The following is a 230,686-nucleotide window of genomic DNA, read 5'->3' as shown; positions in this document are numbered from 1 at the left end:
GGCACCCTTGACGGCCAGCAGATACCCGTCATCGGTGCGACGCAGGCTGGCCGAGAATCGCCGCTCCGCTTCGAACGGGACTTCGTCGATGCTCGGGTAGCGGGCGCGCAAGCCCTCGGGCTCGAGGCCGGCGCGGTGGGCTGCGATCAGGAGCGCGGCCTCGGTCGGGTCGCCGGTGACGCGGTAGCCGTCGCCGGTGGGGTAGACAGCGGCTTCGTTCGTCAGCACGCCGATGAGGAGCGTGTCGTAGACCGGGTCCCCTGGCCGTACCGAGTTGGATTCGGGCGAAGGCGTTGGGGTCGTGCCCGGCACGACGCTCTGCCCGCCGGACCAGACCCGGCGAACCGTCATCCGGTTCTCGGTGAGGGTGCCCGTCTTGTCGGAGCCGATCACGGTCGTGCTGCCGAGCGTCTCCGCCGCTGGGAGGTGCCGGATGATCGCGTTGCGGCGGGCCATCCGGCGGACGCCGGTCGCGAGCGTGATGGTCAGCCCTACCGGCAACCCCTCGGGCACGGCCGCCACCGCGAGCGCCACCGCGACGAGGAGCATGTCCACCGCTTCCTGTCCCTGTGCGATACCGATCGCGACCGTTGCAGCGGCCGTCACCGCGGTGTACAGGGCCAGACTCCGAGCCAGGCGCGCCACGCGCTGTTGGAGCGGTGTCTCCGTATCCTCCGCTTCGCGCATGGCGCTGGCGATCGCACCGAGTTCCGTGTTGATGCCGGTGGCGACGACGTAGCCGCGCCCACGCCCCGAAACGACCACGGTCCCGGAGAAAGCGAGGCTGGACCGGTCTCCCAGCGGCGCTGTCTCCGGGACCGGGTTCGGATGCTTGGTCACGGGGACCGACTCCCCAGTGAGCAGCGACTCGTCGACCAGGAGGGACGTCGTGGTCGTCAGCCGGAGGTCGGCTGGCACCCGTGTGCCGGACTCCAAGAGGACGACGTCGCCGGGCACGAGTTCCCGACTCGGCACGTCGCGCTCGATGCCGTCACGGATGACCCGGGAGTGTGGTGCGCTGAGCTGCCGGAGTGCGCGGAGGGACGTTTCCGCCTGCCGCTCCTGGTAGAGCCCGATGGTGGCGTCTAACAGGAGGGCGAAGGCGATGACGATGGCATCGACCGTCTCGCCGATCAGGAGGCTGATCGCCAGGGCCGCGAACAGGATGTAGCTCAGCGGGCTGCGAAACTGTCGGAGCAGCAGGATAAGGAGTCCCGGCGGCGGCTCCTCCGGGATCTCGTTGGGGCCGATGCGAACGAGTCGCGCTTCGGCCTCGGCGTCGGTCAGTCCCGTGTCGGATGTGCTGAGACGCGCCCGAACCTCGTCGGCCGGGAGGGCGTGCCAGGGCGGCGCGCTGGCGGAGCGGCCGGTGCGGGTGTCGGTTGCTGCGGTTCGGTTCCGCATCAGCAATTCCTCAGTCGCGGATCAGCGGGCGGACGAACGCCTGCGCGATCCTCACGACCGCAATCGTACAGGCCCGACCTCGGAGCCCCCGCAGCGCGTGAGGCGGTTGGACGTGCTCGGGCGCCGCGGTGCCTGCCGGTGCGGCGTTACGACGCTGTCAGAATCCGCGTCAAATCTCGGGCCGCGACCGCATACTAGGACATAACGACTCCGGGGCACAGGCCGTGCGACCGCCAGCCTCGGGTACAATGGCCGTGCGCGCGATCTGTGAGGTCGCGCTGGAAGGGGCCGGGATGGTGGAGGACACGTATCCGTATCGGGAGTTGCTCCAGCGGGTCATCTCACCGGTGGCCCTGTCGATCCTGGAGCGTATGACCCCGGTCATCAGCAGCATCTACGACCTGGACGAACTCCTGGACGCCCGCCTGCCGTTGACGGAGCAGGCGATGCACGAGGAGCAATTCACCGAGCGGCTGGCCCGCATCGTTCGGCTTCTCCCGCCCGGGATCAGTCCGATGCCGAACGAGGTGTTCACCGCGATCGAGTTCCTGATCTATCAGATCCGCGGCGAGCCGATCCGGCTCGGCCTGGCGATCGCGCGCCTGGAAGAGCTCAGCTACGAGATCAAAGCCGACCCCACGCTTCATCAGCTCGTCACCGGCCGCGCGAACTGAGGGATTCGCAGGGGATACCCTGGCGCCCAGCTCATGCACCTTAGGGCCCACCGCCGCCATGCCGTCGCCAGCGGTCGAGGCGTCGAGCCTCGGTCCGGTTTGTCACCCCGATCCCGCACCGAGAGCGCACTCCCAGGAGCGCGGGCGTCGTCTCACGCCGCGCCGCGTTTCTGCAGCCCCGTGGTCGGGTGGTAGCCACAGCGCGAGATCCTTCGCTTCGCGAAGGAGGCCAGGACGGGACGTGTCACCGCCTGCTGGGTCACTCGGGATAGGACCCTGAAGCGGCACCGTGTGCCCTGCCTGCACATCCAGTCCTACTCGTCATCCGGGAACGCCAGGGTGAGGGTGCGGTGGGCGCGGCCGATGTCGGTATTGGGGAAGATGTCGCGGGCGAGCGGCAGGTAGGCGCCGGGGTCGGTCAGCGCGGGGCTGAAGTGCGTGAGCCAGAGGCGCTTGACCTCACCCGCAGCGGCGATCGCGGCGGCTTCCTGGAAGATCATGTGTCCCCGCTCGACGGCACGGTCGAGCATGTCGGGGTCACCGTACATCCCCTCGCAGACCAGCAGATCGGCGCCACGGACGAAATCGGGAAGTTCCGGGGTGGGCCGGGTGTCGGTGACGAACGCGACCGTCAGGCCGCGGCGGGGCGGCCCCAGGACTTCCTCCGGCTGAATCGGCCGCCCATCCACGGTCACGGACTCGCCGCGCTGGAGGCGGCTCCAGAGAGTGATCGGTATCCCCAGTTCCCGGGCACGGTCGGTGTCGAACCGTGGGGCGCGCGGGCGGTGGAAGGTGTAGGCCAGGCAGGGCACCCGGTGCTCGACAGCCAGTGCACGGAGCTGGAGCCCGGCCGGGAGGTCCACCGTCTCACCCCCGGTGAGCTCGTGTACCTCAACGGGGAAGGGGAGCCGGGGGACGATGACCCGCATCGCCGCGACAGCGGCCGCGGTTCCGGGCGGGCCGTAGATGGCGACCGGATCTTCCCGCTCGGCGTGGGCCACGGTGTAGAGGACGCCGGGCAGTCCCGCGACGTGGTCGGCGTGCAGGTGGGTGAGCACGATGGTGCCGAGGTCGCGGAAACCCCAGTTCGTGGAGCGCCACGAGATCTGGGTTCCCTCCCCGCAGTCGCAGAGGATGATGTGCCCCTCGCAGCGCAAGAGGAGCGCTGAGAGCCAGCGGTTCGGGAGCGGCATCATCCCGCCGGTCCCGAGGAGGCACGCGTCGATCATCGGGCAGCGCCTCGCGGCAGCCTGGTCATAGGCCGGCCTCCTCCGGCTGTGCGGCCTGCGCAAATGCGTCGCGTCGGTGCAGCGCCTCGCCCATCAGGTCCTGGGGGATCTCCTGGGCGCCACCGAGGAGATCCGCCTTCAGGGTGAACTCGGCGGCCTCCTCCAACACGAAGACCAGGCGCACTGCGCTCTCGATGTCCCGGTCGAAGACAAGCACCCCGTGGTTGGCCAGCAGGACGGCCTTGGTCCGCGGGCCGACCACATCCAGGATGTTGCGTACGGAGCGCTCGGAGCCGCGCGGTCCGTAGGCTGCCACGGGTACCGGTTCAGTCACGTCGAACCGGATCATCGCCTCGTATACGGGCGAGATCGGCTTGCCGGCGATAGCGAAGGCAGTGATGTGGGGTGAGTGGGTGTGGATGATCGCGCCGACATCGGCGCGCGCCCGGTAGATGGCGGCGTGCATCTGAATGATCTCACGTGCGGTCGGGGTCAGGCTCCCGCGTAGCCCCCGTCCGTCGAGGTCGAGCAGGGCCAGATCGTGCCGCTCCAATCGGTCCAGCGTCCCGCCGCCGGTCAGAACGAAGGCGCCCGCGCCGGGGACGCGCGCGCTGATGTTGCCGTGCTGGCTCAGCGAGAGGACGCGACCCTCGACGAGCGTGCGCGCCGCGGCAAGCACACTCTCCTCGGCGGTGGCAAGGGCCTGAGCATCGATGGTGCCGGCCATGACTCAACTCCCTTCCGCGCGGCGTCAGCCGCCACGCTATGATAGCCCTGTGTCCCGTTGCCGCAAGAGCCGAGCCTCTCCCGGCGGATGTGTAGTACGATCGACCTGTTGCACAGGGATTCGGATGTGCGGTGCTGAGCGAGGGGGAGGGACGATGACCCAGGTGCTGGGACGGCCAACGACCCTGGCCGTCGAGGGAATGGTCGCGACGCCGCACTACCTGGCCAGCGTCGCGGGGCTGAGGGCGCTCCAATCTGGAGGAAACGCCGTCGACGCTGCGGTGGCGGCCAACGCGGTGCTCACCGTTGTCTACCCGCACATGTGCGCCCTCGGTGGCGACGCGTTCTTCTTGATCTGGGAGCCGGGCGAGGGGCGACTGCACGCGTTGAACGGGAGCGGCCGATCCCCGGCGGCTGCCAGTATCGACGCGCTGACAGCGGCGGGTCACACGACGATGCCGCAGCGGGGCGCGCTGGCTGTGACCGTCCCGGGCACGGTGCACGCCTGGGAGACGGTGCTGGACCGCTTCGGCACGTTCGGCCTGTCGGACCTGCTGCAGCCGGCCATCGCCTACGCTGAGCGGGGCTTCCCGGTGTCCCCGGGGCTGCATGCGGCCATCGCCCAGGCGCGGCCGCTGCTGGAGCAGCAGGATGCTGCGGCGCGGCAATTCCTGCCTGGCGGCAAGGTGCCGGCGGTGGGCGACGTGTTGCGGCAGCCGGACCTGGCGGCATCGCTGCGCCTGATCGCCGGGCGGGGAGCGGATGCCTTCTACAAGGGTGCGATCGCGCAGTCGATCGTCGACAGCCTCCGGGAGCACGGGGGCCTCATGACGCTCGATGACATGGCGGTGCATCGCTCCGATTGGGTGGAGCCGCTCCGCACGACCTACCGTGGGGTGGAACTGGTCGAGTTGCCTCCCAACACCCAGGGAGTGACCGCGCTGCAGATGGCCAACATCGTCGAGGGGTTCGATGTGGCCGGGCTGGGATACGGCAGCGCGGAGCTAATCCACCGCTGCGTCGAGGCGAAGAAGCTGGCATTCGTGGACCGCGACCGTTACATCACCGACCCGGAGCGCGTTCCCATCCCGATCGAGCGGTTGATCGCGAAGGAGTACGCCGCCGAGCTACGCCAGCGGATCGACCCCGACCGTGCATGGACGCCGGAGGCCGACTCACCCGGCGGCGGCGATACGGTGTACCTGTGTGTCGTCGACCGCAACGGGATGGCGGTGTCGCTCATCCAGAGCATCTTCCAGGGCTTTGGATCTGGGCTGGTGGCGGACGGCACAGGCATCGTGCTCAACAACCGGGGCGCCTCATTCACGCTGGACCCCGATGCCGCCAACCGGTTGGAGCCGAGCAAGCGCCCGATGCATACGCTGATCCCGGCCATGCTGCTGCGGGACGGTCAGCCGTGGGTCGTGCTGGGCACGATGGGCGGTCACGGCCAGGCGCAGACGCACTTGCAGCTGTTGCTGAACCTGGTGGACTTCGGGATGGAGCCGCAGGCGGCGATCGAGGCGCCGCGATGGGTCAGCGGGCGCGGCACGCCGGACGACCCGGCGCATGTGCTCCGGATCGAGCCAGGGTTCGGAGCGGCCACGATCGAGCGGCTCCGCGCCATGGGCCACGAGGCACGAGCGACTGAGCCGTTCTCTTCGCTCATGGGTCATGCGCAGATGATCCAGGTCGACCGGGAGCGGGGTATCCTGCTCGGGGCCGCGGACCCACGCGCGGACGGCTACGCGCTGGGATGGTGAGGGTCAGACCGCGCTCACTCGGGGGACCAGGGGAGGTGCCCGTTGTTGTGCGGGCAGACGTGCCCCTCGGGACCGATCGGTGCGCCGCAGCGCGGGCACCGTGGTCGCCCAGCGGCGACCACGCGGGCTATCTCCTCCGCAAGCGCCATTGCGGCGGGCAGAGTGGCTCGCCCGGCGAAGACGGGGGCGTCGTCGTCGTCCTGCTCGATGTCGTGGGCGAAGATCGCCAGTTGATGCCGCTCGTCGTCGTAGCCGATGGCCATCTTGCTCACGACATACTCCGGCGCCGTGGGAGGAACGTCCCCGTTCAGCGGCGCCGGGTCCGGTTGAAGGTCGTCGACGGGGTAACCGGCGGTGCCCAACTGCTCGATCAGTTGCTCGACGGCGAGGCCGAGTGCGCGGAGTTGTTCCTTCTCCATCCAGAGCGAGACAAGGTCGCCCTCGGTCCCGGCGATAAGCCGGAAACGGCGGTGGCCCGGCTCGCCGATGGCCTCGGCGACCAACACGGTGAGCAGCTCGAACTCGTGATGCTCAAAGGCCACTGGGTGCTCGACTCCTCCCGGAACAGACCTCGCCCGTATCCATCCGAGCATACTACACGCGGGAAGACGCGCAAGTCCGGTGCGCGGGCCACGGTTGGGCGAGGGACCGAACGGATCCTCGTTCGTCATACGGAGGGGACGGTGGCGGGCCCGCTGGCACGGGTTCGCCCCGCGAATCGACGACAGGGAAGGGTTCCAGACGAGTTATGAGACGAATCGCAATCTTTGTGCTGCTGGCTCTGATCGCCACGCTGGTGATCGCCTGCGGTGGGGGTTCGTCCACGCCGACCCCGGCGGGTGAGAGCACGAGCACCGCTCAGGAGAGCCCGACAGCGGGCGAGACGCCGACGGAGACGCCGAGCGACGGGGCGCCGTCCGGTGAGACCGGCAGCAGGAACTACATCTACGGTTTCAACGTCTTCGCCCGCGGCGACGATCAGGGCGCGGAGTTCAATGAACAGGTCATCGACATGGTGACCGGGGCCGGGTTCGACTGGGTCCGCATCCAGATCGAGTGGAGTCAGTTTGAGCGGGCCAAGGGCCAGTGGGACCCGCTCCCAATCGACCGCATTGTCGAGCAGTTCGAGGCCCGTGGCGTCAATGTCCTCGCGACGCTTGTGAAGGCCCCGGAGTGGGCGATTGACCCGAGCGGCCAGCAGTTCCTGCGCGACTACAACGACTTCGCCGAGTTCGTGCAGTTCGTGGTCGGCCGCTATCAGGGCAAGATCGACGCTTGGGAGATCTGGAACGAGCAAAACCTGGCGCATGAGGTCGGTGGCACGGTTCGGGTCGAAGACTACGCCAAGATGCTCGAGGCGGCGTACCAGGCGGCCAAGTCGGTTGACCGCAGCGCGGTCATCCTCTTCGGCGGCCTGACGCCCACCGGGGTGAACGACCCCAGCGTGGCCATCGACGACGTGGCGTATCTGGAGTCCTTCTACAGCCTTGAAAACGGCCGCTACGCGATGTACTTCGACGTGCTCGGGGCGCACGTCAACGCGACCAACCACTCGCCGGACAAGATGTTGCCCGACAACCCCGGTGAGGGGAACTGGGCGGACCATCCCAGCTTCTACTTCCGGCGCGCCGAGCAACTTCATGAGGTGATGGCCAAGTACGGCGATACCCGGCCGGTGTGGATCACTGAGTTCGGCTGGACGACGGCCAATCAGGCGCCGGGGTACGAGTACGGTGCCGACGTGAGTGAGCAGGACCAGGCCGACTACCTGGTCGGGGCCTTCCAGTGGGCTCAGGAGAACTGGCCGTGGGCGCGCGGCATGTTCGTCTGGAACCTGAACTATTCCGTGATCACGCCACCGGAGGATGAGAAGCATCCGTGGAGCGTCCTCAACGCCGACTGGTCACCTCGGCCGGCCTACGAGGCGCTGCGCGACATGCCCAAGCTGTAGGCAGCAATAACCGTCAGGAGTATCGCGACCCCGCGGCTCACTCGGCCGCGGGGTCGTTTCATTGCTCGGCGAAGAGGCGAGCGATTTCGTCCACCGCGAAGCTCGGCAGTGGTCCTGTGGTCCCGCGCGTGGTCAGTGTTGCCTCGTGCGGGTCGGCCGTGAGCCGGCCGATGGCGGCGGCAGGGATCCCGGCCTCCTGGAGCGCGGCGAGCGCGGTCGAAACACCCTCCGGCGCGACCACGGCGAGGAGCGCGCCGGAGGCGATGAGCCCGAGCGGATCGAGTCCGAAGACCTCGCAGAGGACGCGCGTCTCGGGGTAGACGGGGATGGCATCGCCCTCGACGGCTAGTCCCAGCCCGGTTGCAGCACCCAGTTCGCGCAGACCGGTCGCCAGCCCGCCTTCCGTCGGATCATGCAGTGCATGGAGCTGTGACCCGAGGGCCTCGCGCAGGACCCGGGCGGCCGGGACGACGCTCAGGCCGGGGTCGTGGAGGAACCGGGATGCGCGCTCGAGGACGTCCCGGTCAACCTGGCCGGCAAGTGTCTCCGTCATCTCGCGTGCGAGGATCGCGGTACCTTCGATGGCGATCCCCCGTGCCAGGATGATGGTGTCGCCTGGTTTGGCGCTACACGGGTCGATAAGATCCTCCGGCTGCGCCTCCCCGGCCATCAGCCCGACGACGATCGGCCGGTCAAGCCCGGTCGTGATCTCGGTGTGGCCGCCGACAAGACTGACGCCGACCGATTCGCAGCCCTCACGCAGCCCGGCGAAGATACGTTCGACGAGCGCCGGGGTCGTGCTGTGCTCCGGGAGCAGGGTAGTGACCAGCATCCAGCGCGGTGTGGCGCCCATGCAGGCGATGTCGTTGGCGTTGACGTGTGCGGCGTACCACCCGATTTCATCGGTGGCGAAGGTGATGGGGTCGGTCTTCAGCACCAGCAGACGGTCGGCGAAGCGCACCACGGCGGCGTCTCGACCGATGCCCGGGCCGACCACCACCGACGGGTCCGACTCGAGCGAAGCGAGCAGCGACGCCAGGAGCTCCTGCGGGAGCTTCCCCGGCGGCAGCGTTTCCGTCATGCACGCTCCTGTCTGACTCACTCCTCCGGCATTACATCGCCGAAGGAGATCCCGATCTCGCGCGCGGTTCGTACGGCCGAGTGGTCGACCGGGACGTGCCGCGGCCCACGGCTCGGCTCCGAGAGCGGTACGGAGACCACGGAGTACGGGCGCTGCCCGGCCAGATCACCGCTGACGCCGACCATGTACCCCAGCGCGCCTTCCGCGATCAGATCCACCGCGGCGGCCCCGAGCACCGAGCCGAGGACCCGGTCGCGTGCGGTTGGGCTGCCGCCCCGCTGGAGGTGACCAAGCACCACCGAGCGCACCTCCTGCGTGATCGTGGCGGCCAACTCGCGGCGCAGCCACTCGCCGATGCCACCGTAGCGGCGCTCGTAGGGGAGATGCCCGACCTTTTCGTAGATCGCCTCGCCGCCCTCCGGCTTCGCGCCTTCGGCCACGACGATGATAGTGAAGTGGCGGCCGAGCGCCTGGCGTCGCCGGATCGTTGCCCGGATGGCGTCGAGCTTGAATGGGATCTCCGGGATCAGGATCACGTCGCCGCCACCGGCCAGGCCAGAGTGGAGGGCGATCCAGCCGGTGGTGCGGCCCATGACCTCCACGATCATGACCCGGTGGTGGCTCTCGGCCGTGGTGTGCAGCTTGTCGATGGCGTCGGTGACCGTGTTGACCGCTGTGTCGAAGCCGAAGGTGACCTCGGTGCCGCGCACGTCGTTGTCGATCGTCTTGGGCACGCCGACGACCGGGGCACCCATGGTATGGAGGTGGTGTGAGACGGTCAGGGTGCCGTCGCCGCCGATGACCACCAGCGCGTCGATGCCGTGCTGCTCGACTCGCCGCAGGACCTCGCTGCTGTAGTCGCGGGGCGCTTCGTCACCGGGCGCAGCGTAGGAGAAGGGGTTGCACCGGTTCGAAGCGCCAAGGATCGTGCCGCCTCGTGGCAGGATGCCGCGCACACCATCGAGCGTGAGTTCGACCCAGCGGTCGTGGATGACCCCCTCGAAGCCGTCGCGGAACCCGATCACCGACCACCCGTGGTCGAGGATGGCCGCCTTGGTGACTGCCCGAATCACCGCGTTGAGACCGGGGGCGTCTCCCCCGCCGGTGAGGACCGCAATCCGCTTCCGTCCCTCGACTGCCATAGCGACTCTCCCCTGCCTTGCGTTCCGTCCCCATCACCGCCACCCGCTGTCGACGTCCGATCGTGGCACGCACGGTCGGGACCAACGGCCGTGACGGTCGATGGGCCGGCCGGGCTGCGGCGACTGCTATAATGCCACGCTGGAGTCGGCCGGCCGGAGAGCGGACTCTTCGGCATTCTACACAGAGTGCAGTGATGCATCGGCGAAGTGGACGCGGAGACGGGCTCTTCCGCACCCGGAACGCAGCATGGTGCCCGGCGCCGCTCCCCCGGTTGGGGGGCGGCTGGGGTGGCATCCCCGCGCCTCCCAGCAGGGGAAAGGCCCCTGCATGTGGACGTGTGGCTGTGAGCCGCGTGATGATCGTATGAGCGTGGGAGGATAGGGGACCACCGATGAGCGACGAACGAAAGTACGTCGAGGAACTGAGCGACGTGGAGGACGATTTCGACCGCTGGTACGTCGAGGTCGTCCGCCGGGCGGAGCTGGCTGACGAGTCGCCGGTGCGGGGCACGCGCGTGGTGCGGCCCTACGGCTTCGCCCTGTGGGAGAACATGCAGGCGGAGCTCGACCGGCGGATCAAGGAGACGGGCGTCCAGAACGCCTACTTCCCGCTCTTCATCCCGCAGAGCATGCTGGCACGAGAGGCCGAGCACGTGGAGGGCTTCGCGCCGGAGGTCGCGTGGGTAACGCGCGGCGGCAACAAGGAGCTGGAAGAGCCGTGGGCGGTGCGCCCGACCTCTGAGGCGATCATCTGCCCGATGTACGCGCGCTGGGTCCAGTCGTACCGCGACCTGCCGATTCTCATCAACCAGTGGAACAGCGTGGTGCGCTGGGAGGAACGTCCCCGCGCCTTCCTCCGCTCGCTGGAGTTCCTCTGGCAGGAGGGCCACACGGCCCATGCGACGCTAGAGGAGGCCGAAGAGCGGACGCGCCTGATGCTCGAGGTCTACCGCGACTTCGTGGAAACGGAGCTGGCCGTTCCGGTGATCCCGGGCCGGAAGACGGAGTCGGAGAAGTTCGCCGGCGCGCTCCGGACCTACACCATCGAGGCGATGATGGGCGGCAAGAAGTGGGCGCTGCAGTCCGGAACCTCGCACAACCTGGGCGACCACTTCGGCCGCGTCTTCGGCATCGAGTTTCTGGATCGGAACGGCGAGCGCCGCTACGCCTTCAACACGAGCTGGGGGCTCAGCTTCCGCATGGTCGGCGCGGTGATCATGGTGCACGGCGACGACCGGGGCTTGAAGCTGCCGCCGCGGGTGGCACCGATCCAGGTCGTGATCGTCCCAATCTGGCGCAAGGAGTCGGAGCGCGAGGCGGTGGAGGCCGCCGTCGACCGCGTGCGCGATGCGCTGCTGCCGGTGGCGCGGGTCTTCGTCGACCGGCGCGACGACAAGACGCCGGGCTGGAAGTTCAACGAGTGGGAACTCAAGGGCGTGCCGGTGCGACTGGAGATCGGCCCGCGCGACGTGGCCAACGATCAGGTCACGCTGGTGCGCCGCGATACCCACGAGAAGCAGGCGATCTCCATTACCGATCTGGCGGGCCGGATCACGGAGATCCTGGACGACATCCAGGCCAACCTCTTCGCCGCCGCGTCGCGGATGCTGGCCGAGAACACGGTGGAGATCGACAGCTACGACGTGCTCAAGGAGCGGGTCGCGGCGAACGCGGGGTTCTCCCGTGCCTACTGGTGCGGCAGCGAGGAGTGTGAGGATCGGGTCAAGGCCGAGACCAAGGCCACGATCCGCTGCATCCCGTTCGACCAGCCGGAGGCGCCCGGTCGCTGCCTCGTGTGCGGCGAAGCCGCGCAGCAGCAGGTGATCTGGGCGCGAGCGTACTAACGTCCGCTCAACACTGGCGAACACGCGCCGCTCCTCTCCCGGCTCGGGAGAGGGGCGGTTTCATCTCGGGCTCTTAGACCCAGATGTCCGATGTCGAGTCGCCGCCGGGATAGCGCATCTCATGCGCACGGGCGGGTCCGGCCGGCTCCTTGCCGAAGTCGACGAAGAAGTCCTTGTTGATCCGCATGCCGCCCCGCTCGGTGTCGCAATCGATCTGCAGCAGGTGCGAGCCGGCGGTGGCGAGGTCGGGGTAGAACTGGTTGTCCCAAGTGCTGTAGAGCGAGTTGGTGACGTAGAGCCGCTTGCCGTCCAGGCTGAGCTGGAGCATCTGCGGCCCGCCGCGCAGCGTGTTCCCCTGCACCTCCTCGGCACGCCCGAGAAGCCCGCCGACCCAGACCTGCCCGGCCAGCCTCGGCTTGGCAGGGTCACTAATGTCGTACTGCCGGATATCACCGTGGAGCCAGTTGGAGAAGTAGAGGTAGCGGTCGTTCATCGACACCAGGAGGTCGGTGATCAGACTGGGGACCGGGAAGGGCCAGCCCGCCACTTCAACCGGTTCAACCGCGATCACGTTCTCGACGGTCCAGTCGCCGTCTTTCCGCTCCCAGTGCCACATGGTGCTGCTGAGCGCGGCGCCGACGAAGCCGTGAGTGCTATCCGGATCGTGGAGGAAACGCACCTCGAGCGGGATCAGCCCTTCGTCACCCAAGTCGACCGTCTTGATGACGTCGTGCTTTTCCCAGTCCCAGAAGTGGATCGCGTGACCGTACTTCCCGGCCGTCACGTCCTCAAGGTTGAAGCCGGGTAGGAACGTGCTCGGCGCGCCCCACTCACTGCTGACCATGACGTTGTGGCGTGGCTGGTGCCAGTAGTCATAGTTGAAGCGCATGGCGCCGCTGTCGTGCTCCCAGCGGCCGGTGATGTTGAAGTCCTGGTCGAGCAGGAGGAACCCGCCCGGCCCGTCGCCGTCCCGGTCGCCGAGCATCGAGATCATAATTGTGCCGTCCGGCAGACAGTGGACTGTGTGCGGCGCGGAGAGATTGAGACGCTCCTTGATCTCCTCTCCCTCGATGACCTTGTGGACCTTCGGCGCCCGCGGGTCGCTCGCGTCAAGGATATTGACGCGGCTCGACAGGGTTCCCGGGGCGATCAGGAAGCGGCGGCTCGCACCGGGGTCGGCGTGGCACGAGCTGCACGCATTCCAGCCGAAGTGGTGCAACTCATCGCCGACGTGGGGCATGTCGGTGCGGTGGATCACCTGTGAGTAGGTGCGCGAGTTCGGGTCGACGTCAACCGTCGCCAGGTAGTCGGGGTGCTCAATGCCGGTACCCTCGTAGAGTGCAGTGGCGTAGAGCTCCTTCTCCGGACCGGCCTTCATCGCGTCGGCCGGCGAGGCGTAGCCAGGCCCATGGTGCTCGTGGGACGCGTGGTCGGCGCTGCCCATGGGAGTCCCTCCTTAGGGGGTGATACCCGGTTCGGCTCGCACGGGCGCGGGCCGACCGTGGTGGAGGCATAGCGGGAGGACACACGTGGCACTAGTGTGAGGCACTGACACAGTTGTATCAAGCTAATAATTCAGGTGAACATGATCGAATTGGAAGCACTGCACGCGGGTAGCGTCCGGCTCAAACGGCGGACAGGCGGTAGTCTTGGGGTGGAAACGGGATGTGCCCGGCGGGGCTAGCGGCGGAGCGCGCGCATGCCGAGCACTACCGCGGCGGCTACGAAGCCGACCACGGCGACATCCACCAGGAAAATGAGCGGGTTCATGCTCAGAATCGCCATCGGGCTACTCCTCGCTACGGTATTTCCATGCGAGTGGACTTTGATCGCACAGTCTACCACGGTTTCTGCACGCCGTCGCGCCTCGCACCGCACCCAGGTGCGCTCCCGAGAGAGGTGTTGACGAGGGCATTACGATGCTCTCATCAGGTCCCGCGTTGGCCCTACAGCTTATTGAGAGGTGGGCGTCCGTGAAGGTTCTCTTCGTAGCGGGATTCGGTCCGATTGCGCCGGACATGGAAGCGGCACGCGCATTCTACAGCGAGACGCTGGGCCTTCCGCTCAGTGGTGACGAGTCGTACCTGGCCAGCGACGAGGTCGACGGGGTGAAGCACTTCGCCGTCTGGCCGCTCCCGGCCGCAGCACAGTCGTGCTTCGGCACGGACGACTGGCCGGCGGACTTCCCGGTGCCGCGAGGGTGGATCGAGTTCGATGTCGAGGACGTGGCTGCAGCGACGGATGAACTCGTCGAGCGCGGGTACGAGGTGCTGGTCGCGGATCGGCTGGAGCCGTGGGGTCAGCGGGTGACGCGGCTCCTGGGACCGGAGGGGCTTCTGGTCGGGATTACCTACACGCCTCACCTCCGCGGCGAGGGAGAGTAAGCACGGCCTGCGGCGAGACAGTAGGGTGCGCCGCAGCCGGCGCGGTGCACCCGCTCGTACCTACTCGGGACTGCCGACGCGCTGGTCAACAGTCGCTGCTGCATCGACGCGTGTCTCCGGCTGTCCGTTGTTGGGCCGGGTGGCCCGGTCGTACTTCCGCCAGTAGGCGCGGGCGATGGAGGCGGCGGCGACGGGTGCGGTCAGGATGAGAAAACCCAGGACAAGCAGGCCGCGTAGCAGGATCGTCTCGTTCTCCAAACCGGCGGCAATGAGCAGCGGCCCGAGCCCGAGCGCAGTCGTCTTGCTCGACGCGTGGAGGCTGGTATAGACGTTCCGCATCCGCAGCACGCCCCAGACGGAGAGCGTGAGGATGAGGAGGCCGAGCAGCACGAGGGCGTCAGCTACCCAGGGGACCACTGCCTCGAGCATCAGAAGATCCGTCCCTCCGCATCGAAACGTGCCGCCGCGAGCGTGCCGACGAATGAGAGCAGTGCCAGCACCAGCGCCGCATCAAGGTAGTGCGGTGAATCCCGGCCACCGGCGAAGAGGGCGAGCAGGCCGACCAGCATCGTCGTAACGAGCTCGAGCCCCAGTACGCGGAGCAGGATGGTGCGCGCGCGCAGCGTGAGGGCGACGCCTACCGCGATGAGCAGGGCCAGCCACAGTGTCGCGATATAGAAGACGACTACATGCATTCGGGTCCCTCTCTCCCGATCCCCGGCGTCATGGGAACACCCAGCGTTGATATCGCTCGTAGAACCGCGCCAACGAGGCGCGGAAGGCATCTGGTTCGGATGCGTCAAACACGTGGAACAGCATCGTGCCGCGCTCCCAGTCGACGTCCACCAGCACCGACCCTGGCGCGAGGGTGACAAGCAATCCCGTGACGGCGACGCCGATCCGTGTCCGGGGGCCGATGGGCACCTCGAGATAGTCGGGAGCGGCGGGGCGGCGCCCGAGGACAATCATCGCGACGTCCCAGGTCCGGAGGACGACGTCCAAGAAGGCAGCCAGGAAAAACGGGACGAAGCCGATTAGCCGCCGTCCGAGGGGAGGATCCTGTACCGGCTGGCTCCGGTGGTCGAGCAACAGCAGCAGCGTAGCCGAGATGATCAGGCCGACGAGCACGTCGCCCAGGCTCACCCGGCCCAGCGCAAGCAGATAGATTCCGCACAGCAGCACGAGGCGTAGGATGAAGAGGCTCATGACCCACCGCCCGTCAACGCTGCGGCCGCGCTGGCACTGAGTGCCAGCAGCGGCTCAGGCCAGAGCCCGATAAACACGATTCCGCAGGCCAGGGCCAGGACGAGGACCCGGGCGCCGAGCGGGCTCGGCGGCGTGGCGTGGTTTCGCGCCCAGTAGTCGCGCTGGTAGATGCGGAACAGGTAGATGAGCGAGAGCGCGCCGCCGACGAACACGAGCGCCAGCAGCGCCGTGCTGTCCGCATCCGCGCCCGCCCGGAAGATGGCGACCTTGCCGAAGAACCCGGCGGATGGGGGTACCCCGGCGACGCTGAAGGCAGCGAGGGCGAATGCGGCTCCCACCAGCCAGCCACGCAGTCCGACCGCCAGGAAGAGGACCAGTTTGTTGAGCGAATTGATGATGGAGTACAGCACGGCTGCCGCCAGCCCAACCGGGCCACCGACCCCGAGTGCGACCAGGATATAGCCGACCTGTCCGATCGAGGACCAGGCGATGACCTCGCTGGCGGTCCGTGGGCTGATCGCCTGCACGGCGCCGTAGATGATGCTGAGGCTGCCGATAACGATCAGGCCGCCGGCGGTGAGACTCAACTCGCGCGGCATGAGGCCGGCACCGAAGCGCAGCAGGCCGTAGCTCCCGATGTTGGCCAGCGCGGCGCTCAACATGGCGGCCACCGCGGGCCAGGTGTCGCGGTAGACGAGGGGCACCCAGGAGTGGAATGGGAACAGCCCGAGCTTCAGGCCGAACGCCACGAAGATGAGGACCGCGATCAGCAGCACGGACCCGGCCGGTGCCCCGTCGACCCGGTCAGCCACGCCCATCATGTCCAGGGTGCCGGTGACATGGTAGAGGGAGGCGACCCCGGCCAGGAAGACGACGGAGCCGAGCAGGTTGACGACCATGAAGGTCAGTGCCGCCCGGAGGTGCCCGACCTGCGCGCCGTAGGTAGCCAGGACGAACGACGAGATCATGGCGATCTCAAAGAAGACGTAGAAGTTGAAGATGTCGGCGGTCAGAAAGACGCCGGTCAGGCCAGTGCTCATGAAGAGGACCAGGCTCGGGAGCGAGCGCTCGTGAACGCCACCCAGAACCTCGTAGGCCAGCGCAGCCAGCAGCACGCCGAGTGAGATCAACGAGAAGGCGATCCCCAGTGCGTCAGCGCGAAGGCGGATCCCGATCCCCGCCGGCCAGTCGCCCGCGACCATCTCGACCGGTCCCGAGGTCCAGACCTCGATCCCCAGCCGAACCAGCGCGATGAACGCGGCGACCATGACGCCGACCGCCACGGCGCCGACGGCGCGCCGTCGGCCGTCGAACGGCGCGAGGGCCACCGCTCCGAACCAGGTGATCGCCAGCGGCAGGAGGAGCAGCATCAGTCGGCCACCCTATCTTCCGGCGGCATCGACACCGGCGTCCCTTCCGTTTCTTCGCCCTGGTCCACCGCTCTGGCGATTCGTGCTGTGTACGTTCGGTAGATCAAGCCCAGGAGGACGGCCACCGTTCCGAACCCGATCACAATCGCGGTGAGAACCAGTGCCTGCACCACCGGATCGCTGATTCGCTCACCGGGGGGTAGCGGGTAGATCGGCTCGCGGCCGCGGCTGAGCCCGGCCGCGACGATGAAGAGGTTCGCGGCGTTCGAGATGAGGATGACGCCGCCTGCCATTCGGATCAGGTCGCGCTTGAGCAACAGGAACGCGCCACAGCCGAAGAGGATGGATATCACCAACGCCAGTCCCAGAATCACGAGTCCACTCCCTCGCTCCCGTAGCGATTCCCGATTGCCCCGAGGACCGACACGATCATCCCGAAGACGAGCAAGAAGACCGCCGCGTCAAACAAGACGGCCGTGTGGAATGCCAGCAGGCCCAGGTGAGGCACCTCTTCCCCCGGTCGTGGATAGTGGGTCATGATCGGGTCGCCCCAGAGGACTGGCGCGAACGCGGTGGCCAGCCCAAGCAGGAGCCCGCTCCAGGCGAGGAGGGGTGCCCGGCGCAGGCTGGGGTAGCGCGCAAACAACTCGCGCGGGCCGAAGGCCAGGAACTGGATGACGACCCCGGTGCCCGCAATCACTCCGGCGCTGAATCCGTCGCCCGCTCCGAAGTATCCCTTGACCAGGATGGCGACCGCAGTCACGAACGTCGGGAGGAAGATCAACCGGGAGATGACTTTGGTCAGGATGGTGCTCATGCTCATGCCGATCTCCTCGAGGCAAAGAAGGTGAGCGCGCCGAGGAGCGCGACGGCGATCACGGTGATCTCACCGAGCGTGTCGAGCCCGCGGAAGTCAGCCAGGATGGCGGTGACGACATCCGCTGCGTGGGCGGCTGGGGAGAGTTCCAGGTGTGCGCGGGCCATCGTCGCGTCCGGCGCGGGCCACGACAGGACGCCCCAGCAGATCACGAAGACGAAGCCGGTCGTGATAAAGCCCACTGCGCGGCGACGCCCGGGGTGTGGCTCGCGCTCAGCCGGAGCACGTGCTAGCTCGATCGGGAGCAGCCCGAGCACCGCCAGCAGGAGCAGTGTCATCATCGTCTCGATCAACAGGGCGACCAGCGCCACGTCCGGTGCACCGATGAAGGTGAAGACCGCCGCGAGCGAGTACCCCACTGCCGAAAGGGAAAGCACCAGGGTCAGGCGACCGGCGCTGCGCGTTGCGACCAGAGCCGAGAGGGCCGCAAGTACCAGAAAGAGGAAGAGTGGCCAGTCGCTCGTGGGGAGTCGTCCGACGCGGAAGGTCGGCCAGGGCGGCGCGAAGACAATGGTCACGCCGACCAGCACGGCGGTCGCGACGAGAACGGTGGCGATACGCCACTGGAGATTCCGCACCTCAAGGAAGGCGCGCGTTCGGCGCGAGAACGTGGTGAGCCTGATGATCGCCGTGAACAGACCACGGTCGGGGCCGTACCGATCCCCGGTCCTCGCCACTGCGCGCGGAATCGTGGCCCAGCGCGGCGCGGTCAGAATGGCCACGACCCCGAGCACCCAAGTGATCACTGCCATCAGGTTGGGCGCGCGCAGGTCGAAGTGGTAGGCGAGTTGCAGCGGCGTGGCCCGTCCGGCCATCGCCTCTCCAGCATCCGCGGCGAGGCTCGCTGCCGGACCCGGCACGATCCCGCCGAGCCCGACCAGCACACCGAGCGCGAGCACCGGAAGCGTCAGTGTCCAGGGGATGCGCTCCACCCGGTTCCGAAGTGGACCCAGGAAGATGTTGCCCCAGAAGCGCCAGGTGTAGGCGAAACTTAGGACGGCGCCCGCGACGGCGAGCACGGGCACCACCCCGCCGCGCTCCGCGGCCGCGGCGAAGAACACTTCATCCTTGAAGAACCCCATCGTGAGCGGCAGCGCTGCCAGCCCGGCTGCGGCCAGCCCGCTCCCGACGGCCAGCAGCGGCAGCGACCGAGCGAGACCGCCGAGCCTCGTGAGATCGGTCTCTCCGGTCGCCTCGGTCACCGCGCCTGCGCTCATAAAGAGGGCACTCTTGATGAGGGCGTGGGCGAGGATGTAGAAGGCCGCCCCTTCCACCGCGCCGAGGCTCAGCATCACCACGACGTACCCGTACTGAGCGATGGTTGAGTAGGCCAGCAGCCGTTTGATCTCCATCTGGGCCAGCGCCAGCACTCCGCCGATCGCCATGGAAGCGAAGCCAAGGGCTATGAGGACGTTCTGTAGGCCGGGACTCAGGTCGAGGAGCGGGTGGACCCGGCCGAGCAGGAATACCCCGGCTGCGACCATGGCTGCCGAGTGGAGGTAGGAGGAGACGGGCGTCGGCGCGACCATCGCCTGCGGGAGCCAGAAGTGCATCGGAACCTGGGCGCTCTTTGCGAGCGCGGCGATCGCGATGAGCGCTCCGGTCGCGGTCACGAACGGCCCGGCTTGAGCTTGCGCCAGGATGTCTGGGAGCTGCGCGGTGCCGAAGCGCGTGTAGAGCAGAACCCCGGCCAGGATGAGCAGGATCGCGCTGATCCCGGTTACGAGCAGCGCAGTCATCGCTGCCCGCCGGGACGCTTCCTGCTCCTGCTCGTAGCCGATCAGGTAGTACGACGTGATGGCCGTCAGATCCCAGAAGATGATCAGGACGATGAGATCCTGGGCCAGGACGAGGCCCAGCATCGCGGTCATGAACAGAAGGATGAGACTGTAGAGCCGGACGGTGCGGGACAGTAGGTGACCCTCGTGGGCCGCGTGCCGGGGCATGTAGCCCGCGGCGTAGGTCAGGACGGCCAGGCCGACTCCGGTTGCCAGCAGCGCGTAGAGCTTAGCCGGGCCGTCGGCCGCGAAGGTGAGGCGGAGGTCCCAGGTGGGTGCCCAGGCGAGATCGACCCGCCCCCCGGCAGGCATCAGGAGCGTGGTCGCCAAAGCCAGGGCTGCGGTCGCCACCGCGAGAGGCGGTGCGAGCCGCGGGCGGACAGCGCCCAGGGTAGCGACCGCGAACGTCCCGAGGGCGGCGACGATGAGGGGCGCCAGCACTCGGAACTCCTCGGGCATCGTCACCTCCACCACCTGCGGCTAACCTCTGCCGGGTACGCTCGAACCGCGCGCGGAGCACCCCACTACACCTGGGTGTCGTGCTCGTCTTCCGAACGTGCAGACACCCGCTGCACGGTAATCGACTGTCGCAGCCGAGACGCGGCCGGAGCCGATCTGAGATCGACATAACGGTTGGAACGCACGGACGAGGCCATCTGGCTCGGTCGGGCCTCGGGTGGGCACGGAGACGTGTAGGCCCGTGCGCGGTCAAAGGAACCCGAGCGTGCCGGCCGCCGTTAGGGATTTTACGATATGCTTGCGCCATGCGTCATGGGGTCGATCACGATCGATTTTCCCGTCTGGTGGAGCACGTCGTTCCGGGAGCCGAGCTGTGCAGCGTGGAGGCGTTACCGGGCGGTGTCTCCGCGCGGGTGACCGTAGTCGGGGTGCGCTATCCGGACGGACAGTCCCAGCGCCTGGTCGTGAAGGAGTACGGTGCTGGGGATCTCCACCGTAACCCGGATGTGGCAGCCCACGAGTTCCGCGTGCTCCAGGTCGTGCGATCGGCAGGGGTACCCGCTCCCGAACCCTACTACCTTGACCAGACCGGCGCACTGCTCGGAACGCCGCTCATCGTCATCGACTACGTCGACGGGCAGACCGGGCTGGCATCGGCTGATCTGGATCGTGCCCTCCCACCACTGGCTGAGACGCTTGCCAGGATCCACTCGGTGGACGTCGCGGCGGCCGATCTCTCCTTCCTGCCCAGCCAGGAGCGCACCGTCGCGGAAATGCTCGCCCGACGGCCTGCCACGCTCGATGACTCACTGGACGAGCCCCGGATCCGTGACGTGCTGGAAGCCGTCTGGCCGCTGCCCCAGCGGAATCAGCCGGTGCTTCTGCACGGGGACTACTGGCCCGGCAACACCTTGTGGCGCGATGATCGGCTCGTGGCCGTGATCGACTGGGAGGATGTCGCGCCGGGTGATCCGCTGGCGGACCTCGGCAATGCGCGGCTGGAGATCCTGTGGGCGTACGGCTCCAGCGCCATGCACGCCTTCACCCGGCGATACCGGGCATTAATGCCCCACGTCGACGTGTCCTGCTTACCTTACTGGGATCTGATCGCGGCCCTCCGCCCTGCGGGCAAGCTCTCGCAATGGGGCCTGGACCCGCAGACCGAGCAGACCATGCGGGCGCGACACAAGCGCTTCGTGGACCAGGCGCTTCAGGCGCTCGGCCGGTGCTGACGCGCCCGGGAGAGCGGTTAGTCAGTGCCGCCGGGAATGTCCCCTGCCCGACCCTGTCGCTGCGGAGCCCGCAGCCCGGCGTTACGGGCGGGCACCTGTGCGTCTGGGGGCGCGTTGGACAGGTGGCGGGCCCGAGGATGGCGCGTGTCTGGGCTCAGGTAACGGCGCCCGAGAGCCGTCCTCCGGAGCGTCGGGGCGGGAGGCGAAGACGTCGGCCATGGCGCCGTCGACGGTGTACTGGGGCCATCGGTTGTCCTGCGGTTCCGTGATGGCGAAGACCATCACTCCTCTGATCCGGTCCGGCATCTGCGCCACGGCCTCGAGGATGCGCCGGGCTTTCTCGGGCTTGGGTGTGGCGGGATCGTTGATCCCGATCTCGGTGACGTATAGCGGCAACGACGTCTGGGTGAGCACGAGGTTGGTGACGTCCACCCATTCGTAGTGGTCCTCGAGCGGCCAGACGTTATAGTCGCCGTAGTGGTGCACCGCGATTGCGTCGTAGACATCACCGACGGCACCGTCGTCCTGGCGCGACAGGATGATCTCGGCGTCGCGGAGCACGGTCGGCATCGACGCCATCCAGCCGAAGTTCGGCCGATCCAGATCCCGCAACTCTTCGCGCGTCTCCAGCATCCAGAACCGCGCGCGGTACGGGTCCATCCCGCAGATGTTCGTCTCGTTACTGACCTCGATGAAGAACTGAACCTCCGGGTGGCGCTCGACGACGCTGTAAAAGCCTCGGCCCACGAGGTCGGCCCGCGTGCGATCCGGAGTGAAGTCGCAGTCCTCGGTCGTCAGGATCACGGTACGTGCCCCGTCATCGATGAGCTCCTCAACCTGGCTGGGGGAGCCGCCAAACCCTACCGGGATCCGGAACCGCGCGATGTTCCCGCGCATCCGGCGGAAGAGGCCACGTTCAACGTCGTCCCAGCGGTTGGAGCCGGGCGCGATGAGGTCGGCGCCGAAGGGGATACCGATCGCCGCCTTGGCGCTCGGCCCCGGTCGGAGCAGGACCGCCACGAGGATGATGACCACCACGAAACGGAGGCTTCGTCCCATGTGGGCGGTATCTCCCGGTCGTGGACGTCGGGCGGTCGGAGGAGCGGCGCACCGTATCCAGGATCACGTCCTCACGGATCGTGACCCGGCGTCGGCCACCGCATCCTGGGATGAATGAGTCCAGCCGGACTCCGACTACCTGTCTCTGTGGCTCCGACGAGCCAATGGATGAGGCTATAGGGAGCATGGGGCATGCCCCGGAAGGGTCGTGTGTCAACACCCTCAGGTCGCGGTTACGGTCCGTCGAGCGGGACGTGCTGGGGCGGATGCTCTGCACAACCGCGACGATGTGGCCGTGACGGGCCGGACCGTCTCACGGGCGCCGGCGCACGGACGGCTCGCGGCGCGGGTGGCACCGCATCTCCGATGCGGCCTAGCTGAACATAATGTCGGAGGGCGTCTCTGAGACCGGAATGTGACCTGTGGCTGGGAATTGAACCGCCGGCGGCACGTCGCCTAGCTATGCCCGTCCGCGGCGGTCCATGCTCGGTTGCCTCGCGTCGTGGGATCGAGGGGCGCCGTTATCCATTCGGGTCCGTTACGGCTTCCCACGGCTTTTCACCGTAACGCCAGTAATAATAGTGTTGGCCGATGTTCCCCATTTCAACCTTTCGGCCGTCGGGATTAGACGGGGTGTAAGTCAGACACCGCCGCTCAAAGCACTGTACCAGCACTCGCGTATACTCGCCGGTCACCCAGGTGTTGATCCAATAGGCATCCGTGATCGGATATCCGGTGGCATAGAAGGGGTTCGCCCAGAGCCTGTCGTCAACATACTGGTCCGCGGCCTCGTCATACAGGGTTCCCCGACTGTTCATGAACTCCCAGAAGACCGAAGCGACGGTATGGTGGGTTGGGGCTCCGACATCGACGGCGGTGACGCCTTGTGCCTGGTCAGGGGTGCCGCTAATCATTGTCATGTGAGGGTTGCTCGGGTCACTAATCTTCACCAGGTACCACGACACGGGCTCGCCGTCTTCATAGGGAGCATCGTCCATCACCCGCCACCGGGATGTCGGCAGGTTCGCGGTGCTCAAACGTGAAGTCGCCGAGTTGCAGACGTCCGGTGAGCAGTTCCGTGGCAAGAAGGCCTGTGGTGATGCGCCACTCGGTATCACCCCGCCCCCGGGTTCCAGCGGGGGTTCGCCTCCATCCGTCCCTTGTCAACGTACTGCACCCAGCGGGAGCCAGGCTCAGGAATGCCGATATCGACGGGGCCCTCTTCGTAGCGTTCAACGATCGGGGTGTCGGTGACCTCGCCGCCCCAAGTCCAGGTGCGCGACACACGTCCCGTGGCTACCGGGGTGTCGTACCGTGACCACGGCGCATGGAACTCGGTCTCGTCGGGCAGTGCCTCCTCAGGCGTCGAGCTGTCCACGGCGTGTACGGTGTGTGTCGACGGCAGAGCAGGCATCAGCAGGAGCAAACCCACGACCAGACGCATCAGACGCCGCGACTTTATCCGTTCCCCCGGCCTAGCAACTCCAGTCAGCCTTATCACACCCGATTGTCTACGACGTGAAGGTTCCACGAAGGTTCCACCATGCTTCGACACCGGCTTCAGGCGTCGCTTGACTTCTTGGGGGAAGGTACCCTGGGGCGCGGTTCGCTCCATGCCCTTTGGCAGTCAGCCGGCCAGGCGGGGGATCGGCGGAGATCTTGGTGGGCTCCTGCACCGCGCCAGGGGTCAGCGCACGCGCGGGAGCGGGGCCATTCTGACGCCGACAAGGCGCAGACCAATTGTTAGTGCCAACACCAACAGCGTGTCCTGCGTCCTCAGCCTTCAGGCAGTGGTCGATGAACGCCTACGACTCTTTAGCCACGCTTCGGAACCGCACTGCCCCCTTTCTACCTCGATAGCAGAGCGTGTAGCAATCTGGGGCCGTTGAGAAAAGGTTTCGGGGGTCGTCAACGGGAACTCAACCCCGTATCGCGACCCCCGATTCTCGCGTCTAGATGCGGATTTCTGGCGGAAGGGGAGGGATTCGAACCCTCGAGGCGCTCATCACGCCTACGCGATTTCCAGTCGCGCGCACTCGGCCAGACTATGCGACCCTTCCAAGAGGCGGAGAGGGTGGGATTCGAACCCACGAGGGCTATTCACCCTACCGCTTTTCGAGAGCGGCACCTTCAACCACTCGGACACCTCTCCATGTCAAGCCCCGAACGCAAGGAGTGCAGGGCGCTGGTCAGGCCCTGCACTTCGGGGCGGTACGCCCGGAGGGACTTGAACCCCCGACCTTTTGGTCCGCAACCAAACGCTCTATCCACTGAGCTACGGGCGCATATTCCGCTTGTTGCCGCTTGGGCGAATCCCCTCGCGGCGTGTATTAGGATAGCACATAAGGGGGAACGGGTTCAAGCCGGGGACTTGGCACCGAGGCGTGGACCGCACTGCTGGCCGCGTGCCGCGCCGGTTCGTATTCTTACGAGGAGCCCGAGCAGCAACCGGCGGGAGCGCGCCGGGTGCGCGTGCCGGGCAGATGGAGGCAGGGCATCGATGACCTCACGGACGCGTAATCGAGGCCGACGTCCAGTCGACGATCGGGGGGAGCGTGCGCCAAGCCGCCGCCACTCTCGGCTCTTTGTTGCCCTCGCGGTCACAATCAGCGCCGTGCTGGTCATCACCCTCATCGAGGTGGTGGTGCTCGACCTGTTCACCTCGCGCGGCTCCGACGCCAATGATTTTCTCCAGCCGCAGATCGCGGTCACGCCCGGAGCGCAGGAAGCGGAGATGCGGGCTCGCCTCCAGGAGAACCCCGACGACGTGAACGCCATGCTCGTCCTGGCGGACTTGCTGGCCAACACCGGCCGGGCGTCCGAGGCGGTCCAGTGGTACGAGAAGGCGGTGCAGGCCCGGCCGGACGACGTGGGGCTACGGGTCGCCTTCGGGCGGACGCTCATGCAAGGAGGATATCGCCTCGACGCGGAGATCCAGTTCAAGAAGGCGATTGAGCTCGCGCCGACGAACCCGGAGCCGATCTTCCTCCTTGGCCAGCTCTATCAGGAGAGTGACCCGCCGCGAGAGAGCGAGGCTCGCGCGCAGTATGAGCGCGTCATCGAGGTGGCGCCCGATTCGGTCTATGCGGAGCGGGCGCAGGAGCAGCTCGATGCCCTCGACCGGGCGTCGTAGGTCAGTCGTCGATGCGTCTCCTGCATGTGATCCAACGCTACTACCCATTCCAGGGCGGTTCCGAGCGATACTTCCAGGCCTTCTCGGAGCGCTTCGCCGCAGACTGTGCCGAGGTCCAGGTCGTGACGACCGATGCCTGGGACCTCGAGTACTTCTGGGATCCTACCAAGCGGCGTGTCGAGGAGGTGCAGGGTTGTCACGCAGGCGTGCGCATTCGGCGCCTGCGCTTGCGGCACCTCCCGGCTCCGCGACTCACGCACCGCGCGATCCGCCGGCTGATGGCCGAGTCGGCGCGCTGGCGGTTCCGGGGACAGGTGCGGCTCCTGCAGGCGGCGGGGCGATTCGGACCGTGGCTGCCGCCGGTTTCGGAGTGGCTGCCCGATCCCTCGTGGCGACCGGACGTGGTGCACTCGGCGAACATCGCCTTTGAGTCGATGATTGCGGGCGCCGAGCGGCTGGCGCGAACGGTGGATGCGCCGCACCTGGTGACGCCGTTCCTGCACCTGGGGGAGGGGCCCTCGTCACGGGTCAGGCGTTACTACACGATGCCGCACCAGATGGCACTGCTGTGCCGGGCGGACGGCGTGATGTCGCTGACCACGATCGAGGCCGACTATCTCATCGCCCGCGGCGTTGCGCCGGACCGCGTCCACGTCGTGGGCGCGGGGCTGGACGTGCCGGCGGTCACCGGAGGGGATGCGGCCCGGGCGCGGCAGAGGCTCGGGATCGACGGCCCGATGGTGCTGGCGCTGGGGGCCGCGGCGTTCGACAAGGGGTCGTTTCACCTGGCGGAGGCTGCAGGAGCGCTGGATCGCGCGGGCTGGCCTGTGTCCGTTGTCTTTGCCGGTCCGGTCATGAGCGAGTTCGAGCGCTTCGTCGCGGGCCTGCCCGCTGCGGCGCGCCGCAACTTGCACGTGCTGGGGTTCGTCTCTGATGAGGACAAGCGCGACCTGCTGGCTGCGGCGGACGTGGTGGCGCTGCCGTCCCGGACCGAGTCCTTCGGGATCGTGTTCCTGGAGGCGTGGGCCAATGGCAAGCCGGTGATCGGCGCGCGGGCTGGGGCGATCCCGGCAGTGGTGGACCACGAGCGGGATGGCCTGCTGGTACCCTTCGGAGATGTGGCCGCGCTGGCGGACGCGATTCGGTCCTTGACCGCCGACCCGGCGCTGGCGGCGCGGCTCGCCGCGGCGGGTCGGAACAAAGTGGTGGACGAAGCCGCGTGGTACCAGCGCATCCGGGGAGTGTACGCGCAGGTGCTGGGCACGCCGGCCGATCCGGTTGCGGCCGTGAGCGGGGAGGGGAGATGACGACGCCCGATGTGACGCGCGACGATGTCGACGAGGTGGCCGCGGCGATCGAGGCGATCCGCAGCGAGGTGCGGCGGCGTTCGGGTTACCTGAGCGCGTCCGAGGTGCCGCCGCTGGGGACCGGGTCACCCATCACCGAGGCGGCCGATCTGGCGCGCATTTCGGCCCACCTGCCCGTGACGTGGGAGACGCCGATCGTGGGCCGGTGGATCGCGCTCGCGAAGCGGGCCATGCGGCTCTGCCTGCGCTGGTACATCAACCCCATCGTGGAGCAGCAGAACGCCTTCAACGATGCCGTGGTCCGGGCGCTCTCCACCCTTGACGCTCGTCAGCAGGAGCTCCTGCGGCGGCTGGAAGCGCGCGAGGGCGAGGAGCCGCGCGAGCGATGAATGTGATCATCTGTGCCACGCAGGTGCCGTTCGTCCGGGGCGGGGCGGAGGTGCTGGTCGACGGGCTTCGCGAGGCGCTGGTCGCGGCCGGGCATCGGGTGGACGTTGTGGCGCTTCCCTTCAAGTGGTATCCCAAGGAGGAGATCCTCAAGTCGGCACTGGCCTGGCGGCTGCTCGACTTGACCGAGGCCAACGGCATGCCGGTGGACGCGGTGATCTGCACCAAGTTCCCGACCTGGGCCGTGCGGCACCCGCGCAAGATCGCCTGGGTTGTTCACCAGCACCGGCAGGCGTACGACTGGTTCGGCACGCCGCTGAGCGATTTCACGAACAGCGCCGAGGATGTCGCTCTGCGGCGTCGGATCGCCGAGATCGATCGCCGGGGGCTGGGGGAGTGCGTGGCCCGCTTCGCGATTTCGGGGAACGTCGCTGCACGCCTGAAGCGCTCGATCGGGCTTGAGGCTGAGCCGTTGCACGTGCCGATTCGCCTTGAGGGCCTGGAACCGGTCGCGTACGGCGACTACATCCTCAGCGTCTCGCGGCTGGACCGGGCCAAGCGGGTCGAGCTGCTGCTGGAGGCGATGGCGGAGGCTGGTGGGGACTTCCGCGCCGTGATCGCCGGGGATGGTCCGGAGGCCGGCTCGCTCCGGGAACGAGCCGCCAGCCTCGGGTTAAGCGGGCGGGTCACGTTCACCGGGCGCGTGAGCGATTCCGAGCTGGTCCGACTGTACAACGAGGCGCGGGCCGTGTTCTACAGCCCGGTGGATGAGGATTTCGGTCTGGCGGCGGTTGAGGCGCTGACGGCCGGCAAGCCGGTGGTGACGGTGGCGGACGCGGGCGGCGTGCTGGAGTTCGTCGAGGACGGCGTGACCGGCCTGGTGAGTGCGAACGCCGAACCCTGCTCCACCGCGCCTATCCTATCCCGGCTGATGGCGGACGAGGCGCTGGCTCGGCGGCTCGGCGCGGCGGGCCAGGAGCGGGTGGCCGGGCTCCGCTGGGACCGCGTCGTGGCGAGGCTCCTGGGACATGGCTGATTCCGCGCTGCGGCTCGCCTGGTTCACCCCGCTCCGACCGGTCGAGTCGGGCATTTCGCAGTACAGCGAAGACCTGCTGCCGGTGCTGGCGCGCGCCTGGCAGATCGACGTGTACGTCGACGGCTACCGCCCGACGCACCTCCGGGAGTCGGACACCCTGCGGGTCCGGATGGCGCGCGAATTCCGCGCGGCGCACCGGTTGCGGCCGTATGACGTCGTCGTCTACCAGATGGGGAACAACCCCTACCACGCCTACATGTACGACCTCGCGCGCGAGGTCCCGGGGGTGCTGGTCCTGCACGACACCGTGCTCCACCACCTGCGGGTCGGGATGCTCTTGCGCGGCCGCGGCGCGCCGCGCTACCGGGCGGAGATGGAACGGCGTTACGGCCGGGCCGGGTGGGAAGCGGCCACGCGGGTGCTGCGGGGACAGATGCCCTCGGCGCTGTTCCAGTTCCCGCTGTCGGAGGAGTTGATCGAGGCCTCGCGGGTCGTCGCGGTGCACAGCGAGTACAGCCGGGCGCAGGTGCTTAGTTGGTGCCCGGACGCGCAGGTGCTGCGCATTCCGATGGGGGTGCCGCTCCCGCCGGAGATCCCGCGCGAGGAGGCACGGCGGCGACTGTCGCTACCGGAGGACCAGTTTGTCGTCGGATCGGTGACCTTCATCAACCCATACAAGCGGCTCGATGTTGTGATGCAGGCCGTCCGGCGCCTGCGGGAGTTCGTCCCGGCTCGGCTGGTGTTGGCGGGGAACGTGTCGCACATGGTGCCGCTGGAGCGGCTGATCGGCATGTTCGGACTGGAGCAGGCGGCAGATCACCTTGGCTACGTGGACGACGCCACGGCTCGGCTGGTGGTCGCCGCGTCGGATGTGTGCGTGAACCTCCGCTGGCCGACCGCCGGCGAAACCTCGGCCAGCCTGCTGCGCACGATGGGCGCCGGCCGGCCGGTGCTGGTGACCGACGGAGGGTCGTTCGCCGAGATCCCCGATGGCGCGGTGGTCAAAGTGCCGCCGGACGTGCTGGAGCAGGAGACGGTCTTCGCGCTGCTGCGGGCGCTGGCTGAGCAGCCGGAGCTGCGGGAGCGGGTGGGGCGTCTTGCGCGGGACTTCGTGGCCCGAGAGCACAGCCTGGCGGCTGCGGCGCGCGGGTATGCGGCCGCGATCGAAGCGGCGATCGGCCGGCCGGTGCCGGTCCCGCCTGGGGGCACGGAACCGGAGCAGATCGACCTGCCCGCAACCGAGCCGCCGACCAGGACCGATCCCCTGGCGGGCGCGGTGGCGCAAGCGCTGGTAGACCTGGGGATCGGGGCGGATACCCGCCTCGTCGCCTCGGTGGCCAGGTCGATGGCGGAGATCGGGCTGGCCCCTGGTAAGATGGGTTCGACGGGGACGGAGCCGGTGGGCGGAAAGGAAGGGCGCCGTGGAGTCGAGCGGAGCGAAGCCGATCAGCGATGACCTGCTGGAGATCCTGGCCTGTCCGCTGTGCAAGACGGCGGTGCGCCTCGAAGGGGATCGCCTGGTCTGCGACACGTGCGGGCGGCGCTACCGCATCGAGGACGGCATTCCCATCATGCTGATCGACGAGGCTGAGCTGCCGGAGGGCGGTCCGAAGGCGTAGCAACGGCCGCTAACGGTCAAGAAATAGCACAGATGTTCGGGAGGGCGTGATATACTTCCCGGCAGCGGTGCCGACGGACACACGAGGGGCGACGATGAGCACGCGCGTGGTGTCGGGAAAGATCCGAGACGAGGACGAACCCCTGGAAGCGAGCCTGCGCCCGCGGCGGCTGGCGGAGTACATCGGGCAGGAGAAGGTCAAGGAAGGCCTCCTGATCTCGATCCAGGCCGCGCAGGCCCGGGGTGAGTGCCTCGATCACCTGCTGCTCTACGGCCCGCCAGGGCTGGGCAAGACCACGCTGGCGTCGATTGTCGCGGCAGAGATGGGCGTGAACCTGCGGATCACTTCCGGTCCGGCGATCGAGCGCGCGGGCGACCTCGTGTCGATCCTGACGAACCTCAAGCCCGGCGATGTCCTCTTCATCGACGAGATCCACCGGCTCAACCGGGTAGTGGAGGAGGTCCTCTACCCGGCGATGGAGGACTTCGCGGTCGACATCGTGCTCGGGAAGGGGCCGGCCGCCCGCTCGATGCGGCTCAACCTGCCGCCCTTCACGCTGGTCGGCGCGACGACCCGGCTGGCGCTGCTCACCTCGCCGCTGCGCGACCGCTTCGGGTCCACCTATCGCCTCGAGTTCTACAGCCTTGAGGCGATGCAGAAGATCGTGACGCGCGCGGCGCGCATCCTCGGCGTCGCGATCGATGAGGACGGCGCCCGGGAGATCGCGGCGCGAGCGCGCGGAACGCCGCGCATCGCCAACCGGCTGCTGCGGCGAGTGCGCGACTACGCGCAGGTGCGGGCGGACGGTGTCATTACCGCCGACGTGGCCCGGGCAGCACTGGAGATGCTGGAGGTTGACCATCTCGGGCTGGACGACGTGGACCGGGTCATCCTCCGGACTATCGTTGAGAAGTTCGATGGCGGACCGGTCGGCGTCGAGACGCTGGCTGCGGCGACGAGTGAGGAGGCCGACACGATCGAGGATGTGTACGAGCCGTACCTGATCCAGCTCGGGTTTCTCCAGCGCACGCCGCGCGGTCGGGTTGCCACACGTCGTGCCTATGAGCACCTGGATCTCCCATACGTCGAGCGGCCCGAGAGCCCGCAGCAGGCCTCTCTCTTTGACCCTGATGCCTCCTAGCTGATGACGAGCCCTCAGCCTGAACAATCCTCCGCCCCGCTTTGGATGGCGGACTACGACTATGACCTGCCGCCGGAGCTGATCGCGCAGCACCCGGTGGAGCCGCGCGATGCGTCGCGGCTCATGGTGGTCGACCGCGCGAGCGAGACGATCGCCCACCGCCGGTTCCGGGATCTCCCCAGTCTGCTCAGTCCGGGCGACCTGCTGATCGTCAACGACACTCGCGTCATGCCTGCACGGCTGCACGGGCGGCGGCCGACCGGCGGGCAGGTCGAACTATTGCTGCTCCGGCGACTGGAGGATGGATGCTGGGAGGCGATGGGGCGCCCGGCGCGGCGGCTGCGGCCGGGGACGTTCGTTCACCTTCGCGACCAGGGAGGACGCGAGGCCGTGGAGCCGGCGGAAGTTGTCGCGCGACGCGGGGAGGGCCTGCTGGCCGTTCGGCTGCCGTCGGAGGTCGAGGCTCGGCTCGATGAGTTTGGAGAGATGCCCCTGCCGCCCTACATCCGCGCCCGGCTTGAGGACCCTGAGCGCTATCAGACCGTCTTCGCAACCGAGGTCGGCTCGGCGGCGGCGCCGACAGCCGGGCTGCACTTTACGCCGCGACTGCTGGCCGAACTGGATGCGGCAGGCATCCGCCGGGCGACGATCACGCTGCACGTCGGCCTGGGCACCTTCCTGCCGGTGAAGGTCGAAGATGCTCGCCAGCACCGGATGCACCAGGAGTGGTACCACGTGCCGGCAGACACCCTGGCGGCCATCCGCGAGACGCGTGCTGCCGGTCGGCGCGTGGTGGCGGTCGGGACCACGGCGTGCCGGACGCTGGAGTCGATCGCCCCAGATCTGGATGCCGACGATGACCTCAGCGGTTGGACCGACCTGTTCATCGTACCGGGGCATCAGTTCCAGGTGGTGGACGCGCTCGTGACCAACTTCCACCTGCCGCGATCCACGTTGCTCCTGCTCGTAAGCGCATTTGCTGGGCGCGAGCTGATCCTGCGCGCGTATGAGGAAGCGGTGCGGACGCGTTACCGGTTCTTCAGCTTCGGTGACGCAATGTTAATTCTCTAATCCGTCGCGCGGCACACCGACGAACTGCGTGAAGATCTGGTGACTTGTGCCTTTCAGTGAGGCGGTGTAGCATCGTTGGAGGTTGCGCGGCTCACGGCACAGATGCTGCGGACCGGCTGTGGCGGTTGGCCGTTCCACAATCATGCCTCGCAATAGCCCCGACACCCTCCGGCGGTGCTGGTGCCGGCCAGCCGCTGAGGACGACGGCGAGATCAGCGGGAGGTCCTATGCAAACGACTGAGCGTGAGGCGGTGACTCACAATCTGGAGAGGCACGGCATCGTGGGTGCCGGGCCGATCCACTGGAACCCGGTGACTCCTGCTCTCTACGAGCATGCGATCCGACGCGGTGAGGGGGCCATCGTCCACCTTGGGCCCCTGGCGGTTCGAACCGGGCGCTTCACCGGCCGCACGCCAAAGGACAAGTTCATCGTCAAGGAGCCGTCCTCGGAGCAGAACATCTGGTGGGACGGCAACCAGCCATTCGACCCCGACAAGTTCGACCAGCTCCACCGCCGCGTGGCGGAGTACCTGCGCGGCAAGGAAGTCTTCGTGCAGGACTGCTACGTCGGCGCCGACCCGACGTACCGCCTCGGGGTACGGGTCATCACCGAGCTTGCCTGGCACAGCCTCTTCGTCCGCAACCTCTTCATTCAGCGTCCGAGCGACGCTCCGCCCCTGGAGGAGCCGGACTTCACCGTCATCTCGGTGCCGCACTTCCACGCCGACCCTGAGCGGGATGGGACGCGCTCCGACGCGTTCATCATCATCAACTTCGCGAAGCGCATGGTCCTCATCGGCGGCACTGAGTACGCGGGTGAGATCAAGAAGTCGATCTTCAGCGTGATGCACTACCTGCTGCCGCTGCAGGGCGTGCTCTCGATGCACTGCTCGGCCAATGTCGGCCGCAGCGGCGACACCGCGCTCTTCTTCGGCCTGTCCGGGACCGGGAAGACGACGCTCTCGACCGACCCCGACCGCCAGTTGATCGGCGACGACGAGCACGGGTGGAGCGACCGTGGCATCTTCAACTTCGAGGGCGGCTGCTACGCCAAGGTGATCCGCCTCTCGCCCGAGTCGGAGCCGGAGATCTATCAGACCACCAGGCGCTTCGGCACCGTGCTGGAGAACGTGGTCTACAACCCCGAGACCAGGCGCCTCGACCTCAACGACGACAGCATCACGGAGAACACCCGCGCAGCCTACCCCCTCAGCCACATCCCGAACTCGACCAAGACCGGTACCGGCGACCACCCGCACAACATCTTCCTCCTGACCGCTGATGCGTTCGGGGTGCTTCCGCCGATCGCGAAGCTCACCTCGGCGCAGGCGATGTACCACTTCCTGGCGGGATACACCGCCAAGGTGGCCGGGACCGAGGTCGGGCTGACCGAGCCGCAGGCGACCTTCAGCGCCTGCTTCGGCGCGCCGTTCCTGACCCTGCCGCCGCGGGTCTATGCCGATCTGCTGGGCGAGCTGGTGACCAAGCACAAGACGAACGTCTGGCTGGTCAACACCGGTTGGTCGGGTGGACCAGCGGGGGTTAGCGACCGAATGCCCATCGCCTACACCCGCGCCATGATCGCTGCGGCACTGGACGGCGGGCTGGCGGGGGTACCGACGACGCCCGATCCTGTCTTCGGGGTGCACGTTCCGGAGCGGTGTCCGGGTGTCCCGTCTGAGATATTGCAGCCGCGGAGCGCCTGGAAGGATCCCGAGGCCTATGACCATCAGGCGCGCCGGCTGGCTGAGATGTTCCAGCGGAACTTCGAGCCGTTCGCGGGCCTTGTTTCGGCCGAGGTGCGCGAGGCCGGGCCGCGAGTCGGCTGATCGTCGGCTCCGGTTGAGTAGAATGGCGGGCGTGCCCACGCGGGCACGCCCGCGTTCGCTGCGGCGCGGGTTGGAGGCAATGCGCCGTCAACAGGCGTGAGAATCGGGTTGCGAGCGAGGATGCGGCGACTCTTCGTGATCGTGTTAGCCGTTCTGGTCTTGGTGGCCTGCGGTGGGGAGTCCACGACATCGACACCCACCCTGGAGCCCACGGCGACGCCGGTCGCCACAGCCGGAGCGGAGGAAGGATCTATCATGGATGCCAATGGACCAAAGCAGTGGTCGTCTCCACCGCCGATGCAGCTCAAGGAGGGCGTGGACTACCAGGCAACGCTGCACACGAGCAAGGGCGACATCGTCATCGACCTGTTTGAGCAGGAGACGCCCCAGACGGTCAACAGCTTCGTCTTCCTGGCCCGAGAGGGCTTCTACAACGGCGTGACCTTCCACCGGGTGATCGAGGGCTTCATGATTCAGACCGGTGATCCCACCGGCACCGGTGCCGGCGGACCCGGCTACGAGTTCGACGACGAGCCGTTCACCCGTGACTACACGCCGGGAACCGTGGCTATGGCCAATCACGGGCCCAACACCAACGGCAGCCAGTTCTTCATCGTCCAGGCCGACCTTCGCGGGCGCCTGCCCAAGGACTACACCATCTTCGGTGAGGTCACTCAGGGGATGGACGTTGTAGACGCGATCGCTGCCGTCGAGAAGACGTACAACCCGCGGATGGGCGAGCAGTCGGCTCCGGTCGAGCCGATCTACATCGAGTCGGTCGAAATCGTCGAGAAGTAGCGCCGGGTCGCGGGCGAGCCGGGTGGAGGGTGGCCAACGGTGACGATGGAGACGGGGCGCGGGCCGCATCTGCTGGTGGCCGCGATCTGCCAGCGAGCGCAGCAGGATCAATACGGTTCGTTCAGCCTGATCAACCTCCTGGAGCATCTGGTCGCCGGGTCGGACGACCCGAATGCACCGGAGCAGATGCCGCCATTCCGCCTCGACGCGAACCTGGTCGTGATGTTCGTCTCCGGGGATGCCGTCGGTGACCGGACGGTCACGGTCGTCGCGGAGCAGCCGAACGGCGAGCGGCTGCCGCCGGTCAGCCAGCGGATCACTCTGGGGGGTGGCGACCAGCGGGCGACCATCGTGTCGGATCTCTCGCTCGACATCGACCAGACCGGCGTCTACTGGTTTGAGGTGTACCTGGACGACGAACTGGTCACGCGCATCCCGCTACGCATCGGTTACGAGCGCGGACCGCGTGAGCCCTGGATGGACCTCATCCGCTGACGCAACGCGTCGCGGCACCCGCCTTGCTGACGTTGGGGCATTCGTGCCCATATCCAATGTCCCAACGTCGCAGGAAGGGGTGCCCTCATGGACTACGACGTCTTTGAGCTGGGCGATTTCGTCCTGCAGTCCGGCATGCGAATCCCGGATGCACGCCTGGCCTACGTTACCCTCGGCACGCTCAACGCGGACAAGAGCAACGCGATTCTCTACCCCACCTGGTATTCCGGGCAGCACACGGACAATCTGTGGCTGATCGGCGAGGGGATGGCGCTCGATCCGACCCGCTACTTCATCATCATCCCCAACATGTTCGGCAACGGGCTGTCGTCGTCGCCGAGCAACACGCCCCCGCCGTACGACCGCGCGCGCTTCCCCAACGTCACGGTCTACGACAACGTCCTGGCGCAGCACCGTCTGGTCACTGAGCGGTTCGGTATCACCCGCCTGGCGCTCGTCACCGGCTGGTCGATGGGCGCGCAGCAGACGTTCCAATGGGCAGCGACCTTCCCCGACATGGTCGAGCGGATCGCTCCCTTCTGCGGCACGGCCAAGACCTGGCCGCACAACTACGTGTTCCTGGAAGCGGTCAAGGCAGCTATCCGCACCGACGCGGCGTGGAAGAACGGGTGGTACACGGAACAGCCCTGGAAGGGGCTGCGCGCGGTGGGGCGCGTGTATGCCGGCTGGGGCCTCTCCCAGATGTTCTACCGCGAGGAAACGTGGCGCGAGTTGGGTTACGCCTCGTTGGAAGACTTTCTGGTCGGCTTCTGGGAGGGATTTTTCCTGCGGAAGGACGCGAACAACCTGCTGGCGATGGCCTGGACGTGGCAGCACGGCGATATCTCGGCGAACCCCACGTACAACGGCGACTTCGACCGCGCGCTCGGGTCGATCAAGGCGCGCGCGATGATTCTGCCGGGCGAGAAGGACCTCTACTTCACGCCGGAGGATGGCGAGTACGAGGCCAAGCGTATCCCGAACGCCGAGTTTCGACCGATCCGGTCGAACTATGGCCACTTCGCGGGCGGTGGGATCAACCCGGTCGACACGAAGTTCATCGATGACGCGATCAAGGAGTTGCTGGCGCAGTAGCGTGTCTCCCCCTCACCCCCTGACCCCCTCTCCCCTTGTGGGAGAGGGGGATTGGGCCGGGTCAGACGCGTAACTCGTGGAGTGCGGCCATGAGCCGGGTGATGTCCTCGTCGGTGGTGAAGTAAGCGCAGGAGACGCGCACGGCGCTGGGAACCTGCACGCGGCGCTGGATGATGCGGTATTCATCCCACAGTCGCCGGCTCAGCTCCTCGCCGGTCCAGCCGTCGTATGAGAAGGTCACCAGCCCGCTGCTCTGGTCCCATGACGTGGGCGTGTGGAGCGTGATGCCGGGCAGGGTGGCGAGTTGTTCCTTGAGCGCGGTGCTCGTCGCCGCGCAGTGGCGCTCGATGGCGCCCCAGCCCAGGTCCGCGAGGTAGTTGATGGCGTCGGGCAGGGCGGCGAACGTGTGCCAGTTCCGCGTGCCGTACTCGAAGCGACGCGCGGTGGGGGCGTAGTCCCAGGCTGCCTCGGCGGGGCGATCTCCGAGCGCGACGCGGTCGAAGTCCGGCTGGATTGAGCCGTCGCCGACCAGCATGGGCTCGACCTGGGCGATGAGCTCACGGCGCAGGTAGAGGAAGCCGGTTCCCTTCGGCCCGCCGAGCCACTTGTGGCCATTGCCGGTCAGGGCGTCGCAGCCGATCGCCTGCACATCGACCGGGAACTGCCCGAGCGACTGCGCGCCGTCGACGAGCGTCAGGATGCCGCGTTCCCGGCAGCGGCGGCAGATCTCCGCGACCGGCAGGCGGATGCCCGTCTCACAGGAGACGTGACTCACGACTACCAGGCGGGTGGCGGGAGTGAGCGCGCGCTCGAAGGCGGCGAGCGTCTCGTCCGGGTCAGCGGAGATCGGAAAGAGCCGCAGCCGCGCGCCGCCACGCCGCTCGGCCGCGGCCCACGGCAGCAGCACCGCCGGGTGCTCTTGGGTGGTGGTCAAGACGATGTCCTCCGGCGTGAGCCGGAGCCCCGCCGCCAGGATGGCGACCCCGTCCGTCGCGTTGCGCGTGAGCGCGATCTCGTCGGGATGGCGGGCGTTGATGAGGGCGGCGAACGCCGCACGGGCGCGCTCGTAGGCGTCGCGCGCTGCTTCCTGGGCCACATGGCCGCCTCGCTCGTACGCGGCCTGCGCGGCCAGGTGCCGCTCCAGCACCGGCTCCGGCATCAGGCCGACGGTGCCCGTATTGAGATAGGTCACCTCCCGCAGGATCGGCAGCGCCGCCCGCACGGCGGCGAGGTCGTAGGTCTGCTCGTTGCCCATCAGTTCGCCCCCGGTTGCATTCCCTCCGTCATCGCCGCGGCACGGTAGCACCGCGGTGCGACCGGGGTCAAGCGTCGGGGGGCTGCCGGAGACGATGTACCCGGGGCGGCTCGGCCAAACCGCCCCGGGTACCGGGTGGGGAGGAGGGATGGAAGAGGGAGGTTCCGGGCTATTCGAGTTCGCGGATGGTGTCGCAGATGCGGACGTACTCGTCGAGGAGCTGGACCCAGAAATCTTCCCAACGGGTGACGTCCTTGCCATCCTTCAGGGCCTGCTCGATCCGCTGGTAGCCATCCTCCAGCCGGAGCTGGAGCGCGCTGCGCCGCTGCTTCAGATCTTCGAGGTCCGTCACCGCGTCGCGGGCCGTCATGGCTGTCGAGGGTGCTGCTACCATGGTTCTGTGTTCCTCCCTGGCACAGTCGACCGGTCAGGCGAGCGGGGCTTAGCCCGCCCGCCGCTGCTGGAAGCGCTCGATCAGGGCTGATGCATCACGGCGGGACAGTCCGTCGACGCCGCTGCCGAAGGCTTCCATGGCCTCGGCTTCCAGTTCCTCCTCGCTCAGCCCCACCTCGCGGGCGATGGCGTGGAGGAACTTGATCTGCCGCGGTGTGGCCGGACTCGGCGTTGCCGCCTCGCCCCGCTGCTGACGGCGCTCGCGCGTCCGCTCCAGGTCGATGGGGGAGTCGACGATGCGGCTGGCGTCCGCGCCAAACTCAAAGTCCGGGCAGAACTGCGTGCCGTAGCCCAACGCCGCGAGCGCCCGGCCGAGCGCCTTCGTCTCCGCCTTCTCCAGGTAGTCACGGAAGTCGTCAGCGGCCTCGCTGCCCCACCCGGTGGCAGACCCACCGCCCGGGATCGTGACCCGAGCGCGGAAGACGGCCATGTCGCCCTCGTGGCTGACCAGCTCGGTCTCGATCTGCCCATCCGGGTGCTCGGTGCGGAACCAGACGAGGCGCCACTTCACCTCGAGGTAGTCCCCGCCGCCGACCTTGGTGATGTACTTGCTCGGGTCGAACGCGGTCTTCTCGGCCATTGCCATGTCCTCCAATGCGCGGCGGCCATTCCAGAACTTTTGTTCTAAACCATGATACCGGGTCGGTGCCCGGATGTCAAGCAGCGGACGGGGCGAGCGTATGCTATAATGCGTGCGCTACGGGTGGTGTACGGACACAGAAGGGGTGGGCCTGTGCGGCTGTCCTGCCAGCAAGAAGACCTCCAGCGCGCTCTCGGCTACGTCTCGCGCGCGGTCTCTCGCAAGTCGACGCTGCCGGTGCTTGGCAACGTGCTCCTCTCCGCCGAGGGAGGACGCCTGAAGCTCGCTGCCACGAACCTGGAGATCGCGATCACGGCATGGGCCGACGCCACGGTCGAGGAGGAGGGGACCATCACCGTCCGCTCCGATCTGTTGACTGAGTTTGTGGCCAGCCTCCCCAACGATTCGGTGTCGATCGAACTCGACCGCCGCACGCTGTCGGTCGCGGTTTCCTGCGCCCGCTCAAAGGCTCATATCAAGGGAATCGGCGCCGAGGACTTCCCGACCCTTGCGTCCATCGGTGATACCGAGCCCACCGCCCGTATTGATCCCGCGGAATTCCGCGAGGCGATCGGCCAGGTGGCCTTCGCCGCGGCCACCGACGACAGCCGACCCGTGCTGGCCGGCGTGCTCGCTGAGTTCGAGGGCGCGTCGCTCACCCTGGCCGCTGCCGACGGATTCCGACTCTCGGTCCGACGCTGTGACCTGGTCGAGCCGAGTCGAGAGTCGCTCTCGATTGTGGTGCCGGCGCGAGCGCTGCAAGAGCTCGCGCGCATTATCGGTGACCTGGAAGAGCCGATCGACTTGGCGGTCACGCCCAACCGAAGCCAGCTCCTGGTGCGGGCGGGCTCGATCGAGTTCCTCAGCCGGCTGATCGACGGCCACTTCCCTGACGTGCGCCACATCATCCCGCAGACCTACGGCACCCGGATGGTCGTCAGTCGCGACGAGTTCCTGGCCGCGGCGCGACGGGCCAAGCTCTTCGCTCAGTCGAACAACGACGTCGTGCGCATCCAGATGAACCCGGGTGACGGCGAGTTGGATCCGGGCTTTGCGACCATCTCGGCGCAGGCGGCCGAGACGGGCGACAATGAGGACCACCTAGAGGCGCAGGTCGAAGGCCCCCAGGCGCACATCGCGTTCAACGGTCGCTACTTGACAGAAGTACTCTCAGTCATGCGCAGCAACGAGGTCGCGCTGGAGATGACCAGCCCGAACGCGGCCGGGGTCTTCAAGCCTGTGGGGAGCGACGACTTCACCCACGTGATCATGCCCATGGTCATCGGCACCTAATCTGCGCTCGCGAGGGCGTTCCGCGGGAGTGCACTGCCCGGAAGTGGGCGAGGTAGGGGAGATGTCGCATCCGGGCACCCTACAGGTGGCGGCTTGCAGGTGCCCATCCCCACCCTTTGTCCCGACACCTCGTCCCGCGTACCGAGCATCATTCCTTCCAGACCTTCGACGACTCGCGGAATGACCGACGCACCCACTCGCGGAGTTGTCGTCGACGCGGGCCCTCGTCCTTTGGCGTGCTCGCGTATACCACGTGAAGTTCAGGCTCGATCTTGTCCACCACGCGAATGCGCTGCCGCTGTTGGTCGAAATCGGTCTCAAAGAAGAAGGTCGATGTTACTCGCGTCGTCCACTGGCGCTGGATCAGGTCATCGTAGGTGATGGTAAACGTGACTGACCACTGGTCCTTCTCCAGGGCGTCCTGAGGGAGGTCCTCCCAGCGTTTCGGCGGCGCGAAGTCGATCTGCATCTCGTCCATCGCGCCCAGCGAGCCGACCCGCGTCGCGTCGTACTCAACATAGGCCGACTTCGCCGTGCAGCGGATGTCAAAGGCCGGACCCGAGCCGACGTTACGCAGGACACCGTGAACCGTCCCATCAGCACGCCAGGCCAGGTGGTTCAGCGTCAGGACCGGGCGGATGGCGTCGAGACGCTGTGCTGCCATCTCATCGGCCATCCGATTTGTCATCCGCACGTATCGCCAGGTAATCACGGCGAGGACCAGGCTTGCAAACACCTGGCCGAGGCCGACCCATCCCGTCACCTCAAGCGAGCGAAACCAGTGGACGGTCCCGTCCATTGCGTCCGGATCTCCTATCCATCTGTCGAACGTTGCTTTGTTGTGCCTCAGAAACGCGCACCGCTAGTCTACGGGATCACGAGAAGCAGACACACGACCCAAAGGAACACGGTCGAGACGGGTGGCGGTTCCGGGGGTGGGAAATGGGCCGGCCGACGCGCCCAGGGAGAGAGCAACTGGTCCATCCAGCGCCGCTAGACTCGGGTTTGCCGGGTGTGGTAGTGTGTGGCGTTTGAGGGCTGGCTGTGGGGCGGGAGGCAATCGAGTTGTTCTCGTCGCGAGAAGCTCGCATCACTCGTAACAGCTACCCTCCGACGAACGCGGCTCACGCCCAGGTCACGGTACCGTCGGTGCCGCTGTTTCAGGTTGGTCTGCCGGGGAGATAAGGAGTTCCCCGGCCTGCATAGCCGTCTCGGTCCGGCGCGGATCACTGACCTCGATCCGGGCGGGAGCGATGCTCGCTCGCAATAACGGTGCTGCGTAGCGCATCAACGCGGCACCTGACCCGCGCCGTGCCCGCGAGGGTTGCCGACGGAGTGTGCTGGCCGGTCGTGGGCAGGGGTGCGGGAGGACTGGAGACGGCGGCCTGAGGCCGGATGATACTCACCACGCTGCAGCTCGAAGAGTTCCGCTCGTACCGCCGGTTGAGCGTCGACCTCCCGGCGGCCGGCTTGCGCATCTTCGGCCAGAACGCCGGGGGCAAGACTTCCCTGCTGGAAGCAGTCTACCTGCTGGCGACGATGCGCTCGCCGCGCGCCAGTTCCGAGCGTGAGACGATCCACTGGGAGAGTGGCGTCGAGCTCGGCCTGCCGCCCTACGCCCGCGTTGCCGCGAGGATCCGGCACAACCGCCACGAGACCGACGTCGAAGTGGTTCTGACCGTGGACGAGGAGCGCGGCGGCGCGTTGCGGAAGCGGGTAAAGCTGGATGGCCGGCCGCGCCGCGCGATCGACGCCGTCGGTGCGCTCAAGGTGGTGCTCTTCACCCCGGACGACCTGAACCTGATCCTCGGGTCACCCTCCGTGCGGCGCCGCTACCTCGATATCACACTGTCCCAGATCGACAGCACCTACCTCCAGGCGCTAGGGCAGTACGGGCGCCTGCTGGAGCAGCGCAACAGCCTGCTCAAAGAGCTTGGCGGACGCCGTCCGCGGGACGAGCGCGCCATCGAAGATCAGATGGCGTACTGGGACGCCGAGATCGTGACGCGCGGGGCGTACCTGCTTGCCCAACGGTTGCGCTATGTCCACGAGGTCGATCGCGTGGCGGCCGAAGAGTTCCGGGCGCTGGCCCGAACCGAGGACCGGCTCGGTCTGCGCTATTCAACGACGGTCACCCTTCCGGATGCGCTGCGCGAGCGCGTGGTGGAGTCCACCCTGGCGGACGCTCAGGCGTTCGTGGCCCGCGCGCTGGAATCGGACCTCCACCGCCTGCGGCCGGATGAACTGCGGCGCGGGGTGACGCTGGTCGGCCCACACCGGGATGACCTCCACTTCCTCCTCGGTGGACACGAGCTGAGCGCCTACGGCTCCCGCGGGCAACAGCGGCTGGCGGTCGTCGCCACCAAGCTCGCGGAACTCCGTCAAGTCGTGGCCTCCACCGGCGAGCGGCCGGTGCTCCTCCTTGACGATGTCCTCTCAGAGCTGGACCCGGAGCACCAGGAGCGACTTCTGGCGGTACTGGGATCAGCCGGCTGCCAGATCCTGATCACCGCGACCGACCGGGCGCTCCTCGACCAGCCGGCGCTCGCGGCTCTTCCGCTAGTCGAGGCGCGAAACGGCACACTCGTCTGGGTCGAGGGGGAGGAGGCTTCGCAGCCGTCCGAACACGGGTGAAGTTGCGAGAACGGCACCGCACCTGCTATAATCTCCTGTGCCGCGTAGGCGGCGACAACATTGGGGAGTCGTCTAACGGTAGGACAGCTGACTCTGGATCAGCCAGTTGGGGTTCGAATCCCTGCTCCCCAGCCACGATGAATCGCCCCGCTCCAAGACGGAGCGGGGTTTTTGTGGCCTGCGAGGGTGGACTAGGCCCTGGGCGGGATCGTGTGGTCAAGCGTGACCGACCAGTCGCACCTTCAGGACGATTCTCCCGTGTCGAGGATCGGGAGGGTGCCGTAGAGTCCCCCCAATGTCGATCGGTCTCGACGGAGGCGCCGACGGTGCGAACCTGGTCTACGTCTCCGGCGGGGTGCTGGCGATCTACCTGCGTCGCGAGTACGGACCGCTCGTGCTGCCTGACACCTGGTTCGACTGGCGAGCCTTGATGCCGCTCGCGGTGCTGTCCATCGCGGTCGAAGCATTCCTCGTAGTTGCGTTCTGGTTGCCACGCTGGCGGCGAGCCGGGCTTATGGCTGGGATCGCGCTGCACGGGATGATTCCGATCATCTTCATCGGTGGGCCAGGTGTGTCGGGCGTGCTCTGGCTGGTCGTCTTTGGGTTGGCGATGGGGTCGTTGTACGCCGCGTTCTGGGCACAGCCCCAGGGGCGGAGCACCTCCGAGCCGCCCGTGCGTGCGGCTGCAGTGCTCGTCGGCCAGCGGTAGAGGTGCCGTTGGCCAGAGTCATAGAACGAAAGCCCCGCCCCAGATGGGGCAGGGCATGAGGAGAGGATCGCGGCGGAGAGCGGAGGATCCGTTAGTGCGGGTGCTCCTCGTGCGACTCCTCGGCGTCGAGGCTGACATCGCCCTCGCCGCGGATCCGTGGACGCTCCTTGCGGACCTCCTCGGAAATCTCCTCGGTGTCCTGAACCTGACGCTTCCGGACTTCGACCTCGCCAGTGACCACGGTCTCCTTGTCGACCGTGACCTCTTCTTCGTGGATCGGCACGTGGATCTCTTCTTCGCTCAGCTCACCCTGCGTCGCGGGCTTCGAATCGACCGGCCGGTACTCGACATCCACCTCTTCCCGAGTCACCGGTACCTCGCGAGTCTCGCGCTCGGTCACGACCTCGCGCTCGACGTCGACCGCCCCGGCTTCGACCTCGCGCTTCCGCGTACGGAGCTCTTCCTCGCGGATCTCCATCCGCTCCTCGGTTTCGCCCGTTGGGCTGGTGCGGGTTTCGCGGCCGAGCATCTCGCCTGTGTCGCCGGCTCGCGTCTCCCGGCCGAGCATCTCGTCGGTTTGGCTCGCGCGGGTCTCGCGGCCCCGCATCTCGCCGGTGCCGGCCGGGCGGCTCCTCGCGACTGCTTCGGCGTTGTCCCAGCCGCGGGTCTCGATCTCATCCTTGGTGACGTTCAGGAAGACCTTCCCGTCGCCGGCGGTGCTGACCGCCCACAGGGGGATGAAGCGCTCGGTCGTGAAGAGGAAGCCCCGCGAGACGATGATGTACTCGTCGCGTACCTCTTCGAGGTCACCGATCTTGTCGCCTTCGGAGCCAAACACATCCCAGCCCCTCTGTAGCTGGCTAGGCTGGATGTGACCGATGTCGCCCATACCTGGGTCCAGAGTCTCGTCGCCATGTACCATGGTTGACCTCCCCGACCACTCTCCGGCCTCCGATGGGCCACCGCTGACGCCGGAGGCATACGAACTCCGTGTCGTCCGCGCCCGCGCGCGAACCGGTTGCTTCCAGTGTCGCGGGTAGCGCCCACGACACCGCCGCATGATGCAAGCTCTGTGCCAACTATCATCGAATAGGCAAATATGCTCGTGGAGGCTGCGATTTCGGCGGGCGTGCGCGTGTCACGATTGCTCGATCCCGGTCTCCGGCTCGACGAAGCGCTCGTGCACCTGGCCGGTCTGGTTTGGGTCTTCGACGACGACCCGCTCCTGGCGCAGCGTGTCCTGAAAGACCTTGTGCTCGGTGACGCGGAGTCGCCGGATACGTAGTTGCTCTCTGAGGACGAGCCGCCGGCTGACGACGAGTTGCTCTTCGTAGACGGGGATGACCAGTACGTCGTCCTCCATCCACGGGTCGCGACGCTCGTCGACGACCTCGCCCACGGGAACTCGCTGGAGGTCGATCTCCTCGTGGGTCGCATCGAGTTCGATGCTTGCCGGGACCTCTTCGACGACGCGGCGGACCACGACCTCGCCGGCCTCGCGCCACTGCGCGCTGGGCACCAGGCGCTCTTCGCGCAGCTCTATGGTTCGCTCGTCGTCACCGGCCTCAGGTGTCGACGTTTCCTGGTCGGTCCAGTCGTAGGCGCCGTGGCGGCGAAGGATGCGGCGGGCATCGCCGCTGCGCTTGTCGCCCTGGACGGTGACGATGGTCCGGCCGCTCTTGAGTTCTCCCTCGTAGAACTGCGCTTCCTCGTCTGGGATACCCAGTCCGGCCAGCGTGCCGGCGATGGTGCCGGGGGCAACTTCTTCCGATGCCTCGGTCTGCTGGGATGGGCTAGACTGGGCGTCGCTTCCCCGCATGATGCCAACTTCGTCGGTCGCGAAGCCGGCTGCGTACAGGTTTGCCACTGCTCGCTCCGCCTGATCAGGGGCCGTGAATACGCCCACGAGGGCGGGGCGATCGCTGCGTGCCATGTTGGGCTCACTTCCGCTGGTGTGGTGCTGCTCCGGCCGATCGCCGGGCCGTCCGACAGGGGGGTGGGTGCAATGGCGGTGCCACGAGGGGAGAACTGACACGGGTAGGGGGCGGCGGGAGAGGGAAGCCGGGATCAGTATCGGGGACGGCCACCACCGATGCTGCGCCGGTAGCCAAGGACCGTCAGCGCGGCGAGGGCGAATCCGGCGAGGAAGAGGGCCTCGACGTTGGGGTAGCCGACGATGTGGACGACGATCAGGGCGAAGAGGGTCGGGTAGATGAGTAGACCCAGCGCTGCGAAGAGCGCGGCCTCGATCGTGGCGCTGCGCCAGTCGGCGCCGGTGAGGCGGCTGATGAGGAAGGGGATCAAGGTGCCTGCCGGCACCCAGATCAGGAAGGCGCGCGCCGTCTCATCCACTGTGTCGCATCCTCTCCCTCGTCGGTAGAGACTGGCCGGGCGCGCGTGATATGGACTGACGCGCGCCCGGTCGCCGTCGCCTAGAACAGACCCCGGATCGTACCGTCGTCGTCGATGTCGACGTTCAGCCCGCCGGGCTTGCTGCCAAGGCCGGGCATCGTCCGCATCTCGCCGATGATGGGGTAGATGAAACCGGCCCCGGCCGACAGGCGCGCCTCGCGCACCGTCAGCTCGAAGCCCTCAGGCCGCCCGCGTAGGTTCGGGTCGCCGCTGAGGGACAGGTGCGTCTTGGCCATGCACACCGGGAGCTTGTCGTAACCCATGCTGGTAAAGGTGCGCAGCGCCCGGGCAGCCGCGGGCTGGTAGGTGACGGATCCGGCGCCGTAGAGCTCGCGCGCGATGATTTCGATCTTGTCGGTGAGCGGCATGTCCAGCTCGTAGAGCGGGCGGAAGGAGTTGGGTTCTTCCGTCGCACGCAGTACCGCGCGAGCCAGGTCGGCGCCGCCCTCGCCGCCCTCGCTGTGCACCCGGGTGGGCACGGCATCGAACGCCCCGGCCTTCAGCGCCACCTCGCGCACCAGCTCGATCTCCGCCGGGGTGTCGGTCGGGAACTGGTTGATGGCCACCACCACCGGCACGCCGAAGCGGCGCACGTTCTCGATCTGCTTTTCGAGGTTGCCGATTCCCTCACGGAGCGCGTCGAGGTTCTCGGTCACGAGGCCGGGGTCGAGCGGCTTGCCGGCCACGATCTTATAGCGCCCACTGTGCGCCTTCAGGGCGCGGATGGTCGCGACCAGGACTGCGGCATCGGGCTTGAGTCCGCTGACACGGCACTTGATGTCGCAGAACTTCTCGAAGCCGAGGTCGGCGCCGAAGCCCGCCTCGGTGACCACCACGTCGGCGAGCTTGAGACCGATCAGGTCAGCGAGCACCGACGAGTTGCCGTGGGCGATGTTGCCGAAGGGGCCGGCATGGACGATGGCGGGCGTGTGCTCGAGGGTCTGGAGCAGGTTCGGCTTGAGGGCGTCCTTCAGCAGGGCGGCCATGGCGCCAGCCACCCCGATGTCCTCAGCGGTCACCGGCTCCTTCTTCCGGTTGAGCGCGACGACGAGCCGTCCCAGCCGCTCGCGGAGGTCGCGATAGTCGGTCGCCAGGGCCAGGACCGCCATGACCTCTGAAGCCGCCGTGATGTCGAAGCCGGTCTGGCGCGGGATCCCGTTGCCCGACCCGAGGCCGATGACGATGTCTCGCAGGGTCCGGTCGTTCACGTCCATCACGCGCCGCCAAAGGACGGCAGTCTGGTCGATGTCGAGCGGGTTGCCGTGGTAGATGGAGTTGTCGAGGAAGGCCGCGCACAGGTTATGGGCCGCGGTTACGGCGTGGAAGTCCCCGGTCAGGTGGAGGTTGAAGTCCTCCATCGGGATGATCTGGCTGTAGCCGCCGCCGGCCGCGCCACCCTTGATCCCGAACACGGGACCGAGCGACGGCTGCCGGATCGCCACGATCGCGCGAGTGCCGATCTTGCCGAACGCCTGGCCCAGCCCAACGGTGACCGTCGTCTTCCCCTCGCCGAGCGGGGTGGGGGTGATGGCGGTTACCACCACGTATTTGCCGTTCGGCCGATCCTTGAGGCGGTCCCGGATCGACAGGCTGATCTTGGCCTTGTAGGGACCGTACAACTCCAGCTCGTCCGGCTGGATGCCGAGGTCGGCAGCGATCTCGGTGATCGGCTTTGGCGTGACCTGACTCGCGATCTCGATGTCCGTGAGCATGGTACTCCCCTCTATCCCCGGCTCAACGCTCACCGACTGACGACTATCCGGCGCGGCGGCCGCCGAGCGCGGCCCACGCAGCTCGGAGCGTGTTCTGGACGAGGATGGCATTCGTGACGGCGCCGGTTCCACCCGGTACCGGCGTAAGCGCGCCGGCCACCTCTCCCACAGCCGGCTCGACGTCCCCGACCATCCTTCCGTCCACAAAGCTAACGCCAAAGTCAATAACTGTCGCACCCGGCTTGACCATTTCCGGCCGTACCAAACCCGGCCGACCGGCGGCGGCAACCAGGATGTCGGCCTGGCGGGTCATGGCGGGCAGGTCGGGCGTTCGGCTGTGACAGACGGTAACGGTGGCGTCGGCTGCGATCAACATGAGCGCCATCGGGAGGCCGACGACCGGGCTGCGGCCGATGACGACGGCGTGGCTCCCGGCGATCTCGATGCCATAGTGCTCGAGGATGGCCATTCCCCCCTCGGGCGTGCTCGGCGGCAACGCGGGAAGCCCGACGGCGAGGCGGCCCGCACTGTACGGCGTGACGCCGTCCACATCCTTGGCTGGATCGACCAGCTGGGAGGCGATCCCAGCGGGAAGGTGTCGCGGCAGTGGATGGAGGATGATGATCCCGCTCACGGCCGGGTCCGCGTTGAGGCGCTCCACAGCGTCCCGGAGCTCGGACTCGGCCACGTCGCCGGGAAGCGTCACGTCCCGCACCGGGATGCCGACGCGGTCAAAGGTACGGTGGATGGCACGCACGTAGGCGGCAGCGCTGGCGTCGTCTCCGGCCAGCACGGTTGCAAGCTCGGGAGGGTGTCCTGCCTGCGTGACGTATTCGGCCAATTCCTCACGCGCGCGCTCCAATATCGCACGCGCCACCGGTCGCCCCTCAAGCGCGATCGCCACGTGTCCCCTCCTCCATTGGTTTCCCGGACATCTTCGCGCGGGTGAGATCCAGTGCCTGCCTGGCCAGCTCCGGTGCCTCCTGGCGGATCTGGTCGACGGCGGTTCGGAGCTCGTCTGCCCGGGCGGCATCGGTGAGAAGACCGACGTTGACCTCGCTCATCAAGAGTGCGGCCTCAATCGCGCCCTGGGCGAGACCGGCGGCGGCGCCGAGGTCGCTGACGGTGAAGCGCGCTGCGAACGGCACGGTCGCGAGCACGAGGCGCAGGAGCGCGAGGCCGTCCTGAGCCAGGGCGATGGGCGTCTCCGCGGCCAGGGTGAGGCTCCGCTCGAGTGCCTCCTTGGCCGCGCGCTGGGCGTCCGGGGCAGCGTCGGCTGCCGGGCGCGCGGCGCGCTGCGCCGCCAGCAGGTCCGACAGGACGGCGATGTCCTCGTCGGCCGCTGCAAGGAAGCGGGCCTGGAGGTCGACCAGCCTGTCGCGGATCTCTTCCAGTTCAGCGCGGCGGGGCTGCACCGACTTCCGGCGCAGCGAGAGGGTCGCGACCAGCTCGGCCGTGGCGGCGGCCAGTGCCAGGGTCGCTGCGGCGGCGACGCCGCCTCCGGCCGGTTGCTGCGGATCGGCGAGCCGACCGGCGACCTGGGCGAGGGGCTGTTCGGCGACCCGGAGCTGCTGCGGAGCTTCGGGACTCAGGACGACCCTCCTCTCACACGCAGTCCTCATCGACATGCAGATCCCACGCCGTTCCGGATTTCCGAACGGACAGCGCGGGGATCGCCACGAGTATAGCACTCCTCGTCCGTGAGCCTGCCGCAGCCCAATCTTGGTGTCGCATTACTGTCATTAATCTGCCGAGAAGCTGGCTTGGTCAGTCGTATTGTATCCAACCGAACACTGCTCTGTGGATAACCGGGATAACTATTGACAGGCAGACACGTGACCGCTATAGTAGGGTCAGTGTACGGACAGGGTTCGCTCGAGGCATATCTGCTGAGAGCAGACAGAAGGGAGCCAGGCATGGCGGGACAGGCACCGAGCGCGGCGCCCACGTTCGCAGAGCTTCTCAAGCGCTTCCGGGAGGAAGCCCGTACCTCGCAGAGCCGGCTTGCCGAATCGGCGGGGTTCGACCACAGCTACGTGAGCCGACTTGAGAGCGGTAATCGCACGCCGACGCGTGAGGCCGTCGTCAAGCTGGCGGACGCCCTGGGTCTCACGCCTGAGCAGCGCGATACCCTGCTCGCTGCGGCGGGATACATGCCCCAGCGGGTGGAGAGCCTCCTGGCCGATGAGCCGGTCGTGAGCGAGGTGCTGCAACTCCTCCAGCGCCGCGACATCCCGGAGCCGATCCGACAGAACGTCCGGCAGATGCTTCGCTTGATGGTCACCCAGGCGCAGTTGGCTGCAATCGGCTGGCCGTCCGGTCCCGATACCTCCCCCGATGCCATGGCGGCTGACTAACGCCGGCTAACTGCTCCGCGTTCGGGGTCGATATCCGTGCCGGGTGGTTTCGGCCGGTACGGCGTGCCCTTCGGGTCTAGCCAAATCGTCCGACCGTTCGGCCTCCAGCGGCGCTACAATGCCCGGGGACGGTCGATCGCCAAGGGAAGGCCCCCCTGATCAGCGGCCTGAGCAGGAGCGGGGCGATCGTTCGGGAAGGGATAGGCTGTCGTGACCGCGCGTCCGTTCGCGCATTTGCACCTGCACACCGAGTTCTCGCTCCTCGATGGCATGGGGCGCATCAAGGACTACATGGCCCGCGCACGTGAGTTCGGGATGGAGCACATCGCCATCACCGACCACGGCGTGATGTACGGCGTGATCGACTGGTACAAGGCGGCGCGCGCACACGACCTCCACCCGATCCTGGGGATTGAGGCCTACCTCGCACCGGGCAGCATCGAGGACCGGGAAAAGCAGTCGTACCACCTGCTCTTGCTCGCGGAGAACGAGCGGGGCTACCGGAACCTGTTGCGGTTGGCCAGCCGGGCGAGCCTGGAGGGCTTCTACTATAAGCCGCGCGTCGACCTGGACATGCTCAACAGTCTCCGCGACGGCATCATCTGCACTTCGGCCTGTCTCGGTGGGCCGGTCGCCAACAACTTTCTGCAGGGGCGCGACGAGGAAGCCGTGCGTCTGGCCGGCATCCTGAAGGAGATGTTCGGCCCGGATCACTTCTATATTGAAATCCAGGACCACGGAATCGAAGGCCAGCGGCAGACCAACCCGCAACTGATCGAGCTCGCGCGGAAGCTCGACCTGCCGCTGGTGGCAACGAACGACGTCCACTACGTCGACAAGTCCGACGCGCCGCTGCAAGAGCTGCTGGTCTGTATCCAGACCAACACGACGCTCCACGACCCCAAGCGCCTCCGGATGGAGAGTGACCAGCTCTACTTCAAGAGCCCGGAGGAGATGTGGCGGCTCTTCGGTGAGGTGCCCGAGGCGCTGGAGAACACGATCCGCATCGCGGAGCGCTGCAACGTCGACCTCGAGTTCGGCCGGTTGCACCTGCCTGACCCCGGCATTCCCGAGGGTATGACCCCGCACGAGTACCTGTGCCAGCTTTGCTGGGACGGTGTGCGCCGCCGCTACCCCGAAGTGACCGAGGAGGTGCGCCGCCGCCTGGAGTACGAGCTGGACGTCATCCAGGAGACGGGCTTCAGCAGCTACATGCTGATCGTGCGCGACTTCGCGGAGTTCGCGCGGCAGCGTCGCATTTCCTTCGGCGTACGCGGCAGTGCGGCAGCCAGTATCGTCCTCTATACCCTGGGCATCACCGACATCGACCCGCTGGCGAACCGGCTGGTGTTCGAGCGCTTCCTGAACCGGGAGCGCCGCGAGATGCCGGATATCGACATGGACTTCGCCGACAACCGACGCGCGGAGGTCATCGACTACGTCGCCAGCAAATACGGCCACGACCGGGTGGCCCAGATCATCACCTTTGGAACGATGGGCGCGAAGGCGGCGATCCGTGACACCGGCCGGGCCATGGGCTGGGCGTACAACGATGTCGACCGGATCGCGCGGCTGATCCCGTCGACGCTCAATATCACGCTTGACAAGGCCCTGCAGGAGAGCCCGGAGCTGCGCCAGCTCTACGAGACGGATCCGGCGTGCCGCGAGCTGATCGACAACGCCAAGCGACTCGAGGGTATCTCCCGCCATGCCGGTACGCATGCGGCGGGTGTAGTGATCGCAGCCGACCCGCTGGTCGAGCATCTACCTCTGCAGCGCCCGGCACGTGCCGAGGAGGGGGCTCTTCCGACCACCCAGTTCCCGATGGAGACGGTGGCCGAGATCGGCCTGCTGAAGATGGACTTCCTCGGGCTGGCCAACCTCACCATCCTCGGCGAGGCGGTCGAGCTGATCCGCCAGACGACGGGTGTTGAGATCGACCCCAAGAAAATCCCGGACGGCGACGAGAAGACCTATGCCATGCTGTCGCAGGGCGAGACCTTCGGCGTGTTCCAGCTCGAGAGCGCCGGCATGCGTCGCTACATCCGGGAGCTGCGGCCCAGCTCCATCGCCGAGCTGGCGGCCATGGTGGCCCTCTACCGGCCGGGGCCGATGCAGCACATCCCCACCTACTGCCGCGCCAAGCATGGACTGGAGCCGATCCGCTATCCGCACCCGGACCTGGCGGAGATCCTGGACGAGACGTACGGCGTCATCGTCTATCAGGACCAGGTGCTTCTGATCGCTCGCAAGTTCGCCGGGTACACCCTGGGCGAGGCCGACATCATGCGCAAGGCGATGGGGAAGAAGATCCCCGAGGTGATGAAGGCCGAGCGCGAGCGCTTCCTGCGTGGCGCACAGGAGAAGGGGTACAGCGCGGAGGACGCGCAGAACGTCTTCAACCTGATTGAGCCGTTCGCGGGCTATGCCTTCAACAAGGCGCACGCAGTCTGCTACGCGACGATCTCCTATCAGACCTCGTACCTGAAGGCCAACTACCCGGCCGAGTACATGACGGCCGTGCTGCGGGGTGCGCCCAGCCACCCGAGCGGCGCGACGCAGCGCGTGGCGGCGGCGGTGGCGGAGTGCCAGAAGCTCGGCATCCCGGTGCTCCCGCCCGATATCAACAAGAGCGGCGTCGATTTTGAGATCGAGATCCTTGAGGATGGGACTAAGGCAATCCGCTTCGGCCTGGCGATCGTGAAGAACGTCGGCGAGGCTGCCGTGGAGTCCATTGTCGCGGCGCGCAAGTCGCTGCCGGGCGAGCGCTTCGAGAGCTTCGAGCAGTTCTGCGACACGGTTGACTGGACGGTGGTCAACCGTCGGGTGGCTGAGAGCCTGATCAAGTGTGGTGCGCTGGACAGCCTCGGTGACCGCGCTACCTTGCTGGCGGTCCTGGAGCAGGCGATCAGCGCCGCGCAATCGCGGCAGCGTGCGGCCAAGCGCGGACAGATCGACCTCTTCTCCGCAGCGCCTGTGGCCGCCCCCGCCCTGGCACTGGCGATGCCGGACGACGTGCCGGAGATCCCGCGCGCCACGCTCCTCGCCTGGGAGAAGGAACTGCTGGGGCTCTACCTCAGCTCGCACCCCCTGAACGATCTCGTTCCGCTGATCCGGGACGGTGGGTACGTGCGGCTGGCCGAGATCGACGAGGAGACCGTCGGCCAGCAGATCGAAGCGATCGTGATGATCACGGGCATGCGCAAGCTGACCACCAAGACGAACCGGGTGATGGCGATCTGCCAGCTCGAAGATCAGACCGGGGCGATCGAGATGGTGGTCTTCCCGGACCTCTACGAACAGGCGGGCGAGCACCTCGTCGTCGACTCCATCGTGCGGGTCGCTGCACGGGTGGATCAACGCAACGACCGCATCCAGCTCGTCGCCGACCGCGTGGGACCAGTGACCATCGAAGAGCCGAAGCCGGTGGTGGTCCGCGAGGTGCATGTCCGTCTCCCGGACACGGGCAATGTCACCGCCGACGTCGAGACCATGAACCGGGTGCGCGAACTGTTCGACCAGTTCCCGGGCGACGACGGCGTGATCTTGCACGTCCCTGCGCGCGGCCGAACCGTGCTGATGCGGGCATCCCTGAGTATTGACTGGTGCCCCGATGTCGAGCGGGCGCTGGAGGAGATGCTCGGCCCTGGCTGCGCGACAGTCTCCGAGCGCACTGTGATGGTTCCCGCCGAGCCGCGGCGCCTCACCGCGTAGCGCGCGGCCATCCCGGTGGAAGCGTCCCGGCCCGAGGGACGTGCCCTCAGCATGACCGGGTCAACCTTGGGCGGGGGTGAACCCCGCCCGTGGTGTTCATTATCCCGGTGGTAACAGTGCAGTGGTCGGTATGGCCCGATCCTGACGACCGACCCTTCCCCGCGGGCGCTACCGGTTGAGCCAGGCAAGCAGATCCGGCAGCGGGCGGGTGTTCACGACGGACTCGGGACCGATCCAGGCGCGGCGTGCCACGGACACACCGTAGCGGATGTGATCCAGCGACGGGATGTCGTGGGCGTCCGAGTCGATGGCGATGAGAACGCCGGCCTCCTGCGCCATCCGCGCGTGCTCATCGTTCATGTCGAGGCGCGCCGGGTCGGCGTTGATCTCGATCGCGGTGCCGGTCTCCCGCGCCACCCGGAAGACTTCCTCCCAGTCGTACTCCGCGCCCGGTCGTCGCTCGATGATGCGGCCGGTCGGGTGGGCGACAATATCGACGTGGGGATTGCGCAGGACGCCGAGGATGCGCTTCATCAGCTCCTCGCGCGGCTGGCGCAGGCCGGAGTGGAGCGAGGCGACCACCAGGTCGAACTCAGCGAGGATCTCATCAGGGAAGTCCAGGCTCCCGTCGCGCCGGACCTCTACCTCAGAGGCACGGAGCAGCCGCACCTCGGGAACCAGCTCGTTCACCCGCTCGATCTCGCGCCACTGCTCACGCAGCCGGTCGACGTCGAGACCCCGAGCGACGCGCAGGCCGCCCGAGTGGTCGGCGATGCACAGGTACTCGTAGCCGCGATCGCGCGCCGCCTCGGCCAACTGCAGGATCGTGGCTCGCCCGTCGCTCCACTCCGAGTGGAGATGTAGGTCGCCGCGGAGGTCCGATACCTCAATGAGGCGCGGGAGCCGCCCGGCCTGGGCTGCAGCGATCTCCCCACGCGCCTCGCGCAGCTCGGGCGCGATCCAGGGTAAGCCGAGCGCGGCGTAGACCTCGGCCTCCTCGGCGACGTGCGGCAACGTGCCGCCGGCAACGCGCACCAGCTCCGCCACGTGCGCGCGGCTCCCGGTCCAGCGGACCAACTCGGTACCGAAGACAGCCGGCGCTGCCGCCACCACCCGCACCGAGCTGCCGATCTCGAGCGCCGCGACGACGAAGGCGTCGTTGACCTCCTCAATCTGGGTCACGCGCGGGGCCGACTCCAGTGCCGGCGCGATCGCGGCCGGGCTCTCGACCGCGGCGAGGAGGTCGATGTTGCCCACTGTCTCGCACTGGCGCCGCACACTCCCGGCGATCTCAACGGGGACGCCCAGCTCGCGCCGCAAGTGCTCCACCAGCCGCCGGGCGACCGGGTCGGCAGTCCCGATCGACAGGCGGTTGGTGCGGCGGTGGAGGAACGCGATGCCTTCGAGGATCCGCGCCTCGGCGCGCGGGCCGAACCCCTTCAACTGCCGCACCTGACCGGCCCGGGCGGCGGCTTCGAGTTGCACCAGCGTGGTGATGCCCAACTCGCGATAGAGGCGTCCGACGGTCTTCGGGCCGACGCCAGGGATTCCAAGGAGGGTGAGGAGCGTTCCGGGGACCTCGTCCAGCAACTCCTCGGTGGCGCTGTAGCGCCCGGTCTGCACGATCTCGGTAATGGCCGCCGCCAGGCCGGGACCGATCCCCTCGATGGCGGTGAGCTCCTCCCGCGCAATGATGGCTTCGAGCGGCTCAGGTTCCCGCTCCACCGCGTCCGCCGCGCGCCGATAGGCGTTGACGCGGAAGGCGTTCTCCCCCTTGATCTCGAGCAGGTCGGCGAACTGGCGAAGCTGCTCCGCGACCTCACGGTTGTCCACGGCCTCAACCCTCCCGGCGGGCGAGGACCCGCTGCAGCAACTCCTCGGGCCATGTCTGGAGCACGTCGGGCAGGAGGCTCGGCTCGATCCCGGCGCCCAGCGCGACCGAGCGCTGGAAGTCGCTGGTCAGCAGGTCGGATGGGGAGTGCGTGTCGCTGTTGACAATCATCTTCGCGCCGTACCGCTGGGCGAGCCGGGCAACGTGGCCATTGGTGAGGGAATGGCCGCGCCGGGATGTGATTTCCAGGAAGATGTCGCGGGCGGCGGCCTCACGCACGTCCTCCTCGGTGATGTGACCGGGGTGGCCGATCACGTCTACCAGGCCACTGATGATCGCGGCGTGGTTTGAGCCCTCCGGCACTGGCTCGACCGGGGTCTCACCATGCAGCACGACGATCTCGGCACCGGCATCGAGGGCGAAGCGCGCGGCCTCAGGGATGGCTTCCGCCGGCACGTGGGTCAACTCGACCCCGACGACCACAGTGATCGGCCAGTAGCGCTCGATGATCTCGCGGTCTGCCTTCAGTGCCTTGATCAACTCCGGCACGCCGCCGACGCCGACGTGGTCCGTCAGCCCGAGGACCCGGTAGCCGCGCTGGACGGCCCGCCGCGCCTGCTCCATCGGGGACAACTCCCCGTCGCTCCAGAAGGTGTGTGTGTGGAAATCAAAGACCACGCTCTGCTCCTCGTCTTCTCCCGCCGGGTTACGTGCCCATGGGGGATGATACGCCATGCGGGTGGGGAGGTGCGTGGACACTGTACCAACGTGGCGGTCCCGCGTTGCCGGAGCGGGCTGGCTATCGTGCGCCATTGTCCTTATCCGCTGAGACTGTCTCAGCGGACGGCGTTGGGCCCTAGGCGGGTGGTCGGAGGAATCACGCGCTGTGGTGAGCCCGGGGGTTCACACCAGGCACACGCCACCGGCGGAGATCCTCAAGCCCAGCCTCGGATCACCTGGTCGGTAATGGGTTCGCCCCTGTCGTCAGCGCGAGAGGCATCCGGAGCTACTTGACATCACGGCTCGTTGCGGTCGTCGAGAGAGCCGTCGCCTCACTTGTCCAGGCTGGTGACCGCATCGACGGCGTTCTGGACGTCGTCGGTGATGAGCAGGCAGAGATCGCCCTCGCTGAGCATGCGGAAGGCGTGGGCAAAGGCCTGCTGCTCGGTCGGCATCGCGAGCACCAGCGGTGGGATCTCGTTCAGGGCGATGCCGTTCTTGAGTAGCTCCACGATCGGGCGTTCCGTCTCCTCGTGCAGGATGACCACGCCGCCGAGGCGCCCGAGCAGGCGTCCGGCCTCGACGATCTGCTCCTCAGGGAGGTGGGAGAAAAAGCCGGCCACGATGATCGTTCGCCGGTGGGGCTGGTGGCGGATGCCGCGGATGAGGGACTTGAGTGTCCAGACCTGGCGGGAGGTGTCGAGCACGATCGTGGCGCCGCGCTTGTAGAAGATGTTGCAGCTCCCGGGGAGGCGGGCCGGGTCCGGACTGAAGGCGCGCACCGCCTCGCGGATCGCTGCGTCGGGCACGTCGAGTGCGACCGCCAGCGCGACGCTGCACAGGAGGTTCTGCACCTGGAATATCAGGGCGCCGTCGAGCGTAAAGCGGGCTTCTTCGACCCGCACCACAGCCCGCTGGTCGAGCGCGTCCCCGACGACGACGGTGCCGTCGGCCACCCAGACGCCGCACCCACCCTGATCCAGGTGCCGGCGCAGCGCCGGGTTGTCGGGGTGCAGTGCGAAGAGCACGGTGGTGGCGTTCGTCTGGTTGGCGGCCTCGAGCACGGCCAGGTCGTCGGCGTTCAGCACGAGTAAGCCGTCAGGCCGGACGGCGCGCGCGACGATCGCCTGCGCCAGCGCGCCGCTGCTGAACTCGGGGCTGAGCAGGCAGTCCTCGTTGTTGCCGCAGAGCGTGGTGATGCCGGCAAGCGGGTAGATGCCCTCGGGGAGCCCGACGCTGGTTACGAGAGGGGTTTCCAGCTCTTGGAGTGCCACGTCGAGTTCCCCACTGCCGACGGCGGCCAGGACGCGGGACCAGGGGCCGAGCTCGCCCGGCTGGCGGACGCCACGGACGTAGACGCCGGTGCTGCTCCACAAGCCGGTCGAGCGACCGGCGGCGGTGAGCATCGCATCGAGGAGCCAGACCGTGGTCGACTTGCCGCGGGTTCCGGCTACCCCGACGAGCGGGAGCGCTCGCGTGCGCCGCTCGCTCAGGCCGTAGGATCCGCTTGCCTGCCGTCGCTCCACGTCAGTCATGACAACTCCGTTTTCTCTTCGTGCCGACGGGCAATCTCGCCGTCCGATCCCTCGCGGCGCGCGGCCTCCAGGATGGGTAGGAGCCAGGCTGCCGCCGCGCGGAAGGCCCGTCCACGGTGGCTGATGCGGTTCTTCTCGTCGGTAGCCAGCTCGGCCATGGTCCGGTCGGACCCGGCGGGCTGGAAGAGTGGGTCGTAACCGAATCCGCCGCTGCCTCGCGGCTGTTCCAGGATGACCCCTTCAACTGTGCCCTCGGCCACGTGCTCGCGCCCTTCGGGTGTGACGATAGCGACAGCCGAGCGGAACCGCGCCGTCCGCTCCGCGCTCGGGACGGCGCGCAGGCGCTCCAGCAGCAGTGCGTTGTTCGCGGCGTCGTCGGTGGGCTCGCCCGCGTAGCGGGCCGAGCGCACGCCCGGCTCGCCGCCCAAGGCGTCGACCTCGAGGCCCGAGTCGTCAGCGAGCGCGATGTGTCCCGTCTGCTGGACGGCGGCGCGTGCCTTGAGCAGGGCGTTCGCGGCGAATGTCGTGCCGGTCTCCTCGGGGAGCGTGACGCCCGCGTCGGACGCCGTCAAGATGCGAACCCACTCCGGCAGCAAGCGGCGCAGCTCGTCGACCTTGCCGGGGTTGTTTGACGCCAGCACGACGGTGACTTCCTGCCGGCCCGCTCCGCCTGGATGGGTCATGCCGCCCTCCCGTCGATGTCGAGGTTGAAGAGCCGGGCAGCGTTGGCCGTGGTCGCTTCCGCCACCTCCTCCACCGACGTGTCGCGGAGTTCCGCGACGCGCTCCACGATGAAGCGCAGGTAGGACGGCTCATTCCGTTTTCCACGGTGCGGGGAGGGGGTCATGTAAGGTGCATCGGTTTCGAGGACGAGGCGATCCAAGGGCACGGAGCGGACCACCTCATGGAGGTCGGTTGCCTTGCGGAAGGTGACGGCGCCTCCGATGCCGAGGTACATCCCCATCGCGAGACATCGTTCGGCGTACGTGAGGTCGCCGGTGAAGCAGTGCATCACCCCGCGATGCGGGGGGCCGGCCTCCTGCAGGGCGTCCAGGGTGTCCTCGGCGGCGTCCCGCTGATGGACGATGAAGGGGAGGTCCATCTCCCGAGCCAGCGCGATCTGCCGGAGGAATGCACGGCGCTGAACCTCAGCGGGGGCGGTCATCCAGTGGTAGTCCAGCCCGATCTCCCCGATGGCACAGACCGACGGCGACATCGCCGCCTCACGGATGCCGGCCTCGACCTCATCGTTATAGCGGGCCGCCTCGGTCGGGTGAAGCCCGACCGCGACGGCCACGTCCGGCTCGGACTGTGCCAGCCGGAGCGCCGATTCCCAGCGCTCCGGCGCAAAGCCCACCACGAGGATGCGCTCGACTCCGGATGCCCGCGCTCGCGCCAGGACCTGCGCGCGGTCCTCGTCGAACGCCTCCAGATCGAGGTGGCAGTGTGTGTCTACCAGTCGCATCGTCCTCAGGTTACTTCACGGTGACGCTCTTGGCCAGGTTCCGCGGCTTGTCCGGATCGAGGCCGCGGCGCACCGCGAGGTAGTATCCCAGAAGTTGCGCCGGAATGACGCCCACGAGCGGCGACGCGTCGCCGACCTCGGCGACCGGCACGTGTACGTCGAAGACTTCCTCGGCTTCCGGGGAGACGCCGATGATGAACCCGCCCCGGCTGCGCATCTCCATCGCGCCGGAGAGGATGTCATCGCGCGTCTCATCGAGCGGAGAGAAGACGATGCAAGGGGTGCCGTCTTCCACGAGGGCAATCACCCCGTGCTTCAGCTCGCCTCCGGCGAAGCCCTCGGCGTGGATGTAGCTCACTTCCTTAATCTTCAGCGCAGCTTCCAGGGCGGTGGGGTAGGAGAGACCGCGCCCGATGACGAAGCAGTGTTCCTGATCGGCGATGCGATCGGCGATCTCCTGCACGCGCCGCTCGCTTGCCGGGGCTAGCGCCTGCTCGACCCCGTCGACCGCGCGCCAGAGGTGTTCCCGCCCGACGTGCTCGCTGCCGTTCAGGACATGCGCCGTCAGCATCAGGATCGCGACCTTGGCGGTGTACGCCTTGGTCGAGAGAACGGACTGCTCCGGTCCGGCGCCCAGGTGGATGCTGAAGTCCGCCAGCCGGTCAAGCGTGGAGCCAGGGACGTTCACCAACGCCGCGACCCGCGCCCCCGCGCGCTTGGCGGCCATGACGGCCTCGATGATGTCGGCCGTCTCGCCGCTCTGGGACAGCGCGATGACGAGGCTGCGTTCTGTCAGGAAGTGCTCCTGGTACTTGAATTCGGATCCGACCGCGAAGTTGACGTGGCGGCGGGCGATCCGCGAGAAGAGGTAGGCACCGCTCAAAGCCGCGTAGCTGGCAGTGCCGCAGCCGATAAGGAAGCTCCCGTAGGATTCACGGATCATCGCAGCCAGGCGGCGAACCGGCTCGGCGTAGTTCTCCGCGATCGCGCGGAGCACGCGCGGCTGCTCGTGGATCTCCTTGATCAGGTAGTGGTCGAAGCCCCCGAGCGAGGTGTCCGCCGGCTGAAGCGTCAACGGAATGAACACCACCGGGCGCGGTTCGCCTGTCTGGCCATCGTAGACTCGTACGCCGCTGGCGCTGAGGGCCACGACCTCGTCGTCCTCGACATAATGTACCTCATCGACGTGACCGACGAGCGCGACGGCATCGGACGCGATGTACGACGCGTTCTCGTTGCGCCCAACGACGAGGGGGGAGACGTTCTTGGCGGCGACGAGTTGCTGCGTGGCGGTGTCGAGGACGATGATGGCGTTCAAGCCCCGCAGCATGCCGAAGACCGTCCGCACGGCGCTCACGACGGTTTCGGGGTCTGTCGAGTCGCGGACCGTTTCCTCGATCAGGTGGGAGACGACCTCGGTGTCTGTCTCACTGCGGAAGACGTGGCCGGCGCCTTCGAGGCGCGCCCGCAGCGCACGGAAGTTCTCGATGATGCCGTTGTGGATGACCGCGAAGCGGCCGGTGCAGTCGAGGTGGGGATGGGCGTTCTCGTCGCTAACGCCACCGTGCGTTGCCCAGCGGGTATGGCCGAAGCCGATGCTGGCCTCCGGGAGCGCGACAGACGCGTCGCCGATTCGCCCGGCCCGCTTGGTTACCTGAACATGGCCGTTGACTGCGACGCCGACCCCCCACGAGTCGTAACCGCGATACTCCAGGCGCCGCAGCGCGTCGAGGACCATCAGCCCGGTGTCACACTGCGGGCCGATGTAACCGAAGATTCCGCACATTCGATTGTGTGTCCCTTCCCGTGCCTGGCCGAAGGGCGCAGGCCACCAAACCGGGCGGCTCGTATTCAAAGCCGCACGGAGCAATGCTGGTTGACGCCCGGGGGACGGGAAACAGGACAGATGTACGCGCACCGGGCCAGTCTTTGTGCCGCCGATCACTCAGCGGTTTTGCCCTGACCCTCACGACCGTGCCAGCCGGGAGGCCATCCGCCGAATATTTCGAGAAGCCTCCACCTCGTCGACTCGCCGCCTCCTCCGGCGAGTCCGGGCGCTACTCAACGACGGAACGCCAACAGACTCCCGTCCGTCCCGGAGAGGAGCATTACCCCTACTGCCCGGGGCGCGCCTCATCTTGACTATAACGGCGCGAAGGTGGCACTGCAAGGGACAAAGGTCCGGCCTGGGCTATCCGATGCCCGCCAGATCCGCGCAACATTCGGGAAAGAGCAGCCGGTTTGAACCGAAATCTGCACGGCGTCCGCCACGTCCGTTCGTGTATAATCCCGTTGTTGAGCGGACCTGACCCTTCGAAGGGAACGATGGACTCGCCACGCTCGCTGACACCGCAACCGCTTCACGTGCGGCGGCGCCCCCGCTTCGCTATTTGCACACTCGGATGCAAGCTCAACCAGAGTGACGAGGCCGATCTGCGACGCAGCCTGCGCCAGGCCGGGTTGCAGGAGGTGGACTTCGGCTCGGAAGCCGAAGTCTACATCGTCAACACCTGCACCGTCACCCAGTTGGCCGACCGGCGCTCGCGCCAGATGCTGCGGCGTGCCCACCGGCAGAACCCGGAGGCGCTCGTCGCGGCGATCGGCTGTTACCCCGCTGTCAACCCGGATGAACTCCACGCCATGCCCGAGGTCGATATCGTGGTCGGCTCGATCGAGAAGGCGACCGTGGTCGACGAGATTCTCGGGCGGCTTGACTGGGAGAACCAGGCTTTTGACAGCGACGAGCCGGTCGAGCATGTGGAGACGCGCACCCGCCGGATGATCAAGATCCAGGAAGGGTGCCGCGCCCACTGCACCTACTGCATCATCCCGCGGGCGCGCGGCGCACCGCGGAATGTCGCCCCGGCGGAAGTGGTGCGCCGGGTGCAGGAAGCGATCGACGAGGGCTACCGGGAGGTGGTGCTGACCGGCACGCATGTCGGCACCTACAAGTGGCCCGAGGGGGACCGCACACTGCGGCTCGCCGACCTGCTGGAGCTGGTCCTGGAGGCGACCACGATCGAGCGGCTGCGTGTGACTTCGGTCGGGCCGCACGAGATCGACGAGCGGTTTATCGCACTGGTCAATCACCCACGGATGGCGCCGCACTTGCACATGGCGCTCCAGAGCGGCAGCGAGACCGTGCTGCGCCGGATGAAGCGCTGGTACAACACCCGCCAGTTCCGGCGCGCGGTGCGGCGGCTGCGCGAGGAGGTTCCTGACATTGCCATTACCACCGACGTGATCGTCGGTTTCCCGGGCGAGACGGATGAGGAGTTTGCGGAGACGTGCGACTTCGTGCGAGAGATGGGCTTTGCCAAGCTGCACGTCTTCCCCTTCTCGCCGCGCAAGGACACGCCCGCGGCGGCGATGCCCGACCAGGTTCACCCCCGGGTCAAGGAGCGCCGCGCGGCGGAGTTGCGGGCCATCGGTGACGAGCTGCACGCGGCGTTCGTCGCCCGGCACCTGGGCCGGGAGGTCCGGGTGCTGGTTGAGCAGGTGGCGGAACAACTCCCGGACGGCAGGTCCCTCTGGAGCGGGTATACCGGCAACTACCTGCGTGTCTACGTGCCGGGCGATCCGGGCGAGGACCTGGAGAACCGTTTTGTGAGCGTGCGGGCGGTGGCCCCGCACGAGGATGGGGTGCTGGCGGATCCGCCGATCCGCGTCGAGTAGTCGGGCCAGTGGACGGAGGAGTGGCTTGATCGAGCGATACACCCGGCCGGAGATGGGCCGCATCTGGAGCGAGCGGCACAAGATCGATCTCTGGCTGCGGGTCGAGATCGCGGTGGCCGAGGCCTGGGCCAAGCGTGGCGTCGTGCCTGAGGAGGCCATGGCCAAAATCCGCCGGGCGACCTGCGATCTGGAGCGGATGAAGGAGATCGAGCGCGAGACCGACCACGACGTGATCGCATTCCTCCGCGCCACAGGCGAGACCGTCGGCGACGCGGCACGATTCATCCATCTCGGTCTGACCAGCTCCGATGTGATCGACACCGCCCTGGCGCTCCAGACGGTCGAGGCGATCGACCACTTGCTGGCGGGGTTGGACCGCCTGATCGAAGCCGTGGGCAAGCAGGCGGTGAAGCACCGCGACACGTTGATGATCGGCCGGACCCACGGGATCCACGCCGAGCCGATCACCTTCGGCTTCAAGCTGGCGGTGTGGTACGACGAGCTGCGCCGCAACCGCGCCCGCCTGGAGGCCGCACGGGACGACATCCGGGTCGGGAAGATCTCTGGCGCTGTCGGCACCCATGCCAACGTGCCGCCGGATGTCGAAGAAGACGTTTGCGCCCTGCTGGGGCTGAGGCCCGCTCCGGTCTCCACGCAGATTATCCAGCGCGACCGGCACGCGCACGTGATCACCACCCTCGCGATTCTGGCCAGTTCGCTCGACAAGTTCGCGACGGAGATCCGGCACCTGCAGCGCACCGAGGTTGGGGAGCTGGAGGAGCCGTTCGACCCCGGCAATATGGGCTCGTCCGCCATGCCGCACAAGCGGAACCCTCACGAGAGCGAGCGGATCAGCGGCCTGGCGCGACTGGTGCGCGGCTACGCCGTGACGGCCATGGAGAACATCGCCCTCTGGCACGAGCGCGACATCAGTAACAGTTCCGCCGAGCGGGTGATCTTCCCCGACGCGTTCATCCTGCTCGACTACATGGTTGCCCTGATGACCGAGATCGTGGAGGACTGGGTCGTCTATCCCGAGCGGATGCGCCGCAACCTGGAGGCGACGCACGGCGCGATCTACTCGCAGCGGGCGCTGCTGGCCCTGGTCGAGGCTGGGATGGACCGCCAGGAAGCCTACCGGATCGTGCAGCGTGCCGGGCACACGGCGTGGGATACGGGCACCCATATGCGCGACCTGCTCCTGCAGGACGACGAGGTGCGGGCCCGCCTGACGCCGGAGCAGATCGAGGCGATCTTCGACCCGAGTTACCACACCGCGCACATCGACGAGGCGTTCCGCCGCCTGGGCCTGGGCACGCCAGCGCCCGCAGGCACGAGCCAGTAACGGGGAAGGGGAGGGACAGAGCGTGGCAGCCGTGGTGGACCAGTTGGAGATTCCGGGCCTGCCGTTGTTCCGGCGGGGTAAGGTGCGGGAGACGTTCGACCTGGGCGATGCCCTGCTGATGGTCGCGACCGACCGCATCTCCGCCTACGACTCGGTGCTGCCCACCGGCATCCCTGACAAGGGGATCGTCCTGACCCAGCTCTCCCGCTTCTGGTTTGAGCGCACGCGCGACCTCGTGCCGAACCACTTGATCACGACCGACCTGTCCGACCTGCCCGCGGCCGCGCAGCCCTTCCGCGAGCAGTTGGAAGGCCGCTCGATGGTGGTCAAGAAGGCCGAGCGGATTGACATCGAGTGCGTCGTGCGGGGCTATCTGGCCGGGTCGGCGTGGGCGGAATACCGGCGCGAGGGCACGGTCTGCGGCATCCGCCTTCCGGAGGGGCTGACCGAGTGCGCGAAGCTCGACGAGCCGATCTTCACCCCGGCTGCCAAGGCGGACACCGGGCACGACGAAAACATCACCTTCGAGCGAATGGTGGATCTCGTCGGCCGGGATCTCGCTGAGCGGCTGCGGGAGGCGACGCTGACCATCTACCGCGCCGCTGAGGAGTACGCCCGCACGCGTGGGATCATCATTGCCGATACGAAGCTGGAGTTCGGCCTGGTCGACGGCGAGCTGACGATCATCGACGAGCTGCTGACGCCGGACAGCTCCCGTTTCTGGGATGCGGAGCGCTACCAGCCCGGCAGGGACCAGCCGTCGTTCGACAAGCAGTTCGTGCGCGATTGGTTGACGCAGTCGGGGTGGGATCGGGAGCCGCCAGCGCCGCCGCTGCCGCCGGAGGTGGTCGAGGCCACCGCGGCGAAGTACCGTGAGGCGTACGAGCGGATCACCGGTCGACCGCTGTTCCCGCTGAGCTAGCGTGGAGAGGATTGAGGAGACGAGCGTGACGACCCAGGCAGACGGCGCGAAGCGCTGGCTCGCGCAGGTGTATGTGTCGCTCAAGCCCGCGGTGAACGACCCCCAGGGGCTGGCGGTCCGTGACGGCCTGCACATGCTCGGCTACGACGAGGTCGACGGGGTGCGGGTCGGGAAGTACCTCACGCTCACGCTCAGCGCCCCCGATCAGGCGACGGCCGAGGCACGGGTCGCGGCGATGTGCGAGCAACTGCTGGCCAACCCGGTCATGGAGCGCTACGAGTTCCAGGTGAGCGAGGCAGACGGCGAGGCGCAGCCACGGGGCGAGGGATAGGCGGAGACGATGCGATTCGGAGTCATCACGTTTCCGGGCAGCAACGGCGACCACGATGCCCTCTCGGCGATCGAGCTGGGCCTGCGCCAGCCGGTCGAGCCGGTCTGGTATCGCGAGACCGATGTGTCCCGCTTCGACGCGCTGGTGATCCCCGGCGGGTTCTCGTACGGCGACTACCTGCGGGCGGGGGCCATCGCACGCTTCGCACCGGTCATGGAGGCGGTGGCGCGCTTCGCGGCTCAAGGTGGCCCGGTCCTCGGCATCTGCAACGGGTTCCAGATCCTGACGGAGGCGGGGCTGCTGCCGGGTGCGCTGCTACGGAATAAGGGCCTCTCGTTCGTCAGCGACTGGGTGTATGTCCGCGTCGAGAGCAATCGGACGCGGTGGACCGCTGGCCTCACGCCGGGCGACGTGCTGAGAATGCCGATCGCCCACGGTGAGGGACGGTACTACGCCGACCCCGAGACGCTGGAGCGCATCGAGGCGAACGGCCAGGTGGTGTTCCGTTATGTCGATGCGGCCGGGAACGTGACGCCGGAGGCGGACCCCAACGGGGCGGCAAACGCCATCGCCGGGGTTGCGAATGAGCAGGGCAACGTGGTGGGACTCATGCCGCACCCGGAGCGTGCCTACGACACGCTCATCGGAAGCGACGACGGCCTGAAGATCCTGTCGGCAGTGCTGCAAGCCGGGATCGACGCGGCGACGGCCCGGGTATAGGGGAAGGCGAGGGGTGAGCCGCATGCAGGTCACGGCGGAGCTGCTGAAGGAGGTCGGCCTGACTGCCGACGAGTACGGCCTGATCGTCGAGAAGCTGGGCCGGGAGCCGACCCAGGTCGAACTCGGCATGTTCGGCGCGATGTGGAGTGAGCACTGCGGCTACAAGAACTCGAAGCCGTTGCTCAAGCGCTTCCCGACGGCGGGGCCGCGTGTCGTGCAGGGGCCGGGGGAGAACGCCGGCGCGGTCGACATCGGTGACGGCCTGGTCGCGGTGCTGAAGATCGAGTCGCACAACCACCCCAGCGCGGTCGAGCCGTACCAGGGGGCGGCGACCGGGGTCGGCGGCATCGTGCGCGACATCTTCACCATGGGCGCCCGCCCGGTCGCGCTGCTCAACTCGCTGCGGTTCGGTCCGCTGGATGAGCCGCGCAACCGCTATCTCTTCTCCGGCGTCGTCGGCGGCATCGGCGGGTACGGCAACTGCCTCGGCGTGCCGACGGTGGGGGGCGACATCTACTTCGACCCGGCCTACTCGGGCAACCCGCTGGTCAACGCGATGTGCGTCGGGATCGCGCGGCGGGACGAACTCATGCGGGCACGGGCATCCGGCCCGGGGAACCTGGTCCTGATCGTCGGGGCGGAGACGGGACGTGACGGCGTCGGCGGCGCGACCTTTGCCTCGGTCGAGGATCCGGAGGCGTCGCACCGCGGTGTGGTCCAGGTCGGGAATCCGTTCCTGGAGAAGCTGCTGCTGGAAGCGTGCCTTGAGGTGCTGAAGACGCCGCACGTCGTGGCGATGCAGGACCTGGGGGCGGCCGGGCTCACCAGCTCGACGGTGGAGGTCGCGAGCCGCGGCGGTGTCGGCATCGAAATCGACGTGGCCAAGGTCCCCCGGCGTGAGACGGGCATGAATGCTTACGAAGTCATGCTGTCCGAGAGTCAGGAGCGCATGCTCGTCGTGGTGCGGCCGGAGGGGCTCGACGCGGTGCGTGCGATCTTTGAGCGGCACGACCTCCGGTGTGCCGTCATTGGGGAGGTGACCGACGACGGGCTGGTGCGGGTGCGCGACGGGGACGAGGTCGTGGCCGAGGTCCCGGCAACCCTCTTCACCGACGAGTGTCCGACCTACGTGCGCGAGGGTGTCGAGTCGGCCAAGATCGCGGAGCTGCGCGCCCGGGATGTACTGGCCGTGCCGGACCTGGCCGAGAGCGGGGATCTGACGCCGGCAGGGGCGCTGCTCCGGCTCCTGGCATCCCCGAATATCGGCAGCCGCGAGCCGGTCACCCGCACCTACGACTCGACGATCATGACCAACACCGTGGTGCCGCCGCTGGCGGGCGACGCCGCGGTGATCCGCGTCAAGGGAACGACGATTGGGTTGGCCATCAAGACCGACTGCAACCCGCGCTACGGGTATCTGGATCCGTATCTGGGTGGCGCGCATGCCGTGGCCGAGGCGGCGCGCAACGTCTCCTGCGTCGGCGCCGAGCCGATCGCGGTGACCGACTGCCTCAACTTCGGTAGCCCGGAGCGCCCCGAGATCTACTACCAGTTGTCTCGCGCGATTGACGGGATGTCGGATGCCTGCCGGGCGCTTGGGGTTCCGGTGGTCAGCGGTAACGTGAGCCTCTACAACGAGTCGGGTTCCGAGGCGATCCTGCCGACACCCACCGTCGGCGTCGTCGGCCGGCTGGCCGATGTCCGGCGCCATGTCGGGATGGCGTTCGTCGAGGGTGGGAGCGTCTACCTGGTCGGGCCGCTGGAGGCGACGCTGGGCGGCAGCGAGTATCTCGCGCTCATCCACGGGCAGGTGGCCGGGGCACCGCCGTCGCTCGATCTGGAACTGGAGGCCGCCGTACAGCGCGCGGTGCGTGATGCGATCGCGCGGGGGCTGGCCGCGGCGGCGCACGACACGTCCGAGGGCGGGCTGGCGGTGGCGCTGGCCGAGTCGTGTATCGCGGGCAACGTCGGAGGTCGGTTCGACGTGTCCGCCGTGCTCGCCGCCAACGACGGTCGCCGGGATGTCGCGCTCTTTGGGGAAGCGGCCTCGCGGGTGCTCCTCCAGGCCCCGCCTGGTGGTGAGGACGCGCTTGAGGCGCACCTGCGGGAGCGCGGCGTGCCGTTCCAGCGGCTCGGTGCGGCAGGCGGCGACGGGTTCGAGATCGAGGGGCACCTTGCGCTCCCGTTCGCCGAGGTTGCGCAGGCCTGGCGCGGGGCGCTCGCGTAGTGCCCCGGCCGGGTCGAGGGTGCCCCGTGCTACACTTGGTCCACGTGCCAGGCCGGGTACGGGATCGCAGGAAGGGCGGCCACAATGCCATTTGATTCGCCGCGCGAAGCGTGTGGGGTGTTCGGGATCTACGCACCCGGCGAGGATGTGGCGCGGCTGACCTTCTTCGGCCTCTACGCCCTTCAGCACCGGGGTCAGGAGAGCGCCGGGATCGCAGCCGCGGACGGCCACGAGATCCGGCTGCATACCCGCATGGGGCTCGTCAACACGGCCTTCTCCGAAGAGGATCTGGCGCGCCTCCCGGGCCACATCGCGATCGGCCACACCCGCTACTCCACGACCGGTGGCAGCCGGCAGGTGAATGCCGGGCCGTTCGTGGCGCGGGCGGAGAGCGGTCCGGTGGCGGTGTCGCACAACGGGAACCTCGTCAACGGCGAGAACCTGCGGCGCGAGTTGCTTGAGCGCGGGATCTCGCTCACCAGCACGACCGATAGTGAGGCGCTGACCTGGATGATCGCGCTGGCCTACGGGCCGGACCTCGCCTCACGCGTGCGGCAGGCGATGGCACGCTTCGTCGGTGCCTACAGCCTGGCGGTCATGACGCCCGACGCGCTGGTCGGCGTGCGCGACCCGCTGGGCATCCGCCCGCTCTGTTTGGGACGGCTCAACGGGGGCTGGGTTATCGCCTCCGAGACCTGTGCGCTGGCGACGATCGGGGCCACGTTCGAGCGGGAGATCGAGCCGGGTGAGATCGTGGTCATCGACGCCCAGGGCGTGCGCAGCTACCCGGCGCCCGAACCGCAAGAGCGCCAGGCGATGTGCCTCTTCGAACTGATCTACTTCGCGCGGCCCGACAGCCTTTTGATGGGCGAGCGGCTCCACCTGGTGCGCCAGCGGATGGGCGCGGAGCTGTGGCGTGAGCACCCGGTCGAGGCCGATGTCGTCATCCCGCTGCCCGACTCGGCAACGCCCGCGGCAATCGGCTTCGCACGGGCGTCGGGTATCCCGTACGCAGAGGGGCTGATCAAGAACCGGTACATCGGCCGCACCTTTATCCAGCCCGACCAGCGGCTGCGGGAACAGGGAGTCAAGCTCAAGTTCAACGCCCTTCCGGAGGCCCTGGAGGGTAAGCGCGTCGTGCTTGTCGACGACACGATCGTGCGCGGGACGACGAGCCGGCCGATCGTCGAGTTGTTGCGGCAGAACGGCGCGCGTGAGGTGCATATGCGGGTCCACGCGCCGCCGATCATGTGGCCGTGCTACCTTGGCGTCGACATGGCCCGGCGGGATGAGTTGATCGCGGCCCAGATGTCGGTGGAGGAGATCGGGCGCGCGATCGGTGCCGACTCGATCGGCTACCTGAGTCTGGACGGGCTCATGCGGGCAATCAACCTGCCGCGGTCGCGGTTCTGCACGGCCTGCCTTACGGGCGAGTATCCCGTGCCGGTGCAGATGTCACTCGACCCGTTGCCTGCCAGGTCGCGCGCGCCTGAGCCTGTATTGACGGCCGAGCAAGAAGGTCATTAGAATCGGGCGGCTATTGGGATACGGGGAGGAGGGGTGGCGTGCCCGAGTTGAAGCGGACGCCGTTGGCCGAGCGCCATGAGCAGCTCGGCGCCCGCATGGTGGATTATGCGGGCTGGTACATGCCGGTGCAGTATACCGGGATCATTCAGGAGCACCGGACAGTTCGCACCGCGGCCGGGTTGTTCGACCTCGGGCACATGGGCCAGGTTGAGGTTGCCGGTCCAGACGCGCAGGCGTTCCTCCAGTACGTCACTACCAACGACGTCACGGCACTCGCCCCGGGCGAGGCGCAGTATTCGCTGCTGCTCTACCCGGACGGCGGGGTGGTGGACGACATCCTGGTCTACCTGCGTCCGAGCGGTGAGAGCTACCTGGTCGTCGTCAACGCAGCCAACACCGACAAGGACCTCGCCTGGCTGGCCGAGCAGCGCGAGAAGCGCTCTGATCTCGACGTAACGGTCACCGACCTGTCGCCACGGCTGGGGATGCTCGCGATCCAGGGGCCGAAGGCGGAAGAGATCCTCCAGCAAGTCACCTCGGTCAACCTGGGGGAGATCGCCTATTTCCACGCGGCCGAGATCGATGTCGACGGCGTTCCCTGCCTGGTATCCCGCACCGGGTACACCGGGGAGGACGGCTTCGAGATCTACTGCCCGATCGAGAAGACCGAGCAGCTCTGGGACCGGTTGCTGCGGGTCGGCGAGCCGATGGGGCTCCAGCCGATCGGGCTCGGAGCGCGGGACACGCTGCGCCTGGAAGCGCGCATGCCACTCTACGGCAACGAGATCTCGGCCGAGATCAGCCCGCTCGAAGCGGGGTTGGGCTTCGCGGTGAAGCTCGACAAGGGCGACTTTATCGGGCGTGAGGCGCTGCAGAAGCAGAAGGCCGAGGGTGTGAAGCGGCGCCTGGTCGGGTTCAAGCTGGTCGAGCGTGGCGGGGTACCGCGCACGCACTATGAGGTCCAGGTGGACGGCCGGACGGTTGGCTTTGTCACCAGCGGGACGACGTCGCCGACGCTGGGCGAGAATATCGGCATGGCGATCGTCGACCGGGAGGTAGCCGGGGTCGGCAAGCCACTGGACATCATCATTCGAGGGAAGCCGGTGCGCGCGGTCCAGGTGCGAACACCGTTCCATAAGCATCAGGAATCGTAGTACGGACTCCGGGGCCGAGGCAGAGGGAGGAATCGGACATGACGCAAGTCGCGCAGGGGCTGCGCTACACCAAGACGCACGAGTGGGTCAAGCTGGACGGCGACGTGGCGACGGTGGGCGTGACGGACTTCGCCCAGTCGGAGCTGGGCGACATCACCTACCTGGAGCTGCCCGAGCCGGGCACGACGGTGACGCAGGGTGAGCCGATGGGGGTGATTGAGTCGGTCAAGGCCGCCTCGGACATCTATGCGCCGATCAGCGGCGAGGTTATCGAGGCCAACAGCACCGTCGTGGACTCACCGGAGCTGGTCAACTCCTCCCCGTACGAGGAGGGCTGGTTCGTCAAGGTGCGCGTCAGCGACCCGGCGGGTGTCGAGTCGTTGATGGACGCCGACGCATATGAGGCGTTCGTCAAGGAGGAGGGCGGCGCGTAGTCGCGCCGCCGCACACCAGGGAGGCACACCCTCATGTCGTTCGTCCCGCACACGCCAGCGGATCGCCAGGCGATGCTCGACGCCGTCGGCGTGCGCTCCATCGAAGAACTGTTTGAACCGATCGATCCGGCGGTTCGATTCCCGAAGCTGAACCTCCCGCCGCGGCTGTCTGAGCCGGAGGTGTCTCGGGAGGTCGCGCGGCTTGCGGCGAAGAACCTGAATGCCTCGACGGCGACGACCTTCCTCGGGGCGGGCAACTACAACCATTATGTCCCGGCGACGGTCCATCAGATCCTCTTCCGTGGGGAGTTCTACACCGCCTACACGCCGTACCAGCCGGAGGTGGCCCAGGGCACGCTCCAGGTGATCTACGAGTTCCAGACGATGGTGGCGGCCCTGACCGGTATGGAGGTCGCCAACGCCTCGATGTACGACGGGGCGACCGCGTTGGCAGAGGGTGCGCTGCTGGCGGTCTCCATCCCGCGAAAGCGGACGAAGATCGTGGTGATGGGGACGCTCCACCCGCACTACCTCTCCGTGCTGCGGACGTACACTCACGGCCTGGCAGCCGAGGTGGTGGAGTTGCCGCTGCCGACTGACACGCTGCGAGCCACGCCTGACATGCTCGACGGCCATCTCGACGAGACGACCGCATGCGTCGTCATGCAATCGCCCAACTTCTTCGGCCGGATCGAGGACATCGCGGGCTTCGCCGAGAAGGCGCACGCCGTGGGTGCGCGGCTGGTCGTCTCGACCTACCCGATCGCGCTGGGCCTGCTGAAGTCCCCGGGTGAGCTGGGGGCGGACATCGTGACAGCCGAGGGGCAGTCGCTCGGCAACGCGCAGTCGTTCGGTGGGCCGGTAGTGGGCCTGCTGGCCTGCAAGCAGGAGCTGGTGCGGCAGATGCCCGGCCGATTGGTCGGTGTCACTGTGGACTCCGAAGGCAAGCGCGGCTTCGTCCTTGCCCTCCAGACCCGGGAGCAGCACATCCGGCGCGAGAAGGCGACCAGCAACATCTGCACCAACCAGGGGCTGAACGCGCTGGCGGCGACGGTCTACATGGCGTCCCTCGGCCCGAGCGGCCTGCGCCAGGTCGCCTTGCTCTGCTACCACAAGGCACACTACCTGGCCGAGCGTATTGCCGCGCTCGACGGATGGTCGGTCGTCGGCGAGGGGCCGTTCTTCAACGAGTTCGCGGTGCGGGCCCCGCGCGATCCGAAGGAGATCAACCGGGCGCTGGCTCATGAGGGTATCATCGGCGGGTACCCGCTGGGCGAGGTCGACGAGCGGCTGTCCGACATGATGCTCGTGGCGACCACCGAGTTGAACACCCGCGAGTCGATCGATGCCTTTGTGGCGGCGCTCGAGCGACTCAGCTAACTACCTGCGAGAGTGGCAGACTGCGGGACGGGCGGGCCGTGTGCTCGCCCGCCCTCTTTCCACCCACCGGCGCGACGCCGCGGGCGGGCGTGACGCGGAAGGACATCAACGATCATGGCACGACCGTTAGTGGCGATTGTCGGCCGGCCGAATACCGGTAAGTCGACCCTCTTCAACCGCCTGGTCGGGGAGCGCCGCGCCATCGTCGAGGATCTCCCCGGAACGACACGGGACCGGATCTACGCTGAGGCGAGTTGGGGCGGGGTTACCTTCGACGTCGTCGACACCGGCGGGCTCCTGAGCGAGCAAGAGATCGAGCGGGCCTCGGCGGCCGAGATCGCGCAGGCGACCCAGGAGCAGGCCGAACTGGCGATCGAGCAGGCCGACGTGATCGTCTTCATGGTCGACGGGCAGGCCGGGGTCACCGCCGGGGATCATGAGGTGGCCGACCTGATCCGGCGCGCCAAGCGGCCGGTGCTTCTGGCGGTGAATAAAGCCGAGGCGCGCAACATCCAGGATGCGGCGGTCGAGTTCTACGAGCTGGGCCTGGGCGATCCCTATCCCATCTCGGCGCTGCACGGGACGGGCGTCGGCGACCTGCTGGATGCGATCATCGCCCATTTGCCGGAGACAACGGAGGCCGAGCGCGAGGAGGTGCCGAGCATCGCCATCGTAGGTCGGCCGAACGTGGGGAAGTCAGCCCTGCTGAATGCCCTGCTCGGCCAGTCGCGGCAGATCGTCTCCTCGATCCCCGGCACGACCCGGGACGCGGTCGATACCGAGATTACCTGGGCCGGGAACCGGGTGGTGCTGGTCGACACGGCCGGCATCCGGCGCCCTGGGCGGATCGAGCGCGGGATCGAGAAGTACAGCGTCCTGCGATCCACCCGCGCGGTGGAGCGGGCGGATGTCGCTGTACTGGTCATCGATGCGACCGAGCCGTTCACGGCGCAGGACCAGGCGATCGCCGGTGCCATCGCTGAAGCCAAGAAGGGCATCATCGTCGCCGTCAACAAGTGGGACCTCGTCGAGAAAGACCACCGCACCATGAAGGAGTTCACGGAGAAGGCTCGCGAGGCATTCCACTTCATCTCCTATGCGCCGATTGTTTTCATCTCGGCGCTGACCGGGCAACGTGTCAACCAGGTGATGGAGCTTGCACTGGCGATCTTCGCCGAGCGGCAACGGCGCATCCCGACCGGAGAGCTGAACCGGGTGATCCGGGACGCCGTGTACCGGCACCCACCGCCCACGAAGCCGAACAAGTGGTTGAAGATCTACTATGTGACCCAGGCCGACGTGAACCCGCCGACCTTCGTGTTCTTCGTCAACGCGCCACAGAACGTGCATTTTTCGTACAAGCGCTACCTAGAGAACACGCTGCGCAAGCATTACGGTTTCACCGGCACGCCGATCGTGATGCGATTCCGGGCGCGCCGGGGGGACGAGTAGGGGCGGTGACGGCGCTGTCACCCTGCCGCAGGTGAACGCGCAAGCGGTGTTCATACAGTGTGCTACACTGACCGGGAGGCATGGGCGTGGGAGCGACTTTGGCCAGGGAAAGGATAACGGGATGGATGCGCTGCGGGCGGTAGACCCGGCAGTGGCGGATGCGATCGCACAGGAGCAGCGGCGGCAGTCATCGACGATTGAGTTGATCGCATCGGAGAACTTCACGAGCGCCGCGGTGATGGAAGCCGCGGGGTCGGTGCTCACCAACAAGTACGCCGAGGGCTATCCCGGCAAGCGGTACTACGGTGGGTGCGAATACGTCGATATCGTCGAATCCCTGGCACGTGACCGCGCCCGGCAGATCTTCGGCGCCGATCATGCCAATGTCCAGCCCCACTCGGGGTCGCAGGCGAACATGGCCGCGATGCTGGCCGTGCTCAAGCCCGGCGATCGCATTGTCGGGATGAGCCTGCAGGAGGGTGGGCACCTCACGCACGGCTTCGGGATCAACTTCTCCGGCCGCCTGTTCGACGCCCACTTCTACGGTGTCGACCCGAAGACCGAGCGCATCGACTACGATGCTGTGCGACGCATCGCCCACGAGGTCAAGCCGCACCTGATCATCGCCGGTGCGAGCGCCTACCCGCGCGTCATCGACTTCGCCCGCTTCCGCGAGATCGCGGACGAGGTGGGCGCAGTGCTGATGGCGGACATCGCCCATATCGCCGGGATCATCGCGGTTGGCCTGCATCCCACGTCGGTGGGCGCGGCACAGATCACCACGACCACGACGCACAAGACGCTGCGCGGCCCGCGCGGCGGCATGATCCTGTGCGACGCGGAGTACGCGGAGGCGATCGACCGCACCGTCTTCCCCGGCACCCAGGGCGGGCCGCTGCTGCACATCATCGCCGGCAAGGCGGTCGCTCTCCACGAGGCGATGCAGCCCGCCTTCCGTGAGTACATCGAGCGCGTGCTGGAGAACGCGCGAGTGCTCGCGGAGACGCTGCAGGCCGAGGGATTCCGGCTGGTGTCGGGCGGCACCGACAACCACCTGATGCTGGTCGACCTGACCGAGATCGGGATCAGTGGTCGCAAGGCCGAGCGGCTGCTGGACGCCGTCGGCATCACCGTCAACAAGAACACCATCCCCGGCGACCCGCGGCCACCGGCACAGGCGAGCGGGATTCGGCTGGGGACGCCGGCCATGACGACCCGCGGCTTCGGGCCGGACGAGATGCGGCAGACGGGTCGCTGGATCGCCGCGGTGCTGCGGGCGCCCGACGACGAGGCGCTGGCGGACCGGGTACGCCATGAGGTCGCGGAGATGGCCGCCCACTTCCCCGTGCCCGGCCTTGAATCGGCCGCCCCCGTGGCGGGTGGCGGCTAGGGCGGAAGCGGCGGCGGGAGGTGGCACCGAGCATGAGCCACGCCTTGATCGCGCTGGCGGTCGCCCTGGTGGCCGGGGGCATTTCAGCGAGCCTCATTCCCCAGCTCACCGCGCTTGCGCACCGGTTGGGACTGGTGCAGTACCCGCGTCAGCGTGATGTGCATCAGAAGCCGGTGCCACGGATCGCCGGCCTCGGGATCTTCATCGGATTCCTGGTGGCGCTGGGTGTCAGTTTCTGGCTGCCGGTCGATCGGTTCCCGATCGAGGTCGAGCGCATCCTCCTGCTCTTGATCGGCGCCACTCTGGTCGTGGGCGTCATGCTCTGGGACGACCTGGTGGGGATCGCGCCGCTGCCGAAACTCTTCTGGCAGCTCGTCGCGGCGGCGGTGGTGATCGTCCCCCGGCTGCGAGGGCCGGACCACGGGCTGGTCATCGAGCAATTCAACAACCCGTTCGGCGGGGTCGTGCACCTGCCGCTGGCCGCAGCGGTCCTCTTCACGCTCTTCTGGATCCTGGGCATGATGAACACGCTCAACTGGATTGACGGTCTGGACGGACTGGCCGGGAGCGTCACGCTCATCGCGTGCGTGGTCTTGTTCGTCCACACCTTTTTCCGACCCGAGGGGAATCCCCAGTTCACGATCTCGCTGCTGCCGGTTGCGCTCGGCGCTGCTGTCCTCGGGTTCCTGCCCTTCAACTGGTACCCCGCTCGGATCATCATGGGTGACAGCGGGGCGATGTTCCTCGGCTTCACCCTGGCAGTGATCTCGATCATCGGAGGGGCCAAGATCGCCACCGCGCTCCTGACGCTGTGGGTGCCGATCCTGGATGTCGCCTGGTTGATCCTCTACCGCCTGGTAAACGGCCGGTCGCCGCTGCACGCCGACCGCGGTCACCTGCATCATCGGCTGCTCGATCTCGGCTGGTCGCAGCAGCAGATCGTTTTCTTCATCGCCGCGATCTCCGGCGTCCTGGGTGCGGCCTCGCTCCTGCTGCCATGGCCGCAGCTCAAGCTGGCCGCGCTCGTCGCGGTCGGGGTGATCGGGGTGGTGATGCTCAGCGTGCTGGCGCGCCGGACCGGGCAGGAGTTGAAGCGCGCGGCGGACTAGCGTTCGGAGGAACGGAGGTCAGCGGCGTGCCGATCTACGAGTATCGCTGCCACGACTGTCGCCGGCGTGTGAGCATCTTCTTCCGCTCGGTGGCCGCAGTCTCCGCGCCGCAGTGCCCGAGGTGTGGCGGTGCGAACCTCGAGCGCCTCTTCTCGCGGGTGGTCGTGCGGCGAGGAGCGGCGCGATCGGGGAATGAGATCGCTGATGACGCGTGGGACGCGGGTGACCTTGGCGACGACGGAGACGCACCCTTCGACTTGGATGATGTGCCGGGATTGGATGACGATGCCGACCCGCGCGAGATCGCGCGGTGGACGCGGGAGATGAGCGCCAGCCTGGGTGAGCCGCTCGACCCGGAGCTGGATCAAGCGCTGGCGGATATCGAGCGCGGCGCGGACCCGGAGGAGGTGCTGGACCGCGTGGCTGGCGTTGGCCTGGACGATCCGCTTGATCCGGAAGGGGACTAGATCTTCCCTACTGGAGCAGCAGATCGAAGCGCAGTTGGTCCTCGTCGCGCCGGCCCAGCAACGAGACCAGGTGAACCACCGCGGAGAAGACGCGGTGCCCGAGCAGTGCGCCGAGCGTCGTGCCGCCGATGACGCCACAGATCACGCCGAGCGCGAACGGGTAGATAAACGGGGTTCGCGGGCCCTGCGACATGATCAACCCCTCCGGGGCCAACTACACCGGATGCTGACGGCTACTGGATCACCAGGAGCCGCTGGGCATCGGTCCACAACTCCTCCAACCGGTAGAACTCTCGTTGCTCGGCGGTGAACAGGTGCACGATGGCGTCTCCGTAGTCCAGGACGATCCAGCCGCTCTCGGGGACGCCCTCGCGCCGCTGCGGACGGATGTTCTCCTTGGCCAGTTCCTTCTCGATGTGCTCGGTGACCGCGCGGAGTTGCCGCGGGTTCTCGACCGAGCTGATGACGAAGTAGTCGGCGATGGGCGAGAGATGTCGGATATCGAGGACGAGAATGTCTCTTGCCAGCGAGTCCGATGCGATCTCCGCGATCTGCCGCGCAAGCGCTGCCGCCTCGATAACGCCCTCCTGTCCGGTCAGCGTGTACGTACACCACTATAACATGCACCAGCGGGGAGTACAAGGCCCCGTTGCGCCGGTGGGCCTGGTAGGATTCGAACCTACGACCTTGAGGTTATGAGCCCCTTGCTCTGCCGCTGAGCTACAGGCCCGCCTTGGATTAACCAATTCTAGTCGAACTCGACTGGCTCGGGCAACGCTGGTGCGCCTTGGGCTCGACGGGTGCCTCGGCAAGGGCTCCACCTGCCATCGCCTCAGTGCGTCGTGCGTGGCAGCCGCGAAGTCCGGAAGGCGGGGTGACCGGTGTGGGGTAGGCAGGTCGCCAGGACGTCTGCCCGCCAGTGCAGTCCTAGCGGCGGCAGCGTCCCGCGCGTGTGATCGCCGAGCAACGGGTGGAGCCTGCCGCTCCCAACGTGGGGGGTGGTCGCCGGGAGCGGCAGGCTCGGTTCAGTCTCTCCCCGCCAGTGAACGGGAATGCCTGCGGCGGATGAGGTTGCCATGCTGCACGGGCGCCTAAGCCGTCTTGAACTCGGTCCAAATGCGGTCGTACTTCGAGATGTCGTCCCCAACGTCCTCGATCCACTGGAGGCGCTCCATCACCTCCGCGCTGGGGTAGACCGAGGGGTTCTCCAGGATCCAGTCCTCGATCAGTCCCTGATCCCGTGCGGCCTTGTTGGGGCTGCCGTACCATACGAAGTTGGCGTTGGCCGCGGCGACCTCCGGCAGGTTCATGAAGTCGATGAAGGCCATCGCCGTGTAGAGGTTCGGGGCGCCCTTCGGCACGGCAAGGTTGTCCTGCCAGATGACGGCGCCCTCTTTGGGCAGGAAGTAGGTCAGTCCCTCCTTCTGGTCTGCGGTCAGCAGTGCGTCGCCCGTCCACATGTGGGCCATAACCGCCTCGCCGCCGAGCATCATGTCGTCGTTGTTCTGGCTGCTGTAGGCGGTGACGTAGGGCTTCTGCTCAAGCAGCAACTCCTTGGCCTTCGCCAGGGCCTCGTCGCTCGTCTCGTTGACAGAATAGCCGAGGAACATCAGTGCCGCGCCGATGACCTCTCGCTGGTCGTCGAGCATTGCGAGCTTGCCCTGCGCCTCGGGCGCCGGGTGGAAGACGGCTTCCCAGCTATCGAGCCCCTCGCCCAGCACGTTGACGTCGTAAAGGACGCCGGTCGTGCCCCACAGGTAGGGCATGCTGTAATCGTTGTTCGGGTCGTAGTAGGCGCCGAGGTTGCCGGGATCGATGTTGGCGAACGACTGAATGACGTCCTTGTCGAGCGGCTCGAGCATACCGAGTTGGATCATGACCCCGACCATGTAGTCGGAGGGGACGATCACATCGTAGCCGCTCGCGCCGCCCTGGAGCTTGGCCAGCAAGTCCTCATTGCTGGCGAAGGTGTCCTCGATCACCCGCACTCCATACGCCGCCTCAAAGGCCTTCGGGACTTCTGGGGCCAGGTACTCGGACCAGTTGTAGAGGTGCAGCTCGGCGGACAGCTTGGACCGGTCGATGTAGTCCGGCATGGTGACGTTGAGTGTGCTGCCTTCGCCCGCGGTCCCCTCCTCACTCGTGGCGGTACCCTCGCCGCCGCTCGACCCCTGATCGCCTCCGGCAGGGGTGGACGCCGGTTCGGCCGAGCCGCCGCAGGCCGCCAGCAGTGCTACGATCGCTGGCATGCTCATGCCCGCCAGGGCGAGGCGGCGGATCAACTCGCGCCGGGAAATCGAGCCGCGCAACCAGGCGCGGACCAGCGCCTGGGTGTGTCGCCGTGCCATGGTCTTCTCCTCCTCTAGGTCACCGTTTCCGCTGCAAAAGTGTCGAACCGAGCACCAGCGCGATCGAGGCCAGGAGCAAGACGGTTGAGATGGCGTTCACCTCGGGCGTGACCCCGCGCCGGACGCGACCGTAGATCTCGAGCGGGAGGGTGGTCGATCCTACCCCGGCGGTGAAGAACGTGATAACGAAGTCATCGATTGAGAGCGTGAAGGCGAGCAACGCGCCCGCCAGGATGCCGGGCATCAGCAGGGGTAGCGTGACGCGCCGGAACGTCTGCCATTCGTTCGCACCGAGGTCCTTCGCTGCCTCCTCCAGTCGCCGGTCAAAGTCCGCGAGGCGCGCGCGCACGACGACCGCGACGAACGGGAAGGAGAAGGCGATGTGCGCAACCGTGATCGTTCCGAGTCCGAAGTTGAGCTGGATCTTCGTCCATTGCTCCAGCAGGCCGAAGCCGAAGTTGAAGAACACCAGCAAGGCGATGGCCATCACGATCTCGGGCACGATGATGGGGAGGTACATCGCGCCCTCGAAGGCGGTGCGTCCACGGAAGCGGTAGCGGTCCAGCGCGAGCGCGGTGAGGGTGCCGATCACCGTCGAAACCGCGGTGGAGATGACCGCGATGATGGCGCTGTTCTTGGCCGCGTTGATCGTCTTCGCGTCCTGGACCATTTGGGCGTACCAGTCGAACGTGAAGCCGGTCCAGACCGTCTGCTGCCGGGCAGCGTTGAAGCTGAAGATCACCAGGATCAGGATGGGTGCGTACAGGAAGATGAAGGTCAGGGCGAGGTGGGACTGGAGCACGATCGGTCCCAGCCGGATCCGGCGTGGGCGCGCGGCAGCCGTCTGCGCGGCCTTCTCCAGTGCGGGCGCTGACGTGGTCATACCGTGCGCTCCCCTCCGCTGCGGAAGTAGATGAGCGTCGAGGCCAGCACGATGGCCATCAACACGAAGGAGATGGCCGAGCCGAAGGGCCAGTGCCGTGCCGTGAGGAATTGCTGCTGGATCAGGTTGCCGATCATGACGACCTTTCCGCCGCCGAGCAGGTCCGGGGTGACGAAAGCGCCGACCGTCGGGATAAAGACCAGAATCGAACCAGCGACCACACCCGGCATCGTCAAGGGAAGCATGACCCGCAGGAAGACGCGCCGCGTGCTGGCGCCGAGGTCCTGGGCCGCCTCGACCAGCGAGAAGTCGAACTTCTCGATCGACGCGTAGAGGGGCAGGATCATGAACGGCAGGTAGCCGTAGACCAGACCGAGGACGACCGCACCCGGGGTGTAGAGCAGGTTGAGTGGCTGGTCAATAAGGCCGATGCTGCGGAGGAAGCTATTGATCAACCCCTCCGAGCGGAGCAGCAGCATGATGGCGTAGGTCCGCACCAGGAAGTTAGTCCAGAAGGGGACCATGACCAGGATAAGCAAGCCGTTACGCCAGCGCCGCGGGGCCCGGCTCATCACGTAGGCGAAGGGGTACCCGATGACGAGGCAGATCACGGTGGTCAGCACCGCGATCAAGAGCGAGAAGAGGAACACTTTGACATAGAGCCAGTCGGCGAACTGGCGGTAGTTTTCGAGCGTCAGGGTCCACTTAATGGTGCCGTAGGCTCCCCGTGTGGCGAAGCTATAGGCAAAGACGACGGCTAGTGGGAGGAGGAAGAAGACGATCAGCCAGAACGCTCCCGGCCCCAGGAGCCCGCCGAGCTGGAGACCCGTGCGTGTGCGAATAGCTCGCAGCAGACGGGCGGGCAACCCGCCAGGTTCTTCGGCCGGAGCCTCAACCCGATCAGCGATCGCCATGGCCGCTCCCTACGCTATACTCGCGCCCACTAGGATGTCAGCACGAGGGTGTGCTCGGGAGCCCACGAGACGGCAACCTCCGCGCCGTGGGCCAGTCCGCCGCGTCCGTCTGCTCCAGTGCTGCGGTTCTGCAACCGCGCACGAACGGTCACTCGGTCGGACAACCGGACGAGGTAATAGGTGTCGGTACCGATGTAGACGACTTCCTCCACCCGCCCTCCGTGATGGCCGTTTACGCCGACCTGCCCAGACCCCGGTTGAACGTGAATCTTCTCCGGCCGCACCGCGAGCGTCACCCACTCGCCCGGGGAAACTGCGGGACCGCCCGGGGCGACGACGGGGAACGAGTCGTCCACCACGACCACCACGCGGTCTGGCGCCACCTCGGTGACGCGGCCCTCCAAGAAGTTCGACTCGCCGATGAAATCCGCGACGAAGCGGCAGTTCGGCCGCTCATAGATCTCCTCGGGCGTACCGATCTGGAGGACCTTCCCCTCGTTCATGACCGCGATGCGGTCCGACATCGTCAGCGCTTCCTCCTGGTCGTGGGTTACGTAGATGAAGGTGATGCCGACGGAAGTCTGGAGATGCTTCAGTTCCAGTTGCATTTCCTTGCGCAGCTTCAGGTCGAGTGCGCCGAGCGGTTCGTCGAGTAGGAGGACTCCGGGCTGGTTGATCAGCGCTCGAGCCAGCGCGACGCGCTGCTGCTGCCCGCCTGAGAGTTGTAACGGCCGCCGCTCGCCGTAGCCCTCCAGCCGTACGAGGCGGAGCGCCTGCTCGACGCGGCGCTGGCGCTCAGCCTTCGGGACGCCTTTCATCTCCAGGCCGAAGGCGATGTTCTCGGCCACCGTCATGTGCGGGAACAGCGCGTAGTTCTGGAAGACGGTGTTAACGTTGCGTTGAAAGGGAGGCGTCGCGCCCATCGGCTGACCCTGGATGAAGACCTCACCGGAGGTCGGGTGTTCGAAGCCTGCGATCATGCGCAGGGTGGTCGTCTTGCCGCAGCCGGAAGGGCCGAGGAGGGAAAAGAACTCGCCGCGTTCGATCTCAAGTGACACGTTGTCGACGGCGATGACGTCGTCGAATTTCTTGGTGACGTGCCGAAGTTCCACATCGACCGACCGCCCCACCAGGACTCCTCCCTCTCGCCCCACTGATGCTCTGGTTCTCCGCGAGAGCCATGGACGCGGGCGCAGTGCCCGTCACCCGCGGAAACCCCCATGGCTCACACAGGTCAGTGGGTTCGACCACGACACGGCTCTCCAAGAGCCGAGTCGGAAGCGCCGGCTGCCGAGCGTCCCTCTCCGCCGGCGAGGAAAACCCACAAGCGACGGTGTATGACTGAACCGCTGTTACGCGGTGGCAATGATACGAAGGGGTGCGGGGGGTGTCAAGCTCCGCAATTCCCTCGACGGTGTCGACGCAGGCCGGTTGCCGCCCTACCTGGTCGACCGCAGTCGTCCGTAGCGGGCCATGACCTCCTGCAAGCGATCATGTGGGATGGCGTACGCCGTGTTGCCGTTCCGCCCGGTCATGGTCTCCGCGGCGACGAGAGCGTTGAGCACGGCTTCCTCGGTCGCTTCGATGGTCGCCTGGAAGAGGATGTCCATGCGGGTGTCCGCCAGACGGGCGCTAGGTAGGATGACGCGGTCGTCGCCGCGTTCGACGCGGTTCTCCGGTGCGTTGGAGAACGCAAGCAGCAGGTCGCCAGACGTGTTGCGCGCGGTGGCGCCGACGCGGGCCAGGCCCAGCATGCCCCGGCGGCAGAGCCGGCCGAGTTGCCGGTCGGAGAGCGGCGCGTCGGTGGCGATGACGACGATCACCGAGCCATCCGTCTCCGGCGCAGCAGCAATTTCCCCAGGTGTTGGCAGCAGGTCCGTGATCTCCAAACCGACCGGCACGCCGTCCACCAACAGGTCTTCGCGTGCGCCGAAGTTACCCTGGACCAGCACGCCGACGGTGAACCGGTGGTTGTCGATCTCCACCACGCGCGAGGCCGTGCCGGTGCCGCCCTTGAACCCGAACAGCAGCATCCCCGTCCCGCCGCCGACGTTGCCCTCGGCGACCGGCCCCTCGGCTGCCGAGTCGAGTGCCGCGAAGACGTGCGCCTCGGTCACATGCTGGGCGGCGCCGTCATTGAGGAACCCGTCGAACGTCTCGGCAACGACCGGGATGACGAAGTGCTCACGGCCGATCGTCGGTGTCCGGCGGCCCAGCCACTCGACGCAGGCGCGGTGGGCAACCCCGACGGAGTGGGTGTTGGTGATGAGGATCGGCGTCTCGAGCAACCCGTACTCGTCGACCTGGGACCGGCCGGTGATCTCACCGGCGCCGTTGAGGACGGCGATGGCAGCCGGGACCATCGAGGCGAAGGCGGAGCCTTCGTGCGGGTGGACGGCCGTCACCCCCGTTCGCGCCGGGCCGTGGCCCGGCCGCAGCGGCCCGTCGCCGTGGATGACGGTGGCGTGGCCGACCCGCACGCCCGGGACATCGGTGATGGCGTTGAGCGGGCCCGGCGGCAGCGTCCCGATGACAATCCCGAGATCCCGTAATCGGGGTCGCAAGCCGCGATTGGTCGCGATCGTGTCACCCATCCCTCAGCCCTCTCTGCTCCAACGCATCGTAGTTAGTTTATCGTGGTTGCTGTCGGGGGATGTTGCGGGTGAACGTGGTTCACCAGTCATGCCCCTCTTCGGGCGGGGCAGGTACTTGAATAGTGATGTTGGCGACTCGCTAACTGGTAGCGGACGAGGTCCATTGGGTCGCCGAGGCTGTCCCAGGTGGGATGACTCATCGGATCCGCGTCCAAGTAGCGGGGATCCTAGTCCTCCATGGGGTCGATATCGAGGTTGTTGTACTCCCACCACCGTTCGAACGCCTCGAGAGCCCACTCCCCCAGGTCGTCCTCGAGTTGGTAGCGGATGAAATCCATCGAGTCGCCGGGGCTGTCCCAGGTGGGATGACTGAGCGGATCCGCGTCCAGGTAGCGGGGATCCAATTCCTCAAACATGGGGTCGATATCGAGGTTGTTGTACTCCCACTGGCGGAGCTCCTGCTCCTCTCTCCATTCGAACGCCTCGGTATCCCACTCCCACAGGTCGTCCTCGAGAGCGCTCATGAACTCATCAGCATCATCGTCGGCCTGAGCGTCGTATTCGTCCAAATCATCGTCGGCCCGAAAATCATAATCGACCCAATCGTCATCGGGCTCGTGGTCATCCAGACCCATCCGTGCCCACCAGTCCACGCGGAAGGCAAGATCTTGCCATGAGGCGTAGGAAAGCGGGAAACGAGGATCGTCGACGCGGCTGTGCCTCCTGTCGATGAGGGCAGCAAGATGTCGCCACGACTCCTGCGAGAGCGGACGACGCGGGTCGTCCAACGCGGACCAGCGAGAGTCAACCCGTCTAGCCAGATCCTCCCACGAGTCGGGAGGTAACGGCTGGCTGTCTGTGTTCGCGAGGCGCCTGACCATGGCGCGTGGGCTCCCTTCTGCGCATTTCGCCAGTTGTCCCGAGGCGAAACCGGCTTGAGTAAGTCATTCGGATCGATAGAGGCAGTGCCACGCGCTTCGATACTACATGAGCACGCCCGTTTCCTACAATGGGTCGTGCCAACTACTCATTGAGTCATAGAGTTGATGAAGCGAAAGTGGATTGGACGTCCAAGGCGTTCGGTGTGATCTTGCCAGCCGCCACGCTGCATCACCTGCTTCCTTCCGCTCGCACGGCGGTCCTCAATCATGTCCTCAAGTGCTCGGGACGCGGCCGCGTATCAACGTTCAAACGCGCCGTGCTCAACGTCAACGCGCGATGCTGACGTCCTGTAACGTCCCCTCATCTGGTGGTCACCGCACCCTCCTGCCGCCGGGCGTGACACCATCGGTGCCGGCCCGGCATCGGCAGCACGGCTCAGGCAGCCGCCGTGCGCGCCTCGAGATCGGCGCGCGGTGGGATGTTCTGGTTCAGCCGGAAGAGGTTCGTCGGGTCGTAGCGGCCCTTGATGGCTGCCAGCCGCTCCCACGTCGGGCTCGGGTAGGCGCGACGAACGCCCTCCTCGCCCTCGTCGCTCAGGAAGTTGACGTAGGCGCCCTGGTCGTCCTGGCGCAGCGCCGTGGCGAAGGCATCGATCCACGCCTCACGCCGCGCCCGGTCGTCAGGCCCCTGATAGAAGCTGGCGAGGTTGGCCATGATCCGGCTGGACCGATGGGCGAACGCGGTTGCGTCGGATGGCACCCGCGCCATCGCACCGCCGAGCACTCGGAGCTGCGTCACGCGCATCGGCGCGTCCGACGCCTCCAGATGGTCGATGATGGTCTGCGCCACGCCGGTGTCCAACGTGTCCAGGAACATCGTGCGTGTCACAGCCAGTGGCCGGTACTCGCCCTCCTCGGGCGGGTACATGTCCGGGTAACGTCCCGGTCGCAGCATGTCCGCGATCGGTGTGGCGAGCTTCCGGAACGGCTCTACGGTCCGGAGGCCCGCTTCGACATCACCGGCGTGGGACATCAAGGCCAACAGCACGAGCTTGCCGTGCAGTTCGGCCGGTAGGAACGGCATCGGTGGGGCCGTCATGACGTTGGCGATGGTCGACAGCTCCTCCGGCGCCTCATCAGCCAGCGCGATGAACCCGGCGATGACCTCGGGCGTTGCCGGCAGCATCAGCATCCCGCCGACGATGGTATCGACCGGGTGGAGCCGGTAGGTGAACCGGGTCACCACGCCGAAGTTTCCGCCACCGCCGCGGATGGCCCAGAACAGGTCTGGTTCATGCTCGACATCCACGTGGCGGAGTTCGCCGTCGGCGGTCACGATCTCGGCGGCAATCAGGTTGTCGATCGTCAGACCGTGCTGGCGCACCAGATAGCCGATCCCGCCGCCGAGGGTGATCCCGCTGATCCCGACCGAGGCGGTATCGCCGAAGCCAGTGGCCAGGCCGTACTCGGCGGCCGCGGTCGTGTACTCGCCCGCGGTCAGCCCACCTTCGGCCGAGGCGATTCTGCGCACGGGGTCGATCGCCAGTCCCTTCAGTTCTCGAAGGTCGAGGACGATCCCGCCGTCGGTGGTGCTGTGGCCGGCCATGCTGTGGCCACCGTTCCGGATCGCGAGTTCCAGCCCGGTCTCCCGAGCCAGGGTGACGACCCGGCGGACGTCCTCAACGTCTGCTGCGCGGACGATGGCCGCTGGTCGGCGGTCGTCGAAAACCGCGGAGACGGTGAAGCGCGTCGGGTCGTAGTCGACGTCCTGGGGCACGATGACGCGACCGCGGACGGCGTCGCGCAGCGCCGGAATCGAAAGGTTCGTAGCGGTCATGTGACCCTCCTTCTCGGGACTTTTGCGCCTTCTTCGGAAGGCGCCCGTCCGGCATCACCCGCGTTCGTCGATAGGCCCTGAGCCTTGAGCGCCGGGCGCGTTCTGCCATCGACTGTCCAGGCAGGAGGCTCGAGGTCACGTCGGCAGGGGTGCGCGTGACCAACGGGACAGGTGTGGCCTGACCGGGCAGGCGTTGATGGTGCGATTACCAGTGCGCGACAGGGCGGATTGCGTGAACCTGGCGCGTCCGAGCGTGGGGTGCTGCTGTCGGGGCGGCAGTGAAGACGAATGTAGCCGTGGTCATCGGGGGGAAGAAGGCGGCGGGCGCTCGCGCCCGCCGCCTACGGCTCAATCTTCCTGCCGCGCCAGATCCGCCACCAGCACCGAAGGCGTCAACTGCACCGCCTCGCTGCGGCTCAGCGTGTACTCGTAGCTACGGGTCTGGAGGGTCATCGCCATTGGCTCCGGACCGACCTCCTCGGTCCAGGCGACCAGTAGGCGAACTCTGTCCTCCCGGTCGATGAACCAGCTCAGCGAGATGTCGAATTCCGCCAGCGCCCGGTGCATCGCCGCGAGCGTCTCACGGAGCTGGGCGTCATCGGTGCCGTCCACTGCCCGCGGTGCCTGCTCGCGCTCGAGGTCGACATCGAGGTAGGTGAGGATCTGTGCGAGCTGCTCGTCGAACCGCGTGTTGGTTCGCGTTGTCATCACATGCTCCATTATCCGCGGCCACATTGGGCCGCATCGGCCATCATCCGGTCCGGGACAGGCGGGTCGCAACCCGACGACGGCTCGCGACGCTCCGCGAGCAATCGCCAGGGGTGACCCAGCGAAGGGAGGTGATAGAAGGGCGCACAAGAACGTTCGCGCGCTCCGGTCCGGGCACCGTCTCGTCGCTGGCGCGCCGCTCGTCCGGATCGTCGTAGTGGTGCGGGATGCGCCCGCCGTAGAGCATCACCGTCGGCACGTTGCCTCCTTTCCTGGGACGGGGTTCGTGACGGCGCGTCCAGCGCCGCCGTCACTCTCCGAGCACCTGTGGCAACCGGCGGGCTGATCCGGCGATCGAGACGGGTCGGCTGGTCGCCGGTCGCAGGGAACGCCCATCCGGCCCTGCCGGTTGACCGGTTGCGACCCACCGCCGGGGCCTTGGAAGGACAGGTCGGGAGCCTCCAGGTCAGACGTCGATCGCTCCCGCCGTCTTTCTTCGGCCGCACCCGGTGGTGCGTCGGCGAGGACGATGATGGCTGACCGGAGCGCTGGGAGCGTCCTCGAATTCGTTGGTTTGATGCTCGGTGGAATTGGGGATTGGGGTGTGGGTGGTCGGCGATTCGGCCACCGGTGCAACGCAACCGAGAGGTTTGGGGATGCTCGCTTGGGAAAGCCTAGCCGAGCGTCACCAGGTTGTGGCGAGCCGCAACGACGACCGCCTGCAGCCGCGAGTTCGCGTCGAGCTTGCCGAGGATCGCGGTGATGTGGGTCCGCACGGTCGCAGGGCTGATGTAGAGCCGCTCCGCGATCTCTTTGTCGCTCAGTCCATCGGCCAGCGCCTGGAGGACTTCCCGCTCGCGGTCGGTCAGCGGCTCGAACGCTTGCCGGGCTTCGCGCTCGCGGCGGCGTTCCTGGTCCACGAATCGGAGCGCTTCGACGACTTCGGCGACGGTGAGCAGTTGCTCTCCGGCGTTGAGCCGCCGGACGGCGTCGACCACGTCCCCGACCGGGACTGACTTGTGGAGGATTCCCGCCGCCCCGGAAGCGACCGCTCTCGCCAGCCGCTCGTGGTCGGAGAAGTAGGTCAGGACCAGCGAGTGGGCGTCGGGGCGGGACTCGCGTAGCTCGGGGATGAGTTCCTCCCCTGAGCCGTCGGGCAGGCCAAGATCCACGACCGCCACGTCCACGCACAGATCGGGGGCATCAAGTACCTGACGGGCTTCGGCCAGTGAGCCGGCCTGCGCCACCACGGTCAGGTCCGGCTCCTGCTCCAGCATGAAGGCCAGCGGCTCACGTGTTGAGGCATGGTCGTCGATCAGCATGACGTGGATCATCGCCCTGGCCTCTCCTACGTCCCGGCGACCCCCGTCAGTTCGAACGCGAAGGTCGAGCCGGCGCCTGGACTGGATTGCACCGTGATATCCGAGCCGTGGGCGCGCACGATCCGCCGGGCAAGGTACAGGCCCAATCCGACGCCGGCGGCCGATCCCGCATGCCCGTTTCGACCCCGGGCGAACTTGTCGAAGATTCGCTCGAGGTCATCGGGGTGGATCCCCGGTCCGTGGTCGGACACTTCGACGCGGACGCGTCCCCCGTACGCCGCGGCAACGCGCAGCTCGATCGGGCTCTCAGGAGGCGAATACCTGGCCGCGTTGCAGAGGAGGTTGCGCAGGACCTGTCCGATCCGCTCGCGATCGGCCAGGACCAACTCATCGCCTGCGAGGCCGTCGAGGGAGACCCCGAGGGGTGCTCGACCTTCTGGATGGGCCTCGGAGTGCGCAACGGCGATTTCGACAAGGGAGCTGACGGGGATCGGGTGCGGGTCGACCCGAAAGTCGTCGCGCTCGACCGTCGCCATCGCCTGGACATCGGCGACCAGGGTATCCAGCGCATCCGTCTCCCGGAGGATCGAGGCGAGGGTGCGGTTGCGGAGTTCCGGGTTGACGCCGTCCCGGGCGAGCAGCTCGGTCAGCCGCCGAATGGCGGAGAGCGGGTAGCCGAGCTCGTGCGCGACCATGGCGGTGAAATCGGCCTTGAGTCGCGTCAGCTCCTCCAGGCGCCGGGCGCGCTCGCGCTCGGAGGCCAGCAGCCGTGCGCGCTCCGCCGCAAGGCGCTTTAGCTCCAGCGCGCCACCGGCGACGATCACTGCCGCCATCGTCAGGCGCAGGACGTCTGCGGTGTTGAGGAGCGCCGAGTTGCCGTAGGCAGAAGGCCAGAGCGAATCGTGCAACTCCGAGCCGGCCAGCAGGATGATCCCCAGGGGCACCCAACCCCCGATCTCGCCACGCCGATAGCGCCAGAGGGAACCGACGCCCGCGACGACGGCGAGCCCGAAGGGCACGGCCGCGACTGCCCAATGCCAGCCGGTCAGCCAAGTCATCGGCGCGATGCCACGCCGAGCGGCCTCATCAAGGCTACCGATCATGACCAGCGGGGGGACCAGTCCCCACCGGCTTAGCGCCACGTACCCGACCACGCACGCTGCGGTGACGAGTGCGACACCAACGGCGGACCGTACGGTGAAGCGTGGCGGCTCACGGGACACTAACCCGATGACGAAGAGGGCGGCCGCGAGCGCCCGCACGAGGATCATCTCGTAGAGGGCTTGGTCCAGGCTGGTCTCCTCGACCAGGATCGGCTCGATGTACCCGAACGCGAACTGACCCAGCCCGAGGACGACGAACCCCGCGGCCAGCCACCGCAGGCGCGCGCCCACACCGTCGGCGACGATTAACACCAGGACCAGGGCCGCGAAGAGCCGGGCGAGAGAGATCGCCGCTTCCATGCCCCCGAGGAGGCCGTTGGGGACGAACGTCGCGAACCCGACCCAGCCGCTCGCCAGGTTCACCACCACCCAGGCGATCATCACAAAGGAGAGCAGGGCGGCCGCGAGCGGGATCCAGTGGCTCGGTGTGATGGTGCGGGGTAGGGCTTGTTCGGCAGCCGTCGCAGTACCGGGCGACGCCGCCGGGATCTGGAGGGGACTACTCAGCGCGTCGGTCGTGTCCCTCACGCTTCGATGGGTATCGCGAGCCTCCAGTTGATAAGTCATGTTCTCGGCAACCCGAAGCGTTATCGTCTGACCAATCGCGAACTATACCACCGAATCATATGCGCAACAACCCGGTGACGATTCTTTCAGGGGTCGCTGGACGGTTGCCCCAGGAGTCAGCGGCCGGCCTTCGTTCGGGCGCTGTGCCGCCGCGACCGGGTTCCTTGCCCCTTCATCGAAATCGAGGAGGGAACAACGGTCGGTAATGCCGACGTTGACCGCGCCCTACCCGCCTATCCTCGGGATCGTCCCTCACACGTGGTGAGAGACGCGAACGATTCGGCGCCTTCGGATCGACGAAGGAGAGGTAGGAATGTAGACAGTTCGCAACCTCCGCACGTCGCTGCTCCTGTTCATCGCCGTCGGGGTCGGCGTCCTCTTGCTGGGCTGCCGGTCCACATCGGCGGAGTCGGTGGAAGTCATTGAGGTGGGCGCGGGCGAGTTCACCTTCAGCGCTCCGCAGACGGTCCAGGCAGGCCGGGTCACGCTCCGCCTGACCAACTACGGCCAGGAGCCGCACCACGCCCAGTTGATCCGGCTGAACGACGGTGTGAGCTACGACCAGTTCGCCACCGCGCTGATGGAGAAGGGCGAAGCCGCAGTGCCGGCACTGGCCACGCTGGTCGGCGGTGTCGGGGCGGTCAGCGAGAACGGCAGCGCCGATGTCACGGCGGACCTGACGCCGGGGACCTACGTCCTCGCCTGCTTCGTCCCGAGCGCGGATGGGCAGCCGCACTTCGCCAAGGGGATGATGAAGCCGCTGGTGGTCACCGGCCAGGCCATGCTTGCCTCCCCGCCTGAGTCGAGCGACACCTTTACGATGGCGGACTTCACGTTCGAAATGCCGGATAGCCTTCCGGCCGGCCCGGCAACGTATCGCGTGGTGAACGCCGGGGAACAGCCGCACGAGCTCAACCTGCTGAAGCTGGAGCCGGGCAAGACGCTGGCCGACGTGCAGGCCTGGGAGGCCGCGCCGTCCGGTCCGCCCCCACATCAGGCCATGGGCGGCATCAACGGGATCAGCCCGGGAGGCGAGGGCTACATGGAGCTGAACCTCCCGCCGGGCGACTACATCGCGGTCTGCAAGATCCCCGACCCGGCCAGCGGCGAGGCGCATTCCCATCTCGGGATGATCAAGGGTTTCACCGTTCGCTAGCCACACCCCACGCGGCGCCGGACACGACCGGGGCTCCGCCCTGCCCGGACGTGGGGACTAGCGGCTCGAAAGGACGAGCAGAATGGTACGAGTACATGTCGTAACTCGCGAGCGTCTGAATTCCGGGGCAATCGCCACCCTGCGGGATCGCATCTTTGGCGACCTGATCCTCCCGGATGACCCGCGCTACGATACCGCACGCCGGGTCGTGAATGTGACGGTAGATCGTTACCCCGCGCTGATCGTCCGCGCGGCCGACGCCTACGACGTGATCCAGGGGATCGAATTCGCCCGTGAGCACGACCTGCCGCTGGCGGTTCGGAGCGGCGGCCACAGCGCCTCCGGTCTGAGCACGACTGACGGCGGCGGCGTCGTGGATCTCTCCCGGATGAACGCGATCGACATCGACCCGGAGCGCGCGACGGCCCAGGTGCAGCCCGGCGCGACGTCCGCTGACCTGGCAGGGCACGCGCAGCCCTACGGGCTGGCACTCTCGACCGGCGATTCGGCGACGGTGGGCCTGGGAGGGCTCACGCTCGGTGGTGGCATCGGATGGTTCGTCCGCGCGCACGGTCTCACCATCGACAATCTGCGTGCCGTCGAGGTCGCGACCGCGGATGGCCGCCTCCTGACCGCCTCGGCCGACGAGCACGCCGATCTGTTCTGGGCGTTACGCGGTGGCGGCGGGAACTTCGGCATCGCCACCCGGTTCGAGTTCCAGCTCCGACCGGTGGGCACGGTGCTGGGCGGCGTGCTGATCCTGCCGGCGAGCCGCGAGGTGATCGAAGGCTACCTTGCCTACGCGCCTCAGGCCGACGAGGGGCTGACGACCATCGCCGACCTGATGCGGGTTCCTCCCCTACCGTTCGTCCCGGAAGAGCAGCACGGGGAGCTGGCGTTCGTGGTGATGGTCTGCTTCGTCGGACCAGCCGACGAGGGGCAGCGGGCGCTTGAGCCGCTCCGTGCGCTCGCCACGCCGATCGCGGAGATGGTCGCGCCGCTGCCCTATCCGGAGATGTTCGCCTTCACCGAGGCGGGTACGGTGCCGCATGGGGGCAGCATTCGCGCGGGGTTCGCCGATACGCTTCCTCCGGACGCGATCGACGCCATACTCGACGCGATGGAGAATCAGACGTCTCCGCTCGGTATTGTGCAGCTACGCGGGCTTGGCGGGGCGCTGGCGCGGGTGCCAGCGGACGCTACAGCGTTCGCGCACCGCGACCGCGCGCTCTTCGTCGCCATCGTCAACGTGTGGATGGATCCGGCGGAGGACGCCGCGATGCACCGCGCCTGGGTCACCAACCTGTGGGACGCAGTCTGGCCCGCGGCGTCCGGCACCTACGTGAACTTCCTCGACGATGACGGTGAGGAGCGCATCCATGATGCGTACCCGGACGCAACCTTCCGACGCCTGGCCGACGTCAAGCGCCGGTACGATCCGGACAACCTTTTCCGTCTGAACCAGAACATCCCACCCATGCCCTGATGTTCCTCCTCGGGTGGGGTGCTCCGAAGACCTGTGCGCCCCAGGAGCCAGGTGTCGATGCGGGCGAGCCACCGAACAGTGGCTCGCCCGCTTCACCTTGGGCGCGGCATCTCTCTAGTCGGGCCCCTCATAGCCGGCTGGCTTGCGCGCGTCGTGCAGCGCGTCTCGCGGGGATTCCCCCAGCAGGAAGGCTCGGACGTCGGCCAGGAAACGCTCGGGCTGGTCCTGGTAGGCGTTATGGCCGGCGTCGGTCAGGTAGGCAAGCGTGGCGTTGGGGAGCGTGCGCAGGTAGTCATCGGCCGAGTCCCAGGTCAGGTAGTCGCAGGCACCCTTGATCACCAGCGCAGGAGCGGGCTTGCCCTCCAGCGCGGGGCGGAGCCACGCCCACGGTTGCCTCGGTACCGCGTTCGTGTAGAAGCCCAGGCCGTGCAGCTCATCGCCAAGCGGCTTGCCCCGGCAATGCAGAGAGGGACGGGTGCGGTTGTAGACCCGGTCGTATCGGGCATCCATCTCGGGATCGTCGCCCAGCGCGTGGGCGGCCTGGGGGTTGACCTGAACCAGGCCCCAGATCAGGGTCGCCCGCGGCCAGAGCAAGAGGCGGTAGAGCGCCACCAGCTCCCCCGTCGTCAGCCGGCTCTGGATGTTGTTGCCGCCTGCGGCCGGAAGGGAGTACAGGCCACCAGGGGACGAGAAGATCACCCGCTCCACCGCCTCCGGGTACCGGGCTAGGAACCCGGCGGCAACCACGGCGCCGTAAGAGTGGCCGATCAGGATCAAGCGCTCCGCTCCGATCTGTTGCCGGATCGCCGCGAGATCCTCCACGTCCCGCTCCAGCGTGTAGCCGCGCGGGTCGTCCAGGCGCGTTGATCGGCCGACGCCCAGGGGGTCGTAGACGTAGACGTCGAAGCCGTCCCGGGTGAGCTGGCCGAAGTACTCCAAGTCGCCGCGCATGTCGGCAACGCCTGGTCCGCCGGGGATAAAGACGACAGGGGTGTCACGATGAGCGTCGGCGGCGGCTGGGCGGTACGCGTAGGCGATGCGCGAGCCGGTGGGCAGATCCCAGAACGCCAACCCGTCGACGGGCGCGGGTGGCAGCCGCGGATCTTGAAGCGGCACGAGCATAGTGAGGCAGAAGACGGAGATCCCGGCCAGGGTACCGACCGCGAAGGCGATCCGGCGAGTGCGCTCCCTGCGGTCGCGGGGGAGGCGCCGTGTGGCCAGCCATATCCCTCCCGACGCGACTCCGAGGAAGACCAACAGCCCTGCCGAGAGAAACACGACCGGCGCGGCGATGACCACGGCCGTGGCCAGGAGCGCTCCCAAACCAGCTACCGCGGCCAGCAGCACGATCAAGCTCAAGCCGAGCCAGCGCCAGCGTGTGGTGATCCCGAGCCTCTTTTCGGATGACGCGGCCATTCCGTTCATCCCCACCACGGCAGCACAGCCCACGCACCAGATCGCCCCGCCGGGCGCGCCACACCGATCGCATAAGCAACGCCGTGGCTCCGACCCTGCTGGGCGCCGGCGTGGGGCGGCCGCTCCGCGCCACGCAACCGGCTCGACGCGATGTGCACGGCCACCGAGTCGCACTGATGCCCCCCGCGTTCCGCTATCCCACGCGGTTGAACGACGCCATCATTCATCATCGAGTCGGGCGGAGGCGGGCTCCCGAGATCGACGCGATTCGCACGCGGGCGAAGGAGGTGACACATGTCGTACGGGCCTGTGGACCTGGTCGTCGTCAAGTTCCCGGGGAGCGCATTCGACGGCGGAATCGTGCCCGCGCTGCGCGAGCTGACGGACCGCGGGACGATACGCGTCATCGACATCTTGCTGATGCAGAAGGATGGCGACGGCAACGTGACGACCGCGGAGGTCAGCGAGCTCGAAGGAGACGAGTTTGCCCTCTTCGATCCGCTTACTGACGATGTCCCCGGCCTGCTGTCGACCGAGGATGCCGAGCAGCTAGCCGGCGCGCTCCAGCCGAACGAGTCGGCCGCGTTGATGCTCTTTGAGAACACCTGGGCAACGCGGCTCGTGGACTCGCTTCGGAGCGCCAACAGTGAGTTAGTGCTGTACGAGCACATCCCGCGCGTGGTCATGGAGCAGCTCTACGCGGCACAACCCGAGACGCCGTGACGAGCGTGGAGGCGTACGACGATAGCCGAGGAGGCACAACAGATGATGGGACGGGGAATGGCCGGGCGGCGTGGGCCAGGAGTAGTGCGAACAGCGGCACGCACCGCAGTCATCGCCGGCACCGCGACCGCGACCTCTCGAGCCGTCAGCGGGCGGATGGACGACCGCGCGATGCGCCGTCAGCAAGAGCAGGCGGCGGATGACGCCGCGCTTGATTCACAGGCGCAGATCGACGAGCTCCACTCCCAGCTCGAGGCCTTGCAGGCCCAGCAGGTGCAGGCCGCGGCAACCCCGCCCGCAGCGCCTGCCACCGATCTCATGACCCAGATCCAGCAGCTCGCCCAACTCAAAGAAGCGGGCATGCTCACCGACGACGAATTCCAGGCCGCCAAGGCGAAACTGCTCGCAAGCTGAGGCGGTCCGCCTCCGCGGACAGTGAACATGCGGTGAACCTCGAGGTCACCTTCTTCAGGTGGCCTCGGTCAGGTGGGACGGACGCCCAGCCGAGAGTCTTGCCGTGCGGCAATCCGCCACCCGGTCACGTAGTGTTGGTCCAGCGTCCATGGATCGCCCGACGCCCGGCGTTGTTTCACAGCTCAATGTGTGCGTGCAGGTGAACCGGCGCTGCATGTCGCTCTGGTCAGCCAGGCACGGAGCACGGTTCGTTCCGGCGCTCAACTCCAAGCTTTCCAACGCGATGGTGAGACAGACGGTGTTTGGGCTCAGCCCTGCAATGCCGACGCGCTTGTCCAGATTGCAGTCCCAGATTGGGTACACTGACCACCTATGGACTCTTGACCTGCCAGCCTCGGGGCGCGCCGATGTCGAATCGAACCGTAACGGGAGGAATATCCGCCGACTTTAGGTCGTGCCCCGTCCCTCGCACGTCCACCACCCCGGTCTTGGAAGGAAGGGTGCTGGCGAGCAGTGTGGCATGTGCCGCTTGCCAGCTCTCGGTGGCTCTGCTGAACCCACGTCGGGAGGACCGGGCACCGCGCCGCGAGCCATTCGTTTTCCTGAAAGTGATAACTTTGCCACCGTGATGTCGCCCGTCGCCCCGCGATGAGCACGTTGCATAGGGCACAGGAATGGTGAGGAAAGGGGTATCCGCGTGATACCACGCCGAGGATCAGCGAAGAACCTCGTGATATTCGTGTTCATCGTGGCTGCTGTGACTAACTGTCGGCCGGCTGAACCAGCAGGGATCTCCACTCCGTCAGGTTCACCGCCACCGTCGCCGCGTGTGTCCCCAGCAGAGACGGTGGTCGAACTTCCCCTGGCGTCGCCTACCGTGACACCGACACCGGCCCCGCCACCAGCCGTGGAATGGACCCACTATGTTGATCCCGTGTTGGGGATCGCAATAGATTACCCGACCGCGTGGGTGGTCGCTGAGGCCACCCCAGCGAATCCGCTCATGTTGGCGAGCAGCACACAGGTGTTGGGTGGCGTCTTTCCAGCCGGCAGCAGCGCGGTCACGATTCAGCAGTCGGGACCTCCTTCCCCGATGACAGTCGCCGAACCCATCCAGGTCGGTACTGACGGCTACCCAGGTCTTGTCACAGTTGAGGACCGAAACGTCTACGGTAGCCCGAGCCAAGTGATCACGGTCTCGTACTCGGCGGCCGGTGCAGCGTGGACGATAACGGGCTTTTTCGCCAAAGAGGCCGACGGGTCCGTGCCGCAGGCCTCCCTTTTTTGGGAGATCGTCGCCAGCATCGGTCATGTGCAACCGCCGGAACCCGCCCCACAGCCCCAGCCGATGCCGGAATCGATCCTCTCTCAGGCATACCTCGACCTCCAGGCAGCTATTGTTCTTGCCCTCGAGGAGGTAACCGGCGTTCCATATTCCCCGACCAACCCCGGTGCTCAGCTTTATCTGGAACGCGCTGACCCCATCCGTCACCTCTACCACCTCGTGACATCAGAGGTCGGCTTTTTCAACTCCAACACCATGGGCTTTTATTCGTGGCTCGTCGAGTACATCACATGGTTCCAGTCGGCTGACGGCTATACCTACCTGAACGAATTGGGGGAGCACGCCTACGCCCAAATACGAGCTGCCATTTACGATCCCGAGAGCGATATCGGCCGGCGTGTTCGCGCCATCGAAGCTGGTTCCGACCCGGACTTTATCGCACCAGGGCCGTCTGCCTACTGGGTGTACCTCATGGAGCCCTACTGCGAAGCAGCTCTCGTTGCTGGTGCATTGGCGCGCGACGCCTGCCAAGCTCAGTTCCAGCGCTTGGTCGACAACTATGCCGTTGAGCAGCTTCGCGATCCCTACGCATACTCTGACTTCGGCGCCTTCCTCGCAAGTCAGGCTTATGAACCATTTCAGTGAGTGCGATCGGGCAGAAACAGGTCAGTGGGAGTTCTGGCGTCTGGATGTTGCGATCCAGCAGCCGGCGAGGCTGCCGACTGCGGGCACAAAGAAATCCCCGCCGGGGCGGGGATTCTGGCGGAGCGGGAGACGGGACTCGAACCCGCGACCACCTGCTTGGAAGGCAGGAACTCTACCAACTGAGTTACTCCCGCATCGGTCGGGGTGAGAGGATTCGAACCTCCGACCTCAGCGTCCCAAACGCCGCGCGCTTCCAACTGCGCCACACCCCGAACCGCGCTTCCGCACCGGATAGTATAGCACATCGGTCCCCAAACGGAGTTGCCTAGCCCTTGGGGACCAGCCGGACGAAGCGGCGCTTCCCGACTTGCAGCACGGTCGGGGCGTTGATCATCACCGTGGCCTCGGGGTCGATCACGCGCTCGCCGCCGAGGCGGACGCCGCCCTGGGTGACGAGCCGGCGTGCCTCGTTGTTGGTGCGCGCCATGCCGGCCGTGATGAGCAGGGGGAGGATGCGTTCCTCCCGGGGCACCGCGACCTCGGGCATGTCCTCGGGTAGCTCGCGGCGGCGGTAGACTCGGTCGAACGCCTCGCGGGCGGCCTCGGCGTCTTCGGCGCTGTGCAGGTCGGTGACGATGATCATGCCCAGGCGCTCCTTGAGGTCGCGGGGATTGACCTCGCCGCGCACTGCGGCGTCGAGCATGCTGGTGATCTCCGACTCGGGCACGTCGGTGAGGAGGCGGTAGTAGTCGCCCAGGAGCGAGTCGGGGATCGACATAATCTTGCCGAACATCTCCTCGGGCGGGTCGTTGACGGCGATGTAGTTGTCGAAGCTCTTGCTCATCTTCTGCACGCCGTCGGTGCCGACCAGGAGCGGGACGGTGAGGATGTTCTGGGGCCGCTGTCCCATCTCGCGTTGAATGTCGCGGGCGACCAGGAGGTTGAAGGTCTGGTCCGTTCCGCCGATCTCGACATCGGCCTCAACCGCCACGGAGTCGTAGGCCTGGAGCAGTGGGTAGAGCAGTTCGGTGATGGCGATCGGGCTGCCTTCGTTGAACCGCTTAGCGAAGTCCTCGCGGGCCAGCATCTGTGCCACGGTGTACTTGGAGGTGAGGTGGATGACGTCGGCCAGGGTGAAGTCGTTGTACCAGGTGCTCTGCCAGCGGATCTCCGCCCGGTCGACGTCGACCACCTTGAAGAACTGGTCGAGGTAGGTCTGGGCGTTCCGGCGGACCTCTTCCTCGGAGAGCATCTGGCGCTGCACGGAGCGGCCGGAGGGGTCGCCGATACGGGCGGTCCAGTCGCCGATGATGACGACGATCTGGTGGCCGAGCGCCTGGAACTCGCGCAGCTTGCGGAAGCAGACGTAGTGCCCGAGGTGGATGTCGGGACGCGTCGGGTCGACCCCGAGCTTGACCCGCAACGGCCGGGTGCCGAGCAGTTCCCGGCGTAGATCCTCCTTGACGACGACGTCCGCGACGGCGTGGGTGAGCAGGTGCTCGACCGCAGCCTCGCGGTCCAGGCCGCGCTGATGCTCAGTCGTGGCCACGCTCCGCCTCTCTTCCGCTCGGCCGGGGCGCGTGTTCCCCGGCAGGATTCGACATGGGCTCAAACTCGGCGAGGATGCGCCGCGCCGCCACTTCGTCGGCGTGCATCTGCTCGGTGAGCGCCTCCGGGGATTCGAACGTCATGTCGCCGCGGATGCGCTCGATGAAGCGCACCGTCACCTCGCTGCCGTAGAGGTCGCCGGTAAAGTCCAGGAGGAACACCTCCACAACTCGGTCCACCTCGCTGAAGGTGGGGCGGGTGCCGATATAAACCAGTGCCGGGAGCCAGTCTCCGCCGCGTTCGAGTGCCGCGTGTGCCGCGTAGATGCCGTCGGCGGGGATGGCGAGCGCCGGTGGGATCGCCAGGTTGGCAGTGGGGAATCCCAGGTTCCGGCCGCGACCGGCGCCGGATTCCACCCGGCCTGTCAACGTGTGCCACCGGCCGAGCAGTTCGGCTGCGGCCTTGACATCACCCTCGGCGAGCAACTGGCGAATGCGGGTGCTGCTGATTTCCTCGCCGCCGATGCGTTCAACGACGGTGACAGCGAAGCCGTACTCGGGACCGAGTTCTCGGAGGAGATCGGCCGAGCCGGTGCGATCGTGGCCGAAGCGAAAGTCGGCGCCGACGACGAAGTGGACGGGGTGCGCGGCGTCCACCAGCTGCTCGACGAACTCCCTGGCCTCCAGTGCAGCAAAGTCGCGGGTGAAGGGCACGACGGCGATCACGTCGAGCCCGGTCTCGGCCATGAAGGTCAGCCGATCGTCGGTCGTGGTGAGCCGCTTCGGTGCTCGGTCGGGGCGCAGGACCTCGGCGGGGAGTGGGTCGAAGGTCAGGGCGAGCGACCGAGCGCCGTCGGTAGCGCGGTCCACCACCTGCTTCAGGAGGTACTGGTGTCCTCGGTGGACGCCGTCGAAGTTGCCGATGGTGACGACGTGTGGTCCGGATGGGATCGCGCTCAACCCATGGACAATCTGCGTCGGCATCTAGCTCCCCGCTCGCTCTGTCTCAATGGGCCACGACCTGCCGTGGGCGCCACCGGCGCCGCTCGGCATCGGCCGTCGCCACACCCAACCAGGAACCGTCCTGATCGTAGACGCGCGCCTCGACGGCCGCGTCGGGCGGCCGGCGACCGGTTGGTACCGGTCGCCCATGATACCACGCGGTTACCGCGTCGCGATCGAGGATGAGCGCCGGAGCGTGAGATAGCGCGACGTCCGGGTGGAGCGCCATGAGCGGCCACGTGTGCGGCTCAAGGAGTTCTTCAATCTCCGCGGCGGTCCACGCCTGCCCCAGAGTGAACTGCCCGACAGCGGTGCGGAGCAGGGCGTGGAGGTAGGCGCCGGTTCCCAGTGCGCGGCCGAGATCGCGCGCGATGCTGCGGACGTAGACGCCCTTACCGCAATCGATGGCGAGCAGCAGGTCGGGATAGTCGTAGGCCAGAACGCGGATCGAGTGGACGGTGACGGTGCGGGCTGGAACCTCGACCTGTTCGCCGCGGCGGGCACGATGGTAGAGCGCCTGGCCACCGACTTTGATGGCGGAATGAGCCGGCGGGACCTGGCTGATGGTTCCGATCAGTGGCGTGAGGGCCTGCTCGATGGTCATGAGGGAGGGTGCGGCCACGTATGCTGGCGCGGCGGAGATGAGTCGGCCTTCAGCGTCGGCGCTGTCCGTTTCGGCGCCAAGGACGATGTGGGCGACGTACTGCTTTTCGCCGTCTTGGACGCGGTCGATCAGCCGGGTCGCTGCGCCCGCGGCGACGACGAGGACGCCGGACGCGGCAGGGTCCAGGGTGCCGGCGTGGCCGACGCGGCGCATACGTAGCCTGCGTCGCACCAGGGCGACGACGTCGTGCGATGTGACGCCGCGTGGCTTGTCGACGACCAGGAAGCCGTGGAGATCCATCGCCGCACGCTGCTACGGCGCCGCCGAGATACCAGCGAGATACCCGGCGACGTCGCTGAGGAAACGTTCGCGTGCTTCGATGCCGGGTGGCACGCGGCAGCCGGCCGCCCGGCTGTGCCCCCCTCCGCCGTAGCGGCGGGCGATCTCGGCCACGTCGACATCCTCTCGAATCGACCGGAGACTGACCCGCCAGCCGTCGGCCTGCTCGTAGAAGAGCGCGCCGACGAGTGCCCCGCGGGTCCCGGCGAGGAAGTTCACAATTCCCTCACCCTCGGCCTCGGTGGCGCCGCTCTCGGCGAGCATCTCCGGGGTGATCTCGGTCCAGACGATATCGCCGGCCCAGACGGCGCGGCTGAGTGCGTTGCCCCAGAGGCGGATCGTGGAGAAGGGTTTGACCCGGAAGAGATGGTCGACGATCGTGTCGAGGTCGGCCCCACGGTCGAGGAGCTCCGCGGCCACGCGCAGGGTGCGGCTGGTCGTGCTCGGGGTGCGGAGGCCCAGGGTGTCCCCCTCAATGCCGGCGAGCAGGCAGGTGGCCAGCGCGGCGTCGATCGACACGCCCATCTCAAGGAAGAGGACGGCGAGCACTTCACACGTGGCAGCCGCATCGGCGTCGATCAGGTTGACCGTGCCGAAGCGCGTGTTGGTGACGTGGTGGTCGATGTTGACGATGCGGTGCGAGCCGTCGAACCACTCGGGGTGGGCTCGATACAGCGGACCGAGCCGCGGCTCGTCAGCGCAGTCGACAAGGACGAGGAGATCGTCGGGCGCGAGGTTCAGGTCTTCGGGTGCGCGGAGTGTTTCCGCGCCCGGGAGGAAGCGCAGGGTGTCCGGGAGGGTGCCATCGGCGACGGCCGCCTGAACCAGCTTGCCGCGAGCCGTGAGTACCCGGCACACCGCAAGCAGGGACGCAACGCCGTCGGCATCCGGGTTGGCGTGGGTCACCACCACCAGGGATGGCGCGCCGGCCAGCGCGTCCCAGGTCGCCTGCCACGCGTCACGCGGCGGGCCGTCGTGGTTGAGGAATCCGTCACTCTGAGTCATCGATGCGCGCATCCCCTTCCGGAACCGGGTCCGCGTCGGCCTCCGTGCTGGGCGGCAAGTTGAGCTCCCGGAGCGTTCGCTGGATCACCTCGGCGTGTTCCATCGAGCGGTCGAGGCGGAAACGGATCTCAGGTACGTGCCGCACGCGCATGCGCGGCTTGAGGAGGTGCCGGACGAACCCGGCAGCGCCGGTCAGGGCTGCCATAGTGGCCTCGCGGTCCTCCTCGGAGCCGAGCACGGAGACGTAGACCTTGGCGTAGCGCAGATCGGGGCTCAGCTCAACTCGGGTGATGCTGGCCAACCCGAGTCGGGGATCCTTCATCTCCCGCTGCAAAATCTCGCTGATCTCGTCTCGGAGGAAGTCAGCGAGCTGAACCTGCCGTCGGCTGGTCATGGCCGGCTCCTTTGGTGATGTCCAGGGCGAGTGGGGGCGGGGTGCGCCGCGCACCCCGCTTCCCGGCCCGATACTAAAGGGTTCGGGCCACCTGCTCGGTGTGGTAGAACTCGATCTGGTCGCCGACCTGAATGTCGGTCAGGCCCTCGACGACCAGCCCACACTCATAACCCGCCTGAACCTCGCGCACGTCATCCTTGAAGCGCTTCAGCGACGAGACGACGCCGTCGTAGATCACTGCGCCGTTGCGCAGGACGCGGACACGCGAGTTTCGTGTGGCCTTGCCGTCGAGCACGTACAGCCCGGCCGCCACCTCGCGCGACGGCAGCCGGAACGTCTGGCGCACCTCGGCGTAGCCGTCGGTAACCTGCCGGACCTCCGGCGACAGCAGGCCGGACATCGCCGACTTAATGTCGTCCACCAACTGGTAGATGATGTCGTAGAAGCGGATGTCGACCCCGGCAGCGTCGGCGGCGCGCTTGGCTGCGGCGTCGGGTCGTACGTTGAACCCCACGATGATAGCGTTGGAGGCCACGGCCAGGTTCACGTCCGACTCCGAGATGGCCCCGGTGCCGGCATGGACCACGCTGACGCCGACCGATTCCGACTCCTCGTTGAGCTTCGCCAGGGTTCCCTGGATTGCCTCCAGCGAGCCCTGGACGTCGGCCTTGAGTACCACCCGCAGCTCGCGCGTCTCGCCTTCCTCAAGCTGTGCGAAGGCGTCATCAAGCTTGACGACACGCGTCTCGGTGAAGGCCTCGGCGCGTCGCTGCCGGGCCCGCTCCTCGGCGAGCGTCCGGGCGGTCTTCTCATCCTCGACCGCCTGGAGGATGTCGCCGGCTTCCGGCACGTCGAGCAAGCCGAGAATCTCCACCGGCATCGCCGGCTCTGCGCGGCGCACCCGACGACCACGGTCGTCCACCATGGCGCGAACGCGACCCCAGGTCGCGCCGACGACCACGACGTCGCGCACCTTGAGCGTGCCCGACTGGATCAGGGCGGTCGCGACCGGACCGCGACCGCGGTCAACCTTCGCCTCGATGATCACGCCGATGGCCGGCTTGTTCGGGTTCGCCTTGAGCTCCTGCAGGTCGGCGACCAGGAGGATCATCTCCAGCAGGTCGTCGATGCCCAGACGCTCCTTGGCTGAGATCTCGACCACCGGCACATCGCCGCCGTACTCCTCAGGGATGACACCGACCTCGGCCAACTGCTGCTTCACCCGGTCGGGGTTTGCGGCGGGGAGGTCGATCTTGTTGAGCGCTACGATGAGCGGTACATCGGCCGCGCGGGCGTGGCTGATCGCCTCGCGCGTCTGCGGCATGACACCGTCGTCGGCGGCGACGACAAGGACGGCGATGTCGGTCACCTGGGCGCCGCGGGCACGCATCGCGGTGAATGCCTCGTGGCCGGGCGTGTCGAGGAAGGTGATCTTGCGTCCCTGGACCTCGACCTGGTAGGCGCCAATGTGCTGGGTGATCCCACCGGCCTCGCCCGCCGCGACGTTCGTCTGGCGGATGGCGTCCAGCAGTTTGGTCTTTCCGTGGTCAACGTGCCCCATGATCGTCACGACTGGGGGCCGTGGCACGGCGCCAGGGTCGTCGCCCTCATCGCGGCGCGTCTCGATGTCCTGATCGGCCTGCTGCACGACCTCGGGGACGTGCTCCTCGACCTCGATGCCGAATTCCTCGGCGACCGAAGCCGCGGTTTCGAAGTCGACCTGTTGGTTGATGCTGGCCATGATGCCGCGCGCCATGAGCGTCTTGATGACGTCGATCGGGCTGACGCCGATCGCGTCGGCAAGTTCACCCACGGTCACGACCGAGCCGAGCACCACGGGCCCAGAGAGCACAGCGGCGCGTCGGCCCTCAGCCTGCTGGGGACTGCGAGGTCCGCCGTTCGCCGGAGCTCCGCCTCGCCCTCGGGCCCTGCCTCGCCCACCGCCGCGCTGTGTTCGTCGGTTGTGCTGGCTCATTGGTTCCTCCTTCAATCACGGCGCGGTGCGTGGTGATCAATGCGACGCGCCCTCGTCGTCCCGGCGGAAGTGCACGTCGGCGTAGTGGCGTAGGGCCTGTCGGGCCTCCTCAGTCACTTCGACGCGCAGCGCTCGATCCAGTGCGGGGCCGGAGGCCGCGCGCTCCCAACACGCAAAGCGCGTACACAGGTACGCGCCGCGCCCGTTCTTCTTTCCGGTCGGATCGATCTCGACAGTACCTTGCGGCGTTCGGACGATCCGCACGAAAGTCCTCTTTGCATCCTTGGTCCGGCAGACGACGCAAGTGCGCATCGGCACATGCTTGGGCCGCGGGCCCTTGCGGCGCTGCCGGGCGCCCGTCTCCTGTGTCATGGTACCACCCCCTCCGCGGGCCCGCCCCGACGAGCCCACGCGAGGCTAGACGCGAGATCCCTCGTCTTCGGTCAACGAGAGCTCGCGCCCAGTGGCGAAGTCGAAGCGGGCCCGGAGTTCTCGGTTGTAGTAGACGTCGAGCACGCCGTTGACGATCTCGACGTCCACACTCATGTTCACCAGATCGGGCGGAAGCGGCCCGAACTCGCGCTCCCGCACACTGATGGTGCCGTCGGCCCGGACCAGGCGCGGCTGGCGCCCCTGGGTCATCAGGTCGTCGGGCACCTCCGCCAGGGCCGCACGGGCCTGACGCAGGATGTCGTCGTCCGAGCCACGGAGCGCCTCGGGGCCCTTGATGTCGATGCGCCACCCGGTCAACTTGTAAGCGAGCCGGGCATTCTGCCCGTCCTTGCCGATCGCCAGCGACATCTGCTCGGTCGGCACGATGACCCGGGCGACCTTCTCGGCTTCGTTCAGTTGCACGCTGATCGGCTTGGCCGGGCTCAGCGCGTTGGCGATGAACGTCGGCGTGTCCGGCGACCACTCGATCACATCGATCTTCTCGCCGTACAGCTCGTTCACAATGTTCTGGATACGCACGCCGCGCACCCCGACGCACGAGCCGACTGGATCGACCTTCTCCTGGCGCGCCGCGACGGCCACCTTGGAGCGCAGTCCCGGCTCTCGGGCAACGGCCATGATTTCGACCGCGCCGCTGTAGATCTCCGGGACCTCCAGCTCGAAGAGGCGGCGAATCAGGTTGGCGTGGGTCCGCGAGACGATGAGCTGCGGACCACGCGTGTCCTTGTTGACCTCCAGCAAGTAGACCTTCAGGCGCTGACCGACGCGGTAGCGCTCATTCGGCACCTGCTCGCGGGCGGGCATGACCGCCTCCGCCTTGCCGAGGTCGACAATGACCGCCTTTGGATCGGCGCGCTGGACGATGCCGTTCAAGACCTCACCGACGCGATCGATGTACTCGGCGTAGACGCTGTCACGCTCGTAGTCGCGGATACGCTGCAGCACGACCTGCTTGGCCGTCTGCGCCGCGATGCGCCCAAAGTTCTGGGGCGTGCGGTCGAAGCGGATAACATCACCCACGACCGCGTCCGGGTGAGTCTTGCGTGCCTCTTCGACCGAGATTTCGGTGTTCGGATCCTCGACCTCTTCCACGACCCGCTTGACGACGAAGATCCGGATGCCGCCCTTGTTGGGGTCGAGGGTGGGGTCGATCTGAACCTCGACTTCTTCTTCCGTACCCGCCATCTTCTTGTAGACCGTGCGCAGCGCATGCTCCACGGAGGAGAGGACCGCCTCGCGCGGGATGTTACGCTCCGCGGCAATCGTCGCAATGGCGGTATAGAAATCGCTCTTCATCGTAGTGGAATACCTCCTCGCTCGGACCTGCCCTCAGGTTGCGGTGCGTTGAGAGGACAAGGTCAGGTGGGACGAAGTGCTGCGCGGCAAAAATTAAAGTGGGCATCGCCCACTCTCGCTCGGGCACCTTCGGTTCCGGCACCTAGTATAGCAGATCGGACGGTTCCGACGCAACGGCACCATGCACCGGAATTCAGCCGGCTGCGTGCTATAATACGCCCCGGCCGAATGCGGATCGCCGGGGAGCGACAGGGGGACATATGAAGCTCCGGACATGGCTCCGCCCAGGCATGTTCGTCAAGCGCTGGATCTTGCTCTTGTTCTCCGGGCTCGTCATGACGAGCCTCGCCCTGGCGATGGCGCTTGCTTGGGTATACCGCAATTATCATTTCCCGGATCGGTTTACTCACTTCGTCCAGACCGTCACGCTCCAGTTCATCCCGCACCCGTACCGGGAACTCGTCATGCTCACCGGGGGTGCGATCGGCATCGGGCTGGGTTTTTACCAACTTAGCCGATCTCTCCTTGCCCCGTTCTGGGACCAGCGGCCGGCGGGCAAGGGCCTGGCTGACCTGATTCAGGCGCACCGCTTCGGACCGGAGCAACCCGAGCTGCGCGTCGTGGCGATCGGGGGCGGCACCGGGCTTTCGACCCTCCTGCGTGGGCTGAAGCAGAAGAACGTCGCCATCACCGCTATCGTGACGGTGGGGGACGACGGCGGCAGTTCCGGTCGCCTGCGGACCGAGTTCAACATGCCGCCGCCGGGCGACATCCGTAACTGCCTCGTAGCGCTGGCCGACGCCGAACCGTTGATGGCCGACCTGTTCCAGTATCGGTTCGAGGAGAACGGCTCGGCGCTCGGTGGGCATAGTTTCGGCAACCTGTTCATCACCGCGATGACCCAGGTGGCCGGGAGCTTTGAGCGCGCCGTCTACGAGTCGTCGCGGGTGCTCGCCGTCCGCGGCCAGGTGATCCCCTCGTCGCTGGAGAACATCACCGTGTGCGCCGAGCTGGAAGACGGCCGCATCATCCGCGGGGAGTCGCGGATCGTTGCGGAGCGATCGCGGATCAAGCGCGTCTTCCTCGATCCCAAGCACCCGGCGGCCTACGACCCGGCTATCGTCGCCATCCTCTCGGCGGACCTGATCGTCCTCGGTCCGGGCAGCCTCTACACCTCGGTTCTGCCCAACCTACTGGTCCAGGGGATCACGCACGCCATCCGCTGCTCGACCGCGACCAAGGTCTATGTCTGCAACGTGGCCACCCAGCGGGGCGAGACGGATGATTTCCGGGTGGTCGACCACCTGCGGGCCCTGCACGACCACGTCGGCGAGCCGATCGTGGATCATGTCCTGGTCAATGACAACTTTGGCCCGGCGGCCACCAAGATCAAGCCCGAATGGGCTGTCTCCGCGGTAAGCCTGGACGGGATCGAAGCCCTGGAGGGCTCTGTCAACGTGGTGCTCCGCGACGTGGTGAACCCGGAGTTCCCGCTGCGCCACGATCCCGATAAGTTGGCCACCGCGCTGATTGAGCTGGCCAAGCAGCGGCCCACGCCGCCCGGCGTGGATGCCGTCTTGCGAGCAAATGGTCACGACCCCGTGAGCGGGTCGCTCGAGTCCCAGGTGACGGTCCGGGGCGCGTAGCGGGCGCCCGTCGTGTAGGAGGGAAGAAAGTGGCTGTTCGTGTCGGGATCAATGGGTTCGGACGCATTGGCCGGCAGGTGCTCAAGGCCATCGTCGGGGAGTACGACGACACGCTGGAGATCGTCGCCGTCAACGACCTGACCAGCCCGCACACCCTGGCCCACCTGCTCAAGTATGACTCCACCTACGGTGTCTACGACCTGGACGTTGAGGCAACCGACGGCACCATCACCGTCGACGGGCGCGAGTTGAAGGTGTTGTCGGAGCGTGATCCGGCGAACCTGCCGTGGAAGGACCTGGGCGTCGAGCTCGTCATCGAGTCCACCGGGTTCTTCACGGATGCGACCAAGGCCCGCGCCCACATCGAGGCCGGGGCGAAGAAGGTGATCATCACCGCACCGGCGAAGAATGAAGACATCACGGTGGTCCTGGGCGTGAACGAGGATCAGTACGATCCCGAGCGCCACCAGATCATCTCGAACGCGTCCTGCACCACCAACTGCCTGGCACCGGTAGCGAAGGTCATCCAGGACACCTTCGGCATCAAGCGCGGCTTCATGACGACGGTCCATTCCTACACCAACGACCAGGTCACGCTCGACGCGCCGCACAAGGATCTGCGCCGGGCACGGGCTGCCGCTCTGAACATCGTGCCCACCACGACCGGTGCCGCCCGCGCCGTCGCGCTGGTGATCCCGGAATTGAAGGGCAAGTTCGACGGCTTCGCGCTGCGCGTTCCGACCCCAACGGTGTCGATCATCGACTTCGTCGTCGAGCTGGAGAAGCCGGCCACCGTCGAGTCGCTGAACGGCGCCTTCCAGGACGCGGCGTCGGGTGCCATGGAGGGTATCCTCGACTACACCGAGGAGCCGCTTGTCTCCACGGACTTCCGCGGTGACTCCCACTCGGCTATCGTCGATGGGCTGTCGACGATGGTCATGGAGGGGAACATGGCCAAGGTCGTGGCCTGGTACGACAACGAGTGGGGTTATTCCTGCCGCGTGGCGGATCTGGCGAACCTCATCGCCGAGCAGGGGATCAGCTAGGTCCAATCCGGCTGTAACGCTGGCGGGCGGCCGCCTCGGCTGCCCGCCCACCTGACCGCATGGCCTGAAAAGGAGCCAGTGGCGATGCCGATTCGCACGCTCGACGACCTCGACGTGGCGGGCAAGCGTGTCCTCGTCCGCGTCGACTACAACGTGCCGCTCGACGATGGGCGCATCACCGACGATACCCGTATCCGCGCGACGCTCCCAACGATCCAGGCGCTGCGGGAGCGTGGTGCCGCGATCATTCTCGTCTCCCACCTCGGCCGGCCGAAGGGGAAGGTCCGCGAGGAGCTGCGGCTGGCGCCGGTGGCTGCCCGACTCGGTGAGCTTCTGGGCGAGCCGGTGAAGTACGCGCGCGACGTGGTTGGCCCGGAGGCGCAGGCGATGGCCTCGTCGCTGCAGCCCGGCGGGGTCGGCTTGCTGGAGAACGTGCGCTTCGAGCCGGGTGAAGAGGCGAACGACCCCGAGTTCGCCCGGCAGTTGGCCAGCCTGGCCGACTGCTACGTGAACGATGCCTTCGGGGCCGCGCACCGAGCTCACGCGTCGACCACGGCCGTGGCGGACCTGTTGCCGTCAGCGGCGGGCCTGCTGATGCAGCGCGAGATCGCGGCCTTGACGAAGGTGCTGGAGTCGCCTGAGCATCCGGCGGCCTTGATCCTTGGCGGGGCCAAGGTTTCGGATAAGGTGGGGGTCATCGAGCACCTGCTGGACCGCGTTGACCTGCTGCTGCTCGGTGGTGGGATGGCAAACACCTTCCTCAAGGCGGAGGGATTCCCCGTCGGGCGCTCGCTCGTTGAGGACGACAAGCTCGACGTTGCCCGAGCGACGCTGGATCGCGCCCGTGAACGCGGGGTCACCGTGCTGCTACCGGTGGACGTGGTGGTCGCGCCCCGGCTGGAGAACGATGCCCCGACGCGGATCGTCCCAGTCGAACAGGTCGGAGACGACGATGCGATCTACGACATCGGACCCCAGACGGTGGCGCGGTTCGCCGAGGCGCTGCGGTCTGCGCGGACGGTTGTCTGGAACGGGCCGATGGGCGTGTTCGAAGTGCCGGCCTTTGCTGCCGGGACACGCGGTGTCGCTGAGGCCGTCGCATCGTGTGAGGGATTCACGCTGATCGGCGGCGGCGACTCCGTCGCTGCGGTCGAGCAGATGGGCCTGGCTGACCGCGTCTCGCACATCTCGACCGGCGGTGGGGCGTCGCTCGAATTCCTGGAAGGGAAAGACCTGCCGGGCGTGGCCGTACTACGAAAGAAGGAATGACGAGGCGCGCATGCGGAAGCCGATCGTTGCCGGCAACTGGAAGATGAACACCTCCCTTGAGGAGGCGCGGGCTCTGGCCGGGGAGCTGCGTTCGACGCTGTCTGCCTACTCAACGGTCGAGCGTGTGCTCATCCCGCCCTTTCCCTGGATCGTGCCGCTGGCAGATATCCTTGACGGGAGCGACATCGTCCTCGGCGCGCAGGACTGCGCCGTTGAGGATCAGGGCGCCTTCACGGGGGAGGTGTCGGCGCGGATGCTGGCCCCGCTGTGCCGGTACATCATCGTCGGCCATAGTGAGCGGCGGCACATCATCGGGGAGACCGACGAGGTCGTGGCCGCGAAGCTCCGCGCGGTGCTTCGGAACGGCGCCCGCCCGATCCTCTGTGTCGGCGAGCTGCTCGAAGAGCGGGAGCGCGGCGAGGCGCGTGCGGTCGTGGAGCGACAGCTCCAGAGCGCTTTCGCGGATGTCGAGGCGGCCGACGTGCTGCGCACCGTCATTGCCTACGAGCCCGTTTGGGCAATCGGCACCGGGCGGGCGGCGACGCCCGAGGATGCGCGCGAGATGGCGAACTGGATCCGTGAGGTGCTTGCGCGCCATGTCGGCGCGGAGGCGGCAAACGAGATCCGGGTCCAGTATGGTGGGAGCGTCAATGCCGACAATGCGGCCGGGTTCCTCTCCTTGCCAGAGATCGACGGCGCTCTCGTGGGTGGTGCCAGCTTGAAGGCTGACCAGTTTACGCAGATCGTGGAGCGGGCCGCTGCGCTCCGGCTTTGATCGTAGGCGTGGCGTAGTGCTATAGTTGCCGCCCGGCAGGTGGGCTCAAGCGTGGAGGCTCGCTCATGGAAACGGCGCTCTATCTCGCAACGATCCTCGTTTCGATTGTCCTGATGCTGGTGATCCTCCTTCAGTCGAAGGGCTCCGGCTTCAGCGGTGCTTTCGGCGGGGATCCGTCGTCGATCTACCGGACGCGGCGCGGCCTCGAGAGGACGCTCTTCCAGTTCACCATTGGGGTCGCTGCCGTGTACGTCCTCCTAGCGATCGTGTCCAGCTTCTACCTCTAGCACCCGGGCGTGCGCGGTCCAAGCCCTCGATCCTCCCACCGCCGGCGTTTCGGGCCCGCAATGCTGGTCGCGGGCCTGCTGGTCGTGGTGCTGATGGTCGGCGTTGGTCTGTTCGTCCGCTTCGGAGGCAGAGGCGAGCCGGCGACGGTGGAGGCGCCGGTGGTGCCCGGGTTCGGGGGTACCTACGTCGAGGGAGCCCTCGGCGCTCCGTCGACCCTAAATCCCCTGCTGGCTCGTACCCAGGCTGAGCAAGACCTCGCACGGCTCCTGTTCCGCGGCCTCACGCGCGTTGATGGCTCCGGCACAGCCCAGCCTGATCTTGCCGCCTCCTGGAGTGTCTCCGACGATGGTCTCACCTACACGTTCACCCTGCGAGACGACGCCCGCTGGCACGATGGAGAGCCGGTAACGGCGCAGGACGTCCGGTTCACCGTGGGGCTGGTCCAGGATCCTGAATTCCCGGGCGACGAGGCGCTCGCCCGCTTCTGGCGCGGAGTCGTGGTCTCGGTTCCGTCGGCCGATACCGTCGTCTTCCAGCTCCTTGAGCCGTTCGCAGCGTTCCCGACCTACGCTGCGCTGCCGATTGTCCCAAAGCACCTGTTGGGTGGTGTGCTGGCGCGGGATCTCGCGGATGATCCCTTCGCGTCGCAGCCTGTGGGGACCGGTCCCTTCCGGTTCGACAACCGGCAGGACGATGGGCAGGTAGTGGAGATCACGCTCCGGGCGTACGAGGACTTCCCCGGCGGGCGGCCTTATCTCGATCAGGTGGTGTTCCGCTACTACGAGGACGTGGAGCGCGTCCTGGAGGCACTGCGCGACGGATCGGTGCAGGGGACCGGCGCGGTGCCCGCTGAGCAGCTCCTGCGGCCGGGCGTGCTCCCCAAGGGGGCGATCGTCTATGCGTCGCCGATGCCCGGCTACACGGCGCTCTTCTTCAACATGCGGGACCCGCTCTTCGCCAGTGCTGACGTCCGCCGCGCCATCGACCTGGCGCTCGACCGTGAGCGGATCGTGAAGGGGCCGTTGGACGGTCGCGCGGAGGTCGGGTTCGGCCCGATCCCGGTGACCTCCTGGGCGTATGGCCCGCCCGGGCTGGTGCACGACCCGCAGGCGGCGAAGGATCTCCTGGAAGCCGCCGGGTGGAACGATGCGGACGGCGACGGAGTTCGGGAGCGTGGTGCCTCCCGGCTGAGCTTCTCTCTGCTCGTCAACGACGACGACCCCGAGCGGGTGGCAGTCGCCCAGGAGATCGTCGGTCAACTGCAACGAATCGGGGTGCAGGCGGTGGTGCAGCCCATGCCTGCGACGGAGGTGTCCGGCGCACTGGCCAGCCGGCAGTTCTCCGCGGCCATATTCGGCTGGCACAGTGCCACTGGTGATCCGGATTGCTACCACCTCTGGCATTCGGCTTTCGCAGACGAAGGGCTCAACTTCACCGGGTGGCGCAACCGGGAGGTGGATACGCTGCTGACGGAAGCCCGGCAGACGCCGGAGCAGGACAAGCGCCGGGAACTCTACGCGCGATTCCAAGAGGTGTTCGCCGAGCAGGTGCCTGCGATCCCGCTGTACTACCCGCGCTACTATTTCGCGGTCGACGCGGACGTCCATGGGGTCGAGCCAGTACCCATCATCCGCCCGAGTGATCGTCTGGATGGCCTGGCTCGATGGTTTGTCGAGACAAGTGGAGCGGCAACCGCAACGCCGTGAGAGGGGGGAAGCCGGAGCGAGGCAGCGAATCGCCAAGATCCGATTGGTTTGCATATGGCGGCCTGCGGTATAATCCCGGCGCCGGAGAGCGAGGCCGGGAGCGCGAATGGAGGGACCTCAACATGCCGTCACTAGGCTGGCAAGAACTGCTACTGATCTTGCTGATCGTCATCATCATCTTCGGAGCGGGTAAGCTCCCGGAGATCGGTGGGGCGCTCGGTCGTGGGATCAAGGAATTCCGCCAGGCAACTCGCGACGAATCCGAAGAGCACGACGAGACTACGACGGAGACCGCTGCGCGCGAGCCGGCTCCGAAGGATCTTTCGTAGGATCAGCTTCACACAGCAGGGATGCGACGACAGTCCCGGGCTCCGTCCCGGGATTGTGCTTCCTCGGTCCCGTCTCAAGGATCACAGGCATAATGGGAAGGCTGCTCCCGGGTGATCCCTAGCCCGCTCAGGGTGCGACGAACCCGGATGTCACCGGTCGACGGAGTTAAGGGCGGTTCGCGCGGGAGTCCTCGCGGAAGAACCCCACGATGCTCTCCTGGCTGCCTGCGCCGTCGATGATCTCAATGAACGTGATCCGCGTCCAGGGGTAGAGGAACGCGGTCGCGCCGTCGGTGACGAAGGTCAGGGACCGGCCGTCGCGACTGCGCGGGTTGCGCAGCACGACGAAGTTGTCCTTCGGGTCCGGCATCTCCTCCATCTCGGCGACGAATGGCTCTTCGTTGTGCAGGTGGACGACAACCCTGATCGACATCCTGACCTCGCTGTTCTTCCTGATGGCTCCTCAGGCCCGCAGGCCATAAATGCGGCCGTCCAGGCAGCCGATGATGACCATTCCGCGTGTGACGGCGGGGGTCGATGCGATCGCGCCGCCCAGCCGCTGTGTCCAGAGCGTCTGCCCGTCGTCCAGTTGCAGGCAGACGACGTAGCCGTCCACGGTGCCGACGTAACACCGAGCGCCGTCGATGGCGGCGCTTGACGTAATCTGGTTCGCGATCTGCTGGGACCAGAGCAGACTGCCGTCACGGCGCTCCAGGGCGTAGAGTGTCCCATCGGTCGATCCGATCACGACGAGGTCGCCCACGATGCGCGGGGAGGCGATGATCGGCCGCGATGTCTGGAAGGCCCAGCGCCGCGCCCCGTTGTCGATGTCGACCGCGTAGATGGCGCCATCGGTGCAGCCAACCACCACGATGTTGCCACCCGCAGCCGGCGACGAGAGCACCGGTCGGCCCAGCTGGGTTCGCCAGCGCAGGTGGCCGTCCGTAGCCGAATAGCAGTAGAGCGACCCGTCATCGGAGCCGACGATGACGCGGTCCTCAACGACGAGCGGGGAGGAGCGCACCGGCCCCCAGGTGCGCTGCCGCCAGAGGAGGTTGCCCTGCTCGAGGTCCAGGCAGTAGCAGTACCCGTCGTCCGAGCCGACGACGATCGCGTCGCCGTAGGCGGCGGCCGACGAGCGTACCGGCATGGCGGTGCGGAAGGACCAGATGAGGCGCCCGGAAACGGCGCGCAGGGCGTAGACGGTGTGGTCCTCAGCCCCCACGACCACGAGGTCGCCATGGACCAGCGGGCGGGCGACGATGCCACGGTTAGCGCGGAATCGCCAGAGGATCCCTCCGTCCTGGGGATTGACCGCGTACAGGTGCTGGTCGTACGAGCCAATGTAGGCAGTGCTGCCGGCTACGGCCGCGGTGCCGCGCACCTCGTCGCCTGTCTGCACCGTCCAGACGATCCGCTCCGCCGCGGTGCGCTCCGTGCCGGGGCGCGACGTCTCGGCGTGTTGCTCCGTGGACGCTACAGTGGCGGGGATCACCGGGGTCGTATCGGTCGCCGCGCCGCGGGCGCGGCGGTCGCGGATTTCGATCACCGCCTGGGCCATGGCCGCGGCCGACGGGAAGCGATCCGCCGGCGTATAGGCCACGGCGCGGAGGATCAACTCCTCGAATTCCGGACTGAGTTCGGGGTTCAGTTCACGGGGCGGCCGTTGAGCGAACGTGAAGGGTGGCTCGTGCCGCGGATCGGAGCCGGTTGCCAGGTGGTGAAGGGTGGCTCCGAGGGCGTAGATATCACCGCGCGGCTCGGCAATGCCCCGGTATTGCTCTGGTGGGGCGTACCCCTCGGTGCCGATCATCGTGCCGCGCTGCAGCGGCTGAAACGTCCGGGCAATGCCGAAGTCGATCAAAGTGATGGCTCCGTCATTTCGGAGCATGATGTTGGACGGCTTCAGGTCGCGGAAGACGATCGGCTCCGGCTGCTGCTCGTGGAGATAGGCAAGGACATCGAGAATCTGGAGCGTCCAATCGACCAGGGTGTCCTCGGGAACCGGCTCCTTCTTGTTGGCGATCATGCGCTCGAGGTCGGTCCCCTCGATGAACTCCAACACCAGGTACACCAGCCCGCCGACGGTGAAGTAGTCATAGATCTTCGGGATGGCGGGATGGCTGAGCGTCGCCAACAGGGCCGCCTCGCGCTCGAAGTTGGCAAGCTGGAGCATGCGGGTGCGTTCGTCCGGCTCGCGCGTGAACATCTCTTTAACGGCGCAGAGCCGCTCAACCTGGCTGAAGCGGAGGTCACGGGCGACGTAGACCGTGCTCATGCCCCCCTGGCCACAGACCCGAAGGATCTCGTAGCGCCCTTCGAGGATGGTTCCGGCAGGGAGGGCATCTCGGTAGCGCTGCGAGCGAGCGATCTCGGCCACGACCGCAACCCTTTCGGCGACTTCTGCCCGTGGGCGGATCCCGCTGCGTCGTCGTGACCGCGGGGACGGGGCGTTTGCGTAGCATCATTATCGCAAGGCTGCATGCGCCCTGGCCCGTACTGCAGTCCTATTTCCTGGCTGGGGATAGCGAACGCGACATGTATAATCCTGCCGAGGGACCGAGTCGCATCCTCGCGAGCGACCGAACGTCGGAGGACCAGTGCTGAGACCAGTTTCGTCCCGTTCCGCCTCCCGGCTGCCCGATGCCGTCGACGAGGAGGTGGAAGCGGTTCCGCCTCCGGAGCGGAGCGGCGCGAAGCGCAAGTCGCTCGTCTGGGAGCTCGTCGAGACGCTCCTCCTTGCTCTGCTCATCTTCGTGGCCGTGCGCAGTGTCGTCCTGAACTACCGCGTGGACGGCAGCAGCATGGAGCCGAGTCTCCACGATCGGGAGATGCTTATCGTCAACCGGCGGGAGTACTTCCACATCGACCTCAACGCGCTGGCCAACTTGATCCCGGGGGTCGAGGTGGAGGGCACCCGCGAGTGGTACCTGTTCCGCCCGCCGCAGCGGGGCGATGTCGTCGTGTTCCACCCGCCGCTGGGGGGATCCGAACCGTTCATCAAACGGATCATCGGCCTGCCGGGAGACGAGGTGGTGATCAGGGACGGCGCGGTCTTCATCAATGGCAAGCGGCTTGAAGAGCCGTATCTCCAAACCCCGACGCTCTGGGGCGGTCTGCTCGAGGAGCCGATGGTGGTGGAGCCTGGCCACGTCATCGTGCTGGGCGACAACCGCAACAACAGCAGCGACTCGCGCGTCTTTGGCCAGGTGTCTATGGATCGGATCATCGGGAAGGCCTGGATCGCCTACTGGCCCCCGGGCCAGATGCAGGTGCTCCCCCAGCCGGCGTATTCGTTCCAATGATGACAGCCGCGCGGCTGTAGCGTTCGTCGGGCGGCGATAGTAGAATCGATGAAGCACGTCTCTCGCGATGATGGTCGCGTGTCGATGCATTCTTGGGGATGGTCCAGGTGCGTGGCCGCGCGCGCGAGGAAGGTACGGCACCATGATTGAGACGGTGGTTGAGAGCATCCGCGTCAGCCTGGTGACGCAACACCGGGTGGTGATCCTCAAGGAAGTGGCAGGCGAGCGGCACCTGCCGATTTGGATCGGTCCGTTCGAGGCCGAAGCGATCGCCATGGAGTTGCAGGGGGTGCCTGCCGCGCGTCCCCTCCCGTACGATCTGCTGAAGCGGATCGTGACCGATATGGGTGGCGTCGTGCGCGAGATCCAGGTGACTGATCTTTCGCAGGATGTCTTCTACGCACGGATCATGATCGAGCAGAACGGTCGAATGCTCGAGATCGACAGCCGGCCAAGCGACGCCATCGCATTGGCGGTGCGCACCAAGGTGCCGATCCTGGTCGACGAGGCCGTGATGGACCGGGCGGGAGTCAAACTGGAAGCGGAAGGCGAGACCGACGAGCCAGAGGTGCCGCCGCAGGAACGGTCCAGCGAGTCGACGGTGTCGGAAGCCGATCTGTCGGTCTTCCGCGAGTTCATCAACTCGCTGGATCTCGACGATTTCGACAGGCGACGAGACCACTGAGAGTCGGTACCAGTGAGTAGAGAGCCAGACCACACTGAGGTCCGACGGATCGTCCTGTCGGTGTTAGAAGAATGCTCGCAGTGCCACTACCCCCACTCGCTCGACGACTTCCACGTCGTGGGGCGCCGTGATGGTCTGTGGGTGCTGCGCGTGCACTGCACGGCATGTCACGCCGAGGTGTATGTGGCGGCCGTAGTGGGCGAGGCAGGGTTCGACGTCGCGGAGACCGACGGGATTGACTGGCTCGACGCGGACGATGTCCTGGTCGAGGATGAGATTGAGGACGAGCCCGAGCCGGTGACCGTCGACGACGTGCTCGACATGCACGAGTTTCTCGAGACCTTCGACGGCGATTTTCACGCCCTATTCGCGCGACGCCGGCGCTAACCGTCCCCGCCCACCCCGACGGCGCTCCCCGTAGGGGAGCGATCAGAGAAGGTGATGGGCCGTTTCCGTGAATCAGGAGCAGTCTGAAATCCCCCGTGCTAAGCTCCAGGAAGAGGCGCTTAGCCACATCGATGCTTTGTATCGCACCGCCTACCGCATGACCGGGAACGCCATGGACGCTGAGGATCTCGTCCAGGAGACATACCTGCGGGCGTTCCGGTCGCTCCACCAGTTCCGGCCGGGAACGAACCTGCGGGCCTGGTTGTTCAAGATCCTGACGAACGCGTTCATCAACGACTACCGGAAGCGTTCGCGACGGCCGAGGAGCACATCGCTGGACAACGTTGAGGACTACTACCTGTACTCACACCTGATCGACTCCGGCATTCAGCCTGCCAGCACACGCCCGGAGGACGAAGTCCTGGCGAACATCCCGGACGAGGCGGTCATCGCGGCGCTGGAGTCGCTGCCCGACGAGTTCCGCCAGGTCGTGCTCCTGGCCGATGTGGAGGGTTTTTCCTACCGGGAGATCGCCGACATTATGAGTACGCCGGTCGGCACGGTGATGTCCCGCCTGCATCGAGCTCGGCGACGCCTGCAAGGTGCCATCCTGAAGGCATGCACGGCGGCTGCGTGTTCCGTCGGTTCCGATGGAGATGCGTGCGATGCTCGACTGCGATGAGGTCATGGAACGGCTGTATCACTACCTTGACCGCGAGTTGAGCGAGGCGGAGCTGGCGGAGGTTCGCGCGCACCTCGACGCCTGCCCGCCGTGCCGCGAGCGGTTCACGTTCGAGCAGAACGTGCTCCGGCGCGTCGGCAAGTGCGCGCGGCAACTCAGCGCGCCTCCGTCGCTGGTCGAGAAGGTCCGGCGCATGTGCGATCAGTGAGCATTCGCCCGTCGCCGGCGACGGGCTATCGCGTCCTCCGGGAAGCGAACGAGTTCGTGGTGAATCGAGGGGCAGCGCAGGTTGTGCTCGTCGATCTTGCGGTTGATCTCCCGCGCGGCTTGGACGTAGCGCTGCTCTAGCCGGTCGAGGATCGCGCGGTCACGTGGCCGGCGTGGGTCGAGGACAGTCGCCTGCTCGTCGTACTCCTGCAGAGCCGCGATGACCCGCGGCCGCTCCTCATGGATCTCCTTGCGCAGTTGGAGCCAGTCGGGGAGCATGTCGTTTTCGCGGAGCAGATGGTTGGCCAGCCATTCCGGCCCAGAGCCGGGTTCGAGTTTCAGCGGCCTGCCCTGCCCGCGCAGGTTCTCAAAGAGCCCCTTCTCCCTGGCTTCCTCGACCCGGTTTTCGATGAGCTGATCCCACCACCACATCGCGTTGCTGCGTCCCTGTCCATGGCGCTCGGTCAGACTGGCTCAAGTCTAACAGCCACGAGGGACAGTTGCCCGGTTGGCAAGCGTTGTACGGCCCAAACGCCGTTGTTATACTCGCCGGAGGGATTGTGCGCTCTCCGCCCACGTGGACGGAGGCTTGAGAGGACGGCGAGTTGGCCCACGCGACACACACGGACGGCGAGCTGGACCTCGAACCGCTGAAGCGGATTCTCGAGCGCGACTTCCGCTACGACACGCATCAGGATGCCGAAGAACTAATCCTGGGGGCCTGTCAGGAGGCCCAGAACCTGTACGGCTGGGTGCCCCAGCCCGCGGCGCAGGTCATTGCCGACCACCTGGGCGTCAGTGTCAACCGCGTCTATTCCCTTCTCACCTTCTACGCCGACTTCCGGACCGAGCCGCCAGGGAAGCATTTCCTGCTCCTGTGCCACGGGACGGCCTGCTATGTGATGGGCTCCCAGCGCCTGATCGCCACGCTGCGAGATGAGTACGGCATCACCAACGGTGAAGTGACGCGCGACGGCGAGTTGACGCTGCAGGTGGTCAACGGCTGCCTCGGTGTTTGCGACCTCGCGCCGGTCATCCAGGTCGACCACCACACCTACTGCGGGCGCCTCACGCCTGATCGCCTGCGCGAAACACTGGAAGCTTTGAAGCGCGGCGAGCCCCTGGAGGAGCGCAATGAGACTGACTGACCGGGCGGCATTCGAGCAGTACGCAGCGGAGGCCGAACGGCGCTGGGCGGAGCGCACCGCGGGCGACCGCTGGGTCGTGAGCGTGGGCATTAGCGAGTGCAGCATTGCCAAGGGTGCCCGCCAGACGATGGATCACCTCCGGCTCGCGCTGGAGCAGGCGGGAATCGCGGCCGAGGTACGGCGGGTTGGCTGCGCCGGCTGGTGCTGGGCCGAGCCCTACGTTGAGGTGAAGGCACCGGGCGCGCCGCCGGTCATCTACCAGAAGATCACGACCGACAAGGTGCCGGAGCTGGTCGATGCCATGAAGCGCGGGGTCGTCAAGGCCGAGTGGGCGCTCGGCGTCCGCGCCGACCAGCCGTTCGAAGGCGTCCCACCGCTGAACCAGCATCCGTTCCTTGCCGGGCAGCGCCGCGTCCTGATGGCCGACTGGGGGATCATCGACCCTGAGTCGATCGAAGACTACATCGCCCGCGGCGGCTACCAGGCGTGGATCAAGGCGATCTTCGACATGACGCCGGAGGAGGTCGTCAACGAGGTCAAGATCTCCAACGTGCGTGGTCGCGGTGGCGCGGGCTTCCCGGCCGGCATCAAGTGGGAGAGCGGCCGGCGCACCCAGGCGTGGCCAAAGTACGTCATCGCCAACAGCCACGAGGGGGAGCCCAACGTCTTCAAGGATCGGCGGCTGATCGAGAGCAACCCGCATCTGGTCCTGGAAGGGATCATGATCGGTTGCTACGCGCTCGAAACGCCCCACGGCTACAACTACGTGGGGGGCGAGCACAAGCTGGCGATCGAGCGCTTCCGCAAGGCCGTGGATCAGGCCTACGAGCTCGGCCTGCTCGGCGACAACGTGCTCGGCAGCGGGGTGAGCTGCCACATCCGGGTCCGCACCGGTGGCGGCGCGTACATCTGCGGCGAAGGTTCGGCGCTGATGTACTCGGTCATGGGCCAGCGGGGCCAGCCGCGGACCAAGCCGCCGCGCTCCGTCGAAGAGGGCGTGTGGAAGCGCCCGACGGTGCTGAACAACACCGAGACCTTCGCCAACATCCCCGGCATCATCCGGAATGGCGGCGCCTGGTACGCCGCGATGGGCACGGAGAAGAGCACCGGCACGAAGCTCATCACGATGCAGGGTCCGGTGCAGCGCATCGGCGTGGTCGAAATCGAGATGGGCATGCCGATGCGCGAGGTGATCTTCGGGCTCTTCGGTGGCATGCGGGAGGGGTACGTCTTCAAGGGCGTCCAGACCGGTGGGGTCTCGGCCGGGCCGCTGCGTGAGGACCAGCTCGACGTCCCGGTCGACTTCGACTCGCTCACGCCGCTGGGCGGGATGCTCGGCTCGGGTGGGTTCGTCGTCTTCGACCAGTCGGTGTGTGCGGTCGACTTCGCCCGCTACCTCCAGGAGTTCAACCGCTACGAGTCGTGTGCCAAGTGCGTGCCCTGTCGGCTCGGCAACCCGGCGCTGGTGGAGATCATCGAACGCATCCGCCTGGGTCAGGCACGGCAGGGGGACCTCGCTCTCATCGAGGAAACCAGCCGCCCCATCATCGACCTCTCGCTGTGCGGCCTGGGTCAGGTCGCGCCGATGCCCACGCTGGGGATGATCCGCGCGTTCCCGGAGGATTTCGCGGCGCATATCGAGGAACACCGGTGTCCCGCGGGCGTCTGCCCGGTGGAGAGTGGTGCGCCGGCGGCGACGGCCGCGGGCGATTGAGCCGGATCCGCCAGCAACGTATCTGCGAGGAGCATCAGCGCCCGCCGGTTTCGGCACCGGCGGGCGTCTTCGCGCGTGCGCCCCTCGACGGGTTCAGCGATAGGTAGACCACCGCTCCAAGCACCAGAGCGGCACCGGCGATCTGGGCAGGGTGGAGGTGCTGATCGAGGATCAGCCACGCCAAGGCGATTGCAAACACCGGCTCCACCGTCGCCAGGATCGACGCGGTGCTCGGCCGCAACATGCTCAGCCCCCACGTGTAGAGGGCGACCGGCACCACGGTGACGGCGAGCGCGGGCCAGAGCGCGATCCGCAGGAGCAGCCCGGGCTCCGGGAGCGTCGGTCCGGAGACGAGCAGCTTGACGGGGATGAGGCAGAGCGCGCCGATCCCCATGCCGTAGACCATCACCGTAAGTGGCGGGACCGACTCCATCGCCCGTTTCCCGAAGAGGCTCATGCTGCTGTAGGTCACGGCCGAGAACAGGCCAGCCGCGATGCCTTTCAGGGTCAGTTCACCCGTGCCACGCAGGATGTCCGCGACGAGCACCGCGCCGAGGAGCGTCGCGCCGAGCACGATCGTCGCGGTGCGAGTCATTCGGTATCCAAGGAACAGGTGCTCTCCCAGCGCGACCCAGGCCGGCGCGGTGTAGAGGAGCACCGTCGCGACCGGCACGCTCGACCAGTGGAAGGCGTAGACGAGCGCGACGTAGAACACGCCGAAGCTCACCACTCCGGTGCCGAGGAGGCTGGCGCGGGCGGCGCGCGGCACCCGCAATGCCTCCGGGCGCCGCATGAGTGCATACGCCAATACCACGAGCGCTGCGATGGTGAGGCGGAGTGTCACCATCGTCACACGGTCGGTGCCGCCGCCGTGCAGCAGGATCTCGTACGAGATCCCCAGCGTGCTCCAGAGACTCGCCGCGGCGATCACGGCGAGGGATGGTACCAGCGCGCGGGAGCGGGCCGTGCTGTTAGAGGGTGATCGTCTGGCCACGTCCCGACTGCTCGGCTGCGGTGACCGCGTAGCGGGCGACGATCACGTCTTGCACCGCGTTCCCCACCGACTTGAAGAAAGTCACCTGCTCCGGGTTGGAGCGTCGCTCGGCACTGCCGTTGACGACGTGCCCGAGCTCAACCCTCACCGCGTCGCGGGAGAGGAGGCCGGCATCAATGGCCTTCAACAGGTCGCCAGCCTCGGCCATCGCCGCGTCGACCGCATCCACCACCAGGTAGCTGCGCGCGACGGTTTCGGGCGGAACCTCCTGCATCTCGGGCGTGAAGGCGCCGATGGCGTTGATGTGTGTTCCGGGCCGGATATCAGCGTCGGCGAAGACGGGCTGACGCGCGGTGGTGGCTGTGCAGATCACGTCGGACTCGGCCACGGCGCGGTGCACGTCGTCGACGGGCACCACCTTCTCGGCCAGCGCCGGGTCGTAGGCGCGCAGGCGATCAGCGAACGAGGCGGCGGCGTCGGCGTTCACGTCGAACACGTTGACGCGCTCAATCGGCCGCACGGTAGCGACGGCCCAGGCCTGAGTCACTCCCTGGGCACCGGCGCCGATCACCGTGAGGACGCGGCTGTCGGGGCGAGCCAGCAGGTCGGTGGCCGCGCCCGAGACGGCACCGGTGCGGAGTGCGGTGATGAACGTGCCGTCGAGGAGGGCGAGCGGCTCGCCGGTTTCCGTGCTGGTCAAGAGCACGACGGCGTGGATGGTCGGCTTGCCGCGCTGCGGGTTGCGCGGGAAGACCGAGACAATCTTCACCCCGAGTCCTTCGGCGGACGGGACATGGGCGGGCATGAAGAGCGTCACCCCCTCATGTTCCGGGACTTCGAGTGGGGTCCGCAGCGGTGACTCCGTGCGCCCTGCCGAGAGTTCGGCAAAGACCTGCTTCATCAGGTCGACGGCGGTGCCCATCGGCACCAGTTCCTGCACGTCAGCGGCTGTGAGTACCAACATCCCAGCACCTCCCCGAGACTAGCGTCGCCATGGCGGGCCTAGCCGCAGCAGTGTAGCATGCGGTCGCGGAAGGTGGTGACGATGCGCGACGCGGGCAACGACGCGATTGTGGTCGGCTCAGGGCCGAACGGGCTGGCCGCCGCCATCGTGCTGGCGCGTGCCGGCCGCTCGGTGGTGGTCTACGAGGCTGCGACCACCTGGGGCGGCGGTCTGCGCACCGAAGAACTGACTCTGCCGGGATTCCGCCACGACGTGTGCGCGACCTCGCTCCCGCTGGCGGCTGCGTCGCCCTTCTTTCGTGAACTCTCGCTGGACAAGTACGGGATGTCCTGGGTGCACCCGGATGCGCCGCTGGCGCACCCGTTGCACGACGGCACCGCGGTACTTCTCGAGCGGTCGGTGGAGACCACCGCTGCGGGACTCGGGGCGGACGGCACGGCCTGGCAGCGGATCTTCGGCGCTCTCGCGGCGCGGGCGGAGATGCTCGCCCACGACCTGCTCGGACCACTCCGCGTGCCGCGGCACCCGATCGCGCTCGCCCGATTCGGAGCCCTGGGTTTGCTCCCCGCCCGTACGCTGGCGCGCGCGGTCTTTACCGAGGAGCGTGCTCGGGCCCTGTTCGCCGGGCTGGCCGCGCACTCGATGCTCGCGCTCGATCAACCGGTCAGCGCGGCGATTGGTCTCGTCCTCGGGATGTACGCCCACGCCGTCGGCTGGCCGTTCGTCCGCAGTGGCGCACAGGTGCTCGCCGATGCGCTCGTCGCGTGCCTGCGGGGGGCCGGCGGTGAAATCGTGACCGGCCAACCCGTGGTGTCGCTGGACACGCTGCCCGTGGCGCGACAGGTGCTGCTCGACCTGTCGCCTTGCCAGGTGGTGGCGCTTGCCGGGGAGCGGCTGAACCCTGGTGATCGCCGTCGCCTGTGCCGTTACCGGTATGGGCCGGGGGTCTTCAAAGTCGACTGGGCGTTGGACGGTCCGATCCCCTGGCGTGCGCCGGAGTGCCGGCGGGCCGGCGTCGTGCACCTGGGCGGTACGCTGGATGAGATCGCGGCGGCCGAATGGGCGGCGACGCACGGTCGCGTACCGGAGCGGCCCTTCGTACTCCTGGCGCAGCCGTCGCTCTTCGATCCCACCCGAGCACCGGCCGGTCGGCACACGGCGTGGGCCTACTGCCACGTCCCGCACGGCTGCGGGGTGGACATGACCGAGCGCATTGAAGCGCAGGTCGAGCGCTTCGCCCCGGGGTTTCGCGATCGGATCCTGGCCCGCCACACCCGCTCTCCCCGCGAGTTCGAGGCGTATAACCCGAACTACGTGGGTGGGGACATCAACGGCGGCGTTCAGGACCTGCGTCAGCTCTTCACCCGGCCTGTGCCGCGTTGGGACCCGTACCGCACGTCCGACCCAACGCTCTTCATCTGCTCCGCGTCGACACCGCCCGGTGGGGGCGTGCACGGAATGAGTGGTTACCACGCCGCGCGCTCGGCCTTGCGCGCGGCGCGGTGAGGCGGTCTGGTCCCAACGCGTCGCGGCGTACTAGTCCTCGGGGGACCAGGTCGTCTCGGGGTCGAGCGGGTAGATCGGCCGACGCAGCCGCCGGTAGTCGAAGCGCTCAAGGCGCGGGCTGCTAATGCCGGGCGCATCGACCTCGATGACCTTGGTGGCGATCGGTTCAAAGGCGGCGCGGAAGTGCGCGGCGCTCTTCAGTACCAGGATGCGACGCTGGGTCGGCTCAATCCCGAAACAGCGGAAGAAATTGAGGTCATGGGGATGGCCGCGCAGTTCCGTGAGCTGTAGCTCGATGCCGTCCGGACCGCCGATCTCAAGCACGACCGTCTTCCCCCGGCTGGCATAGGTCCCTGCGCCCATAGGGCCAAGGATCGGGAAGCGGCCCTCATGGATGAGGCGCACGCGGCCGGTGACCTCGACTGGCTCGCCGTGGTACTTGTCGTGTTTGCCGCCGACCGAGAGCGTGACGGTCGCGCCGACGCCCGCCTCGATGCAGGCCGCCACCGCCTCCGGATCCATGATCTGAGCCACCGCAGCCGAGCGGGCATTCGCTTCCAACAGCCCGCGGAGGACGGCGGTGCCGTCCCCGGCCGTGCCGCTCGCGCCCGAGTCGGCGATATCCGCCAGGACGTAGACGCTCCCCGGTTCCCCGGCCATGGCCTCGGCGATGGCGTCCGCGATCGGGGTCGGGTGGATAGTGAAGTCGTCGCGCAGGTCCCAGCAGATACGGGCCAACTCCGTGGCGTAGCGCCGGGCGAGTGCCGGGTCACCGTCGGTCACGACGATCGTGGCGACGCCGGCGAAGGGCACGTCGGCGAAGGGGAACCCGCCCAGCACCGTTGCGGCGAGGACACCCGGCTCCTGCTCGATCTCGCGAGCGCGATCAATCGCCGTCTTGAGCGGGGACTGCCAGGTCGTCACCATCGACTGGTTCGGCGCGATGAGGGGCAGGCGGACGTGCGCCATTGTGGGCCGCGCCTCGCCACGGATAGCTGCCAGGAGGATGCGCATGGCGTGCGCGCCGGTCTCGGGCGTGTCGATGTGCGGATAGTGCTTGTAACCGACGAATGCGTCGGCTCCCGCCATCATGGCGCCGGATAGGTTGGTGTGGAGGTCCAGCGGTGCGACGATGGGCACATTCGGTCCGACGAGTTCGCGCACGGCCGCGATCAGCGGTCCCTCGCCGTCGTCCTCATCTTCGAGCGCCATCGCGCCGTGGATGCCGAGCAGGACGCCGTCGACCGGCAGCGCCGCGCGGATGCCGTCGAGGATTTCCTGCTTCAGAGTCTCGAACGCGTGGCGGGTGACCCGTCCGCCCGGCACCGCGTGGGCGTACGTGGTCGGAATCAACTCCACGCCCTGGCGCCTGGCCTCGGCAACGATGCCGCCGTAGATGGTTCCAGTCCCGTCGAGGTCCAGAATCTCCTGCCCCCGATGGATGCCGCTCGACCCGGTCTGGAAGTCCTCCAGCGTGGTCGGCTGCCACTGGAATGTGTTCGTCTCCTGCGCGATGCCTCCGGTGACGATCCGGATCGCCATCTCACCCCCGCTTCCGTCCTGTCGTGTGCCGTCGAACGGAAGCAGTATCGTGCGCGGTGGCGGATGTGGCAAGGGCGGTTCAGCGGTGCGACGTCACCCCTACCTGCCGGCACATCGGTAGCACGGGGCAAGTCGAGCAGTGCGGCCGGTCGCCGGTGCAGACATGCTTCCCGAAGGGCACCAAGAGGCGGTTGATTTCGACCCAATACCGCTCAGGAAGGTGGGCCTCCAGCGCTGCGGTCGTCTGCGCTGGTGTCCTCGTCTGGACATACCCCCAGCGGTTGGTGACGCGGTGGACATGGACATCCACGCTGATCCAGGGCTCTCCACAGGCGATCCCGAGCGCCAGGTGTGCGCACTTCGGTCCGACGCCGTTGAAGCCGAGCAGGAGCTCTCGGTCGCAAGGCAAGGTGCCGCCGTGCTCCTCGACGGTCGCCCTGGCGATGGCGTGGATCTGCCGCGCCTTGGGCTCGGCGAAGGACACCGTACGGATGAGTTCCTCAAGGTCCCCAATGGGAAGATCCGCCACGGCGGCCGGAGTCGGCGCGGCGGCGAAGAGTCGACGGGCAGTTGGGAGGGTCACCTCGTCATAGGTGCGGATCGAAAGGATGCAGGCCACGACCTGCTCGAACAGGGAGCGGTGGCCCTCGTCTGCCAGCGCGAAGAGCGCCGCCGGCGGGAAGTCGCGAACGGCCTGGCGGACGCGATCGATGGCGACGTCGATGTCGAACGGTTCTTTCATGCATTCTCCTGTCCCTTCCCCCGATCACGAGAATGGCAAGATTCGCGCCCCGGAGGGCGGGATCTCGCCGACCACCGGCGGACGACCCGGCCGTATCCGCCCTGCTGAGCCCGGCGCAGGCGGTCATGGGAACAGGCCGGGTTCGGCGGCGGCACGGCACGGGTGGTGCGCGCCGGGTGAGAGCGCACGATGCCGATTGCGTGCTGGATGGTTGCACAGTCGCGGAGCCACGGACCGGAGGTGGCTGACTGTCACCGGCCTGACTGGTACAGTTTTCGCATTGGCAGCGACAGGCGCATGGGGAGGTATCGAATGGCCAAGCGCAAGCGGAGCAAGCGGCCCGCGGAGGCGGTTCGGCGGCCGCCACCCAGGGAGCTCGACCAGGTCCGGGAACTGCTCGAGCAGCAGGACTATGCTAGTGCTCGTGAGCAGCTACTTGACCTGGCCGACCGGCCCAATCCCCACCCGATGGTCCTTCAGGCGCTGGCGTCGGTCGCTCAGGCACTCGAAGATTGGCGCAGTTATCTCCTCGCCCTGGAGTCGTGGCATCGACAGCAGCCGAACGATGCTGACGTGACCCTGGCGCTGGGCGATGCCTACATGAGGAACCTGCGCCCGGTGCTTGCCCTCCGAACCTTCGAATCCTTCCAGCAGCGCTGGCCGGATCATCCCCAGGTGCCAGAGGTTGAACAGGTCCTCATGCAGCTCCGACCGTCGGTCGACGAAATGCTTGCCGAGGCAGGTCTAAGCGGCGAGGAAGGGTTGCAGCTCGCTGCACTCCACGAAGAGATCCAGTCGCTGATGGATCAGGGGCGGACGAGCGAGGCCCGGGCGACGGCGCAGAAGTTCCTCAAGCGGTGGCCTGATTTTGTGCCGGTGCTGAACAACCTGACGCTGGTCCTGACGGTCGAGGGGGCCTATGACCAGGCGATCGCGACCGCCCGACGTGCCCTGGAGATCGATCCCGAGAACGTCCACGCACGTGGCAACCTGATCCGCGTCTTGATGATGACGGGCCAGGTGGAGAAGGCCCGGTCCGAGGCTGATCGCCTGGCGCTGGTTGAAGACGTTCGAGACGACCAGTGGCTCAAGTTGGCGGAGGCGTTCAGCTTCGTCGGGTACGACGAGCGCGTGCTCGACGTGTATGAGCGCGCGGAGGCAGCACGCGCGCTCGGCATGCCAGGGGGTGCGTACATCTGCCACCTGGCCGCGGTGGCAGCGATGAACCGCGGCGACGAGCAGCGAGCGCGGCAGTTGTGGGAACGGGCATTGAAGCTCGACCCCGGCATGCATTCCGCCCGGGAGAATCTCGCGGACTTGAGCCGGCCCGTCGGCCAGCGGCACGCGCCGTGGCCCTTCGAGTTGCGCAACTGGGTTTCCGAGCGGGTCATGGAGAACCTGTTGTCGGGCTTTACGGCGGCGGTGATCGCGGGTGACGAGGACCGTCTTGCCCGCGCAGTTCGGCGGATGCTGCGGCAGAGCCCGGAATTGAAGGCCGTGGTTCCGATCCTCCTCGAACGGGGGGACTCGGCCGGTCGGACGCTGGCGGTGCAGATCGCCGCATACTCGGAGGATCCGACTCTGCTCGAAGCGCTGCATCAGTTCGCCCTGTCCCAGCGCGGAACGGACACGCTGCGCCAGCAGGCGATCACGGCGGTGCAGGATGCCGGTCTCCTGAAACCGGGCCAGACATTCGACATGTGGATCGATGGGGAATGGACCACCGTGCAGGCGCAGGGCTTCGAGCTCCACGAGGAACCGCTCGAGGTTGCGCATGCTCCTGAGGTCGAAGCCTGGCTCGCGGAGGCTCGGGCGGCGCTCCAAGCCAGGCAGCCGGAACGGGCGGAGACACTCTTCAAGCAAGCGCTCGAGGTTGAGCCCGGGTCACCGGGCATCCGAACGTACCTGGCGCAGGCCCTCACGCTGCAGAGGCGCTTCGATGAGGCGGAGGCCCTGCTGGAGGCGGTGATGGCCGACAGCCCCGACTACATGTTTGCAACGCTTGGACTCGCGCAGGTTCGTATCGAGCAGGGGCGGTACTCCGACGCTCGCGCGATGTTGCTACCGCTGCTCAGCCGGACCCGCTACCACGTCGACGAGTACGTGGCGCTCGGGTCGCTGATGATCCATCTGTCGCTGGTTGAGCGCAAGAAAGAGGATGCACGCCGGTGGGCCGCAACCCTTGAGCGCGTCATGCCGGATCACCCCATGGTGCAGAAGCTGGCGGAACTCGCTCGACGCTGACCAGGGCGCCGCGCCGTGAGCTCATGATCACCGCACGGTGCGGCGCCCTGTTGTCGTCCGCCGGTTCCCTTACTTCGTGCCGATCCCGATGTGCACCGGGTTGGTCAGTGTGGCTGGGCCACTCCCTCCGGCCCGGGCGCGGATCAGCGTTTCGAGACGGTCGATAACCGCTTCGCGCTCCACGCTCGTGAGTTCCAGGCCGTCGATCAGGGCCGGCGCGATCGGGTTGCTCCAGATGACCCAGTCCCAGAGCTCGGCGCCGTCCTGAAACTCGGTGGCCTCGGTCACGGTGGACACCGTGACCTCAGTGAGACCGGCGTCGACCAGTTCCCGGTGGAGGCGGGCAGGGTCCTGCAACTGGAAGGGCAGTGGCGTGGGATCGGCGGGCGGGCCGGTGAAGTCGGGACGGACCGCCTGGATACCGCGGATCAGGAACGTCAAGAAGTCGATCGCATGAGGGTCGCCGTACGAGACCATCAGAACCCGCCCGCCACGGCGGGCAACCCGGGCCAGTTCGTGCACTCCCCGCGGCATGTCGGGGAAGAGCATGACGCCGAACTGGGACCCTGCCACATCGAAGCTGTCATCGTCGATCGCGAGCGCCTGACCGTCCATCACCTGCGTCTCGATGGCGAGCCCCTCACGGTGTGCCCGCTCTTGCAGGAGCGTGAGCATGACCGGGGACAGGTCCACAGCGACGACGCTCGCGCCGATTCGCGCGGCCGGAACGCTGAGCGCCCCGCTGCCGGAAGCGACGTCGAGGAAGCGCGTGCCGGGGCTCAGTCCGGCGCGACGGAGCGCCTCGGCTCCGAGTGCCATCTGCGTGCGGGTGTTGGTCCGGTCGTAGCCAGGGGCGATGCGATCCCATTCGGCTCGGGTCTGCGCGATGTCCTGGGAAACCATGGAAATGGTCCTCTCAACGTTGTTCTCAGGCAGCCGCCAGGGCCGGTTCCTCGGCAGACACAGGTGCGCGACTTCGAGCTCGTGCGGCGACCGCGTCTCCGATGCGAGCGGCATCCCGACCGACGCCATGGATCATGACGGACGATGCCGCGGAAAGGAACTCCAGCCCGACGAAGTAGAGGCCCGGTTCGCTGGGCACGATTCCCTCGTCGTGCGCGGGACGGCCATCCTGCAGCACCGGAAGGTCAATCCACGAGAAGCCCGGGTGGAAACCGGTGCACCAGATGACGTTCGCCACGTCGAGGACGCGGCCGTCTTCCAGGCGGGGGCGACCTTCCTGCACCCCACTGACTCGCGGCACGCGCATGATCCCCGCGGCCGCCAGGTCCTCGCCCTTGAGGCGGATGAGTGGTCCGCCGTGACCGGCGAGCTTCGCACGGAAGCGGCGGCCAAGGGGCGATCGGAGGGTGAGGACACGGTGGAACAGCACGCGGAGGACGAAGCGGACGAGCCCGAGCCGCGCTGCCCGCCCGTCGATCCGGAAGGGGAGTTGGCCGGTGCTCCGCCCGGAGAGCCACGTTGGGTGCTCCCGCGCGACTTCGATGGCGATCTCCGCGCCCGAGTTGCCTGCCCCGACGACGAGGACGCCACCGTTCTGGAGTTGGCCGGGGTTGCGGTAGTCGATCGAGTGTACCTGGACGATGTCCGGCGCGAGGTCGCGGGCGAACTCGGGCACACGAGGCTGCTGGTAGTTGCTCATCGCGACGACGACCTGCTCGGCATGCAACGTCCGATCGCCTGCCGTCACCACGAACCCGCTTTCGTCCCGTGAGAGCCGATCCACCCGCGTTCCAGTGCGGACCGGCAGTGCGAATCGCTGAGCGTAGGTTTCGAGGTAGTCGGCCATCTCGTCCTTGGTGATGAAGGCATGGTTCGGCGCCGGGACACGCATCCCCGGGAGTGCGTCGAACTGTGCCGGGGTGAACAGGCGGAGGGAGTCCCACCGCTTGCGCCAGGAATCGCCGACCCGCTCGTTGGCGTCGAGGATCACGAACGGCAGGCCGTGGCGAGCCAGGTGATACCCGACGGCGAGGCCCGCCTGACCACCGCCGATGACGATCGTCTGCAGCCGCTCTGGATCGCGCTGAACGGTCATGGGTCACCTCCCTGAGACATCCGACTGATGGAGCCGGGAGAGTCCTTTCGTCGTGCATGTCTCAGGGTAAGTGCGCGTTGACCTGCGCCGCATCGGGCGGGATACCCAACTCTGCGTAACGACCGCGATGGGTGATTCTATGTAGACGGGGACACGATGCCGTGTTCGTAGGCGTACGCCGTGGCTGCCGCTCGCGACGAGAGATCGAGCTTGGTGAAGATGTTGCTGATGTGGCGCGCGACCGTCTTCTCGCTGATGAACAGGTCTTCGGCGATCGCGCGATTGGTCTTGCCCTCGGCCACGAGACGGAGCACCTCCACCTCGCGCGCGGTCAGTCCCGCCGTGGGTGCGGTCGGATGCGTCCGGGACAAAGCCTCGACACGGGCCACATCGGGCGCGGCGCCGAGCTGGCTGAAGGACCAGCGCGCCGCATCCAGCTCGATCCTCGCCGTCTCTTCGTCCCCGAGCTCCCTGCAGGCGAGCGCGATCAGCACGCGGGTACGTGCGCCCTCGTACGGGGCCTCGATCTCCTGCCAGGCAGCCCAGGCTCGCCTCAGTGCGGCGAGTGCGGCCTGGGCCACGCCCTCACAGAGGAGGACTGCCCCGGCGGCGTGGGCTGCCTGGGCGTGCAGCAGGGGCGCGTCGAGAGCGCTGGCGATCTGAGCAAGCTCATCGGCGGCTAACCGCGCCGCGGCGAGGTCGTCCACGGCGAGCATGATGTCGACGTAGGCAGGGAGCAGCTCGGAGCGGGCGAGCCGGTCGCGCGTCTCGTCGACGGCGCGGCGAATCGAGGCCGCGGCGACGTCGTGTTTCCCCTGGGACAGCCGCAAGAGTGCCAGGCCCGGCTCGAGCCGTCGTCCCCACTGGCTCGCACTGAGGTAGGCTTCCTCGGCCTGAGTGAACTCACCTCGCAGCCGGTGAAGGTCGCCCTGCCGGTAGAACGCGGAGCCGGTCGCCGGGTCAGCAGGTATCCGGGCGAACCACTCCTGCGCCCGCTTCACTGCGTCCAGGGCGGCCGGCCATGCGCCGCGCACCTGGAGTATCGCCGCGCGGTAAACGAGGCACTGCCCGCGGTAGGTGATCAGCCCAGGTTGGGACTCCGCCCAGCGGGTCAGTGCTGTTGTCCAGGTGTGGGCCCTTTGGAGGTCGTAGATCTCCTGGCACGCCTCGATCACGCTGCAGTAGACGGTGCCGGTCACGAGCGGGGAAACCTCGCCGGTCGTGACGGCGACCATGACCTCATCGAGCAGCGCTGTGCCATCCGGGATCTTCCCCATCCAGAGCAGGGCCCGTGCTTCTCCCTGGCGGGCGAGGGCCACCAGATCAGGATCGCCAAAGCGCTCTCCAATCTCGGTAGCCTGGCGGAAGCGAGCGAGCGCGCCCGCAGGGTCGCCTGAGGCAGCGTGGCGGAGTGCAGCGGGGAGGAGCAGGTAGCCTCGCTCGACGCAGTCATGGGCGCCAGCGTCGAGCAGCCGCTGTGCGCGAGCGACCCAGCCATTAGCCGCGGCCACATCACGCAGGTCGAGGAGGACGAAGGCGACCCAGAAGGCGCTGCGCGCCGCTCGCACCGGGTCGCCACTCTGGAGGAACTCCCGATGGGCCCGTGCCCAGGCGTTCACACTGTGAGGAAGTTGCCCGACGAGGAAGGCGGCTATGGCAAGCCGCTCCAGGTCGCCTGCCGAGAGCGACGCCTGTTTGTCCGCGGCGGCCAGCGCGTCGTAGGCATCACTCCACGCGCGACTGCTGAAGGACTGCCGGGCCCGTTCGAGTGCGTCGGAACTTGTCATGGGCTCACCACCAGCCGGGACCGCCTGCGAGGTCGTCCGATGAGCGAGTCGCTCAGTCTCAGCGCCGCCATAGTAATGCGTGGTAATGTATGACGCAAATGGCGCACGCTATTGCCAGGATGGCGAGAATCGAGCAATAAGGACCAGTCGTGAAGCCCGAAAGCGCAACAACGCACCTTTGTGACTGGAAAGGCAATGGCTTTGACGGGATGATGGTCGGCGGCGCGGAACTGCAGCAGGGGGCAGAAACAATAAGCGGGAGGACCTGTGTCCTCCCGTTGGCTCCCCGAGAAGGATTCGAACCTTCAACCTTGCGGTTAACAGCCGCCTGCTCTACCGTTGAGCTATCGGGGAACGTCGACAGCTTCAATTGCCGCCCAGGAGTTTAGCACGGAACGGCGATGGATGCAACCGTGAACGGCCCGCGTACGCGCGCAACGCGACCGGGCAGCGACCCCTTCAGGTGGTGCGGTTCCCACGAGTCATTTGGGTCATAAGGAGGCGGGCGTTCGATGTGCCAGAGCAGACCACGGCGCCACGGCTGGTCCGGGAGAGCGAGATCGCGGTAACGTGGCCATTGCGATCCGCGTCCTGACTTGAAGCCGCCCGTAGGGACTACGGGCGAGAGCTACCGTGGAGTCCGGTGTGCTGACGAGGCGCCCAGGTGACTCGGAACGCCTGCGCCGGGGCGTGGATGGCCGCCTGGTGTTCGTGCATTTCCGCACAAATGGCGAGAGCCGTGTTAGAATGGGGCACCGGCCACGACCCGGGTCGGAGGTGCACCGGTACACTGACGGCGTGAACGGCAGGCCGAGGAGGTAGCGGGTGGAACAGGCCCAACTCCCGGGGCAGTGGGGCGTGCTCCCCTGCGACAAGCGTTTCGTGCTTGGGGTGGAGATCGCCGGTCGTGGCCAGCGCGTGGTGCTGGCCGAACCGTCGGGGCGCATCGTGGCCGAAGCCCACTCCATCGATGCCTCGGCTCCTGCGCCGGTCGTCGTGGATACGGTTCGGGGCCTAATCGACCAGGCTTGCAGTTCGATCCAGGCAGACCTCTCGGACATTGCGCGGATCGGGATCGCCTTTGGCGGACCAGTGGACGCCGCGCGCGGGGTGACGCTTTTGTCGCACCGGGCACCGGGCTTTGAAAACTTTCCCCTGGTCAACCTGCTGGAGGAGGCGGTCGGGATCCCGAGCGTGCTTGAGAACGATGCTCGGGCCGCTGCCGTAGGCGAAGCCAGCTACGGGGCAGCCCGTGGATGCGCCGATGTGGTCTACGTCCACCTGGGTGCGGGCGTCGGCGGCGGGATCATCGTCGACGGCCGCCTGGTTCACGGCGGCAGCGGGACGGCGGGCGAGATCGGGCACATGGTCGTTTCGGTCGGCGGACCGATCTGCTCCTGCGGCAAGCCCGGCCATCTGGAGGCCTATGCATCGGCTCCGGCGATCGTCAACAACTTTCGAGAACGGCTGAGAACCGCCCGGCGTGAGGTGATCGACTCATGGTCGGCGCCGGGGGCGATCACCGTCGGCGCGATCTTCCAGCGGGCACGGGCCGGGGACGAGATCGCCCGGGAGGTCGTCACCGAGACGGTGCGGGTGCTCGGGCTGGCGATCGCCAATCTGATCACCGTGTTGAACCCGGCGGCGGTGATTGTGGGTGGCCCGGTGGCCGAGGTCGGGGAGTTACTGATGGATCCTCTGGGTGCGCGGGTGCGCCAGTATTCGTACCCGGCATCGGTGCGCCGCCTGCGGCTCTCCACCGCGCAGTTCCGGGGCGACTCCGCTATCCTCGGTGCGGTTGCGCTTGCGCTGCGGGGGGACCAGGTGGGTTAGCGCCCCTGCCTTCCTCTGGTCTGTCCCTGACGCGTTGCCTGATCCACGAGAACGCATGTACACTTTGCACTTGTGGCCTTGGTGATGGGAGGAATGGCCATGTCGAGCGTGCGTCTCAGCGAGGAGCATCTCACCTATCTGTTGTTCCTGCTGCGCAACTCCGCCAAACCGATGACGACCGATGACCTCGTCCGCGCGCTGCGGGAGCGGTTGAGCCGCTAGCCAGCGCGGTCCGCCCATTTGTTTCGACGCGAGGAGAGTGGATCCGGGATGCAGACGGCAGAGGCAGCTTCCAAGCCGCAATTCGTGGGCACTGAAGACGAGCAGCGGATGGCTGAGGAGATCTTCCAGGCGCTGTCCACCATGGGCAGACTGTTCCCGCGCTCGGCGCCGATCCGCAGCCCACTCTCCGCGCTCGCCGAGTTCTACGCCTCGCGACACGGTGAGCGCTCCGCGGAGGAATGGAGTGTCGAGATCGACCGTGTCCTGTCGATGAACCCGGACGTGTTCCTGCGCGAGGAGGCGGAAGGGCGGGTGGTCTTCGCGACGACCCGGGAGGGTCGTGCTCCGGTAACGGAGGAGGAACCCGTCTCCGAGCACACGCTGGCCCAGCGCTTCCAGGAGCCGGTGCCGCTGCCCGAGCAGCCGAAAGTCTTCGAGCCGCGACGGCGGCCGGATCTCGTGGGAGACACGTTAGTCACTGAGCCTGCGGATGTGGTGATCCCCGAGATCACGGAGGAGGCCGCCGAGCCGCTTCCGGAAGAGCCGGCCGAGATTGAGGTGGAGGCAGAAGTCGAGCCGGTGCCAGCGATGGAAGCGGCGGCACTCGTCAGCGACGAGGAACTGGCGGCCCTGGACGACGCCGCGCTGGCGGAGATCATCCGTCGCGACCTGCGTCAGGATCTCTCGGTCGCCAACTTCGGTGACCAGTGGATGATGGAGGACAAGGTTCCCCGCCTGAGCCGCGGCGAGTTGCGGCGCATCCGCGAATATCTCCTGGAGCGCGGGGAGCCGCTCACCGACGAGATCCTGCTCCAGGACGTGTTGGGTCTGAATCCCTCGGCCGCCGATTACGAGCTGATGCGGTTCGCGTTGAACTTCCGGCTGTCGCGGGAGCATCGTGAGTTCGAGTTCGTCGGGACTCCTGGGCAGCGCCTGTGGAGCACGAGTGGCCTGCCCACGATCGGCACCACGAAGCGGAAGCCGAGCGAGATCGGCTCTGACTACCGCTTCTTGCTCGACTACGCGAAGGAGCCGGTCGAGGCGGCCGAGCCGGTCGTGGAGCACGTGCTCACGTTCTACGAGTATCACTACGGAGTGCTGCCCTACGACGCCAACTTCGCCGCGCTCCTCCCGCCCCCGATGCTGCCCGACCAGCGGGCGGCAGTGCTCGTCTTCGAGTCGCCGCAGACGTATGAAACGTTCTTCGTCGAGCTCCGCTACCCGACGGGGAACCGTGGCGGCTACCTGGCAGGCTTCGAGGCGTTCTTCAGCGCCAACCTGGTGCCCGGCGCTCTGATCACCATCGAGCGCAGCGAGAACGATGGCACCTACCTGATCGAGTACCTGCCGGTGTCGGGCCAGGATCGCAAGCTGCTGCAACTCGACGAGAAGAAGGGGCGCTACGTCTTCCGGCCGACGACCTTCTACTGCGCGACCCAGGACAACATGCTCCTGACCGAGAACCGGTTCCCGCGCCTGGCGAATCAGGCGCCGCTGGAGGACCGGGTCCGGCGGCGGCCGGAAGAGACGCTGGCGGCGGTCTTCGAGCGTATCGGTGAGGCCGAGGGGAGTGGCGACTCCGTCCGCTACATGGCCATGCTCGACGATCTGGTCGCGGTGGCCAACGTGGAGCGCCCGATGCCGGCCGATCTGATCCGGGACATCGTGCAGTCGCCGAGCAATCCCCAGTTCAGCGTGGATCCGGATGTCGAAGATGTTTTCTACTATCAGCCGAACCCCGCAGAATGACCCGAGTGCCGCGCGGGTGATCGAGCGGCTGCGGGCGATCGGAGGCGGTCAGCGCTCGGCCAGTGCGGTCGCCGAACTGACGGACATCAGCCGGGCCGCGGCGGTTCAAGTGCGCGCCGAGTGGCCGCAGCTCCCGCTGGATGCCCGGCGCTACCTTGTCCGGCAGATGGTCGATCTGGCCGAGGAGAACGTCGAACTCAACTTCAGCCGCATTCTGCGTGTCGCGCTGGATGACGACGACGCCGAAGTGCGCGCCGTCGCTGTCGCGGGCCTCTGGGAGGACGAGAGCAACGACTGCCTCGACGAGCTGCTGGGTATGCTCGCCCGTGAGCGGGAGCCGGCGGTGCTCGAGGCCATCGCGACCGGCCTCGGGCAGTTCGCCTGCCGCGCGAGCCTCGGCGACCTCGACGACGAGCATACGGCACAGGTTCGGAGCGCGCTCATGGATCTGCTCCACGGAGACGCGCCGTCGTGGGTCCGCCGGCGTGCCCTCGAGTCGCTCGCGTGGTTTACCGACGACGCTGAGGTAACTGCGGAGATTGCGGCTGCATACGCCTCTGAGGACCGGGAGCTGCGGGTGAGTGCGCTCTTCGGTATGGGGCGCAACCTAGATGCGTCCTGGTTGCCGCAGATCCTGGCCGAGCTGGAGAGCGACGACCCGGAGTTCCGCTACGAGGCGGCCAAGGCCGCGGGCGAGTTGGGAGATCCCCAGGCGCTCGACTCACTGCTGAACCTGATTCGCGACGAAGACCGCGAGGTGCAGACCGCTGCGATCGGCGCGCTCGGGCAGATTGGCGGTCGCGTCGCAGTGAACGTGCTGCGCCGGTTGCGTCGAGACAAGGACCCGGTGGTTCGCGAGGCCGCCGAGGACGCGCTCGTCCAGGCCTTCTATGAGTCCGACCCGCTGCGGCCCGGCGTATGAGGCCCGGTCCCCTGGCTGCACCTGGAGCTGCTACGGTGGTCGCAGGACGCGGCTCCGCTCCATCGTCCGTGGCGGTGGCCGTGTGTCCAGCGGGTCGTGACGAATCCGGCTTCCAATGCGTTGAATACTATCGAGCCGTCCTCACTATGACGGGTGGGGGCTGTCATCACGCACGCCTGCCGGTCGCGCAGCAGGGGTCGGCTCCGGGCCGTCTGTGGCGCGGCCGTTTGGCTGGGTATGATCCGGGGGGGCAGTGACACAGAGCCGCTTTTCAGACCTGATTCAGGCGCTTCCCGTGACCAGCTCCGGGGGTGACCTTGGGACGGTGGTCACGGATGTCTGCTATGACTCGCGGTTGGCTCGTCCGGGCAGCCTGTTCGTTGCAATGCGAGGCGGCTACACCGATGGGCATCGCTTCCTGGCCGACGCCCGCGCTCGCGGTGCCGTCGCCGCCCTGGTCGAGTCGTGGGAACCTGATCTCGCGAACTACCCCGCCTATGCTGCGGTACCCAACACGCGCGCGGCGCTCCCGCTGGTGGCGGCGACGTTCTTTGGTCGCCCGGCCGAGGCGCTCGGGATCATCGGGATCACCGGCACCGACGGCAAGACGACCACCTCCTATCTCGTGGATGCCATGCTGCGATCGGCCGGGTACCGGACCGGTCTGATCGGCACGATTGCCGTGCGGGTGGGGGACGAGATCGTCGACCATGACACGCGACAGACCACACCCGAGTCGCTCGACGTGCAGCGCCTGCTGGCGCAGATGCGCGAGGCGCGCGTCGATTGGGCCGTGCTGGAGGCGACGTCCCACGGCCTGGCCCTTCACCGGCTCGACGAATGCGCATTCGACGTGGGCGTTGTTACCAACATCACCCACGAGCACCTTGAGTTCCACGGCACGATCGAGGAGTACCGGCGTGCCAAGGCGCGCCTCCTGGAGCGCGTCGCCGGACGCGGCCCGCGTCCATATCCTGGCGGGGTGGTGCTGAACCGGGACGATGAGGGAGCACGCGCGATCGCGGAGGCTGCCGGGACCGCGCCGGTTCTCTGGTTCAGCGCTAAGGGAGCCCCCGCCGATCTCCAGGCCGATGATGTGCAGCTCGCGGCCGACGGCACGTCGTTCCGCCTGACGACGCCTCGCGGGTCGGTGCCGGTTCGGCTCAACCTGATCGGGGCGTACAACGTGGACAATGCCCTGGCCGCGGCAGGGGTCGGTCACTTGCTTGGGTTGAGCCCTGAGGCCATCGCCCGCGGGCTGGAGTCGCTCGCAGGCGTGCCGGGACGGATGCGCCGTGTTGATCTCGGCCAACCGTACACCGTGATCGTGGACTACGCGCACACCCCTGATTCGCTGGAGAAGTCCCTGCGGCTCCTCCGATCGCTCGTGCCCGGCCGCGTGATCGCGGTTTTTGGCAGCGCGGGTGAGCGGGACCGTGCCAAGCGCCCGCTGCAGGGAGCCGTCAGTGCCCGGCTCGCCGATTTCTCGGTGTTCACGTCAGAAGATCCGCGGTTCGAGGACCCCGATGCCATCATCGCCGAGATCGCGGCTGGAGCACGCGACGCCGGCGCGGTCGAAGGCCGGGACTACGTCTGCATCGAGGATCGGCGAGCGGCGATCCGGGCGGCGCTCGACTGGGCCCGGCCGGGGGACGGCGTTCTCCTGGCCGGGAAAGGTCACGAGCGGTGTATCATCTATGGCGCCGAACGGCGCCCGTGGGATGAAGCGCGGGAAGCGGAACTTGCGCTCCGCGAACGCGGCTATGGTTGCACCGCCGCGGGAAACGACGAGTGATGACGATGCAACGCTGGCGTCGGTTATTGCGAGCCGGACTGGTCCTGGTGGCGCTGCTGGGACTCGCCGGCATCGCCTGCGGCGCACCGGACCCACTGCTCGATGACAGGGACGCGCTTGGCGCCGCGCCCACCGGCCGAATCCTCTTCGCCCAGAATGGCGATATCCACGTGTGGGATGGGTCGACAACACAGATAACGCACGTCGGCGACGCGTCGTACCCACGTTGGTCGGGCGACGGCAGTCGGTTCGTGTTCGTCCGCACCGGCGACGCGTTCTCCGACCTCTACATTGCCAACGCCGACGGCAGCGGCATGGAGCAGTTGACCTTCTACCAGCCGCCAATCCAGCCCGGCACCGAGGCGTACATCCGGGAGGCTATGTGGGCGCTGGACCCGGTGTGGTCGCGCGCAGGTGACGCGATCGCATTTGTCAGCGACCGCAACACGCTCAAGAACTTCCTGTGGCTGATGCCTGCTCCGGGAGAGAACCCCTACCAGATACAGGCCTCAACCTACAACGGTGAGAACGTGGAGCATCCCGACTTCTCGCCCGACGGCCAGCGGATCGTGTTCGCTCAGCGCACCACTGGCGAGAACGACCTGCAGCGCTGGACGCAGCTCTGGGTCGTGGATCTCAATACTGAGCAGCTCTTCCCGCTGGTGGAGACCAACGAGGGAGCCTACGATCCCGCATGGTCGCCGGATGGTCGGTGGATCGCCTACACCGGCCGGACGGGGGCCGAGAACGACATCTGGGTGGTACCCGCCGAGGGCGGCACCCCGATACGGTTGACCAACTTCGGCAACGTGCGCGCTCCGACCTGGTCCCCTGACGGGTCCTGGATCGCCTTCCTCCAGACGGACGGTGGCTCCTTCAAGGCGGTCGCCGCCCCCTTCTCCGTGGGCGAGGACGGCACGCCGAGGCTGGGCGAGCCGCAGGAGCTGTTCAAGGGCTCCGGCATCGACGCCACCTCCGGCCTCTCCTGGGCGCCGTAACGAGCGCCGGCCCCGCGGTATGGAAACGGGGCTTCTCCTACTATCCCAGCCGCTACTCTCGTCGCCGCAAGCGACTGTGACAAGGCGATCGACGACCGCTCTGAACGAAAAGGGAGTTGTTCTCCACCTCACTGGCGCCGAGAAGCACGCGAAGTGATGCCGCCCCGACCTCGAGAGGTCAGGGCGGTTGTGGCAACCCTATCGGTCTACACGGTGATAGTGCTGGGCTCAACTCTCCGTCATGCTGAGACCGTCAGACTTTGCCATCGGTGCAGTCAGTGGCCGGGCAGCCGGGATCTCGTAGATCTGCCGCCAAGGCCGCAGCCGTTCAAACACCGCGCTGGCGGTGAGAACATCCGCGTCGGCATAACGCCGGCCGATGATCTGCATGCCCACCGGGAGCTTCCCATGGGCCATTCCCGCGGGGATCGATGCCGCCGGGTGCCCGGTGAAGTTGACGAAGTAGGTCATACACCAGCCAATCAAGGGATCGACCGGCACACCATTGATCTCGGACGGTCCGACCGTGTTGCCGTCGTCTGCGTTCTCGACCGGCAGGCACGCGAGGGTCGGCGTGATCAGCAGGTCGTACTCGTTGAGCACTCCCTGGATGGCGTCGTAGATCTCGGTGCGCATCTGCTGGTCGCGCTGGACATCGAGTGCTGTCATCCGGTAGCCCTCCTCGATCCAGCGCAGGTACTCGGGTGGAAGGTCGTCTCTGTGCTCTCCCAAGAGGTCGATTCCGCCCGCCTTCAAGCCCTCGATTCCCGCGACGTTGAGCGGGATGATGAGGCGGCACCAGAGGTCGCTTAGCTCGCGCTGGTCGCGCGTGATGCCGACGCACACCTCTTCGACCTGAGCGCCAGCCTCAGTGAAGGCCATGGCTGCCTCGTCCACGACCCTCCGAACCTCGGGATCCACCGGATACACGTCGAAGTCGGGACTGTAGGCGATTTTCCAGCCCTTCACTGAGCGGCGTAGTGCGGACATGAAGTCCACTTGCTCGTCCAAGCTGAAGGGGTCCCGCGGGTCATACCCAGCCAGCGCGCTCAGGGCGAGTGCCGCGTCCTCGACGGTGCGCGTCAGCGGGCCCTCAAAGAGGAAGGGATCGGTACCGCTGAACGCGTTCGGACGGTTGACGTACGGAACACGACCGAACGATGGCTTGTAGCCGTACACGCCACACCAGGAAGCGGGGATCCGGATGGACCCGCCGCCGTCGGTACCCTCGGCAAGCGGTAGAAGCCCGTCGGCAACGGCGGCTGCGCTGCCGCCTGATGAGCCACCACTGTTGCGCGAAAGGTCAAAGGGGTTCCGCGTCGGTCCAAACAGGTAGTTATCGCAAGTGCCTCGGAACCCCATGATCGGGCTGTTGGTTTTCCCAAGAATGATCGCTCCGGCGCGCTTGATCCGCTCGGCAAAGACGCAATGAGCATCAACGACGAAGTCCTTGAGCGCCCGGATCCCGCCGAACGTACTCTTCCAACCTGGATGGTAGTCGAAAAGATCCTTGATCGCCGTCGGGACACCATGGAGCGGGCCGAGTTCCGCCCCGGACATCACAGCTCGCTCGGCCTCCTGCGCGCGCTCCCGGGCCTCGTCGAAGGCGACGTAAACGAACGCGTTGAGACTGGGGTTCCGCTCCTCGATACGCCGGATGAATGCGTCGACCACCTCCACAGGCGATAGTTCGCGACGCCGGATCCGTGCCGCCAGGTCTGCGGCTGGAATGTAGGCCAACTCGTCGCGGTCGGGTTCGACTGCAGACGCCATCGTGCTCCCGCCCTCCATCGTTTGTCTCGGATGAGTCGATGGTCACATGATATGGAGGAACGGGATCGGATGTCAATCTGAACTACACGACTCATGCTCCTGACGACCGTATATTTCGCAATTAACTGTCTTGTCGTCCGAGGCTCGTATTCTGCTTGCCAGACGACGCTCGGAGGCACCCGTCTGGCGGTCCTTACCTGTGCGACTCTTCTCTGAAGAGTCGCAGGGGGCAACGACCAGGCTGTGCGGCTCCTCCCCCGGGGTGGCGGCGACCGACCTCGGCGAGCCGCGCCACTTCCTGGAGGTCGGCGGGCCGTCGCGTGGCAATCGGAGGTTAGGAGCGCTCGTCAAAGCCGAGATGGATCTCCTCGCGGGCGAGCAGGGCGGGAGCCCTCACTGGGCTACGAGTGGACGGCACGCAGCGCGGGAGAAGAGGTGCCGAAGCCGGGCGGCTAGGCGCCGGCCGGCTTCGGCAGGACGACGTTGATGTGGAGTTCCTTGAGTTGCTCTTCGTTGATGGGTGACGGCGCGCCCATCATGAGATCCTGCGCGCTCTGGTTCTTCGGGAAGGCGATAACCTCGCGGATGTTCTCCTCGCCTGCCAGGATCATGACCGTGCGATCGATGCCGGGCGCAATGCCGCCGTGCGGCGGCGCGCCGTACTCGAAGGCGCGCAGAAGGTGTCCGAACCGCCGCTCGATCTCCTCCTCGTCGTAGCCCATCAGCTCGAAGATCTTGTTCTGGACGTCGCGCCGGTGAATCCGGATGCTCCCGCTCCCCAGTTCCCAGCCGTCGAGGACGATGTCGTATGCCTTGGCGCGGGCGCGGCCGGGGTCGGTCTCCAGGATCTCGAGATCCTCGTCCATGGGCGAGGTGAAGGGGTGATGTGCGGCTTCCCAGCGGCCGTTCTCCTCGTCCCACTCGAAGAAGGGCATCTCGACGATCCAGCAGAACGCGTGGACGTCGGTGTTGACGAGCCCGAGCTGGTGGCCCAGCGCGACGCGCAGGCGGCCGAGCACATTGGCGGCCACGGGTGCCTGATCGGCGACGAGCAGCATCAGGTCGCCGGGCCCGGCTCCGAGACGTTCGGCCATGCCCCTGATCTCGTCCTCGGACAGGAACTTCGCGATCGGCGAGCGCGGCGTCAGGGAGCGGTCATCGCTCGCCAGCAGGCCGATCCAGACCAGGCCCTTGGCACCGAAACTCTGCGCCTGCTCGGTCAACTGGTCGATCTGGCCGCGGCTGATCCCGGCCTGGCCAGGCACGGCGATACCACGGATCACGCCGCCCGACCGTGCGGTGTTGGAGAAAACGCCGAACTCGCTGTCCGCCACCAGGTCCGTCACATCGGCGATCTCCATGCCGAAGCGAAGGTCGGGCTTGTCGGTGCCGTAGCGCAGTATCGCCTCCGCGTAGGTGAGCCGCGGGAAGGGCTTCTGCAGAATCGGCTTGGTCGCCAGCTCCTCGAACATCGCGGTGAACAGACCCTCGGTGAGGGTCAGCACGTCCTCCACGTCGACGAAGGACATCTCGAGGTCGAGCTGAGTGAACTCAGGCTGGCGGTCGGCGCGCTGGTCCTCGTCCCGGAAGCACCGGGCGATCTGGTAGTAGCGGTCCATCCCCGCGACCATGAGGAGCTGCTTGAGCTGCTGCGGCGACTGTGGCAGCGCGTAGAAGTGCCCCGGGTAGATCCGGCTGGGTACCACGTAGTCGCGCGCGCCCTCAGGTGTGCTCTTGACCAGCACCGGTGTCTCGATCTCGATGAAGTCGCGCGCGTCGAGGTAGTCGCGAATGAACTTGACCGCGCGATGCCGCAGCATCAGGTTGCGCTGCATCCTGGGCTTGCGCAGGTCGAGGTAGCGGAACTCCAGCCGCAGCGTCTCCTCGACCTCGACATCCTCGTTGATGTAGAACGGGGGCGTCTTGGCCGGGTTGAGCACCTCGATCCGGTCGGCCACGACCTCGATCGCCCCGGTCGCCATGTTGGGGTTCTCGGTGCCGGCTGGTCGGGCCGCGACGGTCCCGGTGATGGAGAGGACGTACTCGTTGCGCACCGTCTCGGCGGTCTGGTGGGCCTCATGCGAATGCTCCGGGTTGGCCACGACCTGGGTGATGCCGTAGCGGTCGCGCAGATCGAGGAAGATCAGGCCGCCATGGTCGCGGCGCCGGTTCACCCAACCCTTGAGGGTGACGGTGCGGCCGACATCGCCGGCGCGCAGTTCGCCGCAGGTGGTATAGCGGCGCTGCCCGGCGCGCTGTTGGATGTCACCCAAGTCGGTCATGCGGAGCACTCTCCCTTCAAGCATTGCGTGGCCCGGTGCGGCCGTGTGCGGCGCGCAGTCGGTATGGACGTATCAGTATAGATCATCGGGGGTGGCGGCCGTGTGCCCGCGGATCGCTGCTTCGAGCGCGAGCGTCCGCTCCCGTAGCGCCTGTTCGGCGTCGAGCCCCGCCTCGGCTGCCAGGAGCGCAGTTGCCAGGAGCGCATCGCCCAGGGTCTCGGCGGACACCGGCTCCTCTCCCGCCGCAAGCGCCCGCCAGCGACTCTGGAGCATGTCGGGATCGAACGGCAACAGTCCGGCCCTTACCGCGCGTCGGAGGACAGTCTGGGCACGCATGAGGGCCGGGAGCGCAGCCGGAATCTGGCCCAGTGGGTGCGCTGCCTCGTCAACCCCTCGCTCCGCTCGCTCAGCGCGCTTGATCTCGTCCCAGCGTTGCAGGACGTCGCTCGCGTCGGCGGCGTGGGCTTCGCCGAAAACATGCGGGTGGCGGCGCACCAGCTTCGCCGACAGGTCGCCGATGACGTCCTCCAGGGTGAATTCCCCCGCCTCCTCAGCGATCTGGGCATGCAGGTAGACCTGGAGCAGCAGGTCCCCAAGTTCCTCACGCAACGCCGCTGCGTCGTCGCGTTCAATTGCCTCCAGAACTTCGTACGCCTCCTCGATTCCCGCGCGCATCAGCGACTGGTGCGTCTGCTCGCGATCCCAGGGGCAGCCACCGGGGGCACGAAGCCGCGCCACGATCCGCTGGAGTCCCGTAGCATGCCGGGCGCTCTCGAGCGGCGACACCGGCGCGAGATAGATGGCAAGCATGTCTCCGGTGGCGTCCGCGAGACTCCCCAGCGCCGTCTCCACTGAGTGGAGTTCTCCCGTGGGTGTGTGGTTGAGAACTAGCAGTGTCGTTGAATCCGGGTAGAGACGTGCCAGCGTCTCGCACGCGGCTGCCATCACACGGGCGGGACCCGGGTTCGTCAACAGCAGCGGCTGCAGCGGCGACAGAGCCGCCTCCCCGCCACCGAAGGGCGCGTGCTCGGCAGCCAGGGCCAGGTCAAGCGTATCCAGCACCTGCACGCCCAATGCGAGGGCGGACGGGGGAAGCGCGGCGGTCGCAGCGTCGACTACGGTACTAGCGGGAATCGTGTTAACCGGGACGGCGGCTTCCTCAGCGCGCTGGAGCAGCACACGAACCGTGGCGTCGCCAACGAGTGGGTTCCCAGGGACGGCGTACACGACCGCGTCAGTCCGCGCGGCATCGAGGAGCGTGTCGATCCATCGCTCGATGACGGTCGCCAGGGGCGTGTCACTGTCAAGCAGGTCTTCGAAGGCGGGCCGGCCGGCCGGCGCCGCCTGCTGGATGACCACGGGATGATGGCGCGTGCGGAGGAAGACCTGCCCGTTCGCGAGCGCGTCCCGCGCGGCCTGGCTCAACGCCGCGGGATCGCCGGGGCCGAGGCCTACCAGCGTGATACCTGGCATGGGCGTGTTACTCCCGCCCCGGGGAGCGGCCGTTTGCGTCACCGCCAAGGCTCAGGACTGCCAGGAAGGCTTCCTGCGGGATTTCGACGCTCCCGACCATCTTCATCCGCGCCTTGCCCTCCTTCTGCTTCTCCAGCAGCTTGCGCTTGCGGGTCACGTCTCCGCCGTAACACTTGGCCAGCACGTTCTTCCGCATGGCGCGGATCGTCTCACGCGCGATCACCCGGCTGCCGATTGATGCCTGCACCGGGACATCGAACAACTGGCGCGGGATCAGCTTGCGCAGCGACTCCACCAGCGCCTTTCCGCGCTCGTACGCTGAACTGCGGTGGGTGATCAAGGACAGAGCGTCCACCGGCTGCCCGTTGACGAGGATGTCGAGCTTGACCAGATCCGACGCCCGCATGTCGGCGAGCTGGTAGTCAAGACTGGCGTATCCCTGCGTGCGTGACTTGAGCTGGTCGTAGAAGTCGACGATCAATTCCGCCAGCGGCATCTCGAAGCTGAGCTGGACGCGGTCCTCATCGAGGTAGGTCATGTCGACGAACTGACCGCGGCGGCTGGTGACCAACTCCATAATCGTGCCGATGTAGCGTGAGGGCGACATAATCGTGAGGCTCGCCCAAGGCTCTCGGATCTCCTCGATCTCTCCCGGCGACGGCATGTCGGAGGGGTTGTCCACATGGACGACCGTGCCGTCGCGCTTCAGTACCTCGTACTCAACGCTCGGCGCGGTCGCCAGAAGGTCAAGCTTGTACTCGCGCTCGAGCCGCTCCTGGATGATCTCCATGTGGAGCAGACCCAGGAAGCCGCAGCGGAAGCCGAAGCCCAGGGCGTCGGAGGACTCCGGCTCGTAGACGAGAGATGCGTCGTTGAGCTTGAGCCGCGCCAGCGCGTCGCGCAGCGCCGGGTAGTCCTCCCCGTCCACGGGGTAGAGCCCGGCGAAGACCATCGGCTTGACCGGCCGGTAGCCGGGGAGTGGCTCCGGGGCAGGGCGCTCGGCATCGGTGACGGTGTCGCCCACCTGGCAGTCGGTCACGACCTTCAGACCGGTCGCGATGTAGCCGACCTCGCCCGCGCCGAGTTCCGAGACACGGGTCATCGTCGGCCGGAAGACGCCGATTTCGAGCGCGTCGGTCTCCTTGCCGGTCGCCATCAGGCGCAGCGGCTGCTCCTCCCGCAGGATCCCGTCGACCACCTTCACGTACGCGATGACGCCCTTGTAGGGGTCGTAGTGGGAGTCGAAGATCAACGCACGAAGCGGCGCGGTGCGATCGCCGCTCGGCGGCGGGATCTTGGTCACGATGGCCTCTAGGATCTCATCGACCCCGAGGCCCGACTTGGCCGACGCGAAGATGATCTCGTCCTCCAGGAGCCCGATCACCTGCTGCAGGTCGTGGGCGACCTTCTCGGGCTGGGCGTTGGGCAGGTCGATCTTGTTGACGACTGCCACGATGGCGAGTCCGGCGTCAATCGCCAGGTGAACGTTGGCCATCGTCTGCGCCTCAATGCCCTGCGCGGCGTCCACAACGAGCAGCGCGCCCTCACAGGCGGCGAGGCTGCGGCTCACCTCGTACGAGAAGTCGACGTGGCCGGGCGTGTCGATCAGGTTGAGGGCATAGGTGATCCCGTCCTTCGCCTGATAGTCCATGCGAACGGATCGGGCCTTGATCGTGATGCCCTTTTCCCGCTCCAGATCCATCGAGTCGAGGATCTGCTCGACCATCTCTCGCTCGGTCACCGCGTGGGTGTACTCAAGGAGACGGTCAGCCAGAGTCGACTTCCCGTGATCGATATGAGCGATGATGCTGAAGTTTCGAATACGTTCTTGTTCGACCATACAGCGCGCGCCGCGACCTCCACCCCTGCGGATGCTCGAACGCCAAGTATAACCGAGCGACCGCGCCGCACGCAGCGGCTGTCATGCGCGGCGCAGGCGGGAGCGGACGCGGTCGAGGGTCTCGAAGAGCTCGGGCGCGCGCAGGTAGTAAGCGGAAACGAGGTACGTAATGCCGGTGGCGCCCAGCGTGACGACGAACATGACCATACCCGCGATGGACCGTCCGTCGGACGGGTCGGTCACCTGTGCCAGCGGGCCGGCGAAGCGCAGGGCGACGACCGCCATGATCGCCGTGGCTGCTGCTGCCTTGATCGTCGATTCGAGCAGGCCCCGGCCGAGCCCGCCGATGCGCCGGTAGAGGACGGTCAGCAGGATTGCCATCTCCACGATGGTGGTAAGTGCGATCGAGAGGGCCAGTCCCCCGTGCCCGAGGCGCGGCGCGAGATAGGCGCTGAGGGCTATGTTGGCGATGACGGTCACGATGGCGACCGTCACCGGCGTGCGGGTGTCGTGCATGGCGTAGAAGGCCCGCGTGACCGCCTCGACGACCGCGAATGCCACCAGGCCCACCGAGAAGTAGGCGAGGGCCTGGGCGACGAGCCGGGTGGACTCGTCGGAGAAGGAGCCGAACTGGAAGAGCACCTGGACGATGCTGGTGCGGAAGGCGAAGAGCCCGACCGACGCCGGGAAGGTGAGGAAGATGAGCGGGCCGAGCGCGCCGCGCAGGGTTACTTTGAGGTCGTCAAGCTGATTCAACTCATACTGGCGGGCCATCATCGGGAAGATCACGGTCGAGAGGCTAAGCGCCAGCACGCCGTGCGGCAGCATGAAGACCTGGTAGGCGTAATTGATCGCCGAGACCTTGCTCTCGCCAAGCCGGGAGGCGAAGTTCGTCATGACGATGAAGTTGATCTGGAAGGCTGCCTGGCCTACCAGACGCGGGGCCATGAGGCGAGCTACCTCGCCCAGACCCTGCACACGGCGCGAGAGCGTGGGGGAGAAGTGCATGCCGCGGCGAATGAGCCCGACGAACTGGATGCCGGCGTGTCCGGCTGCCCCGACGATGACGCCGACAGCAAGCCCGTAGACGCCCATCGTGGGTGCCAACAGCAGGGCGCCGGCGATGATGCCGAGGTTGTAGAGGATCGGCGCCACCGCAGGCAGGGTGAAGGCGTCCTGGGCCTGGAGCATCCCCTGCGCCGCGGCACCGAGCCCCAGCAGCAAGGGAGACAGGAGCAGGAGGCGGGTGATATTGACCGCCAGGTCTTGCTGCGGGGGCGCCAGTCCGGGTGCGACGATGTCTCGCATGAGCGGACCGGCGAAGAGGAACACAAGCTGCCCCACCACGAGCAGGGTGAGGACGGTGTACGTGAGCACCGCGCTGGCCAGGCGCCAGGCGCGGTCCTGCTCTCCCCGGCTGAGGAACCCGGCGAAGACCGGGATGAAAGCCGAGCCGAACGCGCCGCTCATCACGACGAGGAAGAGGAGGTCCGGAATGCGGAAGGCGGCGACGTAGGCGTCGTAGTCCCCGCTGGTGCCGAACTGCCGGGCGATCAGGATCTCGCGCAGCAGGCCGAGCACGCGGCTGACGACGAAGGCGGCGGCGACGATCGTTGCATTGGCTGCCACCGAGCGGGACGGTCGGGCTTTCTGCAGCGTGATCCGGCGTGGACGCCGGGAAGGGGTAGGCACCGGCCGCGCCCCGTGCGCGCGCCGCGGCGGGGCTGGCATCAGCGTTGCCCCGACCCCTCAGGGGACGGGGCCAGCAGCAGATCGAGGCGCTCGATCAGGTGGTCCAGTGCATCGAGTCGCCCTCGAGCGAAGGATCGAGCCTCGTATGCCTGAAATAGCTCGTGCATCGCTTCCTCGGTGCGTGGCGGGTCGATCGCAGCCGCCCCGATCCGCCGCTCAACCTCTTCGACCCGCAGGCGCTCCCGCTCGCGTGTCCGCTCCAGATCGTCGTGGAGCGCGCGCAATCGCGTGAGCAGCAGGTCCAGGTCGGGTGTCGGGTTGGACATCACCGCTCCCACGATGACACCGTGGCTCGCCCCGGTGTCCAGCCACCAACCGGGATCATTCTACCCCGTGCCGGTGGGGGTGCGGCGAGGGCATCACTCCGGCGGTTCGCCCCATACCGGCGGGCCGCCGCGGGTGATGCTGATGTGGGTCATCGATGCGCCAGGAGCGGCGCCGTGCCAGTGCCGCTCACCGGGGCCGGTGTAGATCACGTCGCCGGGCCCGACCTCGATCTCCTCGTCCTCCGTCCCGACGCGCCCCCGACCCTCAAGAATGAACAGGATCTGCTCACCGGGGTGCTCGTGCCAGTGGGTGCGCGACCCGTCCTTGAAGTGGACCACGGAGAGACTGATACCCTCCGCGCCACCGGCGAGGTAGCGCTCCAGCGTCGTCTCGCCCGTAAAGGTGGTGCCGCGCTCAACCGGTGCGGATCCCTTGCGAATCACCTGCATCGCGTTCCCCGCTCTCGATGGCGGCGAGGCGGACCTCGCCCGTCGGATCGGTGTAGGCCCATCGTAACAGAGGACGAGCGTGGTGTTGCCTGGAATTGCTGATCCTGCTAGACTTTGGTGGTTCGGCGGTGGCGCCGCCGATTGCGTGTGCGATCGAAATCCGGAGGGATGTGAGACTTGCCCAACACGAAGTCTGCGGCGAAGCGCGTCCGCGTTGCCGAGCGACGACGTATGCGGAACCGGATCTTCCGGTCGTCGGCCCGCACCTACATTCGCAAGGCCGAGCGGCTGATTGCCGCGGGTGATGCCGATGCGGCGGCGACGGCCGTGGGCGACGCGATCAGCACGCTCGACCGGGCTGCCATCAAGGGCATCATCCACAAGAACAACGCGGCGCGGCGCAAGGCGCGGCTGATGAAGAAGTTCAACGCGCTGATCCGCGGCGAGGAATAGCACCCTCACGGATCGCGGCGCAACAGCGTGTGTGCGATACGGGCTGCATCCGCGGCCCGTTTTGTCGTGCACTGAAACCGTCCCTGATTCGCTCCGTGCAGTCGCTTCCGGGCTCTACCGGCCCGCGGCCAGGCGCGCGACGGTGCCAACCAGCAGATCGGCCGCCTCTGCCTGTCCCTGCTTGGTCGCCACGTCGATCTCGCGCAGCGCGGCCAGGCCGCGCGCGATCCGCTCATACGGGAAGCGACTCGCAGTACGGCTCGCCTGCCTAAGGCGACCTTCGCTGATCCCCGTCTCAGCCGCGAGCGCGGCGGCGCTCTGCGCCTGACCGGCCGCGAGCACCGCGAAGACCTCGAACTGGGACGCGAGCTGGCCGAGAAGCATCTCAGCAGGGGTTCCGGTCGCGAGCGCGCGCTCGACCTCGCGCACCGCACCCGCCACGTCGCCTGCCACGATGGCGTCGGTCAGTCCCCAGATGTTCGTCGCTTCGGCATCGGGCACCAGCGCCCCGACGAGATCGCGCGTGATCTCCTGACTCGGTCCCGCCGCGGTTGCCAGCTTCGCCACTTCCGCGTCGAGGCGGTACAGGTCGGGGGGCACGTCATCGCGCCGCGCGACGGCACGCCAGGACGTGGGGAAGAGGGCTTCGAGGAGCTGGGCAGCCGTTTCGGCTTCGATCGTTGCGTCGTAGCGCCGGGCGCGGGTACGAACCCATTCCACCAGATCACGACCGCGCGGGACATCGTGTCGCTCGATGGTCGCGCCGGGTACCTTGGAGCGCAGCTCACGCTCGTCGGCGGGCTTGATCTCCGACTCGGCCACGATCAGGACGGTGGTTTCCGGGACCGAGGCCAGAAGGGCCAGCGCCTCGACTCGGTCAGCGCTCGTGCGGCGGCCGCGCCCGCCGCCCCCGCCGACGAGGAGGTCCCGCGCGATGACGAGGCGAGTCGCGCCGAAGAATCCGGGGGACAGGCAGGCGCTGCGCAGTTCTCCAAGGTGCTCGGCCGCCCGCTCCACAACCGTGGTGGTGATGCCAGCCGGGTCGTGCTCCGCACGCAGATGCTGGACACGCTCGTCGATCGCGAGCCGATTGGTGCCGTGGAGGATCAGGATCACCAGGCCGTCCCCCAAGAACATGAGGCATGAAAAAGGTGGGGCAAAACCCCACCTCCGCCGGGTGTAACTCGGTTTTGAACCTGCAAAGGCAGGTGGGTGCCGCAACCCCGAGCCCCACGAGGCCCGCTTAGCAGCTCCCGTCGGTTACTTCACGTTGGCTCAAAACGTTGTCGTACACGCCGAGCGGGGTGGGGCTTGACCCTACTGGATACTACCACGCTTGAGGCTCCGCTTCAAGTCTGCGCAATTGCGAGACCCGGTGCCGCATTCACCTCTCAATCGACCTGGTGTTTGGATGCCGGGATCCGGCCTCGCCGACTCAATCTGTTTCCGGTGTGGAGGACGCGCAGGTCGGCAGCGGTTCAAACTGACCCACATCCGCGAACCGGATGCGCAGGGGTGGGTGTCTGCTCCTCACCTGGCTGGTTGGCTCGACGACGAGCAGCGCGGTGCCGCGGGCGTGTCGGCCTCCGTAGAGTTGCGGTAACTTCGCCACGCTACCACTGCGGAGATCAGCCACCCACGGCCCTGTCACTCCATCCCAGGTGGTCAGGTCGCCGGCGATGCTCAAGAACTGGATGTAGTCGCCATCCGGTGCCCGAAAGACCGCCCGCGCCGCGGCCTCGCCGGGCCGCCAGACCCACAGGATCCCGCCGTCGGTCCACGCGAGGACCGACTCGGAGGCCGCCATGAACCCGAGATGACGGATCGCCGCGAGGGCCGGAGGGGGCTCCACGGGCTCGCCGGTGGTGGCATCGGCCGTCATGACGCGACCCGCCCGGTCCTCCGGGCCCGACTGATCGCGCACCTGCCAGATGATGTACGGCCACCAGAAGGTGACCGGGCTTCTCCCGACGTCCCCTGCTGCCAAGATCCGGTCACGCCGGTCGGCCAGCGAGTAGAGATGAATCTCCCGTCCACCCTCGGGGCTGGTCTGTGCCCAGGCGACCATCCCGTGATCGACGGTCGGGAACACGAAGGGACCCGGGATGGTTCGGCCGTCCTTCCGCGGCGCCTCAGCGACCGTCTGCACTTGCCCCGACTCAGCGTCCCAGGCGCGGATGCTCCAGTCTCCCCGGTCGGCTGGGTCGTGCGACTCGCTCCACACCAACCAGCGGCCGTCGAAGCTCCCGCCGGTGACCTGATCCAGATCGGGGTTGGCGAACTGGAAGATCCGAGTGTAGCCGCTCCCGTCAGTGGGGATGGCAGCCACGCCGGCCCAGTCGTCGGTATGGATCGTGGCGAAGACCAGCCGGCCGTCGCCGGACACTGTGAACGGGTTCACCCAGGCGCCGGGGATCTCGACCAGCCCCCGGTTGAGGACCCTTATTTTCGGCCAGAGTGCGGAAACGTCAATGGTGCGCGGCTGCACCTTCCGCGTGTCGCGAGCGTTGAGCGCTCGTGTCCAGGGGTGTGGCAGGCGCACGGGCGACGGTTGAGCCTTTGCGATCGGTCGCTGTTCGGTAATGATGGGGGCGCTCCTGGCTCTGGTTCGGACCGAAACACGATGACGGGGAACTGCTGGATTCGGGATCGCAACGTCGGCGCCAGCCGCGTCGGTATCTCGCCGCGCATGTTGCCGCCCGTTCGACTGCCCGTTAGAATCCGCACGACGTTCGGTGGAGGGAGGACGGCGTGCGGATCGCGGTGAGCCGGGTCATCCCGGAAGTCGGCCTCAACCTGCTCCGAGAAGCGGGCGATGTGACTGTTTGGGAGGGAGAGCTCCCACCGAGCCGCGACGAACTGGTGCGGCTGGCCGAGGGAGCCGATGGCCTGCTGACATTGCTCACCGAGCGGGTGGACGGGGATCTGCTCGACCGGCTACCGTCGGTGAGAGTCGTCAGCAATATGGCAGTCGGGTTCGACAACATCGATGTCGCCGCGTGTACGGAGCGTGGCGTCGCGGTATGCACCACGCCCGATGTGCTGACCGAGACGACGGCCGATCTGGCTTTCGGTCTCCTGCTGGCGGTGGCGCGGCGGATTCCGGAGGGACACAACGCGGTGCGCGCGGGCGCCTGGCGCACGTGGGAGCCGATGGGCTACCTGGGGCCGGATGTCCACGGTGCGACGCTGGGTATCGTCGGGCTCGGCCGGATCGGGCAAGCGGTTGCCCGACGCGCGCGTGGTTTCAATATGCGCGTCCTTTATCACGCTCCGCGGCGCCGTCCCGAGGTTGAGGAGGAGCTCGGGGCCGAGTGGCGGGAACTGGACGCCCTGCTCGCTGAGAGCGACTTTGTCAGCCTGCACGTCCCGTTGAACGAGCAGACTCGCGGGATGATCGGCCGTGAACAACTCCGGCGCATGAAGCCGAGTGCGGTGCTGATCAACACTGCCCGCGGACCTGTCGTGCAGACGGATGCCTTGCTGGAGGCGATGGAGCAAGGCTGGATCTGGGGCGCCGGGCTCGACGTGACCGACCCTGAGCCCTTGCCCGCTGATCATCCCCTGTTGCGGTACCCGCGCGTCGTGGTGACGCCGCACATTGCGAGCGCGAGCTTCACCACGCGAGCGCGGATGGCGGAACTGGCGGCGCGGAACCTGCTCGCTGTCCTGCGCGGTGAGTCGCCGCCACGCTGCCTGAATCCGGAGGTACTCACACGTGACTGAGCGTGACGCGCGCCGAGTCGTCGTCACCGGCATGGGCATTCTGAGCCCGGTCGGCAACACCCTGGACGCGGCGTGGGAGGCGCTGCTCGCTGGCCGCTCGGGCACCGGCCCGATCACCCGCTTCGACGCCGAGGGCTTCGCCAGCCGGATCGCCGGCGAAGTCCACGGTTTTGACCCGCGCGATCGTCTTGAGCCGAAGGAAGCACGGCGTACCGACCGCTTCATTCAGCTCGCGGTGGCGGCGACCCAGGACGCGCTCGCACATGCGGAGCTGGAGATCACGCCGGAGAACGCCCGGAGGGTCGGTGTGTTGCTGGGCACGGCCCTCGGCGGGATCGAGACCGCCGAGCGGGAGCTGCGGACGCTCGCCGAGCGCGGTCCGGGGCGCGTCAGCCCCTTCTTCATCCCGATGTTCCTCGCCGATATGGGCTCAGGCTACGTCTCGATCGTGACGGGCGCGAAGGGCCCGAACTTCGCCACGCTGTCGGCCTGTGCCAGCGCAGCGCACGCGTTGGGTGAGGCGGCGGAGATTATCCGGCGTGGGGAGGCCGACGTGATGCTGGCCGGCGGGGCTGAGGCGCCGATCACACCGGGATCGGTGGCGGGGTTCTGCGCCCTGGGGGCGCTCTCGACCCGGAATGACGAACCGGAGAGCGCAAGCCGCCCGTTTGACCGCACGCGCGACGGCTTCGTGATCGCCGAGGGCGCGGCTACGCTAGTGCTTGAGTCGCTCGAGCACGCGCGGAGCCGGGGGGCAACCATCCTGGCCGAGCTGACCGGCTACGGCGCGACCGGCGATGCCTGTCACATCGTGCAGCCCGACCCGGAGGGTGCCGGGGCCGCGGAGGCGATGGAGATCGCCATCGCACGGGCGGGGCTGGCGCCCCACGACATCGGCTACGTGAACGCTCACGGCACCTCGACGCCGCTCAACGACCGCCTGGAGACGCTCGCACTGAAGCGGGTGTTCGGGGAGGAGCGGGTGCCGCCCGTGAGTTCCACCAAGGCGCTGACGGGTCATCTCCTCGGCGCCGCGGGCGCAGTTGAGGCGGTCTTCACGGTGTTGGCGTTAGCGCGAGGGGTGCTCCCACCGACCTGGCACCTGCGCCATCCCGATCCCGAGTGCGACCTGGATTACGTCTGTGACGGTCCACGGAACGCCGAGGTTCGCCACGCGATCTCGAACTCCCTCGGATTTGGCGGACATAACGTCAGCCTGGTCTTCTCGCGTTACGAGGGGTAGGGTTAGCCCTTCCAGTGCGCGGCGATTCTGACGAGCGATCCTTCGACTCCGCCGCGCGCGGCTGTCGGCACCGCTCAGGGTGACAGCGCAGCATCATAGGAGCGAGGAATCGCTCGTGCCGGCACTGCCCGGTCCAGGATGGGCACCGATAGTCCTGCGCTTCCGAACGAAAACAGGGGAGCGAACCAACCGCTCCCCTGAACGTGATCATGTTTTCCGCAGGTCAATCGAGGTAGCCGCGCAGGCGGTGGCTGTAGGTGGGGTGGCGCAGCTTGCGCAGCGCCTTGGCCTCGATCTGCCTGATGCGCTCACGGGTGATCCCAAACTCGCGCCCGACCTCTTCCAGCGTGCGGAACTGGCCGTCCTCCAGCCCGAAGCGGAGGATGATGATGCGGCGCTCCCGCTCGGTGAGCTTCGAGAGCGCGTCGCTGATCTGATGCTTCAGGAGTTCCTGGGAGGCCAGCTCCAGCGGAGGCGGCATCGTGTCGTCCTCGATGAAATCACCGAGGAAGGCATCGCCCTCCTGGCCCACGGGCGCTTCGAGGGAGACGGGGTGGCGGGAGGCGTCCAGCACCTGCCGCACCTTCTCCTCAGGGATGTCCATGGCGCGCGCGACCTCTTCGAAGGTCGGTTCGCGCTCGAAGATCTGTTGCAGTCGCTGGCTGGTCTTCTTAACTCGGTTGATGGTCTCGCCGACGTGGACGGGGAGGCGGATGGTGCGGCTCTGATCGGAGATTGCGCGGGTGATCGCCTGCCTGATCCACCAGGTGGCGTAGGTGGAGAACTTGAAGCCGCGCTTGTAATCGAACTTGTCGGTGGCCTTCATCAGGCCGATGTTACCCTCCTGGATGAGGTCCAGGAAGGAGAGGCCGCGGCCGACGTACTTCTTGGCGACGCTCACCACGAGGCGGAGGTTCGCCTGGATCAGGTGTGCCCGGGCCTTCTCGCCGTCCTCCTTGTCGGCCAGGAGTTCGGCGCGCTCGGCTTCGGAGGCGTAGTCGCCGTTTGCCAGGCGCTCCTCGGCGATCTTGCCGCGCTCCATGCGCTTGGCCAGCCAGACTTCCTCCTCCATGGTGAGCAGACTCGTTTCGCCGATCTCCTGGAGGTAGAGGCGGACCGAGTCGCTGACGCTGACTGCGTCAGCAACGTCTTGGCGAGTATCGATGGTTGGTGATGCGGGAGCGGGCTGGGACGCGGTGCGCTCGGAAAGGGAGGCTGTGGTACCGTTGCCGTTGGTCGGCTCTTGGTCGAGGACTTCGATTCCCTGCTCTACCAGGGTGCTATAGAATTCGTCGAGGGACTCGACATTCTCCTCAGCGTTCGGGAATGCGGCGATGATTTCATCGGAGAGCAAGTACCCGCGATCCTTGCCCCGTGCGATCAGGCTCGCATCCATACTCTTCTTCACCACCTTCTCAAGGCGCCGAAACCGCCTGAGGGCGAGTACATTAGATAAAAAAATCCCGGGCCACTGGGGCCTGGGCACGCTGGGTCACCCAACCGAATCGAGGGTATGCACGTGGATTGTCCGTCGCATTCCGATCATGCCGCCCCTTGTTTCAACTCTTACCTACCAGTATACCCGGAAAGTTTCCGAATTGCAAGCGGGAGGGGGATGTGGTTGCCGAACGGTACATCCCGTAACCCATGCCTCGTCGTAAGCGGGGCGGCACAGGCGGATCGTCTGCCGATTCACCCAGTCGACTCCCGCGAGGGTGGCGCGCGGCGATGAGCGAGCGTGGGGAGATCATCCTGGGTGTCGACCCGGGAACAGCACTGCTGGGTTATGGGCTGGTTGTGGGGAATGACGAGCCGCTGGCGCTGGAGTACGGCGTACTCTCCACTCCGTCGTCGGAGCGCATGCCCGCGCGGCTGCTGAAGCTCTACGAAGGGTTGAGTACGCTCCTGCGTCGCCACGCGCCGGATGTCGTCGTGATCGAGGAACTGTTCTTCTCGCGCAATGTCACGACTGCCCTCTCGGTCGGCCAGGCGCGGGGTGTGGTTCTCCTTGCGGCTGCGCAGGCGGGGGTGCCGGTCGTGGAGTACAAGCCGGCCGAGGTCAAGCAGGCCGTGGCCGGGTACGGCAAGGCAGACAAGGCGCAGATGCAGGAGATGGTGCGGATCCTCCTGAACCTCGACGAGGTACCAAAGCCGGACGACGCAGCCGACGCCCTCGCCGTGGCCCTCTGCCACGCCCAGACGAGCCGGTTCCACCGCGCGGTCGAGCAGAGGTGAGCGGCGCACCGATGAGCAAGCGGGTTCGCGCGGACGAGTTGCTGGTCGCGCGGGGATTGGCCGAGACTCGCAGCCGAGCGCGGGCGATGATCATGGCGGGGGCGGTGCGCTCGGGCGACCGCGTCATCGACAAGCCGGGAACCCTCCTCCCACCCGACGCGCCACTCGACCTCCGCGAGCGTCCCCGCTTCGTCAGCCGGGGTGGCGAGAAGCTGGACTGGGCGCTGGAGCAGTTCGCCCTTGACATCCGGGACCGGATCTGCGCTGACTTTGGTGCCTCGACCGGCGGGTTCACCGACGTGCTGCTCCAACGCGGCGCGGCGCGGGTGTACGCCATCGACGTCGGCTACGGGCAACTCGACTACCGGCTGCGACAGGATCCGCGCGTGGTCGTGCTCGACCGCACCAACGTGCGGTACCTGGAGTCGCTGCCGGAGCCGATCGACATCGTGACCATCGACGTTTCCTTCATCTCACTGGCACTGGTACTGCCCGCTGCGCTGCGGGTACTCAAGCCAGACGGCTCGTGTGTGGCGCTGATCAAACCGCAGTTCGAGGCGGGGCGAGAGAAGGTCGGGAAGGGCGGGGTCGTTCGCGACCCAAGGGTCCACCGGGAGGTGCTCCGGCGGGTGCTGACCGAGGCACAGTCCCTCGGCTTCACGGTCCGAGGGCTGACGCCGTCGCCGATCCGTGGCCCGGCGGGAAACGTCGAATTCCTTGTCTGGCTGAGCCTCGAAGGCGGCGAGGAGGTCGATCCAGAGCCGCTCATCGACGTAGCGATGGCGGCCCTGAGCGGAGAGAAGGGTTAACGACGGGTCTGGGTGGTGTCGGCCGGGTCGAGCACGCCGTCCAGGAGGCGGTCCGCCAGCGTTCCCGGATCGACCTGACGTGCCAGGAGTGCCGCGCGTGCGTCCGCGAACGCCTGGTCGTGGAGCCTGGCGGTGATCCACTGGTCGAATCGCTCGCGAGCCAGGAGCACCACCTCGCGGGCGAGGCGGCGTTCGATGCGACCCCGGTGCCGTCCCGACTCCTCCAGCCAGGCGCGATGCGCGTCGATTTGGTCCACCAGCCGCGGTATGCCGGTTCCCTCGGTCGCCACCGTTTCCACGATCGGGATCTTCCAGTCGCCCTCGGGGGTCTCGCCCAGGAGCAGCATGTTGCGCAGGTCGCGAACGAGTTGCCGGGCATCGGGACGGTCGGCCTTATTGACGACCAGGATGTCGGCAATCTCCATGATCCCGGCCTTGATCGTTTGGATGCTGTCGCCAAGGCCGGGTACCTGGACCAGCAGAGTGGTATCGGCGGTCTCGGCGATGTCTACCTCGTCCTGCCCGACACCGACGGTCTCGACCAGGATGACGTCGAAGCCGTAGGCGTCGAGGAGGTGGATCGCGCCGGTCGCCGCCAGGGCCAGCCCGCCCATCTGGCCGCGCGTTGCCATGCTGCGGATGTAGACGCCCTCGTCGGCGTGGTTCTCCATCATTCTGATCCGGTCGCCGAGCGTGGCGCCGCCAGTGATGGCGCTTGAGGGATCGATGGCCAGCACCCCGACCCTGCGGTCGCGGCCGCGCAGTTCGCGGATCAGGGCGTTGGTGAGGGTGCTCTTGCCGGCACCGGGAGGGCCGGTGATGCCGACGATGTGCGCTCGACCGGTGCGGTCGAACGACTCGCGGATGGCGCGGGCGCCGAGTTCGGTACGGTTCTCGACGTGAGAGAGCAGCCGCGCCAGAGCACGCCGGTCGCCCGCCAGGAAGCGCTGGATGAGATCGCTCACGCCACGTCCTCTCGCCGTGGGGCGTTCGCGCGGATGAACTCGATCGCGTCGGGCAGCGGCGTGCCTGGTCCGAAGACCTCGGCGACTCCGGCCGCCTTCAGTCTTGGGACGTCCTCCTCGGGGATCGTGCCGCCGACGACTACCAGCACGTCGTCGATGCCCATCTTCCGTAACTCTTCCATCACCCGCGGCACGAGGGCGTTGTGGGCCCCGGAGAGGATGCTGAGGCCGATCACGTCGACATCTTCGTCGGCGGCGGCGCGGGCGATCATCTCCGGCGTCTGGAAGAGGCCGGTGTAGATCACCTCCATTCCGGCGTCGCGCAGCGCGCGGACCATGACCTTGGCTCCGCGGTCGTGGCCGTCGAGGCCGGGTTTTGCCACGAGTACCCGGATCGGGCGCGTCCGGCTGGCAGACACCTTCTCCTCCCCTCGATCAGACCACCGCCACGGGCCGGTACTCACCGTACACGGCCTTGAGGCAGTTGGTGATCTCCCCGAGCGTAGCGTAGGCGCGCACCGCGCGCAGAAGGTGCGGCATCAAGTTCTCCCCGGCGCGTGCCGCTTGCTCCAGCGCGTCGAGGGAAGCGCGCCACTCGTCCTGATCGCGCTCCCGGCGCACGCGTGCGAGGCGCTGGCGCTGGCGCTCCTCCCCCTCGGGGTCCATCGTCAGAAGCGGGATGTCCGCCGGCTCCTCGTTGCGCAGCGCATTGACGCCGATCACGATCTTGCGGCGCTCGGCTATGGCCTGTTCGTAGCGGTAGGCGCTGTCGGCGATGCGCCGCTGGAAGTAGCCGTTCTCGATGGCGGCAAGAACGCCCCCCATTTCAGCAATCTCATCGAGGATCGCCTGCACGCGCTGCTCCATCTCGCTGGTCATGGTCTCGACCAGGTAGCTGCCGGCGAGCGGGTCGACGCTGTTGGCGACGCCGCTCTCATAGGCGATGATCTGCTGTGTGCGCAGGGCGATGCGCACCGCCCAGTCGGACGGCAGCGCCAGTGCCTCGTCGAGCGAGTTGGTGTGCAACGACTGGGTTCCGCCGAGGACGGCCGCCAGCGCCTGGATCGTGGTCCGGATAATGTTGTTCTCCGGCTCCTGCGCGGTGAGGGAGCAGCCCGCGGTCTGCGTGTGGAAGCGCATCCACCAGGAGCGCGGGTTCTTCGCCCCGTAGTGCTCGCGCATCAGCCGGGCCCAGATGCGCCGCGCAGCACGGAACTTGGCAATCTCCTCGAAGAAATCGTTGTGACAGTTGAAGAAGAACGAGATCCGGGGCGCGAACTCGTCGATGTCCAGGCCACGGGCAAGTGCCGCATCCACGTAGGCCATACCGTCGGCGATGGTGAACGCCAGCTCTTCGGTAGCGGTCGCCCCCGCCTCGCGGATGTGGTACCCACTGACGCTGATGCTGTTCCACTTCGGCATCTCGCGGGAGGCGAACTCAATGGTGTCGGTCACGAGGCTCATCGACGGCTCGGGCGGGAAGATGTACTCGTTCTGGGCGGTGAACTCCTTGAGGATGTCGTTCTGAAGCGTGCCACCCAGCTTGGCTCGCGGGATGCCGCGCTTCTCGGCCGTAGCGATGTACATCGCCCAGATCGCGGCGGCCGGTCCGTTGATCGTCATCGAGGTCGTGATCTGGTCGAGTGGAATCCCGTCGAGCAGGATCTCCATGTCGGCCAGCGACGACACGGCCACGCCGCACTTGCCGAACTCGCCCTCCGCCATCGGATCGTCGGTGTCGCGACCGTAGAGCGTGGGCAGGTCGAAGGCGATGGAGAGGCCGGTCTCACCGTGGTCTAGCAGGTAGCGGAAGCGGGCGTTCGTCTCCTCTGCCGAGCCGAAGCCGGAGAACATCCGCATCGTCCAGAGCTTGCCCCGATAGAGGTTCTTGTGGATACCCCGGGTGAAGGGATATTCGCCTGGGCGACCCAGGTCTCGCTCGGGATCGAACCCTACCCGCTCCAGATCGTCTTCGGTGTAGACCTCCTTGACCGGCTCACCCGAGACGGTCGTGAAGTCCCGCTGGGCCGGATCGGGTGGCTCGCGGTATCGCTCGTCGTCGTTGACGTCGAAGTGGCGCATGGCGTGTCCCACCTCCTCGGTCCGGCGTGCGGGCCGGCCCGTCAGTAGTGAATGCCGCGGCGGAGCGGCTGCTCGGCGCGCTCGCTGGACTTGACGATTTCCATCATGGTAACCGAATCGGCGGCCTCCTTCAGGGTATCGGTAACTGTTGCCCCACTGACGACGATGTCGAGCCATGGGGCGGACTCATTCACCAAGTCCAGAATCCTGGACTCCTCTACCAGGCCCTGGCCGACCAGAGTCAGCAGCCCGTCGAGGATGAGGATGTTGGTGACGCGCTGGCGCACGTGCACCTGCGCCTCTCGTAGCGCCGCCTCGAGGCGGTCAGGCGCGATGGCCGGACCGTCCATGTCCTCCACCGTTCGCTGGGGAGGGACGGTGCCGTACTGGGTGAGCGTCACTCCGGTGAGGAAGGACACGGCGGCGACCTCGCCGCGGTCGCGCCCGCCCTTTAGGAACTCGATGATGTGCACGCGAAGGTTGTGCCCCGCTGCGCGGAGGGCGATGCCGAGCGCGGCGTCCGACGTCGCACGCTCGTGCCCCACCAGCAGCATGAGATAGCCGCGCTGCGTCGACTGTCCGTTCTTCTCTGTTGACTGACCTGCCATCGGTTTCTCCAAACCTCACTGACTGTCACTCAAGAGCCGGCGCGCGATGACGAGTCGCTGGATCTCGGAGGTCCCTTCGTAGATCACCGTCGCGCGGGCATCCCGAAAATATCGCTCGACTGCGTACTCCTCGAGGTAGCCGTAGCCGCCGTGGATCTGGACCGCCTGGTCCGTCACGAACGTCGCGGTCTCGGAGGCGAAGAGTTTGGCCTGCGAGGCCGCGAGGGTATGTGGCTGGCCCTGGTCGCGCAGGGTCGCGGCCCGCCACACGAGGAGCCGCGCCGCGTCGATCCGCGTTGCCATGTCGGCCAGCTTCCACTGGATCGCCTGGAAGTCCGCGATCGGGCGGCCGAACTGCTGGCGCTCACGGGCGTACCGCCGGGCCAGGTCAAAGGCGCCGCGGGCGATGCCGACCGCCTGGGCACCGATGCCGATGCGGCCACCGTCGAGCAACGCCATCGCGATGCCGAACCCATCACCCTCGTTGCCCAAGAGTCGCGTCGCCGGGACGCGACATTCGGTCAACGTCACCTCGGCGATCTCCGAGGCCCGCAGCCCGAGCTTGTGCTCGCGCCGGGGCACCGCCAGCCCGGGTGTGTCCCGATCGACGGCGAAGGCCGAGATACGGCGCGAGGTGCGAGCCTCCGGGTCGGTGACGGCAAAGATGATGTAGAGCCCGGCGTGGTCGCCGTGGGTCACGAAGATCTTCCGCCCGTCGAGGACGTAGTGGTCGCCGTCGCGGCGGGCACGGGTCGTGAGCGCGGCGGCGTCCGAGCCGGCACTGGGCTCGGTCAACGCGTAGGCGCCGAGGATCTCCCCGGAGGCGAGCCTCGGCAGAAGCTCGGCCTGAAGCTCGGGCTGGCCATAGGTTGCCACCGCACCGCAGACGAGGGTGTTGTGGACCGAGAGCGTGACGGATAGCGCCGGTGACCCGGCGGCGACCTCCTCGTAGACGAGCGCGGCACCCAAGGAGCCGACCGGATTCCCCCCGAACTCCTCTGGCACCATCAGGCCGCACAGTCCGAGCGTTGCGGCGGCGCGGAGTTCGTCGGCCGGAAACGCGGCCTCGCGGTCGCGATCCGCGGCCCGCGGCGTCACCGCGTCCGCCACGAACTCACGCACGGTCTCCTGGAGCAGCCGAAGCTCGTCCGGGAGGGTGAAGTCCATCGTCGCTCCCTACGGGTAGGTGTAGAATCCCTCGCCCGTCTTCCTGCCCAGTTTCCCGGCTGCGACCATCTTCCGCAGGAGCGGGCACGGGCGGTACTTGTCGTCGCCCAGGTCGCGGTGCAGCACCTCCAGGATGTCGAGGCAGACGTCGAGGCCGATCAGGTCGGCCAGCGCCAGCGGCCCCATGGGGTGGTTCATACCGAGCCGCATCACGGTGTCGATGTCCTCAGCGGTGGCGACCCCCTCCATCAGGCAGAAGATCGCTTCGTTGATCATTGGCATCAGCACGCGGTTGGAGACGAAGCCGGGAAAGTCGTTCACCGTCACCGGCGTCTTGCCCAGCCGCCTGGCAAGATCCATCACCGCGGCGTGCGTCTCGTCCGAGGTGCCCAACCCGCGGATAACCTCGACCAGTTGCATGACCGGGACCGGGTTGAAGAAGTGCATGCCGACGACCTTGTCCGGCCGGCGGGTGATCGCAGCGAGCTGGGTGATGGAGATCGACGACGTGTTGGATGCCAGGATTGTCGCGCTGGGGCTGATCTCATCCAGGCGCCGGAAAATATCCGCTTTCAGGTCCAGAACTTCGGGCACCGCCTCGATAACAAGGTCGGCCTCAGCCGCGCTGTCGACGGAGGCGTCGGTCTGGATCAGGCTCGTGGCAACGCCCGCCTCCTCCTCGGTGAGCCGTCCCTTCTCCACCTCACGGTGGAGCCGTTGCGCGATCGTCTCAAATGCGCGGTCCAGGATCGCCTGGTCGCGGTCGATCATTGTGACCGGGATACCGGCCCGAGCCACGACCTGCACGATCCCGCTCCCCATCGTCCCCGCGCCGACGACCGCGACGCGCGTGATCTCCATCGGCTTGTCCGTCCCTTCCTACCTATGCTTCCGCCAGGAGCCGGCGGGCGATGACGAGCCGTTGAATCTCCGACGTGCCCTCGCCGATCTCAGTCAGGCGGACATCGCGGTAATACCGCTCAACCGGGTACTCCGTGGTGTACCCGTATCCCCCGTGAATCTGAATCGCCTTGTGGCAGATACGCTCGGCGGCTTCCGAAGCGAAGAGCTTGGCCATCGCCGCTTCGGTGGTGTGCGGCAAGCCACGATCCTTCAGCCAGGCCGCCCGGTATACCAGCCAGCGCGCGGCCTCAAGCTGGGTCGCCATATCGGCGAGCATGAAACTGATGGCCTGGAAGTCCGCGATGCGCTGACCGAACTGCTCGCGCTCCAGCGCGTAGTCCCGGGCCGCACGCAGCGCCGCCTGGGCGATCCCGACTGACATCGCCCCGATGCCGATCCGGCCCCCGTCGAGGACCTGGAGGAATTGTCTGAAGCCCTCCCCCGGGCGGCCCAGGAGGTTGTCGACCGGAACCCGGCAGTCCTGGAAGTAGACCTGGGAGGTGACCGAGCCGTGGAGGCCCATCTTCTCCTGGTCCTGCCCGAAGCTCACACCGGGCGCGTCGGCCGGCACGATGATGTTGGAAATTCCGCGCCGCCCGGCCTCGGGGTCTGTCACGGCGGTGACGATGATCACCCCGGCGATGCTGCCGTTGGTGGTGAAGACCTTCTGGCCGTTAATCACGAACTCGTTGCCGTCGCGCACGGCGGTGGTTCGCGTGGCGCCCGCGTCGGAGCCGGCCTGCGGCTCGGTGAGTCCGAACGCGCCGAGCATCTTTCCCTCGGCCAGCGGCGTGAGGAAGCGCCGCTTCTGCTCCTCGTTGCCGAACATGAGCAGCGGCACGCAGACGAGGCCGGTGTGGGCAGCGATCGTGAGTGCGGTGGACCCGCACGCGCCGGCAAGCTCCTCGATGAGCAGGGTGAACGCGAGCCCGTCGGCTCCTACGCCGCCGTACTCCTCGGGGATCGGCACCCCGAGCAGCCCCAGTTCGGCCGCTGCGTTGATCACGTCCCAGGGGAATTCGCCGGTGCGGTCGATCTCCGCGGCGCGCGGCGCGACGACGTCGTTGGCGAACGCGCGGAAGCGCTCCCGGAAGAGTTGATGCTCGGAGTCGAGTGCGAAGTCCACGTTACACCTCCTGCCTGGAGCCTCGTTGCTCCCGGCCGTCGCTACGTTCCGGAAGTGAACCGCTGGCTGTCTACTCTCCCTTGCGCTTCGCGTCCGTCCTCTCGCTGGGCACCAGCCCGATTGTACATGTTCATCGCGGCATCGATGCCATCCTGGTACCAACTGAGCGCGGCATCGGCGGCGAGCGCGATGACCTCAGGTAGGACCCGTTCCTCCTCCGATCGAAAACGGCTGAGCACGTAGCTCACGGAGCTCCCGTGGGCCGGCCGGCCGATTCCCACCCGGAGGCGCGGCACCCGGTCGGTGCCGAGGTGCTCGATCACGGACTGTAAACCCTTGTGCCCGGCACTACTGCCACCCGGACGTAGCCGGATGCGGCCGAACGGGAGATCGAGGTCGTCATAGATGATGAGGATGCGCTCGGTGGGGACACGGTACCAGCGTGCCGCCTGGGCCACGGCGATCCCGCTGAGGTTCATGTAGGTTTGCGGCTTCTGCAGCACGATGCGGCCGGGCTCGTCGCGCGTCTCGATCAGCTCGCTGTCGAACTGGTTGCGCAACGTCCCCGGCTCCAACTTCCGTGCGAGATGGTCGACCACCATGAAGCCGATGTTGTGCCGGGTCGCCGCGTAGCGTTGTCCCGGGTTGCCGAGCCCCACGATCAACCAGGTCGGTCGCTCATTCACCAGCGAGCACCCTCCGGTAGATAGCCGCGGTCTCCCGCGCCGTTCGTTCCCAGCGGAACTGTGCCGCCCGCTCCCTGCCGCGCGCAGCCAGGTCGCGCCGCAGCGTGGCATCGTCCAGCACCCACGCCAGCACCTCCGCCCACGTTGCCGGCTCGTCCTCATCGACGAGCACCGCCGCGTCGCCCGCCACCTCAGGCAGCGCCCCGCGCTTGGCGACCACCGCCGGCAGTCCCGCCGCCATCGCCTCTGCGAGCGGCAGGCCGAACCCCTCGTCGAACGAGGGGAGGGCGAGCACGGTCGCCGTGCGATAGAGCGCGTGCAGGAGCCGGTCGCCGACCTCCGTCAGCCAGACAGCCAGTCCTGACTGCTCCAGTTCGCGGATCGCCGCCGTGCCCTCCTCCGAGCGCCAACCCGGCTGGCCGGCGACGACGAGGAGCGGGGCAAGGTCTGGCTGCCGCACGGCCAGATCCGCCACCGCCCGCGCGAGTAAGACGTGACGCTTGCGCGGCTCAACGGTGCCCACCACCAGGATCACTGGCCGATCACGGCCGAGCAGAGCGGGGGCGATCTCGGGCGCCTCCCGCGCGATCGTCTGGTTGGGCGGTTCGGACGGCTCGGCGAAGAAGGTGTCGGCCACTCCGTTGTAGACGGCGTGTACCTGGTGCGCCGGCACGCCGAGCCGCTCGATAACCTGTTCACGAACCGTGCCCGAGACAGCGATTACCGCCCGTGCCGCGTGGATCGCGCGCGGGAGTTGACCGTAGTAGCGCAGGCCGTCGGCTGCGAGCAGGGACGGGTCGGTGAGGAATGCAAGGTCGTGCACAGTCACGACCAGCGGGATGCCTGGCGCGACCGGTGGAATAAAGTCGGGGCTGTGGAGCAGGCGGGGCCTGTGGCGCAGCACTTCCAATCCGAGCGTCCAGCGCTCAAGCCGGTGGTGCGGAGGAGTTCTGACGCGGACGGTCGGCAGACCGGCCTCGATGCCGGCGCGGTTGACAAGGACGCGCACGGTCAGGTCCGGTGCCGCCGCGGGCAGGTGGGCGGCGAGTTCAGCGACATATCGCGTAATACCTCCGCGCCGATATGCTAAGATCCGGCCGTCGAGTAGGAGCACCGGCTGCCATTCCCTCTCCATGCGGCCAGCACACGTCCCAGCGATCGCGCCTCGCCGTCCGTGCCCGCTCGCGATGGTATACTACCAACCGTCAGCATCCGGACGGGCCCAGGGGCTGCGGTAGCGTCGAACGGAGAGCGTGGATGAACTTCTTTGGCATGGGGCCGATGGAGATCCTGGTGATCATGGTGATCGCCCTCATGATCTTCGGGCCGGGAAAACTGCCTGAGATCGCGCAGGGGATCGGGAAGGGCATCCGCGAGTTCCGGGCCGCAACCAGCGACCTGACGGGCGAGTTCCAGCGGACGCTCAACGAGGTCACCAGCGAGGTCACGTCGGTGGGCGACGAGGTCCGGCAGTCCGCCGCGGACGTGCACCGGACCACGACATCGGTGCTGACCGAGGCAACCCGTTTGGACCAGATCAACACGCCTCCGCCGCCCCCCGGGGCGTCGGCGCGTGTCGCCAAGGCTGTGGCCGAGGCAAAGGCCGCTGCCCCGCAGCGGATGCCGACCAAGGCCGACCCGCTTGCCGACCTGATGCCGATCGATGCGCCGCCCGCGGTTGCGTCCAACGGCCACGACACCGGGACAGGGTCCGGCGGCACGACCAGTTAGCCCCCAGCCGCCGGGCGGTCAGTACGGCTTGCAACCCAGAGATGAGCATGCCCGCGGGGTGTGGCGACGGTGTGCCAGACCCCGGGCAGGGCGGGATACGCGAGCACGTCCGTCGAAGGGGTGCCGCCCCTTACCCGATCCCCGTAGAAGAGACGGGCGAGTACTCCGACCGGCCGGCGCCATCCTTGCCAATCCGTGATCTCACCGCCGAGAACGACAACGAACCGCCCACCCGGCTCGAGGACGCGGGCCACTTCAGCGAGTGTGTCCCGCTCGAGGATGAACGGCGCCGGGAAGGTTGAGACGACCGTCGTGAATGCGGCGTCGCGGAAGGGGAGGGCTCCAGCGGCAGCGCGCACCAGCCAGCCGCGGCGAACACGCCGGCTCGCTACGCGCAGCATACTCGGCGACCGATCCACGCCAATGGCGATCGCCCTCTCGTGCAGTTCGGGGAGGAGCGCTCCGGTTCCACAGCCGAGGTCGAGGACGCGCCCTGGACCAACGAAAGGGAGGACAGCCTGGCGCCAGCGATGCCACTCGTCGCCGAACACCAGGCGGCTCAGCGGATCGTAGAACCAGGCGTGGCGGTACAGTTGGTCGAATGACCACAGTTGCAGGCGGCGGCGAATCTCGCGTGTACGGCGTTTGTCGCTCATCGGCATCGATCGCCTGTCGTGCCTGACGCGCCCCTCGGCGCCTGTGCTACCATTCGACCATGATTGAGCGCGATAACGCCGCATCGCACTCCGGCGGCAAGCAGCCCCACCACTTCGAGATCCAGGCATCGGACCCGACGACCAGGGCCCGCGTCGGTATCCTCCGGACCCGGCGCGGTGAAGTGCGCACGCCGGCGTTCATGCCCGTTGGCACCCAGGCGAGCGTCAAGTCGCTGACGCCGGATGAGGTGCGGGCGAGCGGCACCGACATCATTCTTGCGAATACCTATCACCTCATGCTCCGTCCGGGCCTGGCTGTCCTGGAAGCGGCAGGCGGCGTCCAGCGCTTCATGGCGTGGGACGGACCGATCCTCACCGACTCCGGGGGCTTTCAGGTCTTCAGCCTGGCACAGCGGCGGGAGGTGCGCGAGGAGGGCGTGACCTTCCGTTCTCACCTCGACGGAAGCCTTTGGGAACTGACCCCCGAATCGGCGATCGACCTCCAGCTCGGCTTTGGCTCGGACATCATCATGCCACTCGACGAGTTGGTCGGCTACGGGAGCGACGACGCCGCGCAGGCCGCGGCGATGGAGCGAACGCACCGCTGGCTGCGTCGTGCCATCGAGCGCTTCGCCGCGCGCCAGGCGGATGTGGCGCCCGACTCCCGCCCCATGCTCTTCGGGATCGCTCAAGGGGGCTTCGATCCGGACCGACGGCGGGAGAGCGCGAGCTTCCTGCGGGACCTGCCGCTCGACGGCTCGGCGATCGGCGGCCTCAGCGTGGGCGAGCCGAAAGAGGTCATGGCGGAGATGCTCGACGCCTCGATTGACGGTCTGCCACCCGAGCGGCCGCGCTACCTCATGGGAGTCGGATCGCCGGAGGATCTCTGGCGAGGGGTGGCCGCTGGAGTCGACATGTTCGACTGCGTCCACCCGACGCGCGTGGCGCGGCGGGGGGCGCTCTTCACCCCGGACGGGCGTGTCGACGTCACCGCAGCTCGGTTTCGAACACACTTCGGGCCGGTCGATGAGACCTGTAACTGCCCAACCTGCACGACATTCAGCGCGGCCTACCTCCACCACCTGTTCCGCGCGCGTGAACTGCTGGCTTACCGGCTGGGCACGATTCACAACCTCTGGTTCATCCAGCGGGAGATGGCGCGGATTCGGGACGCGATCGCCCGCGGGACGTTTGTGGAGGAAATGCGATCCTTCCTCGACCGCTACCGCCCGGCCGACAGCGCAGCGGCCGCGCGGCAGCGGCAGCGGCACCGAGGACTTCGTGCAGAGGCGGGAACCGCGTGAGGGTGGTCTCTGTGGAGAGGAGCTCTGAGCACGTGCCGGAGGAGAAGGCCCGTCTGCGCTGTGTCGTCGAGGGCCGCGTGCAGGGCGTCGGCTTCCGCGCTTTCGTCGTGCGTACCGCCACCGCGCTCGGGCTGAGCGGGTGGGTGCGCAACCGTGAGGACGGGCGCTCCGTTGAGACGGTAGCCGATGGCCCGGTAGAGGCGCTGGAGCGGTTCCGCGCCGCGTTGCGGGAGGGACCGCCGGGTGCTGTGGTGAACCGGATGACCTGCGAATGGTTGGAACCGGGACCGGAGTTTCAGGGGTTCACAATTCGCCGCTGATCCGGCGCCAGGTGCGCCTGGCCTGGGCGTTGCTCCTGGCCGGGTTCGTGGTGTTCCTGAGCCTGGTCGGAGCGGCCGTGCTCGGTGCGCGCTGGTATCTCGCCAACGCGACCACCTCGGAACCAGCGACGCTTCAGGTCGTGAGTGGATCGGGACTGTTGTTGCGTCCCAAGGGGCAGGACGAGTGGCGCCTTGTCACGGACGTGGTCACGGTGGAGGAGGGGGACACGATCGCTGCTGGGCAAGGAACCGTGGGCTGGTTGACCCTCTTCGACGGCGGGACGGTTGAGATCTCGGAGGAGACCGAGGTCACCATCCACCGGATGCGGACATCCCGGTTCTGGTCCACGCGGAAGGAGTTCGTGCTGGTGCCCGTGCGTGGAACCATCTACGTCGGTATGGCGCCGCACGGCGACGTCGCGGAGTCCACGTTGCGTGTGACCGCGGGCCCAGCCGAGGTGGTGATGGTGGATTCCCCGCGCACTCCAGACGCTGGTTCGTTCCTCGTCGAGGTGCAGCGCAGCTCGCGCAACGGAGGTGCCGATGAGCCGATCCTGGCCGTGCGGGTCGGCGTGTTGCGGGGGCATGCCACCGTCACCAGTGAGGCAGGCACCCGGAGCCTGGCGGCCAACGAGCAGACGATCGTGAGCGCAGGTGGGGCCTTCGGGCCGGTGACTGCTGCCGTGCGCGAGATGATCCGTAATGGTCAATTCACGCGCGGATTGGCCGAATGGGTGGAGTACCAGGACCAGGGCGGCGACGGCGGCAGCGAGTTTGGGATCGTCCAGCGTGTCCCGGTTGAGGTGTTCGGGGAGCGACACGTCGCGGTCGAATTCTCGCGTGACAGTGGGAACACTGACCACTGCGAGACGGGGATCCAGCAACAGATCGGGGTGACGCTGCGGGTCCACTCGTCCCTGCGACTGGCGGCCGACATCTGGATTGATGCGCAGTCACCGCCAGGCGGCGGGGAGATGCACACGGAGTATCCGCTGATCCTCAAGCTGACGTACGTTGATCTACAGGGGCAGCCGCGGGAGTGGTGGCATGGGTTCTACATCCAGCCGGGACCGACCCCTGAGCCCGAGGGACGAGCGACGTTGATCGAGCGGGGGGTTTGGCGGCATGTCGAGTTTGACCTCAGAAATGTCATGCCGCTACCGCGTCAGATCACGTCTCTCCTCGTGTACAGTTCGGGACATAGCTATAAGGCACGGGTCACCAATCTATCGTTGACGAGCAACGAGGCAGGCGACCCGCAGTCGAGCACCGGCCCGTCGCGGGTCAGTGACCCGGTGCGTGAAGGGATGTAGACGAGTGGCGGTCATCACCATCATCGGAACGAACTATGTCGGGGCCGTCTACGCGGCCGCCTTCGCCGACCTGGGGAATCAAGTCTACGGGGTCGATATTGACGAACGAAAGGTCCAGCTCCTGTCGGAGGGGATCAGCCCGATCTACGAGCCCGGTCTGGACGAGCTCGTGACCCGCAACCTCAAGGCAGGGCGCCTCCGCTTTACCACCTGCTATGACGAGGCCGTGCCGGTTTCTGAGTTTGTTTTCATCTGCGTCGGCACGCCGTCCTCCTTCAGCGGCGAGGCGGACATGCGTGCCGTGCGCTCGGCGGCCGAGATGATCGGCAAGACCATACGCGGGCACACCATCATCATCAACAAGAGCACCATGCCCATCGGCTCCGGGGACCTCGTCACGTCGATCATCAACCAGGTCAAGTCGCCCGACGCAACCTTTGCCGTCGTGAGCAACCCCGAATTCCTCCGCGAGGGGTCGGCGGTCCAGGATGTCTTCAATCCCAGCCGGATCGTGCTCGGGGCCGAGGACCGTGAGGCGGCCGAGCGCGTCGCAGAACTCTACAGCGCCCTCAACGCGCCGGTGCTCATCACTGACCGCCGCACCGCCGAGATGATCAAGTACGCCTCCAACGCGATCCTGGCGACCCGCATCAGCTTCATCAACGAAATCGCGCAGATCTGCGAGCAATACCAGGCGGACGTCAAGGTCGTCGCGCAGGGCATGGGCCTCGACCCGCGGATCGGCCCGCTGTTCCTCGACGCCGGTATCGGGTTCGGCGGGTCCTGCTTCCCCAAGGACGTCAAGGCGCTGTCCTACATGGCGCAAGAGGCCGGCTGCCACCCGCAACTCCTCCACGCCGTGCTGGAGATCAACCAGGATCAGCGCCGGCGCTTCGTGCACAAGCTCCAGACCATGGTGGGCGACCTCCACCAGCGGCCGATTGCGATCTGGGGACTCTCGTTCAAGCAGGACACCGACGATATCCGCGAGTCGCCAGCGATCGACGTGGTGCGCATGCTCATCCAGCGCGGGGCGATCCCTCGCTGTTACGACCCGGCGGCGATGGACAATGCCCGGGAGGTGGTCCCCGAGGCGGAGTACTTCGACGATCCCTACGAAGCCGTGCGCGGGACCGACGCGCTGCTGGTGCTGACGCCCTGGAACGAGTTCAAGCAGGCCGATCTCGGACGGGTCGCGGACTTGATGCGCCAGCCGGTTCTGCTGGACGGGCGCAACCTCTACGATCCTGCCGATGTGCGGCGACTTGGGTTCCGCTATGCCGGTGTCGGGCGCTAGCTATCAGCCCCTCTGGGATCCAGAGGCGGCCGGACCGGTGGAAGTTGGCATCGACGTCATCGAGATCGACCGCATTCAGCAGACGCTTGAGCGCTTCGGTGATCGATTCTTGCGCAGGGTTTACACCGAGCGGGAGCGGGAGCGCTACGGCCGCCGACCGGCGGAACTGGCAGCGCGCTTCGCGGCCAAGGAAGCGGTGATGAAGGCGCTGGGGACGGGTGTCCGTGGGATCCGCTGGCGCGACATCGAGGTCCTACCAAACCGCCGCGGAAAACCGATCGTCGTGCTCCACGACACGGCCGCGGCGCGGGCCGCGCATCTTGGCCTAACCCATTTCTCGATCTCACTGACACACTCGCGTAGCGTGGCGATGGCGGTCGTCGTGGCCACCAAGCGTGCGCCGATGGACGGGGAGGCGGACGGGTCGTGATCAACTTGTGCCGGGTGGAGGAGATTCGGGCGGCGGAACGTGCCGCACTGGCAGCGGGACACACGGAGGCGGACCTGATGCGCGCCGCGGGTCGTGGCGTCGCACGGGAGATCGAACGAGCGGCCGGGGGGCGCGCGGGGACCGTGCTCGTGCTGGCCGGCCCGGGCAACAACGGCGGCGACGGTCTGGTCGCCGCAGCCGCCTTGCAGGAGCGCGGTTGGCGGTGTCTGATCTGGGGCTACCGGCGCACGGACAGCGGTGGTGCTCCGATCGATGCGGCAACGGCCGACCAGTTCGTCTGGATCGAACCTAGAGCGCTCGCGGAGGCAGCGCGGGGGGCGGACGTCATCGTCGATGCGGTGTTCGGCATCGGCGGAAAAGACACCTTGCCGCCGGAGGTTGTGGACGCGTTCGCAACCGTCGCGGCCGTCCGACGTGAGCGCAGCACGCCGGTCGTCGCGCTCGACGTTCCTAGCGGCGTGGACGCGGACAGCGGGGCCGTCGCGGAGGGCGCGCTGGCGGCCGACATGACGGTCACGGTGGGCCTACCGAAGATCGGGCTCTACCGTGCGCCGGCACTGCGCTACACGGGGATTCTTCGGCTGATCGACATCGGGCTGCCCGCGCCCGACATATCCCGTGAAGCCCCACAACTCATCACCGAGCAGGACGTGCGCGCCTGGTTGCCTCGTCGGCATGCGGACACGCATAAGCGCGAGGTAGGGACGCTCCTCGTCGTCGGCGGGGCTCCGACCTACTATGGGGCTCCGCGTCTGACCGCGGCAGCCGGCGCAAGGGTCGGGGCCGGGCTGGTGACACTGGCCGTCCCACGGTCGCTGATCGCCCCGATCGCCACCGCGCTTCCCGAGGTGACGTTCCTTCCGCTCCCGGAGGGGGAGATCGGCGGCGCCGGCGCGCGCATGGCGCGCATGATCCACGAGCAGATCGATCGCTATCAGGCACTCGTGGTGGGCCCTGGGCTCGGTCAGGACTCGCCTGTCGACGAATTCCTGAACGCCCTCTTCCGAGTGCGGACGGTCGCGGCAGGCATCGGGTTCGGCGCGAGCACCGTGGCCGAGGAGGCCCAGGAGTTCCGTGCCCAGGCAGTGCTGGACGCCGACGCGCTCAACTGGCTGGCGAAGCAGTCTGAGTGGCCCGACCGGTTGCGCTCGGCTCAACTCGTTCTGACGCCACACCCCGGTGAACTGAGCCGTCTGCTCGACACCGAGGTCGATGAGATCGTCGCCGACCCTTGGTCCGCGGCGCGCGAGGCGGCTGAGCGGTTCGGGCAGGTGGTCGTGCTGAAGCATGGCCACACGGTGGTGGCCAGCCCCGACGGCACGCTCCTGGTGGCTCCACAGGCTCTCCCGGCGCTGGCCTCGGCCGGAACCGGTGACGTACTGGCCGGGATGATCGGCGGGCTGATGGCCCAGGGCGTCCCGTCGCGCGAAGCCGCAGCGGCTGGGGTCTACCTGGGGGGCGAGGCGGCAATCCTGGCGATGGAGCGCGTCGGTACGCTCGGGCTCGTCGCCAGCGACCTGATCGATGCGCTTCCGCGCGCGCTGGCAGCGCTGTATGACGCGCGGTGGGGAAGGATCGGCGGATGACGATCGACAGATCGATCCAGGAAATCATGACGCGGGATGTGGTCGCGGTCACGGTAGCGACCCCGGTATCCGACGTGGCCCGCCTGCTCTGGAAGCACAAGCTGACCGGCGTGCCCGTCCTCGAGGGGCGGCGCGTGGTCGGCGTCGTGACCGAGTACGACTTAATCGCACGCCAGTCCGAGTGGGACGCGCCGCTCTACGTGGTGTTCCTTGATGCGTTCCTCCGCGTGCCGGGGACGGGTGACGAAGAGCAGCTCCGTCGCATCCTGGCGACCACCGCCGGGCAGTTGATGTCGGCCCCCGCCATCACGCTGACGCCTGACGCCACCGTGCAGGACGCGGCGACGCTGATGTACGAGCGGCGGGTGAACCCAGTCCCCATCGTGGACGACGCCGGTGAGTTGGTCGGTATCGTCAGCCGTTCCGACATCGTGCGGCTGATGGCGAGCGAGGAATCCAGCCTGCGCGGCGACTAACGGTCTGGCGAGCGCGCTGCACACGACATATCCCATCTGATCCAAGTGGCCCTGCCTGAGACCCTCGACTCCATGGTTTGTGCTCGGGGAAAACCGGGCACGGACCATTGCGCCGGATCCTCTCATGACCCGCGCCGGATCGGGAGATCCTTCACGCCGCCTCAGCCCGGCCACAGACGGCGTGCTCGATCGCTCCGCGACTTGGTCGGTTGATCCCGCCCAGTTGAATGCGGGACCGACACGCAGCATGCGTTCGACGGGGCGCATCCCAGGTGATGGGTGAGGGGCGGGTTGGAGGGTTTGGAGAGGGGCGGTCCGTTGTAGGCAAGAAACCCCGGGAGGCGCCGCGGACGGGCTCATTCCGTACCGGGGCGCTCCCGGGCGGAATCAGTGGAGTCGTAGGGTTACGCCTCGGACCCCATGGTCTCCATGCTGCGTCGCAGGTTCTCGACGTCGGCGCGGACGACGAACGTGCGCCCCGACATCTCGTCGCGCACGTAACCGAGCGTCCGGTCGTCCATCCACCGGTAGATGGTGGGGCGGGTGACGCCGAGCTGCTGTGCCGCACTGCCGATGCTGACCAGCTCGGTCGGCTCGTACGCGCGGAACTTGGCCATCGAGATCATCCGGCCCAGATCGGTCTCCCAGAAGCTCCGGGGCACCGTGTAGTCTTCGGCCGCCGGCGGCCAGAAGAGGATCTGGAGCACAGAGTCGATGGCTTCGAGCACGCGCTCCTTTGCCTCGCGCACCTCGCCGCGGGCGAGGGCCGCCAGTCGGGCCAGGTCCTGACCGAGGGGACCCTCGCGTAGCTGCTCGATAGTGAGCGGTTGGATCGCCTGGGGATAGAGGCGAGACATGAGCCGATACTGGTTGCTATAGACGACCCGCAACCACTTGTCGATCGTTTCCTGGAAATCTAGCGCCTCGTCCACGTCCGCTCCCTCTCGGCCAGTGGCCGCTCTGCACCCTCTCGCTGTACGTACCTATTGTACGCTCAGTCCTGGGCTCGGTCAACATTTCCTTGATCAGATCGTCATCTTCCAGGACGGATGGGGCCCACCTTGCGGAGTCCTCCAATCGGTGTGACTCCAAGGCACGCAGCGCGGTGAGCGTGGCCATTCGCGCACCCGTGATATAGTTGGCTGATGTGACCTTTGCGGGAGCGTGGGACCGTTCATGGCTATTCTCCAGCGCATTCTGGCGTATCTGCGGCCCTACTGGCGACGGGTGACCGTTGCCTATGTGGCGCTGCTCATCGGGACCGCCATGCAGCTCGCCGTCCCGCGTCTCGTCGAGTACGTGATCGACAGCGGGCTGGTCGCTGCCGACCTGCGCGTCGTGACGCTCGGTGCGGTCGCCATCGTCGCCGCTGGACTGCTGCAGGGCGCCTTCACGTTCGTTCGGAGCTACCTCTTCACGTTCCTGGCGGAGCAGGTCGCCTTTGACATCCGCAACGATCTCTACCGGCACCTCCAGGCGCTCCCGTTCTCGTTCTTCGACCGGGCGCACACGGGCCAGTTGATGTCGCGGGCGACCGAGGACGTCAACTCAATTCGGCGCTTCCTCATGTTCTCGCTGCGCTCCCTGGTGCAGTCGGCGGGGATGCTGATCGTAGTGTCGATCATCCTCTTCGCAACGCACTGGCGCCTCGCGCTGCTCTCCCTGAGCGTGATGCCGCTCCTCGCCTGGACCGCGATCCACTTCGGCCGAACGATCCGGCCGATGTTCCTGGCCGTTCAGCAGCAGTTCGGCGTGATGACCAACGTGCTCCAGGAGAACCTCGCGGGCGCACGGGTCGTGCGTGCGTTCGCGCGCGAGGAGGACGAACGCGCGAAGTTCGACCAGGCCATCCAGCGGCTCTACGAGCGGAGCATGGACACCGTGCGGCGCTCCGCGTTCTATTTCCCCCTGATGACGCTCCTCTCGAGCCTTGGGTTGGCGCTCATCCTGTGGTACGGAGGCCGACAGGTCGCGCTGGGCAACCTGTCGATCGGGAAGCTGACCGCCTTCTACTTCTACCTGGCCATGCTCAGCCAGCCGATCCGACTCCTCGGCTGGGTCGTGAACAGCCTCGCCCGAGCTTTAGCCTCCGGCGAACGCATCTTTGAGGTACTCGACACCCGGCCGGCCATCGCGTCCCCGCCGAACGCGGTGCGGTTGACTCCAATCGAGGGACATGTCTCGTTCGAGCATGTCTGGGTGCGCTACCCGGGCGCCAATGAGGATGCGCTCGCCGACGTGACCTTCACCGCCGAGCCAGGCCAGCGGATCGCGCTCCTGGGCAAGCCGGGGTCGGGAAAGAGCACACTCACAGCGCTGATTCCCCGCTTCTACGACGTCACCGCCGGGGCGGTGTGCATCGACGGCGTCGACGTTCGTGACCTGGACCTTGAAGTGCTCCGGCGACAGGTGGGTGTCGTGTTGCAGGACACCTTCCTCTTCGGGGTCTCGATCCGGGAGAACATCGCGTACGGGCGACCGGACGCGACCGACGAGGAGATCGAGGCTGCGGCTCGCGCCGCGCAGGCGCACGACTTCATCACCGCCTTGCCGCAGGGCTACGACACGGTCGTCGGCGAGCGCGGCGTCTCGTTGTCCGGCGGGCAGAAACAGCGGGTGGCCCTGGCTCGGGCGCTCGTCATGGATCCACGCATCTTGATCCTCGATGATGCGACGTCCAACGTGGACACCGAGACGGAGCACACCATCCAACGCGCGCTCGACGAGTTGATGGTAGGTCGCACGACATTCATCATTGCCCACCGGCTGGTGACGCTGAAGCGCGCCGACCTGATTCTGGTGTTTGACCGGGGGCGAATCGTCGAGCGCGGGACGCACGAGACGCTGCTGCGCAACGGCGGGCTCTACGCCGAGATCTATGATCTCCAGCTTCGGGATCAGGAGGACCTGGCTGAGGTCGCGGACTGACGTCCGGGACTCAGCCCGAGACGACGATGTGGCACTTTAGCGGGAACGCCGACGATCTCCTTGGCAAGGCTTACGACAGCCGGGTCGCGCGCCGGTTGCTCAGCCGGGTCACGCCTTACCGGTGGCGACTGGCGCTGACGGTCGCCTGCATGCTCGCCGCGGCGGGTGCCGATCTCGCCCTGCCCTACCTCTTCGGGCTCGGCCTTGACGTAATCAACCCGGGTTCGGGCCGCACGTTCGCCGGTCGCACCGGGATGCCTGCCCTGAACCTGCTCGCGCTCGTCTTCGTGGTCGTCATCGGCCTGCGTTTCGCCACCTATGCCGGGCAGCTCTATCTGACCTCCTGGGTCGGCCAGCGCCTTGTGTATGACCTCCGGTCGAGCCTCTTCGCGCACCTGCAGCGCCTGAGTATCCGCTACATCGACAAGCGGGGCGTCGGGTCGATCATGTCCCGGGTGCAGAACGACGTCAGCGTGATCAACGACCTCTTCACCGACGGGCTGGTCGGGATCCTGATGGACCTGGTCATCCTGTTCGGCATCGTGGCCGTGATGCTGGCCACGAACTGGCGCCTGGCGCTCCTGACGCTCGCCGTGATGCCGCTACTGATCGTGACGGTGATCTGGTGGCGCCGGCGCGCCATCGCGGCTTACCGTGCAACCCGGATCGCCATCGCCCGGGTGAACGCGAACCTGGCCGAGAGCATCGCTGGCATGCGCGTGGTCCAGGCCTTCGCCCGCGAACTCCGGAACATGGAGCGTTTCCGGTCAGTCAACCAGGAGAACCTGGACGCGAGCCTGTGGGCCGCCCGCCTGTCGGCCATCCTCTTCCCGGTGGTGCAGGTGTCGCAGGCGCTTGCGACCGCGCTCGTGCTCTATGTCGGTGGGCGGATCGTCCTGGGTGGTTCCGCCTTCACGATCGGGGAGCTGTTCACGTTCGTGGCCTACATCTCCCGCTTCTACGAGCCGATCAGTGACCTTAGCCAGCGCTACAACGTCATGCAGGCGGCGATGGTGGCGGGCGAGCGGATCTTCGATCTGGAGGACGTGCAGCCAGAGGTGGAAGACGCACCAGACGCCGTGGAGCTACCGCGCGTGCGTGGCGCCATCGACTACGACCACGTCGTCTTTGGCTACGAGTCGACACCTGTGCTGCACGGCATCGACCTTCACGTGGCACCGGGTGAGTCAATCGCGCTGGTGGGCGAGACCGGGGCCGGCAAGAGTTCGATGATCAACCTTCTGGCACGCTTCTACGACGTTTGGGAGGGGAGCGTGCGCATCGACGGGTACGACGTGCGTGACGTCACCCAACGGTCGCTCCGGTCGCAACTCGGAATCGTGCTGCAGGACACCTTCCTGTTCGACGGCACCGTGCGCGAGAACATCGCCTACGGCCGGCCCGACGCGACCGATGACGAGATCGAGGCAGCGGCACGGGCGGTCGGCGCCCACGACTTCATCGTGCGTCTGCCCCAGGGTTACGACACACCGGTGCACGAACGGGGCGCGACGCTGTCGGTTGGGCAGCGCCAGCTCATCGCGTTCGCTCGCGCGCTCCTCGCCGACCCGCGGATCATCATCCTCGACGAAGCGACGTCGAGCGTGGACACGACGACGGAGCTGCAGATCCAGCGAGCGCTGCGGACCCTCCTGGAAGGCCGCACGGCGATCATGATCGCCCACCGACTGTCCACGGTGAAGCAGGCGTCGAGGGTGGTGGTTCTGGATCAGGGCCGGATCGTCGAGATGGGCAACCACGCCGAGCTGCTCGAGCGTCGCGGGGCCTACTACAAGCTCTATACGATGCAGTTCCGCGGCCAGGAGGCGCACGCCGCCGACTAGTCATCGCGGGACGGGCGGACAGCCCTAGGGGAGCAGGAAACCGAGCTGCCGCGGCCGCTGTAGTGCGCTGGGCGCGTCCCAGACGAACGGGCGGTGTCGTGGCATCGGTTGAACTCGCGGACCGCCCAGACCGGTGCCGAGCCGCTGGACCACTGTCTGTTCGGCCAGCTTCGGCCGGTTGTTGTTCTCCGAGAGGTGCGCCAGCCAGATGTCCACTGTTGTGGACCCGAGGGTGTCAGCCAGGAAGTCGCCGCACTCGGCGTTGCTGAGGTGGCCGTGGCCGCTCCGGATACGGCGCTTCAGCCGGGCAGGGTAGGGACCGCGCTCGAGCATCTCCACGTCGTAGTTTGCTTCCAGGATGACCAGGTGCGCCTGCGCGACGGGGTCGCGGACCAGGGCGGCAGTGCTGCCCAGGTCGGTGAAGATCGCGGCTCGCACGGTGCCGTCATCGACGTAGAACCCTACCGGCTCGGCCGCATCGTGGGGGACAGAAATCGGGGTGATAGTCAGCGAGCCGATCCGGCAGGAGTGCTCAGGCACTAACCGCTCCCATCGGTCTGACGGTGCGATATCCAGGGCGCGCATCGTGCCGCTGGTGGCGAAGATCGGACAGCGCTGGTAGCGGACCAGCCGCGGCAGTGCACTGATGTGGTCGTGGTGCTCGTGGGAGACCAGGATGGCGTCGAGCCCGTCGTCAGGGACGCCGGCGGCGGCCAGCCCGGCACGCAGGCGGCGCACTGGGATGCCTGCATCGATCAGCACGCTCGTGGTGCCCGCAGGACCCTCCGTCTGGATCAGCAGGGCGTTCCCGCTGCTACCGCTCCCGAACGACGTGACTCGCAACTCGCCGTTACCCTTCGATGCTGGTGCGTATTGCGTACTGCGCATTGCGTGTGCCGTGTCCCGTGATACCCGAGGCGTGATGTGTAGCACTCTTTGGGCATCTCAGCCGTTCCCGGGATACCCGGTACGCAAGACCGAACACGCAACACGCAACACGCAACACTAACCAAAGATCGCCCGGCCGACCCGGATGATCGTCGCGCCCTCCTCGATCGCCACCTCGTAGTCGTTGGTCATGCCCATCGACAGCTCCGGTAGCGCGATTCCGGTCGCCTCCTGGAGCTGGTCGCGGAGCGAACGCAGCGCCGCGAAGACGGGGCGCGTCTCCTCGGGATCGTCGACGAGCGGCGCGATAGTCATCAGCCCGCGAACGTGCAGGTTGGGCTGCGCGGCGGCGTGGCGCAGCAGCGCCTCCGCTTCTTCGGGAGCGCAGCCGTGCTTCTGCTCCTCCCGTGCAACGTTGACCTGCAGCAGGATGTCTTGACGCTTCCCCTCGCGCTCGGCGCGGCGCTGCAAGGCGTCGACCAGTCCTGGGCGATCAACCGAGTGGATCAGCGAGAAGAGGCGCACGGCGTCTCGCGCCTTGTTCGTCTGCAAGTGGCCGATGAGGTGCAGGGTGGCGCCTTCCTCCAGGACCGCCGTGAAGAGGGTGGACACTTTCTTGGCCGCGTCCTGGACCCGGTTCTCGCCGAAGTCGCGCAGTCCCGCGGCCCATGCTGCTTCGACCGTGGCATTCGCGTCAGGAGGGAGCGTCTTGGTCACCCCGACGATGCGGATACTGGCCGGGTCGCGTCCCGCGCGCTCGGCCGCGGCACGCACGAGTTCCTGTACCCGGGCCACCTTCTCGGCAACGGTCGCCGTGTCTGTCCCCCCAATCACCATTGAATCCCTGCTCCTTGCTCTGCTCCCTGCGGCACGAGCGCGATCACTGCCGCGAAGCTCGCAGGCGGCGCTCCCGTCGCGCGGCGGGAACGATGGGAGAAGAACCGGTCTGCGTTGCAGCGGGTGCATACGCCAGACACTTCGATCTGCTCGGCTGGGACGCCAGCCGCAATGAGAGCAGACCGGTTGGAGTGCCACAGGTCGAAGATCGTACGGTTGTCGACCCGACGGACGGCGTGCCCGTCCGGATCGAGGCCGGTCGCTCGCCACGCCTCGATCACCTCGTCGCCGACCTCGTAGCAGCACGGCCCGATCGAAGGCCCCAACCCTGCGATCAGGTCGCGGGGGTCGCAGCCCAGCCGTTCCTGCATTGTCCGCACCGTAGCCCCGACCACATCGGCCACCGTGCCGCGCCAGCCGGCATGGATCGCTGCCACCGCGCCGCGCTTTGGGTCGTGCAGTAAGATCGGCACGCAGTCGGCGCAGAAGGCGACCACCGGGATCCCCGGCTCGGCGGTGACGAACGCATCTCGACCCTGAATCCAAGTGCCCGGCGGGAAGGTGTCGTCGCCAATTTCCGGCCCGTGGCCGTTCCGCGAGACGAGCGCGACCTGAGCGCCGTGCACCTGTCGTCCGTAGGTCCAGCATGCCGCGTCCACGCCGATGGCGGCCGACCATGCTGCCCGGTTCGCCGTGACGATCGCGGGGTCGAGACCGGGCCGGTTCGTCACCGTCCCCTCGGCTGGGAGTTGTGAAGTCCGCCCGGTGATTCCGTGCCGCACCATGGCTGGGTCAAAGCACCTGAACCGGAAGACCGATAACGTCTGAGATCCGACCTCCACCGCTAGCGCCCCGTCGCCGTGTCAATGATCATCAAATCGACCACCCGCTCCACCGGCGCCCAGTCGTCGGTGAAGACTAGCCGCGGGTCCGTCGAGGTCCATTCGCGGATATTCCCCGTCTCCAGGCTGATCTCGCCGACGGTCCGGATTAACCCCGGCGGCAGGCGTTCGATGTTCTCGGCGAAGTTGGCGATATCGGTGGGCTGGTTGGTGCCGATCACCATGCTGTTCGCGAAGCGCCCGACATCGATGATGTAGACGTTCGGGTAGACCGACTTCATGGTCGAGGCGATCACATCAACCAGTCGAAAGTCGGTCGCGGTACGCCCGGCATTGACCACCGCGACGCCATTGGGCGTGAGATGGTCACGCACCTCCTGGAAGAACTCCCGGGTTGTCAGGTGGAAGGGGATGTACGGCTGGTGGTAGGCGTCGATGCCGATCACATCGTACTTGCGATCGGTGGAGGCCAGGAAATAGCGTCCGTCCTGGACGAACACGTTCAGGTTGGGCTCGTTCATGTCGAAGTACTCGCGACCGACCTTGACGATATCCGGGTCGATCTCCACCCCGTCGATCGGGATCGGCCCGTAGGCCGCGGTGACCTGCTTGGGCACCGTGCCGGCCGCAAGACCGATCAACGCCATGCTGCGGACGTCGCTGGGACTGGTATCCGGGTTGAAGTAGGGTGCAACCATGAAGTAGTCCCAGGGCCCGCCGGTCAACGGGCGCTCCGGGTCGTAGATCGAGTGGATCGCGTGGCCCTCGTTCAGTGACAGGTAGTGAGCGGTCCCGTTCCGGACGACCTGGATGTAGTTGTACTGGGATTCGTCCTCGTAGACGATCTCCCCGTACTCCGGCGGTCGGATCGAGCTCGTCTCCCAGAGCGCGGCGACGGTCAGGACGATCAGGGCCAGCAGGAGCGCGCCGAGTGCCATCACACGGGCCCGCAGGAGCAACAGCCCAAGGACCGAAGTGCCGATCAGGATCAGGGAGAAGGTGTAGAAGGTCTTGTACGTGCCGACCCAGGGGATCAACAGGAGAACCGGCAGGAAACTCCCGATGATGCTCCCGACCGTCGAGAGCGCATAGAGTGACCCGGCGGTATTCCCGGCAGAGGTGACGCTGAGCAGGCGCAGGCGGATGGCAAAGGGCGATACGAAGCCGAGCAGGGTCACCGGCACGGCGAACAGGAGGATGACTCCGAGCAAGGATCCGTAGAAGGCCCCGACCGCGAGGTCCTGGAAGGCCACAAGCGAGCGCTCGAGAATCGGGCGGGACATGAACGGGATCAGGCCCGTCGCAAAGCCGGCCACGGCGGTGATGGCGAAGAGCAGGGTCGCTCTCGGCCACCGGTCGGCCACCCGGCCCCCGAAGTAGTACCCGATCGAGAGGTACAGCATCGTCAGCCCGATGAGGTTGGCCCAGATGATCGTCGAGTCACCAAAGTAAGGGCCGAGCAGGCGCGAGGCTGTCAGCTCGATGCCAATGCTGCAGATGCCGCCGACGAAGACGATCAACAGCAGCAGCCAGTTGAAGACCTGAGGCCGTCGCGCACCCGACGCCGGCGTGGTCTCCACTACCTCCGTCGTCTCGGGACTGGTTGTCACGAGCACCCCTATCTGTATCTGGGCAATGCGGCCCGGACCGGGCCCACACGGCTGAACACGTCAGGATTATACCGGAGCCCCCGCCGATCCTCAGCGGGGTCGGCGGGGGCAAACGACGATCACGCTCGCACGCACGGCGCCCGGTCCGAAACCGGGTGCGATGCCGCGCGAGGCGTCCTAGTACTGCTCCAGCTTGATCGGCACGTCGATCAGCACCGGCTCCTCCCGCTGCAGCGCGGACGCCAGCGCCTCGCTCAGGGCGGCGGGGGACTCGGCACGCACCGCCGTGATCCCGTAGGCGCCCGCGAGCTTGACATAGTCAGGGTTCACGAGATCGACGTCGATATAGCGGCCGGGGTAGGCCTCACGCTGAGCCACCTTGACCGCCGTATGGGTACTGTCGTTGAAGATCACGATGGTGACCGGGATGCGGTGGTGCGCCGCAGCACCCAGCTCCTGCATCGTGAATTGGAAGCCGCCGTCGCCGTTGAGCGACACGACCTTGCGGTCGGGCCGGGCGATCTTGGCGCCCAGCGCCGTCGGCAGCGAGGATCCCAGCGTCCCGAACCCGCGCGGGAAGGTGAAGGTCCGCGGCTCGTAGACGGGGAAGTAGCGGACCGCTTCGTAGCACATCATCGTCATGTCGCAGGTGACGATCGCGTCGCGCGGCGTCGCCTCGCGCAGCGCCCGCAGGTACGCGACGTAACGCTCAGCGCGCTCGTTCGCGGGCTGGAAGTTGGCCTCGCGCACGGCACGAATCTCCTCGACCGACCAGCGCTCCTTCGGCCGCTTCCCGGCGCGCACCGCCTCGAGCAGCGCCTTCAGGGTGAGCGCGGCATCGGCCACGATGCCGACCGCGGTGGGGTAGCGCCGCCCGATCTCATGCGGGTCGATGTCGATGTGAATCAGCGGCGTCGGGAGCGGCATGGTGCCCTGCGCGGTCGTGCGCACCCCAAGACCGGTGCCGATCGCGATGGTGAGATCGGAGCCCTTCATGAGAGAGGCGATCGGGCTCTCCGGCGACCAGCGGTAACCGAAGGCACCCACGGCGCAGTCGTCATCCTCCGGGATTGCACCCTTGCCCATGAGGGAGGTGCAGACCGGGGCGCCTAGCTCATGCGCCAGCTCGCGCAGCAGCGGTGAAACCTCCTCGTCGTCGCAACCACCACCGGCGAAGATGAAGACCCGGTTCGCCGCCGCGATCAGGTCGGCCGCTTCCGCGACCTGCTCCGGGTTGGGTGCCGTGCGCTCGCCCTCGCCAACCGGCAGCTCGTCGATCTCGACCTCCTCGGCCATGACATCAATCGGGATCTCCAGGTAGACCGGTCGTCCACGTCCGGTCTGAACCTGCCGGAAGGCCTCGGCAACGGCGCCCGGGATCTCCTTCGCCGACATGACGCGGTGCGCCCACTTCGTGACGGGGCGCATCACGCCCATCTGGTCCTTCATCTCGTGGAGGTTGCCCTCCAGCGTGTCGAGGTACTTGCGCTCAAGATTGGTGGCGATGATGACGATCCGCGAGCTGTCAGCGAACGCCTCGCCCGCTGCGGTCACGACGTTGGTGACACCGGGGCCGGTGACGATGAGGGCCACCCCGGGCTTGCCGGTGGCGCGATAGGCCCCGTCGGCCATGTACCCTGCACCTTGCTCGTGGCGGGGGAGAATCGTGGCGATGTGATCACTGTCATAGAGGGCATCGTATGCGTCGAGGGTATGCACTCCGGGGATACCAAAGGTGGTGCGGACGCCGTGTGCCTCGAGGGCTTTGATCAGCGCCACACCACCGCGAACTTTCCGTTTCACCGACATCGTCATCGCCGCGTACTCTCCTTACCACTCGCTGCCGCGTGTCACTCGTGCCCGGTGAGGGCGAGGGCGCACCGAGCGGCGACCTGCCCGCTCATCACCGATTCCAACCAATCGGCACATGCTTGCCTAGTATAGCGCCGGTTCACGCTGCGGGGAGCGCGCCGGGGCCGCGGTCGTCGCGGCTCAACGTTGGAAGGCGTTCGCGCAACGCGGCACTCAGCCGATCCGCATGGTTCGCCGCGAGATTCAACACGTCGATCGGCCGTGAGGGCCCGGTGAGCGTAAGGAATTGCACGGGCTCGGCCACCTCGATCCTCAAGTGCGTGCGGCCGCCGATACTGAGGTAGGCAACGCCCGTTTCGCCGTCAGGGAAGATCAGGCCCTCGCGGCCGCCGGGTACTTTGCGCTGCTCCTCCTCGATGCCAATGATCCGGTCGCGTGGGATCACGGTTTCATACAGGACGCCGTAGCGGACGCGCAGGCCATCGGATTCCAGGCGGTGGGGGAGGACCACCAGCGAGGCGTACAGGCCGAAGACCCAGACCAACGCATAGATGGCCAGGATCAGGAACACCCAGCGGAGCCAGGTCCAGGGGATCAGCAACTCGAACAGGAGGATCTCGACCGGCGTGGTGAAGAGTATGACGACGATGAAGATGCCCAGGATGGAGCCAGAGTGATACGGAAAGTCGTCTGGACCGTGTCGGTAGCGCCGCGTGACCCAGCGGATAAGGCAGGCCCAGACGCGTGGCTCCATGACGAGAAATCGCGCCATGACCCGCGGAAAGAAGACGGTCAGCGCGTCCTCGGCGGCGGTCCACGGGTCAACCCCAGCGCTCCGTCCGGCGCGGAAGCGGCGCACGGCGACGATCGCCTGCCGCGCGGCGATCAGCGCTATGCCGCCCTCGATGGCGACCACGATCGCCACTGCCTGCCCGAGTGTAAGCACGCCGCCCCGGACCAGGACGATTTCGACGACGATGAGGGCCGGCAACAGCCACTTCAGGAAACGCTCCACTGCCCGTCCTCCCCGAACACGCCGCCGCACGACCCGGCGTTCTTCCTTTCTGGGCAGTGTACACTGACGGGTGCGCCGACCAGGAGCATCGTTCGGGTGCCCGATTCGAGCTACAGGTCTGCCTTTCAACGTCGGTTATTGATGCACGTCAAGCGAAGGAGAGCCAGATTTGGCGCCGAGCACCGAGGCCCAGAGCCCGGAGGAGTATTTCGAGCTGCTGGACGAACCGCGGCGAAGTGAAGTCCAGCAACTGCATGAGTTCATCCGCGCGACGGTCCCAGACCTGGCTCCGGTCATGATCTCCGGCATGATCGGCTACGGGCCGTATCGTTTTCGCTACGCCTCCGGGCGTGAGGGAGACACGGCCGTCGTGGCTCTGGCCAGCCAGAAGCGGTATATCTCTGTCTACGTCCATGCTGTGGTCGACGGGCAGTATGTCCCGGAGCGACATAAAGAGCGTCTCCCGAAGGCCAGCGTCGGAAAGAGCTGCATCCGTTTCAAGCGCCTTAGCGACGTGGACTGGGACGTTCTCGGGGACATCCTCCGTGAAGCCGCCCACCATGGCGGTGCCTATGCCAAGGAATGACCGGATGCCGTCCACAGGCGGGCGGTGAGAGGAACCGCGGGTGCACCCCAGCGTGGGAGAAGCACCGGGATTGCAGGCCGTGCTGCGAGGCGTTCTGGACGACGACGAGCCTTGCTTCTTCGAGCACAAGCTCGACACTGAGGCAACCGCGATGACACGGTTCCCGACCCGTGATCGGGAGGCCCAAGAGGAGCACTGGTCGAAGGTCCTGCGCGATGGCGTGGCGGTCGCCCGCATGATCCTGGTTGACGGCCGGGTGGCAGGCAACATCGTGAGCTGGAACGACGCGGGCCGGCGGATGGTCGGTTACTGCATCGGCCCGGATTACTGGGGTCAAGGCGTCGCGACGCGCGCGCTCGCGGCCTTCCTTGAGGATAGAAGAGGTCTTCCTAGAGCTGCAATACGAGTGTATGCGGATAAGTGCGCTTATCCGCAAATCGGTTCGCCCCGTCCCGACACCGAGATGGCGCCCCTCTGCCTCGCTGGCGCGAGCGTGGGTGGCATCGTGGCCTCGTACAATTGCCAGGAGCGCGTCCAGGTGCCCGGGACCGTCGAGGGCCACTCTTTGAACCTGTCATGGGACGCGATCCGTTTGTACCAGCCATCGCGGGCCGCCGATTGGCTTGTCTGCCTACGGATCGTGTCGTCGTCCGCCAGAGATACGCGTCGCAGCGGACGACGTTCGGGCTACCTAGGTGTTCCATGCTGGATCCATCCCGGATTCTTCCGTTTCCGGTGCCAGTTGATAGAGGGCGTCCCACCAAGCCGGTCGATTATCCCAGCGCATGAGGGCCGACGGAATGCCTGATTGCCCGTGGATCCTGACCCTAGCGACCAAGAGTGCGATCACGGCACCTCGCTTCCACTGATTATGTCCACTGCCAGTCGCGGGCTACTCTACTGCCAAATCGGTGCTTAGGGACAAGCCTTGATGACGGTCGACACCTCGATCACGGGCGATCCCGAGGCACGCGCACTCCTGCGGCGCGCCCATGATGGTGGGAATCCTGAGGGTTTCGGTGGGTTCAATGCCAAGTTGACCTGCTCGGTGGGCGACACGACAGCCGAGGCCAATTTGACGGTCCTGAATCCGCGTCAAGTCGAAGGATCCTACAGTACCCAGGAACTCGCTCTGCGCCGGGCGGTGATGCCCCAGCAGAGCCTGGTGCAGTTCGCGTTCACGGCTGGGGATGTTGGGATGATGGGCCGTGCGCCACATGGGTCGCGGAGTCGTTGGGTAACACCGGGGCGGAAGTGGACGAGGAGACGATCGTCATCTGTCCCCGGCACAGCCAACGCGCAAGTGGCAGGGCGCGTTCGGTCTTCCGGTCTGGGGCCAGGGAAGAGCACAGGGGTCAGCGTCGAGGTCAGTCTCAAGGTGCGTCGGTGGGGAGCGTGCGGGCGGTAACCTGCGCCAGCCGGTGTGCCCGGCGCGACGGTTCCGGAAGGCGATAGCGGGTAGTCGTGCGAAGCGTCCAGTCGACTGCCTCATCCAGTGTGATGAGATGGCCGACCGAGACGTAGACCGGGGTGACGCCGGTGCGGGTGCGGACGGCCATGCCGACGACCTCGTCGTCGGCCACGAGGGGCGCAACGCTTCCCCGTTCCTCCCCGAGTGGATCATGGCGGCCGACGAGGATTGACTTCGCCACGCCGATGGTCGGTAGGCCCAGTTCAACGCCGAGGTGGCAGGCGATACCGGCACGGCGGGGGTGCGCCCGTCCTTGCCCGTCCGCCAGGATCAGATCCGGCTCCTGGGCTAGACCGCGGATCGCTTTAAGGCACAGCGGTGCCTCGCGGTACGAGAGTAGACCCGGAATGTACGGGAAGGTGAGCCGCCCGGTGGCGACATGGTGGTCGATCTCCTCGAGCGAGGGATAGGTGTAGGCGACGGCGGCGGCGACGCCCCACGAGCCGCGGAGGTGAACGTCAACCGCGGCGATGACGGTCGGCGCCTTCGTGAGCGAGCGTTCAATGACGGCGTGGGCCAGCTCCCGCTGGCGCTGGCGGTACTCTTCAATCAACTCGGTGGGAACCGAGTCGGCCATCCGTTCTCACTCTCCTACCTGTGGGCAACTCTCCTACTCCACCGGCGCAAACCGCGCACCATGGGGGAGACGCGCGCCGCGGGCCCAATCCTCGGCCGCCATCTCGCGCTTTCCCTCCGGCTGAACCCGCAGGAGAACGAGGTCGGTGGTCCCGGTGGCGACACGGGGAGGACGGGCTGACACATTGATGGTGCCGGGGGGTTCTGTGCTGGGCTTGTGGGATATGTCGCAGGCAAGCACCGCCAGCCGCCGACCTTCGAGGATGCTCCACGCCTTCGGCCATGGCTGCATCGCCCGCACCAGCCGCTCGATTTCCGCGGCGTCTTTGCCCCAATCGATCCGCGCGTCGGCTGTGGTCAACTCCCGGGTGTAGGTCGCGGCCGCGTCGTCCTGCGGCTCGGCTTCAAGCTCCCCGGCGACCCAAGCGGCGACCACATCCGGCAGCATCTCCGCGGCCAGGTTGGCAAGGCGCTCTGACAGGGTGCCGGCCGTCTCCGTCCCATCGAGCGGTACCCGGCGCTGGGCGACAATCGGGCCCGCGTCCATGCGGCGAACAAGCTTGATGATCGAGATCCCCGTCTCGGTGTCGCCATTCAAGATAGCCGCCTGCACCGGCGACGAACCGCGATAGCGCGGCAGCAGCGACGGGTGCACGTTGAGGCACCCGAGGGGCGCGAGATCGAGGACGGATTGGCGGAGGATCTCTCCGTAGGCGACAACGACCAACACGTCCGGTACGGCGGCCGCGAGGCGCTCCACTGCGGCCGGGTCTCGCAGCGTCTCAGGCTGGAAGACCGGCAGGCCCAACTCTATAGCCGCGTCCTTCACCGCTGGTGGTCGTGGCCGGCGGCCGCGACCTGCCGGGCGATCCGGCTGGGTAACTACGAGCGGGATAGTGAACCGCGCGTCCAAGGCGAGCGCGCGGAGCGAGGGAACCGCGAATGCGGGGGAGCCAAGGAATACAACAGAGATGGCCATGGCAGCCTATCGATGTGAGGCACGTGCGTGCCGGTATGCCGCTTCGGCCAGGAGGCTGAACGCCTGCGTCACGTTCTCCCCCGTCTTGGCGGAGAGGAAGCCGTGTGGCGAGCCGAGATGCCGCGCCAGCACTCGGCCCCACGTCGGCGGGAAGACGAGCCCGAGGTCGATCTTGTTGCCGACGATGATCAAAGGCGCGTCCGGGGCATACCGGACGCAGCGGGCATGCCACTCGGTCAACGCCTGGAGCGACGCGGGCTCGGTCACGTCGTAGACCAGCATTCCGGCCTGGGCTCCGATGTAAAAGTTCGGCCGGTTGCCTGCCTGGCCCTCGATGTCCCAGATCGCCAGGCGGATCGTCTCGCCGTCGACGCTGAACTCCTGCGTGGTGATATCGATGCCCAGCGTGATGTTGCGGGCCTCGCTGAACTTTCCCTTGGCATACTTGCGGATCAGCGAGGTCTTCCCGACGTTACCTTCACCGCCGACGATCACCTTGAGGGTGCGCATGGATGCGTTCCCATCGTCGAGGACAAGGGTTGTGCCGCCACCCACAACCCGTCGCCCGAGTATAGGCGTCGCCCAGACAGAGGGTCAACGGTCCGATTGTCCTGGTATGGCCCCGCTGTTATGATTTCGCAGCGATGAGGAATGTACTCGTACCCCGCGCCGGTTGGTATATCGTCGTTGGCGCGATCCTCGCCCTCGCCCTGGGCCTCCGACTCTTCGGTCACAATTGGGATGATGGCTGGTACCTTCACCCTGACGAGCGCTTCATCGCCATCGTGGTGAGTGACCGCATCAACGCCCCGGCGGTTGGTGAGCTGTCGTCGATCTTTGATCCGGCCCGGAGCCCGCTCAACCCTCGTGCCGACGACGCCGACGGCAGGCCCCAGTCGTTCGCCTACGGCAGCCTGCCCCTTTACATCGTGGCGATCGTCGGGTGGTTTGTCGGTCACCTGACCGGGGTTGACTACCACGCCTACCAGAACGTGGCGGACCTGGGCCGCCCCCTGACGGCGCTGCTCGACACCGCCACCGTGCTCCTCGCCATGGCGTTCGCACTTCGGGTCTACGGGCGAGCCGCCGCCGTGCTCACCGGACTCCTGCTCGCCGCCAGCGTCATCCTGATCCAACTGGCCCACTTCTTCACGACCGACACCTGGATCACCTTCTTCTCAGTCGGGACACTGTTTGCGGCGCTGCGCCTGTGGGAGACCCGAGGGATGCGCTGGGCTGTCTTGGCCGGTGCCGCGGTGGGCGCGGGGTTGGCGACAAAGGTCAGCGTCGTCACGCTCGTGATGCCGGTGCTCGTCGCGGCCCTGGCACCCAACCTACATGGCCGCTGGCGGTTCGTCGGGCGCTCGGCAATGCCCCTGCTCGGCGCTGCAGCGGTCGCGGCGCTGCTCGTCTTCGCCGTATTTGAGCCGTACGCACTGTGGCGGCCGGTCCCCTTCGTCGAGGACGCGGTGACCCAGTGGGAGATCGTCAGCGGCCGGTTCGACGTGCCCTTCACCCGGCAATTTGTCGGCACGACCCGCGGCGTGTACCAGATCGACAATCTGGTCCGCTGGGGGCTCGGTCCGCCGCTCGGGCTTGCCGCCATCGGCGGAACGGTCGCCGGCATTCGGCGCACGCTGCGTCGCCGCACCCCGGGTGATGTCATCCTCGTGACCTGGGTCCTCTCCTACTTCGCGCTGGTGGGGATCGCCGACGCGAAGTTCCTGCGCTACATGGCCCCGATCGTCCCGGCATTGGTCATCCTCGCCGCCGCGTGGCTCACGGACCTGGCCGGCCGCCAGGCCATCCACCGATGGCGCCGGGTGCTTGCTTGGAGCCTGGTCGGCCTCGTCGCACTGGGGACCGTCGCCTGGGCGCTGGCATTCGTGCAGATCTACACGCAGACGCACCCCCGGATCGCGGCATCAGAGTGGATCTACCGCAACATCCCACCCGGCGCGACCCTCACCGCCGAGTACTGGGACGACGCTCTACCAATCCCCATCGGCGGGCGGCCCGCGGACACGTACCGGACACTGACGCTCGACCTCTATGCCGACCGGGACAACGAATCGGCCTTCGCCTACCTTACCGGACAACTGGCAGAGGCCGACTACATCGTGCTCTCCAGCGACCGGCTATCCTCGTCGATACCGCGCCTGCCCTGGCGCTACCCGGTCTATACGCAGTACTACCACCTGCTCGAGAGCGGCCAGCTCGGCTTCCAGCTCGTCTACCACGGCACCAACTATCCGCGACTGGGACCCGTCACGATCGTAGACGACTCGGCCGACGAAAGCTTCCGCGTCTACGACCACCCAGAGGTACGCATCTATAAGAAGGTCGAGCGGCTCTCTGCCGACGAGTTGCGCCAGCGCTTCGCCTGGGCTCTGGCGCAGCCGTGGTCGCCGACCCGCGAGCGACCGGACAATTACCTCCTGGACGGCATGCCGCCCGGGCAGCGCCTGGCCGCGGATGACCTTGGGTGGTCCGCCAGGCTGACGCGGAACGGCGCGGCCGCCACCGTCGTCTGGCTCGTCGCGCTCGCGGTGCTGGCGCTCGCGACACTGCCAGTGACGCTGCTCCTGCTCCGCGCCTTCCCGGACCAGGGATGGGGTGTCACACGGACCGTGGGTCTGATCGCTGTCGGCTACATCGTCTGGATCGGCGCAAGCCTGGGCGTGAGCCGCTTCACGCTGCCCTGGATCATTGCCGCCGTTGCCATCACCGCCTTCGCAGCCTGGAGTGGGCTCCGCGCGCACCTGCCGGCACTCATGCATGAGGTGCGCGCCCGCTGGCCAGTGATCGTGGCGAGCGAAGTCGCCTTCCTCATCGGGTTCGGGTTCTTCCTGCTGCTCCGCTCCCTCAACCCCGACCTCTGGCACACGTACTGGGGCGGCGAAAAGCCGATGGAAATGGCCTACATCAGCGCCATCGGGCGGAGCGCTACCTTACCGCCATACGTCCCGTGGTTCGCGGGCGGTGTGATGAATTACTACTACTACGGCTTCTACCTGGTGGCCCTACTGTGGAAGCTGACCGGCGTGCCTCCAGAGATCGGCTTCCAGCTCGCAGCCGCCACGCTGGCGGGTTTGGTCACCGCCGGAGCCTTCAGCCTGTCAGCAGCGCTCTGCAGCCGCGTGCTGCGCCTCGAACGTCCACGCACGATTGTAGGCTGCGGCGTTGTGGGCACGCTCTTGGCCGTCGGCATAGGAAACCTCGACGCGCTCGGTCAGATTCTGACGACCGGTTCGCTCAGCGTCGACTACTGGCAAAGCAGCCGAGTCGTCGACTACGCCATCACGGAATTCCCGTACTTCAGCCTACTCTGGGCCGACGTGCACCCCCATCTGCTGGCGCTGCCGGTGACGCTGCTGCTCCTCGCGCTGCTCTACGCCTGGCTACTCCGCCCGCCGGACACCCGCGGCGGAGCCTGGCCGTGGCTTTGGAGCGGTGCCGTCGCCCTGACCGGCGGCTCGATTGCGGTCATCAACTCCTGGGACCTCCCGCTGACCGTCCTGTTCACGGGAGCCGTGCTGGCAACCGCCGCGCTCCGGAGCAAGCGATCTCCCGGACGCTCGGTCGTGCTTGCCGTGCTCCACACCGTTGCCCTCGTCGCTATTGCCCGCTGGTTGTTCGAGCCGTTCTTCAGCCGCTTTGTCGTCCTGGTAGGCGGGGTTGCCCGCACGACGGAGGGCACACCACCGCTCCAGTACCTGGTCCACTTCGGGCCCTTCCTCGGGATCCTCGCGGCGGCAGGCGGGACGTTCGCTGCCCGGCAGCTCACGACGCGGGAGAAGGCACGGGACAGTAGCCAGAGTGATACGGTCGCCGCCCTGGCTGCCGTCGTCACCGCACTTGGTGGGTACACGGTCGTGGTCCTGTTGCTCGGACCGGTTGGATGGCTCTCGCTGGGTGGGATCGCGATCACCGTCTTCGGCGCGGCGATGATGGGATTCGGCGTCCCTATGGTGCTTGGCGGAGGCATCCCGGCGGCCCGGCTCGTCCTGCCGCTCCTTGGCGTCCCGGTGGGCGCTCTGGCACCCGTGCGGCCGACCGCCGCGGCGCTCATTCCCGCGCTCGCCGTCGCCGCGGCGCTCTGGTTCCGCCTGCGTGAGCGGCCGGGTGCAGCGATGGCTGCGCTCGCGTTGGCGGCTGCCGTCGGCATCGGGCTGGGGGTGGACCTCGTCTACGTCGTCGACGACCTGAGCGGCTCGGATTGGGCCCGAATGAACACCGTCTTCAAATTCTACTTCCAGAGCTGGGCCCTCTACGCGCTGGGCGCGACGGTCGCGTTGGCGTGGCTGATCCGAGTCGCACGTTCGGACATCGGCTCAGCCCCGATCGGCCTCGTGGCCCGTCCGCATGCTCGCGGCCATCAGCGTCGTGGGGTAGAACACACCGTGCCGTCCCTGGTGGCCCGCGCGGCGCTCGCAGGTGCGGTGGTCCTCATCCTGGCTGGCCTCGCGTATCCCTTGTTCGCCACCCGCACCCGGCTTGCCGAGCGAATGCCGGGCAGTCCCACCGCGCCGACGCTGGACGGTTTGGCCTGGATGCGAGGCTCGTGGATCGCGAACGCGGCGGGGCAGCCCATCGACTTCAGCGGAGACTACGACGCGATCCAATGGCTCCGCGAGCACGCCGACGGCCTCCCCGTCATTCTGGAGGCCAGCATCGGACCGTACCGCGGCAACGGGAGCCGCATCTCAGCCGCGACCGGGTTGCCCGACGTGCTCGGCTGGGACCGCCACCAGCGCCAGCAGCGCCCCTGGCCGGAGATCGACGAGCGCCTGCTTGATGTGCGGCGCATCTACGCCAGCACGGATGTCGGGGAGAAGCGCACGCTCCTGCGCCGCTACGGCGTGCGCTACATCGTCGTCGGCGACGTGGAGCGCTTTACGGTGATCCAGGCACCCTTCGCCGGGGCAACGCAGCCGGCCGAGCCGTACGCCCCGCCCGAGGGACTGGCAGCCTTCGACCAGATGCTCGGCACCGACCTGCGGCTCGCGTTCGAGTCGGGGAACACTCGCATCTACGAGGTGCTCCCGTTCCCCAGCCTCGCGCCGCTGGCAACCCGGGGGACACGATGAGCGTTGCCGGCTCGTTGACGCAGGCGCTCGTCTGGTACGGCGTCGTGCTCACGCTGAGTGCGCTGCTCTACCCGGCCGTCTTCCGGGCGACGCCCGGCCTCCCCGACCGCGGGCTGAGCCTCGCGGGGCCGCTGGGACTCCTCTTCGCCGTTGCTGGACCGTGGTGGCTGGCGGCCACAGGAATCACCCGCTTCACCGACACGCTCCTGGTCGCGTTCCCTCTTGTCATCGGCGTCGTCCTCTGGGTGTGGGAAATCCGTCGCGGCGAGATACTCCCCTACCTCCGGCGCAACGTGGCAACGGCGCTGCTCTGGCCCACCGTTGCGCTGGCACTCTTCCTGGGTTATGTCGTCTTCCGCGGGTTCAACCCCGACGCCGCCTATACCGAAAAGCCGATGGACATGGCGATGCTGGCGAGCGCCATCCGCGCGACCGAAATGCCGCCGCCTGATCCGTGGTTCGCCGGGGAGCCGATCAACTACTACTACCTGGGATATGTCTTGATGGCCGCCCTCGCCCGCATCTCCGGAACCACCCCGGGCGTCGCCTTCAGCCTCAGCCTCGCGACCACCTTCGCCTACGCCACGGTCGCGGCTGCGGGTACCGCGACCAACATCGTCCGCGCTGCCTACGCCGGCAAGCCTACAAACGGACGCGGCAGTGCAGGGCTGGGTGGAGTCCTCGGTGCGTTCCTCCTCGTCGGCATCGGTAACCTGGTGGCGCCGCTCCGCTTCCTGCGCGACCCATCGGCGACGCTCGAGGCCGGCTGGTGGACCGGGGTCGGCTGGCAGGCGTCGCGCGTGATCGTAGACCACGGCGTCCCGGGGTCCAGTGGGCCGCGACCGACAATCAACGAGTTCCCCGCTTTCTCGTTCGTCTTAGGGGATCTCCACCCGCACGTCCTGGCCTACCCACTGTTCATCGCCACGATCGGGCTGGCGGTAGGGCTGTTTTTCCAGGGGGCGAGTGGACGATCCCGTGGAGGTCTGCGACCACTCCTCTCCCCGTTGGCAGCGAGCGGGATCGTCGCAGGGACGCTCTATGCGATCAATTCCTGGGATCTTCCGACCGCCCTGGCGCTCACCGGCGGCGGGCTGCTCCTGGGGGCGGGTCGCTGCCAGCTCCGACGCGTCATCGCGGCGCTCGGCGTCCTCGTCGGCGCAGCCCTGCTCACCGCGTTGCCATTCGCGCTCGACTACACGCCTGCCGTCGGGACCAGTGCGGATGGCATCCCTTCCTGGATCGCCGACCTCCCTGTCGTCGGTCGGCTCGTCCGCACCATCGGTATCGTGATCTGGCCACGCAGCGCGGCGACGTCGCTCCTCACGATCTACGGCCTGTTCCTGGGGATCACCGCGCTCCTCCTCTCTGCCCTCTGGTTCCTCAGCCCACGTTGGCGGCGCCCGGCGGGAGGACTGCTCGCGGCGGCCGTGCCCATCGCCGTCGGGATCGGGTCCGTGGCGAAGTTCGCGGCCCTCTGGGTCATCGGCCTCCCACTGGCGCTCCTGCTGTTGCTGCTGCGGCGAGCGCCAGCCGAACCGGCGCTGCGCGCGACGGGGGCGCTCCTCGCATTCGGCTGGGCACTGGTTCTGGTTCCCGAGGTCGCGTTCCTGCAAGATGCCTTTGGTGACCGGATGAACACCGTCTTCAAGGTGTACTTCCAGGTCTGGGCGATCCTGGCTGTCGCCGGCGCTTCGGCGATCGTCCTGGCGTTGCCTCACTTGCGGAGCGTCTTGGGCCGCGCGCCCACCTGGGCTGCGGGCGGAGTTCTGGCGCTTGTCATGCTCGGCGCCGCACTCTACCCGCCGCTGTCCGCGTACCGCTGGACGGATGGTTTCCGCGAGTGGCGAGGCTTAGACGCCCTCGCCTACATAGCCAACACGGCTCCGGCCGAGGGAGCGGCGATCCAGTGGCTGGCAGAAAATGCGCGGCCCGGCGACGTGGTGCTCGAGGCGCCCGGCTGCTCCTACGGCGTGGCGGCCGGTTTGCCCCATGATCGGGTGTCGATGGCCACGGGGATCCCAACCGTGATCGGCTGGCACTTTCACGAGTACCAGTGGCGCAGCGGTCGCCCGGCAGAACTCGCCGACATCGGGCAGCGCCAGGAGCACGTGAACGCCATCTACAGCGACCCCGCGAGCCCGATGGCCCGCGACTTGCTGGAACGATACCGTGTACGCTATATCTACGTGGGCACGCACGAGCGCGAGGGCTATGAGCCTGGGTGCACGGTCGGCCCGCCCTATCCTGCGGAACGCCTCGCGGCGTTCGAGCAGCTTGGCTGGCCACGGGTCTTCGAGCAGGGCGATGTCGTCATCTTCGAGCGCCCTGACGACCCGAATCTGGCGAGTCGGCCAAATTGACCGCCTTGCCGCGGCTATGCTAAGATTTCGAACGAGGTTCGCCTGATTGCCGCAGCACGCGCGGTCGTCGATGCTGCGGCTCTGTATTGTTCAACGGGAGGCATCCATCAGCACTACCAGACCGGTACGAACCAACGAGCGGATCCGCGTGCCGGAGGTTCGCCTCATCGACGAGGACGGCACGCATATCGGTGTCATGCGGACACGCGACGCGCTCGAGATGGCGCGGGAGCGCGGCCTCGACTTGGTCGAGGTTCAGCCGAATGCGTCGCCGCCCGTCTGCCGGCTCATGGACTACGGCAAGTTCCGGTACGAAGAGAGCCGGCGCGAGCGGGAGTCGCGCAAGAAGCAACGAGCGGTTGTGGTCAAAGAGGTTCGGCTACGGCCCAAGATCGACGACCACGACCTCAACACGAAGGGCCGGCAAGCCTACCGGTTCCTGCAGTCAGGGGACAAGGTAAAGATCACCGTCCTCTTCCGCGGGCGCGAGATCGCGCACCAGGACATCGGCGAGGGTCTGCTCAATCGACTGGCGGAGCAGTTGGCTCCGGTCGCGGTGGTCGATCAACCACCGCACATGGAAGGCCGGACCATGGTGATGATGCTGAGCCCGAAAGCCCCCGCCCCGGAGCGTGGCGAGGCTGAGCGGCCCGAGGCGAACGAGAGATCAGGCGCGGAGCAGTAGGCTGCGCCACGGGAGCGAGAAGGACACAGCGATGCCGAAGATGAAGACCCACAGCGGTGCCAAGCGCCGCTTCAAGATCTCCGCGGGTGGCAAGATCATGCGCATGCATGGCGAGCGCAGCCACCTCCGCCGCAAGAAGGCCAAGCGCCGGCTGCGAGCATTCGACAAGATGGTCGAGGTCGCCCCAGCGAGCCGCAAGCAGCTCCGCCGGCTGCTCCCGTACGGCTCCTAGTCCGGCGCGTCTGACGAGGGAGTGGACACGAGATGGTTCGCGTCAAGCGCGGCACCGTTGGGCGCCGTAGTCACAAGAAGATTCTGAAGCAGGCCAAAGGCTTCCGCGGCTCGCGTAGCCGCCGTTTCAGGACTGCGAATGAGGCGGTCATTCGGTCGCTGACTAACCAGTACCGCGACCGCCGCAACCGCAAGCGCGACATGCGCCGGCTGTGGATCGTGCGGATCAACGCCGGTGCGCGCCAGCACGGCCTGCCCTATGGCCGCTTCATCGAGGGGCTCAACAAGGCCGGCGTTGAGGTTGACCGGAAGATGCTCGCCGACCTGGCGGTGCGCGACAGCGTTGCATTCGGGCGGCTGGTCGAGGTGGCCAAGCAGGCGCTGTGAGAGCCGCGGAGGCCATGGGTGACTTTGGACCGACGGTCACCAGCAGCCAGAACCGATGGGTGAAGCTCGCCCGATCGCTTCAGAGACGGAAGGCCCGCTACACTGAGCGGGCTTTTCTTGTTGAGGGCGTGCGCCTCCTCACTGACGCCCTCGATGCGGGCGCTGTCCCGTCGGTCCTCTTCATCGACGCAGAGAAGGAGCACTCCGCGCTAACGGAGCTGGCGACGGCGGCCCACGCACGCGGCGCGCGGGTAATCCCGGTGACCAGTGCCCTGCTCCGGTCGATCGCTGACACCGAGACGCCACAGGGCGTTGTCGGCATCGTCCCCTTCCCGGAACTCGGCGAGCGTGGCGACATTGGCGCCGGAGCCACCGCGCCGCTGTTTCTGATCGCCGACGGCATCCGCGATCCGGGAAACCTGGGGACGCTGCTACGCGCGGCACTCGGGGCCGGCGCGCACGGCGTGTACGTGACCGCGGGCACAACCGACCCGTTCGCGCCGAAGGTGGTCCGCGCCGGGATGGGAGCGCATTTCCGCCTCCCGATCGCCTACCTGGACTGGCGGGCGCCGGCCCCCCACATCGCCGGGATCGCCACCCGGATCGCCGCCACCGGCGACGCGGAAACTGTCTACGACGCCATCGATTGGACCGCCCCGGCCTGCGTGATTATCGGCAGCGAAGCTGAGGGGCTTTCCCCGGCCGCACGGGAGTTTGCGACCGGGACGGCGCGCATCCCGCTGGCAGGCGGTCTGGAATCGCTCAACGCCGCGATGGCGGGAACCGTGATCCTTTTCGAGGCCGCGCGACAGCGCCGGGCACGTGAATTGCGCGGTGAAGGTGAGACGATAAGCGTACATACGCGCCACAAAGCTTGATCTAGCATCGAGATGTGCTATAGTGGACGCGACGTTTCGTCACAACGGCCTTCGCGGCCGACGATGGGAGGGATCGACTCATGAGGAAGAGCGACCTCGTCAAGGCGGTGGCACGGAAGGTTCAGCAGCCGGAGAGTCACGTCAGCACGGTCGTCAACGCCACCTTCGATGCGATTCGCGAGGCGCTGGCGTCGGGTGATGAAGTCGCCATCACCGGCTTTGGCACCTTCCGGATCAGCGAGCGGGGTGCGCGCGAAGGCCGCAACCCGCAGACCGGCGAGCGGATCACCATCCCGTCGCGCCGCAGCCCGAGCTTCAAGCCGGGGACGCAGTTGAAGCGTGCGGTGAGCGGCGAGGCCGCGGCTGCCGACTAGTTCAGCAAGCCGATAGCGAACCTGGGCGGGACTCGCGTGCAGAAGTCCCGCCCAGTATGCGTTCCGTGGAGTGCACACCAGCGCATGAGGACGGGGAGCGCCGGCGCCTCGGTGATGTGTCTGTGTGCGCCGCCCTGCTCAATGGCAGAGGTAGGCTCTCACTCTAACCCCGTCGGGCCTCTTTATCCACCATTCCGCCCAGAAGGGATTCGACGAGCCCGGAGGTTGCCGCTCGATGTGCCGCGGCGACCGCGTTCATGATCGCGGTGCTGTCGGACCTGCCGTGTGCAATGATCACGATGCCCCGCACGCCGAGCAGCGGCGCGCCACCATACGCTCGGTAGTCCAGGCGACGGACCGCCCGGCGCAGCGTCCCTCGAAGGAGCAACGCAGGGATCCGGGTATACCACCTGGCGGTCAACGCCTCCCGCAACGCGGCTTGCACCACTGCCGCGGTCCCCTCCGCAGTCTTGAGCACGACGTTCCCGGTGAACCCGTCGCAGACCACGGCGTCGACCGCCCCGGAGGGAATCGCGTTGCCTTCAACGTTCCCGACGAAGTTGATGTCGGGCGTCTCCGCGAGGAGGCTGTGCGTCTCCCGCACCAGCGCGTTCCCCTTGATGGCCTCCTCGCCGTTGCTGAGCAGTCCGATTCGTGGCTCTGGGACACCGTTCACGTGGCGCAGGTACGCGGAGGCGAGGCGCGCATACTGCACCAGATGCTGCGGCCGTGGGTCCGTCACCGCCCCCGCGTCCAGCAGCAGCACGGAGCCCCCCGCGATCTTGGGAAATGGGATCGCGATCGCCGGGCGGTCGATTCCCGGCAGGCGTCCCAGACCGAAGAGCGCCCCGGCCACCACCGCTCCCGAATTGCCGGCGGAGACGAACGCGGCCGCTCGCCCCTCCTTGACCGCCTCGAGGGCCACCGGGATCGACGCACGGCTCTTCCGCCGCACTGCGGCGACCGCCTGGTCTTCCATGGTGACGACTTCGGGGGCGTCGATGACGGTCAGTCCAGGGAACGGGCCGCCGAGCCCACGGACGAGACGCTCGACCTCTGCTGCGCGCCCGACCAGCGCAACCGGGATCCCCAGCTCCCGCACGGCCCGGACGCCGCCCTCGACCGGCTGCTCCGGGGCTCGATCACCGCCTGATGCATCCAACGCGATCGGCAGGGCTTCCCGCGACGTCGCGGTTCCCTCCAAGGCTTTCCCGGCCCTCTCCAGCCGTTCCGGATCAGACGTCAAGGTTCTGCACTTCGCGCGCGTGCATCTGGATGAAGCGGCGGCGCGGTGGCACAGCGCTCCCCATCAGCATGTCGAAGGTCTCATCAGCCCGCACCGCGTCTTCCAGCGTCACCTGGAGCAGGGTGCGGTTCTCAGGATCCATCGTCGTCTCCCAGAGCTGCTCCGGGTTCATCTCGCCCAGACCCTTGTACCGGACGATCTCCCACGTCTTGTTCGGGCCGCCTGCGGCGATGATCTCGTCCCGCTGCGCATCCGAGTAGACGTAGTGGATCTCCTTGCCCGACTGCAGGCGGTAGAGCGGAGGCTGGGCGATGTAGAGCCGCCCGTCAACGATCAGACTCTCCAAATGGCGGAAGAAGAACGTCAGCAGCAGGGTCCGAATGTGCGCCCCGTCCACATCAGCGTCGGTCATCAGGATGATTCGGTGGTAGCGGAGCTTCGACGGGTCGAACTGATCGCCGATCGACGTGCCGAGCGCCGTGATGAGGGCGCGGATCTCCTCGTTCTGGAGCATCCGGTCAAGGCGCGCCTTCTCGACGTTCAGGATCTTCCCGCGAAGCGGGAGGACCGCCTGGAAGCGCCGGTCGCGCCCCTGCTTCGCCGAGCCGCCCGCCGAGTCACCCTCGACGATGTAGAGCTCCGCCCGCGCTGGGTCCCGCTCCTGGCAGTCCGCGAGTTTGCCGGGCAGGCTGAACGTGTCGAGAGCGCCCTTGCGCTGCACCAGCTCGCGCGCCTTGCGGGCCGCCTCCCGCGCACGCGCCGCGGTGACGCACTTGTCCACGATGCGACGGGCAGCTTGCGGATTCTCGTTCAGGTAGGTCGCAAGGGCGTCGTTGACCACCGACTGGACTTGGCCGGCAACCTCGGCGTTCCCGAGCCGCCCCTTGGTCTGCCCCTCGAACTGCGGCTCGGGCAGCTTGACGCTGACGATGGCTGTCAGGCCCTCGCGGACATCCTCACCGCTGAGGTTCTCATCGGTCTCCTTGAGGAAGCCGGCCCGGCGCGCGTAGTCATTGATCGTCCGTGTCAGCGCCGCCTTGAAACCGGTCAGGTGCGTGCCGCCGTCGATCGTGTTGATGTTGTTGGCGAAGGTGTACGTCGACTCGGCCACGCCGTCGTTGTACTGCAGCGCCACCTCGATCAGGTTGCCGTTCACTTCCCGCGAGACGGAGAACGGCCGCGGCTGGAGCACCTGGCGGCGGCGGTTTAGGTGCCGCACGAACGAGACGATTCCTCCGTCGAAGTAGAAGGACATCTCGCGGTCGGTGCGCTCATCCCGGAAGCTGATCTGGAGCCCCTTGGTCAGGTAGGCGATCTCCCGGAAGCGCTGCATCAGCGTATCGAAGTTGTAGTTGAGCGACTCGAAGATCGTAGCATCCGGTTTAAACGTGGTCTTGGTGCCGTGCTCGTCGGGACCAACCTCGCCGACCTGCTCCACCGGCGTGACCGGCCGCCCGCGCTCGTATCGCTGGCGATACAGCACCCCGTCCTTGCGCACCTCGACAACGACCCATTCCGACAGGGCGTTGACAACCGAGGCGCCGACGCCGTGGAGCCCGCCGGAAACCTTGTACCCGCCGCCGCCGAACTTTCCGCCAGCATGGAGGACAGTCATGATGACCTCCAGCGCCGACTTCCCCAGCTTCGGGTGAACATCCACCGGGATGCCGCGCCCGTTGTCCACGACCGTCACCGCGCTGTCGGGATGGATGGTCACGTCGATCCGGTCACAGTACCCGGCCAGGGCCTCATCAACGCTGTTGTCGACGATCTCGTACACGAGATGGTGGAGGCCACGAATGTCGGTCGTCCCAATGTACATACCCGGGCGACGACGGACGGCTTCCAGTCCCTCCAGCACCTGGATGCTGGACGCGTCGTACTTGGAGAGAAGTGCTTCAGCCACGAAACTACGACCTTTCAACTCGCTGGGCCAGCCGGGGAATGGGACAGTGGACCGGGTTGGCCCAGCGCCCGCGCCCGGTCCCGGTAGAAGAGCATCGCCGCAGCGATGACCCCGGTTGCGATGAAGGCGTTCCCACCCATGGCCAGCACCACACCCACCGGAGAGCTGGTGAGGAGGTTGAGCGCCACAGGTACGCCGTTACTGATCACGAAATAGACGACGATGAATCCGGCTGCTCCCCAGATATTCCGCCGCACAACGTTGTAGCTGAGGTAGATGGCGCGCAGCGGACCAACATCCGACACCACGATCGCGTACTGCGCAAAGAACAGCAGGAAGAACAGCCACATCCCGGCCGACCAGGCGAGCAGCACCAGGAGCGGCACGGCATTGATCCCGATTACCATCAGCAGCACGCTGGTGAAGACGACCGGCAGGATGAGCAGCATCGCGCCGAGGATCGTGATGACCACGAACCCGAGCATCCGCACGGCGTTGCGACCGGCATCGCGCCAGAACCGCCGGCTGAAGGGCTGCGCCCGTACCAGATACGCCACTCCCGTGAGGTACAGCGTGCCCACGATCAGGCCAGTGACGACCAGCGCCGCGGCCAGCGGCGGGATGGCCCACCACGGCAGGTCTGTCAACCACAGCCGGTCACCGACCGCCGCGACGGCACCACGACCGAGCTGACCGACCAGCGTCGGGATGCTCACCCCAAGTAGAGAGAAGAGGTCGAAGTTCTCCCCGAACCTCACGACCTGATCGATCGCCTCAGCGTCGACATTCGGGAGGGAGCGGAGCCACCGCTCCGCCTCGTCGGCAAGGGGCTTGACGGAGAGACTCGCGCCGAGCCAGAGGTAGAGGTCGAGCAGCACCGGGACGAGCGCCAGGTACGGGCGCTGGACAACCAGAGCAAATGCCTCTCCGAACGTGTCGATGATGCCCGGCAGCTTCTGATTGTCCGCCTCGCTCGGTCGCCGTTGACTCTGCACGTGGGCTCCGTCTCCTCCTCAGTAGCGGCCCAACTCGCGAAGCCGCTCATCGGAGATGCCAAAGTGGTGGGCAAGCTCGTGGATCACAGTGTCCCGCACGATCTCCCGTATCTCGGCGTGCGTGCGGGCGTAGCGCATGATGGGTCCCTTGAAGATCGTAATCTTGTCCGGAAGAACGAACCCGTACCCCTCACGCTCTGTCTGGGGCACGCCTTCGTAGAGTCCGAACAGGGTTCCGCCGCCGACACCGGCCGCTAGTCGCTGCTCTCGGGTTGGCTCGCGCTCGATCACGACGTCGACGTTGTCCAGGGCGGCCAGGAACTCTTCCGGAAGGTCATCGAGCGCCTGAACGACGAGACGTTCAAACACCGATCGGCTGATAATCACTCCCGACCTCCCAAGCCTGCCGCACCCGTCAATTATACCAGGATCATTGTCTGCATACCAAAATCGGGGCCGTGACGGTGGCCCCGATTGGCCCGCGGCGAGCGAATATTCGGCGTTTCCCGGCTAACCTGGAGGCATCAATCGGGCGCCTACTCGCCGGACCGCTGGAGGGCCGCGCGGAGCATTTCGCGGCCGATCGGCAGTGCCGTCGTGTTGCCACCACCGCCGCGCTCGACGACGACCGCGACGACGTACTCCGGCTCCTCCACGCCCGCGAAGCCGATGAACCAGCCATGCGGCGGCCCGTCGCCTGCCTCGGCGGTCCCCGTCTTGCCGCCGACGAGGTAGCCCGGTATAGCGGCGTCACTTGCCCAGCCGTTCTCCACCGCGTGCACCATCATGTCCCGCAGGACGGCGGCGGTTTCCTCGGAGATCGCACGCTTCCAGACTTCGGGAGAACGGGTCTGAAGCGTCTTCCCGTCGTACGTGCTGACGCGCTGGACGAGGTACGGGCGCATCATCTCGCCACCGTTCGCCACCGCGTCGGCGACAAGCGCCATCTGCAGCGGGGTGACGAAAAGCTGTCCCTGTCCGAACGCGGTGTCCGCCAGCGCCGCGCGGTTGTTGAGGAAACCCTCTTCTTGCGAGATCCGGCTCACCGCCACCGGCAGGTCAAACGGGATCTCTTGCTCGAATCCGAACCGCGTCGCGTACTGCATCAGCCGTTCGGCTCCAAGCTGAAGCCCGACCTGGGCGTACACAACGTTGAGCGACCAGCCGTAGGCCTCGTCAAGTGTGTAGCTCACCCGGTTCGGGTCGGGCCGGTTTTCTTCTGGGATCACGCGCCCGTCGACGGTGAGCGCACCTTCGTCGCGATAGACGGTGTCCGGAGCCGCCACGCCGGTTTCGATCGCCGCCGCCGCAGTGACCGTCTTAAAGACCGAGCCGGGTGCATAGAGGCCCTGCGTGGGGCGCGTTAGAAGCGCGGAGCTACCGGGCTGCGTCAGTTCCGCCCAGTACGCCTCAGCCGCCGCGATCTGGGCCTCGGAATCCGGACCCGCGTTGGTGTACAGCCGTGCCGGGTCATACGTTGGCGAGCCCGCCATCGCGAGCACGGCGCCCGTCTTGGCCTCCATCAGCACGACGGCACCGGCCTGATCGCCCAGCATCTCGTGGGCGAGGCGCTGTAGGTCGAGGTCGATCGACAGCTCGAGGTCATAGCCGCGGCGCTCGCGGTGCAGGATTCCGTCCAGCCACTCGGTGAAGGGGTTGCCGCCCTCCTCACCGCGCAAGTAGGCATTGTAGGTCTGCTCAAGTCCGCTCAACCCGTACGCGAGCGGCGAGTAGAACCCCGCCAGGTAGGTGGCCGCTGGATCACCGTATTCTCGCCGCCACGTACCATCCGGGTTGATCACTGTGTCCGCGATCGGCTCTCCCCCTGCCGCGAGGATACGGCCGCGCGCGACCTTGGCCGAGACGATCGCCTGTCGCGGGTCCATAACCGTGCCCTCTTCCGTCGGCGCGGTCCGTGAACTGATCTCGTCGGCATCGACCACCTGGAGGCGCACCAACTGGACGCTGACCAGGACGAAGACGGCGAACAATACCGACGCGGTCCGTGTCAACGAGCGCTCGAAGTTGTTGCCCCCACCCGCCGGGAACGAAGGCCAGAGCGCCACCACCAGGAGGAAGAAGGTGACCGCGACCACTCCGAGCCACGCGACCTGGTCTTCCTGACCGAGGGCAAAGAGACCGTAGGCTACCACCAGCGCCGCGGCGACGAGCGCGACCGCACGGACGAAGAGTCTCATCCTCGCCTCCACTCCGGGTCGCTGGTTCGCAGCAGCAAGGCGACGATGATGAAGTTGGCCAGGAGCGAGCTACCACCGGCGCTGATGAACGGCAAGGTCACCCCCGTAAGGGGGATCAGCCGGACAACACCGCCGACAATGATGAGCGTCTGCAACGCCACGATCGTGGTCAGCCCGGTCGCGAGCAACCGAGCAAACCCGTCCTCAGCCCGCAGCGCGATCAGGAAACCACGGCCGATCAGCAACAGGTACAGACAGAGAACGCCGATCGTCCCAAGCAGCCCCATTTCCTCCCCGATCACCGCGAAAATGTAGTCCGTCTCGACCACGGGGATGAATTGGGGATATCCATTTCCGAGACCAGTCCCGAACAGCCCCCCGGCGGCCATCGCGTAGTCCGACTGGATCGGTTGAAGTCCCCTGCCCCAGGGATCCACCCACGGGTTGATCCAGTTCTGCACCCGATCGGCGATACGGCCGAAGAGCTGGTATGCGATGTAGACGGCAGCCGCAAACGACGCGGCTCCAACGACGACGTAGAGGGTCCGCCCGGTAGCGACGTAGAGCATGACGAGGAAGATCCCGAAGAAGAGAAGAGCGCTCCCGAGGTTGTTCTGGAGCACCACCGTCCCCACGGCGATGAGCCACATCAACACCATCGGGAGCAGGTACGGAATCGGCGGCAGGTTCAGCGGTCCCAGGCGCCAGACACTGTTGATCGCCGCGCGGTGGTCGTCCAGATAGGCGGCCAGGAACACGACGAGGATGAGCTTGACGATCTCATCCGGTTGGATCGTGACGATCCCCAGGTCGAGCCATTGCCGGGCTCCGTTCACTTCCTGGCCGAAGACGAAGGTGATCGCCATCAGCAGCACGCCGGCGAAGGCCCAGGTGTACTTGTACCGCCTCAGCCAGTCGAGCTGGCGCACGAAGGTCATCATGCCCCAGAACAGCACCAGCCCCATCGCCAGGTAGATCAGCTGACGCTCGGGCAAGCGGGCCCAGGCGGCGCCCTTGGCCTCTAGAACCGGCTGCAGGCGCTGGGTCATGAGCAATCCGAGCCCGGCGAGCATCGCCACGATTGGGAAGAGCACCTGGTCCCCTTTGAACCCGGAGATGCTGAGCCAGGCGCTGATACCGATCAGCATGGCCACATAGGCGAGGCTGACCCAGATGTCTCGCCAGGTCCACTCGACGGTGCCGGTGCGTGCCAGGAAGATGGTGAGCAGCCCGACGATGGCCATCAACGACGGCACGACGAGCAACTGGAACTCGGTGAAGCGGAACCGGCGCAATGCCGCCAGCACGCGGCAGAACCCTTCCCGTCAGACCGACCGACGCGCCACCCGGCCACTGCCTCGGGGTGGCTGCAGCCCGGAATCTTACACGCTGGGACACCCGGTCAACCGGTCGGCTCCAGGGGGAGGTACCGGCCGAGGAGGAGCGAGAGGCGTTCCCGCGTGGCCGGAAGGACGGCTTCCGGTGCCGTCGCGATGGCGTTTCTTAGCGCCGTACCGCACGTGCACGCGGGTTCCTTTGCAAGCGAGGGGATCACGGCGCGCAAGACCGCTTGAGCCGTCTCGACGTTCTGGTGCAGGTTCTGGATCACCTGCGCCACGCTGACGTCCTCAGCGCTCTCGTGCCACACGTCGTAATCGGTCACCAGCGCCAGGATCCCAAAGCACAACTCCGCCTCGCGCGCCAGGCGCACCTCCGGCATCGCCGTCATGCCGACCAGATCCATTCCCCAACGCCGGTGGAGCTCCGACTCCGCGCGGGTCGAGAACTGCGGTCCTTCGATGCAGAGGTAGGTACCGCTTGAGTGGACGCGGGGCGCCACCGAGTTTGCGGCCGTGATGAGCGCCGCGCGCACCTCCGGGCAGAATGGGTCGGCCAGCTCGACGTGAACCACAGGGGCCGTATCGAAGAAGGTCCGGGGACGATCAACGGTCCGATCGACGACCTGATCCGGTACGACCAGGTCGAGCGGGTGGATATCTTCGCGCAGGCTGCCCACCGCGCTCACGGAGATAACGCGACGAACCCCGACCGCCTTCAGCGCCCAGAAGTTGGCCCGCGCCGGAACCCGCGACGGGTGGTACTCATGATGCCGTCCGTGGCGCGGCAGGAAGGCGACGCGTACCCCCGCCAGTGTCCCAATCGCCAGCGGAGCGCTCGGCGGTCCAAAGGGCGTGTTGATCTCTACCTCCTCCACGTCGGTGAGATACGGCATCTTGTAGAGCCCACTCCCGCCGATCACCCCGACTACTGCGCGCGGCTCGTCCGCCATGGCACCCTCCTCCGTTCCGATCCCGCTTGCACGGCCATTGTACCCGCCGTCCAGCGGCCCGGCGCCGTCCTCGCAAGGGGGCGACTGCTATAATCGGGCGCGCGTCTGCCGCCACTCCGAGCCGTGCCGGGGCGGCCCGGTGCCAGGGAATGCGTGGTCAGCCCGCGCGTGCTCGGCGACCTGGGACGCGAGGCACATGAGCCACACAGTAGCCCCACAGCAAGACATCCGGGCGGGCGTTCGAACCACGCGCCGGTCCTGCGCCGGCACGATTGCCGCGCTATTCCTCCTCATCGCCAGCCTCGGTCTAGAGGCGTGGAACATCTACGTCCGCGCGCCCTGGGCACCGGTCCGGGAGCGACCCACGCCGATCCAGACGATCACCTTCGCGCAGGTCAATCCCTACGGGGTCAACACCTTCCTCGCCGACGATGTCGAGCCGTGGAAGCGCGAGAAGACGATGGAGATGATCGCGGCGGCGGGCATCGGGTGGATCAAGCAGGGATTCCTTTGGAGCGAGATCGAGCCTGCCCGTGGCAGCCACTGGGACGAAAAGTGGCAACAGGACGCCTGGAAGAAGTACGACGAGATCGTTGCCCTCGCCGAGCGTTACGGCGTCCGAATTATCGCCCGGCTCGACCATACGCCCGCCTGGGCACGTCCACCCGACACGACGCCGAATACCCCGCCGACGGACCCGGAGGACTTCGCCAACTTTGTCGCGACCTTCGTCCAGCGCTACCGTGGCCGGGTCCAGTTCATCCAAATTTGGAACGAGCCGAATCTCGCGGTCGAGTGGGGCGGCCGGGTCGATCCTGCCGGCTACGCACGGCTCCTTGAAGCGGCGTACCGGCGTGCGAAGGCGGTAGATCCCAATGTCGTGATCCTCAGCGCGCCGATGGCGATGACGACCGAGCATTCCGACCGCGCGATGCCAGAACTGGACTACTGGCGGGAACTCTACCGCCTCGGCGCGGGCGCCTACTTCGATATCATGTCCGCCTCCGCTTACGGCCTGGACCAGCCTCCGACAGCCGAGCCGCATCCCGACCGGATCAACGTCCGCCGGATTGAGCTCCTGCGGGAAGTCATGGTTGAGTTTGGTGACGAGCACAAGGCAGTTTGGCTCAACGAATACGGGTGGAACGCGGCACCGGACACGATGGATGCGGACCAGCTCGTCTGGCGACGAGTAACCGAAGACCAGCAGGCGGCGTGGACCCCCGAGGGGATCGCGTGGATGCGCGAGAACCTCCCGTGGGTCGGGACAGTCAGCATCTGGTACTTCCGCCAGATCGGGAACATCCCGCCGAGTGACCCGCTGTACTACTTCCGTATCGTCGATGTCGAGTTCACACCGCGCCGGGCGTACCTCACGGTCCAGCGCGATGCGACCGCCCGGCAGCTCGCCCTGCCCGGGATCTACGGGGAGATGGAGGCGCCGATCGTCGCCTTCGGTACCTGGCCGCGGGTCAGCGACCAACGGGCCATGGGCGGACAGTACATCCGGTCGGATCAGCCCGGCGCCGCGATCGAGCTTCGCTTCTCCGGTTCGGAGGTGACACTGCTGCTCCCGCCCGTTGCGCCGCGTGGGCGCCTGTACGTGGAGGTCGACGGACGTCCGGCCTCGGGGGCAGGCATCCAGCGCGACAGCGCCGGCCGCGCCTACATCGACCTGAGTTCCCTCCCGGTAGGCACGCGCGAGATCCCCATTGTCTCCGGCCTCGGCAGCGATCGGCCCCAGGCTGAGCACCGGGTACGGCTCACCCTCGGCTCCGCCTCGGAGCTGGCAATCGACGGCGTCGCCGTCGCGTACCGCCGGACCTATACTCAGTTCGGCGCGTACGCGCTCGCGGGGCTCGCGGGAGTCGCCGCCGCCGGCATTTTGATGAGACGACGCCCATGATGATCGATCACGCCGAGGACATTCAACCGACGCGCGGCTTCCCACCGCGGAGTCCCCGTCCGGGCCTCACCGCCAGGCGGCTTGCCACGGCCGTGCCCGTGCTGCTCCTTGCGCTCCTGTGGGGCATCCACCTCGAAGCAACACTGCCTTCCATCCGCGTGCCCGGGCCCGAGCGCGCGGCGAGCGCCGGGATCCTCGCCCCGGGGGAGCACCGTGTCGTCGACGCCCCTGTCGAACTGGTGGGCGACTGGTACACCCAGCCACTGGGCGATGTCACCAGCGTCGTGACCGACCAGCCCGGTGCCGCCGCCCGCCTCCGCATCCACGGCACACAGGTGCTCCTGACCGCGCGCGTCGGTCCCGAATCAAGCCGCGCCTACATCACCGTGGACGGCGAACCGGTGCCGGATCTGGAGCGTGACGAACTTGGCAGCTTCGTGCGCCTGCGGGCCAGCAAGGCCGCGGACCGCGACATCGTCGTCGTCAGCGGGCTCGCCCACGGCGAGCACGACCTGACCATCACCAACGGCTCCCAGGGACAGCTCGCCATCTCCGCTATCATCGTCGAGGCGCAGACGCCCTTTCCCTGGGCCTTCGCGCTCTTCTACGGCGGGGTGCTGTTGCTTCTCGTCGTGGCGCTGCGAGGACTTGCTTGGGAGGCGGTCCACCGGCTCGGCTGGGCACCCGCGGCACGGGCCGAATCCCCAAGTGGAGGCCGCCGATGAAGGCCACCCGGGCGTCGGAGTTGGGCCAGGCGGCCGAGAGAAGGTACCCGGTTCCCTCCTGGGGCGCGAGTGCTGTGGCCGCGTTGGCCGTGGCCGGGCTGTATGCCAAGCCACCGATGCCGGTCGTCGCCGCGTTGTTGTCAGTGGCTGTAGGCGTCGCGGCGATCCATCCGCCTGGCGTGCTCGCCAGCATCGCGGCGGCCCTCGCGCTGATCGATGTTCCCGTTCCGTTCGGCGCACTGCGGTTCAATCCCGCCGAGGTCCTGCTTGTGGCGGCGCTCGGAGGCATTGCCCTGCGTGCCGGTTTCGCTCTACTCCGTAGCGGTATTCCCGCCGTCCGGTACGCGATGGGACGCGCACGTACCCTCGCCTTGACCGGCTTCGGTCCGGTGGCGATCGCGCTGCTGGTAGTCGGCACCCTGTCGCTCTTCACCGTCGCTGACCCGAGCCACCGTGCCGAGAGCCTGCGCGAGTACCGCTGGGTCATCCTGGAGCCGGTCGTGTTCGCCTTCCTCCTGCGCTGGTACCTCACCGACCGGTCCGACCGTTGGCTCACCGCCTGGCTGTATGCCGGTGCGGCCGCTCTGGCTGCCATGTATGCCGTCGTAGCCGGGCTAGGGGGGAGTGGACTGGCGGTCGAGGGCGTCGTGCGCATCAGCGGCACCTACCCGCATCCCAATGCCCTGGGGCTTTATCTGGAGCGGGTTGTCCCATTCGCAGTTGCGCTCGGGATCGCGTTCAGGTCGCGCTTGGACCTCCGCGGGCTGGCATTAGCGGCGCTCTGTGCGGCGGGCCTGTTGCTCACCTTTTCCCGCGGTGCCTACCTGGGTGCCGGGGCCGGCCTGCTTGTCGTCGCCTGGTTGGCGGGACGCCGGCGGATGGCCGGAGCGCTGGTCCTTGGCGCCGTGGTCCTGGGTGGTGCGCTGGTTCTGGTAGCGGGCGAGCGGCTGCTAAGCCTCTTCTCAGGTGGGAGTGGCTCGCTCCGGCTCGCGATCTGGCAGTCGTCGCTGGCGATGATCCGAGACCATCCCATCACGGGAGTCGGGCTGGACCAGTTCCTCTACCAGTACGCCCCGCGATACGTGTCGCCCGAAGCCTGGCCGGAGCGGTTCACCTCGCACCCTCACAATATTGTCCTCGACCTCTGGCTTCGGCTCGGTATAATGGGCCTTGGCGTAGCCGCAGCCTACGCCGTGGTGCTCGTCCGCCGAGTTCACCGCATCGTCGGCCAGCAGAGCCGGCTCGGACTTGGTGCTCTGGGCGCACTCGTTGCCGGCGCTACCCACGGGCTGGTTGACAACGGCTACTTCCTTCCTGGTCTGGCGCTTGCCTTCTGGCTCGTGACTGCGATCATCGACCTTGAGGTCGGTCGAACCGGCGGTGATACCGGCTAAGGAGGCATCGCGTGCGCATACTTGTCACCGGCGGCGCCGGCTTCATCGGGTCTCATCTCTGTGACGCGCTCCTGGCAGCCGGCCACGACGTGATCGCCGTCGACAACTTCATCACCGGACGCCGGGCAAACGTCGCCCACCTGATGGAGCATCCGCGGTTCACCCTGGTCGAGCATGACGTCATCGAGCCGCTCGACATCGAAGCCGACCAGATCTATCATCTGGCCAGTCCGGCCAGTCCCGAGGGCTACATGCGACACCCGATCGAGACCCACCTGGTGAACTCGGTCGGGACACTGAACCTGCTCCGTCTCGCTCAGCGCAGCGGCGCGCGCTTGCTCTTCACCTCGACGTCGGAAGCCTACGGCGACCCGCTAGTCCACCCACAGCCCGAGACGTACTGGGGCAACGTGAATCCGATCGGGCCGCGCAGTTGCTACGACGAGAGCAAGCGCTTCGGCGAGTCGATCACCATGGAGTTCATCCGGCGCTACGACCTGGACGCGCGCATCGTTCGCATCTTCAACACTTACGGCCCGCGCAACGACCCGCAGGACGGCCGCGTGGTGCCCAACTTCATCATGCGCGCTCTCCGGGGCGAACCACTCCCGATCTTTGGAGACGGATCACAGACCCGATCGCTGTGCTACGTCAGCGACCTCGTCCGCGGCCTGATCCTGGCGATGGAGCGCGATGAGGCTCGCGGGCAGGTCATCAATCTGGGGAACCCGGATGAGCGGACGGTGCTGGAACTCGCGCAGATCATCCTGGATTTGTGCGACTCCCCGTCCGAGGTGGAGTTCCTGGAAAAACGGCCGGACGATCCTGAGCGCCGCTGCCCTGACATCACCCGGGCGCGCACCCTGCTAGGCTGGGAACCAACCGTGTCGATCGACGACGGCCTGCGGGAGACGATCGCCTACTTTCGCCGCTACGTAGGGCAGGACCCACGTGCGATTCTCGACGGCTAAACCGCTCCCCGGTCTGCCGGCCCCGACGCTGATTGGCTGGGTGCTCGCCGTCACGGCAGTCCTGGCCATCCTGGTACTGCCCCGACCGTTCGACTTGCTGGCAATCCCTGCGGTCGCGGCAGGGCTCTTCTACCTGCTAGTTCCCGCCGCCGCGGCGGTCTTCCTCGTCGCATCGGTCCCGGTGCAGGCAACCGGGGCGATCAGTGCGGGCGGCGTCGAATGGACCGCCACGAAGGTCGCGCTGGGCGCGGCCATGGGTGCGCTCGCCATCCACCTGGTTACCCGGCGTGAGACCATCCGATGGTCGAGCATCTTGGTGCCGTACAGCGCGTACCTGCTGGTGATGGTGGCGTCGATGCATGACGCCCAGTACCTTCGCCCCGCCATCGCCGAGATCTACCGCTGGTCGACACCGCTCTTCACCTTCCTGCTGGTCCTGCACGTGGTGCGATCACGACGGGCCGCGCTGGCCATCCCGATCGCCATCGGTGCTGGGGTGCTCTGGCAGGCGACGTCGGGTGTGATCCAGTCGCTCCTTGAGCTGGGGCCTGAGAGCTTCGCCGCCGGAAGTGGGCTCTCCCGCGCCTACGGCAGTTTCGGTAAGCCCAACACCTATGCGGCCTACCTTGAACTGAGCGTGCCCATGCTCCTGGTGCTCGCCGGGTGGGGTATCGGTCAGGTCGTCCAGCAGTTCCACACCTACCGACAGTCCCGGTTGCACGGGATGCTCGCGAGCCGAGCCGAGCGTGCCTCCCTGATTCGGTGGTCCGGATTCTCCCTCTGGATGGCGGGGTGTACGCTGGCCGGCCTGGTCGGTATCGTGCTCAGCTTCTCCCGCGGTGCGTGGCTCGGCACCGCGGCAGGACTGCTCGCCATGCTGCTCGTCTCAGCAAGGGGGCTGCCGATCGCCCGCGTAGCGATCGCCGGCGCCGTGGCCGTTGCGCTGTTCGCGGGTGGCATGCGGTACGCGCCTGAGGCGGTGCAAGCGCGTTACGAGCAACTTGTTAGCCAGGTCCGGCTCTTCGATTCGCGCCAGGTGATCGTCACGGCGGAGAACTTTGCCTCCGTGGAACGCATGGCCCACTGGCAGACAGGGATCGCCATGTTCCAGGCCGAGCCACTCCTCGGCGTCGGTGTCGGGAACTACAACGCCCGATTCCGCGAGTTCCAGATTCATCCCGGCTTCCCCAACTCCGCGGGACACGCGCACAACTACTACATCCACACCGCCGCGGAGACCGGCACGCTCGGCCTCGCCGCCTATCTCTGGCTGATCGGAACCGCCCTGGCGGTAGCGCTACGGGCGGCCCGGACAACACAGGACGCCCTGAGCCGAGCGGTCGGCCTGGGCGCGGTCGGCGTGACGGTGGCCCTGATGGTGCACAATGTCGTGGAGAACCTGCATGTCTTGAGCCTTGGCATCCAGCTCGCTGCAATCTGGGCGCTCGCGGTGCTCGCCCTCTACAATCCACCGTGGAGGGGCGTCACGCGGGCGCGAGAGGGAACGAACAGCGCGTGAGGACATCACCAAGACTCGATGAGACACACCAGGAGCACGCACCCGCCCCTATAACGGCCGCCGACCTAAACGGCGCCACCCCCGGGGACGGCGCACCAACCGACGACAACGGCTGGAGCGATGTCTCGCTCCTCCGGCGGGTGCTCCGCCCACAGACGCTCGTCTCGTTTGGACTCGCCGCCGCCATTGTCGCCTTCATGCTCACTCGCTTCGACCTCAACCTTCGTGCGGTCCTGAGCGAGATGCGACACGCGAACCCGCTCTACCTCGGGCTTGCCTTCGCGTCGTACTACGGCGCCTTCGGCTTCCGCGCGGCACGATGGCGTTCCCTGCTGGAGAGCGCGGATATTCGCCCACCGGACGGCCAATCGCTGCCGGGGCTACCCGGCCTCAGCGCGATCTTCGTCCTCTCCTGGTTCGCCAACTGCATCGTGCCGGCCAAGCTCGGGGATGCTTACCGCGGCTTCTTGCTCAAGCAGCGAGCACGCACGTCGTTCAGTGGCACGCTCGGGACCATCTTCGCGGAGCGGCTGGTCGATCTGGCGACACTGGCGGCGTTGCTCGTCGGATCCGGCTTCATCGTGTTTGGGAGCCGCCTGCCGCGCAACATCACGTCATGGATGCTCTTCGCCTCCGGGTTGGCTGTGGTCGTCGTCACCGGACTCCTCATCATCATGCGATTCCGACATTTGCTCCGCAGGCTGGTGCCCACCCGCATCCGGCACCACTACGTCCGTGTCGAGGAAGGTGTGATCGGCTCCTTTGGCAGCGTCCCGACGGTATTGGGTCTCACCGCGATCATCTGGCTGCTGGAAGGCGTGCGCCTGTATTTCGTCAGCATGTCTGTCGGCGCGGGCATCTCGCTCGCTGCCGCCCTGTTCGTGGCGCTGCTCGCCAGCCTGCTGACCGTCGTCCCGGTCACACCCGCTGGTCTGGGATTCGTAGAGTTGGGTATCGTGGGTGCGTTGACCCTGTTCGGGGTGTTCCACCAGACCGCCGCGTCGGTGGCGCTCCTCGACCGGGTCGTGGCGTATTGGAGCGTCATCGCCGTCGGGGCGGTTCTCTATCTCATCACCCGCTGGCGGTGGCGGTGAGGCAGGTATGAGGATCGCGATCGACTACACCCCCGCCATCAGGCAGGGAGCGGGAATCGGACGCTATACGCGGAGCCTGGTCAGCGCCCTCGCGGGGCGCCTCAGTGATGGCGAAGAGCTTGTCCTCTGGCATACGCGGGATGCCGAGCCGGAAGATCCACCCTCGTTGGCTAACGATCGTGTGCAGCTTCGGCGTGTGCCCCTGCCCGAGCGTGTGCTGACGGGCGCCTGGCACCGGTTGCACGCCCCGTTCCGGCTCGAGCACCTGATCGGGTCAGTCGACGTCGTTCACGGTCCCGACTTCGTCATCCCGCCAACTAGCGCACCGGCAGTCGTCACGATCCACGATCTGAGCTACATCGTCACGCCCGAGTACGCGCACCCTGCCCTGCGCCGTTACCTGATGCAGGCCGTGCCCCGCGCACTCGAGCGCGCTGCGGGGATCGTCGCCGTCTCCGAGACGACCGCCTCCGACCTGGTCGAGCACTACAGCGCACCGCGGGAGCGCATCACCGTCATCCCCAATGGGGTCGATCCCCGCTTCCATCCCCCATCGCAGGAGGAGATCCGACGGGTCCATGCCAAGCTCGAAGTGCGGCGCCCGTATTTCCTGACGGTCGGCACGATCGAGCCACGCAAGAACCATCGCACGCTCCTCGAGGCGTTCGCCCAGGTGTACGCGGCCTTTCCCGAGGCTTCCCTGCTCATCGTCGGGCGGCATGGGTGGCTGGCCGACCCGATCGTCGCTGAGATCGACGCCGCAGCGCGAAGACTCCCGGTCCGCCTGCTGTCTCGGATCGACGACCGGCTGCTCCCGGGACTCTACGCCGGGAGCACGGCGCTGGTCTATCCTTCGTGGTACGAGGGGTTTGGCCTTCCCGTGGTTGAGGCGATGGCGAGCGGGGCGGCGGTGATCACCAGCGATCATGGAGCCCTTGCCGAGGTCGCGGGCGACGCCGCCCTGCTGGTACCGGCAGGGGACGCAGACAAGCTGGCGGAGCAAATGTGCCGCGTGCTAGAGGATACGGCGCTGCGTGAAGACCTTGTGCAACGTGGGCGGGCGCGTGCCGCACAGTTCACCTGGGAGGCCGCCGCGGACGCACACCTAGCGCTGTATCGACGAGTGATGGCGGAACGATGAGTGATCAAGCGCCCGAGCCGCCGGGCGATGAGGCGGTCCAAGATGAGCCCCGTCCCCCGAGCAGGAATGCGCAGCGGTCGATCCTCCTGATCGCGCTCGTCTTCTACCTCCTGCTCGGCTGCATGATGGTGACCGTCGGGCTGGCCATCGCCTACCGTGTGTCGTCCGGCCAGTAGCGACGGGAGATGCACGCCGAACGATGACCGACGCGCTCGTAACCTGGCCTTACACCTCGGCGGTGCTCCTGGCGGGTGCCGCCCTCTTTGCGACCCTCCTTTTCGCGCTCGCCCGGTTCGGCATCCCCGGCGTGGACCGCATCTCCGCTAACACTATCCAGCGACTGGCCAAGAACAGCGCCGCCCCGATCGCCGGGCAGCTCGCCAACCGGGCAGCCGATCTGATCTTCGCCGCCTTCGTGCTCAGGCTCCTCGGTGCCACTGCCAATGGGCAGTACGCGGTGGCCGTCGTGACCTGGCTCTACCTGAAGACGATTTCAGACTTCGGCCTCAGCGTCCTTGTCACGCGCGAGGCGGCGCGTTCACCCGATCGCGCGGGCTACTTGCTGGGTGCCAGCACCCTGCTTCGCATCGTCGTGCTTGCCGCGCTGGTCCCGCCAATCGCCGCGTATGCCGTCGGCGGCACGCACCTGTTCGATCTCTCTCGCGCGAGCGCCATTGCGATCGGCCTGCTCACCCTGTCGCTCGTCCCCGGCAGCTACACGGAGGCGATCAACTCGATCTTCAACGCCCACGAGCGGATGGAGCTGCCCGCTGCGCTCAATGTCGCCACCAATCTTTTCCGTGTTTGCCTGGGCCTGGCCGCGTTGGTGGCGGGGTTCGGTGTCGTCGGACTGGCACTCGTCGCGTTGGTGACGACCACCGTGTCCACCCTCGCCTACCACGTTGCCCTGCGACACGTCGGAGTCCGGCCCGTGTGGCGACTCACCCGGAGCGAGGCGCGCTGGCTGATCACCGTCTCCTGGCCGCTCCTCTTGAACTCGCTCCTGGTGAACCTCTTCTTCCGGGCCGACGTGTTCATCATCCAGGCTGCGCGCGGTGACCACGCACTCGGCGTCTACGACGCCGCTTACAAGTTCATCAACACGGTTCTCCTGGTCCCGACCTACTTCACCCTGGCGGTCTTCCCCATCCTGTCGCGATACGCGGCGTCCGATCAGACGCGCCTCATCGACAGCTACCGGCTCGCGACCAAGTTCATGCTGATCATCGCCTGGCCAATGACGCTCGGCACGGTCGCGCTGGCGCCGCTCCTGATCGGCATCCTCGGCGGCGCTGAGTTCCTCCCCGACTCCGCGAGCGCGCTGCGAGTCCTCATCTGGTTCCTGCCATTGAGTTATGTCAATGGCGTAACCCAGTACGTCTTGATCGCGGTGGACCGTCAGCGGACGATAACCGGAGCCTTCGCCGCCGCCGTGGTGTTCAATCTTGGCGCCAACCTCCTGCTGGTGCCGCGCTTTGGGATCTACGCCGCCGCGGCGGTGACGGTCGCCACCGAGGTCGTCATCTTCGCCACGCTCGCGGTGGCGGTGCGGCGCTACATCGGGTATTTCAACTGGGCCGGCATCGCCGTGCGGCCGGCGCTGGCGTCGTGCGCAATGGGCGCCGTGTTGCTTCTCACCTGGCGCGCCGGTGCGATCCCGGCAACGATCGCCGCGAGTCTCTCCTACGCGGCTGCGCTGGTCGTCTCCGGGGCTGTGGGAAGGCAGGAGGCGAACATCGTCCTCGCCCTGCTGGGGCGGGCTCGTACCGTTGCATCGTGAGTCCGCGGCAACCACGTACCAGGTCGCGCATTTCCCCGGTTCCCGCGCCAGGACGCCGATTTCTCTTGACACCTCGGGAGGACCGTGGTACCATACCGGCCGGTTGGCCTGGAGGCGTGGTGTAGTGGCCTAACATGCAGCCCTGTCAAGGCTGAGATCGCGGGTTCGAATCCCGTCGCTTCCGCCAGACAGCATCTCACACGGCGACCCACGCGGGTCGCTGTGTTGTTTGCCGCAGAGTCCGGTTCTGGTGCCATACGGATCGTATGCGGCATCGTAGTCTCGCGCATGGCCACGGAGGAACCAGCCGGCGCGGGCACGACGGCGAAAAACATGGTAAAGTATGGACCGATAGCGTGGGGGCGTGGTGTAGTGGCCTAACATGCAGCCCTGTCAAGGCTGAGATCGCGGGTTCGAATCCCGTCGCTCCCGCTGCAAGAGTTCACAGATGGCGACCCATCTGGGTCGCCGTCTTGTTGTCTTCCCAGCGCCCGGCATGGCGCCACGCTTCGGGCGTCGGCGTACGATCCCGCAGCGCGCTGTCACGCCGTCTGCGGTGGAACCCAGCGAGGCACTAGCTCTCGGCGGGCGCGTTGAGCGAGCCGTGCGGCGGAGTCGCCCGCCGCACAGTCCCTGGCCTAACGTCCCTCGTATGCGCGCTGGAGCTCGGCGATGTCGAGCTTAGACATCTTGAGCATCGTCTCCATGACGCGGTTCGCCCGCTCGCGATCCTCATCCCGGAGGTACTCGTCCAGGATCGATGGGACGACCTGCCAGGAAACCCCGAACTTGTCCTTCAGCCACCCGCAGGGACCAGGCTCGCCGCCATCAGCGGTCAGCTTCTCCCAGTAGTGGTCGACCTCTTCCTGCGTTGCACAGTCGATGATGAAGGACACGGCCTCGTTGAACTTGAACTCCGGCCCACCATTCAGGGCAAGGTACTCCTGGCCGTTGAGCCGGAAGGAGATCGTGACGACGGACCCCGGCTCGCCCGGTCCCACCTCGGTGTAGCGGGTGACGTTGAGCACCTCCGAGTTGGGGAAGACCGACAGGTAGAAGTTTGTGGCCTCCTCGGCCTGACCGTTGAACCACAGGCACGGAGTGATCGTCTGCGCCATCCTCGGCTCCGTCTCGCTAGGCTCCGGCATCACCGGAGCCGCTGAAGATAACAACCTCTTTGGATAGTCGATCGGCCACCGACCATATCGACAGGGGCGGCGTCTGTTCCGTTTCGGAACAGTCCGCATCTGCTTCCGCACCAGCGACTGACCACGGGAATAGCTGACCACTCTGTCAGTATCCGTGGCACACCGGGTGCAGGCAATCCTCTCTGACTTGCTGGTACCACTCTTGGTGACTGCGGGCGCCGCCACCGTGCCCGCCTAGAAGGGACGCACGGGCCGCAGCGCACGCCCAACCCTGCACCTGACGACCGGTCCCAACGTCAGTGCATCGCCGGGCTCCGCAGCGCCCTCGAGGCGGGTGGCTATTCCGGGGCTTGGAGCGGACGCCCCTGTGAACATCCCCACACGGTGAACTCAGTGGAGCGCAGCCGTTCGCCCGCCAGTACCGAACACCGACCCGAACCTGCGATCCGAGGCGACATCCATCATCATCCGGTTGGAAAGGCCGGCCGGTTCGGGGGTCGGAGTGAACACCAGGAACGGGACGACACTCACCCTGCAACCGACTCCCCAGTGCCCAGAGGAGCGACCACGCCGGCGTGGTTTACCCACGTGGAGTCCACGCAATCACTCTCGACGCCTCCGGACAGTGTCCAATGGCGTCCAATTCACGCCCCTGGGCGCTCCTTATCCCCTGTATGGACGCGGCAGTGTCCACGTTCTTGCCAGGGATCCAAGAATTGTTAGGTTGTTGGCAATGTCCGGTAAGCGAGAGTTCATCTGGCCCAACTAGGCTCACTGGGTAGTAGACGGACAGCACCCACGCCGCCGGCATCGCGGCGCAAACGGGTGTTGGCAACGGTAATGCCCTCTCGATCGTCACCAGCGCCGAAGGTGAGGACCACACCCATGAGCCTGCAGCCCAGTCGACCGCGCACCGTCATCGTGCTCGGGAAAGGAACCCTGGCCATCCGGATCGCCGACTGGTTTCATCGAAGCCCTGACTACCACCTGACACAGGTCGTTCCGGTGGTTCCCGAGCCGATCTGGACCGATTCGTTGACGGCCTGGGCACACGAGCACGGTGTCCCTGTCGTCTCCTCCGGGCACTACCGGGACATCGAAGGGGTGCACGACGCCTCCTGGCGCGTCGACCTGGCAATGTCGGTTTTCTACGGGCACATCATCCGCCCGTGGTTCATCGCCAAGTGTGAGCGGATTTGGAATCTCCACAACGGCCCCCTCCCCCGCTACCGGGGCGTGTCGCCAATCAACTGGGCGCTGAAGAACGGCGAGCAGAAGCACGGCGTCACCATCCACGAGATCACACCGGGGATCGACGACGGGCCAATCATCGCCCAGGTGGAGTACTCCATCTACCCCGAGTTTGACGAAGTCCAAGACGTGTACGCCCGTGCGTTGGAGTACGGGTGGACGCTTTTCCAGCAAACGATGCCGCTCGCTGACCGCATCACCCCGAGACCGCAGGACGAGTCTCTCGCCACGTACTACAGCCGCGAGCACGATGCGCTGCTCGGGGATCGCCGTGACTTTACCCGAGCTGCGTCCGAGTCGCAGGTGGCAGCCAGCGACCACCGCTAACCCGGCTCGCACATCGCACGACACCGCCGCGAGGAACAGGTTGGAAGGGCGAACAGGCCGTGACCGAACGCACCATTCGGGAGCACACAGCGTCGGAACGGGGTGCTGCGAGCACCGTCGATCGACAGGACGCGGACAGCCCGGCCCGCACCGAGCCACGCTGGACCCAGTTCGGTGCCTACCCGGGTACGGAGACGGTCGGTGCCGTCGTCGTCGGCGGGAACTTCCCTGGGCTCGGCATCGTCCGGAGCCTCGGACGGCGCGGCATCCCGGTGTGCGTTATCGACGACGAGATCTCGGTCAGCCGGGTCTCCCGGTACACCACGCACCACGTCCGCGTCCCCGACCTCCTCGATGAGCAGCGCGCAGTCGACACGGTCCTCGACGTCGGGCGGCGACTTGGACTGGACGGATGGATCCTGTACCCAACCCGAGATGAGAACGTGGCGGCCTTTGCCCGCTACCGCGACACACTCGCCACCCAGTTTCGCGTGCCGAGCCCTGGTTGGGACAGCGTCCAGTGGATCTGGGACAAGCGCCGGACTTACGACATGGCCGGTCAACTCGGCATCCCGGCACCGCGCACCTGGTGTCCCCGAGATGTCGGTGAGCTCGACGAGCTGGATCTCGAATTCCCGGTCGCAATCAAGCCTGCCATCAAGGAGCACTTCATCTACGCGACGAAGGCGAAAGCCTGGCGAGCGGACAACCGCGAGGAGTTGCGGGAAAAGTTCCAGCGCGCCGCGGCGTTGGTCGAGCCCGGCGAAGCGATGGTGCAGGAAGTGATACCCGGCGACGGGCGCCACCAGTTCGCCTACTGCGCCTTCTACAAGGACGGGCAGGCGATCGGCAGCATGGTCGCCCAGCGGCGGCGCCAGCACCCGCCGGAGTTCGGGCGGGCGAGCACCCTGGCTGAGACCGTCGATATCCCTCTGCTCGAAGAGTTGTCCGAGCGCTTCCTGCGCCACGTCAATTTCTACGGCCTCGTGGAGATGGAGTACAAGCTCGATCCGCGCGACGGGCGGTACAAGCTCCTTGACATCAACGCGCGTGCCTGGGGCTACCACACCCTCGGGCAACGGGCGGGGGTGGACTTCCCGTACCTCCTGTACGCCGACCAGGTTGGCCTGCCGGTCGAGCCCTGCCGTGCCCAGCCGGGTATCCGTTGGATCCGCCTGGTGACGGACCTGCCGACCGGCGCCGTCGAGATCAAGGCTGGGACCCTGTCCTTGCGCTCCTACCTGCGCTCGCTGCGCGGCATCCACATCGAGTCGGTCTTCGCGCGCGAGGATCCCCTTCCCGGGATCTTCGAACTCGCACTGATCCCGTACGAAGCGATCAAACGGGGGTTCTAAGACATGTTTTCTTACGTCGTCGCCGGGGGCCTGGCGGCCCTCGGTACCGCACTCGCATTGGCCTGGAAGTGGCAGCTCGGTCTACGCCGCACCGCGGCGGCGGTCACGGCACTGGCGACCGCGTCGGCTACCCTGGTGACCATGCTCGGCAAAGCCCTCGCGCTCAGCGGTCGTGTTCGCGCCGTCCTGACCGGTGCGTCGACGCTCGCGGGGGCCTTTGCGGTGCTCGCCTATCGCTTCTACCGCGATCCGGAGCGCGTTGCTCCCGACCGCGACGACGCCATCGTCAGTCCGGCCGATGGCACCGTGCTCTACGTCCACCACTCATCCAACGGCGAACTACCGGTGGCCACCAAGCACGGCCGGAACTACACCCTGCGCGAACTGACTGGAACCCCGCTGCAGATTCAGAGTGCCATCGTGATCGGCATCGGGATGAGCTTCCTGGACGTGCACGTGAATCGGGCCCCGATCGCGGGCCGAATCGCGTCGCTCCGACGCTTCCCCGGATTGTTCGGCTCGCTGCGGGACCCGCACATGATCTTCGCCAACGAGCGCGTCACCACTGTCATCGAGAACGGCGACCTCCAGGTCGCAGTGGTGCAGATCGCTTCGCGTCTCGTCCGCCAGATCGCGTCGTTCGTGAACGAAGGCCAGGAGGTCTCATTGGGCCAGCGCATCGGCGTGATCCGCCTCGGTTCACAGGTGGATCTAGTGCTGCCCGCAGTCGAGGGACTGCGCGTGACCGTCCGTCCTGGCGAGCACGTCACGGCCGGGGAGTCGATCCTCGGCATCATCGACGGGAGGGGACTTCGAGGGATCGAAGTCTCGCCCAGTGGAGTATTGGAGGAATCCCGTGCCGAGTAACCACCTGGCGAGGGATGATGTCGGGTTGATCGGTCCGGCGCGGTCGGCCGGTTCAGACACGCCTGGTGTCGGTGAAGACACCGACCTGACAGAACCCCTCCGCGTCGTGGAGATCGACCCGGAGACGGACCGCCGGTGGGCGGACTTCGTGACCGCCCATCCTGATGGGCATGTGTATCACCATCCAGCCTGGTCACAGGTGATCGAAGAGACCTATGGCTACCAACCGGCCCACCTCGCCTGCGAAGATGCGAGCGGGAACCTGCTGGGAGTCTTACCGCTCTTCTCGCAGCGTGGACTGATCAGCGGACGCCGCCTGGTGTCCCTGCCGCACACCCCCGTGTGCGGTCCGCTCACGACCAGCCCGACCGCGACTGCCGCGCTCCTCCGCGCCACAGTGGAGCGCGCCAGGAGTGGCGGCAATCAAGGGCTCATGATCAAGGCAGACGCGCCCGACCTGTGCGCGGACGGCGAAGGGTTGGCGCCTGTCCAGTGGGATCCGACATACGTCGTGGACCTGCCTAGCCCGCCGGAGCCACCCCCTTTCCTCTCGTCCCGCCATCGCGAGCGGATCAAACGGGCAGTCAAGAAGGCGCTCAAGAACGGGGTGGTCACGCGGGAGGTCCACACGCTGGATGAGCTGCGCGAATGGTACCACCTCTACCTCTTGACCATGCGTCGGCTGGGCGTGCCGCCGCGCTCGTTCCGCTTTTTCAGTGTTGCCTGGGAGCGGCTCAGACCCCTGGGGCTGATGTCGGTCCTGTTAGCCGAGCTGCCCACCCCGGACGGTACGAAGATGCTGGGCGGATGTGTCTATTTCCCCTGTGCGCGCACGACGATGTTCGCCTTCACCGGATACCGTCAGGACGCGCTCTCGCTACGCCCCAACGACCTGATCCAGTGGACTGCCATCCACACGGCATGGGAGCAAGGACACCATCGGTTCGACCTGGGCGAAGTGGAGCCGGGAGACGACGGCCTGGCGCGGTTCAAACTGAAGTGGGGTGCGGAGCCGCGGCCGCTTTACCGCTACTTCTACCCCGCTCCCAAAGACGTCGTCATGGACGTCGTGGCGTCGCGCGGCCGGATGCGGGCAGCAGCGCAAGCGACGTGGCGGATGCTGCCGCTCACAGTCACACAGCATCTCGGCGAGGGGATCTACCAATACCTGTGAGAAAGGCGGCGTGTGCGGCCCCGGTGGCCGGGATTCCCCGATCCTACACCAGTACGGTCCATCGGGCGTGCACACTCAATCGGGAGACACGCTAGCAGGGTCACACCGGGGTTGGGAAAGGAGATTGTCGATGCAGCCCGTAATCGAGCACAGGCCTGTCAGCACGCCGGCGCTTCGCGTGCGGCAGGTAGATCCGACTACCGATCCCCGGTGGGCTGCGTTCGTGGCATCACACCCGAACGGGCTGGCATTCCATCATCCTGCGTGGCTCGCCACGCTGGCCGACACATTCGACTTCGCCCCCGTTCATCTGGCCTGCGAGGACGAGCATGGCGCGCTACACGGAGTCCTGCCGCTCTTCTACCGCCGCGGGCTGCTCCGTGGCCGACAGCTCTGGTCTCTACCATACACACCCATCGCCGGCCCGCTGGCTCGGAGCCGGGCCGCCGTAGGGGCGCTGGTCCGCACCGCGGCCGAACTTGCCGGCGATACAGCCGGGCAACGCCTGCAGATCCATTCCGAACTGCCGGATCTCGCAGTCAACGATGTGCCGTTCCTACGCGTCGACTGGTACCCGAACTACGTCATCGACCTGCCAGATCGGTCGGAAGCCCTTCGCTTTTCCAAGTCCCGGCGTCGGGGAATAGCCAAGGCGGTCCGCGCCGGGGTTCGGGTTCGCGACGCCGAAGGTGTTACCGACGTCCACGCGTGGTACGACCTCTACGTCCAAACGCTCCGCCGCCTCGGCCACCCACCACTCCCACTCTCCCTTTTCGAGGCTGCCTGGACCCACATGCGGTCGCAGGGACTGCTCCGCCTGCTCCTGGCGGAGCGGTCAGCGGGCGGACGCACAGAACTCCTCGGCGGAGCCGTCTTGCTCCACGGGAGCACTACGGTCACCGATCAGTTCGCTGCCGACCGGGTGGACGCCCGGCAGTACCACCCGAGCGACCTGATCCTAGGCCAGGCCATCAAACAGGCATGGGAGGCCGGTTATCGACGCTACGACCTGGGCAGTGCCGCGCCCGACCAGACAGGACTCCAACAGTTCAAGGAGGTGTGGGGCGCGCGCGCATGCCCGCTCTTCCGCTACTTCCACCCCCCCACCGACTGGGGCACCCGCCTGTCTAGTCCGCGCTCGCGCACTCGGGGGCAGGCCAGGCTTGCGGCTGCGTGCTGGCGCCGCCTGCCGCCGGCAGCGACGAGGCCGCTCGGTCGCTGGATCCACCGGTATCTGTAGTGCGTGAGAGTGGTGAAGGACAAGACATCATGCGCACCGAAAGTCTCCTGGAAACGCCCCTGTCACGGGAACACTTGCGAGTAACGCTGGTTGACCACACAGCCGACCCGCGGGTGGCCTCGTTCGTTGAGTCCCACCCGGACGGCCTTCCCTTCCACCATCCTGCGTGGTTCCAAACGCTGGTCGACACGTTCGGGTACCGGGCGGTCGCGTTGGCGTGCGAGGACGACCAGGGAATCCTGTGCGGTTTTCTCCCGCTCGTGTACCGCCATGGATGGCTGCGCGGGAAGGCGCTTTGGTCCCTCCCGCACACGCCGCTGGCCGGACCGCTGGCAACCAGCGATGCGGCGGCCACCGCCCTGGTGCAGGCTGCCGTGGAGTTCACCGAGTACGAGGTGGGGCAGCACCTCCACTTCAAGACGCTGTGTCCGGATCTCGATCAGCGCGTTCCATCGTTGCAGCGTTGCGAGTGGTACCCGACGTACATGATACCCCTGCCAAACCGCACCGACCCGTTGCGGATCGGCGCTCCTGGGTATCAGAGCGATATCCGGCGCGGTGTCAAGAAAGCCAAAGAATACAGCCTCCGGGCGCGGGAGGGTAAGAGCATCGATGACCTGCGTGCATGGTATCGGCTCTACCTCGCGGGCATGCGCCGAAAGATGTCGCCCCCCAACCCGTTCCGTTTCTTCGACGCTGCCTGGCATCACCTGCACCCCAAGGGGTTCCTGCGACTCATTCTGATCGAGCAGCAGTCGGGAGGCTCGTCCGAGCTGGTCGGCGGAGCCATCACCCTCATGGTGTCGGAGACGGCGGTTGGCGAAGGCATCGGTCAGCGTGACCGGACGAGCACGCTTCACCTCCACGATCTCTTGTACTGGGAGTCGCTTCACATCGCGTGGGAGGCTGGTTGCCGCGCCTTCGACCTGGGAAATGTGCCGACCGGTCAGGAGGGTTTGGTGCGCTACAAGCGGAAGTGGGGCGGGCAGCCGCATCCCGTCTACCGGTACTTCTACCCAGCGGGCCGACAGCACGCCCGGCTCACCAGTCCCGCCTCGCTCCAGCGGCGATTGACCCGGCTTGGCCAGGCAGGCTGGCAGCACGTCCCACTGGCCGCGACCGAGTGGATCGGGTCCATGGTGACCCACTATCTGTGAGCGTCATCCGATGGCGGCACGCGACTCGAGACGACCTGGGAATGGCAACCATGGCAACCGCATCGATCCCGCAGACCCAACACGATCCCGGCCGGCTACGCGTCGACTTGGTCGACCCCACGGCGGACCCCCGCTGGGCGGCGTTCGTGACAACGCATCCGGACGGGCTGGCGTTCCATCACCCCGCCTGGATCGCAACTCTCGCCGACACGTTCGGCTACCCTCCTGCTCATCTCGCCTGCGAAGACGACCAGGGGAGGCTGCACGGGGTGCTGCCGTTGGTCTACCGACGCGGGTTGATCCGCGGCCGTCAGCTCTGGTCGCTCCCCTGCACGGCCGTGGCCGGTCCGCTCACTACCAGTGCTGCAGCCACGAATGCCCTGATTCAGACTGCGATCAAGTTGGCACAGGAACCGCCCGCTCGCCAGCTAGTACTCCACTCGATGGTGCCGGACATTGACCCAGGAGGCACTGTCCTCACCAGGGTCGAGGGTAGTCCGACCTATGTGATCGACCTTCCGGAGCGCACAGAGCCTCTCCGTTTCGGACCTTCAGCCAAGCATGGTGTGATCAAACGCGGGGTAAAGAAGGCACGAGAATATGGCTTGCGGCTCCGGGAAGCCGAGCGCTTCGACGATCTCACCGCATGGTATCGCCTGTATGTGGCTACGATGCGGGAGAAAGAATCCCCGCCGCTCCCCTTTCGCCTGTTTGATGCGGCGTGGCACCACCTGCGCCCGGCGGGACTCCTCCAGCTCCTCGTGGTGGAGCGGCGGACGGGAGAGGCCACGGAACTCATCGGGGGAGAGATCCTCCTCCTCAATTCCCAGACCGTTCTTGGAGAGTACATCGCCCGGAGCCCGATTGCGGGGCAGCTCCACTGCCAGGACCTGATCCAGTGGCATATCGTCCAGTCCGCGTGGGAGGCGGGATATCGTCGCGTCGACCTCGGCGACGCCCACCCAGAGAGCGGTCTGGCACGGTACAAGCGCAAGTGGGGTGGACAGCCACGGCCGATGTATCGCTACCGAGAGAGTCACCCGCCGGAGCCTCAGAACATCCCCAGTACCCGCTCGCGTGCCAGCACACTGCGGCGGCTAACGAAGCCTGCGTGGCGGCGCTTGCCGCTCCCGCTCGTGGCGCGTGCAGGGGCCCTCGTCTACCGCTACGCCTAGCTGGGCCGGTTGCCACCCGGGGCCGCGCACGTGACGTCCACTGTCTGGCCCGCCGCGGGGGTCGACGCGCCCAAACGCGTCTCCCCCAGGCTCGCCCCCAGAGATAGTCAGTAACATTACTGTTATCGACTACGCGGACAGTTCAAGGCCCCATGTTAATTAGACACCGCCATACTGACACACGAAAACTCCGGTCGATGGTCGGGCCTTAGTCGGTCGGTGGAGAGTTCACGACGCCGGCCCGATCAGCGCGCAGCGCAGGACCGGAGCTGCGCGGGTCACTGTCCCCCGCCCAAGGGTCTATTCGGAGCGGACTCACGCTGCACTCCGCCGCAGCGGCGACGTCACCCACACCGGCGCTCACGGCGCGGGGTGGCTCGGTGGACCGAACGGGCGCGACAGGGACAGTCTGGGAGCAGCCCAAACCTCGGAGGAGACCGACGCGGTGTCGCGTGGCTGCCTCCCTAGACGAGAGTGGTGGAATGGAACTACGCGCCTACGCGGCCATCCTGTGGCGCCGGAGGTGGATCGTTCTCCTCACGGTTCTGACAGCATTGGGTGTCGCGGTCACCGCGAATCGGCTGGTTACGCCTGTCTACGTCGCGACCGCGACGGCTCGGGTCTCCGTGACGTCGGGCTCGATTGACTACGTAATCCGGGACCCGACCTATACGGACCGGTTGCTCAACACCTACCTGACGCTGGTAACCAGCCACTCCGTGCGCGAGCAGGTGGCGGAGGAGCTGAAGCTTAGTTCCCTGCCGGAGATTTCCGGGACCGCTCCGGCCAACTCGGAACTCCTGAATATTAGCGCCGCTCACCGCGACCCCGCCATGGCTGCCGCGATCGCCAACGCTGCCGCGACGGCACTGGCGGCCCATGTGGAGGCTGCCCAGCAGGAGAATCCCGAAACGCGCCAGGCCCTGGGAGAGGACTTCGCGGAGGCCCAGCAGGCGCTGCTCGAAGCCCGACTCCGGTACGAGTCGCTGGCGGCGGACCCGCAGGCGGACCCGACCGAAGTCGCTGCTGCCCGGATTGAACTCGACATGCGGCAGCAGGAGTAC

General features: G+C 67.1%; 208 protein-coding genes, 10 tRNA genes and 1 other RNA gene (2 of these 219 cut by a window edge). 108 read left to right on the top strand and 111 right to left on the bottom strand.

Annotation, left to right across the window (positions count from 1 at the left end):
* Window positions 1-1,404, bottom strand: the 5' portion of a protein-coding gene (locus STHE_RS06815) for a cation-translocating P-type ATPase (RefSeq protein WP_012871833.1). The gene continues 1,293 nt to the left of window position 1, outside the view; only the first 1,404 of its 2,697 coding nucleotides appear in the window; it begins with the start codon at window positions 1,402-1,404; the stop codon falls past the left edge of the window.
* A gap of 293 nt (window positions 1,405-1,697) precedes the next feature.
* Here STHE_RS06815 and STHE_RS06810 point away from each other — a divergent pair, with 293 nt between their 5' ends.
* The gene (locus tag STHE_RS06810) at window positions 1,698-2,078 is read left to right on the top strand and encodes a hypothetical protein (protein WP_148219924.1); all 381 of its coding nucleotides are present in this window, start codon (window positions 1,698-1,700) and stop codon (window positions 2,076-2,078) included.
* 314 nt (window positions 2,079-2,392) lie between these two features.
* On the opposite strand, the gene STHE_RS06805 is transcribed toward STHE_RS06810, so the two are convergent.
* Window positions 2,393-3,307, bottom strand: a complete 915-nt coding sequence (locus tag STHE_RS06805) for a ribonuclease Z (protein ID WP_012871831.1) — start codon at window positions 3,305-3,307, stop codon at window positions 2,393-2,395.
* A gap of 25 nt (window positions 3,308-3,332) precedes the next feature.
* Entirely contained in the window at window positions 3,333-4,034 is a 702-nt protein-coding gene (locus tag STHE_RS06800; protein ID WP_012871830.1) for a class II aldolase/adducin family protein, read from the bottom strand.
* A gap of 154 nt (window positions 4,035-4,188) precedes the next feature.
* Here STHE_RS06800 and ggt point away from each other — a divergent pair, with 154 nt between their 5' ends.
* Window positions 4,189-5,796 carry a gamma-glutamyltransferase gene (ggt, locus tag STHE_RS06795; RefSeq protein WP_012871829.1) on the top strand — a complete coding sequence of 536 codons (1,608 nt, stop codon included), beginning with the start codon at window positions 4,189-4,191 and terminating at the stop codon, window positions 5,794-5,796.
* 14 nt (window positions 5,797-5,810) lie between these two features.
* Here ggt and STHE_RS06790 read toward each other — a convergent pair whose 3' ends face one another.
* Window positions 5,811-6,338, bottom strand: coding sequence for a DUF3090 domain-containing protein (locus STHE_RS06790; RefSeq protein ID WP_012871828.1), 528 nt, complete (start codon window positions 6,336-6,338; stop codon window positions 5,811-5,813).
* A gap of 206 nt (window positions 6,339-6,544) precedes the next feature.
* Between STHE_RS06790 and STHE_RS06785 the strand changes: the two genes are divergently transcribed.
* Entirely contained in the window at window positions 6,545-7,747 is a 1,203-nt protein-coding gene (locus STHE_RS06785; protein ID WP_012871827.1) for a glycoside hydrolase 5 family protein, read from the top strand.
* Window positions 7,748-7,805: 58 nt separating this feature from the next.
* Here the strand turns inward: STHE_RS06785 and STHE_RS06780 are convergent, their stop codons facing one another.
* Together STHE_RS06780 and STHE_RS06775 are read right to left on the bottom strand one after the other, a co-directional pair.
* On the bottom strand, window positions 7,806-8,828 hold the full coding sequence (locus STHE_RS06780; RefSeq protein WP_012871826.1) for an AIR synthase family protein: 1,023 nt from the start codon (window positions 8,826-8,828) through the stop codon (window positions 7,806-7,808).
* 17 nt (window positions 8,829-8,845) lie between these two features.
* Window positions 8,846-9,970: a 6-phosphofructokinase gene (locus STHE_RS06775; protein ID WP_012871825.1), complete on the bottom strand. Its 1,125-nt coding sequence runs from the start codon at window positions 9,968-9,970 to the stop codon at window positions 8,846-8,848.
* A 392-nt stretch (window positions 9,971-10,362) separates the two neighbouring features.
* Here STHE_RS06775 and proS point away from each other — a divergent pair, with 392 nt between their 5' ends.
* Window positions 10,363-11,814 carry a proline--tRNA ligase gene (gene proS / locus STHE_RS06770; protein WP_012871824.1) on the top strand — a complete coding sequence of 484 codons (1,452 nt, stop codon included), beginning with the start codon at window positions 10,363-10,365 and terminating at the stop codon, window positions 11,812-11,814.
* Between the two features lie 73 nt (window positions 11,815-11,887).
* On the opposite strand, the gene STHE_RS06765 is transcribed toward proS, so the two are convergent.
* A complete protein-coding gene (locus STHE_RS06765) occupies window positions 11,888-13,258 on the bottom strand; it encodes a selenium-binding family protein (RefSeq protein WP_012871823.1) in 1,371 nt (456 codons plus the stop codon).
* A gap of 475 nt (window positions 13,259-13,733) precedes the next feature.
* Between STHE_RS06765 and STHE_RS06760 the strand changes: the two genes are divergently transcribed.
* The gene (locus tag STHE_RS06760) at window positions 13,734-14,198 is read left to right on the top strand and encodes a VOC family protein (protein ID WP_012871821.1); all 465 of its coding nucleotides are present in this window, start codon (window positions 13,734-13,736) and stop codon (window positions 14,196-14,198) included.
* A gap of 60 nt (window positions 14,199-14,258) precedes the next feature.
* Here the strand turns inward: STHE_RS06760 and STHE_RS06755 are convergent, their stop codons facing one another.
* From STHE_RS06755 to mbhE, 7 genes are read right to left on the bottom strand one after another with little or no spacing between them, the layout of a single operon-like run.
* Window positions 14,259-14,627, bottom strand: a complete 369-nt coding sequence (locus STHE_RS06755; RefSeq protein WP_012871820.1) for a cation:proton antiporter — start codon at window positions 14,625-14,627, stop codon at window positions 14,259-14,261.
* A complete protein-coding gene (locus tag STHE_RS06750; RefSeq protein ID WP_012871819.1) occupies window positions 14,627-14,893 on the bottom strand; it encodes an MrpF/PhaF family protein in 267 nt (88 codons plus the stop codon). Before STHE_RS06750 ends, STHE_RS06755 begins: the two co-directional genes overlap by 1 nt.
* A gap of 28 nt (window positions 14,894-14,921) precedes the next feature.
* A complete protein-coding gene (locus STHE_RS06745; protein ID WP_012871818.1) occupies window positions 14,922-15,404 on the bottom strand; it encodes a Na+/H+ antiporter subunit E in 483 nt (160 codons plus the stop codon).
* The gene (locus STHE_RS06740; protein ID WP_012871817.1) at window positions 15,401-16,774 is read right to left on the bottom strand and encodes a complex I subunit 5 family protein; all 1,374 of its coding nucleotides are present in this window, start codon (window positions 16,772-16,774) and stop codon (window positions 15,401-15,403) included. Before STHE_RS06740 ends, STHE_RS06745 begins: the two co-directional genes overlap by 4 nt.
* Window positions 16,774-17,148, bottom strand: a complete 375-nt coding sequence (locus tag STHE_RS06735) for a Na+/H+ antiporter subunit C (protein ID WP_012871816.1) — start codon at window positions 17,146-17,148, stop codon at window positions 16,774-16,776. Before STHE_RS06735 ends, STHE_RS06740 begins: the two co-directional genes overlap by 1 nt.
* A complete protein-coding gene (locus STHE_RS06730) occupies window positions 17,145-17,597 on the bottom strand; it encodes an MnhB domain-containing protein (RefSeq protein ID WP_012871815.1) in 453 nt (150 codons plus the stop codon). Before STHE_RS06730 ends, STHE_RS06735 begins: the two co-directional genes overlap by 4 nt.
* On the bottom strand, window positions 17,594-19,888 hold the full coding sequence (gene mbhE / locus STHE_RS06725) for a hydrogen gas-evolving membrane-bound hydrogenase subunit E (RefSeq protein WP_012871814.1): 2,295 nt from the start codon (window positions 19,886-19,888) through the stop codon (window positions 17,594-17,596). Before mbhE ends, STHE_RS06730 begins: the two co-directional genes overlap by 4 nt.
* A 344-nt stretch (window positions 19,889-20,232) precedes the next feature.
* On the opposite strand from mbhE, the gene STHE_RS06720 reads away from it, so the two are divergent.
* On the top strand, window positions 20,233-21,120 hold the full coding sequence (locus tag STHE_RS06720) for a phosphotransferase family protein (RefSeq protein ID WP_217155793.1): 888 nt from the start codon (window positions 20,233-20,235) through the stop codon (window positions 21,118-21,120).
* An 81-nt stretch (window positions 21,121-21,201) separates the two neighbouring features.
* On the opposite strand, the gene STHE_RS06715 is transcribed toward STHE_RS06720, so the two are convergent.
* The 6 genes from STHE_RS06715 to STHE_RS06690 all read right to left on the bottom strand — a co-directional run bounded on the left by STHE_RS06715 (window position 21,202) and on the right by STHE_RS06690 (window position 24,464).
* Window positions 21,202-22,179, bottom strand: a complete 978-nt coding sequence (locus STHE_RS06715) for a hypothetical protein (protein WP_012871812.1) — start codon at window positions 22,177-22,179, stop codon at window positions 21,202-21,204.
* A gap of 521 nt (window positions 22,180-22,700) precedes the next feature.
* Window positions 22,701-23,216, bottom strand: a complete 516-nt coding sequence (locus tag STHE_RS06710; RefSeq protein ID WP_148219923.1) for a hypothetical protein — start codon at window positions 23,214-23,216, stop codon at window positions 22,701-22,703.
* A gap of 77 nt (window positions 23,217-23,293) precedes the next feature.
* On the bottom strand, window positions 23,294-23,623 hold the full coding sequence (locus STHE_RS06705) for a hypothetical protein (protein WP_012871810.1): 330 nt from the start codon (window positions 23,621-23,623) through the stop codon (window positions 23,294-23,296).
* Window positions 23,624-24,146: 523 nt separating this feature from the next.
* A tRNA-Ser gene (locus STHE_RS06700) sits at window positions 24,147-24,239 on the bottom strand.
* A 6-nt stretch (window positions 24,240-24,245) separates the two neighbouring features.
* Window positions 24,246-24,331: transfer RNA gene (locus tag STHE_RS06695), tRNA-Ser, on the bottom strand.
* A gap of 60 nt (window positions 24,332-24,391) precedes the next feature.
* Window positions 24,392-24,464 (bottom strand) — tRNA-Arg (locus tag STHE_RS06690).
* A gap of 215 nt (window positions 24,465-24,679) precedes the next feature.
* Between STHE_RS06690 and STHE_RS06685 the strand changes: the two genes are divergently transcribed.
* From STHE_RS06685 to STHE_RS06630, 12 genes are all read left to right on the top strand, one after another.
* Window positions 24,680-25,312: a tetratricopeptide repeat protein gene (locus STHE_RS06685; RefSeq protein WP_012871809.1), complete on the top strand. Its 633-nt coding sequence runs from the start codon at window positions 24,680-24,682 to the stop codon at window positions 25,310-25,312.
* Window positions 25,313-25,323: 11 nt separating this feature from the next.
* Window positions 25,324-26,619 carry a glycosyltransferase family 4 protein gene (locus STHE_RS06680; RefSeq protein ID WP_012871808.1) on the top strand — a complete coding sequence of 432 codons (1,296 nt, stop codon included), beginning with the start codon at window positions 25,324-25,326 and terminating at the stop codon, window positions 26,617-26,619.
* Window positions 26,616-27,008, top strand: coding sequence for a hypothetical protein (locus STHE_RS06675; protein WP_012871807.1), 393 nt, complete (start codon window positions 26,616-26,618; stop codon window positions 27,006-27,008). Before STHE_RS06680 ends, STHE_RS06675 begins: the two co-directional genes overlap by 4 nt.
* Window positions 27,005-28,042 (top strand): glycosyltransferase family 4 protein, encoded by a 1,038-nt coding sequence (locus STHE_RS06670; RefSeq protein WP_012871806.1) that lies wholly within the window; start codon window positions 27,005-27,007, stop codon window positions 28,040-28,042. Before STHE_RS06675 ends, STHE_RS06670 begins: the two co-directional genes overlap by 4 nt.
* Window positions 28,035-29,498 carry a glycosyltransferase family 4 protein gene (locus STHE_RS06665; protein WP_012871805.1) on the top strand — a complete coding sequence of 488 codons (1,464 nt, stop codon included), beginning with the start codon at window positions 28,035-28,037 and terminating at the stop codon, window positions 29,496-29,498. Before STHE_RS06670 ends, STHE_RS06665 begins: the two co-directional genes overlap by 8 nt.
* A complete protein-coding gene (locus STHE_RS06660) occupies window positions 29,464-29,661 on the top strand; it encodes a Trm112 family protein (RefSeq protein WP_012871804.1) in 198 nt (65 codons plus the stop codon). Before STHE_RS06665 ends, STHE_RS06660 begins: the two co-directional genes overlap by 35 nt.
* A gap of 94 nt (window positions 29,662-29,755) precedes the next feature.
* The gene (ruvB, locus tag STHE_RS06655; RefSeq protein WP_012871803.1) at window positions 29,756-30,802 is read left to right on the top strand and encodes a Holliday junction branch migration DNA helicase RuvB; all 1,047 of its coding nucleotides are present in this window, start codon (window positions 29,756-29,758) and stop codon (window positions 30,800-30,802) included.
* A gap of 45 nt (window positions 30,803-30,847) precedes the next feature.
* A complete protein-coding gene (queA, locus tag STHE_RS06650; RefSeq protein WP_012871802.1) occupies window positions 30,848-31,873 on the top strand; it encodes a tRNA preQ1(34) S-adenosylmethionine ribosyltransferase-isomerase QueA in 1,026 nt (341 codons plus the stop codon).
* 227 nt (window positions 31,874-32,100) lie between these two features.
* Window positions 32,101-33,702, top strand: coding sequence for a phosphoenolpyruvate carboxykinase (ATP) (gene pckA, locus STHE_RS06645; RefSeq protein ID WP_012871801.1), 1,602 nt, complete (start codon window positions 32,101-32,103; stop codon window positions 33,700-33,702).
* 255 nt (window positions 33,703-33,957) lie between these two features.
* The gene (locus STHE_RS06640; protein ID WP_012871800.1) at window positions 33,958-34,500 is read left to right on the top strand and encodes a peptidylprolyl isomerase; all 543 of its coding nucleotides are present in this window, start codon (window positions 33,958-33,960) and stop codon (window positions 34,498-34,500) included.
* A gap of 45 nt (window positions 34,501-34,545) precedes the next feature.
* On the top strand, window positions 34,546-34,995 hold the full coding sequence (locus STHE_RS06635; RefSeq protein WP_425376002.1) for a DUF6941 family protein: 450 nt from the start codon (window positions 34,546-34,548) through the stop codon (window positions 34,993-34,995).
* Between the two features lie 87 nt (window positions 34,996-35,082).
* On the top strand, window positions 35,083-36,090 hold the full coding sequence (locus STHE_RS06630) for an alpha/beta fold hydrolase (protein WP_012871798.1): 1,008 nt from the start codon (window positions 35,083-35,085) through the stop codon (window positions 36,088-36,090).
* Between the two features lie 61 nt (window positions 36,091-36,151).
* On the opposite strand, the gene STHE_RS06625 is transcribed toward STHE_RS06630, so the two are convergent.
* From STHE_RS06625 to STHE_RS06615, 3 genes are all read right to left on the bottom strand, one after another.
* On the bottom strand, window positions 36,152-37,345 hold the full coding sequence (locus STHE_RS06625; RefSeq protein ID WP_012871797.1) for an aminotransferase class V-fold PLP-dependent enzyme: 1,194 nt from the start codon (window positions 37,343-37,345) through the stop codon (window positions 36,152-36,154).
* Between the two features lie 169 nt (window positions 37,346-37,514).
* On the bottom strand, window positions 37,515-37,739 hold the full coding sequence (locus STHE_RS06620) for a hypothetical protein (protein ID WP_012871796.1): 225 nt from the start codon (window positions 37,737-37,739) through the stop codon (window positions 37,515-37,517).
* 48 nt (window positions 37,740-37,787) lie between these two features.
* A complete protein-coding gene (locus tag STHE_RS06615; RefSeq protein WP_012871795.1) occupies window positions 37,788-38,378 on the bottom strand; it encodes a hypothetical protein in 591 nt (196 codons plus the stop codon).
* Window positions 38,379-38,531: 153 nt separating this feature from the next.
* Between STHE_RS06615 and dnaN the strand changes: the two genes are divergently transcribed.
* The gene (dnaN, locus tag STHE_RS06610; RefSeq protein ID WP_012871794.1) at window positions 38,532-39,671 is read left to right on the top strand and encodes a DNA polymerase III subunit beta; all 1,140 of its coding nucleotides are present in this window, start codon (window positions 38,532-38,534) and stop codon (window positions 39,669-39,671) included.
* 148 nt (window positions 39,672-39,819) lie between these two features.
* On the opposite strand, the gene STHE_RS06605 is transcribed toward dnaN, so the two are convergent.
* A complete protein-coding gene (locus STHE_RS06605; RefSeq protein ID WP_012871793.1) occupies window positions 39,820-40,470 on the bottom strand; it encodes a hypothetical protein in 651 nt (216 codons plus the stop codon).
* Between the two features lie 596 nt (window positions 40,471-41,066).
* Here STHE_RS06605 and recF point away from each other — a divergent pair.
* From recF to STHE_RS06590, 3 genes are all read left to right on the top strand, one after another.
* Window positions 41,067-42,305 (top strand): DNA replication/repair protein RecF, encoded by a 1,239-nt coding sequence (gene recF, locus STHE_RS06600; RefSeq protein ID WP_012871792.1) that lies wholly within the window; start codon window positions 41,067-41,069, stop codon window positions 42,303-42,305.
* Window positions 42,306-42,366: 61 nt separating this feature from the next.
* Window positions 42,367-42,440 (top strand) — tRNA-Gln (locus STHE_RS06595).
* A gap of 160 nt (window positions 42,441-42,600) precedes the next feature.
* Window positions 42,601-43,014, top strand: coding sequence for a hypothetical protein (locus STHE_RS06590; protein ID WP_012871791.1), 414 nt, complete (start codon window positions 42,601-42,603; stop codon window positions 43,012-43,014).
* Window positions 43,015-43,105: 91 nt separating this feature from the next.
* On the opposite strand, the gene STHE_RS17885 is transcribed toward STHE_RS06590, so the two are convergent.
* From STHE_RS17885 to STHE_RS19190, 6 genes are all read right to left on the bottom strand, one after another.
* Window positions 43,106-43,936 (bottom strand): YsnF/AvaK domain-containing protein, encoded by an 831-nt coding sequence (locus STHE_RS17885; protein ID WP_012871790.1) that lies wholly within the window; start codon window positions 43,934-43,936, stop codon window positions 43,106-43,108.
* Between the two features lie 216 nt (window positions 43,937-44,152).
* Entirely contained in the window at window positions 44,153-44,881 is a 729-nt protein-coding gene (locus STHE_RS17880) for a YsnF/AvaK domain-containing protein (protein WP_169308182.1), read from the bottom strand.
* Between the two features lie 200 nt (window positions 44,882-45,081).
* On the bottom strand, window positions 45,082-45,366 hold the full coding sequence (locus STHE_RS06575) for a hypothetical protein (protein ID WP_012871788.1): 285 nt from the start codon (window positions 45,364-45,366) through the stop codon (window positions 45,082-45,084).
* 80 nt (window positions 45,367-45,446) lie between these two features.
* A complete protein-coding gene (locus STHE_RS06570) occupies window positions 45,447-47,138 on the bottom strand; it encodes a formate--tetrahydrofolate ligase (RefSeq protein ID WP_012871787.1) in 1,692 nt (563 codons plus the stop codon).
* A 43-nt stretch (window positions 47,139-47,181) separates the two neighbouring features.
* Window positions 47,182-48,042, bottom strand: coding sequence for a bifunctional 5,10-methylenetetrahydrofolate dehydrogenase/5,10-methenyltetrahydrofolate cyclohydrolase (locus STHE_RS06565; RefSeq protein WP_012871786.1), 861 nt, complete (start codon window positions 48,040-48,042; stop codon window positions 47,182-47,184).
* Window positions 48,026-48,760 (bottom strand): cyclodeaminase/cyclohydrolase family protein, encoded by a 735-nt coding sequence (locus STHE_RS19190; RefSeq protein ID WP_217155790.1) that lies wholly within the window; start codon window positions 48,758-48,760, stop codon window positions 48,026-48,028. The genes STHE_RS06565 and STHE_RS19190 overlap by 17 nt, the downstream gene beginning before the upstream one ends.
* A gap of 294 nt (window positions 48,761-49,054) precedes the next feature.
* Between STHE_RS19190 and STHE_RS06555 the strand changes: the two genes are divergently transcribed.
* Window positions 49,055-49,495 carry a helix-turn-helix domain-containing protein gene (locus STHE_RS06555; protein WP_012871784.1) on the top strand — a complete coding sequence of 147 codons (441 nt, stop codon included), beginning with the start codon at window positions 49,055-49,057 and terminating at the stop codon, window positions 49,493-49,495.
* Window positions 49,496-49,705: 210 nt separating this feature from the next.
* The gene (locus STHE_RS06550) at window positions 49,706-53,209 is read left to right on the top strand and encodes a DNA polymerase III subunit alpha (RefSeq protein ID WP_012871783.1); all 3,504 of its coding nucleotides are present in this window, start codon (window positions 49,706-49,708) and stop codon (window positions 53,207-53,209) included.
* A gap of 168 nt (window positions 53,210-53,377) precedes the next feature.
* Here the strand turns inward: STHE_RS06550 and polX are convergent, their stop codons facing one another.
* The 6 genes from polX to glmS form a co-directional block, all read right to left on the bottom strand.
* A complete protein-coding gene (gene polX, locus STHE_RS06545; protein WP_012871782.1) occupies window positions 53,378-55,042 on the bottom strand; it encodes a DNA polymerase/3'-5' exonuclease PolX in 1,665 nt (554 codons plus the stop codon).
* Between the two features lie 4 nt (window positions 55,043-55,046).
* The gene (locus STHE_RS06540; protein ID WP_012871781.1) at window positions 55,047-55,718 is read right to left on the bottom strand and encodes a histidinol phosphate phosphatase domain-containing protein; all 672 of its coding nucleotides are present in this window, start codon (window positions 55,716-55,718) and stop codon (window positions 55,047-55,049) included.
* Between the two features lie 374 nt (window positions 55,719-56,092).
* The gene (locus STHE_RS06535; RefSeq protein WP_012871780.1) at window positions 56,093-57,295 is read right to left on the bottom strand and encodes a Mur ligase middle domain-containing protein; all 1,203 of its coding nucleotides are present in this window, start codon (window positions 57,293-57,295) and stop codon (window positions 56,093-56,095) included.
* Window positions 57,292-57,978, bottom strand: coding sequence for an RdgB/HAM1 family non-canonical purine NTP pyrophosphatase (rdgB, locus tag STHE_RS06530; RefSeq protein WP_012871779.1), 687 nt, complete (start codon window positions 57,976-57,978; stop codon window positions 57,292-57,294). Before rdgB ends, STHE_RS06535 begins: the two co-directional genes overlap by 4 nt.
* Entirely contained in the window at window positions 57,975-58,760 is a 786-nt protein-coding gene (locus tag STHE_RS06525; RefSeq protein ID WP_012871778.1) for a TatD family hydrolase, read from the bottom strand. The genes rdgB and STHE_RS06525 overlap by 4 nt, the downstream gene beginning before the upstream one ends.
* 10 nt (window positions 58,761-58,770) lie before the next feature.
* Window positions 58,771-60,546, bottom strand: a complete 1,776-nt coding sequence (gene glmS, locus STHE_RS06520; RefSeq protein ID WP_012871777.1) for a glutamine--fructose-6-phosphate transaminase (isomerizing) — start codon at window positions 60,544-60,546, stop codon at window positions 58,771-58,773.
* 539 nt (window positions 60,547-61,085) lie between these two features.
* Here glmS and mtaB point away from each other — a divergent pair.
* The 14 genes from mtaB (at window position 61,086) to STHE_RS06450 (ending at window position 76,893) form a co-directional block, all read left to right on the top strand.
* The gene (mtaB, locus tag STHE_RS06515; protein ID WP_012871776.1) at window positions 61,086-62,435 is read left to right on the top strand and encodes a tRNA (N(6)-L-threonylcarbamoyladenosine(37)-C(2))-methylthiotransferase MtaB; all 1,350 of its coding nucleotides are present in this window, start codon (window positions 61,086-61,088) and stop codon (window positions 62,433-62,435) included.
* Window positions 62,436-62,460: 25 nt separating this feature from the next.
* Window positions 62,461-63,780, top strand: coding sequence for an adenylosuccinate lyase (gene purB / locus STHE_RS06510; RefSeq protein WP_012871775.1), 1,320 nt, complete (start codon window positions 62,461-62,463; stop codon window positions 63,778-63,780).
* A gap of 22 nt (window positions 63,781-63,802) precedes the next feature.
* Window positions 63,803-64,702 carry a phosphoribosylaminoimidazolesuccinocarboxamide synthase gene (locus STHE_RS06505; protein WP_012871774.1) on the top strand — a complete coding sequence of 300 codons (900 nt, stop codon included), beginning with the start codon at window positions 63,803-63,805 and terminating at the stop codon, window positions 64,700-64,702.
* A 25-nt stretch (window positions 64,703-64,727) separates the two neighbouring features.
* Entirely contained in the window at window positions 64,728-65,033 is a 306-nt protein-coding gene (purS, locus tag STHE_RS06500) for a phosphoribosylformylglycinamidine synthase subunit PurS (RefSeq protein WP_012871773.1), read from the top strand.
* A 9-nt stretch (window positions 65,034-65,042) separates the two neighbouring features.
* Window positions 65,043-65,753: a phosphoribosylformylglycinamidine synthase subunit PurQ gene (purQ, locus tag STHE_RS06495; RefSeq protein WP_012871772.1), complete on the top strand. Its 711-nt coding sequence runs from the start codon at window positions 65,043-65,045 to the stop codon at window positions 65,751-65,753.
* A gap of 22 nt (window positions 65,754-65,775) precedes the next feature.
* Window positions 65,776-67,980 carry a phosphoribosylformylglycinamidine synthase subunit PurL gene (gene purL / locus STHE_RS06490; protein ID WP_012871771.1) on the top strand — a complete coding sequence of 735 codons (2,205 nt, stop codon included), beginning with the start codon at window positions 65,776-65,778 and terminating at the stop codon, window positions 67,978-67,980.
* A gap of 84 nt (window positions 67,981-68,064) precedes the next feature.
* Window positions 68,065-69,507: an amidophosphoribosyltransferase gene (purF, locus tag STHE_RS06485; RefSeq protein WP_012871770.1), complete on the top strand. Its 1,443-nt coding sequence runs from the start codon at window positions 68,065-68,067 to the stop codon at window positions 69,505-69,507.
* 38 nt (window positions 69,508-69,545) lie between these two features.
* Window positions 69,546-70,661: a glycine cleavage system aminomethyltransferase GcvT gene (gcvT, locus tag STHE_RS06480; protein ID WP_012871769.1), complete on the top strand. Its 1,116-nt coding sequence runs from the start codon at window positions 69,546-69,548 to the stop codon at window positions 70,659-70,661.
* Window positions 70,662-70,699: 38 nt separating this feature from the next.
* Window positions 70,700-71,095 (top strand): glycine cleavage system protein GcvH, encoded by a 396-nt coding sequence (gene gcvH / locus STHE_RS06475; protein ID WP_012871768.1) that lies wholly within the window; start codon window positions 70,700-70,702, stop codon window positions 71,093-71,095.
* Window positions 71,096-71,128: 33 nt separating this feature from the next.
* Window positions 71,129-72,475, top strand: a complete 1,347-nt coding sequence (gene gcvPA / locus STHE_RS06470) for an aminomethyl-transferring glycine dehydrogenase subunit GcvPA (RefSeq protein WP_012871767.1) — start codon at window positions 71,129-71,131, stop codon at window positions 72,473-72,475.
* A gap of 114 nt (window positions 72,476-72,589) precedes the next feature.
* Window positions 72,590-73,927 carry a ribosome biogenesis GTPase Der gene (der, locus tag STHE_RS06465; RefSeq protein ID WP_012871766.1) on the top strand — a complete coding sequence of 446 codons (1,338 nt, stop codon included), beginning with the start codon at window positions 72,590-72,592 and terminating at the stop codon, window positions 73,925-73,927.
* A 121-nt stretch (window positions 73,928-74,048) separates the two neighbouring features.
* A complete protein-coding gene (locus tag STHE_RS06460; RefSeq protein WP_012871765.1) occupies window positions 74,049-75,317 on the top strand; it encodes a serine hydroxymethyltransferase in 1,269 nt (422 codons plus the stop codon).
* A 32-nt stretch (window positions 75,318-75,349) separates the two neighbouring features.
* A complete protein-coding gene (locus STHE_RS06455; protein ID WP_012871764.1) occupies window positions 75,350-76,426 on the top strand; it encodes an MraY family glycosyltransferase in 1,077 nt (358 codons plus the stop codon).
* Between the two features lie 26 nt (window positions 76,427-76,452).
* Window positions 76,453-76,893: an FmdB family zinc ribbon protein gene (locus STHE_RS06450; protein WP_012871763.1), complete on the top strand. Its 441-nt coding sequence runs from the start codon at window positions 76,453-76,455 to the stop codon at window positions 76,891-76,893.
* A 7-nt stretch (window positions 76,894-76,900) separates the two neighbouring features.
* Here STHE_RS06450 and STHE_RS06445 read toward each other — a convergent pair whose 3' ends face one another.
* From STHE_RS06445 to STHE_RS17875, 14 genes are all read right to left on the bottom strand, one after another.
* On the bottom strand, window positions 76,901-77,086 hold the full coding sequence (locus tag STHE_RS06445; protein ID WP_012871762.1) for a hypothetical protein: 186 nt from the start codon (window positions 77,084-77,086) through the stop codon (window positions 76,901-76,903).
* 40 nt (window positions 77,087-77,126) lie between these two features.
* Window positions 77,127-77,444, bottom strand: coding sequence for a ribosome silencing factor (rsfS, locus tag STHE_RS06440; protein ID WP_273030501.1), 318 nt, complete (start codon window positions 77,442-77,444; stop codon window positions 77,127-77,129).
* A 107-nt stretch (window positions 77,445-77,551) separates the two neighbouring features.
* Window positions 77,552-77,623: transfer RNA gene (locus STHE_RS06435), tRNA-Ile, on the bottom strand.
* A 361-nt stretch (window positions 77,624-77,984) separates the two neighbouring features.
* A complete protein-coding gene (locus STHE_RS06430) occupies window positions 77,985-79,241 on the bottom strand; it encodes a polyamine ABC transporter substrate-binding protein (RefSeq protein WP_012871761.1) in 1,257 nt (418 codons plus the stop codon).
* A gap of 19 nt (window positions 79,242-79,260) precedes the next feature.
* The gene (locus STHE_RS06425; protein WP_012871760.1) at window positions 79,261-80,124 is read right to left on the bottom strand and encodes an ABC transporter permease; all 864 of its coding nucleotides are present in this window, start codon (window positions 80,122-80,124) and stop codon (window positions 79,261-79,263) included.
* Window positions 80,121-81,038, bottom strand: a complete 918-nt coding sequence (locus STHE_RS06420; protein WP_012871759.1) for an ABC transporter permease — start codon at window positions 81,036-81,038, stop codon at window positions 80,121-80,123. The genes STHE_RS06425 and STHE_RS06420 overlap by 4 nt, the downstream gene beginning before the upstream one ends.
* A 29-nt stretch (window positions 81,039-81,067) precedes the next feature.
* Window positions 81,068-82,168: an ABC transporter ATP-binding protein gene (locus STHE_RS06415; RefSeq protein WP_012871758.1), complete on the bottom strand. Its 1,101-nt coding sequence runs from the start codon at window positions 82,166-82,168 to the stop codon at window positions 81,068-81,070.
* Window positions 82,169-82,477: 309 nt separating this feature from the next.
* Entirely contained in the window at window positions 82,478-83,632 is a 1,155-nt protein-coding gene (locus STHE_RS06410) for a DmpA family aminopeptidase (protein WP_012871757.1), read from the bottom strand.
* Between the two features lie 227 nt (window positions 83,633-83,859).
* On the bottom strand, window positions 83,860-84,267 hold the full coding sequence (locus tag STHE_RS18725) for a hypothetical protein (protein WP_012871756.1): 408 nt from the start codon (window positions 84,265-84,267) through the stop codon (window positions 83,860-83,862).
* Between the two features lie 682 nt (window positions 84,268-84,949).
* Window positions 84,950-86,350, bottom strand: coding sequence for an FAD-binding oxidoreductase (locus STHE_RS06400; RefSeq protein ID WP_012871755.1), 1,401 nt, complete (start codon window positions 86,348-86,350; stop codon window positions 84,950-84,952).
* Window positions 86,351-86,698: 348 nt separating this feature from the next.
* The gene (locus STHE_RS06395; protein ID WP_012871754.1) at window positions 86,699-87,058 is read right to left on the bottom strand and encodes a hypothetical protein; all 360 of its coding nucleotides are present in this window, start codon (window positions 87,056-87,058) and stop codon (window positions 86,699-86,701) included.
* A 43-nt stretch (window positions 87,059-87,101) separates the two neighbouring features.
* Entirely contained in the window at window positions 87,102-87,317 is a 216-nt protein-coding gene (locus STHE_RS06390) for a hypothetical protein (protein ID WP_012871753.1), read from the bottom strand.
* Between the two features lie 415 nt (window positions 87,318-87,732).
* Window positions 87,733-88,392, bottom strand: a complete 660-nt coding sequence (locus STHE_RS06385) for a response regulator transcription factor (protein WP_012871752.1) — start codon at window positions 88,390-88,392, stop codon at window positions 87,733-87,735.
* A gap of 14 nt (window positions 88,393-88,406) precedes the next feature.
* Window positions 88,407-90,071 carry a sensor histidine kinase gene (locus STHE_RS17875; RefSeq protein WP_052295270.1) on the bottom strand — a complete coding sequence of 555 codons (1,665 nt, stop codon included), beginning with the start codon at window positions 90,069-90,071 and terminating at the stop codon, window positions 88,407-88,409.
* Between the two features lie 451 nt (window positions 90,072-90,522).
* Between STHE_RS17875 and STHE_RS06375 the strand changes: the two genes are divergently transcribed.
* Together STHE_RS06375 and STHE_RS06370 are read left to right on the top strand one after the other, a co-directional pair.
* A complete protein-coding gene (locus tag STHE_RS06375; RefSeq protein WP_012871750.1) occupies window positions 90,523-91,266 on the top strand; it encodes a hypothetical protein in 744 nt (247 codons plus the stop codon).
* Between the two features lie 82 nt (window positions 91,267-91,348).
* Window positions 91,349-92,752, top strand: coding sequence for an FAD-binding oxidoreductase (locus STHE_RS06370; protein ID WP_012871749.1), 1,404 nt, complete (start codon window positions 91,349-91,351; stop codon window positions 92,750-92,752).
* A 114-nt stretch (window positions 92,753-92,866) separates the two neighbouring features.
* Here the strand turns inward: STHE_RS06370 and STHE_RS06365 are convergent, their stop codons facing one another.
* Window positions 92,867-94,168 carry an alpha/beta fold hydrolase gene (locus tag STHE_RS06365; RefSeq protein ID WP_012871748.1) on the bottom strand — a complete coding sequence of 434 codons (1,302 nt, stop codon included), beginning with the start codon at window positions 94,166-94,168 and terminating at the stop codon, window positions 92,867-92,869.
* A 294-nt stretch (window positions 94,169-94,462) separates the two neighbouring features.
* Here STHE_RS06365 and STHE_RS06360 point away from each other — a divergent pair, with 294 nt between their 5' ends.
* The 3 genes from STHE_RS06360 to STHE_RS06350 all read left to right on the top strand — a co-directional run bounded on the left by STHE_RS06360 (window position 94,463) and on the right by STHE_RS06350 (window position 97,235).
* Window positions 94,463-94,891, top strand: a complete 429-nt coding sequence (locus STHE_RS06360) for a DUF6325 family protein (protein ID WP_012871747.1) — start codon at window positions 94,463-94,465, stop codon at window positions 94,889-94,891.
* A gap of 42 nt (window positions 94,892-94,933) precedes the next feature.
* Window positions 94,934-95,305 carry an SHOCT domain-containing protein gene (locus tag STHE_RS06355; RefSeq protein WP_012871746.1) on the top strand — a complete coding sequence of 124 codons (372 nt, stop codon included), beginning with the start codon at window positions 94,934-94,936 and terminating at the stop codon, window positions 95,303-95,305.
* 1,093 nt (window positions 95,306-96,398) lie between these two features.
* Window positions 96,399-97,235 (top strand): hypothetical protein, encoded by an 837-nt coding sequence (locus tag STHE_RS06350; protein WP_012871745.1) that lies wholly within the window; start codon window positions 96,399-96,401, stop codon window positions 97,233-97,235.
* Between the two features lie 121 nt (window positions 97,236-97,356).
* On the opposite strand, the gene STHE_RS06345 is transcribed toward STHE_RS06350, so the two are convergent.
* The 10 genes from STHE_RS06345 to nusA all read right to left on the bottom strand — a co-directional run bounded on the left by STHE_RS06345 (window position 97,357) and on the right by nusA (window position 105,850).
* A tRNA-Gly gene (locus STHE_RS06345) sits at window positions 97,357-97,429 on the bottom strand.
* A gap of 5 nt (window positions 97,430-97,434) precedes the next feature.
* Window positions 97,435-97,507: transfer RNA gene (locus STHE_RS06340), tRNA-Pro, on the bottom strand.
* 53 nt (window positions 97,508-97,560) lie between these two features.
* Entirely contained in the window at window positions 97,561-98,784 is a 1,224-nt protein-coding gene (gene tyrS, locus STHE_RS06335; protein ID WP_012871744.1) for a tyrosine--tRNA ligase, read from the bottom strand.
* Window positions 98,771-99,766 carry a bifunctional riboflavin kinase/FAD synthetase gene (locus STHE_RS06330; protein WP_012871743.1) on the bottom strand — a complete coding sequence of 332 codons (996 nt, stop codon included), beginning with the start codon at window positions 99,764-99,766 and terminating at the stop codon, window positions 98,771-98,773. The genes tyrS and STHE_RS06330 overlap by 14 nt, the downstream gene beginning before the upstream one ends.
* A gap of 22 nt (window positions 99,767-99,788) precedes the next feature.
* Complete coding sequence (gene truB, locus STHE_RS06325) at window positions 99,789-100,688, bottom strand: tRNA pseudouridine(55) synthase TruB (RefSeq protein WP_012871742.1); 900 nt, start codon at window positions 100,686-100,688, stop codon at window positions 99,789-99,791.
* A 12-nt stretch (window positions 100,689-100,700) separates the two neighbouring features.
* A complete protein-coding gene (locus STHE_RS19545) occupies window positions 100,701-101,732 on the bottom strand; it encodes a DHH family phosphoesterase (protein WP_169308181.1) in 1,032 nt (343 codons plus the stop codon).
* Window positions 101,719-102,126, bottom strand: coding sequence for a 30S ribosome-binding factor RbfA (rbfA, locus tag STHE_RS06315; RefSeq protein WP_012871740.1), 408 nt, complete (start codon window positions 102,124-102,126; stop codon window positions 101,719-101,721). The genes STHE_RS19545 and rbfA overlap by 14 nt, the downstream gene beginning before the upstream one ends.
* A gap of 73 nt (window positions 102,127-102,199) precedes the next feature.
* On the bottom strand, window positions 102,200-104,101 hold the full coding sequence (infB, locus tag STHE_RS06310) for a translation initiation factor IF-2 (RefSeq protein ID WP_012871739.1): 1,902 nt from the start codon (window positions 104,099-104,101) through the stop codon (window positions 102,200-102,202).
* A gap of 36 nt (window positions 104,102-104,137) precedes the next feature.
* Window positions 104,138-104,473 (bottom strand): RNase P modulator RnpM, encoded by a 336-nt coding sequence (gene rnpM, locus STHE_RS06305; protein ID WP_012871738.1) that lies wholly within the window; start codon window positions 104,471-104,473, stop codon window positions 104,138-104,140.
* A gap of 45 nt (window positions 104,474-104,518) precedes the next feature.
* Window positions 104,519-105,850 (bottom strand): transcription termination factor NusA, encoded by a 1,332-nt coding sequence (gene nusA / locus STHE_RS06300; RefSeq protein WP_012871737.1) that lies wholly within the window; start codon window positions 105,848-105,850, stop codon window positions 104,519-104,521.
* 260 nt (window positions 105,851-106,110) lie between these two features.
* On the opposite strand from nusA, the gene STHE_RS06295 reads away from it, so the two are divergent.
* The 7 genes from STHE_RS06295 to tatA all read left to right on the top strand — a co-directional run bounded on the left by STHE_RS06295 (window position 106,111) and on the right by tatA (window position 112,909).
* Window positions 106,111-107,496 carry a gluconeogenesis factor YvcK family protein gene (locus STHE_RS06295; RefSeq protein WP_012871736.1) on the top strand — a complete coding sequence of 462 codons (1,386 nt, stop codon included), beginning with the start codon at window positions 106,111-106,113 and terminating at the stop codon, window positions 107,494-107,496.
* 29 nt (window positions 107,497-107,525) lie between these two features.
* Window positions 107,526-108,542, top strand: coding sequence for a type I glyceraldehyde-3-phosphate dehydrogenase (gene gap / locus STHE_RS06290; RefSeq protein ID WP_012871735.1), 1,017 nt, complete (start codon window positions 107,526-107,528; stop codon window positions 108,540-108,542).
* Between the two features lie 84 nt (window positions 108,543-108,626).
* Window positions 108,627-109,811, top strand: a complete 1,185-nt coding sequence (locus tag STHE_RS06285; protein WP_012871734.1) for a phosphoglycerate kinase — start codon at window positions 108,627-108,629, stop codon at window positions 109,809-109,811.
* A gap of 10 nt (window positions 109,812-109,821) precedes the next feature.
* A complete protein-coding gene (gene tpiA / locus STHE_RS06280) occupies window positions 109,822-110,586 on the top strand; it encodes a triose-phosphate isomerase (protein ID WP_012871733.1) in 765 nt (254 codons plus the stop codon).
* 65 nt (window positions 110,587-110,651) lie between these two features.
* Window positions 110,652-110,873, top strand: a complete 222-nt coding sequence (secG, locus tag STHE_RS06275) for a preprotein translocase subunit SecG (RefSeq protein ID WP_012871732.1) — start codon at window positions 110,652-110,654, stop codon at window positions 110,871-110,873.
* A 60-nt stretch (window positions 110,874-110,933) separates the two neighbouring features.
* Window positions 110,934-112,580 carry a peptide ABC transporter substrate-binding protein gene (locus tag STHE_RS06270; protein WP_012871731.1) on the top strand — a complete coding sequence of 549 codons (1,647 nt, stop codon included), beginning with the start codon at window positions 110,934-110,936 and terminating at the stop codon, window positions 112,578-112,580.
* Between the two features lie 122 nt (window positions 112,581-112,702).
* Entirely contained in the window at window positions 112,703-112,909 is a 207-nt protein-coding gene (tatA, locus tag STHE_RS06265) for a twin-arginine translocase TatA/TatE family subunit (protein ID WP_012871730.1), read from the top strand.
* A 166-nt stretch (window positions 112,910-113,075) separates the two neighbouring features.
* Here tatA and STHE_RS06260 read toward each other — a convergent pair whose 3' ends face one another.
* Both STHE_RS06260 and STHE_RS06255 read right to left on the bottom strand, forming a co-directional pair.
* On the bottom strand, window positions 113,076-113,342 hold the full coding sequence (locus STHE_RS06260; RefSeq protein ID WP_012871729.1) for a hypothetical protein: 267 nt from the start codon (window positions 113,340-113,342) through the stop codon (window positions 113,076-113,078).
* Between the two features lie 30 nt (window positions 113,343-113,372).
* The gene (locus STHE_RS06255) at window positions 113,373-115,289 is read right to left on the bottom strand and encodes a serine/threonine-protein kinase (RefSeq protein WP_012871728.1); all 1,917 of its coding nucleotides are present in this window, start codon (window positions 115,287-115,289) and stop codon (window positions 113,373-113,375) included.
* A 220-nt stretch (window positions 115,290-115,509) separates the two neighbouring features.
* Here STHE_RS06255 and lepB point away from each other — a divergent pair, with 220 nt between their 5' ends.
* The 5 genes from lepB (at window position 115,510) to STHE_RS06230 (ending at window position 118,176) form a co-directional block, all read left to right on the top strand.
* Window positions 115,510-116,214: a signal peptidase I gene (gene lepB / locus STHE_RS06250; protein ID WP_012871727.1), complete on the top strand. Its 705-nt coding sequence runs from the start codon at window positions 115,510-115,512 to the stop codon at window positions 116,212-116,214.
* A 142-nt stretch (window positions 116,215-116,356) separates the two neighbouring features.
* On the top strand, window positions 116,357-116,899 hold the full coding sequence (locus tag STHE_RS06245; RefSeq protein WP_012871726.1) for a bifunctional nuclease family protein: 543 nt from the start codon (window positions 116,357-116,359) through the stop codon (window positions 116,897-116,899).
* Between the two features lie 12 nt (window positions 116,900-116,911).
* Window positions 116,912-117,286 (top strand): hypothetical protein, encoded by a 375-nt coding sequence (locus tag STHE_RS06240; protein WP_012871725.1) that lies wholly within the window; start codon window positions 116,912-116,914, stop codon window positions 117,284-117,286.
* A gap of 67 nt (window positions 117,287-117,353) precedes the next feature.
* On the top strand, window positions 117,354-117,968 hold the full coding sequence (locus STHE_RS06235) for a sigma-70 family RNA polymerase sigma factor (protein ID WP_012871724.1): 615 nt from the start codon (window positions 117,354-117,356) through the stop codon (window positions 117,966-117,968).
* On the top strand, window positions 117,952-118,176 hold the full coding sequence (locus STHE_RS06230) for a zf-HC2 domain-containing protein (RefSeq protein WP_012871723.1): 225 nt from the start codon (window positions 117,952-117,954) through the stop codon (window positions 118,174-118,176). The genes STHE_RS06235 and STHE_RS06230 overlap by 17 nt, the downstream gene beginning before the upstream one ends.
* On the opposite strand, the gene STHE_RS17870 is transcribed toward STHE_RS06230, so the two are convergent.
* The gene (locus STHE_RS17870; protein WP_012871722.1) at window positions 118,170-118,607 is read right to left on the bottom strand and encodes a DnaJ family domain-containing protein; all 438 of its coding nucleotides are present in this window, start codon (window positions 118,605-118,607) and stop codon (window positions 118,170-118,172) included. The genes STHE_RS06230 and STHE_RS17870 overlap by 7 nt on opposite strands.
* Window positions 118,608-118,780: 173 nt before the next feature.
* Here STHE_RS17870 and STHE_RS06220 point away from each other — a divergent pair, with 173 nt between their 5' ends.
* Together STHE_RS06220 and STHE_RS06215 are read left to right on the top strand one after the other, a co-directional pair.
* Window positions 118,781-119,323, top strand: a complete 543-nt coding sequence (locus STHE_RS06220; RefSeq protein ID WP_012871721.1) for an NADH-quinone oxidoreductase subunit NuoE family protein — start codon at window positions 118,781-118,783, stop codon at window positions 119,321-119,323.
* Window positions 119,310-121,037, top strand: coding sequence for a NuoF family protein (locus STHE_RS06215; protein WP_012871720.1), 1,728 nt, complete (start codon window positions 119,310-119,312; stop codon window positions 121,035-121,037). Before STHE_RS06220 ends, STHE_RS06215 begins: the two co-directional genes overlap by 14 nt.
* 34 nt (window positions 121,038-121,071) lie before the next feature.
* Here the strand turns inward: STHE_RS06215 and STHE_RS06210 are convergent, their stop codons facing one another.
* Entirely contained in the window at window positions 121,072-122,031 is a 960-nt protein-coding gene (locus STHE_RS06210) for a DMT family transporter (RefSeq protein WP_012871719.1), read from the bottom strand.
* Entirely contained in the window at window positions 122,009-122,995 is a 987-nt protein-coding gene (locus tag STHE_RS06205; RefSeq protein WP_012871718.1) for an ornithine cyclodeaminase family protein, read from the bottom strand. Before STHE_RS06205 ends, STHE_RS06210 begins: the two co-directional genes overlap by 23 nt.
* 57 nt (window positions 122,996-123,052) lie before the next feature.
* Here STHE_RS06205 and STHE_RS06200 point away from each other — a divergent pair, with 57 nt between their 5' ends.
* Window positions 123,053-124,501, top strand: a complete 1,449-nt coding sequence (locus STHE_RS06200; protein ID WP_245534890.1) for a phytoene desaturase family protein — start codon at window positions 123,053-123,055, stop codon at window positions 124,499-124,501.
* A gap of 30 nt (window positions 124,502-124,531) precedes the next feature.
* On the opposite strand, the gene STHE_RS06195 is transcribed toward STHE_RS06200, so the two are convergent.
* Both STHE_RS06195 and STHE_RS06190 read right to left on the bottom strand, forming a co-directional pair.
* Entirely contained in the window at window positions 124,532-126,043 is a 1,512-nt protein-coding gene (locus STHE_RS06195; RefSeq protein ID WP_012871716.1) for a M81 family metallopeptidase, read from the bottom strand.
* A gap of 79 nt (window positions 126,044-126,122) precedes the next feature.
* Window positions 126,123-126,785: an endonuclease III domain-containing protein gene (locus tag STHE_RS06190; protein WP_012871715.1), complete on the bottom strand. Its 663-nt coding sequence runs from the start codon at window positions 126,783-126,785 to the stop codon at window positions 126,123-126,125.
* A gap of 312 nt (window positions 126,786-127,097) precedes the next feature.
* On the opposite strand from STHE_RS06190, the gene STHE_RS06185 reads away from it, so the two are divergent.
* Window positions 127,098-129,029 carry a tetratricopeptide repeat protein gene (locus STHE_RS06185; RefSeq protein ID WP_012871714.1) on the top strand — a complete coding sequence of 644 codons (1,932 nt, stop codon included), beginning with the start codon at window positions 127,098-127,100 and terminating at the stop codon, window positions 129,027-129,029.
* A 69-nt stretch (window positions 129,030-129,098) separates the two neighbouring features.
* Here the strand turns inward: STHE_RS06185 and STHE_RS06180 are convergent, their stop codons facing one another.
* The 4 genes from STHE_RS06180 to STHE_RS06165 form a co-directional block, all read right to left on the bottom strand.
* Window positions 129,099-129,932, bottom strand: a complete 834-nt coding sequence (locus tag STHE_RS06180) for a class I SAM-dependent methyltransferase (RefSeq protein ID WP_012871713.1) — start codon at window positions 129,930-129,932, stop codon at window positions 129,099-129,101.
* A 25-nt stretch (window positions 129,933-129,957) separates the two neighbouring features.
* Window positions 129,958-131,088 carry a flavin-containing monooxygenase gene (locus tag STHE_RS06175; RefSeq protein WP_012871712.1) on the bottom strand — a complete coding sequence of 377 codons (1,131 nt, stop codon included), beginning with the start codon at window positions 131,086-131,088 and terminating at the stop codon, window positions 129,958-129,960.
* A gap of 137 nt (window positions 131,089-131,225) precedes the next feature.
* Complete coding sequence (locus tag STHE_RS06170) at window positions 131,226-132,875, bottom strand: response regulator transcription factor (protein ID WP_012871711.1); 1,650 nt, start codon at window positions 132,873-132,875, stop codon at window positions 131,226-131,228.
* 279 nt (window positions 132,876-133,154) lie between these two features.
* Window positions 133,155-133,229, bottom strand: a tRNA-Asn gene (locus STHE_RS06165).
* 471 nt (window positions 133,230-133,700) lie between these two features.
* On the opposite strand from STHE_RS06165, the gene STHE_RS06160 reads away from it, so the two are divergent.
* From STHE_RS06160 to STHE_RS06140, 6 genes are all read left to right on the top strand, one after another.
* On the top strand, window positions 133,701-134,708 hold the full coding sequence (locus STHE_RS06160; protein WP_012871710.1) for an ROK family protein: 1,008 nt from the start codon (window positions 133,701-133,703) through the stop codon (window positions 134,706-134,708).
* 99 nt (window positions 134,709-134,807) lie between these two features.
* On the top strand, window positions 134,808-134,930 hold the full coding sequence (locus STHE_RS19540) for a hypothetical protein (protein ID WP_012871709.1): 123 nt from the start codon (window positions 134,808-134,810) through the stop codon (window positions 134,928-134,930).
* A 48-nt stretch (window positions 134,931-134,978) separates the two neighbouring features.
* Window positions 134,979-136,679 (top strand): hypothetical protein, encoded by a 1,701-nt coding sequence (locus STHE_RS06155; RefSeq protein WP_012871708.1) that lies wholly within the window; start codon window positions 134,979-134,981, stop codon window positions 136,677-136,679.
* On the top strand, window positions 136,636-137,601 hold the full coding sequence (locus tag STHE_RS06150) for a HEAT repeat domain-containing protein (protein WP_245534889.1): 966 nt from the start codon (window positions 136,636-136,638) through the stop codon (window positions 137,599-137,601). Before STHE_RS06155 ends, STHE_RS06150 begins: the two co-directional genes overlap by 44 nt.
* A gap of 253 nt (window positions 137,602-137,854) precedes the next feature.
* On the top strand, window positions 137,855-139,396 hold the full coding sequence (locus tag STHE_RS06145) for a UDP-N-acetylmuramoyl-L-alanyl-D-glutamate--2,6-diaminopimelate ligase (RefSeq protein WP_012871706.1): 1,542 nt from the start codon (window positions 137,855-137,857) through the stop codon (window positions 139,394-139,396).
* A 5-nt stretch (window positions 139,397-139,401) separates the two neighbouring features.
* Window positions 139,402-140,394, top strand: a complete 993-nt coding sequence (locus STHE_RS06140) for a TolB family protein (RefSeq protein ID WP_245534887.1) — start codon at window positions 139,402-139,404, stop codon at window positions 140,392-140,394.
* A gap of 228 nt (window positions 140,395-140,622) precedes the next feature.
* Here the strand turns inward: STHE_RS06140 and STHE_RS06135 are convergent, their stop codons facing one another.
* The 7 genes from STHE_RS06135 to STHE_RS06105 all read right to left on the bottom strand — a co-directional run bounded on the left by STHE_RS06135 (window position 140,623) and on the right by STHE_RS06105 (window position 150,230).
* Window positions 140,623-142,167, bottom strand: coding sequence for an amidase (locus STHE_RS06135; protein ID WP_012871704.1), 1,545 nt, complete (start codon window positions 142,165-142,167; stop codon window positions 140,623-140,625).
* A 452-nt stretch (window positions 142,168-142,619) separates the two neighbouring features.
* A complete protein-coding gene (aspS, locus tag STHE_RS06130; protein WP_012871703.1) occupies window positions 142,620-144,449 on the bottom strand; it encodes an aspartate--tRNA ligase in 1,830 nt (609 codons plus the stop codon).
* 72 nt (window positions 144,450-144,521) lie between these two features.
* Complete coding sequence (locus tag STHE_RS06125; RefSeq protein ID WP_012871702.1) at window positions 144,522-145,922, bottom strand: MazG family protein; 1,401 nt, start codon at window positions 145,920-145,922, stop codon at window positions 144,522-144,524.
* A 7-nt stretch (window positions 145,923-145,929) separates the two neighbouring features.
* Window positions 145,930-147,762 (bottom strand): translation elongation factor 4, encoded by a 1,833-nt coding sequence (gene lepA / locus STHE_RS06120; RefSeq protein ID WP_012871701.1) that lies wholly within the window; start codon window positions 147,760-147,762, stop codon window positions 145,930-145,932.
* Between the two features lie 81 nt (window positions 147,763-147,843).
* A complete protein-coding gene (gene murJ / locus STHE_RS06115) occupies window positions 147,844-149,391 on the bottom strand; it encodes a murein biosynthesis integral membrane protein MurJ (protein WP_245534886.1) in 1,548 nt (515 codons plus the stop codon).
* 101 nt (window positions 149,392-149,492) lie between these two features.
* Window positions 149,493-149,780, bottom strand: coding sequence for a hypothetical protein (locus STHE_RS06110; RefSeq protein ID WP_012871699.1), 288 nt, complete (start codon window positions 149,778-149,780; stop codon window positions 149,493-149,495).
* 93 nt (window positions 149,781-149,873) lie between these two features.
* Window positions 149,874-150,230: a cupin domain-containing protein gene (locus STHE_RS06105; RefSeq protein ID WP_012871698.1), complete on the bottom strand. Its 357-nt coding sequence runs from the start codon at window positions 150,228-150,230 to the stop codon at window positions 149,874-149,876.
* A gap of 177 nt (window positions 150,231-150,407) precedes the next feature.
* Between STHE_RS06105 and rpsT the strand changes: the two genes are divergently transcribed.
* Window positions 150,408-150,683, top strand: a complete 276-nt coding sequence (gene rpsT, locus STHE_RS06100; RefSeq protein WP_012871697.1) for a 30S ribosomal protein S20 — start codon at window positions 150,408-150,410, stop codon at window positions 150,681-150,683.
* 114 nt (window positions 150,684-150,797) lie between these two features.
* Here the strand turns inward: rpsT and holA are convergent, their stop codons facing one another.
* The 3 genes from holA to STHE_RS06090 form a co-directional block, all read right to left on the bottom strand.
* Complete coding sequence (gene holA / locus STHE_RS06095; RefSeq protein ID WP_245534884.1) at window positions 150,798-151,799, bottom strand: DNA polymerase III subunit delta; 1,002 nt, start codon at window positions 151,797-151,799, stop codon at window positions 150,798-150,800.
* A 41-nt stretch (window positions 151,800-151,840) separates the two neighbouring features.
* A non-coding RNA gene (ssrS, locus tag STHE_RS18445) (6S RNA) lies at window positions 151,841-151,997 on the bottom strand.
* Between the two features lie 121 nt (window positions 151,998-152,118).
* Window positions 152,119-153,225 carry a hypothetical protein gene (locus STHE_RS06090; RefSeq protein WP_012871695.1) on the bottom strand — a complete coding sequence of 369 codons (1,107 nt, stop codon included), beginning with the start codon at window positions 153,223-153,225 and terminating at the stop codon, window positions 152,119-152,121.
* Window positions 153,226-153,434: 209 nt separating this feature from the next.
* On the opposite strand from STHE_RS06090, the gene STHE_RS06085 reads away from it, so the two are divergent.
* Window positions 153,435-154,409: a 2-hydroxyacid dehydrogenase gene (locus STHE_RS06085; protein ID WP_012871694.1), complete on the top strand. Its 975-nt coding sequence runs from the start codon at window positions 153,435-153,437 to the stop codon at window positions 154,407-154,409.
* Window positions 154,402-155,652 carry a beta-ketoacyl-ACP synthase II gene (fabF, locus tag STHE_RS06080; RefSeq protein WP_012871693.1) on the top strand — a complete coding sequence of 417 codons (1,251 nt, stop codon included), beginning with the start codon at window positions 154,402-154,404 and terminating at the stop codon, window positions 155,650-155,652. The genes STHE_RS06085 and fabF overlap by 8 nt, the downstream gene beginning before the upstream one ends.
* A 223-nt stretch (window positions 155,653-155,875) precedes the next feature.
* Here the strand turns inward: fabF and rpoD are convergent, their stop codons facing one another.
* Window positions 155,876-157,048, bottom strand: a complete 1,173-nt coding sequence (gene rpoD / locus STHE_RS06075; RefSeq protein WP_012871692.1) for an RNA polymerase sigma factor RpoD — start codon at window positions 157,046-157,048, stop codon at window positions 155,876-155,878.
* Window positions 157,049-157,380: 332 nt separating this feature from the next.
* On the opposite strand from rpoD, the gene ruvC reads away from it, so the two are divergent.
* Both ruvC and STHE_RS06065 read left to right on the top strand, forming a co-directional pair.
* Complete coding sequence (ruvC, locus tag STHE_RS06070; RefSeq protein ID WP_012871691.1) at window positions 157,381-157,887, top strand: crossover junction endodeoxyribonuclease RuvC; 507 nt, start codon at window positions 157,381-157,383, stop codon at window positions 157,885-157,887.
* 11 nt (window positions 157,888-157,898) lie between these two features.
* Entirely contained in the window at window positions 157,899-158,696 is a 798-nt protein-coding gene (locus tag STHE_RS06065) for a TlyA family RNA methyltransferase (protein ID WP_012871690.1), read from the top strand.
* Here STHE_RS06065 and meaB read toward each other — a convergent pair.
* Genes meaB through STHE_RS06020 form a run of 9 tightly spaced genes read right to left on the bottom strand, consistent with a single transcriptional unit; the run spans window position 158,693 to window position 167,347 of the window.
* The gene (meaB, locus tag STHE_RS06060; protein WP_012871689.1) at window positions 158,693-159,661 is read right to left on the bottom strand and encodes a methylmalonyl Co-A mutase-associated GTPase MeaB; all 969 of its coding nucleotides are present in this window, start codon (window positions 159,659-159,661) and stop codon (window positions 158,693-158,695) included. The two genes, STHE_RS06065 and meaB, sit on opposite strands and share 4 nt — an antisense overlap.
* Window positions 159,658-160,080: a cobalamin B12-binding domain-containing protein gene (locus tag STHE_RS06055; protein WP_012871688.1), complete on the bottom strand. Its 423-nt coding sequence runs from the start codon at window positions 160,078-160,080 to the stop codon at window positions 159,658-159,660. Before STHE_RS06055 ends, meaB begins: the two co-directional genes overlap by 4 nt.
* A 16-nt stretch (window positions 160,081-160,096) precedes the next feature.
* Window positions 160,097-161,743 (bottom strand): acyl-CoA mutase large subunit family protein, encoded by a 1,647-nt coding sequence (locus STHE_RS06050; protein WP_012871687.1) that lies wholly within the window; start codon window positions 161,741-161,743, stop codon window positions 160,097-160,099.
* A 41-nt stretch (window positions 161,744-161,784) separates the two neighbouring features.
* Window positions 161,785-162,351: a cob(I)yrinic acid a,c-diamide adenosyltransferase gene (locus tag STHE_RS06045; protein ID WP_012871686.1), complete on the bottom strand. Its 567-nt coding sequence runs from the start codon at window positions 162,349-162,351 to the stop codon at window positions 161,785-161,787.
* A 15-nt stretch (window positions 162,352-162,366) separates the two neighbouring features.
* Window positions 162,367-163,518 (bottom strand): acyl-CoA dehydrogenase family protein, encoded by a 1,152-nt coding sequence (locus STHE_RS06040; protein ID WP_012871685.1) that lies wholly within the window; start codon window positions 163,516-163,518, stop codon window positions 162,367-162,369.
* Between the two features lie 9 nt (window positions 163,519-163,527).
* Window positions 163,528-164,379 (bottom strand): 3-hydroxybutyryl-CoA dehydrogenase, encoded by an 852-nt coding sequence (locus STHE_RS06035; RefSeq protein ID WP_012871684.1) that lies wholly within the window; start codon window positions 164,377-164,379, stop codon window positions 163,528-163,530.
* Window positions 164,380-164,401: 22 nt separating this feature from the next.
* The gene (locus tag STHE_RS06030) at window positions 164,402-165,547 is read right to left on the bottom strand and encodes an acyl-CoA dehydrogenase (RefSeq protein ID WP_012871683.1); all 1,146 of its coding nucleotides are present in this window, start codon (window positions 165,545-165,547) and stop codon (window positions 164,402-164,404) included.
* Window positions 165,548-165,588: 41 nt separating this feature from the next.
* Window positions 165,589-166,233: an aminoacyl-tRNA hydrolase gene (gene pth / locus STHE_RS06025; RefSeq protein WP_012871682.1), complete on the bottom strand. Its 645-nt coding sequence runs from the start codon at window positions 166,231-166,233 to the stop codon at window positions 165,589-165,591.
* Window positions 166,226-167,347: a glycosyltransferase family 4 protein gene (locus STHE_RS06020; RefSeq protein ID WP_245534883.1), complete on the bottom strand. Its 1,122-nt coding sequence runs from the start codon at window positions 167,345-167,347 to the stop codon at window positions 166,226-166,228. Before STHE_RS06020 ends, pth begins: the two co-directional genes overlap by 8 nt.
* 143 nt (window positions 167,348-167,490) lie before the next feature.
* Here STHE_RS06020 and STHE_RS18440 point away from each other — a divergent pair, with 143 nt between their 5' ends.
* Window positions 167,491-167,964: a Sec-independent protein translocase subunit TatA/TatB gene (locus tag STHE_RS18440; RefSeq protein ID WP_012871680.1), complete on the top strand. Its 474-nt coding sequence runs from the start codon at window positions 167,491-167,493 to the stop codon at window positions 167,962-167,964.
* Here STHE_RS18440 and STHE_RS06010 read toward each other — a convergent pair.
* The gene (locus STHE_RS06010; RefSeq protein ID WP_052295268.1) at window positions 167,961-168,620 is read right to left on the bottom strand and encodes a class I SAM-dependent methyltransferase; all 660 of its coding nucleotides are present in this window, start codon (window positions 168,618-168,620) and stop codon (window positions 167,961-167,963) included. The genes STHE_RS18440 and STHE_RS06010 overlap by 4 nt on opposite strands.
* 59 nt (window positions 168,621-168,679) lie before the next feature.
* Here STHE_RS06010 and tgt point away from each other — a divergent pair, with 59 nt between their 5' ends.
* Genes tgt through STHE_RS05975 form a run of 7 tightly spaced genes read left to right on the top strand, consistent with a single transcriptional unit; the run spans window position 168,680 to window position 175,367 of the window.
* Window positions 168,680-169,924, top strand: coding sequence for a tRNA guanosine(34) transglycosylase Tgt (gene tgt, locus STHE_RS06005; protein ID WP_012871678.1), 1,245 nt, complete (start codon window positions 168,680-168,682; stop codon window positions 169,922-169,924).
* 32 nt (window positions 169,925-169,956) lie between these two features.
* Complete coding sequence (locus STHE_RS06000) at window positions 169,957-170,244, top strand: acylphosphatase (RefSeq protein ID WP_012871677.1); 288 nt, start codon at window positions 169,957-169,959, stop codon at window positions 170,242-170,244.
* Window positions 170,196-171,557, top strand: a complete 1,362-nt coding sequence (locus STHE_RS05995; RefSeq protein WP_169308180.1) for a hypothetical protein — start codon at window positions 170,196-170,198, stop codon at window positions 171,555-171,557. The genes STHE_RS06000 and STHE_RS05995 overlap by 49 nt, the downstream gene beginning before the upstream one ends.
* 4 nt (window positions 171,558-171,561) lie before the next feature.
* Window positions 171,562-172,854 carry a UDP-glucose dehydrogenase family protein gene (locus STHE_RS05990; protein ID WP_012871675.1) on the top strand — a complete coding sequence of 431 codons (1,293 nt, stop codon included), beginning with the start codon at window positions 171,562-171,564 and terminating at the stop codon, window positions 172,852-172,854.
* Window positions 172,855-172,891: 37 nt separating this feature from the next.
* Window positions 172,892-173,284, top strand: a complete 393-nt coding sequence (locus STHE_RS05985; protein ID WP_012871674.1) for a holo-ACP synthase — start codon at window positions 172,892-172,894, stop codon at window positions 173,282-173,284.
* Window positions 173,281-174,891 carry a bifunctional ADP-dependent NAD(P)H-hydrate dehydratase/NAD(P)H-hydrate epimerase gene (locus STHE_RS05980; protein ID WP_012871673.1) on the top strand — a complete coding sequence of 537 codons (1,611 nt, stop codon included), beginning with the start codon at window positions 173,281-173,283 and terminating at the stop codon, window positions 174,889-174,891. Before STHE_RS05985 ends, STHE_RS05980 begins: the two co-directional genes overlap by 4 nt.
* Entirely contained in the window at window positions 174,888-175,367 is a 480-nt protein-coding gene (locus tag STHE_RS05975) for a CBS domain-containing protein (protein WP_012871672.1), read from the top strand. The genes STHE_RS05980 and STHE_RS05975 overlap by 4 nt, the downstream gene beginning before the upstream one ends.
* A gap of 404 nt (window positions 175,368-175,771) precedes the next feature.
* Here STHE_RS05975 and STHE_RS05970 read toward each other — a convergent pair whose 3' ends face one another.
* Window positions 175,772-176,299 carry a MerR family transcriptional regulator gene (locus STHE_RS05970; RefSeq protein ID WP_012871671.1) on the bottom strand — a complete coding sequence of 176 codons (528 nt, stop codon included), beginning with the start codon at window positions 176,297-176,299 and terminating at the stop codon, window positions 175,772-175,774.
* 244 nt (window positions 176,300-176,543) lie between these two features.
* Between STHE_RS05970 and STHE_RS19530 the strand changes: the two genes are divergently transcribed.
* Together STHE_RS19530 and STHE_RS05960 are read left to right on the top strand one after the other, a co-directional pair.
* On the top strand, window positions 176,544-178,295 hold the full coding sequence (locus tag STHE_RS19530; protein ID WP_012871670.1) for an ABC transporter ATP-binding protein: 1,752 nt from the start codon (window positions 176,544-176,546) through the stop codon (window positions 178,293-178,295).
* A gap of 26 nt (window positions 178,296-178,321) precedes the next feature.
* Complete coding sequence (locus STHE_RS05960; protein ID WP_012871669.1) at window positions 178,322-180,139, top strand: ABC transporter ATP-binding protein; 1,818 nt, start codon at window positions 178,322-178,324, stop codon at window positions 180,137-180,139.
* A gap of 24 nt (window positions 180,140-180,163) precedes the next feature.
* Here the strand turns inward: STHE_RS05960 and STHE_RS05955 are convergent, their stop codons facing one another.
* From STHE_RS05955 to STHE_RS17860, 6 genes are all read right to left on the bottom strand, one after another.
* Entirely contained in the window at window positions 180,164-181,027 is an 864-nt protein-coding gene (locus STHE_RS05955) for an MBL fold metallo-hydrolase (protein WP_083776052.1), read from the bottom strand.
* 117 nt (window positions 181,028-181,144) lie between these two features.
* Window positions 181,145-181,864, bottom strand: coding sequence for a YggS family pyridoxal phosphate-dependent enzyme (locus tag STHE_RS05950; protein ID WP_012871667.1), 720 nt, complete (start codon window positions 181,862-181,864; stop codon window positions 181,145-181,147).
* The gene (gene pgeF / locus STHE_RS05945; protein ID WP_052295267.1) at window positions 181,858-182,649 is read right to left on the bottom strand and encodes a peptidoglycan editing factor PgeF; all 792 of its coding nucleotides are present in this window, start codon (window positions 182,647-182,649) and stop codon (window positions 181,858-181,860) included. Before pgeF ends, STHE_RS05950 begins: the two co-directional genes overlap by 7 nt.
* A gap of 59 nt (window positions 182,650-182,708) precedes the next feature.
* Window positions 182,709-184,316 (bottom strand): spermidine synthase, encoded by a 1,608-nt coding sequence (locus STHE_RS05940; protein WP_012871665.1) that lies wholly within the window; start codon window positions 184,314-184,316, stop codon window positions 182,709-182,711.
* Between the two features lie 177 nt (window positions 184,317-184,493).
* Window positions 184,494-186,131 carry a thiamine pyrophosphate-binding protein gene (locus STHE_RS05935; RefSeq protein ID WP_012871664.1) on the bottom strand — a complete coding sequence of 546 codons (1,638 nt, stop codon included), beginning with the start codon at window positions 186,129-186,131 and terminating at the stop codon, window positions 184,494-184,496.
* A 136-nt stretch (window positions 186,132-186,267) separates the two neighbouring features.
* Entirely contained in the window at window positions 186,268-187,143 is an 876-nt protein-coding gene (locus tag STHE_RS17860; protein ID WP_012871663.1) for a YdbT family protein, read from the bottom strand.
* Between the two features lie 169 nt (window positions 187,144-187,312).
* On the opposite strand from STHE_RS17860, the gene STHE_RS05925 reads away from it, so the two are divergent.
* Window positions 187,313-187,729, top strand: a complete 417-nt coding sequence (locus STHE_RS05925; protein ID WP_012871662.1) for a DUF1801 domain-containing protein — start codon at window positions 187,313-187,315, stop codon at window positions 187,727-187,729.
* Window positions 187,730-187,769: 40 nt separating this feature from the next.
* Complete coding sequence (locus STHE_RS17855) at window positions 187,770-188,537, top strand: GNAT family N-acetyltransferase (protein WP_012871661.1); 768 nt, start codon at window positions 187,770-187,772, stop codon at window positions 188,535-188,537.
* A 565-nt stretch (window positions 188,538-189,102) separates the two neighbouring features.
* Here the strand turns inward: STHE_RS17855 and nfi are convergent.
* Genes nfi through STHE_RS05905 form a run of 3 tightly spaced genes read right to left on the bottom strand, consistent with a single transcriptional unit; the run spans window position 189,103 to window position 191,265 of the window.
* Window positions 189,103-189,777 (bottom strand): deoxyribonuclease V, encoded by a 675-nt coding sequence (gene nfi, locus STHE_RS05915; protein WP_012871660.1) that lies wholly within the window; start codon window positions 189,775-189,777, stop codon window positions 189,103-189,105.
* Between the two features lie 33 nt (window positions 189,778-189,810).
* Window positions 189,811-190,755 (bottom strand): methionyl-tRNA formyltransferase, encoded by a 945-nt coding sequence (gene fmt / locus STHE_RS05910; protein WP_012871659.1) that lies wholly within the window; start codon window positions 190,753-190,755, stop codon window positions 189,811-189,813.
* A 6-nt stretch (window positions 190,756-190,761) separates the two neighbouring features.
* The gene (locus STHE_RS05905) at window positions 190,762-191,265 is read right to left on the bottom strand and encodes a Rab family GTPase (RefSeq protein WP_012871658.1); all 504 of its coding nucleotides are present in this window, start codon (window positions 191,263-191,265) and stop codon (window positions 190,762-190,764) included.
* A gap of 134 nt (window positions 191,266-191,399) precedes the next feature.
* Between STHE_RS05905 and STHE_RS05900 the strand changes: the two genes are divergently transcribed.
* From STHE_RS05900 to STHE_RS05870, 7 genes are all read left to right on the top strand, one after another.
* Window positions 191,400-195,845, top strand: a complete 4,446-nt coding sequence (locus tag STHE_RS05900) for a DUF2298 domain-containing protein (protein WP_012871657.1) — start codon at window positions 191,400-191,402, stop codon at window positions 195,843-195,845.
* Window positions 195,842-198,208 carry a DUF2298 domain-containing protein gene (locus STHE_RS05895; RefSeq protein ID WP_012871656.1) on the top strand — a complete coding sequence of 789 codons (2,367 nt, stop codon included), beginning with the start codon at window positions 195,842-195,844 and terminating at the stop codon, window positions 198,206-198,208. Before STHE_RS05900 ends, STHE_RS05895 begins: the two co-directional genes overlap by 4 nt.
* 148 nt (window positions 198,209-198,356) lie before the next feature.
* Complete coding sequence (infC, locus tag STHE_RS05890; RefSeq protein ID WP_217155856.1) at window positions 198,357-198,893, top strand: translation initiation factor IF-3; 537 nt, start codon at window positions 198,357-198,359, stop codon at window positions 198,891-198,893.
* 31 nt (window positions 198,894-198,924) lie between these two features.
* The gene (gene rpmI / locus STHE_RS05885) at window positions 198,925-199,125 is read left to right on the top strand and encodes a 50S ribosomal protein L35 (RefSeq protein ID WP_012871654.1); all 201 of its coding nucleotides are present in this window, start codon (window positions 198,925-198,927) and stop codon (window positions 199,123-199,125) included.
* Between the two features lie 32 nt (window positions 199,126-199,157).
* On the top strand, window positions 199,158-199,511 hold the full coding sequence (rplT, locus tag STHE_RS05880) for a 50S ribosomal protein L20 (RefSeq protein WP_012871653.1): 354 nt from the start codon (window positions 199,158-199,160) through the stop codon (window positions 199,509-199,511).
* A gap of 14 nt (window positions 199,512-199,525) precedes the next feature.
* On the top strand, window positions 199,526-200,389 hold the full coding sequence (locus tag STHE_RS05875) for a TrmH family RNA methyltransferase (protein WP_041398869.1): 864 nt from the start codon (window positions 199,526-199,528) through the stop codon (window positions 200,387-200,389).
* An 80-nt stretch (window positions 200,390-200,469) separates the two neighbouring features.
* On the top strand, window positions 200,470-200,763 hold the full coding sequence (locus tag STHE_RS05870) for an HU family DNA-binding protein (RefSeq protein ID WP_012871651.1): 294 nt from the start codon (window positions 200,470-200,472) through the stop codon (window positions 200,761-200,763).
* A gap of 163 nt (window positions 200,764-200,926) precedes the next feature.
* On the opposite strand, the gene plsX is transcribed toward STHE_RS05870, so the two are convergent.
* The 7 genes from plsX to mtnP form a co-directional block, all read right to left on the bottom strand.
* Window positions 200,927-201,967 (bottom strand): phosphate acyltransferase PlsX, encoded by a 1,041-nt coding sequence (gene plsX / locus STHE_RS05865; protein ID WP_012871650.1) that lies wholly within the window; start codon window positions 201,965-201,967, stop codon window positions 200,927-200,929.
* Window positions 201,968-201,998: 31 nt separating this feature from the next.
* Window positions 201,999-203,915 (bottom strand): DNA topoisomerase (ATP-hydrolyzing) subunit B, encoded by a 1,917-nt coding sequence (gyrB, locus tag STHE_RS05860; protein WP_012871649.1) that lies wholly within the window; start codon window positions 203,913-203,915, stop codon window positions 201,999-202,001.
* A gap of 14 nt (window positions 203,916-203,929) precedes the next feature.
* Complete coding sequence (locus STHE_RS05855; protein WP_012871648.1) at window positions 203,930-204,910, bottom strand: hypothetical protein; 981 nt, start codon at window positions 204,908-204,910, stop codon at window positions 203,930-203,932.
* Window positions 204,911-204,928: 18 nt separating this feature from the next.
* Window positions 204,929-205,297, bottom strand: a complete 369-nt coding sequence (locus STHE_RS05850; protein WP_012871647.1) for a metallopeptidase family protein — start codon at window positions 205,295-205,297, stop codon at window positions 204,929-204,931.
* A 149-nt stretch (window positions 205,298-205,446) separates the two neighbouring features.
* Window positions 205,447-207,108, bottom strand: a complete 1,662-nt coding sequence (locus STHE_RS05845) for a peptidoglycan D,D-transpeptidase FtsI family protein (RefSeq protein WP_012871646.1) — start codon at window positions 207,106-207,108, stop codon at window positions 205,447-205,449.
* Window positions 207,105-208,415, bottom strand: a complete 1,311-nt coding sequence (locus tag STHE_RS05840; protein ID WP_012871645.1) for an FtsW/RodA/SpoVE family cell cycle protein — start codon at window positions 208,413-208,415, stop codon at window positions 207,105-207,107. Before STHE_RS05840 ends, STHE_RS05845 begins: the two co-directional genes overlap by 4 nt.
* A 95-nt stretch (window positions 208,416-208,510) precedes the next feature.
* On the bottom strand, window positions 208,511-209,398 hold the full coding sequence (gene mtnP, locus STHE_RS05835; protein ID WP_012871644.1) for an S-methyl-5'-thioadenosine phosphorylase: 888 nt from the start codon (window positions 209,396-209,398) through the stop codon (window positions 208,511-208,513).
* A 196-nt stretch (window positions 209,399-209,594) separates the two neighbouring features.
* Here mtnP and STHE_RS17850 point away from each other — a divergent pair, with 196 nt between their 5' ends.
* From STHE_RS17850 to STHE_RS05780, 11 genes are all read left to right on the top strand, one after another.
* Window positions 209,595-211,304: a cellulase family glycosylhydrolase gene (locus STHE_RS17850; protein WP_012871643.1), complete on the top strand. Its 1,710-nt coding sequence runs from the start codon at window positions 209,595-209,597 to the stop codon at window positions 211,302-211,304.
* Window positions 211,301-212,029 carry a hypothetical protein gene (locus STHE_RS05825; protein ID WP_012871642.1) on the top strand — a complete coding sequence of 243 codons (729 nt, stop codon included), beginning with the start codon at window positions 211,301-211,303 and terminating at the stop codon, window positions 212,027-212,029. Before STHE_RS17850 ends, STHE_RS05825 begins: the two co-directional genes overlap by 4 nt.
* Window positions 212,026-213,423 (top strand): O-antigen ligase family protein, encoded by a 1,398-nt coding sequence (locus STHE_RS05820; RefSeq protein WP_012871641.1) that lies wholly within the window; start codon window positions 212,026-212,028, stop codon window positions 213,421-213,423. Before STHE_RS05825 ends, STHE_RS05820 begins: the two co-directional genes overlap by 4 nt.
* 11 nt (window positions 213,424-213,434) lie before the next feature.
* Window positions 213,435-214,394 (top strand): UDP-glucuronic acid decarboxylase family protein, encoded by a 960-nt coding sequence (locus STHE_RS05815; RefSeq protein ID WP_012871640.1) that lies wholly within the window; start codon window positions 213,435-213,437, stop codon window positions 214,392-214,394.
* Window positions 214,375-215,913, top strand: a complete 1,539-nt coding sequence (locus STHE_RS05810) for an O-antigen ligase family protein (protein WP_012871639.1) — start codon at window positions 214,375-214,377, stop codon at window positions 215,911-215,913. Before STHE_RS05815 ends, STHE_RS05810 begins: the two co-directional genes overlap by 20 nt.
* Before the next feature lie 140 nt (window positions 215,914-216,053).
* A complete protein-coding gene (locus tag STHE_RS05805) occupies window positions 216,054-217,007 on the top strand; it encodes a lysylphosphatidylglycerol synthase transmembrane domain-containing protein (protein ID WP_052295266.1) in 954 nt (317 codons plus the stop codon).
* 7 nt (window positions 217,008-217,014) lie between these two features.
* On the top strand, window positions 217,015-218,148 hold the full coding sequence (locus STHE_RS05800; protein ID WP_012871637.1) for a glycosyltransferase family 4 protein: 1,134 nt from the start codon (window positions 217,015-217,017) through the stop codon (window positions 218,146-218,148).
* Window positions 218,145-218,324 carry a hypothetical protein gene (locus tag STHE_RS05795; protein WP_012871636.1) on the top strand — a complete coding sequence of 60 codons (180 nt, stop codon included), beginning with the start codon at window positions 218,145-218,147 and terminating at the stop codon, window positions 218,322-218,324. The genes STHE_RS05800 and STHE_RS05795 overlap by 4 nt, the downstream gene beginning before the upstream one ends.
* 23 nt (window positions 218,325-218,347) lie before the next feature.
* Complete coding sequence (locus STHE_RS05790) at window positions 218,348-219,928, top strand: flippase (protein WP_012871635.1); 1,581 nt, start codon at window positions 218,348-218,350, stop codon at window positions 219,926-219,928.
* Between the two features lie 110 nt (window positions 219,929-220,038).
* A tRNA-Asp gene (locus STHE_RS05785) sits at window positions 220,039-220,115 on the top strand.
* 171 nt (window positions 220,116-220,286) lie between these two features.
* A tRNA-Asp gene (locus STHE_RS05780) sits at window positions 220,287-220,360 on the top strand.
* Between the two features lie 206 nt (window positions 220,361-220,566).
* Here STHE_RS05780 and STHE_RS05775 read toward each other — a convergent pair.
* On the bottom strand, window positions 220,567-221,046 hold the full coding sequence (locus STHE_RS05775; protein WP_012871634.1) for a VOC family protein: 480 nt from the start codon (window positions 221,044-221,046) through the stop codon (window positions 220,567-220,569).
* Between the two features lie 915 nt (window positions 221,047-221,961).
* On the opposite strand from STHE_RS05775, the gene STHE_RS05770 reads away from it, so the two are divergent.
* The 8 genes from STHE_RS05770 to STHE_RS17840 form a co-directional block, all read left to right on the top strand.
* The gene (locus tag STHE_RS05770; RefSeq protein WP_012871633.1) at window positions 221,962-222,654 is read left to right on the top strand and encodes a formyl transferase; all 693 of its coding nucleotides are present in this window, start codon (window positions 221,962-221,964) and stop codon (window positions 222,652-222,654) included.
* Between the two features lie 59 nt (window positions 222,655-222,713).
* On the top strand, window positions 222,714-224,009 hold the full coding sequence (locus tag STHE_RS05765; protein ID WP_012871632.1) for a carboxylate--amine ligase: 1,296 nt from the start codon (window positions 222,714-222,716) through the stop codon (window positions 224,007-224,009).
* Window positions 224,010-224,012: 3 nt separating this feature from the next.
* The gene (locus STHE_RS17845; protein ID WP_012871631.1) at window positions 224,013-224,876 is read left to right on the top strand and encodes a phosphatidylserine decarboxylase; all 864 of its coding nucleotides are present in this window, start codon (window positions 224,013-224,015) and stop codon (window positions 224,874-224,876) included.
* Complete coding sequence (locus STHE_RS05755) at window positions 224,866-226,050, top strand: lipid II:glycine glycyltransferase FemX (protein WP_012871630.1); 1,185 nt, start codon at window positions 224,866-224,868, stop codon at window positions 226,048-226,050. Before STHE_RS17845 ends, STHE_RS05755 begins: the two co-directional genes overlap by 11 nt.
* Before the next feature lie 130 nt (window positions 226,051-226,180).
* Window positions 226,181-227,290: a lipid II:glycine glycyltransferase FemX gene (locus tag STHE_RS05750; RefSeq protein ID WP_012871629.1), complete on the top strand. Its 1,110-nt coding sequence runs from the start codon at window positions 226,181-226,183 to the stop codon at window positions 227,288-227,290.
* A 29-nt stretch (window positions 227,291-227,319) separates the two neighbouring features.
* Window positions 227,320-228,447 carry a GNAT family N-acetyltransferase gene (locus tag STHE_RS05745; RefSeq protein WP_012871628.1) on the top strand — a complete coding sequence of 376 codons (1,128 nt, stop codon included), beginning with the start codon at window positions 227,320-227,322 and terminating at the stop codon, window positions 228,445-228,447.
* Between the two features lie 50 nt (window positions 228,448-228,497).
* A complete protein-coding gene (locus STHE_RS05740; RefSeq protein ID WP_012871627.1) occupies window positions 228,498-229,622 on the top strand; it encodes a GNAT family N-acetyltransferase in 1,125 nt (374 codons plus the stop codon).
* Between the two features lie 482 nt (window positions 229,623-230,104).
* On the top strand, window positions 230,105-230,686 hold the start of the coding sequence (locus STHE_RS17840) for a tyrosine-protein kinase domain-containing protein (protein ID WP_012871626.1). The gene runs 1,053 nt beyond the window's last position; only the first 582 of its 1,635 coding nucleotides appear in the window; the start codon lies at window positions 230,105-230,107; the stop codon falls past the right edge of the window.

The sequence above is a fragment of the Sphaerobacter thermophilus DSM 20745 genome (genome assembly GCF_000024985.1).
Taxonomy (GTDB): Bacteria; Chloroflexota; Chloroflexia; order Thermomicrobiales; family Thermomicrobiaceae; genus Sphaerobacter; species Sphaerobacter thermophilus.
Note: the sequence above shows the minus strand (reverse complement) of the source record. Positions and strands in the feature narration are given on the sequence as shown.

Coding starts and splice junctions, on each gene's coding strand:
- STHE_RS06810 (WP_148219924.1), top strand. CDS start 1,698: ATGGTGGAGGACACGTATCCGTATCGGGAGTTGCTCCAGCGGGTCATC.
- STHE_RS06805 (WP_012871831.1), bottom strand. CDS start 3,307: ATGATCGACGCGTGCCTCCTCGGGACCGGCGGGATGATGCCGCTCCCG.
- STHE_RS06800 (WP_012871830.1), bottom strand. CDS start 4,034: ATGGCCGGCACCATCGATGCTCAGGCCCTTGCCACCGCCGAGGAGAGT.
- ggt (WP_012871829.1), top strand. CDS start 4,189: ATGACCCAGGTGCTGGGACGGCCAACGACCCTGGCCGTCGAGGGAATG.
- STHE_RS06785 (WP_012871827.1), top strand. CDS start 6,545: ATGAGACGAATCGCAATCTTTGTGCTGCTGGCTCTGATCGCCACGCTG.
- STHE_RS06780 (WP_012871826.1), bottom strand. CDS start 8,828: ATGACGGAAACGCTGCCGCCGGGGAAGCTCCCGCAGGAGCTCCTGGCG.
- STHE_RS06775 (WP_012871825.1), bottom strand. CDS start 9,970: ATGGCAGTCGAGGGACGGAAGCGGATTGCGGTCCTCACCGGCGGGGGA.
- proS (WP_012871824.1), top strand. CDS start 10,363: ATGAGCGACGAACGAAAGTACGTCGAGGAACTGAGCGACGTGGAGGAC.
- STHE_RS06765 (WP_012871823.1), bottom strand. CDS start 13,258: ATGGGCAGCGCCGACCACGCGTCCCACGAGCACCATGGGCCTGGCTAC.
- STHE_RS06760 (WP_012871821.1), top strand. CDS start 13,734: ATGCTCTCATCAGGTCCCGCGTTGGCCCTACAGCTTATTGAGAGGTGG.
- STHE_RS06755 (WP_012871820.1), bottom strand. CDS start 14,627: ATGCTCGAGGCAGTGGTCCCCTGGGTAGCTGACGCCCTCGTGCTGCTC.
- STHE_RS06750 (WP_012871819.1), bottom strand. CDS start 14,893: ATGCATGTAGTCGTCTTCTATATCGCGACACTGTGGCTGGCCCTGCTC.
- STHE_RS06745 (WP_012871818.1), bottom strand. CDS start 15,404: ATGAGCCTCTTCATCCTACGCCTCGTGCTGCTGTGCGGAATCTATCTG.
- STHE_RS06740 (WP_012871817.1), bottom strand. CDS start 16,774: ATGCTGCTCCTCCTGCCGCTGGCGATCACCTGGTTCGGAGCGGTGGCC.
- STHE_RS06730 (WP_012871815.1), bottom strand. CDS start 17,597: ATGAGCATGAGCACCATCCTGACCAAAGTCATCTCCCGGTTGATCTTC.
- mbhE (WP_012871814.1), bottom strand. CDS start 19,888: ATGCCCGAGGAGTTCCGAGTGCTGGCGCCCCTCATCGTCGCCGCCCTC.
- STHE_RS06715 (WP_012871812.1), bottom strand. CDS start 22,179: ATGGGACGAAGCCTCCGTTTCGTGGTGGTCATCATCCTCGTGGCGGTC.
- STHE_RS06705 (WP_012871810.1), bottom strand. CDS start 23,623: ATGCGTCTGGTCGTGGGTTTGCTCCTGCTGATGCCTGCTCTGCCGTCG.
- STHE_RS06685 (WP_012871809.1), top strand. CDS start 24,680: ATGACCTCACGGACGCGTAATCGAGGCCGACGTCCAGTCGACGATCGG.
- STHE_RS06680 (WP_012871808.1), top strand. CDS start 25,324: ATGCGTCTCCTGCATGTGATCCAACGCTACTACCCATTCCAGGGCGGT.
- STHE_RS06675 (WP_012871807.1), top strand. CDS start 26,616: ATGACGACGCCCGATGTGACGCGCGACGATGTCGACGAGGTGGCCGCG.
- STHE_RS06670 (WP_012871806.1), top strand. CDS start 27,005: ATGAATGTGATCATCTGTGCCACGCAGGTGCCGTTCGTCCGGGGCGGG.
- STHE_RS06665 (WP_012871805.1), top strand. CDS start 28,035: ATGGCTGATTCCGCGCTGCGGCTCGCCTGGTTCACCCCGCTCCGACCG.
- ruvB (WP_012871803.1), top strand. CDS start 29,756: ATGAGCACGCGCGTGGTGTCGGGAAAGATCCGAGACGAGGACGAACCC.
- queA (WP_012871802.1), top strand. CDS start 30,848: ATGGCGGACTACGACTATGACCTGCCGCCGGAGCTGATCGCGCAGCAC.
- pckA (WP_012871801.1), top strand. CDS start 32,101: ATGCAAACGACTGAGCGTGAGGCGGTGACTCACAATCTGGAGAGGCAC.
- STHE_RS06640 (WP_012871800.1), top strand. CDS start 33,958: ATGGATGCCAATGGACCAAAGCAGTGGTCGTCTCCACCGCCGATGCAG.
- STHE_RS06635 (WP_425376002.1), top strand. CDS start 34,546: ATGGAGACGGGGCGCGGGCCGCATCTGCTGGTGGCCGCGATCTGCCAG.
- STHE_RS06630 (WP_012871798.1), top strand. CDS start 35,083: ATGGACTACGACGTCTTTGAGCTGGGCGATTTCGTCCTGCAGTCCGGC.
- STHE_RS06625 (WP_012871797.1), bottom strand. CDS start 37,345: ATGGGCAACGAGCAGACCTACGACCTCGCCGCCGTGCGGGCGGCGCTG.
- STHE_RS06620 (WP_012871796.1), bottom strand. CDS start 37,739: ATGGTAGCAGCACCCTCGACAGCCATGACGGCCCGCGACGCGGTGACG.
- STHE_RS06615 (WP_012871795.1), bottom strand. CDS start 38,378: ATGGCCGAGAAGACCGCGTTCGACCCGAGCAAGTACATCACCAAGGTC.
- STHE_RS06605 (WP_012871793.1), bottom strand. CDS start 40,470: ATGGACGGGACCGTCCACTGGTTTCGCTCGCTTGAGGTGACGGGATGG.
- recF (WP_012871792.1), top strand. CDS start 41,067: ATGATACTCACCACGCTGCAGCTCGAAGAGTTCCGCTCGTACCGCCGG.
- STHE_RS06590 (WP_012871791.1), top strand. CDS start 42,601: ATGTCGATCGGTCTCGACGGAGGCGCCGACGGTGCGAACCTGGTCTAC.
- STHE_RS17885 (WP_012871790.1), bottom strand. CDS start 43,936: ATGGTACATGGCGACGAGACTCTGGACCCAGGTATGGGCGACATCGGT.
- STHE_RS06570 (WP_012871787.1), bottom strand. CDS start 47,138: ATGCTCACGGACATCGAGATCGCGAGTCAGGTCACGCCAAAGCCGATC.
- STHE_RS19190 (WP_217155790.1), bottom strand. CDS start 48,760: ATGAGGACTGCGTGTGAGAGGAGGGTCGTCCTGAGTCCCGAAGCTCCG.
- STHE_RS06555 (WP_012871784.1), top strand. CDS start 49,055: ATGGCGGGACAGGCACCGAGCGCGGCGCCCACGTTCGCAGAGCTTCTC.
- STHE_RS06535 (WP_012871780.1), bottom strand. CDS start 57,295: ATGACTGACGTGGAGCGACGGCAGGCAAGCGGATCCTACGGCCTGAGC.
- rdgB (WP_012871779.1), bottom strand. CDS start 57,978: ATGACCCATCCAGGCGGAGCGGGCCGGCAGGAAGTCACCGTCGTGCTG.
- STHE_RS06525 (WP_012871778.1), bottom strand. CDS start 58,760: ATGCGACTGGTAGACACACACTGCCACCTCGATCTGGAGGCGTTCGAC.
- glmS (WP_012871777.1), bottom strand. CDS start 60,546: ATGTGCGGAATCTTCGGTTACATCGGCCCGCAGTGTGACACCGGGCTG.
- mtaB (WP_012871776.1), top strand. CDS start 61,086: ATGGACTCGCCACGCTCGCTGACACCGCAACCGCTTCACGTGCGGCGG.
- purQ (WP_012871772.1), top strand. CDS start 65,043: ATGCGATTCGGAGTCATCACGTTTCCGGGCAGCAACGGCGACCACGAT.
- purL (WP_012871771.1), top strand. CDS start 65,776: ATGCAGGTCACGGCGGAGCTGCTGAAGGAGGTCGGCCTGACTGCCGAC.
- purF (WP_012871770.1), top strand. CDS start 68,065: ATGCCATTTGATTCGCCGCGCGAAGCGTGTGGGGTGTTCGGGATCTAC.
- gcvH (WP_012871768.1), top strand. CDS start 70,700: ATGACGCAAGTCGCGCAGGGGCTGCGCTACACCAAGACGCACGAGTGG.
- gcvPA (WP_012871767.1), top strand. CDS start 71,129: ATGTCGTTCGTCCCGCACACGCCAGCGGATCGCCAGGCGATGCTCGAC.
- der (WP_012871766.1), top strand. CDS start 72,590: ATGGCACGACCGTTAGTGGCGATTGTCGGCCGGCCGAATACCGGTAAG.
- STHE_RS06460 (WP_012871765.1), top strand. CDS start 74,049: ATGGATGCGCTGCGGGCGGTAGACCCGGCAGTGGCGGATGCGATCGCA.
- STHE_RS06455 (WP_012871764.1), top strand. CDS start 75,350: ATGAGCCACGCCTTGATCGCGCTGGCGGTCGCCCTGGTGGCCGGGGGC.
- STHE_RS06445 (WP_012871762.1), bottom strand. CDS start 77,086: ATGTCGCAGGGCCCGCGAACCCCGTTTATCTACCCGTTCGCGCTCGGC.
- STHE_RS06430 (WP_012871761.1), bottom strand. CDS start 79,241: ATGGCACGGCGACACACCCAGGCGCTGGTCCGCGCCTGGTTGCGCGGC.
- STHE_RS06425 (WP_012871760.1), bottom strand. CDS start 80,124: ATGACCACGTCAGCGCCCGCACTGGAGAAGGCCGCGCAGACGGCTGCC.
- STHE_RS06420 (WP_012871759.1), bottom strand. CDS start 81,038: ATGGCGATCGCTGATCGGGTTGAGGCTCCGGCCGAAGAACCTGGCGGG.
- STHE_RS06410 (WP_012871757.1), bottom strand. CDS start 83,632: ATGGGTGACACGATCGCGACCAATCGCGGCTTGCGACCCCGATTACGG.
- STHE_RS18725 (WP_012871756.1), bottom strand. CDS start 84,267: ATGGGTCTGGATGACCACGAGCCCGATGACGATTGGGTCGATTATGAT.
- STHE_RS06400 (WP_012871755.1), bottom strand. CDS start 86,350: ATGACCGCTACGAACCTTTCGATTCCGGCGCTGCGCGACGCCGTCCGC.
- STHE_RS06395 (WP_012871754.1), bottom strand. CDS start 87,058: ATGACAACGCGAACCAACACGCGGTTCGACGAGCAGCTCGCACAGATC.
- STHE_RS06385 (WP_012871752.1), bottom strand. CDS start 88,392: ATGATCCACGTCATGCTGATCGACGACCATGCCTCAACACGTGAGCCG.
- STHE_RS06370 (WP_012871749.1), top strand. CDS start 91,349: ATGGTACGAGTACATGTCGTAACTCGCGAGCGTCTGAATTCCGGGGCA.
- STHE_RS06365 (WP_012871748.1), bottom strand. CDS start 94,168: ATGGCCGCGTCATCCGAAAAGAGGCTCGGGATCACCACACGCTGGCGC.
- STHE_RS06360 (WP_012871747.1), top strand. CDS start 94,463: ATGTCGTACGGGCCTGTGGACCTGGTCGTCGTCAAGTTCCCGGGGAGC.
- STHE_RS06355 (WP_012871746.1), top strand. CDS start 94,934: ATGATGGGACGGGGAATGGCCGGGCGGCGTGGGCCAGGAGTAGTGCGA.
- STHE_RS06350 (WP_012871745.1), top strand. CDS start 96,399: ATGACAGTCGCCGAACCCATCCAGGTCGGTACTGACGGCTACCCAGGT.
- STHE_RS06330 (WP_012871743.1), bottom strand. CDS start 99,766: ATGCCGACGCAGATTGTCCATGGGTTGAGCGCGATCCCATCCGGACCA.
- truB (WP_012871742.1), bottom strand. CDS start 100,688: ATGGATCTCCACGGCTTCCTGGTCGTCGACAAGCCACGCGGCGTCACA.
- STHE_RS19545 (WP_169308181.1), bottom strand. CDS start 101,732: ATGACTCAGAGTGACGGATTCCTCAACCACGACGGCCCGCCGCGTGAC.
- rbfA (WP_012871740.1), bottom strand. CDS start 102,126: ATGACCAGCCGACGGCAGGTTCAGCTCGCTGACTTCCTCCGAGACGAG.
- infB (WP_012871739.1), bottom strand. CDS start 104,101: ATGAGCCAGCACAACCGACGAACACAGCGCGGCGGTGGGCGAGGCAGG.
- rnpM (WP_012871738.1), bottom strand. CDS start 104,473: ATGACACAGGAGACGGGCGCCCGGCAGCGCCGCAAGGGCCCGCGGCCC.
- nusA (WP_012871737.1), bottom strand. CDS start 105,850: ATGAAGAGCGATTTCTATACCGCCATTGCGACGATTGCCGCGGAGCGT.
- STHE_RS06295 (WP_012871736.1), top strand. CDS start 106,111: ATGAAGCTCCGGACATGGCTCCGCCCAGGCATGTTCGTCAAGCGCTGG.
- STHE_RS06285 (WP_012871734.1), top strand. CDS start 108,627: ATGCCGATTCGCACGCTCGACGACCTCGACGTGGCGGGCAAGCGTGTC.
- tpiA (WP_012871733.1), top strand. CDS start 109,822: ATGCGGAAGCCGATCGTTGCCGGCAACTGGAAGATGAACACCTCCCTT.
- secG (WP_012871732.1), top strand. CDS start 110,652: ATGGAAACGGCGCTCTATCTCGCAACGATCCTCGTTTCGATTGTCCTG.
- STHE_RS06270 (WP_012871731.1), top strand. CDS start 110,934: ATGCTGGTCGCGGGCCTGCTGGTCGTGGTGCTGATGGTCGGCGTTGGT.
- tatA (WP_012871730.1), top strand. CDS start 112,703: ATGCCGTCACTAGGCTGGCAAGAACTGCTACTGATCTTGCTGATCGTC.
- STHE_RS06260 (WP_012871729.1), bottom strand. CDS start 113,342: ATGTCGATCAGGGTTGTCGTCCACCTGCACAACGAAGAGCCATTCGTC.
- STHE_RS06245 (WP_012871726.1), top strand. CDS start 116,357: ATGATTGAGACGGTGGTTGAGAGCATCCGCGTCAGCCTGGTGACGCAA.
- STHE_RS06230 (WP_012871723.1), top strand. CDS start 117,952: ATGCTCGACTGCGATGAGGTCATGGAACGGCTGTATCACTACCTTGAC.
- STHE_RS17870 (WP_012871722.1), bottom strand. CDS start 118,607: ATGTGGTGGTGGGATCAGCTCATCGAAAACCGGGTCGAGGAAGCCAGG.
- STHE_RS06215 (WP_012871720.1), top strand. CDS start 119,310: ATGAGACTGACTGACCGGGCGGCATTCGAGCAGTACGCAGCGGAGGCC.
- STHE_RS06205 (WP_012871718.1), bottom strand. CDS start 122,995: ATGTTGGTACTCACAGCCGCTGACGTGCAGGAACTGGTGCCGATGGGC.
- STHE_RS06200 (WP_245534890.1), top strand. CDS start 123,053: ATGCGGTCGCGGAAGGTGGTGACGATGCGCGACGCGGGCAACGACGCG.
- STHE_RS06195 (WP_012871716.1), bottom strand. CDS start 126,043: ATGGCGATCCGGATCGTCACCGGAGGCATCGCGCAGGAGACGAACACA.
- STHE_RS06190 (WP_012871715.1), bottom strand. CDS start 126,785: ATGAAAGAACCGTTCGACATCGACGTCGCCATCGATCGCGTCCGCCAG.
- STHE_RS06185 (WP_012871714.1), top strand. CDS start 127,098: ATGGCCAAGCGCAAGCGGAGCAAGCGGCCCGCGGAGGCGGTTCGGCGG.
- STHE_RS06180 (WP_012871713.1), bottom strand. CDS start 129,932: ATGGTTTCCCAGGACATCGCGCAGACCCGAGCCGAATGGGATCGCATC.
- STHE_RS06175 (WP_012871712.1), bottom strand. CDS start 131,088: ATGACCGTTCAGCGCGATCCAGAGCGGCTGCAGACGATCGTCATCGGC.
- STHE_RS06170 (WP_012871711.1), bottom strand. CDS start 132,875: ATGACAAGTTCCGACGCACTCGAACGGGCCCGGCAGTCCTTCAGCAGT.
- STHE_RS19540 (WP_012871709.1), top strand. CDS start 134,808: ATGTCGAGCGTGCGTCTCAGCGAGGAGCATCTCACCTATCTGTTGTTC.
- STHE_RS06155 (WP_012871708.1), top strand. CDS start 134,979: ATGCAGACGGCAGAGGCAGCTTCCAAGCCGCAATTCGTGGGCACTGAA.
- STHE_RS06150 (WP_245534889.1), top strand. CDS start 136,636: ATGTCGAAGATGTTTTCTACTATCAGCCGAACCCCGCAGAATGACCCG.
- STHE_RS06140 (WP_245534887.1), top strand. CDS start 139,402: ATGCAACGCTGGCGTCGGTTATTGCGAGCCGGACTGGTCCTGGTGGCG.
- STHE_RS06135 (WP_012871704.1), bottom strand. CDS start 142,167: ATGGCGTCTGCAGTCGAACCCGACCGCGACGAGTTGGCCTACATTCCA.
- aspS (WP_012871703.1), bottom strand. CDS start 144,449: ATGACCGACTTGGGTGACATCCAACAGCGCGCCGGGCAGCGCCGCTAT.
- STHE_RS06125 (WP_012871702.1), bottom strand. CDS start 145,922: ATGCCAGGTATCACGCTGGTAGGCCTCGGCCCCGGCGATCCCGCGGCG.
- lepA (WP_012871701.1), bottom strand. CDS start 147,762: ATGGTCGAACAAGAACGTATTCGAAACTTCAGCATCATCGCTCATATC.
- STHE_RS06110 (WP_012871699.1), bottom strand. CDS start 149,780: ATGTCCAACCCGACACCCGACCTGGACCTGCTGCTCACGCGATTGCGC.
- STHE_RS06105 (WP_012871698.1), bottom strand. CDS start 150,230: ATGCAGGTGATTCGCAAGGGATCCGCACCGGTTGAGCGCGGCACCACC.
- rpoD (WP_012871692.1), bottom strand. CDS start 157,048: ATGGATGCGAGCCTGATCGCACGGGGCAAGGATCGCGGGTACTTGCTC.
- ruvC (WP_012871691.1), top strand. CDS start 157,381: ATGAGCGAGCGTGGGGAGATCATCCTGGGTGTCGACCCGGGAACAGCA.
- STHE_RS06065 (WP_012871690.1), top strand. CDS start 157,899: ATGAGCAAGCGGGTTCGCGCGGACGAGTTGCTGGTCGCGCGGGGATTG.
- STHE_RS06050 (WP_012871687.1), bottom strand. CDS start 161,743: ATGCGCCACTTCGACGTCAACGACGACGAGCGATACCGCGAGCCACCC.
- STHE_RS06045 (WP_012871686.1), bottom strand. CDS start 162,351: ATGGCAGGTCAGTCAACAGAGAAGAACGGACAGTCGACGCAGCGCGGC.
- STHE_RS06040 (WP_012871685.1), bottom strand. CDS start 163,518: ATGGACTTCACCCTCCCGGACGAGCTTCGGCTGCTCCAGGAGACCGTG.
- STHE_RS06035 (WP_012871684.1), bottom strand. CDS start 164,379: ATGGAGATCACGCGCGTCGCGGTCGTCGGCGCGGGGACGATGGGGAGC.
- STHE_RS18440 (WP_012871680.1), top strand. CDS start 167,491: ATGAACTTCTTTGGCATGGGGCCGATGGAGATCCTGGTGATCATGGTG.
- STHE_RS06010 (WP_052295268.1), bottom strand. CDS start 168,620: ATGAGCGACAAACGCCGTACACGCGAGATTCGCCGCCGCCTGCAACTG.
- tgt (WP_012871678.1), top strand. CDS start 168,680: ATGATTGAGCGCGATAACGCCGCATCGCACTCCGGCGGCAAGCAGCCC.
- STHE_RS05995 (WP_169308180.1), top strand. CDS start 170,196: ATGGTTGGAACCGGGACCGGAGTTTCAGGGGTTCACAATTCGCCGCTG.
- STHE_RS05975 (WP_012871672.1), top strand. CDS start 174,888: ATGACGATCGACAGATCGATCCAGGAAATCATGACGCGGGATGTGGTC.
- STHE_RS19530 (WP_012871670.1), top strand. CDS start 176,544: ATGGCTATTCTCCAGCGCATTCTGGCGTATCTGCGGCCCTACTGGCGA.
- STHE_RS05960 (WP_012871669.1), top strand. CDS start 178,322: ATGTGGCACTTTAGCGGGAACGCCGACGATCTCCTTGGCAAGGCTTAC.
- STHE_RS05955 (WP_083776052.1), bottom strand. CDS start 181,027: ATGCGCAGTACGCAATACGCACCAGCATCGAAGGGTAACGGCGAGTTG.
- STHE_RS05950 (WP_012871667.1), bottom strand. CDS start 181,864: ATGGTGATTGGGGGGACAGACACGGCGACCGTTGCCGAGAAGGTGGCC.
- pgeF (WP_052295267.1), bottom strand. CDS start 182,649: ATGGTGCGGCACGGAATCACCGGGCGGACTTCACAACTCCCAGCCGAG.
- STHE_RS05935 (WP_012871664.1), bottom strand. CDS start 186,131: ATGACGATGTCGGTGAAACGGAAAGTTCGCGGTGGTGTGGCGCTGATC.
- nfi (WP_012871660.1), bottom strand. CDS start 189,777: ATGGCCGACTCGGTTCCCACCGAGTTGATTGAAGAGTACCGCCAGCGC.
- fmt (WP_012871659.1), bottom strand. CDS start 190,755: ATGGCCATCTCTGTTGTATTCCTTGGCTCCCCCGCATTCGCGGTTCCC.
- STHE_RS05905 (WP_012871658.1), bottom strand. CDS start 191,265: ATGCGCACCCTCAAGGTGATCGTCGGCGGTGAAGGTAACGTCGGGAAG.
- STHE_RS05900 (WP_012871657.1), top strand. CDS start 191,400: ATGAGGAATGTACTCGTACCCCGCGCCGGTTGGTATATCGTCGTTGGC.
- STHE_RS05895 (WP_012871656.1), top strand. CDS start 195,842: ATGAGCGTTGCCGGCTCGTTGACGCAGGCGCTCGTCTGGTACGGCGTC.
- rpmI (WP_012871654.1), top strand. CDS start 198,925: ATGCCGAAGATGAAGACCCACAGCGGTGCCAAGCGCCGCTTCAAGATC.
- rplT (WP_012871653.1), top strand. CDS start 199,158: ATGGTTCGCGTCAAGCGCGGCACCGTTGGGCGCCGTAGTCACAAGAAG.
- STHE_RS05875 (WP_041398869.1), top strand. CDS start 199,526: ATGGGTGACTTTGGACCGACGGTCACCAGCAGCCAGAACCGATGGGTG.
- STHE_RS05870 (WP_012871651.1), top strand. CDS start 200,470: ATGAGGAAGAGCGACCTCGTCAAGGCGGTGGCACGGAAGGTTCAGCAG.
- STHE_RS05845 (WP_012871646.1), bottom strand. CDS start 207,108: ATGAGACTCTTCGTCCGTGCGGTCGCGCTCGTCGCCGCGGCGCTGGTG.
- mtnP (WP_012871644.1), bottom strand. CDS start 209,398: ATGGCGGACGAGCCGCGCGCAGTAGTCGGGGTGATCGGCGGGAGTGGG.
- STHE_RS17850 (WP_012871643.1), top strand. CDS start 209,595: ATGAGCCACACAGTAGCCCCACAGCAAGACATCCGGGCGGGCGTTCGA.
- STHE_RS05825 (WP_012871642.1), top strand. CDS start 211,301: ATGATGATCGATCACGCCGAGGACATTCAACCGACGCGCGGCTTCCCA.
- STHE_RS05820 (WP_012871641.1), top strand. CDS start 212,026: ATGAAGGCCACCCGGGCGTCGGAGTTGGGCCAGGCGGCCGAGAGAAGG.
- STHE_RS05800 (WP_012871637.1), top strand. CDS start 217,015: ATGAGGATCGCGATCGACTACACCCCCGCCATCAGGCAGGGAGCGGGA.
- STHE_RS05795 (WP_012871636.1), top strand. CDS start 218,145: ATGAGTGATCAAGCGCCCGAGCCGCCGGGCGATGAGGCGGTCCAAGAT.
- STHE_RS05790 (WP_012871635.1), top strand. CDS start 218,348: ATGACCGACGCGCTCGTAACCTGGCCTTACACCTCGGCGGTGCTCCTG.
- STHE_RS05775 (WP_012871634.1), bottom strand. CDS start 221,046: ATGGCGCAGACGATCACTCCGTGCCTGTGGTTCAACGGTCAGGCCGAG.
- STHE_RS05770 (WP_012871633.1), top strand. CDS start 221,962: ATGAGCCTGCAGCCCAGTCGACCGCGCACCGTCATCGTGCTCGGGAAA.
- STHE_RS17845 (WP_012871631.1), top strand. CDS start 224,013: ATGTTTTCTTACGTCGTCGCCGGGGGCCTGGCGGCCCTCGGTACCGCA.
- STHE_RS05750 (WP_012871629.1), top strand. CDS start 226,181: ATGCAGCCCGTAATCGAGCACAGGCCTGTCAGCACGCCGGCGCTTCGC.
- STHE_RS05745 (WP_012871628.1), top strand. CDS start 227,320: ATGCGCACCGAAAGTCTCCTGGAAACGCCCCTGTCACGGGAACACTTG.
- STHE_RS05740 (WP_012871627.1), top strand. CDS start 228,498: ATGGCAACCGCATCGATCCCGCAGACCCAACACGATCCCGGCCGGCTA.